The 227,898-nt window shown below is 69.5% G+C and carries 204 protein-coding genes, 6 tRNA genes, 3 pseudogenes and 1 riboswitch (2 of these 214 cut by a window edge); of the genes and pseudogenes, 97 read left to right on the top strand and 116 right to left on the bottom strand.

The annotated features are described in order from the left end of the window. A protein-coding gene (locus EDD92_RS24705; protein WP_123966314.1) for a hypothetical protein crosses the window boundary here: on the top strand, window positions 1-180 show its 3' portion. 45 nt of this gene lie to the left of the window's left edge; only the last 180 of its 225 coding nucleotides appear in the window; its start codon lies beyond the left edge, outside the window; the stop codon is at window positions 178-180. Between the two features lie 7 nt (window positions 181-187). On the opposite strand, the gene EDD92_RS24700 is transcribed toward EDD92_RS24705, so the two are convergent. The 4 genes from EDD92_RS24700 to EDD92_RS24685 all read right to left on the bottom strand — a co-directional run bounded on the left by EDD92_RS24700 (window position 188) and on the right by EDD92_RS24685 (window position 3,359). Beyond that, a complete protein-coding gene (locus tag EDD92_RS24700) occupies window positions 188-1,366 on the bottom strand; it encodes a hypothetical protein (RefSeq protein ID WP_123966313.1) in 1,179 nt (392 codons plus the stop codon). Between the two features lie 69 nt (window positions 1,367-1,435). Further along, window positions 1,436-2,095: a hypothetical protein gene (locus EDD92_RS24695; RefSeq protein ID WP_123966312.1), complete on the bottom strand. Its 660-nt coding sequence runs from the start codon at window positions 2,093-2,095 to the stop codon at window positions 1,436-1,438. Beyond that, on the bottom strand, window positions 2,092-3,048 hold the full coding sequence (locus EDD92_RS24690) for a WXG100 family type VII secretion target (protein ID WP_123966311.1): 957 nt from the start codon (window positions 3,046-3,048) through the stop codon (window positions 2,092-2,094). Before EDD92_RS24690 ends, EDD92_RS24695 begins: the two co-directional genes overlap by 4 nt. Then, window positions 3,045-3,359 (bottom strand): hypothetical protein, encoded by a 315-nt coding sequence (locus tag EDD92_RS24685; protein WP_123966310.1) that lies wholly within the window; start codon window positions 3,357-3,359, stop codon window positions 3,045-3,047. Before EDD92_RS24685 ends, EDD92_RS24690 begins: the two co-directional genes overlap by 4 nt. Before the next feature lie 237 nt (window positions 3,360-3,596). Between EDD92_RS24685 and EDD92_RS24680 the strand changes: the two genes are divergently transcribed. Together EDD92_RS24680 and EDD92_RS24675 are read left to right on the top strand one after the other, a co-directional pair. Continuing rightward, on the top strand, window positions 3,597-4,064 hold the full coding sequence (locus tag EDD92_RS24680; protein ID WP_260326724.1) for a hypothetical protein: 468 nt from the start codon (window positions 3,597-3,599) through the stop codon (window positions 4,062-4,064). An 87-nt stretch (window positions 4,065-4,151) separates the two neighbouring features. Next, window positions 4,152-5,126: a hypothetical protein gene (locus EDD92_RS24675; RefSeq protein ID WP_260326723.1), complete on the top strand. Its 975-nt coding sequence runs from the start codon at window positions 4,152-4,154 to the stop codon at window positions 5,124-5,126. Here EDD92_RS24675 and EDD92_RS24670 read toward each other — a convergent pair. Then, window positions 5,109-6,446, bottom strand: a complete 1,338-nt coding sequence (locus EDD92_RS24670) for a PLP-dependent aminotransferase family protein (RefSeq protein WP_123970521.1) — start codon at window positions 6,444-6,446, stop codon at window positions 5,109-5,111. The two genes, EDD92_RS24675 and EDD92_RS24670, sit on opposite strands and share 18 nt — an antisense overlap. 89 nt (window positions 6,447-6,535) lie before the next feature. Here EDD92_RS24670 and EDD92_RS24665 point away from each other — a divergent pair, with 89 nt between their 5' ends. Together EDD92_RS24665 and EDD92_RS24660 are read left to right on the top strand one after the other, a co-directional pair. Next, on the top strand, window positions 6,536-7,282 hold the full coding sequence (locus EDD92_RS24665; protein ID WP_123966308.1) for an alpha/beta fold hydrolase: 747 nt from the start codon (window positions 6,536-6,538) through the stop codon (window positions 7,280-7,282). A gap of 35 nt (window positions 7,283-7,317) precedes the next feature. Next, entirely contained in the window at window positions 7,318-8,316 is a 999-nt protein-coding gene (locus EDD92_RS24660) for an endonuclease/exonuclease/phosphatase family protein (RefSeq protein ID WP_123966307.1), read from the top strand. Between the two features lie 76 nt (window positions 8,317-8,392). Here the strand turns inward: EDD92_RS24660 and snpA are convergent, their stop codons facing one another. Continuing rightward, window positions 8,393-9,079, bottom strand: coding sequence for a snapalysin (gene snpA / locus EDD92_RS24655; protein ID WP_123966306.1), 687 nt, complete (start codon window positions 9,077-9,079; stop codon window positions 8,393-8,395). Between the two features lie 211 nt (window positions 9,080-9,290). On the opposite strand from snpA, the gene EDD92_RS24650 reads away from it, so the two are divergent. From EDD92_RS24650 to EDD92_RS24635, 4 genes are all read left to right on the top strand, one after another. Continuing rightward, a complete protein-coding gene (locus tag EDD92_RS24650) occupies window positions 9,291-10,223 on the top strand; it encodes a LysR family transcriptional regulator (RefSeq protein ID WP_123966305.1) in 933 nt (310 codons plus the stop codon). A gap of 117 nt (window positions 10,224-10,340) precedes the next feature. Further along, complete coding sequence (locus tag EDD92_RS24645) at window positions 10,341-11,771, top strand: VWA domain-containing protein (protein WP_123966304.1); 1,431 nt, start codon at window positions 10,341-10,343, stop codon at window positions 11,769-11,771. Between the two features lie 175 nt (window positions 11,772-11,946). Next, on the top strand, window positions 11,947-13,662 hold the full coding sequence (gene metG / locus EDD92_RS24640; protein WP_123966303.1) for a methionine--tRNA ligase: 1,716 nt from the start codon (window positions 11,947-11,949) through the stop codon (window positions 13,660-13,662). 61 nt (window positions 13,663-13,723) lie between these two features. Next, the gene (locus EDD92_RS24635; RefSeq protein WP_123966302.1) at window positions 13,724-14,200 is read left to right on the top strand and encodes a hypothetical protein; all 477 of its coding nucleotides are present in this window, start codon (window positions 13,724-13,726) and stop codon (window positions 14,198-14,200) included. Between the two features lie 23 nt (window positions 14,201-14,223). Here EDD92_RS24635 and EDD92_RS24630 read toward each other — a convergent pair whose 3' ends face one another. The 3 genes from EDD92_RS24630 to aspS all read right to left on the bottom strand — a co-directional run bounded on the left by EDD92_RS24630 (window position 14,224) and on the right by aspS (window position 18,541). After that, complete coding sequence (locus tag EDD92_RS24630; RefSeq protein ID WP_123966301.1) at window positions 14,224-15,573, bottom strand: polysaccharide lyase family 1 protein; 1,350 nt, start codon at window positions 15,571-15,573, stop codon at window positions 14,224-14,226. Between the two features lie 368 nt (window positions 15,574-15,941). Further along, window positions 15,942-16,340 (bottom strand): hypothetical protein, encoded by a 399-nt coding sequence (locus EDD92_RS24620; RefSeq protein ID WP_123966299.1) that lies wholly within the window; start codon window positions 16,338-16,340, stop codon window positions 15,942-15,944. 437 nt (window positions 16,341-16,777) lie between these two features. After that, complete coding sequence (gene aspS / locus EDD92_RS24610) at window positions 16,778-18,541, bottom strand: aspartate--tRNA ligase (protein ID WP_123966298.1); 1,764 nt, start codon at window positions 18,539-18,541, stop codon at window positions 16,778-16,780. Between the two features lie 157 nt (window positions 18,542-18,698). Between aspS and EDD92_RS24605 the strand changes: the two genes are divergently transcribed. Further along, complete coding sequence (locus EDD92_RS24605) at window positions 18,699-20,858, top strand: SpoIIE family protein phosphatase (protein ID WP_123966297.1); 2,160 nt, start codon at window positions 18,699-18,701, stop codon at window positions 20,856-20,858. Here EDD92_RS24605 and EDD92_RS24600 read toward each other — a convergent pair. The 3 genes from EDD92_RS24600 to EDD92_RS24590 all read right to left on the bottom strand — a co-directional run bounded on the left by EDD92_RS24600 (window position 20,831) and on the right by EDD92_RS24590 (window position 23,510). Then, window positions 20,831-21,877 (bottom strand): AI-2E family transporter, encoded by a 1,047-nt coding sequence (locus tag EDD92_RS24600; RefSeq protein ID WP_123966296.1) that lies wholly within the window; start codon window positions 21,875-21,877, stop codon window positions 20,831-20,833. The genes EDD92_RS24605 and EDD92_RS24600 overlap by 28 nt on opposite strands. Before the next feature lie 88 nt (window positions 21,878-21,965). After that, complete coding sequence (locus tag EDD92_RS24595; protein ID WP_030939171.1) at window positions 21,966-22,937, bottom strand: pirin family protein; 972 nt, start codon at window positions 22,935-22,937, stop codon at window positions 21,966-21,968. A 105-nt stretch (window positions 22,938-23,042) separates the two neighbouring features. Next, window positions 23,043-23,510 carry an SseB family protein gene (locus EDD92_RS24590; protein WP_030939169.1) on the bottom strand — a complete coding sequence of 156 codons (468 nt, stop codon included), beginning with the start codon at window positions 23,508-23,510 and terminating at the stop codon, window positions 23,043-23,045. Between the two features lie 149 nt (window positions 23,511-23,659). Here EDD92_RS24590 and EDD92_RS24585 point away from each other — a divergent pair, with 149 nt between their 5' ends. The 3 genes from EDD92_RS24585 to EDD92_RS24575 all read left to right on the top strand — a co-directional run bounded on the left by EDD92_RS24585 (window position 23,660) and on the right by EDD92_RS24575 (window position 27,277). Beyond that, entirely contained in the window at window positions 23,660-25,486 is a 1,827-nt protein-coding gene (locus tag EDD92_RS24585; protein WP_123966295.1) for an acyl-CoA dehydrogenase, read from the top strand. 99 nt (window positions 25,487-25,585) lie between these two features. Next, window positions 25,586-26,884 (top strand): M18 family aminopeptidase, encoded by a 1,299-nt coding sequence (locus EDD92_RS24580; RefSeq protein ID WP_123966294.1) that lies wholly within the window; start codon window positions 25,586-25,588, stop codon window positions 26,882-26,884. Between the two features lie 138 nt (window positions 26,885-27,022). Continuing rightward, entirely contained in the window at window positions 27,023-27,277 is a 255-nt protein-coding gene (locus tag EDD92_RS24575) for a DUF6458 family protein (protein WP_123966293.1), read from the top strand. 79 nt (window positions 27,278-27,356) lie between these two features. Here EDD92_RS24575 and EDD92_RS24570 read toward each other — a convergent pair whose 3' ends face one another. Both EDD92_RS24570 and EDD92_RS24565 read right to left on the bottom strand, forming a co-directional pair. Further along, entirely contained in the window at window positions 27,357-28,217 is an 861-nt protein-coding gene (locus EDD92_RS24570; protein WP_123966292.1) for a calcium-binding protein, read from the bottom strand. 146 nt (window positions 28,218-28,363) lie between these two features. Then, the gene (locus EDD92_RS24565) at window positions 28,364-28,756 is read right to left on the bottom strand and encodes a cupin domain-containing protein (RefSeq protein ID WP_123966291.1); all 393 of its coding nucleotides are present in this window, start codon (window positions 28,754-28,756) and stop codon (window positions 28,364-28,366) included. 53 nt (window positions 28,757-28,809) lie between these two features. Here EDD92_RS24565 and EDD92_RS24560 point away from each other — a divergent pair, with 53 nt between their 5' ends. Together EDD92_RS24560 and EDD92_RS24555 are read left to right on the top strand one after the other, a co-directional pair. After that, window positions 28,810-29,811 (top strand): GlxA family transcriptional regulator, encoded by a 1,002-nt coding sequence (locus EDD92_RS24560; RefSeq protein WP_123966290.1) that lies wholly within the window; start codon window positions 28,810-28,812, stop codon window positions 29,809-29,811. Further along, window positions 29,808-30,302 carry an LURP-one-related/scramblase family protein gene (locus tag EDD92_RS24555; protein ID WP_123966289.1) on the top strand — a complete coding sequence of 165 codons (495 nt, stop codon included), beginning with the start codon at window positions 29,808-29,810 and terminating at the stop codon, window positions 30,300-30,302. Before EDD92_RS24560 ends, EDD92_RS24555 begins: the two co-directional genes overlap by 4 nt. Before the next feature lie 20 nt (window positions 30,303-30,322). Here EDD92_RS24555 and EDD92_RS24550 read toward each other — a convergent pair whose 3' ends face one another. Next, complete coding sequence (locus tag EDD92_RS24550) at window positions 30,323-31,096, bottom strand: carbon-nitrogen family hydrolase (protein WP_123966288.1); 774 nt, start codon at window positions 31,094-31,096, stop codon at window positions 30,323-30,325. Window positions 31,097-31,314: 218 nt separating this feature from the next. Here EDD92_RS24550 and EDD92_RS24545 point away from each other — a divergent pair, with 218 nt between their 5' ends. Continuing rightward, window positions 31,315-32,139 carry a maleylpyruvate isomerase family mycothiol-dependent enzyme gene (locus EDD92_RS24545; protein ID WP_123966287.1) on the top strand — a complete coding sequence of 275 codons (825 nt, stop codon included), beginning with the start codon at window positions 31,315-31,317 and terminating at the stop codon, window positions 32,137-32,139. 19 nt (window positions 32,140-32,158) lie between these two features. Here the strand turns inward: EDD92_RS24545 and EDD92_RS24540 are convergent, their stop codons facing one another. The 3 genes from EDD92_RS24540 to EDD92_RS24530 all read right to left on the bottom strand — a co-directional run bounded on the left by EDD92_RS24540 (window position 32,159) and on the right by EDD92_RS24530 (window position 35,060). Continuing rightward, window positions 32,159-32,917: a hypothetical protein gene (locus EDD92_RS24540; RefSeq protein ID WP_123966286.1), complete on the bottom strand. Its 759-nt coding sequence runs from the start codon at window positions 32,915-32,917 to the stop codon at window positions 32,159-32,161. 176 nt (window positions 32,918-33,093) lie between these two features. After that, on the bottom strand, window positions 33,094-34,383 hold the full coding sequence (locus EDD92_RS24535) for a nitrate/nitrite transporter (protein WP_185124114.1): 1,290 nt from the start codon (window positions 34,381-34,383) through the stop codon (window positions 33,094-33,096). A gap of 14 nt (window positions 34,384-34,397) precedes the next feature. Further along, a complete protein-coding gene (locus tag EDD92_RS24530) occupies window positions 34,398-35,060 on the bottom strand; it encodes a GntR family transcriptional regulator (protein ID WP_123966284.1) in 663 nt (220 codons plus the stop codon). Between the two features lie 230 nt (window positions 35,061-35,290). Between EDD92_RS24530 and EDD92_RS24525 the strand changes: the two genes are divergently transcribed. Together EDD92_RS24525 and EDD92_RS24520 are read left to right on the top strand one after the other, a co-directional pair. After that, a complete protein-coding gene (locus EDD92_RS24525) occupies window positions 35,291-36,202 on the top strand; it encodes a D-alanyl-D-alanine carboxypeptidase family protein (RefSeq protein ID WP_123966283.1) in 912 nt (303 codons plus the stop codon). Between the two features lie 76 nt (window positions 36,203-36,278). After that, window positions 36,279-36,932, top strand: a complete 654-nt coding sequence (locus EDD92_RS24520; RefSeq protein WP_123966282.1) for a class I SAM-dependent methyltransferase — start codon at window positions 36,279-36,281, stop codon at window positions 36,930-36,932. 53 nt (window positions 36,933-36,985) lie between these two features. On the opposite strand, the gene EDD92_RS24515 is transcribed toward EDD92_RS24520, so the two are convergent. The 4 genes from EDD92_RS24515 to EDD92_RS24500 form a co-directional block, all read right to left on the bottom strand. Then, entirely contained in the window at window positions 36,986-38,395 is a 1,410-nt protein-coding gene (locus tag EDD92_RS24515) for a dihydrolipoamide acetyltransferase family protein (RefSeq protein ID WP_123966281.1), read from the bottom strand. A 10-nt stretch (window positions 38,396-38,405) separates the two neighbouring features. Then, on the bottom strand, window positions 38,406-39,398 hold the full coding sequence (locus tag EDD92_RS24510) for an alpha-ketoacid dehydrogenase subunit beta (protein ID WP_123966280.1): 993 nt from the start codon (window positions 39,396-39,398) through the stop codon (window positions 38,406-38,408). A 1-nt stretch (window position 39,399) separates the two neighbouring features. After that, window positions 39,400-40,578 carry a pyruvate dehydrogenase (acetyl-transferring) E1 component subunit alpha gene (gene pdhA / locus EDD92_RS24505; protein ID WP_123966279.1) on the bottom strand — a complete coding sequence of 393 codons (1,179 nt, stop codon included), beginning with the start codon at window positions 40,576-40,578 and terminating at the stop codon, window positions 39,400-39,402. Between the two features lie 371 nt (window positions 40,579-40,949). After that, window positions 40,950-42,548 carry a protein kinase domain-containing protein gene (locus tag EDD92_RS24500; protein WP_123966278.1) on the bottom strand — a complete coding sequence of 533 codons (1,599 nt, stop codon included), beginning with the start codon at window positions 42,546-42,548 and terminating at the stop codon, window positions 40,950-40,952. A gap of 334 nt (window positions 42,549-42,882) precedes the next feature. Between EDD92_RS24500 and EDD92_RS24495 the strand changes: the two genes are divergently transcribed. Further along, window positions 42,883-44,529: a protein kinase domain-containing protein gene (locus tag EDD92_RS24495; protein ID WP_123966277.1), complete on the top strand. Its 1,647-nt coding sequence runs from the start codon at window positions 42,883-42,885 to the stop codon at window positions 44,527-44,529. 91 nt (window positions 44,530-44,620) lie between these two features. Here the strand turns inward: EDD92_RS24495 and EDD92_RS24490 are convergent, their stop codons facing one another. Both EDD92_RS24490 and EDD92_RS24485 read right to left on the bottom strand, forming a co-directional pair. After that, on the bottom strand, window positions 44,621-45,157 hold the full coding sequence (locus EDD92_RS24490; protein WP_123966276.1) for a bacterial proteasome activator family protein: 537 nt from the start codon (window positions 45,155-45,157) through the stop codon (window positions 44,621-44,623). 86 nt (window positions 45,158-45,243) lie between these two features. Continuing rightward, window positions 45,244-45,663, bottom strand: coding sequence for a hypothetical protein (locus EDD92_RS24485; RefSeq protein ID WP_399183893.1), 420 nt, complete (start codon window positions 45,661-45,663; stop codon window positions 45,244-45,246). Window positions 45,664-46,386: 723 nt separating this feature from the next. On the opposite strand from EDD92_RS24485, the gene EDD92_RS49955 reads away from it, so the two are divergent. Further along, the gene (locus tag EDD92_RS49955) at window positions 46,387-46,539 is read left to right on the top strand and encodes a hypothetical protein (protein WP_185124513.1); all 153 of its coding nucleotides are present in this window, start codon (window positions 46,387-46,389) and stop codon (window positions 46,537-46,539) included. A gap of 14 nt (window positions 46,540-46,553) precedes the next feature. On the opposite strand, the gene EDD92_RS24475 is transcribed toward EDD92_RS49955, so the two are convergent. The 7 genes from EDD92_RS24475 to pdhA (EDD92_RS24445) form a co-directional block, all read right to left on the bottom strand. Further along, entirely contained in the window at window positions 46,554-47,534 is a 981-nt protein-coding gene (locus EDD92_RS24475; RefSeq protein ID WP_123966274.1) for an NAD(P)H-quinone oxidoreductase, read from the bottom strand. 61 nt (window positions 47,535-47,595) lie between these two features. Next, the gene (locus EDD92_RS24470) at window positions 47,596-48,702 is read right to left on the bottom strand and encodes a TrkA family potassium uptake protein (protein ID WP_123966273.1); all 1,107 of its coding nucleotides are present in this window, start codon (window positions 48,700-48,702) and stop codon (window positions 47,596-47,598) included. Further along, window positions 48,690-50,072, bottom strand: coding sequence for a molybdopterin molybdotransferase MoeA (locus EDD92_RS24465; RefSeq protein WP_123966272.1), 1,383 nt, complete (start codon window positions 50,070-50,072; stop codon window positions 48,690-48,692). The genes EDD92_RS24470 and EDD92_RS24465 overlap by 13 nt, the downstream gene beginning before the upstream one ends. Continuing rightward, window positions 50,069-51,007, bottom strand: coding sequence for an NTP transferase domain-containing protein (locus tag EDD92_RS24460; RefSeq protein WP_123966271.1), 939 nt, complete (start codon window positions 51,005-51,007; stop codon window positions 50,069-50,071). The genes EDD92_RS24465 and EDD92_RS24460 overlap by 4 nt, the downstream gene beginning before the upstream one ends. A 74-nt stretch (window positions 51,008-51,081) precedes the next feature. Then, complete coding sequence (locus tag EDD92_RS24455) at window positions 51,082-52,386, bottom strand: dihydrolipoamide acetyltransferase family protein (RefSeq protein WP_123966270.1); 1,305 nt, start codon at window positions 52,384-52,386, stop codon at window positions 51,082-51,084. Next, on the bottom strand, window positions 52,386-53,390 hold the full coding sequence (locus EDD92_RS24450) for an alpha-ketoacid dehydrogenase subunit beta (protein WP_030939119.1): 1,005 nt from the start codon (window positions 53,388-53,390) through the stop codon (window positions 52,386-52,388). Before EDD92_RS24450 ends, EDD92_RS24455 begins: the two co-directional genes overlap by 1 nt. Further along, the gene (gene pdhA / locus EDD92_RS24445) at window positions 53,390-54,523 is read right to left on the bottom strand and encodes a pyruvate dehydrogenase (acetyl-transferring) E1 component subunit alpha (RefSeq protein WP_123966269.1); all 1,134 of its coding nucleotides are present in this window, start codon (window positions 54,521-54,523) and stop codon (window positions 53,390-53,392) included. Before pdhA (EDD92_RS24445) ends, EDD92_RS24450 begins: the two co-directional genes overlap by 1 nt. A gap of 174 nt (window positions 54,524-54,697) precedes the next feature. Here pdhA (EDD92_RS24445) and EDD92_RS24440 point away from each other — a divergent pair, with 174 nt between their 5' ends. Next, on the top strand, window positions 54,698-55,198 hold the full coding sequence (locus EDD92_RS24440; protein ID WP_399183887.1) for an Lrp/AsnC family transcriptional regulator: 501 nt from the start codon (window positions 54,698-54,700) through the stop codon (window positions 55,196-55,198). Window positions 55,199-55,213: 15 nt separating this feature from the next. On the opposite strand, the gene EDD92_RS24435 is transcribed toward EDD92_RS24440, so the two are convergent. Both EDD92_RS24435 and EDD92_RS24430 read right to left on the bottom strand, forming a co-directional pair. After that, entirely contained in the window at window positions 55,214-55,804 is a 591-nt protein-coding gene (locus EDD92_RS24435) for a TetR/AcrR family transcriptional regulator (RefSeq protein WP_123966268.1), read from the bottom strand. Continuing rightward, window positions 55,801-57,318 carry a 3-hydroxyacyl-CoA dehydrogenase gene (locus EDD92_RS24430; RefSeq protein ID WP_123966267.1) on the bottom strand — a complete coding sequence of 506 codons (1,518 nt, stop codon included), beginning with the start codon at window positions 57,316-57,318 and terminating at the stop codon, window positions 55,801-55,803. Before EDD92_RS24430 ends, EDD92_RS24435 begins: the two co-directional genes overlap by 4 nt. A 159-nt stretch (window positions 57,319-57,477) precedes the next feature. Here EDD92_RS24430 and paaN point away from each other — a divergent pair, with 159 nt between their 5' ends. Then, entirely contained in the window at window positions 57,478-59,169 is a 1,692-nt protein-coding gene (paaN, locus tag EDD92_RS24425; RefSeq protein ID WP_123966266.1) for a phenylacetic acid degradation protein PaaN, read from the top strand. Here the strand turns inward: paaN and EDD92_RS24420 are convergent. Genes EDD92_RS24420 through EDD92_RS24410 form a run of 3 tightly spaced genes read right to left on the bottom strand, consistent with a single transcriptional unit; the run spans window position 59,166 to window position 62,131 of the window. Next, complete coding sequence (locus EDD92_RS24420) at window positions 59,166-59,930, bottom strand: RNA methyltransferase (protein WP_123966265.1); 765 nt, start codon at window positions 59,928-59,930, stop codon at window positions 59,166-59,168. The genes paaN and EDD92_RS24420 overlap by 4 nt on opposite strands. A gap of 60 nt (window positions 59,931-59,990) precedes the next feature. Further along, complete coding sequence (locus tag EDD92_RS24415; protein WP_123966264.1) at window positions 59,991-61,205, bottom strand: HTTM domain-containing protein; 1,215 nt, start codon at window positions 61,203-61,205, stop codon at window positions 59,991-59,993. Continuing rightward, on the bottom strand, window positions 61,202-62,131 hold the full coding sequence (locus EDD92_RS24410; RefSeq protein ID WP_123966263.1) for a DUF5819 family protein: 930 nt from the start codon (window positions 62,129-62,131) through the stop codon (window positions 61,202-61,204). Before EDD92_RS24410 ends, EDD92_RS24415 begins: the two co-directional genes overlap by 4 nt. A 305-nt stretch (window positions 62,132-62,436) precedes the next feature. On the opposite strand from EDD92_RS24410, the gene paaA reads away from it, so the two are divergent. From paaA to EDD92_RS24380, 6 genes are all read left to right on the top strand, one after another. Beyond that, the gene (paaA, locus tag EDD92_RS24405) at window positions 62,437-63,459 is read left to right on the top strand and encodes a 1,2-phenylacetyl-CoA epoxidase subunit PaaA (RefSeq protein ID WP_123966262.1); all 1,023 of its coding nucleotides are present in this window, start codon (window positions 62,437-62,439) and stop codon (window positions 63,457-63,459) included. Then, complete coding sequence (gene paaB / locus EDD92_RS24400) at window positions 63,456-63,743, top strand: 1,2-phenylacetyl-CoA epoxidase subunit PaaB (protein WP_057606276.1); 288 nt, start codon at window positions 63,456-63,458, stop codon at window positions 63,741-63,743. Before paaA ends, paaB begins: the two co-directional genes overlap by 4 nt. Further along, on the top strand, window positions 63,740-64,471 hold the full coding sequence (gene paaC, locus EDD92_RS24395; protein ID WP_123966261.1) for a 1,2-phenylacetyl-CoA epoxidase subunit PaaC: 732 nt from the start codon (window positions 63,740-63,742) through the stop codon (window positions 64,469-64,471). The genes paaB and paaC overlap by 4 nt, the downstream gene beginning before the upstream one ends. Continuing rightward, complete coding sequence (gene paaD / locus EDD92_RS24390; protein WP_123970520.1) at window positions 64,468-64,983, top strand: 1,2-phenylacetyl-CoA epoxidase subunit PaaD; 516 nt, start codon at window positions 64,468-64,470, stop codon at window positions 64,981-64,983. The genes paaC and paaD overlap by 4 nt, the downstream gene beginning before the upstream one ends. After that, window positions 64,983-66,044: a 2Fe-2S iron-sulfur cluster-binding protein gene (locus tag EDD92_RS24385; RefSeq protein WP_123966260.1), complete on the top strand. Its 1,062-nt coding sequence runs from the start codon at window positions 64,983-64,985 to the stop codon at window positions 66,042-66,044. Before paaD ends, EDD92_RS24385 begins: the two co-directional genes overlap by 1 nt. 103 nt (window positions 66,045-66,147) lie before the next feature. Further along, window positions 66,148-67,281: an acyl-CoA dehydrogenase family protein gene (locus tag EDD92_RS24380; RefSeq protein WP_123966259.1), complete on the top strand. Its 1,134-nt coding sequence runs from the start codon at window positions 66,148-66,150 to the stop codon at window positions 67,279-67,281. A gap of 19 nt (window positions 67,282-67,300) precedes the next feature. Here the strand turns inward: EDD92_RS24380 and EDD92_RS24375 are convergent, their stop codons facing one another. From EDD92_RS24375 to EDD92_RS24360, 4 genes are all read right to left on the bottom strand, one after another. Then, complete coding sequence (locus EDD92_RS24375) at window positions 67,301-67,630, bottom strand: rhodanese-like domain-containing protein (protein ID WP_030939073.1); 330 nt, start codon at window positions 67,628-67,630, stop codon at window positions 67,301-67,303. Window positions 67,631-67,704: 74 nt separating this feature from the next. Next, on the bottom strand, window positions 67,705-68,547 hold the full coding sequence (locus EDD92_RS24370) for a J domain-containing protein (protein ID WP_123966258.1): 843 nt from the start codon (window positions 68,545-68,547) through the stop codon (window positions 67,705-67,707). 160 nt (window positions 68,548-68,707) lie between these two features. Beyond that, a complete protein-coding gene (locus tag EDD92_RS24365) occupies window positions 68,708-70,129 on the bottom strand; it encodes a DUF2252 domain-containing protein (RefSeq protein WP_123966257.1) in 1,422 nt (473 codons plus the stop codon). 217 nt (window positions 70,130-70,346) lie between these two features. After that, window positions 70,347-70,433: transfer RNA gene (locus EDD92_RS24360), tRNA-Leu, on the bottom strand. A 553-nt stretch (window positions 70,434-70,986) separates the two neighbouring features. Between EDD92_RS24360 and EDD92_RS24355 the strand changes: the two genes are divergently transcribed. The 7 genes from EDD92_RS24355 (at window position 70,987) to EDD92_RS24320 (ending at window position 80,366) form a co-directional block, all read left to right on the top strand. Continuing rightward, complete coding sequence (locus EDD92_RS24355; RefSeq protein WP_123966256.1) at window positions 70,987-71,853, top strand: DUF3662 and FHA domain-containing protein; 867 nt, start codon at window positions 70,987-70,989, stop codon at window positions 71,851-71,853. Between the two features lie 10 nt (window positions 71,854-71,863). After that, entirely contained in the window at window positions 71,864-72,379 is a 516-nt protein-coding gene (locus EDD92_RS24350; RefSeq protein WP_099930121.1) for an FHA domain-containing protein, read from the top strand. Between the two features lie 90 nt (window positions 72,380-72,469). After that, entirely contained in the window at window positions 72,470-74,023 is a 1,554-nt protein-coding gene (locus EDD92_RS24345; protein ID WP_185124437.1) for a Stp1/IreP family PP2C-type Ser/Thr phosphatase, read from the top strand. Window positions 74,024-74,050: 27 nt separating this feature from the next. Further along, on the top strand, window positions 74,051-75,493 hold the full coding sequence (locus tag EDD92_RS24340; protein ID WP_123966254.1) for an FtsW/RodA/SpoVE family cell cycle protein: 1,443 nt from the start codon (window positions 74,051-74,053) through the stop codon (window positions 75,491-75,493). Beyond that, the gene (locus tag EDD92_RS24335) at window positions 75,490-76,980 is read left to right on the top strand and encodes a penicillin-binding transpeptidase domain-containing protein (protein ID WP_123966253.1); all 1,491 of its coding nucleotides are present in this window, start codon (window positions 75,490-75,492) and stop codon (window positions 76,978-76,980) included. The genes EDD92_RS24340 and EDD92_RS24335 overlap by 4 nt, the downstream gene beginning before the upstream one ends. 168 nt (window positions 76,981-77,148) lie before the next feature. Beyond that, window positions 77,149-79,125 carry a Stk1 family PASTA domain-containing Ser/Thr kinase gene (gene pknB / locus EDD92_RS24325; RefSeq protein ID WP_123966252.1) on the top strand — a complete coding sequence of 659 codons (1,977 nt, stop codon included), beginning with the start codon at window positions 77,149-77,151 and terminating at the stop codon, window positions 79,123-79,125. Between the two features lie 179 nt (window positions 79,126-79,304). Further along, the gene (locus EDD92_RS24320) at window positions 79,305-80,366 is read left to right on the top strand and encodes a restriction endonuclease (protein ID WP_260326715.1); all 1,062 of its coding nucleotides are present in this window, start codon (window positions 79,305-79,307) and stop codon (window positions 80,364-80,366) included. Window positions 80,367-80,467: 101 nt separating this feature from the next. On the opposite strand, the gene EDD92_RS24315 is transcribed toward EDD92_RS24320, so the two are convergent. From EDD92_RS24315 to EDD92_RS24290, 6 genes are read right to left on the bottom strand one after another with little or no spacing between them, the layout of a single operon-like run. Further along, window positions 80,468-81,226, bottom strand: coding sequence for a class E sortase (locus EDD92_RS24315; RefSeq protein ID WP_185124113.1), 759 nt, complete (start codon window positions 81,224-81,226; stop codon window positions 80,468-80,470). Between the two features lie 6 nt (window positions 81,227-81,232). Then, entirely contained in the window at window positions 81,233-82,489 is a 1,257-nt protein-coding gene (locus EDD92_RS24310) for a class E sortase (protein WP_123966251.1), read from the bottom strand. Further along, complete coding sequence (locus tag EDD92_RS24305) at window positions 82,486-83,124, bottom strand: aminodeoxychorismate/anthranilate synthase component II (RefSeq protein WP_030939022.1); 639 nt, start codon at window positions 83,122-83,124, stop codon at window positions 82,486-82,488. The genes EDD92_RS24310 and EDD92_RS24305 overlap by 4 nt, the downstream gene beginning before the upstream one ends. Beyond that, entirely contained in the window at window positions 83,121-83,318 is a 198-nt protein-coding gene (locus EDD92_RS24300; protein WP_185124512.1) for a hypothetical protein, read from the bottom strand. The genes EDD92_RS24305 and EDD92_RS24300 overlap by 4 nt, the downstream gene beginning before the upstream one ends. A 17-nt stretch (window positions 83,319-83,335) precedes the next feature. Beyond that, the gene (locus EDD92_RS24295) at window positions 83,336-84,028 is read right to left on the bottom strand and encodes a class E sortase (RefSeq protein WP_123966250.1); all 693 of its coding nucleotides are present in this window, start codon (window positions 84,026-84,028) and stop codon (window positions 83,336-83,338) included. A 24-nt stretch (window positions 84,029-84,052) separates the two neighbouring features. Continuing rightward, window positions 84,053-84,832 carry a DUF881 domain-containing protein gene (locus tag EDD92_RS24290; RefSeq protein WP_123966249.1) on the bottom strand — a complete coding sequence of 260 codons (780 nt, stop codon included), beginning with the start codon at window positions 84,830-84,832 and terminating at the stop codon, window positions 84,053-84,055. Between the two features lie 142 nt (window positions 84,833-84,974). Here EDD92_RS24290 and crgA point away from each other — a divergent pair, with 142 nt between their 5' ends. Beyond that, a complete protein-coding gene (crgA, locus tag EDD92_RS24285) occupies window positions 84,975-85,229 on the top strand; it encodes a cell division protein CrgA (RefSeq protein WP_030939008.1) in 255 nt (84 codons plus the stop codon). A gap of 270 nt (window positions 85,230-85,499) precedes the next feature. Here crgA and EDD92_RS24280 read toward each other — a convergent pair whose 3' ends face one another. Beyond that, window positions 85,500-86,408: a rhomboid family intramembrane serine protease gene (locus tag EDD92_RS24280; RefSeq protein WP_123966248.1), complete on the bottom strand. Its 909-nt coding sequence runs from the start codon at window positions 86,406-86,408 to the stop codon at window positions 85,500-85,502. Window positions 86,409-86,535: 127 nt separating this feature from the next. Further along, a complete protein-coding gene (locus EDD92_RS24275) occupies window positions 86,536-87,069 on the bottom strand; it encodes a peptidylprolyl isomerase (protein ID WP_030939002.1) in 534 nt (177 codons plus the stop codon). A 362-nt stretch (window positions 87,070-87,431) separates the two neighbouring features. Here EDD92_RS24275 and EDD92_RS24270 point away from each other — a divergent pair, with 362 nt between their 5' ends. Continuing rightward, on the top strand, window positions 87,432-88,133 hold the full coding sequence (locus EDD92_RS24270) for a DUF5324 family protein (protein ID WP_123966247.1): 702 nt from the start codon (window positions 87,432-87,434) through the stop codon (window positions 88,131-88,133). Between the two features lie 16 nt (window positions 88,134-88,149). On the opposite strand, the gene EDD92_RS24265 is transcribed toward EDD92_RS24270, so the two are convergent. Further along, window positions 88,150-88,707, bottom strand: coding sequence for a hypothetical protein (locus tag EDD92_RS24265; RefSeq protein WP_123966246.1), 558 nt, complete (start codon window positions 88,705-88,707; stop codon window positions 88,150-88,152). A gap of 448 nt (window positions 88,708-89,155) precedes the next feature. Here EDD92_RS24265 and EDD92_RS52455 point away from each other — a divergent pair, with 448 nt between their 5' ends. Further along, the gene (locus EDD92_RS52455; RefSeq protein WP_399183869.1) at window positions 89,156-89,278 is read left to right on the top strand and encodes a hypothetical protein; all 123 of its coding nucleotides are present in this window, start codon (window positions 89,156-89,158) and stop codon (window positions 89,276-89,278) included. A 121-nt stretch (window positions 89,279-89,399) separates the two neighbouring features. On the opposite strand, the gene EDD92_RS24255 is transcribed toward EDD92_RS52455, so the two are convergent. Further along, window positions 89,400-89,472, bottom strand: a tRNA-Ala gene (locus EDD92_RS24255). 181 nt (window positions 89,473-89,653) lie between these two features. Between EDD92_RS24255 and EDD92_RS24250 the strand changes: the two genes are divergently transcribed. Together EDD92_RS24250 and EDD92_RS24245 are read left to right on the top strand one after the other, a co-directional pair. Beyond that, a complete protein-coding gene (locus EDD92_RS24250) occupies window positions 89,654-90,202 on the top strand; it encodes a transcriptional regulator (RefSeq protein ID WP_030938997.1) in 549 nt (182 codons plus the stop codon). 172 nt (window positions 90,203-90,374) lie between these two features. Beyond that, window positions 90,375-91,916: a serine/threonine-protein kinase gene (locus tag EDD92_RS24245; RefSeq protein ID WP_123966245.1), complete on the top strand. Its 1,542-nt coding sequence runs from the start codon at window positions 90,375-90,377 to the stop codon at window positions 91,914-91,916. A 107-nt stretch (window positions 91,917-92,023) separates the two neighbouring features. Here EDD92_RS24245 and EDD92_RS24240 read toward each other — a convergent pair whose 3' ends face one another. Both EDD92_RS24240 and EDD92_RS50505 read right to left on the bottom strand, forming a co-directional pair. Further along, complete coding sequence (locus EDD92_RS24240; protein WP_311736777.1) at window positions 92,024-93,445, bottom strand: hypothetical protein; 1,422 nt, start codon at window positions 93,443-93,445, stop codon at window positions 92,024-92,026. Window positions 93,446-93,509: 64 nt separating this feature from the next. Further along, window positions 93,510-93,638 carry a DLW-39 family protein gene (locus EDD92_RS50505; protein WP_003999697.1) on the bottom strand — a complete coding sequence of 43 codons (129 nt, stop codon included), beginning with the start codon at window positions 93,636-93,638 and terminating at the stop codon, window positions 93,510-93,512. A 327-nt stretch (window positions 93,639-93,965) separates the two neighbouring features. Between EDD92_RS50505 and EDD92_RS24230 the strand changes: the two genes are divergently transcribed. Continuing rightward, entirely contained in the window at window positions 93,966-94,286 is a 321-nt protein-coding gene (locus EDD92_RS24230) for a DUF6344 domain-containing protein (RefSeq protein ID WP_123966244.1), read from the top strand. Between the two features lie 137 nt (window positions 94,287-94,423). Here EDD92_RS24230 and EDD92_RS24225 read toward each other — a convergent pair whose 3' ends face one another. The 10 genes from EDD92_RS24225 to dnaA form a co-directional block, all read right to left on the bottom strand. Next, window positions 94,424-95,071: a YdcF family protein gene (locus tag EDD92_RS24225; RefSeq protein WP_123966243.1), complete on the bottom strand. Its 648-nt coding sequence runs from the start codon at window positions 95,069-95,071 to the stop codon at window positions 94,424-94,426. Window positions 95,072-95,330: 259 nt separating this feature from the next. Then, window positions 95,331-95,407: transfer RNA gene (locus EDD92_RS24220), tRNA-Ile, on the bottom strand. A gap of 136 nt (window positions 95,408-95,543) precedes the next feature. Further along, window positions 95,544-96,347, bottom strand: coding sequence for a DUF3566 domain-containing protein (locus EDD92_RS24215; protein WP_030938982.1), 804 nt, complete (start codon window positions 96,345-96,347; stop codon window positions 95,544-95,546). A gap of 18 nt (window positions 96,348-96,365) precedes the next feature. Beyond that, on the bottom strand, window positions 96,366-98,960 hold the full coding sequence (gyrA, locus tag EDD92_RS24210) for a DNA gyrase subunit A (RefSeq protein WP_123966242.1): 2,595 nt from the start codon (window positions 98,958-98,960) through the stop codon (window positions 96,366-96,368). Between the two features lie 42 nt (window positions 98,961-99,002). Next, window positions 99,003-101,063: a DNA topoisomerase (ATP-hydrolyzing) subunit B gene (gene gyrB / locus EDD92_RS24205; RefSeq protein WP_185124112.1), complete on the bottom strand. Its 2,061-nt coding sequence runs from the start codon at window positions 101,061-101,063 to the stop codon at window positions 99,003-99,005. Window positions 101,064-101,475: 412 nt separating this feature from the next. After that, window positions 101,476-102,009, bottom strand: a complete 534-nt coding sequence (locus EDD92_RS24200; protein ID WP_030938973.1) for a DUF721 domain-containing protein — start codon at window positions 102,007-102,009, stop codon at window positions 101,476-101,478. Next, complete coding sequence (gene recF / locus EDD92_RS24195; RefSeq protein ID WP_123966241.1) at window positions 102,006-103,127, bottom strand: DNA replication/repair protein RecF; 1,122 nt, start codon at window positions 103,125-103,127, stop codon at window positions 102,006-102,008. Before recF ends, EDD92_RS24200 begins: the two co-directional genes overlap by 4 nt. Before the next feature lie 49 nt (window positions 103,128-103,176). Further along, window positions 103,177-104,052 carry a phosphogluconate dehydrogenase (NAD(+)-dependent, decarboxylating) gene (gene gnd, locus EDD92_RS24190; RefSeq protein WP_123966240.1) on the bottom strand — a complete coding sequence of 292 codons (876 nt, stop codon included), beginning with the start codon at window positions 104,050-104,052 and terminating at the stop codon, window positions 103,177-103,179. A 140-nt stretch (window positions 104,053-104,192) separates the two neighbouring features. Next, window positions 104,193-105,323, bottom strand: a complete 1,131-nt coding sequence (gene dnaN / locus EDD92_RS24185; protein ID WP_123966239.1) for a DNA polymerase III subunit beta — start codon at window positions 105,321-105,323, stop codon at window positions 104,193-104,195. A gap of 857 nt (window positions 105,324-106,180) precedes the next feature. Continuing rightward, the gene (dnaA, locus tag EDD92_RS24175) at window positions 106,181-108,115 is read right to left on the bottom strand and encodes a chromosomal replication initiator protein DnaA (protein WP_123966237.1); all 1,935 of its coding nucleotides are present in this window, start codon (window positions 108,113-108,115) and stop codon (window positions 106,181-106,183) included. Between the two features lie 375 nt (window positions 108,116-108,490). Here dnaA and rpmH point away from each other — a divergent pair, with 375 nt between their 5' ends. The 9 genes from rpmH (at window position 108,491) to EDD92_RS24125 (ending at window position 115,466) form a co-directional block, all read left to right on the top strand. Beyond that, window positions 108,491-108,628, top strand: coding sequence for a 50S ribosomal protein L34 (rpmH, locus tag EDD92_RS24165; protein WP_005482975.1), 138 nt, complete (start codon window positions 108,491-108,493; stop codon window positions 108,626-108,628). A 21-nt stretch (window positions 108,629-108,649) separates the two neighbouring features. Then, window positions 108,650-109,021 (top strand): ribonuclease P protein component, encoded by a 372-nt coding sequence (gene rnpA, locus EDD92_RS24160; RefSeq protein WP_079078065.1) that lies wholly within the window; start codon window positions 108,650-108,652, stop codon window positions 109,019-109,021. After that, entirely contained in the window at window positions 109,018-109,395 is a 378-nt protein-coding gene (gene yidD, locus EDD92_RS24155; RefSeq protein ID WP_030938953.1) for a membrane protein insertion efficiency factor YidD, read from the top strand. The genes rnpA and yidD overlap by 4 nt, the downstream gene beginning before the upstream one ends. 3 nt (window positions 109,396-109,398) lie before the next feature. Beyond that, the gene (gene yidC / locus EDD92_RS24150) at window positions 109,399-110,682 is read left to right on the top strand and encodes a membrane protein insertase YidC (protein ID WP_123966236.1); all 1,284 of its coding nucleotides are present in this window, start codon (window positions 109,399-109,401) and stop codon (window positions 110,680-110,682) included. A gap of 15 nt (window positions 110,683-110,697) precedes the next feature. Continuing rightward, window positions 110,698-111,210 (top strand): R3H domain-containing nucleic acid-binding protein, encoded by a 513-nt coding sequence (locus EDD92_RS24145; RefSeq protein ID WP_115907066.1) that lies wholly within the window; start codon window positions 110,698-110,700, stop codon window positions 111,208-111,210. Between the two features lie 120 nt (window positions 111,211-111,330). Then, complete coding sequence (gene rsmG / locus EDD92_RS24140) at window positions 111,331-112,047, top strand: 16S rRNA (guanine(527)-N(7))-methyltransferase RsmG (RefSeq protein WP_123966235.1); 717 nt, start codon at window positions 111,331-111,333, stop codon at window positions 112,045-112,047. 301 nt (window positions 112,048-112,348) lie between these two features. Beyond that, complete coding sequence (locus EDD92_RS24135) at window positions 112,349-113,422, top strand: ParA family protein (protein ID WP_078912588.1); 1,074 nt, start codon at window positions 112,349-112,351, stop codon at window positions 113,420-113,422. Continuing rightward, entirely contained in the window at window positions 113,419-114,519 is a 1,101-nt protein-coding gene (locus tag EDD92_RS24130; protein ID WP_030938937.1) for a ParB/RepB/Spo0J family partition protein, read from the top strand. The genes EDD92_RS24135 and EDD92_RS24130 overlap by 4 nt, the downstream gene beginning before the upstream one ends. Window positions 114,520-114,848: 329 nt before the next feature. Further along, window positions 114,849-115,466 (top strand): GNAT family N-acetyltransferase, encoded by a 618-nt coding sequence (locus EDD92_RS24125; protein WP_123966234.1) that lies wholly within the window; start codon window positions 114,849-114,851, stop codon window positions 115,464-115,466. A 94-nt stretch (window positions 115,467-115,560) separates the two neighbouring features. On the opposite strand, the gene trxA is transcribed toward EDD92_RS24125, so the two are convergent. From trxA to EDD92_RS24090, 7 genes are all read right to left on the bottom strand, one after another. Further along, window positions 115,561-115,893: a thioredoxin gene (trxA, locus tag EDD92_RS24120; RefSeq protein WP_003991504.1), complete on the bottom strand. Its 333-nt coding sequence runs from the start codon at window positions 115,891-115,893 to the stop codon at window positions 115,561-115,563. A gap of 41 nt (window positions 115,894-115,934) precedes the next feature. Next, on the bottom strand, window positions 115,935-116,903 hold the full coding sequence (trxB, locus tag EDD92_RS24115) for a thioredoxin-disulfide reductase (protein WP_123966233.1): 969 nt from the start codon (window positions 116,901-116,903) through the stop codon (window positions 115,935-115,937). Window positions 116,904-117,071: 168 nt separating this feature from the next. Further along, window positions 117,072-117,983 (bottom strand): anti-sigma factor, encoded by a 912-nt coding sequence (locus EDD92_RS24110; protein WP_123966232.1) that lies wholly within the window; start codon window positions 117,981-117,983, stop codon window positions 117,072-117,074. Beyond that, the gene (sigM, locus tag EDD92_RS24105) at window positions 117,980-118,717 is read right to left on the bottom strand and encodes an RNA polymerase sigma factor SigM (protein WP_123966231.1); all 738 of its coding nucleotides are present in this window, start codon (window positions 118,715-118,717) and stop codon (window positions 117,980-117,982) included. Before sigM ends, EDD92_RS24110 begins: the two co-directional genes overlap by 4 nt. Before the next feature lie 25 nt (window positions 118,718-118,742). After that, the gene (locus tag EDD92_RS24100; protein ID WP_123966230.1) at window positions 118,743-120,461 is read right to left on the bottom strand and encodes a protein kinase family protein; all 1,719 of its coding nucleotides are present in this window, start codon (window positions 120,459-120,461) and stop codon (window positions 118,743-118,745) included. 138 nt (window positions 120,462-120,599) lie between these two features. Then, on the bottom strand, window positions 120,600-122,876 hold the full coding sequence (murJ, locus tag EDD92_RS24095) for a murein biosynthesis integral membrane protein MurJ (RefSeq protein ID WP_123966229.1): 2,277 nt from the start codon (window positions 122,874-122,876) through the stop codon (window positions 120,600-120,602). A 44-nt stretch (window positions 122,877-122,920) separates the two neighbouring features. Beyond that, complete coding sequence (locus tag EDD92_RS24090; RefSeq protein WP_123966228.1) at window positions 122,921-125,311, bottom strand: DUF6049 family protein; 2,391 nt, start codon at window positions 125,309-125,311, stop codon at window positions 122,921-122,923. 260 nt (window positions 125,312-125,571) lie between these two features. Between EDD92_RS24090 and EDD92_RS24085 the strand changes: the two genes are divergently transcribed. Further along, window positions 125,572-127,014, top strand: a complete 1,443-nt coding sequence (locus EDD92_RS24085) for a CCA tRNA nucleotidyltransferase (RefSeq protein ID WP_123966227.1) — start codon at window positions 125,572-125,574, stop codon at window positions 127,012-127,014. Between the two features lie 98 nt (window positions 127,015-127,112). Here EDD92_RS24085 and EDD92_RS24080 read toward each other — a convergent pair whose 3' ends face one another. From EDD92_RS24080 to EDD92_RS24065, 4 genes are all read right to left on the bottom strand, one after another. Then, window positions 127,113-127,676, bottom strand: coding sequence for a hypothetical protein (locus EDD92_RS24080; protein ID WP_123966226.1), 564 nt, complete (start codon window positions 127,674-127,676; stop codon window positions 127,113-127,115). Window positions 127,677-127,799: 123 nt separating this feature from the next. Beyond that, window positions 127,800-129,062: an MFS transporter gene (locus EDD92_RS24075; RefSeq protein WP_123966225.1), complete on the bottom strand. Its 1,263-nt coding sequence runs from the start codon at window positions 129,060-129,062 to the stop codon at window positions 127,800-127,802. Window positions 129,063-129,148: 86 nt separating this feature from the next. Next, window positions 129,149-130,231: an inositol-3-phosphate synthase gene (locus EDD92_RS24070; protein ID WP_123966224.1), complete on the bottom strand. Its 1,083-nt coding sequence runs from the start codon at window positions 130,229-130,231 to the stop codon at window positions 129,149-129,151. A gap of 44 nt (window positions 130,232-130,275) precedes the next feature. Further along, complete coding sequence (locus EDD92_RS24065) at window positions 130,276-130,959, bottom strand: PadR family transcriptional regulator (RefSeq protein WP_123966223.1); 684 nt, start codon at window positions 130,957-130,959, stop codon at window positions 130,276-130,278. Between the two features lie 353 nt (window positions 130,960-131,312). Here EDD92_RS24065 and EDD92_RS24060 point away from each other — a divergent pair, with 353 nt between their 5' ends. From EDD92_RS24060 to EDD92_RS24050, 3 genes are all read left to right on the top strand, one after another. Then, window positions 131,313-133,988: a transglycosylase domain-containing protein gene (locus EDD92_RS24060; protein ID WP_123966222.1), complete on the top strand. Its 2,676-nt coding sequence runs from the start codon at window positions 131,313-131,315 to the stop codon at window positions 133,986-133,988. A gap of 200 nt (window positions 133,989-134,188) precedes the next feature. Continuing rightward, on the top strand, window positions 134,189-134,716 hold the full coding sequence (locus tag EDD92_RS24055) for a hypothetical protein (RefSeq protein ID WP_123966221.1): 528 nt from the start codon (window positions 134,189-134,191) through the stop codon (window positions 134,714-134,716). Between the two features lie 87 nt (window positions 134,717-134,803). Then, window positions 134,804-136,312 carry a glycosyltransferase family 87 protein gene (locus EDD92_RS24050; protein WP_123966220.1) on the top strand — a complete coding sequence of 503 codons (1,509 nt, stop codon included), beginning with the start codon at window positions 134,804-134,806 and terminating at the stop codon, window positions 136,310-136,312. 110 nt (window positions 136,313-136,422) lie between these two features. Here the strand turns inward: EDD92_RS24050 and EDD92_RS24045 are convergent, their stop codons facing one another. The 3 genes from EDD92_RS24045 to EDD92_RS24035 form a co-directional block, all read right to left on the bottom strand. Next, entirely contained in the window at window positions 136,423-137,454 is a 1,032-nt protein-coding gene (locus tag EDD92_RS24045; RefSeq protein WP_030938869.1) for an alanine racemase, read from the bottom strand. A 101-nt stretch (window positions 137,455-137,555) separates the two neighbouring features. Beyond that, window positions 137,556-138,677 (bottom strand): peptidoglycan bridge formation glycyltransferase FemX, encoded by a 1,122-nt coding sequence (gene femX, locus EDD92_RS24040; protein WP_099930055.1) that lies wholly within the window; start codon window positions 138,675-138,677, stop codon window positions 137,556-137,558. Between the two features lie 179 nt (window positions 138,678-138,856). Beyond that, window positions 138,857-139,171, bottom strand: coding sequence for a hypothetical protein (locus EDD92_RS24035; protein WP_123966219.1), 315 nt, complete (start codon window positions 139,169-139,171; stop codon window positions 138,857-138,859). A 286-nt stretch (window positions 139,172-139,457) separates the two neighbouring features. On the opposite strand from EDD92_RS24035, the gene rpsF reads away from it, so the two are divergent. From rpsF to rplI, 4 genes are all read left to right on the top strand, one after another. Next, window positions 139,458-139,748 carry a 30S ribosomal protein S6 gene (rpsF, locus tag EDD92_RS24030; RefSeq protein ID WP_005482942.1) on the top strand — a complete coding sequence of 97 codons (291 nt, stop codon included), beginning with the start codon at window positions 139,458-139,460 and terminating at the stop codon, window positions 139,746-139,748. Window positions 139,749-139,823: 75 nt separating this feature from the next. Next, window positions 139,824-140,417, top strand: coding sequence for a single-stranded DNA-binding protein (locus EDD92_RS24025; protein WP_123966218.1), 594 nt, complete (start codon window positions 139,824-139,826; stop codon window positions 140,415-140,417). Window positions 140,418-140,475: 58 nt separating this feature from the next. After that, window positions 140,476-140,712, top strand: a complete 237-nt coding sequence (gene rpsR / locus EDD92_RS24020; protein ID WP_003949403.1) for a 30S ribosomal protein S18 — start codon at window positions 140,476-140,478, stop codon at window positions 140,710-140,712. 18 nt (window positions 140,713-140,730) lie between these two features. Further along, the gene (gene rplI, locus EDD92_RS24015) at window positions 140,731-141,177 is read left to right on the top strand and encodes a 50S ribosomal protein L9 (protein ID WP_030938854.1); all 447 of its coding nucleotides are present in this window, start codon (window positions 140,731-140,733) and stop codon (window positions 141,175-141,177) included. 130 nt (window positions 141,178-141,307) lie between these two features. Here the strand turns inward: rplI and EDD92_RS24010 are convergent, their stop codons facing one another. Beyond that, complete coding sequence (locus EDD92_RS24010) at window positions 141,308-142,645, bottom strand: MATE family efflux transporter (protein WP_123966217.1); 1,338 nt, start codon at window positions 142,643-142,645, stop codon at window positions 141,308-141,310. Window positions 142,646-143,106: 461 nt separating this feature from the next. On the opposite strand from EDD92_RS24010, the gene dnaB reads away from it, so the two are divergent. Continuing rightward, on the top strand, window positions 143,107-144,585 hold the full coding sequence (gene dnaB, locus EDD92_RS24005) for a replicative DNA helicase (RefSeq protein ID WP_123966216.1): 1,479 nt from the start codon (window positions 143,107-143,109) through the stop codon (window positions 144,583-144,585). Window positions 144,586-144,652: 67 nt separating this feature from the next. Further along, entirely contained in the window at window positions 144,653-146,038 is a 1,386-nt protein-coding gene (locus tag EDD92_RS24000) for a serine hydrolase (RefSeq protein ID WP_123966215.1), read from the top strand. An 86-nt stretch (window positions 146,039-146,124) separates the two neighbouring features. On the opposite strand, the gene EDD92_RS23995 is transcribed toward EDD92_RS24000, so the two are convergent. Together EDD92_RS23995 and EDD92_RS23990 are read right to left on the bottom strand one after the other, a co-directional pair. After that, window positions 146,125-146,577, bottom strand: coding sequence for a GNAT family N-acetyltransferase (locus EDD92_RS23995; protein ID WP_123966214.1), 453 nt, complete (start codon window positions 146,575-146,577; stop codon window positions 146,125-146,127). 39 nt (window positions 146,578-146,616) lie between these two features. Continuing rightward, entirely contained in the window at window positions 146,617-147,483 is an 867-nt protein-coding gene (locus tag EDD92_RS23990) for a GNAT family N-acetyltransferase (protein WP_123966213.1), read from the bottom strand. Between the two features lie 196 nt (window positions 147,484-147,679). Between EDD92_RS23990 and EDD92_RS23985 the strand changes: the two genes are divergently transcribed. Together EDD92_RS23985 and EDD92_RS23980 are read left to right on the top strand one after the other, a co-directional pair. Next, a complete protein-coding gene (locus EDD92_RS23985) occupies window positions 147,680-148,312 on the top strand; it encodes an HAD family phosphatase (protein WP_123966212.1) in 633 nt (210 codons plus the stop codon). A 412-nt stretch (window positions 148,313-148,724) separates the two neighbouring features. Further along, window positions 148,725-150,224, top strand: coding sequence for a globin domain-containing protein (locus tag EDD92_RS23980; protein WP_260326713.1), 1,500 nt, complete (start codon window positions 148,725-148,727; stop codon window positions 150,222-150,224). Between the two features lie 14 nt (window positions 150,225-150,238). On the opposite strand, the gene EDD92_RS23975 is transcribed toward EDD92_RS23980, so the two are convergent. The 5 genes from EDD92_RS23975 to EDD92_RS23955 all read right to left on the bottom strand — a co-directional run bounded on the left by EDD92_RS23975 (window position 150,239) and on the right by EDD92_RS23955 (window position 153,982). Then, window positions 150,239-150,721 (bottom strand): NUDIX domain-containing protein, encoded by a 483-nt coding sequence (locus EDD92_RS23975; RefSeq protein WP_123966210.1) that lies wholly within the window; start codon window positions 150,719-150,721, stop codon window positions 150,239-150,241. Window positions 150,722-150,809: 88 nt separating this feature from the next. After that, complete coding sequence (locus tag EDD92_RS23970) at window positions 150,810-151,715, bottom strand: LysR family transcriptional regulator (protein WP_123966209.1); 906 nt, start codon at window positions 151,713-151,715, stop codon at window positions 150,810-150,812. Window positions 151,716-151,957: 242 nt separating this feature from the next. Further along, a complete protein-coding gene (locus EDD92_RS23965) occupies window positions 151,958-153,109 on the bottom strand; it encodes a cystathionine gamma-lyase (protein WP_123966208.1) in 1,152 nt (383 codons plus the stop codon). Next, window positions 153,106-153,597, bottom strand: coding sequence for a low molecular weight protein-tyrosine-phosphatase (locus tag EDD92_RS23960; RefSeq protein ID WP_123966207.1), 492 nt, complete (start codon window positions 153,595-153,597; stop codon window positions 153,106-153,108). Before EDD92_RS23960 ends, EDD92_RS23965 begins: the two co-directional genes overlap by 4 nt. Before the next feature lie 7 nt (window positions 153,598-153,604). Next, window positions 153,605-153,982 (bottom strand): phage holin family protein, encoded by a 378-nt coding sequence (locus tag EDD92_RS23955; protein ID WP_123966206.1) that lies wholly within the window; start codon window positions 153,980-153,982, stop codon window positions 153,605-153,607. Between the two features lie 59 nt (window positions 153,983-154,041). On the opposite strand from EDD92_RS23955, the gene EDD92_RS23950 reads away from it, so the two are divergent. The 4 genes from EDD92_RS23950 (at window position 154,042) to EDD92_RS23935 (ending at window position 156,392) form a co-directional block, all read left to right on the top strand. Further along, window positions 154,042-154,359 carry a cupin domain-containing protein gene (locus tag EDD92_RS23950; protein WP_123966205.1) on the top strand — a complete coding sequence of 106 codons (318 nt, stop codon included), beginning with the start codon at window positions 154,042-154,044 and terminating at the stop codon, window positions 154,357-154,359. 149 nt (window positions 154,360-154,508) lie between these two features. After that, window positions 154,509-154,721 (top strand): DUF5326 family protein, encoded by a 213-nt coding sequence (locus tag EDD92_RS23945; protein ID WP_123966204.1) that lies wholly within the window; start codon window positions 154,509-154,511, stop codon window positions 154,719-154,721. Between the two features lie 349 nt (window positions 154,722-155,070). Further along, complete coding sequence (locus tag EDD92_RS23940; RefSeq protein ID WP_123966203.1) at window positions 155,071-155,856, top strand: IclR family transcriptional regulator; 786 nt, start codon at window positions 155,071-155,073, stop codon at window positions 155,854-155,856. Between the two features lie 98 nt (window positions 155,857-155,954). Then, complete coding sequence (locus tag EDD92_RS23935) at window positions 155,955-156,392, top strand: SsgA family sporulation/cell division regulator (RefSeq protein WP_030938811.1); 438 nt, start codon at window positions 155,955-155,957, stop codon at window positions 156,390-156,392. Between the two features lie 135 nt (window positions 156,393-156,527). Here the strand turns inward: EDD92_RS23935 and EDD92_RS23930 are convergent, their stop codons facing one another. Then, window positions 156,528-158,012, bottom strand: coding sequence for a YibE/F family protein (locus tag EDD92_RS23930; protein ID WP_123966202.1), 1,485 nt, complete (start codon window positions 158,010-158,012; stop codon window positions 156,528-156,530). A 71-nt stretch (window positions 158,013-158,083) separates the two neighbouring features. Beyond that, a riboswitch (TPP riboswitch) is annotated at window positions 158,084-158,273 on the top strand. Between EDD92_RS23930 and thiC the strand changes: the two genes are divergently transcribed. Together thiC and EDD92_RS23915 are read left to right on the top strand one after the other, a co-directional pair. Next, on the top strand, window positions 158,266-160,086 hold the full coding sequence (thiC, locus tag EDD92_RS23925) for a phosphomethylpyrimidine synthase ThiC (RefSeq protein WP_123966201.1): 1,821 nt from the start codon (window positions 158,266-158,268) through the stop codon (window positions 160,084-160,086). (Overlaps the previous riboswitch by 8 nt.) Before the next feature lie 478 nt (window positions 160,087-160,564). Beyond that, a pseudogene (locus EDD92_RS23915) lies at window positions 160,565-160,693 on the top strand (thiamine biosynthesis protein ThiC); the annotation flags it as partial. 154 nt (window positions 160,694-160,847) lie between these two features. Here the strand turns inward: EDD92_RS23915 and EDD92_RS23910 are convergent. The 3 genes from EDD92_RS23910 to EDD92_RS23900 form a co-directional block, all read right to left on the bottom strand. Further along, window positions 160,848-161,717 carry a hypothetical protein gene (locus EDD92_RS23910; protein WP_123966200.1) on the bottom strand — a complete coding sequence of 290 codons (870 nt, stop codon included), beginning with the start codon at window positions 161,715-161,717 and terminating at the stop codon, window positions 160,848-160,850. 192 nt (window positions 161,718-161,909) lie between these two features. Then, on the bottom strand, window positions 161,910-162,992 hold the full coding sequence (locus EDD92_RS23905; RefSeq protein ID WP_123966199.1) for a metallophosphoesterase: 1,083 nt from the start codon (window positions 162,990-162,992) through the stop codon (window positions 161,910-161,912). A gap of 201 nt (window positions 162,993-163,193) precedes the next feature. Then, complete coding sequence (locus EDD92_RS23900) at window positions 163,194-164,306, bottom strand: LacI family DNA-binding transcriptional regulator (RefSeq protein WP_030938801.1); 1,113 nt, start codon at window positions 164,304-164,306, stop codon at window positions 163,194-163,196. A gap of 400 nt (window positions 164,307-164,706) precedes the next feature. Between EDD92_RS23900 and hisC the strand changes: the two genes are divergently transcribed. Then, window positions 164,707-165,786 (top strand): histidinol-phosphate transaminase, encoded by a 1,080-nt coding sequence (gene hisC, locus EDD92_RS23895; RefSeq protein WP_123966198.1) that lies wholly within the window; start codon window positions 164,707-164,709, stop codon window positions 165,784-165,786. A 7-nt stretch (window positions 165,787-165,793) separates the two neighbouring features. Here hisC and EDD92_RS23890 read toward each other — a convergent pair whose 3' ends face one another. Beyond that, window positions 165,794-166,168: a cyclophilin-like fold protein gene (locus EDD92_RS23890; RefSeq protein ID WP_123966197.1), complete on the bottom strand. Its 375-nt coding sequence runs from the start codon at window positions 166,166-166,168 to the stop codon at window positions 165,794-165,796. 209 nt (window positions 166,169-166,377) lie between these two features. Between EDD92_RS23890 and EDD92_RS23885 the strand changes: the two genes are divergently transcribed. The 4 genes from EDD92_RS23885 (at window position 166,378) to EDD92_RS23870 (ending at window position 173,691) form a co-directional block, all read left to right on the top strand. Then, the gene (locus EDD92_RS23885; protein ID WP_123966196.1) at window positions 166,378-167,886 is read left to right on the top strand and encodes a cytochrome ubiquinol oxidase subunit I; all 1,509 of its coding nucleotides are present in this window, start codon (window positions 166,378-166,380) and stop codon (window positions 167,884-167,886) included. Between the two features lie 18 nt (window positions 167,887-167,904). Beyond that, complete coding sequence (gene cydB, locus EDD92_RS23880) at window positions 167,905-168,909, top strand: cytochrome d ubiquinol oxidase subunit II (RefSeq protein WP_123966195.1); 1,005 nt, start codon at window positions 167,905-167,907, stop codon at window positions 168,907-168,909. A gap of 59 nt (window positions 168,910-168,968) precedes the next feature. Next, complete coding sequence (gene cydD / locus EDD92_RS23875; RefSeq protein ID WP_123966194.1) at window positions 168,969-172,490, top strand: thiol reductant ABC exporter subunit CydD; 3,522 nt, start codon at window positions 168,969-168,971, stop codon at window positions 172,488-172,490. A gap of 142 nt (window positions 172,491-172,632) precedes the next feature. Then, the gene (locus tag EDD92_RS23870; RefSeq protein WP_123966193.1) at window positions 172,633-173,691 is read left to right on the top strand and encodes a M23 family metallopeptidase; all 1,059 of its coding nucleotides are present in this window, start codon (window positions 172,633-172,635) and stop codon (window positions 173,689-173,691) included. Window positions 173,692-173,728: 37 nt separating this feature from the next. Here EDD92_RS23870 and EDD92_RS23865 read toward each other — a convergent pair whose 3' ends face one another. The 6 genes from EDD92_RS23865 to EDD92_RS23840 all read right to left on the bottom strand — a co-directional run bounded on the left by EDD92_RS23865 (window position 173,729) and on the right by EDD92_RS23840 (window position 180,049). Beyond that, window positions 173,729-174,616: an HAD hydrolase family protein gene (locus EDD92_RS23865; RefSeq protein ID WP_185124111.1), complete on the bottom strand. Its 888-nt coding sequence runs from the start codon at window positions 174,614-174,616 to the stop codon at window positions 173,729-173,731. Between the two features lie 76 nt (window positions 174,617-174,692). Continuing rightward, on the bottom strand, window positions 174,693-175,604 hold the full coding sequence (locus EDD92_RS23860; protein ID WP_123966191.1) for an LLM class flavin-dependent oxidoreductase: 912 nt from the start codon (window positions 175,602-175,604) through the stop codon (window positions 174,693-174,695). A gap of 95 nt (window positions 175,605-175,699) precedes the next feature. Then, window positions 175,700-176,263 (bottom strand): RNA 2'-phosphotransferase, encoded by a 564-nt coding sequence (locus EDD92_RS23855; protein WP_123966190.1) that lies wholly within the window; start codon window positions 176,261-176,263, stop codon window positions 175,700-175,702. A 123-nt stretch (window positions 176,264-176,386) separates the two neighbouring features. Further along, on the bottom strand, window positions 176,387-177,319 hold the full coding sequence (locus EDD92_RS23850) for a MerR family transcriptional regulator (RefSeq protein WP_123966189.1): 933 nt from the start codon (window positions 177,317-177,319) through the stop codon (window positions 176,387-176,389). A 118-nt stretch (window positions 177,320-177,437) separates the two neighbouring features. Next, the gene (locus EDD92_RS23845) at window positions 177,438-179,210 is read right to left on the bottom strand and encodes an SDR family oxidoreductase (protein WP_123966188.1); all 1,773 of its coding nucleotides are present in this window, start codon (window positions 179,208-179,210) and stop codon (window positions 177,438-177,440) included. Continuing rightward, on the bottom strand, window positions 179,207-180,049 hold the full coding sequence (locus EDD92_RS23840; RefSeq protein WP_185124110.1) for a M24 family metallopeptidase: 843 nt from the start codon (window positions 180,047-180,049) through the stop codon (window positions 179,207-179,209). Before EDD92_RS23840 ends, EDD92_RS23845 begins: the two co-directional genes overlap by 4 nt. Window positions 180,050-180,283: 234 nt before the next feature. On the opposite strand from EDD92_RS23840, the gene EDD92_RS23835 reads away from it, so the two are divergent. The 5 genes from EDD92_RS23835 to EDD92_RS23815 all read left to right on the top strand — a co-directional run bounded on the left by EDD92_RS23835 (window position 180,284) and on the right by EDD92_RS23815 (window position 184,090). Further along, window positions 180,284-181,249 carry an ABC transporter ATP-binding protein gene (locus EDD92_RS23835; protein WP_123970515.1) on the top strand — a complete coding sequence of 322 codons (966 nt, stop codon included), beginning with the start codon at window positions 180,284-180,286 and terminating at the stop codon, window positions 181,247-181,249. Then, window positions 181,239-182,147, top strand: a complete 909-nt coding sequence (locus EDD92_RS23830; RefSeq protein ID WP_123966186.1) for an ABC transporter permease subunit — start codon at window positions 181,239-181,241, stop codon at window positions 182,145-182,147. Before EDD92_RS23835 ends, EDD92_RS23830 begins: the two co-directional genes overlap by 11 nt. Further along, window positions 182,144-183,055, top strand: a complete 912-nt coding sequence (locus tag EDD92_RS23825; RefSeq protein WP_123966185.1) for an ABC transporter ATP-binding protein — start codon at window positions 182,144-182,146, stop codon at window positions 183,053-183,055. Before EDD92_RS23830 ends, EDD92_RS23825 begins: the two co-directional genes overlap by 4 nt. Before the next feature lie 11 nt (window positions 183,056-183,066). After that, window positions 183,067-183,786, top strand: coding sequence for an ABC transporter permease subunit (locus EDD92_RS23820; protein ID WP_123966184.1), 720 nt, complete (start codon window positions 183,067-183,069; stop codon window positions 183,784-183,786). Window positions 183,787-183,889: 103 nt separating this feature from the next. After that, window positions 183,890-184,090, top strand: coding sequence for a hypothetical protein (locus EDD92_RS23815; RefSeq protein WP_123966183.1), 201 nt, complete (start codon window positions 183,890-183,892; stop codon window positions 184,088-184,090). A 439-nt stretch (window positions 184,091-184,529) separates the two neighbouring features. Here EDD92_RS23815 and EDD92_RS23810 read toward each other — a convergent pair whose 3' ends face one another. The 9 genes from EDD92_RS23810 to EDD92_RS23770 form a co-directional block, all read right to left on the bottom strand. Continuing rightward, on the bottom strand, window positions 184,530-185,348 hold the full coding sequence (locus EDD92_RS23810) for an HAD family hydrolase (RefSeq protein WP_399183821.1): 819 nt from the start codon (window positions 185,346-185,348) through the stop codon (window positions 184,530-184,532). Further along, entirely contained in the window at window positions 185,345-186,622 is a 1,278-nt protein-coding gene (serS, locus tag EDD92_RS23805) for a serine--tRNA ligase (RefSeq protein ID WP_123966182.1), read from the bottom strand. The genes EDD92_RS23810 and serS overlap by 4 nt, the downstream gene beginning before the upstream one ends. Before the next feature lie 543 nt (window positions 186,623-187,165). Further along, window positions 187,166-188,098 carry a prephenate dehydratase gene (pheA, locus tag EDD92_RS23800; RefSeq protein WP_123966181.1) on the bottom strand — a complete coding sequence of 311 codons (933 nt, stop codon included), beginning with the start codon at window positions 188,096-188,098 and terminating at the stop codon, window positions 187,166-187,168. A gap of 94 nt (window positions 188,099-188,192) precedes the next feature. Beyond that, window positions 188,193-189,515 (bottom strand): iron uptake transporter deferrochelatase/peroxidase subunit, encoded by a 1,323-nt coding sequence (gene efeB, locus EDD92_RS23795; RefSeq protein WP_123966180.1) that lies wholly within the window; start codon window positions 189,513-189,515, stop codon window positions 188,193-188,195. Window positions 189,516-189,523: 8 nt separating this feature from the next. Further along, the gene (locus EDD92_RS23790; RefSeq protein ID WP_123966179.1) at window positions 189,524-191,620 is read right to left on the bottom strand and encodes a copper resistance CopC/CopD family protein; all 2,097 of its coding nucleotides are present in this window, start codon (window positions 191,618-191,620) and stop codon (window positions 189,524-189,526) included. A gap of 12 nt (window positions 191,621-191,632) precedes the next feature. Further along, window positions 191,633-192,082 (bottom strand): copper chaperone PCu(A)C, encoded by a 450-nt coding sequence (locus tag EDD92_RS23785; protein WP_123966178.1) that lies wholly within the window; start codon window positions 192,080-192,082, stop codon window positions 191,633-191,635. Beyond that, window positions 192,079-192,732 carry an SCO family protein gene (locus EDD92_RS23780; protein WP_123966177.1) on the bottom strand — a complete coding sequence of 218 codons (654 nt, stop codon included), beginning with the start codon at window positions 192,730-192,732 and terminating at the stop codon, window positions 192,079-192,081. Before EDD92_RS23780 ends, EDD92_RS23785 begins: the two co-directional genes overlap by 4 nt. Before the next feature lie 98 nt (window positions 192,733-192,830). After that, complete coding sequence (locus EDD92_RS23775; RefSeq protein WP_123966176.1) at window positions 192,831-193,568, bottom strand: YcnI family protein; 738 nt, start codon at window positions 193,566-193,568, stop codon at window positions 192,831-192,833. 145 nt (window positions 193,569-193,713) lie between these two features. Then, window positions 193,714-194,547, bottom strand: a complete 834-nt coding sequence (locus EDD92_RS23770; RefSeq protein ID WP_123966175.1) for a hypothetical protein — start codon at window positions 194,545-194,547, stop codon at window positions 193,714-193,716. A gap of 223 nt (window positions 194,548-194,770) precedes the next feature. On the opposite strand from EDD92_RS23770, the gene EDD92_RS23765 reads away from it, so the two are divergent. The 3 genes and pseudogenes from EDD92_RS23765 to EDD92_RS23755 all read left to right on the top strand — a co-directional run bounded on the left by EDD92_RS23765 (window position 194,771) and on the right by EDD92_RS23755 (window position 197,058). Further along, window positions 194,771-195,217, top strand: coding sequence for an ATP-binding protein (locus EDD92_RS23765; RefSeq protein WP_123966174.1), 447 nt, complete (start codon window positions 194,771-194,773; stop codon window positions 195,215-195,217). 84 nt (window positions 195,218-195,301) lie between these two features. After that, entirely contained in the window at window positions 195,302-196,216 is a 915-nt protein-coding gene (locus EDD92_RS23760) for an intradiol ring-cleavage dioxygenase (RefSeq protein ID WP_123966173.1), read from the top strand. 9 nt (window positions 196,217-196,225) lie between these two features. Beyond that, a pseudogene (locus EDD92_RS23755) lies at window positions 196,226-197,058 on the top strand (triphosphoribosyl-dephospho-CoA synthase). Between the two features lie 13 nt (window positions 197,059-197,071). Here EDD92_RS23755 and EDD92_RS23750 read toward each other — a convergent pair. The 3 genes from EDD92_RS23750 to EDD92_RS23740 all read right to left on the bottom strand — a co-directional run bounded on the left by EDD92_RS23750 (window position 197,072) and on the right by EDD92_RS23740 (window position 201,648). Beyond that, the gene (locus EDD92_RS23750) at window positions 197,072-198,439 is read right to left on the bottom strand and encodes a PLP-dependent aminotransferase family protein (protein ID WP_123966172.1); all 1,368 of its coding nucleotides are present in this window, start codon (window positions 198,437-198,439) and stop codon (window positions 197,072-197,074) included. A gap of 80 nt (window positions 198,440-198,519) precedes the next feature. Further along, entirely contained in the window at window positions 198,520-200,007 is a 1,488-nt protein-coding gene (locus tag EDD92_RS23745; RefSeq protein ID WP_185124109.1) for an aminopeptidase P family protein, read from the bottom strand. A 129-nt stretch (window positions 200,008-200,136) separates the two neighbouring features. Then, complete coding sequence (locus EDD92_RS23740; protein ID WP_123966170.1) at window positions 200,137-201,648, bottom strand: PP2C family protein-serine/threonine phosphatase; 1,512 nt, start codon at window positions 201,646-201,648, stop codon at window positions 200,137-200,139. Window positions 201,649-202,144: 496 nt separating this feature from the next. Between EDD92_RS23740 and EDD92_RS23735 the strand changes: the two genes are divergently transcribed. Next, window positions 202,145-202,810: a bifunctional DNA primase/polymerase gene (locus EDD92_RS23735; protein ID WP_123966169.1), complete on the top strand. Its 666-nt coding sequence runs from the start codon at window positions 202,145-202,147 to the stop codon at window positions 202,808-202,810. 55 nt (window positions 202,811-202,865) lie between these two features. Next, the gene (locus EDD92_RS23730; RefSeq protein WP_123966168.1) at window positions 202,866-203,459 is read left to right on the top strand and encodes a hypothetical protein; all 594 of its coding nucleotides are present in this window, start codon (window positions 202,866-202,868) and stop codon (window positions 203,457-203,459) included. Window positions 203,460-203,703: 244 nt separating this feature from the next. On the opposite strand, the gene EDD92_RS23725 is transcribed toward EDD92_RS23730, so the two are convergent. From EDD92_RS23725 to EDD92_RS23715, 3 genes are all read right to left on the bottom strand, one after another. Beyond that, window positions 203,704-204,693, bottom strand: a complete 990-nt coding sequence (locus EDD92_RS23725) for a DUF5926 family protein (protein WP_123966167.1) — start codon at window positions 204,691-204,693, stop codon at window positions 203,704-203,706. Between the two features lie 91 nt (window positions 204,694-204,784). Then, window positions 204,785-205,345 (bottom strand): ATP-binding protein, encoded by a 561-nt coding sequence (locus EDD92_RS23720; RefSeq protein ID WP_185124108.1) that lies wholly within the window; start codon window positions 205,343-205,345, stop codon window positions 204,785-204,787. Window positions 205,346-205,614: 269 nt separating this feature from the next. Continuing rightward, window positions 205,615-206,442, bottom strand: a complete 828-nt coding sequence (locus EDD92_RS23715) for a glycerophosphodiester phosphodiesterase (RefSeq protein ID WP_123966165.1) — start codon at window positions 206,440-206,442, stop codon at window positions 205,615-205,617. 257 nt (window positions 206,443-206,699) lie between these two features. Here EDD92_RS23715 and EDD92_RS23710 point away from each other — a divergent pair, with 257 nt between their 5' ends. Together EDD92_RS23710 and EDD92_RS23705 are read left to right on the top strand one after the other, a co-directional pair. Beyond that, window positions 206,700-208,130: a S1C family serine protease gene (locus tag EDD92_RS23710; protein WP_123966164.1), complete on the top strand. Its 1,431-nt coding sequence runs from the start codon at window positions 206,700-206,702 to the stop codon at window positions 208,128-208,130. A 93-nt stretch (window positions 208,131-208,223) separates the two neighbouring features. Then, a tRNA-Ser gene (locus EDD92_RS23705) sits at window positions 208,224-208,310 on the top strand. Window positions 208,311-208,449: 139 nt separating this feature from the next. Here the strand turns inward: EDD92_RS23705 and EDD92_RS23700 are convergent. Both EDD92_RS23700 and EDD92_RS23695 read right to left on the bottom strand, forming a co-directional pair. Then, window positions 208,450-208,917 carry a hypothetical protein gene (locus EDD92_RS23700; RefSeq protein WP_123966163.1) on the bottom strand — a complete coding sequence of 156 codons (468 nt, stop codon included), beginning with the start codon at window positions 208,915-208,917 and terminating at the stop codon, window positions 208,450-208,452. Between the two features lie 39 nt (window positions 208,918-208,956). Beyond that, entirely contained in the window at window positions 208,957-209,826 is an 870-nt protein-coding gene (locus EDD92_RS23695; protein WP_123966162.1) for a bifunctional DNA primase/polymerase, read from the bottom strand. Between the two features lie 332 nt (window positions 209,827-210,158). Between EDD92_RS23695 and EDD92_RS23690 the strand changes: the two genes are divergently transcribed. The 6 genes from EDD92_RS23690 to EDD92_RS23665 all read left to right on the top strand — a co-directional run bounded on the left by EDD92_RS23690 (window position 210,159) and on the right by EDD92_RS23665 (window position 215,746). Next, the gene (locus tag EDD92_RS23690) at window positions 210,159-210,470 is read left to right on the top strand and encodes a hypothetical protein (protein WP_123966161.1); all 312 of its coding nucleotides are present in this window, start codon (window positions 210,159-210,161) and stop codon (window positions 210,468-210,470) included. Between the two features lie 203 nt (window positions 210,471-210,673). After that, window positions 210,674-211,618 carry a bifunctional MaoC family dehydratase N-terminal/OB-fold nucleic acid binding domain-containing protein gene (locus EDD92_RS23685; RefSeq protein WP_260326710.1) on the top strand — a complete coding sequence of 315 codons (945 nt, stop codon included), beginning with the start codon at window positions 210,674-210,676 and terminating at the stop codon, window positions 211,616-211,618. Further along, window positions 211,615-212,031, top strand: coding sequence for a MaoC family dehydratase (locus EDD92_RS23680; protein WP_123966160.1), 417 nt, complete (start codon window positions 211,615-211,617; stop codon window positions 212,029-212,031). Before EDD92_RS23685 ends, EDD92_RS23680 begins: the two co-directional genes overlap by 4 nt. Next, window positions 212,028-213,194 carry a lipid-transfer protein gene (locus EDD92_RS23675; RefSeq protein ID WP_123966159.1) on the top strand — a complete coding sequence of 389 codons (1,167 nt, stop codon included), beginning with the start codon at window positions 212,028-212,030 and terminating at the stop codon, window positions 213,192-213,194. The genes EDD92_RS23680 and EDD92_RS23675 overlap by 4 nt, the downstream gene beginning before the upstream one ends. Window positions 213,195-213,374: 180 nt before the next feature. Continuing rightward, window positions 213,375-213,932 carry a SigE family RNA polymerase sigma factor gene (locus EDD92_RS23670; RefSeq protein ID WP_099929996.1) on the top strand — a complete coding sequence of 186 codons (558 nt, stop codon included), beginning with the start codon at window positions 213,375-213,377 and terminating at the stop codon, window positions 213,930-213,932. Between the two features lie 158 nt (window positions 213,933-214,090). Further along, on the top strand, window positions 214,091-215,746 hold the full coding sequence (locus EDD92_RS23665; protein ID WP_399183804.1) for a long-chain fatty acid--CoA ligase: 1,656 nt from the start codon (window positions 214,091-214,093) through the stop codon (window positions 215,744-215,746). A gap of 344 nt (window positions 215,747-216,090) precedes the next feature. On the opposite strand, the gene EDD92_RS23660 is transcribed toward EDD92_RS23665, so the two are convergent. Beyond that, window positions 216,091-217,287, bottom strand: coding sequence for an MFS transporter (locus EDD92_RS23660; protein WP_123966157.1), 1,197 nt, complete (start codon window positions 217,285-217,287; stop codon window positions 216,091-216,093). 151 nt (window positions 217,288-217,438) lie between these two features. On the opposite strand from EDD92_RS23660, the gene EDD92_RS23655 reads away from it, so the two are divergent. Continuing rightward, window positions 217,439-218,017: a TetR/AcrR family transcriptional regulator gene (locus EDD92_RS23655; RefSeq protein ID WP_030938682.1), complete on the top strand. Its 579-nt coding sequence runs from the start codon at window positions 217,439-217,441 to the stop codon at window positions 218,015-218,017. 13 nt (window positions 218,018-218,030) lie between these two features. Here the strand turns inward: EDD92_RS23655 and EDD92_RS23650 are convergent, their stop codons facing one another. Both EDD92_RS23650 and EDD92_RS23645 read right to left on the bottom strand, forming a co-directional pair. Next, window positions 218,031-222,182 carry a PAS domain-containing protein gene (locus EDD92_RS23650; RefSeq protein ID WP_123966156.1) on the bottom strand — a complete coding sequence of 1,384 codons (4,152 nt, stop codon included), beginning with the start codon at window positions 222,180-222,182 and terminating at the stop codon, window positions 218,031-218,033. Between the two features lie 254 nt (window positions 222,183-222,436). After that, window positions 222,437-222,898: an SSI family serine proteinase inhibitor gene (locus EDD92_RS23645; protein WP_123966155.1), complete on the bottom strand. Its 462-nt coding sequence runs from the start codon at window positions 222,896-222,898 to the stop codon at window positions 222,437-222,439. A 170-nt stretch (window positions 222,899-223,068) separates the two neighbouring features. On the opposite strand from EDD92_RS23645, the gene EDD92_RS23640 reads away from it, so the two are divergent. Together EDD92_RS23640 and EDD92_RS23635 are read left to right on the top strand one after the other, a co-directional pair. Continuing rightward, window positions 223,069-223,159, top strand: a tRNA-Ser gene (locus EDD92_RS23640). A 189-nt stretch (window positions 223,160-223,348) separates the two neighbouring features. Then, window positions 223,349-223,421, top strand: a tRNA-Arg gene (locus EDD92_RS23635). A gap of 82 nt (window positions 223,422-223,503) precedes the next feature. Here EDD92_RS23635 and EDD92_RS23630 read toward each other — a convergent pair. Then, a pseudogene (locus tag EDD92_RS23630) lies at window positions 223,504-224,307 on the bottom strand (site-specific integrase); the annotation flags it as partial. Between the two features lie 370 nt (window positions 224,308-224,677). Between EDD92_RS23630 and EDD92_RS23625 the strand changes: the two are divergent. The 3 genes from EDD92_RS23625 to EDD92_RS23615 all read left to right on the top strand — a co-directional run. After that, a complete protein-coding gene (locus EDD92_RS23625) occupies window positions 224,678-225,880 on the top strand; it encodes an IS110 family transposase (protein ID WP_123966154.1) in 1,203 nt (400 codons plus the stop codon). A 64-nt stretch (window positions 225,881-225,944) separates the two neighbouring features. Next, entirely contained in the window at window positions 225,945-226,223 is a 279-nt protein-coding gene (locus EDD92_RS23620; protein ID WP_123966153.1) for a hypothetical protein, read from the top strand. A 1,042-nt stretch (window positions 226,224-227,265) separates the two neighbouring features. Continuing rightward, window positions 227,266-227,898, top strand: partial view of a hypothetical protein gene (locus tag EDD92_RS23615; protein WP_260326708.1) — the 5' portion only. It continues 18 nt past the right edge of the window; 633 of the gene's 651 nt are visible here — the first part of the coding sequence; its start codon is at window positions 227,266-227,268; its stop codon lies beyond the right edge, outside the window.

Genomic DNA, 227,898 nt, shown 5'->3' with positions numbered 1-227,898 from the left:
GACGGTTTCATCGAGGACGAGGGCCAGGGCACGCACGGTTACGCGCGCTGGATCGAGGGCGCGTTGGAGCGGGGGCCCTTCGGGGGCGCCAAGCGGATGGGCCGGCCCCGGCGGCAGATCGAGGCGTACCGCTGCCCCCAGTGCGGACACCTGGAGCTGTTCGCCACCGCCGCGGTGTAGGGGCTGGTCAGCCCTGGGTCTGCAACTGCCGCAACTGCCGCTGCACATGGTCCAGCGCACCCTGCCTGCGCCCCGGCACCCGCGAGCGCAACTCGGCCAGCGACGCGCCGAGTTCACGCGCCGCGGCCGCATCCCGCACCTGCCCCCACTGGTGATGCGCCCGGTCCACCGCCGCCTCCACGGCGGGCGCGTCCGGCGCCTGCCCCGCCGCCAGCCGCGCGGCGGCCACCCCCAGCCAGGTCCGGCAGCTGCGCGCCGGATCCCCGGCGAACATCGCCAGATCCGCCCGCACTTCGGCCCAGTGCAACGCCTCCTCGGACCCGGGCCCGTGCGCGTGTACGGCCGCCTGCTCGTGGTGGGCGGCGAGGGCGTCGGCGTCAAAGTGGCGGCCGGACCGAACAGCGGCGGAGATGGCGGAGTGGGGATCGGTCACCTCACTGACCTGCTGCCCGTCGGCACCACTCGGACGCCGGTCGGCATCATTCAGCCCGTCCGGCGAGTGAGGACGAGATGGTTCAGGCCGATAGGGGGGTCTGGGGGCGAAGCCCCCAGGAGCAGCGCCCACCCCGAGTACAAGGTCCGCATGTCCCTCCGCGCCCACCCGCGCCAACGCCTGCTGGTGCAACTGCTCCACCGGCGGCCGCAGGCCACTCCGCAGAATCGTCGCCACGGCCTTCATATACGTCGGCACAGCCACCGAACGCCGCGACGAGGGCGGCGGCGCGACCCGGCCGTAGACGGCGTTGTTGCGCCCCGAGTCGAGCGGGTTCGCCCGAAGCCACTCCCAGGCCTCGGCATCCGCATGCAGGTCGAGGAAGAGCGTGGTGGAACCGGCCGCCCGCAGCCGCAGTTCCTCCCGTATCCAGTGCCACGGCAGCCCGGTGTAGCGCACCGTCGCGGGCGTCGTACGGGCGAGCGCCAGGTGTGGCAGCCGCTGGCGGCGGTCGAGCTGCAGCTGCCCGGTGACGAAGACGGTGAGCGGCCCCGGGGCCCCCGCGGCGGCCCGCAAACGGGTGAGCACGGCCTGCGGCTCCAGCGGGTCGGCGAGCTCGACGACGTTCGCCGTGTCCGTGCCGGACAGGACGGCGGGCGGGACGGCCGCGAGGACGGGGAGCACGGACGCCGCGTCCACCAAGCAGCCCTTGCCCGCCGGGGATGCGGCGAGCAACAGCACGGTTCCGGGCATCGTTCCCTCCCCATCCCCCGTCGATCACTTACGGCAGCACCGTAACCGCTGCGGGTGCAAAGGTGGGTGTCAGGACCGAAAACCCGGCGTCGGGCCGGCGGCAGCCAGGTACTGCCGTACGCCGCCCACCTGGTCCCGGCTGCCGATCGCGAGCGCGACCCAGGAGCCGTCCGGGAAGGCGAGGTCCACGCGGTTGCGGTGGCGGGCCGGGTGCGGCTCGCGGCGCAGGGAGAGCACTTGCCGGGGGTACTCCCCGTAGATCCTGGGGGTTTCGCGTTCCGGCGAGAGCGGCTTGCTGAGCAGCAGCACTCGGCGGTCGGTGAACGTCAGCAGGAAATTGCCGTTCCGGAAGGTCCCGCGCCCGTCACCCGCACGCACCGCGATCACAAAGCGGCCCGCGTCGCTCTCCCAGCCGCCCTGCCACACCCGGCCGCGCACCAGCCGCCGGATGCCGAAGCCTCCCCAGAACCAGTCCTCCAGCTTCTCCAGCGGGTACATCAGCACAGAACCCGCCACGGCCATCCAGTGGAAGGGAAGCAGCAGCACCCGCAGGCCGCGGAAGCTCCGGTCCTCCGTCCCGCTCCCCGGCGCACGCGGCGGACGATGGCGGCGCGGGATGCCCTCCGGCGCCAGCGGATCCAGCCCGGCGGAGAAGGCACGGTACAGCTGCTCACCGCTCAGGAGGCCCCGGGCGGCGTACTCCTGACGGCGTACGTCCGGTTCCGTCATCCGAAGTCCTCCTCGATGCTGCGCTTGTTCACCCGGTAGGGCTGCTCGTGGGCGAGCTGCTGGTCCCGCGCCTCGGCCTCCTTCACGGTGTCGCTCTGGAGCGCCTCCTTGACGGGCCCGGCCGGGTCGCCGGTGAGCCCGGGGACCTCCCCGAAGAGGGGCTTGAAGACGTGCTCCTTGAGCTGCTTCATGCCTTCGTGGTGAGCGGCCCACACCAGGCCCTTGTGCGTCCCCTCACCGCCCATGCCGCGCCAGCCGGACATCTTGCGGACGCCCTTGGCTGCCTTGAGCACGTCCTTGAACTTCGCCTCCCCCGCCCGCATGTCCTTCACGGCCTTCATCAGGTCGCGCAGTGCCGTTCCGAGCTTGGAGGAGACCTGTTCCACCCGCTCCACGTAGACGGCGACCTCGGCGTCCACCGCCAGTGCGTCCACCGCTGTGGCCAGGCCGGCCGTCAGCAGGTCGGTGATGAGTCCCGCGGCCACCGTCATGGCGATCATCTCGATCGCCTCGCGGATGATGGCGACGACGGTGTCCTCGGCGAGCTTGCACTCCTTCGCGGCGCTGTTGAGGATCTCCGCGGTCCGGCCCATGTCCTCGGCGGTCCGGTCGATGGCGTCGACGTACGCCCCCATGCCGTGACCGAAGGCCTCCGAAGCCTCCCCCTCCCAGTGCTCGGGGAGCTTCGCGGCGCCCATGCGCAGGGTGTCGGCCAGCGACTGGAGTGCCTTCGCCTGGCCGTGCCAGCTCTGCGCGGCGGCATGCAGCTGCGCCGGCATGCCGGTGACCTTCTCCAGCTGGTCGAGCATGCCGGTCGCCTCCAGGACGCCCCGGACGAGGTCGTCGATGCCGGCGTCCAGGCCGTGTTCCTGGCTGGGCTCCACGTCCTCCAGCGGCGGGAGCGGCGCGGGTTCCTTCTTCGTCCAGGCGTATGCCGCTGCCGTGTCGCTCATGCGCCGATGCCGTCCATCCCCTGGCCGAGGTCGTACTCGTTGCTCAGATACTGGCCACCGACGTCCTGAAGCCCCTTGGCCACATCGGCGAGGACGGAGACGAGGTCGCGGACGTTGTGTTCGGCGGCAGTGGCGTGCTCCAGGTAGGCGGAATGCAGCTCGTCGGAGTCCGGCAGCTTGCCGAACGCACCGCCCGGCACGGTGATGTGGGCGAGCGCGGAGGCCACCCGTGGAAGGTCGTCGAGGTGTTGCTCGGCCTGTGCCGCGTACTTGAGCAGCACGTCCGGGTCGACGTGGAAGCCGTCCCCCATGAGTCCCCCATTGTTTGCAAGTGCGTGCGTTGCTTCCCGGAGTCTAGGAACGCCCGGTAGCGGCCCCGCCAAGCCGTGGAAAAGGGAGATCCAATCCCGGTCAAGATCACGCAAAGATGTCCCTCGCTCGCCCCGGACGCGAACCGCACCCGGAACTGCCCCCGCCCACCGACTTGCCAGGCCCTGCCTCCAGGTGTGCTCTGGTAGGCAGGGGCGAGGAGAGAGAGGAGTGCTCTCATGGCTCAAGCGGCACCCACGTCCGGCGGAATGATGGGCAAGGTCAGGCTGAACCGCGCGGCCCGGCCCACTCGCACACCCGACCTGTTCGACGAGCGGGTCCATACCTTGGGCCGGTACGGGATCCCCGTGGTCCTCGGGCTCGTCTACGGCTTCTGGGCCGCGGCCAACCGGCGCGGCGGCGGCGACATCACCGGCTGGAACATCCTGTTCGGCTTCGTCACGGCGGCCGTGTTCATCGTGCTGTGCATCGCCGTCGCGACGTTCGCACCGCTGCTCAAGCGTGAACTGCACTCACTGGTGAAGTCCGGCTTCGCGGGCGCCGCGGTCGCCTTCCTCTACAGCCAGACCGGCGAGTCGGTCTACCGCTCGGTGGCCCTGGGCGTGGTCGTCACGGCGGGTATCTTCCTGGTGTTCTTCTACCGCTACTACACGCGGGAGGACGCCGTCGGCAACCGCATCCGCTGACCGGCCCCAGGGAGCGGCGCACCCGAACGGAACCCATATGGAGGCACCCCGCTCGCGGACCCCGCCCCCGGGCCGTTGCCTGGAGAGGTGGCCCCCAAGCGATCCGAGCGCCTGCGGCACGCCCTTTCGGCGGCACTGATCGCCCTAGCGTGTCTGCTGGCGCCGTGCGGCACGCTCGCGGCCTGGGCGGCGTACGACCTGGCCGACACGAGCCGCTACGTCACGACGATGGCGCCGCTCGCCGGGGATCCCGCGGTGCGGGACGCGGTCGCGGACACCGTCGGCGACGGGATCATGGAGCAGGTCGACGACCGGGGGGACGTACGGCCGCTGCGGGGCACCGTGCGCCCCTTCGTGCACGACGCGGTGCACTCCTTCACCGGAACCGAGGCCTTCCGCCTGGCCTGGGACTCCGGGAACCGGGCGGTCCACGACGCGGTGCTGCGCGCCCTGCACGACGAGAGCGACGGCGACGTCACCGTCGACCTCGCCCCCGTCACCGCCCAGGTCAAGCGTCAACTCGCCGTGGACCACGTCCCGTTCGCGAACCGCATCCCGGTCGAGCACACCGAGGTCTCGGTACTCCCGGCCCGGGAAGTGGACCGTCTCCGGAAGGGATTCCACGTGCTGGAAGTCGCCGGTTTCTGGCTGCCCGTGGCGGCCGTCGTCTTCGCCGTGACCGGGATCGCCGTCGCCGCCTGCCGCCGCCGCGCGGTCACCGCGACCGCCCTCGGCACGGCTCTCGGCGGCGCACTCCTCGCCCTGGCCGTCACGATCGGCCGCCACCTCACCCTCGCCGACCTCCCCGACGAGACCCAGCAGCCGGCCGCGGGCGCCGTCTACGACGCCCTCACGGCGACCCTCCGCCAGGCGTGCTGGCTGCTGATCGCCCTGGGCCTGACAGTCGCCCTGACCGCATGGCTGGCGGGGCGCTTCGCGCCCCGAAGGGGGGCGAAGCCCCGAAGGGGCGCGGGGCGGCGTCGATCTGCGGCTCCGCCGCGGGGCGCGACCAGCCAGGACGAAGCCGCAGACGCATCACCAGACCTACAACGGAGCCCTTAGCGCCACGCTGGCAAGCAGGCGCAGTGCCCGCTCCAGATCAGGCAAGGCAGCCGACGCGAGACCAAGCCTGACCGCATCCGGGGTCCGCTTCGAGTCGACCACAAAGGCAGTCCCCGGCGTGACGGCGACCCCATGCACGGCCGCAGCCGCCGTAAACGTGTCCGCCCGCCACGGCGCAGGCAGCTCCCACCAGGCGAAATAGGCCCGCGGATCGCACCGCACCCGAAAGCCGTCGAGGTGCTCGGCGACCAGCCGATGCCTGCGCGCCGCATCCTCCCGCTTCGCCGCCACCAGCCGCTCCACCGTGCCGTCCCCGATCCACCGCACGCCCGCCTCCAGCGCGAACCGCCCGGCGCTCCACCCCCCGGACCGCACGGCCGCCGCCACCGCCTCCACGCGATGCGCCGGTACGACGAGAAAGCCGGCCGTGAGCCCGGGTGCGACCCGCTTGGAGAGGCCGTCGACGACATGCGTGAGGTGAGGGGCGTAGGCGGCGAGAGGGTCGGCGGCCTCGGCCGGGTCCGCGAGGAAGGACCAGATGCGGTCCTCCACGACAGGGATGTCCAAGTCCGCAACGGTCTCGGCGAGTTGGCGCCGTCGCGCCTCGCCCGTCGTCACGGACGTGGGGTTGTGCAGGGTCGGCTGGACGTACAGCGCCGACAGGGGAGCGGCCCGGTGGGCGGCCGCGACCGACTCCGGACGCAGCCCGCCCTCGTCCGCGTCCAGCGGGACCAGCCGGACGCCCAGCCGGCCCGCGATCTCCTTGACCAGCGGATACGTCAGCTCCTCGACCCCCACACGGCCGCCCGGCCGGACGAGGGAGGCGAGGGTGGCGGCGATGGCCTGGCGGGCGTTGCCGGTGAAGAGCAGCCGGTCGGGGGCCGGGCGCCAGCCGGGGGTGGCGAGCAGGGCCGCCACGGCCTCGCGGGCCTGCACGGTCCCGGCGGCGGGCGCCGGGCGCAGGGCCTCGGTGAGGACGTCGGGGCGCAGCATCGGCGCGAGGGCGGGGGCGAGCAGCTCCGACTGGCCGGGCGCGGAAGGGTAGTTGAGCTCCATGTTCACCGGGGCCGCGGTCGCCGGTTCGACGAGTGCGCGCCCGGCGGGTCCGCTCCGGGCGGCCCGTACGAAGGTGCCCCGGCCGACTTCGCCGACGACCAGCCCCCGCCGCACCAGCTCGCCGTACGCCCGCTCCGCCGTGGAGGCCGCGATCCCGTGCCGCCTGGCGAACTTCCGCTGCGGAGGCAGCCGTTCGCCCGGCCGGAGGCGTCCGGCGGTGATGTCTTCGGCTATGCGGTCGGCTATCCGCCGGTACGCGTCCACGAGGCCCCCTGTTGTTGCTGTTGTCGGCATTGCACCGAGGGCAAAGATCTTATTGCACTGAGGAGTTGGGCCGCTCTAGGGTCGAGTTCATGCCATTTCCGCTGGTCCTCGTCCACGGCCACCCCTTCGACCACACGATGTGGAACCCGCAGCGGGAGGCGTTCTCCGGCTCCCGCCGGGTGATCTCCCCCGACCTGCGCGGCTACGGCGCCTCCCCCTCGTCGCCGGAGGTCACGCACTTCGGCCAGTTCGCGCAGGACCTCGCGGCTCTGCTGGACGAGCTGGGGGTTCAGTCGTGCGTGCTCGCCGGTCTCTCCATGGGCGGCCAGATCGTCATGGACTTCTACCGGCAGTTCCCCGCCCGCGTCCGCGGTCTGGTCCTCGCCGACACCTTCCCGGCGGCGGAGACGTCCGAGGGCGTCGAGGTCCGTCACGCCATGGCGGAGCGCCTGCTGCGGGAGGGCATGCGCGGCTACGCCGACGAGGTGCTGGAGAAGATGGTCGCGCCGTACGCCTCCGCCGAGGTCAAGGCGCATGTCCACCGCATGATGACGGCCACCCGCCCGGAGTCCGCCGCGGCGGCCCTGCGCGCCCGCGCCGCCCGCCCCGACTACCGCGAGCTGCTCACCACCGTCACGGTCCCGGCCCTGGTGGTCGTGGGCGCCGACGACACCTACACCCCGGTCGCCGACGCCGAGGCGATGCACACGGCGCTCCCCGACTCGACCCTCCACGTCATCGAGGGCACGGCCCACATGCCGAACCTGGAGCGGCCGAAGGAGTTCAACGAGGCACTGGAGAGTTTCCTGGCGCGCATCGACTCCGCCGGGGGATGATTCGGGCATCCCACTCGTGAGCGGAGGGCCCGGCCTTGGACACTGCGGCTGCCGAGTGGACCGCTGCGCGTGAGGACGAGCCGGTACGGCGGGGCGGGCGGCGCTTCGCGGCCTGGTGCGCGGGGCTGCTGCTGGCCGCGGTGAGCGTGGTCGTCGGCTGCCGGGCCGCCGACAGCGACGGCTTCACCCCGGTCCCCCAGGTCCTCGCCTTCCTGCCCTGGCTGCTCGCCCCCACCGGGCTGGCCCTTGCCCTCGCACTGCTCGCGCGCCGGCGCCTCTTCATGGTCTGGGCACTCGTCGTCCTCGGGCTGCTGGCGTGGTTCATCGAGCCGTACGGGAAGACGGACGAGCCCGGCGGCACCCCCGTCGCCGAGTTCAGGGTGCTGACCTCGAACGTCGAGTTCGGCCGCGGGACGGGCTCCCTCGTCCCCGAGATCCGGCGCCACAAGCCGGACATCGTGTTCGTGGAGGAGTGCGAGTACACCTGCCAGGCCCGGCTGAAGCAGGACTTCGGCGCCGACTACCCGTACCGGCAGGCCGTGGCGGCCGGCGGCAGCCGCGGCTCGATCATCCTCAGCCGCTTTCCGCTCAAGGTCACGGCGGGCGTGACCGGGACCATGGGCATGCCCGGTGCCGTCGCCGAGGTGCGCGGGCATGCCGTACGGCTTCAGCTGGCGCACCCCATGCCGCCGCTGCCCGGCCAGGTCGGCCTCTGGCGCCGGGAGCTCGGGCGGCTGCGGGACGCTGCCGCCGCCGCCCGTATGCCCATGGTCCTGGCCGGCGACTTCAACGCCTCCCAGGACCACGCGGCCTTCCGCCGCATCCTCGACGCCGGTATGAGCGACGCCGCCCGGCTCGCGGGCCACGCCCGCACACCCAGCTGGCCCGCCCGCACGGCCCCGACGTTCGGCGCCCAGATCGACCATGTGCTCGTCTCCCGGGACTTCTCGGCGAGCAGCGCCCGCTTCCTGGACCTGGCCGACACCGACCACCGCGCGCTGCTCGTGGACGTCACACTTCACCGGCGCGGATGATCCGGCCGTGCCCGGAACACAGGTGGGTGCGGCCGCCCTGTGCAGGAGGGCGGCCGCACCGTGTGGGGAGTGGCGGCTAACGCGTGCTCTTGTTCAGGGACTTGTCGCTCAGGGACTTGCCGCTGATGGCCTTGTCCAGCGCGGCCCGGAACCCGTTGGCCCACAGCTGGTCGACCTTGGCGCGCTCATTGGCGTCCGGGTTGGTGTTCGTGCAGGACGGGCCCGGGCCGCCGCCCGACATCAGCTCGCTGCACGGCCCCTCGTAGTGGTCCGGCAGACCGAGGACATGGCCGGTCTCGTGGGCGGTGACGCGGGTGGAGTCGTACTCCTTGTTCTGCGCGTAGTCGAGGAAGACATAGCCGCCGCCGTGGCCGTCGGTCGAGGCGTACGAGCCGCGGGAGTCGTTGCCCTCGCGGTAGCTGAAGTCGGCGCCCGCGGAGCCCGCCTGGAGCTTCACGTTCGACACCGCGCCGTTCCAGATCTGGGCGCTGCGGGCTATCTCGGCGCTGAACGTGGGCGCCGCGGAGGCGTCGTAGGTGACCGTGACGGCGGCCGCGCTGTTCGGGTGGGCGGCTCGCTTCTCGGCGACCGACTTGAGGACGGCCTGGAAGAACGCCTGGTTGGCCCTGGCCTCCGCGGACGAGCCGGTGTAGCCGGAGTAGGGGGCGGGAGCCGGGGCCGCGGCGGCCGGAACCGCCGTACCCAGGCCGAAGACCGCGAGGCTGAGGCCGACGGCGGCCACCGCCCGGGTGGATATGGGCATGACAGACACAGAGGTGCGCTTGCGCATCGATGACTCCTAGGTGGGGGGTGAGTCGTCGAAGCTGAGTTTCGGCCCCTGTGGAACCGCTGTGATGATGGCAACCGGCGATAGCACGCCCGTATCACCACGCACCGAAACCCCCAATTCCCGTCCCTCGGGAGTGATTTGTGAGGCTGGTGAAACCTTGGGTTCCGCTTTACGCTCCGAGGGCATGAACCTAGAGGTGAGGCACCTCCGCGCGCTGTGCGCCATAGCCGACACCGGCAGTCTGCACCGCGCCGCCCGCCAACTGGGCGTCGCCCAGCCGTCGTTGAGCACCCAGCTGCGCCGTATCGAGCAGGAGCTGGGCGGCACCCTGTTCGTCCGCGCCCGCACCGGCTGCCGGCCCACCCCCCTGGGCAGCCTGGTACTGAGCCGCGCCCGCCCTCTGGTGGCCGAAATGCGCTCCCTGGTCAGCGAGGCGAGGGCCGCGGCGACCGGGGGCCCCGAACTGCGCGTCGGCTCCACCGCCAGCAAGGCCCTGGCGGGCTGGCTCCGCCGTCTGCGCGCCCGCGGCCAGGACCCGACCCTCCACATGAACGTCTCCCCCAACGCTCTTCTGCGAATGGTCGCCGACGGCCAACTGGACGTGGCCTTCGTGCACGAGGTCGAGGGCAGCCCCTTGCGCATCCCCGAGGGCCTGCACCTGCGCACCCTGGTCGAACGCGAACCCCAGTTCGTCTACCTGGCGGCCGACCACCCCGCAACGGCGCACCCCGTGGTCCACCTCTCCGACCTGGCCACCGACCGCTGGATGATCGATCCGACAGTGGACGGCGAATGGGACGCGGTCCAGCGCATGTTCCGCACGGCGGGCATCAACCCGCACGTCCTGCACGGCGACTACCACACGGCCGCCGCCCTGGTGGCGACCGGCGAGGTGGTCACCGTCTGCCAGCCGACCGCCGTCTCGCATCCCGACATGGCGGTACGGCGCCTGCAGGGCGATCCGCTCGGTGTACGCCTCCTGCTGGCGGCCCGTACGGAGACGGACCTGGACGGCGCCCTGCCCGCACTGGAGGAGGCGTACTGGGAGTCGGCCCGACAGGCACCCGCGTACCGGGAGTGGCTGGAACACGAGGCGTCCCCGTTGACGCGTGGTTGACACGAGTGGCCGCACTGTCCCCTGACCCTGCCCAAGATCACCATCTGGGGCCGCTAACCTTACGTGTCCGTCCTGGCCAGGGATTGACGGGATCAACTCACGCGAAGGGTTGCGAACATGGGCATTCTCACTCTCCTGCGGAACGCGTTCGGCAGGTCACGCAAGGGGCGTGCCGCCGAAGCAGAGGGTGCGGACCTCACCCCTTCGCACACTCCGGAACCGACGGTCCCGGCACCCTCCCCCGAGCCGCAGCCGACATCATCTGCGCAGGTCCCGGAACCGCGCTCGTCGTCCCCTGAGGACCAGGACGAACACGACCTGGTCTCGGCGGCCTTCGACAACGTGACGGTACCGAGGCCGTCGGAGCCCCTGGACACGGCACCGAAGACCGAGCCGGAGGCAACACCCCACCCCGAGAACCAGCCGGAACCGGCCACAACTGAGCCTGCCACCGAGCCGCAGCAGACGGCAGAGGCACCCTCGGAGCCGCAGCCGGAGCCGGACCCGGAGCCGATGGCGGAAACCGCCCCCGAGCCGGAGCAGACCCCGGAACCGGTGGTCGCCGAGGAGCCGGAGCAGACCCCGGAACCGGTGGCCACCGCGGCCGTGGCGGACGAACCGGCGGCCGCCGACGGCGAGGAAGCCCCACAGGGGCCACCCGCAGCCGACGACGAAAGCAGCACGGGCGGTGCGGGTGGGAACGACTCCGCCGAAGGCGAAGCCGAGGCGGAGCCCGAACCGACGGCGGAAGCCGAGGAGCCGGTGGCCACCGCGGCCGAGGCGGACGAGCCCGCGGCCGCCGACGGCGAGGAAGCCCCACAGGGGCCACCCGCAGCCGACGACGAAAGCAGCACGGGCGGTGCGGGTGGGAACACCGAGGCCGAAGGCGAAGCCGAGCCCGTGGCCCCCGCGGATGCGCCGGAGGCCGACGCCCCGGCCACCGCCCTGGCGAAGGCCGGCCTCACCACCGCCCGCGCCAAGGTCTACCTCGTACTCGACCGCTCCGCGAGCATGCGCCCGTACTACAAGGACGGCTCCGCCCAGGCCCTCGCCGACCAGACCCTCGCCCTCGCCGAGCACCTGGACCCCGCCGGAAGCGAGAACGCCTCCGTCCACGTCGTCTTCTTCTCCACGGAGGTCGACGGCACCACCGACCTCACCCCGGCCTCGCCCGAGACGGCCATCGACGACGCCCACGCCGGCCTCGGCCGCATGGGCCGTACCAGCTACCACGCGGCCGTGGAAGCCGTACTGGCCCACTACGACGCCAACACCCCCGACGCGAAGACCCCCGCCCTGGTGATCTTCCAGACGGACGGCGCACCGGATGCGAAGACCCCCGCCACCCAGGCCCTCACCGACGCCGCGAAGACCCACCCCTCGGTGTTCTTCTCCTTCGTCGCGTTCGGCGACCACGACAACAAGGCCTTCGACTACCTCCGCAAACTGAAGACCGACAACACGGCCTTCTTCCACGCGGGCCCCACCCCCCTGGAGCTCACGGACGCGGAGCTCTACGACGGCGTACTGATCGACTGGCGCCCGTAATCCCGTAGAACATCACTGAATCGAACACCACCGAATAGATCACCACCGAATAGATCACCCGGGCCGCCCCTTCCCACCCCGTAAAACGGGAAGCGGGCGGCCCACCCATGTCGGCTACGATTTCAAGGTTCGCAAAGAACCAAGAACCCGAATTCCGACCTGGGAGCAGCCCCCGATGGCTCGACACCTCATCACCAGCGCCCTTCCGTACATCAACGGAATCAAGCACCTGGGCAACATGGTGGGGTCCATGCTCCCGGCGGACGTGTACTCCCGGTACCTCCGCCAGCGCGGCCACGACGTCCTGTACATCTGCGCGACGGACGAGCACGGCACGCCTGCCGAACTGGCGGCCAAGGAGCAGGGCCTGCCCGTGGACGAGTTCTGCGCCCAGGCGCACGACGCCCAGAAGGCGGTCTACGACGGCTTCGCACTCGCCTTCGACTACTTCGGCCGCAGCTCCTCCCCGCAGAACGTCGAGATCACCCAGCACTTCGCCCGCCGCCTCAACGAGAACGGCTTCATCGAAGAGCGCGCGATCCGCCAGGTGTACTCGCCCGCCGACGGCCGCTTCCTCCCGGACCGCTACGTCGAGGGCACCTGCCCCCACTGCGGCTACGACAAGGCCCGCGGCGACCAGTGCGAGAACTGCACCCGCGTCCTTGACCCGACCGACCTGATCAACCCGCGCTCGGCGATCTCCGGCTCCACGGACCTGGAGGTCCGTGAGACGAAGCACCTCTTCCTCCTCCAGTCCAAGCTGGAGAACGAGGTGCGCGAGTGGGTGGCCCGCCACGACAAGGACTGGCCGCAGCTGGCCTCCTCCATCGCCCACAAGTGGCTGACCGAGGGCCTGCACGACCGCGCGATCACCCGCGACCTGGACTGGGGCGTCCCGGTCCCGGCCGACACCTGGCCGGAGCTGGCCGCGGAGGGCAAGGTCTTCTACGTCTGGTTCGACGCCCCGATCGAGTACATCGGCGCGACGAAGGAGTGGTCGGACCTCGACCCGGAGAACCGCGACTGGAAGTCGTGGTGGTACGACGTCGACACCGACGTCCGGTACACGGAGTTCATGGCGAAGGACAACGTCCCCTTCCACACCGTCATGTTCCCGGCCACCGAGCTGGGCGTACGCGAGCCGTGGAAGAAGGTCGACTACGTCAAGGCCTTCAACTGGCTGACGTACTACGGCGGGAAGTTCTCCACGTCCCAGAAGCGAGGTGTCTTCACCGACCAGGCCCTGGACATCCTCCCGGCGGACTACTGGCGCTACTTCCTCATCGCCAACGCCCCCGAGTCGGACGACTCGTCCTTCACCTGGGAGCACTTCACGGCCACGGTGAACAAGGACCTGGCGGACACCCTCGGCAACTTCGTCAACCGCGTGCTGTCGTTCTCCAAGAAGCGCTTCGGCGAGGAGGTCCCGGCGGGCGGCGAGCCGGGGGAGGCGGAGCGGAAGCTGGGCGAGCAGATCGCGGATCTCCTCGCCGAGTACGAGTCGCAGCTCGAGTCCCTCCAGTTCCGCAAGGCGGCCGCGGCCCTGCGCGCCCTGTGGTCCGCGGGCAACTCCTACCTGGAGGAGAAGGCCCCCTGGCTGGAGATCAAGACCAACAAGGACGGCGCGGCCCTCACCCTGCGCACGGCGATGAACCTGATCCACCTCTACGCGGTGGTCTCGGAACCGTTCATCCCGACGACGTCGGCCGCGATGCGCCAGGCCTTCGACCTCCCGGAGGACACCGCGACCTGGGTCTCCCCGACCGACGCGAAGTCCCTCACCGCCGTTCCCGCGGGCACGCCCTTCACGGTCCCCCCGGTCCTGTTCGCCAAGCTGACGGACGAGGATCTGGAGACGTACAAGGAGCGCTTCGGCGGCGAGCCCGAGTAGGAACCGTGAGAGACGGGGCTCGGAAAGCCGTTCGGCTTTCCGGGCCCCGTATTGTTCCGCCATGGCAGTGCCTGAAATCGTTCCGATCGCCTACGTGCCCAAGCACCGGACCGAGTCCATCGGCCGGTACGCGCAGGGGCAGTTCCTGGCATCGATCACCTATGCCTTCCCCCAGGGGTTCCGCCCCGACGACGGCTGGGAAGAGCACAAACGTCTCTACACGGTGCTCCACACCTTCGACGCCGAGGGCGAGTACCGCGACTCGGAGATCTGGTGTGCCGGCACCTGGGCCGAGCAGCAGCGCAATCCGCACGGCGACGACTCGGTCCTCACCCGCGCCCGGGTGCACCTGGCGAAGCTGCTGCGCAGCCTGCCCCGGCGCTCCTACACGGACATCGCGATACGTCCGTTCCAACTCACCGTGGACGGCGTGCTGTTCGGCCTGGTGACCGGCCAGGACGAGGAGGGCAGCTGGGCCGAGCTCTACCCGGACCGTCTGTTCTTCGCCTCGCCCTGGGACGGCTCGTACGACACCTAGGCGCTGGTACGACGCTCCAGGCGCTAGGAGAGCACTCCGGCGCCCGTGGTCGTCGCCAGCTCCGTCAGCAGGTTCTTCGCCGAGGACTCCAGGCCGGCGGTCAGCGTCGGCTTCCAGTTCACCGTCGTCCTGATCTTCTTCGAAGAGGCGGCGTTGTACGCGGCCACGAGGTCGGTCGTGGTGCCGTTGACGAGGTTGCCGCTGCCCGCGATGGAGCCGGTGCCGTCGCCGCTGACCAGCTTGGAGACCTTCTGGGAGGTCGGGATCCTCCAGTAGTTGGCCTGCGCGACGACCTGGGCCCTGGCGCGGGAGTTGATGCTGTACTGCAGGGTGTAGCCGTTCAGGGGCGCCGTGTCGTACACGTTGTTGTAGATGTGGATCTGGCCCAGGCGGGACAGCGGGGCGCGCTGCACGATGCCCTTCCACACGTTGTGGTGGATGGAGACGCGCAGCTTGCCGGTGCTGTCGGTGTCGCTGGAGCCGATCAGCATCGTCTTGTCGTGGTTGGTGAACTGGTTGCGCTCGACGGTCACCAGGTCGGAGCCCTTGGTGATGTCGAGGGCGCCGTCGTGCACCTGGTACTCGCGGCCGTAGTACTTCCGGTTGGTGCGGTCGAAGTGCCCGGCGTCGGTGAAGGTGTTGTGGTCCGCCCAGACGTGCGTGGCGCCGCGCAGGGTGACCGAGTCGTACTGCGAGTTCCAGTTGCCGCTGTCACCGTCCGTCGGGTCCCACTGCGGGAAGCAGTCCTCGGTGTCGGAGAAGGTGAGGTTGCGGACGATGACGTTGTCGACCTTCTGGATCTGAAGCATGCCGCCGGTGATGCCGGCCTTGGTGCCGGGCACGCCGACGATCGTGGTGTTGGCGGGCACCTTGAAGACGGCGTTCGCGGCCTGCTTCTTCTGCGCGGCGGCCCGCGCCGTCTCCTGCGTGCCCGAGGGCAGCTTGGAGCGGCCGTAGGTGGACGGGTCGAAAGCCTTCAGGTACGCGGAGAGCGAGTAGCCCGTCCCCGACGCGTAGTCGGCGCAGGTCAGCTTCTTGCCCGCGTCATTGGTGTTCGCGTCGATCGTGCCCTTGATCCTGATGATCCGCGGGGTGGTGTCCGAGACGGAACCGAGCGCCTTCACCAGCTGCGCGCGCGTGGAGACGGTGAAGGTGTGCGCGGAGTCGGCCTTCGCACCGCCAGTCGTACCCGAACCGGAGGACGCCCAGCCGTCCTTGGCGGCAAGCGTCCGGTGGTACAGGTCGACGGTGGTCGTCCCGGCGTTCGCGTTCATCACGACGACACCGGCACCGACACCGGCGGCCACGACGGCGGCGGAGACGACGAGGGTGCGCCGCCTGCGGAGGGACCGGCGGTGGGAAGCAGAGGCCACGGGGATTCCTTACGAGCGGTTGTGGGACACGTACGGTCGTGAAGCACCGGTGAAGGCGCTCATGTCCTCAAGTGGCCGCTGGGATAAGGGAGGTTGCCGGGGCGTCAGGGATTTTTCCCGCCCGTCCCCGCCCGTGCCGACCTGCTACGACGCCCATGGTCAGGTGGGCGCGCACCCCCTCGGCGGTGTTCTTCGACGCGCTCGCCGACGCCTCCGTGGCCAGCTCGTCCGCGGAGGTGGCCAGGGCAGGCCGCCGCCGATGCCCACAGCCGCCACCGCGCCCGAGCCCCCGCCCGCGACGAGGACCTTGCGGCGCGTCAGGCCCTTCTTTCGTTTCCGCTCTTGGGCCGTCTGTTGTCCCGTCACGGTCAGCGAAGCAGCGGTACCGGATCAAGGACGCCGGAAGTCTGGCCCGTCGCGAGCCCCAGTGCCTCGCGGGCCGCCTCGACGTGTCGCAGCCCCTGCTGTGCCGTCCGCGTCACCCGCTCGTACTCCGCCGCCGTGCGGGCCTCGGCCAGCAGGGAGCGGGCGGCGCGATGGCACTCCGCGGCGTCGGTCAGCGCCCGCCCCGCCGTCTTCCCGTTGCTCGCCCAGTTGCTTGCGCCGGGCGGCATCAGGCTGCCGCCGAGCCGGATCAGCCAGCGGTTGGCCTCGGCCTCCGCGTCCAGCTCCGTCGGGCCCGGTGACGCCTGCGTCCGACGCAGTGCGACGACCGCGCCCACCGTCCCGGCGATCAACAGCGCGGAGAGCGCGATCGCGTACCCCATGGCTTCCTCCTCGGCCCGCCGGGCCGAAGCAGCCCGCACCTGCGATGTCACTCCCTATGACACGACAGGCTTCTGTGCTCCTCCCTCGGGATTCCTGTGGGCCTCCGGTGAGGTTCCCAAGCCCGTGCCCAAGGCCTGCGCACCGCGGATGAACCGCGCCCCCACCACCGCGAGCAGCGAGGCCGCGGACAGGGTGTAGAGGCTGCCGGTGGTGCTGCCCGGCGTGTCCTTCAGGTGGCCGACGGCGGCCACATCTGCCACACGCGCAGATACCGCTTGTCATCGGTCGGCGCCTGGTGGCCGCCGCCCCGGCCGCCGCTGCACATCGCCTCGTACACGGTCACACCACCGGCCGGGAGGACCGTGCGGCGGGCAGTGCGCAGACGAAAGGGCTCGAAACCAACGCCGGTTTCGAGCCCTTCGTATGCGCCTGTGGCCTACTTCGGCTGCGGCTTGCGCACCGTCAGGTGCAGCTCCTTCAGCCGCGCCTCCTCCAGCTCCGTCGGCGCGCCCATCATCAGGTCCTGGGCGTTGCCGTTGAGCGGGAAGGCGATGGTCTCGCGGATGTTGGGCTCGTCCGCGAGGAGCATGACGATGCGGTCGACGCCGGGGGCGATGCCGCCGTGCGGCGGGGCGCCGAAGCGGAAGGCGCGCAGCATGCCGGCGAACTTCTCCTCGACGGTGTCACGGTCGTAGCCCGCGATCTCGAAGGCCTTCAGCATGATCTCGGGCTCGTGGTTCCGGATCGCGCCGGAGGACAGCTCCACGCCGTTGCAGACGATGTCGTACTGCCAGCCGAGGATGTCCAGCGGGTCCTGGGTCTCCAGGGCCTCCAGGCCGCCCTGCGGCATCGAGAAGGGGTTGTGCGAGAAGTCGATCGTGCCGGTCTCCTCGTCCTTCTCGTACATCGGGAAGTCGACGATCCAGCAGAACCGGAAGACGCCCTCCTCGAAGTGCCCGGCACGCTTGGCGGCCTCGACGCGGACCGCGCCCATGATCTTCGAGACCTCGTCGAACTCGCCCGCGCCGAAGAACACGGCGTGACCGGCGGCCAGCGACAGCCGCTTGGTCAGCTCGGCGACGTTCTCCTCGGTGAGGAACTTCGCGATCGGGCCGGACAGCGAACCGTCCTCGGCCACCCGCACCCAGGCCAGGCCCTTCGCGCCCTGCGAGACCGCGAAGTCACCGAGCTGGTCGAAGAACTTCCGCGGCTGCGCGGAGACGTCCGGCACCGGCAGCGCACGCACGTGCTTGCCCGCGAAGGCCTTGAACTCCGAGCCCTCGAAGATGTCGGTGATGTCGACGAGCTCCAGCTGGGCCCGCAGGTCCGGCTTGTCGGAGCCGTACTTCAGCATCGCCTCGCGGAAGGGGATCCGCGGGAACGGCGAGGTGACATGGCGGCCGCCGCCGAACTCCTCGAACAGCTCGGTCATGAGCTGCTCGATCGGGCGGAAGACGTCCTCCTGCTCGACGAAGCTCATCTCGACGTCGAGCTGGTAGAACTCGCCCGGCGAACGGTCGGCGCGCGCGTCCTCGTCACGGAAGCAGGGCGCGATCTGGAAGTAGCGGTCGAAGCCGGAGATCATCAGCAGCTGCTTGAACTGCTGCGGGGCCTGCGGCAGGGCGTAGAACTTGCCCGGGTTGAGGCGGGAGGGGACCACGAAGTCGCGGGCGCCCTCGGGGGAGGTCGCCGACAGGATCGGGGTCGCCATCTCGTTGAAGCCCAGCGCCGTCATCTTGTGCCGGATGGCAGAGATGACCGCCGTACGCAGCATGATGTTCTTGTGCATGCGCTCGCGGCGCAGGTCGAGGAACCGGTACTCCAGGCGCCGCTCCTCGTTGACCCCGTCCTCGGTGTTGATCGTGAACGGGAGCGGGGCCGCCGCGCCGAGCAGCTCGACCTCGCCGACCTCGACCTCGATCTCACCGGTCGGCAGGTCCGCGTTGACGTTCTCGGTGCCCCGGGAGACGACCTTGCCGTCGACGCGGACCGTCGACTCCTTGGTCAGCTTGTCGAGGGCCTCGTAGGCCGGGGTGCCCGGACGGGCGACGAGCTGCGTGATGCCGTAGTGATCGCGCAGATCGATGAAGAGGATGCCGCCCAGGTCGCGCCGATTGTGCAGCCAGCCACTCAGCCGGACGTCGGTGCCGACGTCAGAGGAGCGGAGCTCGCCGCAGGTGTGGGACCTGTACCGATGCATCGTCGTTCATCCAGTCTTCGCGGATCGGGGTCTGTGTCACTCAGGGTGTTTCACGTGAAACAACCCCCAGCGTACCGGGCACCCCAAGATCGGCTCCCCACCATTAAGAGTGGGCAATCGGTGGCACTCCTCGATCACCTCTCCATAAAGTGGGGCAATGCGCACTGGTGAGCCTCTGCCCGCCGTGGGGGAGGTTCTCGCCGCCCTCGCGACCGGCCTGTGGCACTGGGACACCGCCACCGAACTCGTCACGGTCGACGCCGAGGCGGCTCGGCTGCTGGGGCTGCCCGCCGAGCAGACCACCCTCACGGAGGCCAAGGCCCGGGCCCGGCTCCATCCGGTCGACTGGAACGAGATCATCGCCGTCGTCGGGCTCGCCGTCACCGAGGGCACACTGGCCGAGGTGCGGATCCGGATCATGGACGAGCACGGCCGGGTGATCCGTGTCGTCCGTTCCCGCTCCAAGCCGTCCTTCGACCCCGAGAAGAAGTCCTTCCAGCTGATCGGCACCCTTCAGGAGGTCACCGAGCCGACCCCGGGCACGCCGGCCGGACGCAGCGCCGTCACCGGCGACTGGCGGCGCTCCAGGGAGGCGTTCCTGCTGGACGCGGGCCGGGCGCTGGCCGAGGCGCGGTCCACGGAGGAGGTGCTGCGGGTCGCGGCGGGCCTGTCGATGCCGGGGTTCACCCCGGACGGGCTCGCGGTGTTCGGCGTGCAGGGCGACCGGCTGACGATCATCGGCCATCACGGGCACCAGCCCGGCGACGACGGCCCCTTCTCGCACATGGCCCTGGACACGGACTACCCCGCCGCCGAGGTGGTCCGCACCGGCCGCGCCGTCTATATCTCCACCCCCGAGCAGTACAAGGCGCGCTACCCGGCCGCCTGGCCGCTCGCCGCGTCCTTCAACCGCCAATCCTGGGCGTTTCTGCCGCTGACCGTGGCCGGCCGCACGATGGGCGCCTGGATGGCGGCCTTCGCCTACCCGGTCACGTTCAACCCCGACGAGCGGTCGGTGCTGACGACGGTGGCCCGCATGCTCGCCCAGGCCCTGTCCCGGGCCGGGACCGCCGAGACCGAGCGGGCGCTGACCGACGGCCTGCAGCGCTCGATGCTGCCGACCCTCGGCCCGCAGATACCGGGCATGAGCGTCGCCGCCCGCTACGTCCCCACCGGCGGCGGCCTCCAGGTCGGCGGCGACTGGTACGACATGATCCCGCTGCCTGGGGGTCCCCCCTCGGGGGGAGGCCGGATCGCCCTGGTCATCGGCGACGTCCAGGGCCATGACGTGCGGGCGGCCGGCCTGATGGGCCAGCTCCGTATCGCCCTGCGCGCGTACGCCTCCGAGGGCCACCGCCCCGACGCGGTGCTCTCCCGTGCCTCCCGCTTCCTGCACGGCCTGTCCGACGGCGCCACCCGGCCCGGCACCCCCGAGGAGGACGCCCTCGCGGACCTGCGCTTCGCGACCTGTCTGTACGTCGAGGCCGACCCGGCGACCGGCACCCTCGACATCGCGCGCGCCGGGCACCCGGACCCGGCGATCCGGATGGCCGACGGCACGGTGCTGGCCCGTCCGACGGCGGGCGGTCTGCCGCTCGGCATCGACCCGGACGCCGACTACCCGACCACCCGGATCACCCTCGAACCCGGCGAGACCATGCTGATCTGCACCGACGGTCTGATCGAGACCGGCGGGCACGACCTGGAGAGCGGCTGGCAGCGGATCCGCGCGATCCTCGAGGACCACAAGGGCGACCTGGAGGAACTGGCCGACGCACTGGTCCAGGGGGTCCACGGCCCCTCCTCCCACCACACCACCGGCCCCCTTGCAGACCGGCGCGAGGACGACATAGCCGTACTGCTGCTGTCCCGGCCGGAGGAGGGCTGCGGAGAGACGATGGTGGTGCGGCCGACCGTGCGCCGCACCATGCTGTCCGTCGCGCAGGCCGAACCGGAGCGGGTGGCGGTGGCCCGTCAGCACCTGCGCGAGCTGCTGCACGACTGGCCCTCGCCGGACCAGGTCGACTCGGCGGTGCTGCTGGTCTCCGAGATGCTCACCAACGTCCTCGTGCACACCGACGCCGACGCGCTGCTGCTGGCGGAGGTGCGGGGCGAGTCCGGCAGCCGCCGGATGCGCATCGGGGTCACGGACACCAGCGACGCCCTCCCGCACAAGCGGCGCCCCGGCGAACTGGCTTCCTCCGGGCGCGGGTTGATGCTCATCGAGCTGCTCGCGGACGCGTGGGGGGTGGACCCGCAGGGCGAGGGCAAGAGCATCTGGTTCGAGCTCTACGAGTCCGACGGCTCGGGTACCTGATACCGCGCCCGCAGTTCGTGTACGACGCCGAAGACGGCGGCGGTGAGCGGCACGGCGAGCAGCATGCCGAGAACGCCGGCGACGGAGGCCCCCGCGGTGATGGCCACCATCACCACCGCCGGGTGCATCTGCACGGTCCGGCTCTGGATCATCGGCGTGAGCACATGGCCCTCCAGCACTTGCACGGCGAGGACGATCCCGAGGACCCACAGCGCGATCACGAACCCCCGGTCGGCGAGCGCGACCAGCACGGCGACGGCACCGGAGATGAAGGCGCCGAGGTAGGGGATGAAGGCCCCGACGAAGACGAGCGCGCCGAGCCCGACGGCACCGGGCACGTCCAGCACCAGCAGCCCCAGGGTGATGCAGACGGCGTCGATGAGCGCGATGAAGCTGGTGCCGCGCATGAATCCCTCGACGGCCTCGTAGGCCCGGCGGGCCATGGCCTCGAGCGTGTCGCCGTTCTTCCCCGGGGCCATGCCCCTGATCAGGTCGGCGGCCTTGTGGGAATCCCGCAGGAAGAAGAAGACGAGGAACAGCGCCAGGACGGCCATGGCGATGGCCTCGCCGACCACGCTGACCCCGCTGATGACATTGGAGGCGGCCGTGCCCCCGAACTTGGTGAGGAGATCCTTGGCATTCGTGGCGAGGTCGTCCAGGGAGGTCCCCGCGGCCCCGAAATGATCGGCGACGCCCTGAGCCGCGTCCTTCAGCGAGGCGACGATCTGGTCACCGGTGTCGATGAGCGCGGCGACGACGATGTACACGGCCCCGCCGACCACGGCCACGACCGCGACACAGGTGAGCCCGGCGGCGACGGACCGGTTGACCTTCGCCTTGACGAGCCGCCGGTGCAGGGGCCCCAGCAGGGCGGTCCCGAGCAGGGCGAGCAGTACGGGGACCACGGCGGTCCGCAAGGCCGAGCACAGCAGGATCCCGACGTAGAGCACCCCGGCTGCCAGCAGGATGACGGCGCACCAGGCAGCGAGCCGCCGGACGGGATCGGGAAGAAGCTGCACCCGCCCAGCGGATCACGGGCGTCGACGCCCTGTCCTGCGCGGACGACCCACCCGGGTGAGATCCCGGGCGGGTCGTCCGCACGCAGTCCTACAGGCCGCCCTCGGTCATCCCGTGCACGGCCGGCACGGTCCCCAGCCGGCCCTTCTGGAAGTCCTCGAAGGCCTGCTGGAGTTCCTCACGGGTGTTCATGACGAAGGGGCCGTAGTGGGCCATGGGCTCACGTATCGGCTGCCCGCCCAGCAGCACGACCTCCAGGTCGGGGGTGTGCGAGTCCTGCTTCTCGTCCGCGCGGACCGTCAGCGCGGAGCCCGCACCGAACACGGCGGTCTGGCCCATCTCGACCGGCCGGCGCTCGGCTCCGACCGCGCCGCGGCCGGCGAGGACGTAGGCGAGGCCGTTGAAGTCCTCGCGCCACGGCAGGGTGAGCTCCGCACCCGGCGCCAGCGTCGCGTGGATCATCGTGATCGGCGTGTGCGTGATGCCGGGGCCCTGGTGGCCGTCGAGCTCACCGGCGATGACCCGCAGCAGCGCGCCGCCGTCCGGGGTCGTCAGCAGCTGAACGTTTCCGCCGCGGATGTCCTGGTAGCGCGGGGCCATCATCTTGTCCCTGGCCGGGAGGTTCACCCACAGCTGCAGCCCGTGGAAGAGGCCGCCGGACATGACGAGGGACTCCGGCGGGGCCTCGATGTGCAGCAGGCCCGAGCCCGCGGTCATCCACTGGGTGTCACCGTTGGTGATGGTGCCGCCACCGCCGTTGGAGTCCTGGTGGTCGAAGATCCCGTCGATGATGTACGTGACGGTCTCGAAGCCGCGGTGCGGGTGCCAGGGGGTGCCCTTGGGCTCGCCCGGCGCGTACTCCACCTCGCCCATCTGGTCCATCATGATGAACGGGTCGAGGTACTTGTAGTTGATCCCGGCGAACGCCCGGCGCACCGGGAAGCCCTCGCCCTCGAAACCGCTCGGCGCGGTCGTGACAGCGAGCACGGGACGTGCCACGGCGTCGGCCGGAGCGGCCACACGGGGCAGGCTGAGCGGGTTCTCGACGGTCACTGCAGGCATGTCGGTACCTCCTTGTGCGGCCAGTTTAGTTGAGCATTGAACTTTCTGCCACCCGTAACAGAGAAAGCCCGGAGGGCATTCCCTCCGGGCTCCGGCTGGCAGGTGTCAGCCGTACATTCTGCGCATCGCGAACTCGACCATCTGCTCCACGGCCTTCGCGTCGAAGACCATGCGGTGCTCGCCCTCCATGTCGAGGACGAAGCCGTAGCCGGTGGGGAGCAGATCGATGACCTCCGCCCCCGTGATCACGAAGTACTTGGACTCCTTGCCCGCATACCGGCGCAGCTCCTTGAGCGAGGTGAACATGGGGATCACCGGCTGCTGGGTGTTGTGCAGGGCGAGGAAACCGGGGTTGTCGCCGCGCGGGCAGTAGACCTTCGAGGTCGCGAAGACCTGCTGGAAGTCCTCCGCGGACAGCTGGCCGGTCGTGAAGGCCCGTACCGCGTCCGCGAGGGACGGCGGGGACGGCTCGGGATACAGCGGCTGCTGCTGCCCGTAACCGCCGGGGCCCTGCTGCGGCTGGGCGTACTGCTGCTGAGCACCCGCACCCACGTTCTGGTCGTAGCCGTACATGAGCGCAAGAGTACTGAGTCACAGATGACCCATTCGGGGTTGCTTCTTATTACCGACGGGTAGCATCATCGTAGCTACTTGTTGGTACGTGAACTAGCGCGAGGAGCTACACCCGGTGCCTCGCCGATTTCTCTAACGGAGCCGTCGCCATGGGGCACTACAAGTCGAATCTGCGCGACATCGAGTTCAACCTCTTCGAAGTCCTCGGTCGGGACAAGCTGTACGGCACCGGCCCGTTCGAGGAGATGGACGTCGACACCGCCAAGAGCATCCTCGAGGAGCTGACCCGCCTCGCGGAGAACGAGCTGGCGGAGTCCTTCGCGGACGCAGACCGCAACCCGCCGGTCTTCGACCCGGAGACGAACACCGCCCCGGTCCCGGCGTCCTTCAAGAAGAGCTACAAGGCCTTCATGGACTCGGAGTACTGGCGCCTGGGCCTGCCCGAGGAGATCGGCGGCACCACCGCCCCGCGCTCCCTGATCTGGTCGTACGCGGAGCTGCTGCTCGGCTCGAACCCGGCCGTGTGGATGTACGCCTCCGGCCCGGCGTTCGCCGGCATCCTCTTCGACGAGGGCAACGAGGTCCAGAAGCACATAGCGAAGATCGCCGTGGAGAAGACCTGGGGCTCCACCATGGTGCTCACCGAGCCCGACGCGGGTTCGGACGTCGGCGCCGGCCGCACCAAGGCGATCCAGCAGGAGGACGGCTCCTGGCACATCGAGGGCGTGAAGCGCTTCATCACCTCCGGTGAGCACGACATGGAGGAGAACATCCTCCACTACGTCCTCGCCCGCCCCGAGGGCGCCGGACCCGGCACCAAGGGCCTGTCCCTCTTCCTCGTCCCGAAGTACCTCTTCGACTTCGAGACCGGCGAGCTGGGCGAGCGCAACGGCGTGTACGCGACGAACGTCGAGCACAAGATGGGCCTGAAGGCCTCCAACACCTGCGAGATGACCTTCGGCGACCAGCACCCCGCCAAGGGCTGGCTGATCGGCGACAAGCACGACGGCATCCGCCAGATGTTCCGCATCATCGAGTTCGCCCGCATGATGGTCGGCACGAAGGCGATCTCCACGCTGTCCACCGGCTACCTCAACGCCCTTGAGTACGCCAAGGAGCGCGTCCAGGGTCCCGACCTGGCGAACTTCATGGACAAGACCGCGCCCAAGGTCACCATCACGCACCACCCGGACGTCCGCCGCTCGCTGATGACGCAGAAGGCGTACGCGGAGGGCATGCGCGCCCTGGTGCTCTACACGGCCTCCCTCCAGGACGAGATCCAGGTCAAGGAGGCGGCGGGCGAGGACACCAAGGCCCTGGAGGCCCTGAACGACCTGCTCCTGCCGATCGTCAAGGGCTACGGCTCCGAGAAGGGCTACGAGCAGCTCGCCCAGTCGCTGCAGACCTTCGGCGGCTCCGGCTTCCTGCAGGAGTACCCGATCGAGCAGTACATCCGCGACGCCAAGATCGACACCCTGTACGAGGGCACCACCGCGATCCAGGGCCAGGACTACTTCTTCCGGAAGATCGTCCGCAACCAGGGCGCGGCGCTGAACTCCCTCGCCGAGGACATCAAGAAGTTCCTGGCGCTCGGCGAGGGCGGCGAGGAGCTGGCCGGCGCCCGCGAGCACCTCGCGAAGGCCGCCGTCGAGCTGGAGGCCATCGTCGGCCTGATGCTGACCGACCTCGCGGCCACCGAGCAGGACGTCAAGAACATCTACAAGGTGGGCCTGAACACCACCCGCCTGCTGCTGGCCTCCGGTGACGTGGTCGTCGGATACCTGCTGCTCAAGGGTGCCGCGATCGCCGCCGAGAAGCTTCCGACGGCCTCCGCCAAGGACAAGGCGTTCTACACGGGCAAGATCGCGGCGGCGAAGTTCTTCGCGGCCAACGTCCTGCCGGGGGTCACCGGCGCCCGCAAGCTCGCCGAGAACGTCGAGCTGGACCTGATGGAGCTGGACGAGGCGGCGTTCTAACCTCTCCGGTTCTGGGTAGCCAGAATTCCACATCGCCCTCACGAGGGCCCGCTCCCCATCACGAGGAGCGGGCCCTCGTACGTCGTTAAGGTGAACCCCATGAGCGAACCCCCCCGCTTCGACCGCGGCCACACCGACGACCTCATGTCCTTCCTGACGGCCAGCCCGTCGCCGTACCACGCGGTGGCGAGCGCCGCCGAGCGGCTGGAGAAGGCAGGGTTCAGGCAGGTCGCGGAGACGGACGCCTGGGACGGGACAACCGGCGGCAGGTATGTGCTGCGCGGCGGCGCGATCGTGGCCTGGTACGTCCCCGAGGGCGCGGCGCCCCACACGCCGTTCCGTATCGTCGGCGCACACACCGACTCCCCGAACCTGCGGGTCAAGCCGCTGCCCGACACCGGGGCGCACGGCTGGCGCCAGGTGGCGGTGGAGATCTACGGCGGGCCCCTGCTCAACTCCTGGCTCGACCGCGACCTGGGCCTGGCCGGCCGGCTGACCCTGCGGGACGGCTCGACGCGGCTGGTGAACGTCGACCGGCCGCTCCTGAGGGTCCCCCAACTCGCCATCCACCTGGACCGTTCGGTGTCCGCGGAGGGCCTCAAGCTCGACAAGCAGCGCCATCTGACGCCCATCTGGGGTCTGGGCAGCGATGTGCGCGACGGGGACCTGATCGCCTTCCTGGAGGAGAGTGCGGGGCTGCCGGCGGGCGAGGTCACCGGCTGGGACCTGATGACGCACTCCGTGGAGCCGTCGGCCTACCTGGGCCGCGACAAGGAGCTGCTCGCGGGACCGCGCATGGACAACCTGCTGTCCGTGCACGCGGCGGTGGCCGCGCTGACGGCGGTGTCCTCCGGCGGTGCGGACCTGCCGTACATCCCCGTGCTGGCCGCCTTCGACCACGAGGAGAACGGCTCGCAGTCGGACACGGGCGCGGACGGGCCGCTGCTCGGCAGCGTGCTGGAGCGTTCGGTGTTCGCGCGCGGGGGCTCGTTCGAGGACCGGGCGAGAGCCTTCGCGGGCACGGTGTGCCTGTCGTCGGACACCGGTCACGCGGTCCACCCCAACTACGCGGAGCGGCACGACCCGACGCACCACCCCCGGGTCAACGGCGGCCCCATCCTCAAGGTCAACGTCAACAACCGCTACGCCACGGACGGTTCGGGCCGCGCGGTCTTCGCCGCCGCCTGCGAGAAGGCGAACGTCCCCTTCCAGTCCTTCGTCTCCAACAACTCCATGCCCTGCGGCACGACGATCGGCCCGATCACCGCGGCCCGGCACGGCATCAAGACCGTCGACATCGGCGTCGCGATCCTGTCGATGCACAGCGCCCGCGAGCTGTGCGGCGCGGACGACCCGTATCTGCTGGCCAACGCCCTGGTGGCGTTCTTGGAGGGGTGACCGGAGGGCCGCGTCGACGTGACGTGAAGCGGGTCGCCGCGACGTGAGGGACGGCCTCCGCATGGGCAACGGGCCTGCGGGTACCCGGAGTCGGCCGGAACACCGGCAGCTCCGGACCGCACAGGGAGGCGACAACTCATGGGCCTCGGCGGATGCATCATCCTCATCGCCGTGGGAGCCATCCTCACGTTCGCGACCGACTGGCACATGCAGGGGGTCAACCTCGACCTGGTCGGCATCATCCTCATGATCGTCGGACTGATCGGCGTCAGCACCTTCAGCAGCATCGCCCGCCGCCGCCGTGTGGTGGTGCCACCCACCACGCCCGTCATCGACGAGGAGGGGACCCACCACCACCGGCGCGACGGCTACAGCGACGGTTACGGCGTCTGACCGTCCATGCCCGCAAGGACCGACGGAAGGCGGTCCGTCCCCTCCACCGCGAGGCGGACGGACACGTCCCCGTCGGCCGTCAGCCCTGGCGGATCACATCCGTACCGGGGCCGCCGGAGAGCGTGTCGCTGCCCGGCCCGCCGTACAGCCTGTCGTTCCCGCTGTTGCCGTACATCTTGTCGTTGCCGCTGTTGCCGTACAGGACGTCGTTGCCCTTGCCGCCGTACAGGGTGTCGGCGCCGGCTCCGCCGGTGATCGTGTCATTGCCGTCGTCGCCGGACAGGTACTGGGCCCCGTTGCCGCCGTGCAGCGTGTCGTCGCCCTTGCCGCCCTGCACGATGTTGTCGCCGCCGCTCGCGGTGATGGTGTCGTTGCCGTCGCCGCCCCAGGCGAGGCCCTCCGCGCCCACGGTGACGGTGTCGTTGCCCGCGTCGCCCGAGACGTAGGCGCCGTCGAGGCGGCCGGAGTCGGTCGCCCTGTCGTTGCCGGCGCCCAGCGAGATCTCCGCGTACGTGTAGATCTGGTCGGTGGCGTTGGCGTACGCGAGCGTGTCGCCCCGGTCGCCGAGATCGATGACCAGCCCCGGGTACGGGTCCTGGCTGTCCACGAACGTGACCGTGCAGGAGACCTTCGTGTGGTCCGCGGCCGAGGGGTACGCGCAGTCGTGGCCCGCGCTGACCGGGACCACGTCGTCGATGACGTAGGTGATGCCCGTGCGGTCCGCGGTGAGCGAGGCGGTGACGGCGGCCTTGTTGGTCTGGCCGGGGGAGGCCTTGTAGGTGAGCTGCCAGTCGGACTGGTTGACCGCGGCGGTGGCCTGCGTCGTCGCGGCGGAGGCGGTGCCGGCCGGCGTGAGCGGTACGGCCAGGGCCGCGCCGAAGGCCAGCGTCACCGCCGGGACGGCACGTGTCAGGCGGCGGCGGACGGTACGAGCGTGCATGGGAAACCTCCGGGAGGAACGTGCGCAGCGGTGCGACTTACGCAACGTCCGACTCGGGGCCCCTCACGTTGGTTGGTCAACTTCCGTACGGGCACGGGAAGTTCAACTCCGGGACACCCGTTGGCCCGGTCGATTACGGGCTCCGGTCAGCTCAGGGCGTGGCCGGTCGTCGCGTCCACATGCGCGGGGACCTCGTCGTGCCGGTCGCCCACCGAGAGAGTGCCGGTGGGTTCGAGGACCAGGATCTCGGCGGGCACGCGCGCGTGCGGCTTGTGTTCGGTGCCGCGCGGGACGGTGAAGACCGAGCCCTTGGGGAGCGTCACCGTGCGCTCGCCGGCCGGCTCGCGCAGGGAGATGCGGAGTTCGCCCTCCAGGACCAGGAAGAACTCGTCGGTGTGGTCGTGGACGTGCCACACGTGTTCGCCCTCGACCTTCGCCACGCGCACGTCGTAGTCGTTGACGGTCGTGACGATGCGCGGGCTCCACTGCTCGGTGAAGGAGGCGAGGGCCTGGTCCAGGGAGATGGGTTCGCTGCTCATGCACGTCATCGTCGGCGGTGGCCCGACGGTTGCACGAGTGCTAGAAATCGCATATGCCGCAAGGATCCTCGCACCGCCGTCCCCACCGGGTCGCCGTGATCGTCGACGCGGGTACCAACCCCTTCGAAGTCGGCGTCGCCACCGAGCTCTTCGGGCTTCCGCGGCCCGAACTCGGGCTCCCCGGCCCGCTCTACGAGGTGACGCTGTGCACGCCCACCCCCGAGGTGCGCATGAACCACGGCTTCTTCACGCTGACCGGGGTGCCCGGCCTGGACGCCGTGGACGACGCGGACACTCTCGTCGTGCCCGGCCGCCCCGACAACGTCGTACCGCGGGGTGCCGCCGTACTCGACGCGATCCGCCGCACGCACGCGCGTGGCGCCCGCATCATGAGCCTGTGCACCGGCAGCTTCGCGCTCGCCGAGGCCGGGCTCCTGGACGGCCGCAGGGCCACCACGCACTGGATGTGGGCCGACGTCTTCCGGAAGCTGCACCCGCAGGTCCGCCTGGAGCCGGACGTCCTCTTCGTCGACGAGGGCGGAATCCTGACCGCGGCCGGCAGCGCGGCCGCGCTCGACCTCGGCCTGCACGTCGTCCGCAGGGACCACGGCGCCGAGATCGCCAACGCCGTGTCACGGCGGCTGGTGTTCGCCGCCCACCGGGACGGCGGACAGCGGCAGTTCGTGGAGCGGCCGGTGCCCAAGGTGCCCGACGAGTCGCTCGGCCCGCTGCTGGCGTGGGCACAGGAGCGGCTGGGGGAGCCGCTGACGGTGGCGGACCTGGCGGCCCGCGCGGCCGTCTCCCCCGCCACGCTCCACCGCCGCTTCCGGGCCGAACTCGGTACGACGCCGCTGGCGTGGCTCACGGGGGAGCGGGTGGCGCTCGCCTGCCGCCTGATCGAGCGGGGGGAGGAGCGGCTGGACGTGGTGGCCGCCAGGAGCGGCCTCGGGACCGCGGCCAACCTGCGCGCGCTCGTGCGGCGCGAGACGGGACTCAGCCCGTCGGCCTACCGGCGGCGTTTCGGACCGGCCGCCGGGGAAGCGGTGACGGTATGAGATTCCTCGTACGCGACCGGCTCCTCGGCATCGGTGACGACTACTGGATCGAGGACGAGCACGGCAACAAGGTGTTCCTCGTCGACGGCAAGGCCATGCGCCTCAGGGACACCTTCGAGCTGAAGGACACCCAGGGGCGCGTCCTGATCGACATCCACCAGAAGATGTTCGCCCTGCGCGACACCATGGTGATCGAACGGGACGGCGAAGCCCTGGCCCGCATCAAACGCAAACGCCTGTCCCTGCTGCGCCACCACTACCGCGTCTCCATGGTCGACGGCACGGAACTGGACGTCAGCGGCAAGATCCTCGACCGCGAGTTCGCCGTCGAGTACGACGGTGAACTCCTCGCCGTGATCTCCCGCCGCTGGCTGCACATCCGGGAGACCTACGGCGTCGACGTCGTACGGGAGGACGCGGATCCCGCACTGCTCGTCGCGGTGACGGTGTGCGTGATCCACCTGGCGGAGAAGGAACGGGAGGACGACTGAACCCCCGCAGCCGCCTGGGGCTAGAGGACCCGGTCCTTCAGCGCCGGGAACTGCTCACGGGTCGTCGCGACCTTCGCCGGATCGAACTCCACGGTGAGGATCTCCTCGTCCGCCCCGGCCTCCGCGAGGACCTCGCCCCACGGATCCACCACGATCGAGTGACCCGCCTGCGGAACTCCCGCATGGGTCCCGGCCGTTCCACAGGCAAGCACGAACGCCTGGTTCTCGACCGCCCGCGCCTGGGCCAGCAGCGTCCAGTGCGCCCGGCGGCGCTCCGGCCAGCCCGCCGGGACGACCAGGGTCTCGGCGCCGGCGTCGACGAGACCGCGGAAGAGCTCGGGGAAACGGAGGTCGTAGCAGGTGGCGACGCCCACGGTCGTCTCGGGCAGCCGGACCGTCACCAGTTCCCGGCCCGCGCCCATCAGCACGGCCTCGCCCTTGTCGAAGCCGAAGCGGTGGATCTTGCGGTACGCGGCGGCCAGATCACCGGAGGGGGAGAAGACGAGAGAGGTGTTGTAGAGCGGTCCCTCAGGGTCTCGCTCCGGAATCGAGCCCGCGTGCAGCCACACACCCGCGTCGCTCGCGGCCTTCGCCATCGCCTCGTACGTCGGTCCTTCGAGCGGCTCGGCCTCGGTGCCGAACTCCTCGTAGGCGAAGGCTCCGGTCGTCCACAGCTCGGGCAGCACGACCAGATCGGCCCCGGCCTGCTCCTGGACCAGAGCGGCCACCCGCTGCCGACGCGATTCGACCGATTCGCCCTCGTCTACGGCGATCTGGATGAGAGAAGCGCGCACACTACCACCGTCCTGACATTCGAGCCGTCCACACGGGCCTACGATCGTCACACGAAAGCACTGCCGGGGTGCCTCACAGCAGCGTAACTTGGGGGTCCCCCCGGTTCGAGCGCAGTCGAGAACTGGGGGAGTTTCAAGACCGCGCCGAGTGCAGCCACCTCCCGCTGGCAACGCTGCCACCAACCGCCCGTGTACCGACCGCCGAGGGGTCCCGTTCCGTGAGTCTGCATCCCACCCTCCAGCCCTACGCCGACGCCTGGACCCATTCGATCGAAGCGATATCCGAGCTGGTGGGGCCGCTTGTGGAGGGAGAGTGGAACCGGCGGACGCCGTGCCCGGGGTGGTCGGTCCGTGACGTCGTCTCCCATGTCATCGGCCTGGACTGCGAGATGCTCGGCGACCCGCGCCCCATCCACACGCTGCCGCGCGACCTCTTCCACGTCACCAACGACCACCAGCGCTACATGGAGATGCAGGTCGACGTCCGCCGTCACCACACGGCGCCGGAGATGACGTCCGAGCTGGAGTACGTGATCATCCGCCGCAACCGGCAGCTGCGGAACGAGTCGCGCGACCCGGGCACCAAGGTGCGCGGCCCCCTCGGCACCGAGCTCCCCCTCGAAGAATCCATGCGCGCCCACGCCTTCAACGTGTGGGTGCACGAACAGGACCTCCGCGCGGCCCTGGGCCGCCCCGGCAATCTCGACTCCCCCGGCGCGCACATCGCCCGTGACGTGCTTCTCGCCGAGCTGCCCGGGGTCGTGGCCGAGAAGGCGGACGCGCCGCGCAGTTCCGCGATCGTCTTCGACGTGCACGGCCCGGTCGAGTTCCTGCGCACCATCCGCGTCGACATCCAGGGCCGCGGCACCCTCGAGACCGCCCCCGCCCTCGGCCCCGCCGCCACCCTCACCCTGGACTGGGAGACGTACGTACGCCTGGCCTGCGGCCGGGTGACCCCGGAGGGGGTCGCGGACCGGGTGAAGGCGGAGGGGGACCCGGCGCTGACGGGGGCGATCCTGCGGAACTTCACGGTGACGCAGTAGGACTCGGGGTCAACCGTCGTCAGTGGTCCTCGGTGACCGAGGTCGCGATGCCGTTCGCGATGACGACCTTGGCGTCGAGACCCTTCTTCGCCGCGGCCTCGAGCTGGTCGAGCGTGCAGGTGGACGGGGACGCGGAGCTGCCGCAGATCGTGCCGTAGCCCTTCACGACGGTGTCGTCGGCGACGAAGAAGGCCTGCTCGGTGCCCTTCGGGCCGGAGACCGTGAACTTGCCCGGCGCGAGGTAGGAGACCTGGCCGAGCCAGGTGCCGTTGACGCCCTTCGTGCCGGTGCCGGAGCCGGTGTTGGCGGCGGCACGCTCGCGCACGACGGTGGCGACGCCCTTCCGGATCGTCACGTCGGCGGGGACGGCTGCCTTCCTGGTGGCCGTCTCCAGCTGGTCCAGGGTGCAGCGCGAGCCGCCGCAGATCGTGCCGGCGCCGTGGACCTGGGTGTCGTCGGCGACGAAGAAGGCCTGGTCGGTCTTTCCGGGCGCGGACACGAGGTACTTGCCCGGGGCGAGGTAGCTGACCGTGCCCCCGGTGATCGTCGCGTTCACGCCCTGCTGGGACTTCGACGCGTTCCGGGCGGAGGTGCCCGAGGAGCCGGAGTGCTGGGACGTACCGGAGGTCTTCGACGTCCCCTGCGACTTGGCCGTCGTGGACGCGGAGGTGTGCGGGGAGCTGCCGTTGCTCGTGGAACCGTTCTGACAAGCCGTCATCAGCAAGCCGGCCGTGATCGCGGCGGTGACGAGGGCGGTCTTGCGCAGGTGGCGGTTCATCAGGAGGTTCCCTTCGGGAGCGAGGACTGCGTTCGAGGCGTTCGATGCACTCGCCGACTATGAGGGGCCGCCGGTCCCTCGGGTCACGTCCGTCCTCGCTTCACGACACCGCTGTCACACGCCCATGACAGAGCAACACCTCGGCTGTGAACGTCCGTCGCGGTGAACCGCCCGCTTCACGCGGGTACGTGCACCGTCTCCACGCGGCTCGCCACCAGCCGCTCCCGCTCCCGCCGGGCGACCCGCTTGCGCAGCCGCAGGATCTGGCCGACCCCGACGGCCTGGAGCACGAACACCGCGGAGAACGCGACGGTGTAGTTGTCGCCGGTGGCGTCCAGCAGCACCCCGATCGCGAACAGCGTCGTCATCGAGGCGACGAAGCCGCCCATGTTGGTGATCCCGGAAGCCGTCCCCTGCCGCTCCGCCGGGTTGGCCGGCCGCGCGAAGTCGAAGCCGATCATCGACGCCGGACCGCACGAGCCGAGCACCGTGCACAGCACGATCAGCATCCACATCGGCGCCCGGTCGGCCGGGTAGGCCAGCGTCGCCGCCCACACCACCGCCGTCGCCGCCACGGTGCCGAGTGCCAGCGGCAGCCGCGCCGCGTGGTGCCGGGCGATGATCTGGCCGTAGACGAGCCCCACGACCATGTTCGACAGGACGACCAGGGTGAGGAGTTCACCGGCCGTGGCCCGGGACAGGCCCTGCGCCTGCACCAGGAACGGCAGCCCCCACAGCAACAGGAACACCATCGCCGGGAACTGGGTCGTGAAGTGCACCCACAGCCCGAGCCGCGTCCCCGGCTCCCGCCAGGAGGCCGCGATCTGCCGCCGCACGTACGCCGCGCCCTGGTGCGGGAACGGCTCCGGCTCGTACCCCTCGGGGTGGTCCTTCAGGAACAGCAGAAGCAGGACGAGGACGACGACTCCGGCGAGCGCGCTGCCCGCGAAGGCTGCCGTCCAGCCGACACCGTGCAGCAGCCGGGCCAGCACCAGCGTGGAGACCAGGTTGCCCGCCATGCCGGCCAGCCCCGCGAACTGCGCAACGAGCGGCCCGCGCCGCGCCGGGAACCAGCGGGTGCCCAGCCGCAGCACGCTGATGAACGTCATCGCGTCCCCGCAGCCGAGCAGCGCACGGGAGGCGAGGGCCATGCCGTACGAGGGTGAGAACGCGAACCCGAGCTGGCCGGCCGTGAAGAGCACGACCCCGATGGTCAGCACCTTCCTGGTGCCGAGCCGGTCCACCAGCAGGCCGACGGGTATCTGCATGCCGGCGTAGACGAGCAGCTGCAGGATCGAGAAGGTCGACAGCGCCGAGGCGTTCACGTGGAAGCGGTCGGCGGCGTCGAGGCCGGCCACCCCGAGGGAGGTACGGAAGATGACGGCGACGAAGTAGACGGAGACGCCGATGCCCCAGACGGCCATCGCGCGCCGGCCGCCCGGAGGGTCACCCGGCAGTGTGGTCATGGCGGACGACGACCTCATCGGACCTCACCGCGCGCCAGGTGCGAGAACCAGCTGACGTGCCGGTGCACGACCCCGACCGCCTCCTCCGCGTCCCCCGAGCGCAGCGCCTGAAGGATCTCCTCGTGCTCGGCGAGGGTCTTGGCGATCCGGTCCGGGTGGGAGTGCAGTACGGCGACGCCCATCCGCAGCTGGCGGTCGCGGAGCTGGTCGTAGAGCCGGGAGAGGATCTCGTTGCCCCCGCTGCGGACGATCTCGGCGTGGAAGCAGCGGTCGGTGACGGCGGCCCCGGCGAGGTCACCCGCGGCGGCCTGCGCCTTCTGCTTCGCCAGCAGTTCCTCCAGCCGCTCCACGAGCCCGGCGGGCGGGGGCACGGCCTTGCGCGCCGCATGCTCCTCGACCAGCAGCCGGGTCTCCACCACGTCCGCGATCTCCTGAGCGGACACGGGCAGGACCAGGGCTCCCTTCTTCGGGTAGAGCTTGATCAGCCCTTCGACCTCCAGCCGCAGCAGCGCCTCGCGCACCGGCGTGCGGGACACCCCTACGGCCTCGGCGAGTTCGCCCTCGGTGAGGAGGGTCCCGCCCTCGTAGCGGCGCTCCAGGACGCCCTGCTTGACGTGGGTGTAGACGCGGTCGGCGGCGGGCGGTTGCTTGGCGGTCAGGGTCCCCGGGCTGCTCATGCGAACAGCATAGATACAACACGTACGCATGAGGGACCCGGTCCAGCATCCGGACGGGTGTACAGGGATACGAGCGCTCGACATGCGGACGAATCACCCGTCACGGCAACCCCACACAGCAACAGTGCAACCAACTGTGCTATTTACGTGTCTCACACGTGCGGCCCCATTCGCTTCGCATCCAACTCGGCCGCATATCAGGGGCTTTCAACGTAATCGGGGTATTTCAGTTGATTACCGCCATCACCGGCACCAAGGGCAGCCGCCTCCGCCGCGCCGCCGCGGTCAGTGTCACCGCCGGCGCCGTTCTCGCGGCCGGGGCCTTCGTCGCGGCACCCGCGCAGGCCGTCACCACGCCCTCGATCGTGGCCAAGGGCGGCTACGTCATGAACAACGCGAACGGGTCGACGCTGTACACCAAGGCGGCGGACACCAAGCGTTCGACGGGCTCCACCACGAAGATCATGACCGCGAAGGTCGTGCTCGCACAGTCGAACCTGAACCTGGACAAGAAGGTCACGATCCAGAAGGCGTACAGCGATTACGTCGTCGCCAACAACGCCTCCCAGGCCCACCTGATCGTCGGCGACAAGGTCACCGTCCGTCAGCTGCTGTACGGGCTGATGCTGCCGTCCGGCTGCGACGCCGCGTACGCGCTCGCCGACACCTACGGCTCGGGCACGACGCGTGCCGCGCGTGTGAAGTCGTTCATCGGCAAGATGAACAAGGCCGCGTCGGACCTGCACCTGACGAACACGCACTTCGACTCGTTCGACGGCATCGGCAACGGCAACAACTACTCGACGCCGCGCGACCTGACGAAGATCGCCAGCAGTGCGATGAAGAACTCCACGTTCCGCACGGTCGTGAAGACGAAGTCGTACACCGCGAAGACCGTCACCAAGACGGGCAGCATCCGCACGATGAACCCGTGGACCAACACCAACGGGCTCCTCAGCAGCTACAGCGGCACCATCGGCGTGAAGACCGGCTCCGGCCCCGAGGCGGGTTACTGCCTCGTCTTCGCCGCCACCCGGGGCGGCAAGACGGTCATCGGCACCGTCCTCTCCTCCACGTCCATCCCGCAGCGCGAGGCGGACGCGAAGAAGCTCATGACCTACGGGTTCGCGCGGCTCGGCTGACCCCGGATCAGGGCAGGAACAGGAAGGGCCCCTCGCCGTCGGCGAGGGGCCCTTCGCCTCGTCTAAGGTCACCGGGGTGACCGAGCCCTCCTACCTCACCGCAGTCCGGGAGTCGTACGACACCGTCGCCGCCGACTACCTGAAGCAGGTCAAGCGACCCGGCCAACTGGACCCGCTGTCACGCGCGTTGCTGACCGCGTTCGCGGAATCCGTGCGGGAGAGCGGGGGCGGCCCCGTCGCGGACCTGGGTTGCGGCCCGGGTCTCGTGACGGCGCACCTCGCCGAACTGGGGCTGTCCGCCTTCGGCGTCGACCTGTCCCCGCGGATGATCGAACTCGCCCGCCAGACCCATCCCGGCCTGACCTTCACGGTGGGCTCGATGACGGCACTGGACATCGAGGACGCCTCTCTCGCCGGCATCCTCGCCTACTACTCCACCCACCACACCCCGCCGGAACTGCTCCCGCTCGTCTACGGCGAGTTCCAACGGACCCTCAGGCCCGGCGGCCTGCTCATGCTGGCCGGTTATGTGGGCGCCGGCGAGCGTGTCCGGCCGGCGCCGGCCTACGGCGGCCATCCGGTCTCGTACGAGTCCCATCGGCTCCCGCCGGAACTGCTCGTGGAACTCCTGGAGCGGGCCGGGCTGGTCGTCACGGCACGGGTGTTCCAGGAGCCCGAGGAGGGCAGGAAAGCACGGATCGCCACGCTGCTGTGCCGTCGACCGCTGTGACCGAAGGAGCCGCGCACCCGGGACGGGTGCGCGGCTCCTGACGGCTGTGCCTGCTAGGCCCAGGTGATCAGCTTCTTCGGCTGCTCCAGAATCGCCGCCACGTCGGCCAGCACCCTCGAGCCCAACTCCCCGTCCACCAGGCGGTGATCGAAGCTCAGGGCCAGCGTCGTGACCTGGCGCGGCTTCACCTTGCCCTTGTGGACCCATGGCTGGAGCTTGATCGCGCCGATCGCGAGGATCGCGGATTCGCCGGGGTTGAGGATGGGCGTTCCCGTGTCGACGCCGAAGACGCCGACGTTGGTGATGGTCACCGTGCCGCCCTGCATGGCCGCCGGGGAGGTCTTGCCCTCCCTCGCCGTCGACACCAGCTCGCCGAGGGCCTCGGCCAGCTGCGGGAGCGTCTTGTCGTGGGCGTCCTTGATGTTCGGGACGATCAGGCCGCGCGGGGTGGCCGCGGCGATGCCCAGGTTGACGTAGTGCTTGAGCACGATCTCCTGGTTCGCCTCGTCCCAGGACGCGTTGATCTCCGGGTTGCGCTTGATGGCGACCAGGAGGGCCTTGGCGATCAGGAGCAGCGGGTTGACGCGCAGCCCCTGCAGGTCCTTGTCCTGCTTGAGCTCCTCGACCAGCTTCATCGTGCGGGTCACGTCGATCGTCACGAACTCCGTGACATGCGGCGCCGTGAACGCCGAGCCCACCATCGCCGCCGCCGTCGCCTTGCGCACGCCCTTGACCGGCACACGGGTCTCACGGGCCGTGTCGTACGCCGGAACCGGCGCCGCGGGCGCGGAGACGGCCGGGGCGGCCGCGGTGGCGGGGGCTGCCGCCGGGGGTGCCACCGCCGCGTGGACGTCCTCGCGGGTGATGATGCCGTCCGGTCCGGACGGGACCACGGTCGCGAGATCGACACCCAGGTCCTTGGCCAGCTTGCGCACCGGCGGCTTGGCGAGGGGACGCGGCTTCCCGGCCGTGCCCGCCGCACCGGCCACGGCTACCGGCCCGTGCCCGTTGAGCTCCTTCTGGACCGCCGTCGAGGCCTCGGAGATCACGACCTCGGGGCCCTTGCGCGGGCGGCGCTTGGTGGAGGACACGGCGACGCCGTAGCCCACCAGCACCGGCTGGCGGCCGGACCCCTCCGGCTTCTTCTCCTCGACGGGTGCAGCAGGAGCAGCGGTCTGCGCCGGGGCGGGAGCCGCGGCCCCGCCCGACACGTCCACCGCGATGATCGGCGTGCCCACGTCCACCGTGGAGCCCTCGGGGAAGTGCAGGTCGCGGACCACCCCGTCGTACGGGATGGGCAGCTCCACCGCCGCCTTGGCGGTCTCGACCTCGCACACCACCTGGCCGTCGGTGACCTGGTCGCCGGGCTGGACGTACCACTTGAGGATCTCGGCCTCGGTCAGGCCCTCGCCGACGTCCGGCATCTTGAACTCGCGTACGGACGCTTCCGTCATCGTCGTCACGACCCTCTCCTCAGTACGCCAGGGCGCGGTCGACGGCGTCGAGCACCCGGTCCAGGCCCGGCAGGTACTCCTCCTCCAGGCGGGCCGGCGGGTACGGGGCGTGGTAGCCGCCGACCCTGAGGACCGGTGCCTCCAGGTGGTAGAAGCAGCGCTCCGTGATGCGGGCGGCGATCTCCGCGCCCGAGCCGAGGAACACCGGCGCCTCGTGGACGACGACCAGGCGGCGCGTCTTCTCCACCGACGCCTGGATCGAGTCGAAGTCCAACGGGGACACCGAGCGCAGGTCCAGGACCTCGAGGGACTTGCCCTCCTCGGCGGCCGCGGCGGCGACCTCCTGGCAGAGCTTCACCATCGGACCGTAGGCAACGAGGGTCAGGTCCGTGCCCTCACGGACCACCTGGGCCTTGTGCAGCGGCCCGGGGATGGCTTCGGTGTTGACCTCGGCCTTGTCCCAGTAGCGCCGCTTGGGCTCGAAGAAGATCACCGGGTCGTCGCTCTGGATGGCCTGCTGCATCATCCAGTAGGCGTCCGACGCATTGGAGGGGCTGACCACCTTCAGGCCCGCCACATGCGCGAAGAGCGCCTCGGGGGACTCGGAGTGGTGCTCCACCGCGCCGATGCCGCCGCCGTAGGGGATGCGGACGACGACCGGGAGCTTGACCTTGCCCAGCGAGCGCGCGTGCATCTTCGCTAGCTGCGTGACGATCTGGTCGTACGCGGGGAAGACGAAGCCGTCGAACTGGATCTCCACGACCGGGCGGTAGCCGCGGAGCGCGAGTCCGATGGCGGTGCCCACGATGCCGGACTCGGCGAGCGGGGTGTCGATGACCCGGCTCTCGCCGAAGTCCTTCTGCAGGCCGTCGGTCACACGGAAGACACCGCCGAGCTTGCCGACGTCCTCGCCCATGATCAGGACCTTGGGGTCGGATTCCAGGGCGCGGCGCAGCGACTCGTTGATCGCCTTGGCGAGAGCCATGTTCTTGAACGTCACAGCCTCTGCCATGTCACTGGCCCCCTTCATCCGCGAACGACGCCTGGTAGGCGGCGAACTGGGCTCGCTCCTCGTCGACGAGCGCATGCCCGTCCGCGTACACGTTCTCGAAGATGGCGAAGTGGTCCGGGTCCGGCATGGCGCGGACCGCCTCACGCACTCGTTTGCCCAACGCCTCGCTCTCGGCCTCGAGTTCCGCGAAGAATCCGTCGTCCGTGTGGTTTGAAGCCTCCAGGTACCGGCGAAGCCGCAGGATCGGGTCCTTCGCCTCCCAGGCCTCGCGCTCCTCGTCGGCCCGGTACTTCGTCGGGTCGTCGGAGGTGGTGTGGGCGCCCATGCGGTACGTGTACGCCTCGACGAGGGTGGGGCCCTCACCGCGGCGGGCGCGCTCCAGGGCCCACTTCGTCACCGCGAGGCAGGCCAGTACGTCGTTGCCGTCGACCCGGACGCCGGGGAAGCCGTAGCCCTGCGCACGCTGGTAGAGCGGGACGCGGGTCTGCTTCTCGGTCGGCTCGGAGATCGCCCACTGGTTGTTCTGGCAGAAGAACACCACGGGGGCGTTGTAGACCGCGGAGAAGGTGAAGGACTCGGCCACGTCGCCCTGGCTGGAGGCGCCGTCACCGAAGTAGGCGATGACCGCGCTGTCCGCGCCGTCCTTGGCGATGCCCATCGCATAGCCCGTGGCGTGCAGCGTCTGGGAGCCGATGACGATCGTGTACAGGTGGAAGTTGTTGCTGTTGGGGTCCCAGCCGCCGTTGTTCACGCCGCGGAACATGCCCAGCAGGTTGGCCGGGTCGACCCCGCGGCACCAGGCGACGCCGTGCTCGCGGTAGGTCGGGAAGACGTAGTCGTCCTCACGGGTGGCCCGGCCCGAGCCGATCTGGGCGGCCTCCTGGCCGAGCAGCGAGGCCCACAGGCCCAGCTCGCCCTGGCGCTGCAGGGAGGTGGCCTCGGCGTCGAAGCGGCGGGTGAGCACCATGTCGCGATACAGACCGCGGAGCTCATCGGGGGTGATGCCGGCGACGTACTCGTCGTACTCGGCGTTCTTCACGCGCTCGCCCTCGGGCGTCAGCAGCTGTACCAGCTCGGGGTCCGTGCTCGGCGATTTCCTTGCGGTGGTCGTCTTGCCGGCCGTGCTCTTGGTTCCGGCGCTGCGTCGCGGCTTGCGCGGGGCAGTGCTCTCCACGGTCACGTGTGCTCCTCCGTCGGTCCGGCTACCCGGGTTCGCCGGGCGCCAGTACGGCTCACCTGCACCCCCACGGACGCACAGGGTGGGTGCGGCCCGGTCGGGGACAGGCGTGACAGGTGCCCCGGCGAGCACCCTGCAAAAAGCACGTTACCCAGTGCTCCACATTTCTGTGAAACCCCTCCTGACCTGCGTTTTTGCTTGGATTTCCAAGTAAATCGCGAAAGTCGGGAACATCTCCTGGTCACAGCCTTGCAGGGGGCCGGAACAACGGCACGTTATCCCGGTGACCCACGTCACGGGAAGGGGCGAAAAAACAGCGCGCGCGTGCGGCCCTGCTGGGCCCCACGCGCGCGTGAAGGTGATTTCCGCCCGGGTCAGCCGCCGACGCCCGAGGTGACCCCCGTCGTGCCGCCGTTGTCGGCGCCGCCGTCCGTCGGGTCCGACGTGTCGCCCGTCGGCGGGGCCGACGGGGTCGGGTCGTCCGTCGGCTCCTCGGTCGTCGCCGGGTCCGACGGCTCGCTGGTCGGCTCGCTGCTGGGGGTCTTGGACGGCGTGTACGACGGCGTGTACGACGGCGTGTAGCTCCCGGACCCGGAGCTCGTGCCGGAGCCGTTGTCCGTGGACGTGTCCGTCGGCTGGTCGGTCGGCTCGTCGGTCGGGGACTCGGTGGCCGTGTCGTCCTTGGTCTGCGAGGTGGTCGGGGAGTGCGTGGTGTGGCTGCCGCCGCTGCCGTTGCCGGTGTTGTGCAGCGCCAGCGCGACACCCGCCGCGATGGCGATCACCGCGAGGACGGCGAGGATCCACAGCTTGCCGCGGCCGCTGCCCTTGTTGCCGTGCCCCTCGAAGCCGCCGTCGTCCCCGCCGCCGTAGCCGGTGGGCAGGATCGGCTGCGGGATCTGCGTCGTACCGGAGGAGTCGCCGGGGTGCGGCAGCACCGTCGTGCTCGCGAAGCCCGCGGCCGGGGTGGCCCGGCCCTCGTGCACGGCGACCGGGCCGGTGTTCCAGGTGCCGGTGTGGCCGCCCTGGTCGTAGAGCATCTGCAGCCCGTACTGGACGAGGCCGCGCATTTCCTCGGCGGTCTGGAAGCGGTCGTCCGGCTCCTTCGCGAGCGATCGCATGACGAGGCCGTCGAGCTCCGGCGGCACGGACTGTGAGACCTCGGACGGCGGCGTCGGGATGTCCTGGACGTGCTGGTAGACCACCGACAGCGGGGTCTCACCCGTGAACGGGGGCCGCAGCGCGAGGAGTTCGTAGAGGAGGCAGCCCGTCGCGTACAGGTCGGAGCGGTGGTCGACGGCCTTGCCGAGCGCCTGCTCCGGGGAGAGGTACTGCGGCGTGCCCATGACCATGCCGGTCTGCGTCATCGTCGACTGCGCGCCGTGCAGGGCACGGGCGATGCCGAAGTCCATCACCTTCACCGCGCCGGTGTGCGTGATGATCACGTTCGCCGGCTTGATGTCACGGTGCACGATGCCGTGCTGGTGCGAGTAGGCGAGCGCCTCCAGCACACCGGAGACGATGATCAGGGCCTGCTCGGGACCGGGCGCCTCGGCGTTGATCAGCAGGTCGCGGATGGTGCGGCCCTCGACGATCTCCATCACGATGTACGGGACGCTCTGGGCGCCCCCGGTGCCGTAGCCGCCCGGCACCGTGTCCTCGCCGGAGTCGTACACGGCGACGATCGCATGGTGGTTGAGACCGGCCACCGACTGGGCCTCGCGCGTGAAGCGGGCCTTGGAGACCGGGTCCTCGGCGAGGTCGGCTCGGAGCAGCTTGACCGCGACGGTGCGCCCGAGGCGCACGTCCTCCGCGGCGAAAACCTCCGCCATGCCGCCCCGGCCGAGTCTGCGGGTCAGCCGGTACCGGCCGTCCCCGACCAATCCGCCGTTCCCCCACATTTCCGGCGCATCTGACATACCGCCGCCAGTCGCCTCGGGGTCGGACGGGCCCTGGGCGCGCTGCTGCTGTGCCATCAGTCCTCGCCGTCATTTCTGCCCGCGGTGCGCGCGGTGTTGTTACGGTCTCCGTCGGCCACGCTACAGCCTCAACGCAAGCCGCCGGTCCGAGAAGGGGGCCGGAACCGGCACAGGACGGACCGGCCATCAAACCGTCACCCCGTCAGTGCGTGCAAGTTCTGTGTACCGCCCGTACAGCCTCTGTAACGCTCCCGCGACGCTTCTATCGCGTACGGTCACGGATCGGGCACCGAGCTTGACGTGTCAGTGCCCTGGGGCAGACTTGGCCGGGAATAGCACTTTGGATCATCGGCAGTCAACGGCGCCTCAAGGCCCACGGGGGAAGCGGAACATGAGCCAGGACGGCGCACAGGGCCGGTATGCGGGGCGGGCGCTCGCCGGCGGCCGCTATCAACTGCGCGACCTGCTCGGCGAGGGCGGCATGGCCTCCGTGCACCTGGCCTACGACTCCGTGCTCGACCGCCAGGTCGCGATCAAGACGCTGCACACCGAACTCGGCCGCGAGCAGGCCTTCCGCGAGCGCTTCCGCCGCGAGGCCCAGGCCGTGGCGAAGCTCACGCACACCAATATCGTCTCGGTCTTCGACACCGGCGAGGACAGCCTTGACGGAATGACCACGCCGTACATCGTCATGGAGTACGTCGAGGGCCGCCCGCTGGGCTCGGTGCTCGACGAAGACGTACGGCAGTTCGGCGCGATGCCCGCCGACAAGGCGCTGAAGATCACCGCGGACGTTCTCGCGGCGCTGGAGATCAGCCACGAGATGGGCCTGGTCCACCGGGACATCAAGCCGGGCAACGTCATGGTCACCAAGCGCGGCGTCGTCAAGGTGATGGACTTCGGCATTGCGCGTGCCATGCAGTCCGGTGTGACGTCGATGACACAGACCGGCATGGTCGTCGGCACCCCGCAGTACCTGTCGCCGGAGCAGGCGCTGGGGCGGGGCGTGGACGCCCGGTCCGATCTCTACTCGGTCGGCATCATGCTGTTCCAACTGGTCACCGGGCGGCTGCCGTTCGAGGCGGACTCGCCGCTGGCGATCGCGTACGCGCATGTGCAGGAGGAGCCGGTGGCTCCTTCGTCGATCAACCGGGCGCTGCCTCCCGCGGTGGACGCGCTGGTTGCCCGCGCACTGAGGAAGAACCCGAACGAGCGTTTCCCGAGCTCCGAGTCGATGCGCGACGAGTGCCTGCGCGTGGCCGCGTCCGTGCAGGCCGCCCCGCCGAGCATCGTGCCCGGCACCCGCCCCCAGAGCGGTTCCGGTGTCGGCTCCGCGGTGTTCCCGCCGGTCAGCCAGGCGCCCCAGGCACCCCCGGGCCCCGTACAGACGCCGTACCAGCCGCCCCAGCCGCCGACCCCGAACCCGAATCCGTACAGCGCGCCGACGCCGCCTCCTTCCCCTGCGTACGGCTACCCGCAGCAGGGCGGCTACCGGACGCCGTCGCCGTATGCGCAGCCGCAGACCCCGCCGCCGTACAACCTCACGCCCCAGCAGCGGCCCTCCGCGCCCTCGGGCGGCGGCAAGAACAACAAGTCGGTGGTCATCGGGACGATCGTCGTCTCGATCATCGCCGTCGGCGGCCTGATCGCGGCCCTGGCGCTCAACGGGGGCGGCGGTGGCGGAGGAGGCGGAGGCGACGAGGGCAGCGGCGGCAGCAGCCCGATCGCGACGACGACCCACGCGGCGGACTGGCGCGGGCCGGACACCACCAAGGTGATCGACTCGACGGAGTGCACGGAACCGCAGGAGTCGTACACCGACGAGAACAAGATCCGGGTGCCCGACTTCCGCTTCAAGTACATCGAGTCGGTCAAGGAGTGCGCCAAGGCCGCGAACTGGTCGCTGGTGGTCAACGACTACAACGAGAACACGTACGGCGAGGGCGCGGTGATCGACCAGACCCCCGAGGCCGGCTCGGACGTCGACCCGGACAAGGTCAAGATCACGCTCGACGTCTCGACGGGCAACCCCTCCTGACGCCGGGCGCTCGGACGCAGACATGACGAAGGGCCCGGCGGCCGAAGCCGCCGGGCCCTTTCGCATACGTCGCCAGAGGTCGTCCAGATGGCTACAGGTACGGCCCGCCCGAGCGGCCGGCCGTGTGGCCTTCCTCGCCCATCTCGTGACCCACGCCCGGCGGCAGCGCGCGCCGCATCTGCTCCAACTGCGCCCGCGCGGCCATCTGCTGGGCGAACAGCGTGGTCTGGATGCCGTGGAAGAGGCCCTCCAGCCAGCCCACCAACTGGGCCTGCGCGATGCGCAGTTCGGCGTCGCTGGGCGTGCCGTCGTCCGTGAAGGGCAGCGAGAGCCGCTCCAGCTCCTCGACCAGCTCCGGCGCCAGCCCGTCCTCCAGCTCCTTCACCGAGCTGCGGTGGATCTCCTTGAGCCGGGCCCGGCTCGCCTCGTCCAGGGGAGCGGCGCGCACCTCCTCCAGGAGCTGCTTGATCATGCTGCCGATCCGCATCACCTTGGCCGGCTGCTCGACCTGCTCCGTCACCGGAATCTCGCGGGAGTCCTCGTCCCCACCGCCAATCGCCATGCCGTCCTGGCCCACGACCAGGATCTGGGGGTTGTCCGGCGACCTGTCGTTCCTCGGCATCTCCATGCCGCCATTCTCTCGCACGTGTGCATCTCATCACCGTGGTGCCCCCCGTGGAGGGTGATCCACCGTTTACGGTGCGGGAGTTTCCGTCACGGCGCGTGAGTTTCCGTCCTGAGCCGCAGCAGCCGGGCCTCGGTGGGGCCCCCGGTTCGAGCGACGTCGGGAATCGGGAACTGGGGGAGGTCCAGCCAGCCAATCTCGGCCTCCGTGTGGCAGATGAGCTGCTCCGGCACCAGCACCAGCACCAGCAGCCGCGCCGGCTCGTCCAGGTGGCCGGGCGTGCGGCCCAGCGCCTGCGCCCGCCGCCGTACGTACTCGTGCAGCGGATCCGCCACATGCCGGCGCTGCGCCTCGACGACCTTCCGCACGTCGACGCCGGGCGCCCCGACCGCCAGGACCAGCTTGATCGCCAGCTCGTCGCGCGGTGGAGCGGCCCGCTGCACGGGAGGCGCATACCAGGCCCGCAACCCGGCCCGGCCCGGCCCCGCCTCGGTCAGCGCGTACAGCACCCGCCCGGCCTCGTCCTCGCGGGTCCTGGAGGACCATCCCGTCCCGTTCCAGCCGGCCGAGGGTCGTGTGGCCCTGCCCGATGTTCAGCGGCCGGGTGCCGGCCGTGCGCGCCTCGTACTCGGTGCGCAGCCGGGAGCCGTAGCGGGGTCGTCTTCGAGGAGCGCCGGCAGCCCGTGACGAATCGACATACCCGGATTGTGCAGCGGGTTCGGACTTTTGGCGGAACCCGGAATGCCGGAAGTACGGGCCAATGTGACGCTTGGGGCGTGAATCCATGGCTGCGTGCTTTGAAGGGGGCCGGACTGGTCGTGGGGGTGGGGGCGGGCGTACTGGTGATCCCGTACGGGGGTGGTGCGTCGTACGGGGCCATTGCGTCGCACGGAGGTGTGTCGACGCACGGAAGCGTTTCGACGCACGAGGCCGTACCGGGGCGCGGGAGCGTTTCGACGCACGACGCTGGTCGTACGGCTGCTGAGGGAGCCCCTGCGGCTGCTTCCCGGGCTGCCTCTCCGTCTGCCTCTGCCTCCTCCACCGCCTCCCCCGGGCCGTCCCGCGCCGGGAGCCGGGCAGGTGAGGGCCGGGAGCGACCGGGACGACGGGAGACGGCGGGCGCGGACGCATCCGCCCCGTCGGACGAGGGGGACGAGGAATCGGCTTCCAGGGAGGGGGAGACGGACGCGGGCCAGGCCGCCTCGGCGTCGCCGCCCGCGGAGGCGGGCCTGGTGCCCTCCAGGCCCGCGCAGCGTCCCGCGGCTCACGCGGCCGAGCAGCCCGCCGAACCCGTCCTGCGGATCCTTCCACTGGGCAGCGGGCTGGTCCTGATCGGGCTCGGTCTGGGGCTCGCCTTCATCGGCCTGCGGATGCGGCGGACGTAGCGGACTCGGGGCGTTCAGGGCACGACCAGCAGCACCTTGCCCACGTGTCCGCTCTCCTCGACGACCCGGTGGGCCGCCGCCGCGTCGTCCATCGGGAGTTCGCGGTCGACGACGGGGCGGACATGGCCGGCGTCGAGCAGGGGCCACACATGCTCGCGTACGGCCGCGACGATCGCCGCCTTCTCGGGGAGCGGGCGGGCCCGCAGCGAGGTCGCGCTGATCGCGGCCCGCTTGCTCAGGAGCGCGGCGATGTTCAGCTCGCCCTTGATGCCGCCCTGCATGCCGATGATCGCGAGCCGGCCGTTGACGGCGAGGGTCTGGACGTTGCGGTCCAGGTACTTGGCGCCCATGTTGTCGAGGATGACGTCGGCGCCCGCGCCGTCCGTGGCCTTCTTGACCTCGGCGACGAAGTCCTGTTCCCGGTAGTTGATCAGGATGTCGGCGCCCAGTTCGGCGCACTGCTGCAGCTTCTCCTTGGTGCCGGCCGTGACGGCGACCTTTGCGCCGACGGCCTTGGCGAGCTGGATGGCCATGGTGCCGATGCCACTGGAGCCGCCGTGCACGAGCAGCGTCTCGCCGGGGCGCAGGTGGGCGATCATGAAGACGTTGGACCAGACCGTGCAGACCACCTCGGGCAGCGCGGCCGCCTGCCTGAGGTCGAGGCCCTTGGGAACCGGCAGCAGCTGGCCGGCCGGGATCGCTACCTTCTCGGCGTAGCCGCCGCCCGCGAGCAGCGCGCACACCTCGTCGCCGACCGCCCAGCCGGAGACTCCGGGACCGAGCGCGGCGACCCGGCCGGAGCACTCCAGACCGGGATGGCGGGACGCGCCGGGCGGCGGGTCGTAGAAGCCCTGCCGCTGCAGGATGTCGGCGCGGTTGACGGCGCTGGCCACCACCTCGACCAGGACCTCGCCCTCGCCGGCCACCGGATCCGGGACCTCGTCCCACACCAGCGCCTCGGGCCCACCAGGTTGGGGAATCGTGATCGCATGCATGGGCAGGACGCTACTCCTCGGCTCCCCCGCGAAGGCGTCGCGGCCTCGGCCCTGAGGGATCTCAGTCCTGCGGGACGCGCCGGACGTCGGGTGCGACCTGTGTGCCCGGCGACGCCCGGACGATGGTGATCAGCCGGTCCGTCAACTGCAGTGTCCCGATGCCCGGATCGTCGTATCCGAGCACCCGGTGCCCGCGTACGACGCTCACGACCAGGTCCTCGGTCTCCCGCGGCGTCTTGCCCACCTCGGCCTTCACGACCGGCCGCTCGACCATGTCGAGGCCGCTGCCCTGCTGGATGAGGTCCTCCATGACCATGGCGGCGGCCGGGCTGAGCACGGACAGGCCGAGCAGGCGGCCGGCGGCGCTGGCGCTGGTGATGACCGCGTCGGCGCCGGACTGCTGGAGCAACGGCGCGTTCTCCTCCTCGCGGACCGCGGCCACGATCTTCGCCCCGCGGTTGAGCTGCCGTGCCGTCAGCGTGACGAGTACGGCCGTGTCGTCGCGCTGGGTGGCGATGATGATCTGCCGCGCCCGGTGCACCTCGGCCCGCTTCAGCACGTCGCTGCGCGTCGCGTCCCCGACCACACCGACGTAGCCCTCGGCCGTCGCCGCCTCGATCACCTTGGAGCTGGGGTCGACCACCACGACCTGCTCCTTCTTCAGTCCCGTCGCACACACGGTCTGGATCGCCGAGCGCCCCTTCGTGCCGAAGCCGACGACGACGGTGTGGTCGCGCAAGGTGGACCTCCAGCGGTTCAGTCGCCATTCCTCCCGGGTGCGCTCGGTGAGGACCTCGAGCGTGGTGCCGACCAGGATGATCAGGAAGAGCACGCGCAGCGGCGTGACGACGAAGATGTTGGTGAACCGGGCGGTGTCGCTGACCGGCGTGATGTCGCCGTATCCGGTGGTGGAGAGGGTGACGGTCGCGTAGTAGAAGGCGTCCAGCAGGTCGACCGCCCGGTCGGAGTTGTCGTTGTAGCCGTCGTGGTCTGCGTAGACGATCAGGGCGGTCGCGACCAGGACCCCCAGGGCCAGTAACAGCCGTTTGGCGACCTGGCGTATCGGCCGCTCGACCACCTTCCTCGGCAGTCTCACGCGATGGGTCACGAGATGTTCGTCCGCCTGGCGGGCGATCGCGTCATGGCCCGGAAGTTTCACGTGAAACACACCCCGATTCCGGCGGACGCCCAGGGCAGGTCGAGGAGCTCCAGTTCCTGACCCGGGCGGGCGCCGCCCGGTGGCACGACCGCGAGGGCATCGGCCGCCGCGATGCCGCGCAGCATGGCCGGACCGTTGTAGTGCAGCGGCACGGCGCTGTCGCCGCGCAGCACGACGGGGATGAGCCGGGTGTCGTACGGATGCCCGTGCACCCCGTCCTGGAGCGGCAGGGCGTACGGCTCCGGAGCGGGGCGTGCGGCGAGCGTGCGCAGCAGGGGTTCGGCGAGGGTGAGCAGGCCGGAGACGGCGGCGAGGGGGTTGCCGGGCAGTCCGACGAGGTGCTGGTTCTCCTTGGTGCGGGCCAGCAGCATGGGGTGGCCGGGGCGCACCTTCACGCCGTCCACGAGGAGTTCGGCGCCGATGCGCTGAAGGGTCGGGTGGACGTGGTCGACCGGTCCGGAGGCGGTGCCGCCGGTGGTGACGATCAGGTCGGCCTCGGAGCCCGTGATGGCCTTGCGCAGGGCCTTGGCGTCGTCCCCGTGCCTTCGTACGGAGGTCACCTCGGCGCCCAGCGCGCGCAGCCAGGGCGGCAGCATCGGGCCGAGGGCATCCCTGATCAGGCCGTCGTGCGGCCGTCCCTCGGTGAGCAGCTCGTCGCCCAGGACGAGGACTTCGACGCGGGGGCGGGGGACTGCGGTGACGGTGTCGTAGCCGGCGGCCGCGGCGAGGCCGAGCACGGCCGGGGTGACGAGGGCGCCGACGGGCAGGAGCTGGTCGCCGGTGCGGCACTCCTGGCCGCGGGGGCGGATGTCCTGGCCGTGCTGCACCTCGCGGGTGGCGTGCAGGCGGCCCTTGTCGTCGGTGCGGCCGTGTTCGCTGCGGATCACGGCGGTGGTGTCCGGGGGGATGCGGGCGCCGGTGGCGATACGGACGGCCTCGCCGTCGGTGAGGGCTCCGGGCTCGGCGTGTCCGGCCAGGATGCCCTTGTCCCGTACGTCCCAGGGGCCGGGTCCCGCGACCGCCCAGCCGTCCATCGCCGAGGTGTCGAAGGAGGGCAGGTCGGTGAGGGCGGTGAGGGGGGCGGCCAGGGTGAGGCCGAGGGAGGCTTCGAGGGGGACCGAGACGAGGGGGCGGCGGGCGCCGGACCGGGCGGCGCGGGCGGCGATCGACCGGGCCTCGGGCCAGGGGGTGGCCCTGTGGTGGGCGTCGGGCTTGTGCGGCGCGGCGGGGTGGGCAGCCTGCGGGGCGGGCACAGGCGCGGAGTCGCCGGGGGTGCGGTGGTCGGGGGCGCGGTGGTCGGGTTCCTTCACCAGGGCGAGCACCTCCTCGACGTCGAGGTCCTCGACGTCCTCGCCGGGCCGGGTGGAGCGGGCGGTCATCCGGCGTCCGGGCGGGTGTCGGAGCCGGCGTCGGACTTGGCGCCGGCGGCCTTGTCCGTCTCGTCGTCCTCGTCGGCCCAGCGCAGGGCGAGGGCCACGGCCTTGCGGGCGGCTTCGGCGACGGCTTCGGGGCCCCCGCCGGCCTGGGCGGCCGCGTAGCCGACGAGGAAGGTGGTCAGGGGTGCCGCGGGCCTGGCCACCCCGTGTGCGGCGTCGCGGGCGAGGTCGAGCAGGACACCGGTGTCGACGTCGAGGTCGATGCCCAGCTCGTCCTTGGCTGCGGAAATCCATTCATCCAACACGTGCCCATGCTCCCTGATGCGTGCCCTGGCGGAGGCGATGTCGTCCCAGGTGTCGCAGTCGAAGGAGGCGACGGGGTCCGGGACGCGGGTGAGGTGGAGGGCGGCGGTCAGCCGGCGCAGCGGCAGCCCGGTGAGGCTGCCGTGCTCGGTGGCGAGCGCGGCCAGTTCGCGGCGCAGCGCGTGCGTGCGGTAGGCGGCCACGAGGGGCTGGTCGCGGCCGTCGCCGTCGGTGAGCAGGACGCCTTCGGCGTCGCTCACCTGCAGTGCGCTCAGCAGCCGCCGCACGGTCGCCGTCCCGAGGAACGGCAGGTCGGCGGAGAGAACCACGGTCTGCCCGGCGGTGGTGTGGTGCAGTCCGGCGCCGAGCGCGGCGAGGGGTCCCCCGCCGGGCGGGTCCTCGCGGGCCCACCGCACGGGCCGGGCGGTGGGCCGGGAGTCGGCGACGACGACGGTCGTGCGGGCGCCGGCGCAGGCGGTCAGCACCCGGTCGAGCAGCGCCCGGCCGCCGACGCGCAGGCCGGGCTTGTCGGCGCCGCCGAGCCGCCGGGCGGCGCCCCCGGCGAGCACGACGGCGTCGTACGCGTCGTGCGCCGGGGCGGCGCCGCGGTCGCCGGAGGGCTCGTGCGAGGTCATCCCCCGAGTATGCGTGCCGTCACGATCACAGGGAACGCATGGGCGTCACACGGAACGTGCGGGCGTCCTCGCCGTCACAGCGTGCGCAGCAGGACCGCAGGCTGTTCCACGCAGTCCGCCACGTACCGCAGGAAGCCGCCTGCCGTGCCGCCGTCGCACACCCGGTGGTCGAAGGTGAGCGAGAGCTGGACGACCTGCCGCACGGCGAGCTCGCCCTCGTGCACCCACGGCTTGGGGACGATGCGGCCGACGCCGAGCATGGCGGCCTCGGGGTGGTTGATGATCGGCGTGGACCCGTCGACACCGAACACGCCGTAGTTGTTCAACGTGAAGGTGCCACCGGTGAGTTCCCCGGGTGTGAGGTTGCCGGTGCGGGCCGCCTCGGTCAGCCGGGCGAACTCCGCGGTGAACGCTTCGGCATCGCGCGCATGGGCGTCCCGTACGACCGGCACGACGAGGCCGCGCTCGGTCTGCGCGGCGAAGCCGAGGTGCACCTGGTCGAGCTGCACGACCTCCCTGGCCTCCATGTCGACGGTGGAGTTGAGCTCGGGGAACCGGGCGAGGGCGGCCGTGCAGATGCGGGCCAGCAGGGCGAGGAGGGAGATCTTCGGCCCGCCCGAGGCGTTCATCGCGGCACGCGCGCGCATGAGCTCGGTCGCGTCGGCGTCCACCCAGCAGGTCGCCTCCGGTATCTCGCGGCGGCTGCGGGAGAGCTTGTCGGCGACGGCGCCCCGGATGCCCTTGAGGGGGATGCGGAGGCCGGTGGCGGGTGCCGCGGTGGCGGTCGGCGCGGGTGCCTGGGGTCGGGTGGCCGGCTCGGCCGTCCGGCCCTGTGCCTCGGCGGCACGCAGCGCGTACTCGACGTCCGCGCGCAGGATCAGCCCGTCGGGGCCGGAGCCCGTCATCTCCTTCAGGTCCAGGCCGTTCTGCCGGGCGAGCCGGCGCACCAGCGGCGAGATCACGGGGACGGGTCCGTCCGCCGCCTCGCGTGCGCCGGAGCTTCCGTTCGCCTCCCGGGGCGCGGCGGGCGCCGTCTGTCCCGGCCGTACCCTCCGGCGTCGCGCGGGCGCCTCCGAAGTGCCGTATCCCACCAGCACGTTGCCCGAGCCCTCGGTCTCACCCCCTGAAGCCGCCGGTCCGACCGCGACCGTCAACAGTGGTGCGCCGACGGGCAGTTCGGTGCCCTCCTCGCCGAAGCGGGCGGTGACCACGCCGCCGTAGGGGCAGGGCACGTCGACCAGCGCCTTGGCCGTCTCGACCTCGACGACCGGCTGGTCGACCGCGACGACGTCGCCGACCTCCACCAGCCAGCGGACGATCTCCGCCTCGGTGAGCCCCTCCCCGAGGTCGGGGAGCCTGAACTCCAACACCTGTGCCATCAGCTCTCGGCCTCCCACTGCAGACGCCCCACGGCATCCAGGATGCGGTCCACGCCGGGCAGGTGGTGGCGCTCCAGCATCGGCGGCGGGTAGGGGATGTCGAACCCGGCCACGCGCAGCACCGGCGCCTCCAGGTGGTGGAAGCAGCGCTCCGTGACACGGGCCGCGATCTCCCCGCCCGGGCCGCCGAACCCGCCCGACTCGTGCACGACGACCGCGCGCCCGGTGCGCCGTACCGAGGCGCAGACCGTCTCGTCGTCGAACGGCACCAGGGAGCGCAGGTCGACGACTTCGAGGTCCCAGCCCTCGGCCCGCGCGGCCTCGGCGGCTTCGAGGCAGACGGGCACGGACGGTCCGTAGGTGACGAGTGTGGCGCTGCGGCCCGGGCGCCGCACCACCGCGCGGCCTATCGGTTCAACGTCCGTCGGGTGCTCGGGGTTCCAGGAGTCCTTGGACCAGTACAGGCGCTTGGGTTCGAGGAAGACGACCGGGTCGTCGGAGGCGATGGCGGCACGCAGCAGGCCGTAGGCATCGGCGACGGTGGCGGGCGTGACGACATGGAGCCCCGGAGTCGCCATGTAGTACGCCTCGGAGGAGTCGCTGTGGTGCTCGACACCGCCGATGCCGCCGCCGTAGGGGACGCGAATGGTGAGCGGGAGGGGCATTGCGCCGCGGGTGCGGTTGCGCATCCGGGACACGTGCGAGATCAGCTGCTCGAACGCCGGGTAGGCGAACGCGTCGAACTGCATCTCCACGACCGGGCGCAGGCCGTACATCGCCATGCCGACCGCGGTGCCGAGGATGCCCGCCTCGGCCAGCGGGGTGTCCGTGCAGCGGTCCTCGCCGAACTCCTTGGCGAGTCCGTCGGTGACACGGAAGACACCGCCGAGGGTGCCGACGTCCTCGCCCATGACGTGCACGGTGGGGTCGGCGGCCATGGCGTCGCGCAGCGCGCGCGTGAGCGCCTGCGCCATGGTGGCCGGCTTGAGGGCGACGGTGGTCATCAGTGGCCGCCTTCCTGTTCCGCGTGCAGCTCGGCCCGCAACTGGGCCTGCTGTTCGCGCAGTTGCCCGGTGGGCTCGGCATACACGTGGGCGAACAGGTCCATGGGGTCGAGGACCGGATCCTGGTTCATGCGTTCGCGCAGGTCGGCTGCCATGGTCTCGGCAGTGTCGCGGGCGGCCCGGATGGCGTCGTCGTCGAGCAGGCCGCGCTCGGTCAGTTCGTGCTCCAGGAGCACGATGGGGTCGTGGGCGCGCCAGGCCTCGACCTCGGTGTCGCCGCGGTAGCGGGTCGCGTCGTCGGCGTTGGTGTGGGCGTCGATGCGGTAGGTGATCGCCTCGATCAGGGTGGGGCCGCCGCCCTCGCGCGCCTGCCGCACGGCGTCGGTGAGGACCTCGTGCACGGCGGCCGCGTCGTTGCCGTCGACCAGGCGGCCGGGCATGCCGTAGCCGACGGCCTTGTGGGCCAGCGACGGGGCCGCGGTCTGCTTGGCCAGCGGGACGGAGATCGCGAAGCCGTTGTTCTGGACCAGGAAGACCACCGGCGCCTGCCAGACAGCGGCGAAGTTCAGCGCCTCGTGGAAGTCGCCCTCGCTGGAGCCGCCGTCGCCGACCATGGCGAGCGCGACCACGTCGTCGCCCTTGAGGCGGGCGGCGTGCGCGAGGCCGACGGCGTGCGGGAGCTGGGTGGCGAGGGGGGTGCACAGGGGGGCCACACGGTGCTCGTGCGGGTCGTAGCCGGTGTGCCAGTCGCCGCGCAGCAGAGTGAGCGCCTGGACGGGGTCCAGGCCGCGGGCGACCGCGGCGAGCGTGTCGCGGTAGCTGGGGAAGAGCCAGTCGCGGTCCTCGAGGGCGAGCGCGGCGGCGACCTGGCAGGCCTCCTGGCCGGTGCTGGACGGGTAGACGGCGAGGCGGCCCTGCTTGGTGAGGGCGGTCGCCTGCACGTTGTACCTGCGGCCGCGCACCAGCTCGGCGTACAGGCGGCGCAGCAGGGCCGGGTCGGCCTTCGCGGCCGCCTCGGTGCCGAGGACGCGGTAGGGCTCCGCGTCGGGCAGCAGCGGCGCGGGGTCCGTGCGGGGCTGCCAGGCGGGGGGCGGCGATGGCCGATACCCGCCCCGCTGCTCCATGACCGTCATGACGGCACCTCCTCGTGGGAGCGGCTTCAGGCGCGCCACGGCTGTGATGCGCCTCACCTACCGATTGTTCGGTCGTCGGCACATTTTGGCTACAGGCACCTTCAGGCTGTGGACAAACGGTTCTCCACAACCTGAAATGAACGCAGTACGTCCATGGTAGGGAGGCGGGGGGACATGGCACCTGAACAAATGGCCGAAGGGGCGGAAGGCGGAAGTCCCCTGCCGTCGCCGCGGCCCCTCGACGCCATCGATCTGGACATCCTGCAGATGCTCCAGGCGGACGGCCGTGCGTCGATACGGTCGGTCGCGGAACGGGTGCACGTCTCACGCGCCAACGCCTACGCGCGTATCAACCGCCTCATCGAGGACGGCGTCATCCGCGGCTTCGGCGCCCGCGTCAACCACGAGCGCGCAGGTCAGGGCACCTCGGCGTACATCACCCTGAAGATCGTCCAGAACTCCTGGCGCACGGTGCGCGAGCAGCTCAGACAGCTGCCCGGGGCGTCCCACATCGCCCTGGTGGGCGGCGACTTCGACGTCCTGCTGCTGGTGCACACCTCGGACAACAGGGCGCTGCGCGAGCTGGTGCTCACCCGGCTGCAGGCGATGCCCGAAGTGCTCAGCACGCGCACGCTGCTGGTGTTCGAGGAGGAGGACCTGGAGCCCCAGGGCTGAGCCCTGCGAGGCCGCTCAGGCCTCCTTGCGCAGCCCTCCGAAGACCAACTGCACCACTGCGTCGGCCACTTCGCGCTCGCTCATGCCCCGCCCGTCGGGCCGGTACCACTCGACGATCGAGTTGATCATCCCGAAGACGAGCCTGGTCGCGAGCCGCACCTCCACGTCACCACGTACGTCCCCGTCGGCGGCCGCCGCCTTCAGCAGCTCGGCCACCTGGTGGTCGAAGTCGCGGCGCCGCTCCAGGGCCCACCGCTCGGTGGCCGTGTTGCCGCGCACACGCAGCAGCAGGGTCACATACGGCAGCTCGCCGATCAGCACCTCCACCATGCGCCGGACGACGTACTCGAGGCGCTCGGCGGCGTGCCCCACGCGCGCGTGCTCCTCGTCGAGGATCCCGAAGAGCCCGTCGAGCGCCCGGCTGACGGCCCGGCGCAGCAGTTCCTCCTTGCCGGCCACATGGTGGTAGATCGACGACTTGGAGATGCCGGCCGCCTTGGAGAGGTGCTCCATGGAGGTGCCGTCGTAGCCGCGTTCGTTGAAGACCTGGACGGCGACGGACAGCAGCGTCTCCGGGGTGTACGTGTCGCGCTTGGCGGTGGTCATGACTGGCTGCCCTCCCGCTTGTCGGAGGCGTACGCGTGCCGGTACAGCGCCAGCGACGGCGCATAGCGCCCGGAGGGGTCGCGCAGGTGCAGGTCGTCGAGGAGGGCGTACGCCCAGTTGCGGCCCAGCCTGCGGCTCCACTCGAAGGGCCCGAGCGGGTAGTTGACTCCCAGGCGCATCGCGGTGTCGATGTCCTCCTCGGTGGCCACGCCCTTGGCGACGGCGTCGTGCGCGAGGTCGACGATCCGGGCGACCGTGCGGGCCACGATCATGCCGGGGACGTCACCGATGATGCTGACGTCCTTGCCGAGCGCCTGGAAGAGGCCGGTGGCCTCGGCGAGGGTCCCCGGCGAGGTGTCCTGGGACGCGGACAGGGCGATACGGGTGGCCCGCCGGTAGTCGAGGGCGAGGTCGAAGTAGACGACGTCGCGGAACTCGACGGAGGTCTGGCCGTCGGCGAGCGCCAGCTGGCCGCCGCTCGGCAGCACCAGGCGGGTGCCGTGGTCCTCTTCCTCCTCACGCACGGCGATGCCCGCCTCGCGGATCAGCGCGAGCAGCTCGGAGGCGGGGCCCAGGTCGCCCTCGACGACGACGTACGCGGGCTGCTGCGCGGGCTCCGCGGTGTGCGGCTCGGGGCGCTCGGCGCCGTCCCCGTACTCGTACCAGCCCTGACCGCTCTTGCGGCCGAGCCGGCCCGACTCGACGAGGCGCTGCTGGGCGAGCGAGGGCGTGAAGCGCACGTCCTGGAAGAAGGACCGCCACACGGAGTGGGTGACGGACTCGTTGACGTCCTGCCCGATGAGGTCGGTCAGTTCGAAGGCACCCATCCTGAAGCCGCCGGACTCGCGCAGGATCGCGTCGATGGTGGCGGGGTCGGCGCCCTGGGCCTCGTACACGGCGAAGGCCTCGGCGTAGAAGGGCCGGGCGATGCGGTTGACGATGAAGCCGGGGGTGTCGGCACAGGCGACCGGTGTCTTGCCCCAGGCGCGCGCCATCTCGTACGCGCGCGTGGCCGACGAGACGTCGGTGGCGAACCCGGAGACGACCTCGACGAGGGGGAGCAGCGGCGCGGGGTTGAAGAAGTGCAGGCCGACGAAGCGCCCCGGGTGGCGCAGGGCGCCGCCGATGGCGGTGACGGAGAGGGAGGAGGTGTTGGTCGCCAGCAGACAGTCCTCGGCGACGATGTCCTCCAGCTCACGGAACAGGGACTGTTTGGCGTCCAGCTGCTCCAGGACGGCCTCGACGACCAGGGAGCAGTCCGCGAGGTCGGTCAGGCTCCGGGCGGGCAGCAGCCGGTCGCGCGCGGCGTCCCGGTCGGCGGCCGTGAGCCGGTCCTTCTCGACGAGCCGGTCCAGGCGGGCGCCGATCGCCGCGGCCGCTTCCGAGGCGCGCCCGGCAGCGGCGTCGTAGAGCCGTACGCGATGGCCTGCGACCAGCGCGACCTGGGCGATGCCCTGGCCCATGGTGCCGGTGCCGACGACGGCCACGGGGCTGCTGAGGTCGAGTGCTGTCATGTGCGCGATCCTCCCGCACGGGGTTTTCCACAGATGCGGCAGGCCCCCTTGTCCCGACCGATCGTTCGGTTACTCTAACTCTGACCGGCTGTTCCTGCCCATGTTTCTGCCAGGTCATGAGCTCGACGAAGAGTTCTCAAGACGAGGAGTTGGTCCCGCATGGCCGCCGAACTGACCACCCGCGAGCTGATCGCCAAGCACCGGCCCACCCTCGACCAGGCGCTCGAAGCGATCCGCACGCGCGCGTACTGGTCCCCGCACCCCGAACACCCCAAGGCGTACGGCGAGAACGGCAGCCTGGACGCGGCCGCGGGCAAGGCCGCCTTCGACGCTCTTCTCGGCACCCGCCTCGACCTGGGCCAGCCCGGCACGGACGACTGGGTGGGCGCCGAGGTCTCGCCGTACGGCATCGAGCTGGGCGTGACCTACCCGCACGCGGACGTCGACGAGCTGCTGCCCGCCATGAAGGCCGGACAGCGCGCGTGGCGCGACGCCGGCGCGGAGGCGCGCGCGGTGGTGTGTCTGGAAATCCTGGGGCGGATCAGCGACCGGACGCACGAGTTCGCGCACGCCGTCATGCACACCTCCGGCCAGGCCTTCATGATGGCGTTCCAGGCGGGCGGCCCGCACGCCCAGGACCGCGGCCTGGAGGCGGTGGCGTACGCGTACGTGGAGCAGGTCCGCACCCCCGACACCGCGGAGTGGACCAAGCCCCAGGGCAAGCGCGACCCGCTGGCGCTCAACAAGCAGTTCACCGCGGTCCCGCGCGGGACCGCGCTGGTGATCGGCTGCAACACCTTCCCGACGTGGAACGGCTATCCGGGCCTGTTCGCGTCCCTCGCCACCGGCAACGCGGTCCTGGTGAAGCCGCACCCGCGCGCGGTGCTGCCGCTCGCGCTCACCGTGCAGGTCGCGCGCCAGGTGCTCGCCGAGGCGGGCTTCGACCCGAACCTGGTGGCGCTGGCCGCCGAGCGCCCCGGCGAGGGCATCGCGAAGACGCTGGCCACGCGCCCGGAGATCCGGATCATCGACTACACGGGTTCGACGGCGTTCGGTGACTGGCTGGAGGCCAACGCCCGCCAGGCGCAGGTCTACACGGAGAAGGCCGGCGTCAACACGGTCCTCGTGGACTCGACCGCGAACTACAAGGGCATGCTCTCCAACCTGGCCTTCTCGCTGTCCCTGTACAGCGGCCAGATGTGCACGACCCCGCAGAACCTGCTGATCCCCCGCGACGGCATCCGCACCGACGAGGGCCCCCGGACCTTCGACGAGGTGGTCGCCGACCTCGCCCGCTCGGTCGACGGTCTCCTCGGCGACGACGCGCGCGCCAACGCCCTGCTCGGCGCGATCGTCAACCCGGACGTGAAGGCCCGCCTGGAGGCGGCTGCCGGTCTCGGTGAGGTCGCCCTGGCCTCCAGGGAGATCAGCAACCCGGAGTTCCCGAACGCGGTCGTACGCACGCCCGTGATCGTGAAGCTGGACGGCGCCAAGCCGGACGACGAGGCCGCCTACATGAGCGAGTGCTTCGGCCCGGTCTCCTTCGCCGTCGCGGTCGACTCCGCGGCGGACGCGGCGGAGCTGTTGCGCCGCACCATCCGCGAGAAGGGCGCGATGACGGTCGGCGCGTACACGACCGACGAGGAGGTCGAGCAGATGGTCCAGGAGGTCTGCCTGGAGGAGGCCGCCCAGCTGTCGCTGAACCTCACGGGCGGGGTGTACGTCAACCAGACGGCCGCGTTCTCGGACTTCCACGGCTCGGGCGGCAACCCGGCGGCCAACGCCGCGCTCACCGACGGCGCGTTCGTCGCCAACCGCTTCCGTGTGGTCGAGGTGCGCCGCGAGGCCTAGGAACTGATCACGCCCCCGGTGGCACTCCAGTGGTACAGCGTCATGGCCACACTGGTCGCGAGGTTGTAGCTGGAGACCTGGGGGCGCATCGGCAGCGACAGCAAGTGGTCGGTACGCGCGCGGAGTTCGGCCGACAGGCCGCTGCGCTCGGAGCCGAACGCGAGGACGGCGTCGTCCGGGAGCTTGACGCCCCGGATGTCGTCGCCCTCCGGGTCGAGAGCGAACAGCGGGCCCGCCGGCAGCTCGTCGGCGGCCAGCCGTTCCACGGCGGTCGCGAAGTGCAGTCCCGCGCCGCCGCGCACCACCGTGGGGTGCCACGGGTCGAGCGTGCCGGTGGTGACCACGCCGGTCGCGCCGAAACCGGCGGCCAGACGGATCACGGCGCCCGCGTTGCCGAGGTTGCGCGGGTTGTCGAGGACCACCACGGGGGCGGTGCGCGGAGTGTGCGCGAGCTTCTCGAGATTGGCCGCGCGGGACGGTCGTACGGCCAAGGCGGCGACGGCGGTGGGATGCGGACGCGGCACCAGGCTCAGGTACACCGGCTCCGGCACCTCGGTGAGGAGGCCGCCCAGCGCTGCCCGCACATCGGGGGCGAGCTCGTCGGCGAGGGCGAGCGCCGCCCCCCGGTCGGCGGTGACCGCCACCGGGACCTCGGCTCCGAAACGCACGGCGTGCTTGAGGGCGTGGAAACCGTCGAGCAGCACGCAGGTCCCGGCGATCCGGCGCCAGGCAGTCACGGGGTCGAGGGTGGGATCGGTCATGGCGTGCAGCCTACGTGCGCGTCGGACCCGGGCTCACGCCGTGGAGCACGGGTGCATGGCTCACACCGTCGAGCTCAGCTGCGTGGGCTCGGGGCTCTTTGGGGCTCGCGGCCCGGACGGCGTCGTACGGCCGCCGCGGGCGAGGAAGCGGCCACGCGCGCGTGCCGCCCAGCCGCCGAGGCGGTGAAGCAGCGACGTCGGCAGGAAGACCGCGTCCGTCGCGATCATCGCCAGCGAGAAGAACGGCAGGCCGAGGACGACGGCGATCACGGCGTGCTCGGTCATCATGGCCGCCAGCAGGACGTTCTTGACCCGCCGGTTGAACAGCGTGAACGGGAAGGCGACCTGCACGATGACCGTCCCGTACGTCACGAGCATCACCATGGTGCCGCTGGACGACAGCAGGTCGGCGAGCCCGGGCCAGGGCGAGAAGTAGTCGAGGTGAAGGGGGTAGTAGACCGCGGTGCCGTCCTGCCAGCGCGTGCCCTGGATCTTGTACCAGCCGGCCGTCGCGTAGATCAGACAGGCCTCGGTCATGATCACGAACAGGGCGCCGTTGTGCACGATGTTGGCGACGACGTCCAGCAGGATCCTGGGCTCCCGGCTCTTCGCCCGGCGCCCGACCAGCCACCACACGGCCTGCGCGAGCCAGACGCTCCACAGGATCACGGGCACGGTCGGATCGGCGCCGTCGAACCGCCCGCCGACCGTCACCGCGACCAGCGCGAACCCGAGCACAGCCCACAGCACCGGGCCGACCCGGTCGGAAACATGCTCTCCACGCGCGCGTGCCTGACGTGCCCGCTCCGCCCGCCGTGCGTCCAGCGACCAGACCCGGCCGCAGCGCGTGAACACCAGGTACACGGACATCAGGTGCAGGACGTTGTCGCCGCCGTCCCCCATGAAGACACTGCGGTTCTGCAGCGAAAGCACACCGATCATGAACAGCACGGACATGGTGCGGGTGCGCCAGCCGAGCAGCAGCAGGACGCTCGAGAGGGCGGCGAGCGCGTAGACGAACTCGAACCAGCCCCGGCCGTCCGACCACATCAGGGCCGTGAAGGCGCTGTTGGACGCGATCAGCTGCTGGGCGAGGTCCCAGCTCCACGGGCTGCCGGGACCGTACAGCTCCTCGCGATGGGGAAACTCGCGGAGCAGGAACAGCAGCCAGGTCGCGCTGAAGCCGATGCGGATCACGGCGCACTGGTAGGGCCCGAGCGCCGATTCCGTGATGCGGGCGATGGCGGAGGAGACCGAGAGGGCGAAGCGGTTCACCGAGTGCCTCCGTCGGTGTCTGCGGCGGCGACCGGCCACCACGGCAGCACCCGGTCCATGGGTTTGTCGGAGATCTTCTCGGTGCTCCACTTCGGCGGGGGCACATTGGTGGTACGGGAACGGACCTGGACCTGGTCGATGACCCCGCCCTTCCCGGCCGCGTCGTCGCGGCCCAGGCGGAGCACCACTATGCGCCGCAGATACGACTCGGACAGGGTGCCGCGCAGCCCCGCCGGACGGTTGTTGCTGTCGTGCGTGGCGACGAAGAAGTCCCAGGCCCGGCGCAGCTCGTTCTGCTCCGTGTGGCTGGGCAGCAGATTGCCGTCGATGGCCTGCCCGTCCTGGGCGGACAGGTCGTACCAGCCGGTGGTCCGCACCGCGCCGTCCTTCTCCTGCACCTCGGCGCGGACCTGGACGGCGATGTTCTGCTGCAGCGGGTTCGGCGCGAAGAGTTTCCAGTTCTGCTCGAACTCCGGGTAGATCCAGTCGTCGATCGCCTTGCCGTGCGCCTTCGTCAGGGTGTTTGACGGCGCGACGTGCAGAAAGACCATGCCGACGTGCACGCACACGACGACGGCGACGACGGCCAGCGCCAGCGCGGCGCCGATCTGGTAGCGCAGGGAGAGAGCGGCCACCCCGGTGCGGGGTTCGGCGTGCGGGCCGGGAGCGGGAGCGACCGAGAAGGCCAAGGCGCCGGAATCGAGTTCGGCGGCGTCCGTCGAGGCGTCCTGCGGATCGTCCGCCGGGCCCGGTCCGGCCGGCTCGGGCGGGCTGTCCGGCACGGCCGGGCTGTCCGGCACGGCCGGGCGGTCCGGCACCGCCGACCCGTGCGGCTCGGGCGGAGCATCCGGCTCGGGCGCACTGCCTGGCCTGCCCGGTCCGTCCGGCCCGTGCCGGGCGTCCGAGTCTGTGCCGTACGCGTCCATTCCGCCCCGTCTCCCGATCCCGGTCCGTCTTCCGGCCGCCCGGCCGCGGGGCGCCGTACCGCGTGTGCGCACCACGCCACCGCACTCGCACGGGCACGGTACTCAGGCCCGCCCTCGCGGCACAGCCCCTGTCGGGCCGACCTCGCCGCGGCGTACGCGAGGTCGCCCGGTTTGTCCACAGGACACGCCCGCAAGTTATCCACAGCGGTTGACACCTTACGGCGCCCGTCCCACCATGGAATCGCACGAACCGAACGATCGGTCGGGAGCCAGCTCCGGACAGAGCCCAGGTCGAGGGGGACCTCATGGCGACAGCAGCCGCGCACCAGGCGTACGGCACCGCGGAAGACACCGCCGACACCGGGGCCTACGAGCGCGCCTTCGACGCCGCCGTGGCCGCCGACGAACGCATCGAGCCGCGCGACTGGATGCCCGACGCCTACCGCGCGACGCTGGTCCGGCAGATGGCGCAGCACGCCCACTCCGAGATCATCGGCATGCAGCCGGAGGCCAACTGGATCACCCGCGCGCCCTCCCTGCGCCGCAAGGCGATCCTGATGGCCAAGGTCCAGGACGAGGCCGGACACGGGCTCTACCTGTACAGCGCCGCAGAGACCCTCGGCACCAGCCGCGACGAGCTGCTCGACAAGCTCCACTCCGGCCGCCAGAAGTACTCCTCGATCTTCAACTACCCGACGCTGACCTGGGCGGACGTCGGCGCGATCGGCTGGCTCGTGGACGGCGCCGCGATCACCAACCAGGTCCCGCTGTGCCGCTGCTCCTACGGCCCGTACGCGCGCGCGATGGTCCGCATCTGCAAGGAGGAGTCCTTCCACCAGCGCCAGGGCTACGAGCTGCTGCTGGCCCTCGGCCGCGGCACCCCGGAGCAGCGGGCGATGGCGCAGGACGCGGTGAACCGCTGGTGGTGGCCGTCCCTGATGATGTTCGGTCCCCCCGACGACGAGTCGGCACACTCCGCGCAGTCGATGACGTGGAAGATCAAGCGGCATTCGAACGACGAGCTGCGCCAGCGCTTCGTCGACATCTGCGTCCCCCAGGCCGAGTCGCTGGGCCTCACCCTCCCCGACCCGGACCTGAGGTGGAACGAGGAGCGGGGGCACTACGACTTCGGCCGGATCGACTGGACGGAGTTCAAAGAAGTCCTCAAGGGCAACGGCCCGTGCAACGAGCAGCGGCTCACCCAGCGCAGGCGCGCGCACGAAGAAGGCGCGTGGGTACGGGAGTCGGCCGCAGCCTACGCGGCCAAGCACACGAGCAGGACCGGCGAAGCGAGCAGGTCCGGCGAGACAGGAGCGACGCGAGCATGACGAACACCGACTGGCCCCTGTGGGAGGTCTTCGTGCGCTCACGCCGCGGCCTCTCCCACACCCACGCCGGCAGCCTGCACGCGCCGGACGCGGAGTTCGCCCTGCGCAACGCCCGCGACCTGTACACCCGCCGCGGCGAGGGCGTCTCGATCTGGGTCGTCCCGTCGTCCGCGATCACCGCGTCCTCCCCGGACGAGAAGGACCCGTTCTTCGAGCCGGCCGCCGACAAGCCGTACCGACACCCGACGTTCTACGAGATCCCGGAGGGGGTGAAGCACCTGTGACGGCTCCTGAAACGGCCGCGGTTGCCACGACCGCTGCCCTGGCTCTCGGCGACGACGCCCTGGTGCTCTCGCACCGTCTCGGCGAGTGGGCGGGCCACGCCCCCGTCCTGGAGGAGGAGGTCGCCCTCGCCAACATCGCGCTGGACCTGCTGGGTCAGGCCCGCGTGCTGCTGTCGACGGTGGGCGACGAGGACGAGCTGGCGTATCTGCGCGAGGAGCGCGCCTTCCGCAACCTCCAGCTGGTGGAACAGCCGAACGGCGACTTCGCCCACACCATCGCCCGGCAGCTCTACTTCTCCACCTACCAGCACTTGCTGTACGCCGAACTGGCCGCCACGGACGGCCCCTTCGCCGGCCTCGCCGCAAAGGCCGTCAAGGAGGTCGCCTACCACCGCGATCACGCCGAGCAGTGGACCCTGCGGCTCGGTGACGGCACGGAGACCGGCCACGAGCGCATGCAGCGTGCGTGCACGGCTCTGTGGCGCTTCACAGGCGAGATGTTCCAGCGGGTGGACGGCCTGGACGTCGACCTGGCCGGGATGGAGACGGCCTGGCTGGAGTCCGTCCGGGCCGTGCTGCACCGCGCGACCCTGACGGTCCCCGAGGGACCTCGCGCCGGGGCGTGGACGGCCGGCGCGGGCCGTCAGGGCGTGCACACCGAGTCCTTCGGCCGGATGCTCGCCGAGATGCAGCACCTGCACCGCAGCCATCCGGGGGCGTCATGGTGACGACGACCACCGCCCTGGAGTCCGAACTCCTAGAGATCGCCGGTTCGGTGCCCGACCCCGAACTGCCGGTGCTCACCCTCCAGGAGCTCGGCGTCCTGCGCGCGGTGCATGTGCGCGGCGCGGACTCGGTCGAGGTCGAGCTGACCCCGACCTACACGGGCTGCCCGGCCATCGAGGCGATGTCCCTGGACATAGAGCGAGTGCTGCACGCGCACGGCATACGGGACGTCACCGTCCGCACCGTGCTGCGGCCCGCCTGGTCGACGGACGACATCACAGCCGAAGGGCGGCGCAAGCTGCGGGAGTTCGGGATAGCGCCCCCGCGCGTGCGAGAGGCGTCCGGACCCGTCTCCGTGTCGCTGGGCCCGACCCGCACGCTGGAGCCGGTGCACTGCCCGCACTGCGGCAGCACCGACACCGAGCTGCTCAGCCGCTTCTCCTCCACCGCCTGCAAGGCGCTGCGGCGCTGCCTGTCCTGCCGTGAACCCTTCGACCACTTCAAGGAGCTGTGATGGCCCGCTTCCACACGCTCCGGGTGGCAGCGGTCGACCGGCTCACCGACGACTCCGTGGCCCTCACCCTCACCGTGCCCCAGGAGCTGCGCGAGGAGTACCGGCACGCCGCCGGCCAGCACCTGGCCCTTCGGCGCCTGGTCGACGGGGAGGAGATACGGCGCACGTACTCGATCTGCTCCCCGGCACCGGCCCCCGACGGCGCGGGCCCTGCCACCCTGCGGGTCGGCGTGCGCCTGGTCGAGGGCGGGGCCTTCTCGACGTACGCACTCAAGGAGATCGACGTCGGCGACGAGCTGGAGGTGATGACCCCGGCCGGCCGCTTCACCCTCGACCCGGCGCCCGCCCTGTACGCGGCGATCGTCGGCGGCAGCGGCATCACCCCGGTGCTGTCGATCGCCTCGACGCTGCTGGCGCGCGAGCCGGAGGCCCGGTTCTGTCTGATACGCAGCGACCGTACGGCCGCCTCGACGATGTTCCTGGACGAGGTCGCCGATCTGAAGGACCGGTATCCGGGACGGCTGCAGCTGGTGACGGTGCTGTCCCGGGAGGAACAGCAGGCGGGGCTGGGGTCCGGGCGGCTCGACCAGGAGCGGCTGACCGGGCTGCTGCCGGCGCTGCTGCCGGTGGGACAGGTGGCGGGATGGTTCCTGTGCGGGCCGTTCGGGCTGGTCCAAGGGGCCGAGCGGGCCCTGCGCGGGCTCGGTGTGGGGCGCACGCGCATCCACGAGGAGATCTTCCACGTCGACGCCGCCGTCCCCGCTCCGACCGCGACGGCCCCCGCGCACAGCACGGTCACCGCCCGGCTCGACGGCCGCGGCGGGACCTGGCCCGTGCAGGACGGCGAGTCCCTGCTGGAGACGGTCCTGCGCAACCGGCCCGACGCGCCCTACGCCTGCAAGGGCGGGGTGTGCGGCACATGCCGGGCCTTCCTGGTCACCGGCGAGGTGCGCATGGACCGCAACTTCGCGCTGGAACCGGAGGAGACGGAGGCGGGATACGTGCTGGCATGCCAGTCGCATCCGGTGACGGAGAAGGTGGAGCTGGACTTCGACCGCTGAACGCACGGCCAGGGTCCGGAGTCGGCGGACCGTTCCCTTCTTCTAGAACCTGTTCTATCTTGACGGTCCGTCAGATCAGCGGACCCTCCGGAGGGACAGGACCGTGGACTTCACCTTCACCGAGGAGCAGCAGGCGGCGGCCGAGGCGGCGCGGGGGGTGTTCGCCGGGGTCGAGCCGGACGCGGTGCCCAGCCCCTCACTCGTACCCGGCGCCGTCGCCGAGGACTTCGACCGCGCACTGTGGACCCGGCTCGCCGAGGCGGACCTGCTGAGCCTGCTGCTCGGCGCGGAGTACGGCGGGGCGGGCCTGGACGCCATCGCGCTCTGCCTGGTGCTGCGGGAGTCGGCCAGGGTACTGGCACGCGTTCCGCTGCTGGAGACCAGCGCGGCCGCGGCGGCCGTACAGGCATACGGCGGCGAGGAGTTGAAGTCGGCGCTGCTCCCCCGCGCGGGGCGGGGCGAGGCGGTGCTGACCGTCGCCGCGAACGGCCGCACCGGCCACGACCCGGCCGAACTCGCCGTGACCGCACGGCAGGAGGGCGACCAGTGGCTCCTGGACGGGGTGCAGACCGCCGTGCCCTGGGCGCACACCGCCGACTTCGTCGTCGTACCCGCCCATACGACCGCCGACCGCACCCTCCTCGCCGTGATCCCCCGCATCCATCAGGGCGTCGGGCTCGGCGAGCAGGTCTCCACCACCGGCGAGCGGCTCGGCGAACTGCGTCTGGAGTCCGCACGGATCCCGGCCCGTGACGTCATCGACGCCGACGGCGCATGGGAGTGGCTGCGCGAACTGCTGACGACCGGAACGTGCGCGCTGGCCCTCGGGCTCGGCGAACGGGTCCTCGCGATGACCAGTGAATACACCGGCAAACGGGAGCAGTTCGGACACCCCGTCGCCACGTTCCAGGCCGTCGCCGTGCAGGCCGCCGACCGGTACATCGACCTGCGCGCGATGGAGGCCACGCTGTGGCAGGCCGCGTGGCGGATCGCCTCGGGAGCACCCGGCGTACTGCCCGCCTCCGGTGACGTCGCCGTCGCCAAGATCTGGGCGTCGGAGGGCGTACGGCGGGTCGTGCAGACGGCACAGCATCTGCACGGCGGGTTCGGGGCGGACGTCGAATACCCCCTGCACCGGTACCACGCCTGGGCCAAGCACCTGGAACTGCAGCTCGGCCCGCCGGCAGCGCACGAAGACGCCCTCGGCGACCTGCTGGCGGCGCACCCGCTGGGCTGACCGCAGCGGCCGCCGCGAGCTACAGGACGAACCCGGGCTGCCCCTCGTCGGTCACGACCGGGCGGCCCGCAGCCGCCCACACCTGCATGCCGCCGTCGACGTTCACCGCATCGATGCCCTGCTGCACGAGGTACATCGCGACCTGCGCCGAGCGGCCGCCGGAGCGGCAGATCACGTTGACGCGGCCGTCCTGCGGCGCGGCCTCGGTCAGCTCGCCGTAGCGGGCGACGAAATCACTGATGGGGATGTGCAGTGCCCCTTCGGCGTGACCCGCCTGCCACTCGTCGTCCTCGCGGACGTCCAGCAGGAAGTCGCCGTCCTTGAGGTCCCCGACCTCGACCGTGGGCACACCAGCTCCGAAATGCATGCCCAAGACGCTACCCGACGCGGCCGGAGACGGAACCGGCTGCCCGAGCGGCGGGGCTACCCCAGCAGCTCGGCGAGCTCCGCCTCGCGCTGGGACACATCGGCCAGGAGCTTCTCGGCGATCTCCTCCAGGAGCCGGTCCGGATCGTCCGGCGCCAGCCGGAGCATCGCGCCGATCGCGCTCTCCTCCAGGTCCTTGGCGACCAGCGAGAGCAGTTCCTTGCGCTGGGCGAGCCATTCGAGGCGGGCGTAGAGCTCCTCGCTGCGGCTCGGACCGCGCTCCTGGGGAGCCGGACCCCTGGCCCACTCCTCTGCCAGCTCCCGCAGCAGCGGCTCGTCGCCGCGGGCGTAGGCGGCGTTGACGCGGGTGATGAACTCCTCGCGCCGCGCCCGCTCGGTGTCGTCCTGGGCCAGGTCGGGGTGGGCCTTGCGGGCCAGCTCACGGTAGAGCTTGCGGGCCTCGTCGCTGGGGCGCACCCGCTGCGGGGGCCGCACCGGCTGGTCCGTGAGCATCGCCACGGCCTCCGGGAAGAGCCCCTCCCCGTCCATCCAGCCGTGGAACAGCTCCTCGACGCCGGGCATCGGCAGCACCCGGGCCCGGGCCTCGTCCGCCTTGCGACGGTCCTCGGGATCGCCGGTGCGGGCGGCGCGGGCCTCGGCGATCTGCGCGTCCAGCTCGTCGAGACGGGCGTACATCGGGCCGAGCTTCTGGTGGTGCAGCCGGGAGAAGTTCTCGACCTCCACGCGGAAGGTCTCGACAGCGATCTCGTACTCGATCAGCGCCTGCTCGGCGGCCCGCACGGCCCGCTCCAGCCGCTCCTCGGGACGCGGCGCACCGTCCTGGGGCGTCGCCTGCGGCTCGCCGGCGACACCACCCTGCTCAGCTTCCGGGCTCGTCACCCGCCCAGCGTAGGCCACGGCGGAGGCGGCCAGTGCGGCGCAAGGTCATCGCATCGGGGGCCCCTCCCTCCCCCCTCCCCCCTTCCCCCGCCCCCTGCAAGCACGTCCCTCCCCAGCCCCCGCCCGCAGACACGCCGATCACACCCCCATCACACCCCCATCACACCCCCATCTCCGCAGCGATCCGCCCCGCCCGCACCGCCGCCACCAGATCGGCGTGGTCGGCCTCCGTGCGGTCGGCATAGGCGACGCCGAAGTCGGCGATCGCCTCGTCCAGTTCCTCGCTCTTGCCGCAGTACCCGGCGACCAGCCGCGGGTCGGCGCTGTGGGAGTGCGCGCGGGCCAGGAGCGCGCCGGTCATACGGCCGTAGTCGTCTATCTGGTCGGCGGCCAGCGCCGCCGGGTCGACACTGCCCTTGCGGTTGCGGAACTGCCGTACCTGGAAGGGCCGTCCCTCCACCGACGTCCAGCCCAGCAGGATGTCGCTGACGACCTGCATGCGCTTCTGCCCGAGCACCACCCGGCGGCCCTCGTGCTCCACCTCCGGCACCTCGAAGCCCGCGGTCACCAGGTGCGGCACCAGCGTCGACGGGCGGGCCTCCTTCACCTGGAGGACGAGCGGCTGCCCCCGGTGGTCCAGGAGCAGCACGACGTAGGACCGTGTGCCGACGCTGCCCGTGCCGACGACCCGGAAGGCGACGTCGTGCACCGCATGGCGGGCCAGCAGCGGCAGCCGGTCCTCGGAGAGCGTCGTCACGTACTGCTCGAGGGCGGCCGCCACCGCCGCGGCCTCCGCGTCCGGCACCCGCCGCAGCACCGGCAGCGCCTCCACGAAGCGGCGCCCGCCGTCCTCGACCTGCTCCGTCGACTTCGCCGCGAAGCGCCCGCTCGTATTGGCCCGCGCCTTCTCGGAGACCCGCTCCAGCGTGCCGAGCAGGTCGTGCGCGTCGGTGTGGGAGACGAGTTCCTCGTCCGCGATGGCGTTCCACGCGTCCAGCACCGGCAGCTTGGCGAGCAGCCGCATGGTGCGGCGATAGGCGCCGGTCGCGTCGTAGGCCGCCTTGCGGCACTGGTCCTCGTCGGCGCCGGCCTCCCGGCCCGCGAGCACGAGAGAGGCGGCGAGCCGCTTGAGGTCCCACTCCCAGGGGCCGTGGACGGTCTCGTCGAAGTCGTTGAGGTCGATGACCAGGTCACCGCGCGCATCGCCGTACAGGCCGAAGTTGGCGGCATGCGCGTCGCCGCAGATCTGCGCGCGGATCCGGGTCATGGGTGTGCGCGCCAGGTCGTACGCCATGAGGCCCGCGGAACCACGCAGGAAGGCGAACGGCGTGGCCGCCATCCGGCCCGCGCGTATCGGAGTGAGCTCGGCGATCCGGCCGCGGTGGGACTCCTCGACCGCGTCCGCCGCGTGCGGGCGGGAGCCGTCGAGGTCGAGCGCGGAGTGCGCACTGCGCGGCACCCGCTTGCGCAGCGCCTTGCCCTCGTCCTTGGGCGACCCCTCGACGGGCCACTCGGCGAAGCCCCGCACCCGCGGAAGCCGCCGCACGCCCGCCCCCGCCGCTGCCTCTCCGATTCCGGTCACGCCAACCGCCTCCCCCGCACGCCCACGAACATCAACTCGTGCCGACCGTACAGCCGGTGGCCGAAACGCGTCAGACCCTGTGGACAACTCCGCACCTGTGGAAAACGCCGCCCGGGGCCGGCCCGGCGGGCCATGTGATTGTCCTCACCGGGTAACGCGCCTCACACCACCGGGAGAACGCGAAAGCCCCCAGGTCAAAGACCTGGGGGCTTTCGGCTGGTGCGCGAGGGGGGAGTTGAACCCCCACGCCCTTGCGGGCACTGGAACCTGAATCCAGCGCGTCTGCCTATTCCGCCACCCGCGCATTGGGTGTGTCCTCCGGCTCCGGCCCTTTGGGCTGGCGCCTTCCGACACCCAGAACATTAGCATGCTGGCAGGGGTGGGTTCACATCCCTTATGCCTGCGTAGCCGCCCACCAGCACGGACGTGCCGTCCGGCCGTCGACCCACCGCCCCGCGCCCCGGCCCGCCCCCGCGACCTTCGAATCACCGGCACGCGGACGGCCCTCCCGCGAAGCGCCCCGCTCCGTATCAACACGTACCGGTTCACGTATCAACCTCGTACCGGTCCTGCCCGTCTCCCCTGGAGCCGGACAGGGTCCACAGCCAGGTGCGGGACACTTGTCTGCGGCCGCCTCTACGATCCTGGGCAGAAGGAGTGCGCGGGAGGAGTTCGAAGGGCAGCTTCGGAGGGAACCTCCGGAGGGAACTTCGTCCGGGGTCGACACCCGTCGACCGGGCCGACAGGGGGAACCAGCTGATTCACCCGCGCGTGGATACGATCAGTAAGCAGTACCAGGAAAGGCAGCGCCCGCCAGCCGGGACACTGGACGGAAGCGACATCGGAGGAGGTGCCTCATGGGAGTCCTGAAGAAATTCGAGCAGCGTCTCGAAGGTCTGGTCAACGGCACCTTTGCCAAGGTGTTCAAGTCCGAGGTCCAGCCCGTGGAGATCGCCGGAGCGCTCCAGCGTGAGTGCGACAACAACGCGACCATCTGGAACCGCGACCGGACGGTCGTGCCCAACGACTTCATCGTGGAGCTGAGCACGCCGGACTTCGAACGGCTCAGCCCCTACTCCGGCCAGCTCGGCGACGAGCTCGCCGGCATGGTGCGCGACTACGCCAAGCAGCAGCGCTACACCTTCATGGGACCCATCAAGGTCCACCTGGAAAAGGCGGACGACCTCGACACCGGCCTGTACCGGGTGCGCAGCCGTACGCTCGCCTCCTCCAGCAGCCAGCAGGCTCCCGGGCCCGCCGCTCCGCCGGCGCCGGCCGCGGGCCGCCCCGGCGGAGGGTACGGCTACCCGCCGGCCGCCGCACCCGCGGGCGCCCCGCCGATGCCCGCCGCACCGCCGCCCGGCGCGCGGCCCGCTGCCGCGCCCTACGGCCAGCGCCCCGGCGCCGCCGGCGGCCCGGTCGGCGCACCCCAGCCCGGCTCACGCACCCGCCACTGGATCGAGATCAACGGCACCCGCCATCAGATCTCCCGCCCGACGCTGGTGCTGGGCCGCAGCACCGAAGCCGACGTGCGGATCGACGACCCCGGCGTCTCCCGCCGGCACTGCGAGATCCGGACCGGAACGCCCTCGACGATCCAGGATCTCGGGTCCACCAACGGCATCGTGGTGGACGGGCAGCACACCACCCGCGCTACGCTCCGCGACGGCTCGCGGATCGTCGTGGGCAGCACCACCATCATTTACCGGCAAGCCGAAGGGTGAAGCGGGGGCAATGTCAGAGCTGACCCTCACGGTCATGCGGCTGGGTTTCCTGGCCGTACTGTGGCTGTTCGTGATCGTGGCCGTGCAGGTCATCCGCAGCGACCTGTTCGGTACGCGTGTCACCCAGCGCGGGTCCAGGCGCGAGGCCGCACGGCCTCAGCAGGCCGCCCGGCAGCAGGCCGCGCCCCCGCAACAGCGTCAGCAGGCCGGCGGCGGCCGCCAGCGCCGCAACGCCCCCACCAAACTCGTCGTGTCCGAGGGCACCCTCACCGGCACGACCGTCGCGCTCCAGGGCCAGACCATCACCCTGGGCCGGGCGCACGACAGCACGATCGTGCTGGACGACGACTACGCCTCCAGCCGCCATGCCAGGATCTACCCGGACCGCGACGGCCAGTGGATCGTCGAGGACCTGGGCTCCACCAACGGCACGTACCTCGACCGGAGCCGGCTGACGACCCCCACGCCGATTCCGCTGGGCGCGCCGATCCGCATCGGCAAGACAGTCATCGAGCTGCGGAAGTAGTACGACAATGAGCGAGCGGAGCGAGCACGCAGCGGCGGCCCCCACCACGGGCACCGGCGCGCTCCCGACCGGAGGGTGGGCACCGTGCGGATGTACCCGGAGCCGACGGGCGAGGTGCGCATGAGTCTGTCACTGCGCTTTGCCGCCGGATCGCACAAAGGCATGATCCGCGAGGGCAACGAGGACTCCGGATACGCCGGTCCGCGCCTGCTCGCGATCGCCGACGGCATGGGCGGCGCCGCCGCCGGCGAGGTCGCCTCCTCCGAGGCCATCTCCACCATCGTCGCCCTCGACGACGACGTGCCGGGCTCCGACATCCTCACCTCCCTCGGCACCGCCGTACAGCGCGCCAACGACCAGCTGCGCTCCATGGTCGAGGAGGACCCCCAGCTCGAGGGCATGGGCACCACCCTCACCGCCCTGCTGTGGACCGGCCAGCGCCTCGGCCTCGTCCACGTCGGCGACTCCCGCGCCTACCTGCTGCGCGACGGCGTCCTCACCCAGATCACCCAGGACCACACCTGGGTGCAGCGCCTCGTCGACGAGGGCCGCATCACCGAGGAAGAGGCCACCACCCACCCCCAACGCTCCCTGCTGATGCGGGCATTGGGCAGCGGCGAACACGTCGAGCCGGACCTCTCCATCCGTGAAGTCCGCGCCGGCGACCGCTACCTGATCTGCTCCGACGGCCTGTCCGGCGTCGTCTCCCACCAGACGCTCGAGGACACCCTCGCCAGCTACCAGGGCCCCCAGGAGACCGTGCAGGAGCTGATCCAGCTCGCGCTGCGCGGCGGCGGCCCCGACAACATCACCGTCATCGTCGCCGACGTACTGGACCTGGACACCGGGGACACCCTCGCCGGGCAGCTCTCCGACACCCCGGTCGTGGTCGGAGCGGTCGCCGAGAACCAGAACCACCTGCACGACCCCGGTTTCATGGAGACCCCCGCGGGCCGCGCCTCCGGCCTCGGCCGCCAGGGCCACGGACAGGGCGGCGGCGAGTTCGGCCCGCCCGGCTCCGGCGACACCACCGGCTACATCCCCGCGGGCAGCTTCGGCGACTACAGCGACGACGACTTCGTCAAACCCCGCAGGGGCCGCAAATGGGCGAAGAGATCCTTCTACATCGTGCTCGCCCTCGCCGTCGTCGGCGGCGGCCTCTACGGCGGCTGGCGCTGGACCCAGACCCAGTACTACGTCGGCACCAGGGACGAGCACGTCGCGCTGTACCGGGGCATCAGCCAGGACCTGGCCTGGGTCTCCCTCTCCAAGGTGGAGAAGGACCACCCCGAGATCGAACTCAAGTACCTGCCTCCGTACCAGCAGAAGCAGGTCAAGGCCACGATCGCCGAAGGCAGCCTGCCCGGCGCCCAGTCGAAGATCAACGAGCTGTCCGTGCAGGCCTCCGCGTGCAAGAAGGAGTCCGAGCGTCAGGCGGCCGAGAGCAAGAACAACTCGAAGACCGGCACGGGCCAGGCGGGCGGCACCACGGGAACCACCAAGACCTCCCTCACGTCCAAGGCATCACCGAGCCCCTCGACCTCACCGACCCCGTCCACATCAGCGACCGCACCCACCCCCAGCCCCGGCCCCACCCTCTCGGAGGATGAGCAGAAGGTCGTCTCGCTGTGCGGTAAGCAGTAGGCAAGCCGTGAGAGGCCCTGTCACACGATGAGCAGTACTACCAACACACCGACGCACCATACGTCCACGATCGGCGCGATCGGCGCACCGAGCCGGCGCAACACAGAGCTCGCGCTCCTGCTGTTCGCCGTCGTCATCCCGGTCTTCGCCTACGCCAATGTGGGCCTGGCGATCGACGACAAGGTGCCGGCCGGGCTGCTGAGCTACGGCCTCGGACTCGGCCTGCTGGCAGGCGTCGGCCATCTCGCCGTACGGAAGTTCGCCCCGTACGCCGACCCGCTGCTGCTGCCCCTGGCCACGCTGCTCAACGGACTCGGGCTCGTCGTCATCTGGCGCCTGGACCAGTCCAAGCTGCTGCAGTCGCTGCCCAACTACGTGCAGGCCGCGCCCCGTCAGCTGCTGTACACCGCGCTCGGGATCGCCCTGTTCGTCGTCGTGCTGATCTTCCTCAAGGACCACCGCGTCCTGCAGCGCTACACCTACATCTCGATGTTCGGTGCACTGGTGCTGCTCATCCTGCCGCTGGTGCCCGGCCTCGGCGCCAACATCTTCGGCGCCAAGATCTGGATCAGGGTCCCCGGCCTCGGCACCCTGCAGCCCGGTGAGTTCGCGAAGATCGTCCTCGCCGTCTTCTTCGCCGGCTACCTGATGGTCAAGCGCGACGCCCTGGCCCTCGCGAGCCGCCGCTTCATGGGCCTGTACCTGCCGCGCGGCCGCGACCTCGGCCCCATCCTGGTCGTCTGGCTGATGTCGATCCTCATCCTGGTCTTCGAGACCGACCTCGGCACCTCGCTGCTGTTCTTCGGAATGTTCATCATCATGCTGTACGTCGCCACCGAGCGGACCAGCTGGATCGTCTTCGGTCTGCTGATGTCCGCGGCGGGCGCCGTCGGCGTGGCCAGCTTCGAACCGCACGTCCAACAGCGCGTCCAGGCCTGGCTCGACCCGATGAAGGAGTACAAGCTCAGCCAGGCGGGCGTCGCCGGCCACTCCGAGCAGTCCATGCAGGCCCTGTGGGCCTTCGGCTCCGGCGGCACCCTCGGCACCGGCCTCGGTCAGGGGCACTCCGACCTCATCCGGTTCGCCGCCAACTCCGACTTCATCCTCGCCACCTTCGGCGAGGAACTCGGCCTGGCCGGCGTCATGGCCGTCCTGCTGATCTACGGCCTGATCGTGGAACGCGGCGTCCGCACCGCCCTCGCCGCCCGTGACCCCTTCGGCAAGCTGCTCGCCATCGGCCTGTCCGGCGCCTTCGCTCTGCAGGTCTTCGTCGTCGCAGGCGGTGTCATGGGCCTCATCCCGCTGACCGGTATGACCATGCCGTTCGTGGCGTACGGCGGCTCCTCCGTGCTCGCCAACTGGGCCCTGATCGGCATCCTGATCAGAATCAGCGACACGGCGCGCCGCCCGGCGCCCGCCCCCGCAGGCAACCCCGACGCCGAGATGACCCAGGTGGTCCGCCCGTCATGAACAAACCCCTGCGCCGGATCGCGATCTTCTGCGGCCTGCTCGTCCTCACGCTGCTGCTGCGCGACAACTGGCTCCAGTACCTCAAGGCCGACAGCCTCAAGGACGACCCGAAGAACCGCCGTGTCACCATCGCCCGCTACTCCACCCCGCGCGGCGACATCATCGTCGACGGCGACCCCATCACCGGGTCCACCACGACCAGCACCAGCGGCCTGAACGACCTCAAGTACAAGCGCACCTACAAGAACGGCCCCATGTGGGCGCCGGTCACCGGATACGCCTCGCAGGCCTTCGGCGCCAACCAGCTGGAGTCCATCGAGGACGGCATCCTCACCGGCACCGACGACCGGCTCTTCTTCCGCAACACCCTCGACATGATCACGGGCAAGGAGAAGGCGGGCGGCAACGTCGTCACCACCCTCAGCGCCGCCGCACAAAAGGCCGCCTACAACGGACTGAAGGCCCAGGGCGGCAAGGGCGCCGTAGCCGCGCTCGACCCGTCCACCGGCAAGATCCTGGCGCTGGCCTCGTACCCGTCGTACGACCCCTCGTCGTTCGCCGGTAACTCCACGTCGACGGACTCCAAGAACTGGACCGCGCTCCAGAAGAAGAACAACAAGGCCGACCCGATGCTCAACCGGGCACTGCGCGAGACCTACCCGCCGGGCTCCACCTTCAAGGTGGTCACGGCCGCGGCCGCGTTGGAGAACGGGCTGTACAACTCCGCCGACGAGAACACGAACTCGCCGCTGCCCTACATCATGAAGGGCACGACGACCGAGCTGAAGAACGAGGGCAACATCCCCTGCAAGAACGCGACGATGCGGGTCGCCCTGAGGGTGTCCTGCAACACCGTGTTCGGCAAGATCGGCTCCGACCTCGGCAACGACAAGATGCTCGCCGAGGCGAAGAAGTTCGGCTTCGACTCCGAGCAGTTCACCCCGGTCCGCTCCAGCGCCTCGGTGTTCTCCGACAACATGAACTCCTCGCAGACCGCGCTGTCCTCGATCGGCCAGTACAACACCGCCGCGACCCCCCTGCAGATGGCCATGGTCGCCTCCGCCGTCGCCAACAACGGCAAGCTGATGAAGCCGTACATGGTCGACAAGCTGCAGTCGTCCAACGTCGACACCATCGCGCAGACCGACCCGCAGGAGCTCAGCCAGCCCCTGTCGCCCAAGAACGCGCAGATCCTGCAGTCGATGATGGAGACCGTCGTCAAGGACGGCACCGGCCAGAAGGCCCAGATCGGCGGCGGCGTCACCGTCGGCGGCAAGACCGGCACCGCCCAGCACGGCGTGGAGAACAGCGAGAACCCGTACGCCTGGTTCATCTCCTACGCCAGGCTCAGCGACGGCAGCTCGCCGGTCGCCGTGGCCGTGGTCATCGAGGACGACAACGCCAACCGTGACGACATCTCCGGCGGCGGCCTCGCGGCCCCGATCGCGAAGAGCGTGATGGAGGCGGTCATCAACTCCAAGAAGTGACCCCGCTCACGTCCCCTTCACAACGGTGCACGTTGCGATACCGGTCCTGTATCGGGTGACGCACTTAGCCAGGTCACACAAAGCTAGCCGGGTACGGTAGGCCCGGACGGCAGCCTCCGGCCGCACACACGTGTGAGTCGGGACCGACGGAGAGGGCTGGTAGGAGCTATGGAAGAGCCGCGTCGCCTCGGCGGCCGGTACGAACTGGGCCAGGTGCTCGGTCGTGGTGGCATGGCGGAGGTCTACCTCGCGCATGACACCCGCCTCGGGCGCCAGGTGGCGGTGAAGACACTGCGCGCGGACCTCGCACGCGACCCTTCCTTCCAGGCCCGGTTCCGCCGGGAGGCCCAGTCGGCCGCCTCGCTCAACCATCCCGCGATCGTCGCGGTCTACGACACGGGCGAGGACTACATCGACGGGGTCTCGATCCCGTACATCGTGATGGAGTACGTGGACGGCTCCACGCTCCGCGAGCTCCTCCACTCCGGCCGCAAGCTCCTGCCCGAGCGCGCCATGGAAATGACCATCGGCATCCTCCAGGGCCTGGAGTACGCCCACCGCAGCGGCATCGTCCACCGCGACATCAAGCCGGCCAACGTCATGCTGACGCGCAACGGCCAGGTCAAGGTCATGGACTTCGGCATCGCCCGCGCCATGGGCGACTCCGGCATGACGATGACGCAGACGGCCGCCGTCATCGGCACCGCGCAGTACCTGTCACCGGAGCAGGCAAAGGGCGAGCAGGTCGACGCCCGCTCCGACCTGTACTCGACCGGCTGCCTCCTCTACGAACTCCTGACGGTACGTCCGCCCTTCGTAGGCGACTCCCCGGTCGCCGTCGCGTACCAGCACGTACGCGAGGAGGCCCAGCCGCCCTCCGTCTTCGACCCCGAGATCACACCCGAAATGGACGCCATCGTCCTGAGGGCCCTGGTCAAGGACCCGAACTACCGCTACCAGTCGGCCGACGAGATGCGCGCCGACATCGAGGCCTGCCTCGACGGCCAGCCGGTCGCGGCCACGGCAGCCATGGGCTCGGTCGGCTACGGCGGCTACCCCGACGACCAGCCGACCACGGCCCTGCGCGCCACGGACGCCGGCGCCACGTCGATGCTGCCCCCGATGAACCCGGACGACGGCGGCTACGGCTACGACGACCGCTCCCGCCGCCGCCAGAAGAAGTCCAACACGTCGACGATCCTGCTGGTCGTGGCGGGCATTCTGGTGCTGGTGGGCGCGATCCTGATCGGGAAGTATGCGTTCAGCGGGAACGGGGGCGTCGGGAACGACAAGGTGGATGTACCCAACCTCGTCAGCCTGAGCGAGAGCGACGCCCGGAGTCAGCTGGACAACATCGGCCTCAAGGTCGGGACGGTCAAGAAGCAGCCCTGCGAGAACCAGAGCAAGGGCAATGTCTGCTCGCAGGACCCGGGCAAGGGCGCCAGCCTCAAGAAGGGGGAGGCGGTCAACCTCGTGGTGTCGACGGGCGCCCCGAAGGTGCCCGTACCGGACGTCACGCGCCTGCAGTTCGACCAGGCGAAGTCCAAGCTCGAGGACAAGGGCTTCCGAGTCGAGCAGAAGCCCCAGGAGTCCGACCAGCCCGAGGGCCTCGTCCTCCAGCAGAACCCGAAGGGCGGCACGGAGAAGGAGAAGGGCACCACGATCACCCTCACCGTGGCCAAGGCTGCGGAGACGGTCCCCGTGCCCAACGTCGCCGGCCAGAGCTGCGACGACGCCAAGTCCGCGCTGCAGGCCGTCGGCCTGGCCGGCAACTGCGTCAACACGCCCACCACCGACGACAACCAGGTCAACAAGGTCATCTCGACCAACCCGGGGATCGGCACCCCGGTCAAGAAGAACACCGCGGTGCAGATCAGCATCGGCCAGAAGCAGAACAACCAGGTCCAGGTGCCGAACATCCAGGGCCAGAAGCTGAAGGACGTCAAGAACGCCCTTCAGCAGGCGGGCCTCCAGGTCGGCAACATCAACGGCTCCCAGGACGACAACGCCATCGTCATCAGCTCGGACCCGCCCCAGGGCAGCACGGTCGACCAGGGCACGCCGGTCAACCTGAACACCTTCGGCGGGAACGGCAACGGCGGCAACGACGGAGGTACCAACATCTTCGGCGGTACGAGCGGCTGACGCACCCCACCTGTATCGATGGGCCCCTGCCGGACTTCCCGGCAGGGGCCCATCTGTCTGCCACCGACCAGGGACGGAAGACCTCGCGGACAAACGTTTGTTCTTGCGTCGATCGTGTCTTCATATGTGCCGACTCGTTGATCGGGTGGGGTGGGGTATCGGAGCTCTGCCCTGGCCACATGGCCACACCGCGAACGGAAGGGCAGAACGTGATCAACGAATCGGTGCTGCTGGAATCGAAGTCCCTGCGGGACAGCGTGCTGGACCGGACGGATGTGCTCGACAGAGTCAAGGCGCTGTCACTGCTGCCGGACGGGATGCATGTGACGACGGCGATGGTGGCGGCTTACTTCGAGGTGAGCCGCAAGGCCATCGAGTCGCTGGTGCTCGACCATCGAGAGGAACTGGTAGCCAACGGGTACCGCGTATTGGCAGGTACAGAACTGACCTCCTTTAAGGAGGTCAGTGGGATTCAGTCGCGCTCTCGATCGCTTGCGCTGTACCCACGCCGAGCCGTCCTCAACATCGCCATGCTGCTCCGGGACAGCGAAGTCGCACGTCAGGTACGTGTGTACCTCCTGGACATGGAGTACCTGGCGCGCACCCAGCCTGTGGATAACTCCGTCCACAGGGAAGCCATCTCCCTCGACGACCGCATCGACCAACGCATCACCCACATCCTCGGCAAGACAGTCGTGCCGATGTTCAATGCCCTGATCGAAACCTCGGGCGAGCACCGTAAGGAGCTGATCGCCCTGCGGGCCGGAGTTCAGCGCATCGAGCGACGGCTCCATCAGCACAACGCACGGCTGAAGAGGCTCGAAGGAGTACGAGACGACCGCCCCGCCATCGGAGTCATGGCCGCTATGGACGCCATGAACGGCAAGACGTTCGAGCGCCACATCGCCAAATTGCTGATCCGCGACGGCTGCACCAACGTCGTCGTACAGGGTGGTCACGGAGACCGGGGCGTCGACATCATCGGGCTCACGGCCGGCGGGCGACGTCTCGTCGTCCAGTGCAAGAGGTGGGCGCCCTACCAGACCATCAGCAGCCCGGACATCCAGAAGTTCATCGGGTCGGCCAAGGTGCTGTACAGCACAGAGGTGGCGCTGTACGTGGCGACGTGCCCGTTCACGCCAGAGGCCCTGAAACTCGCCGAAGAGACCGGGATCACCGTCGTACACCGTGGGGGGCTGGAGGAGTGGAGCGCTGGGGAGCCGCTGAAGGTTCTGGAGTAAGCACGACCTGAACCAAAGAGGCCCGAAGCCGCAAGAGCAAGTTGCGGCTTCGGGCCTTCGCCATGCTAGAAGACTGAGGTCCTTCCAGGACCCCCGTCACCTCACCGCAATTCCTTCGGCGGTGTCCGCTCACTGTCCACCTTCTCCACCCGCACCAACTCCCCCCACACCACATACCGATACCGGCTCGTGTACACGGGCGTGCACGTGGTCAGCGTGATGTAGTGGCCCGCCTTCTTCTTCCCCGACTCCTTCGGGATCTGCGAGATGACCTTCACGTTGAACTTCGAGGTCTCGTCGAGGACGTCGTACACCTTGTAGATGTACCACTTGTCCTTCGTCTCGAAGACGATCGCGTCGCCGACCTTGACCTTGTCGATGTTGTGGAACTTCGCGCCGTGGCCGTCCCGGTGGGCGGCCAGCGTGAAGTTGCCCTTCTTGCCCGTGGTCGGCAGCGTCGCCTTGACCGGGTCCGTGTAGTAGCCGGCCACGCCGTCGTTGAGGACCTTCGTCGACGTGCCCTTCTCCACCAGGACCTCGCCGTTCTTCATGGCGGGGACGTGCAGGAAGCCGATGCCGTTCTTGGTGTCCAGCGCGCCGGGCCCCGTGGCCCCGCCCTCGTGGGCCCACGTGTCGCGGACCTTGTCGCCCTGCTTGTCCGCCGCCCGGTCGGCTATGACGTTCGTCCACCAGAGCGAGTAGACGACGAACAGGCCCAGCACCAGACCCGCCGTGATGAGGAGTTCACCGAAGACGCTCACCGCCGCCGCGATACGGCCCGTGCCGCGGCGGCGGGCCGGTGGCGCCGCGGGCGCGTCCGTGTCCTCTTGAGTGTCGTCGGTGGTCGCTGCCACGTTCATCTGCCCCTACTCGACGAGCGCATCCGGCTTGCCCTTGCTGCGCGGCCGTTCCTCGACCATCTTGCCCCAGACGATCAACCGGTACTTGCTGGTGAACTCCGGAGTACAGGTCGTCAGCGTGATGTAGCGGCCCGGCTTGGTGAAACCCGACTGGGGCGGCACGGGACCGATCACGCTCGTATTGCTCGGCGACGTCACCGGCAGCGTCGACGTCACCTTGTAGACGAAGTACTTGTCCTGCGTCTCGACGACGACCTCGTCGCCGTTCTTCAGCTTGTTGATGTACCGGAAAGGCTCGCCATGCGTGTTGCGGTGGCCCGCGAGCGCGAAGTTGCCGGTCTTCGCGTCGGGCATCGCCGTCTTCAGCTTGCCCTCGCTGTAGTGACCGACCATGCCCTTGTCGAGCACCTGCTTGTTACTGACCCCCTGGGCGATCGGCACGACCACGTCCAGCTCGGGGATGTGGAGGATCGCGAAGCCCTGGCCCGGCTCGAACTCGCCCGGCGCGCGCTTCCCGCTCGCCCAGTCGTTCTGGAGAGTGCTGGTCTCCTTGTCGGCCGTCGCATGCGCCCGGACGTTCGTCCACCACAGCTGGTAGGTGACGAACAGCAGCATCAGTACGCCGGTGGTGATGAACACCTCACCGATCGCCCGGCTCGCGACGACGCCCGGACTGGGCTTGCGTGCGCGGGCCTGCCGACGTGCCTCCACGCGCGAGAGCGGAGCCTTGGAAGCGTCTGCTGACGTCTCCTCGGCGCCTTCCGCGCCCTCCGAAGTCGTACGAGCGCCCCCATGACGCCCATGACGGCGCTTGGCGGCCTTTCTACGGGCCGCTCGGCCGCCCGGAGTGGTTCCTGTGGCAGGTGTGGCTGTTGAGGCACCAGACGGCGATATGGAACCACCCGCCGGCGGCTCCGGTATCCGCAGAGCCACCGTCTCGTCGTCGACGGGTGGGAGATAGGGCTCGGGCTCCTCCACCAGCGGCGGTACGTACGGCTCCTCCACCGGCGCTGCGTACGGCTCCTCCACCGGCGCTGCGTACGGCTCCTCCGCGGCCGCCGCATACGCCCCGTGCTGTCCCCCCAGCTGGCCCTGCTGCCCCGCCGGATCGCCGTTCCACCCATCGAACGCACTGGAGGTCTCGAACCCACCGGACGCCTCAAACGAACCAGACGCCTCATACCCCTCGTACGACTCGTACCCCCCGTACGGCTCCTGCCCGTACGAGGCGGCGGACTCGCGCTCGGGGCGCAGCGCGGTCACGCCGTGGCCCTGCCCACCACCGGGGCGAGCCCCGCCGACCTCGCCACGGCACCCTGGTCGCCGCACTCCACCAGCCAGTTGGCCAGCATCCGGTGGCCGTGCTCGGTCAGCACCGACTCCGGGTGGAACTGCACGCCCTCGACCGGGAGTTCACGATGCCTGAGGCCCATGATGATCCCGTCGTGCGTACGCGCCGTCACCTCGAGCTCGGCCGGCACCGTCTCCGGCTCCGCAGCCAGCGAGTGGTAGCGCGTCGCCGTGAACGGCGAGGGCAGCCCGGCGAAGACGCCCCTGCCCTCGTGCTCGACCAGCGAGGTCTTGCCGTGCAGCAACTCGGGCGCACGGTCCACCACACCCCCGTACGCCACCTGCATCGACTGCATGCCCAGGCAGACACCGAACACCGGGACACCCGTCGCCGCGCAGTGCCGGACCATCTCGATGCAGACGCCCGCCTCCTCCGGCGTACCCGGACCCGGCGACAGCAGCACACCGTCGAAACCGTCCTGGGCATGGGCCGTCGACACCTCGTCGTTGCGCAGCACCTCGCACTCGGCGCCCAGCTGGTACAGGTACTGCACCAGGTTGAAGACGAAGCTGTCGTAGTTGTCGACGACGAGAATCCGCGCACTCACTGGTTGTCCACCGTCACATCGTTGAAGGGCAGCAGCGGTTCGGCCCACGGAAAGACGTACTGGAAGAGGACATAGACCACCAGCAGGACCAGCGCGAGCGAGATCAGCGCCCTCACCCACACATTCCCCGGCAGATGCCGCCAGATCCAGCCGTACATGCCGTCCCTTCCGTTCCACCACGGCACCAGACTCACGCCGTACCCGCACCAGACTAACGGCGCAGCGCCTCTGGTTTCCCGGCCTCCACAGGCTGTGTGGAATCCAGGTGCGCCCACACGATCAGCCGATGGCTGTGCCCCCACTCCGGATCGCACGTGGTGAGCGTCAGATAGCGGCCCTCACGCGTATACCCCGACTTACGTGGCACAGGATCGATCACCTCAACGTCCGTCGGCACAGTTTTGTAGGGCCCTTTGTCGATCCGATACGTGAACCAGGTGGTCCCGTCGGTCAGCACCACCGCGTCACCCGGCCTCAGCCTGGGGAAGTCCACGAACGGATCTCCGTACGTCCGCCGGTGCCCCGCCACCGCGAAGTTGCCCTCCTGCCCCAGCTGCGCGGTGTTCGCATAGTGACCGAGCCCCTTCTTCAGCGTGCTCACGGCGGTGTCCTCGAGCACCGGCTTGTTCCACGTGAAACCAAGCCGCGGGATGTACATGATCGCGAAGGGCCTGCCTCCGGCATACGGCGCCGGCCTCCTGGGACCGGCCGAAGCACCCGGCCCGGCAGTGGCTGCCGGATGCGCCGTCTGCTTCGCCCACTGCTCCTGCAGGACATCGATCTGGTGGTTCATCGCACCGTCCGCCCGCACGCCGGTCCAGAACAACACATAGAGGACGAAGAGGACGATCAGGCTGCCCACGGTGATACAGAGCTCACTGACGGTCCTGACGACGACGCGCACCGGCAGCTCCCGAAACGGCTCAGTTCACTCCACGGGCTGGGCGTAGTGCAGATCCACTGTGCCCGAGTAGCCAGGCAGAGTCACCGTCCCGTCATGGGTCACTTTCCAGCCGAGGCCGTACACATTCACGTAGACCATGTAGTTCTGGATCGCCGTGGAATCCGACAGCGCCTTGTTCAGCTTGTCGGGATCCCCGATCGCCGTGATCTTGTACGGCGGTGAGTAGACGCGCCCCTGAAGGATCAGGGTGTTGCCCACGCAGCGCACGGCACTGGTGGAGATCAGCCGCTGGTCCATCACCTTGATGCCCTTGGCACCGCCCTGCCACAGCGCGTTCACCACGGCCTGCAGATCCTGCTGATGGATGACCAGGTAGTCGGGCTGCGGCTCGGGATAGCCGGGGAGCTTGGCGGTGGCGTCCGGCGGGGCGTCGTTGAGCGTGACGGTGATCGCCTCACCCTTCAGCTTCTGCGTGCCCGCACCCTTCTCCAGGCCCGCGAGCTTCTTGTCCTGCGCCTTGCTGCTGCCGTCGTCCCGCTCGGCGAAGGACTCGACCTCACGGCGCAGGGAGCCGTTGGACTCGTCCAGTTCGCCGTTCTTGCGGCTGCGCTCCTGGATGAGGTCGGAAAGCTTCAGCAAGGACGTGTCCGTACGGATATTGGTGCCCTTGGCCGTATTGAAACTGGTGAAGAAAATGAGCCCTGCGAGGGCGAAGACGGCCACGGTGAGCACCCGCACCGGCCGGAAACGGCGTCCGCGGGCAGGACTGGATCCGTCCTGGGGGGAGTCGGCAGAATTGCTCAACGTACCCTTATCTCCTTCGGCGCCGCGGAAGCACTACGCTAACGGACGCCCGGGGGAGCGCTAAGAGTCCCCTTGTACGCTGCTCCGGAGCCAGCCACAGTTCCCTGCGCGGCCACGCAGCGCATCGACAGGAGAGACCCTCGTGCCGAAGTCACGTATCCGCAAGAAGGCCGACTACACGCCGCCGCCGGCGAAGCAGGCGACCAGCATCAAGCTGAACAGCCGCGCCTGGGTCGCCCCCGTCATGCTGGCCATGTTCCTCATCGGCCTCGCCTGGATCGTCGTCTTCTACGTGACTGACGGTTCGCTGCCCATCGATGCCCTGGACAACTGGAACATCGTGGTGGGCTTCGGCTTCATCGCCGCCGGATTCGGCGTCTCCACGCAGTGGAAGTAACGGCCACACCTCGGTGAACATAGCCCTGCCCAGGGCTATCCGCTGAGTTATCCACAGCCTGCAGAAAAATCCACAGAACCCCTGGGGATAAAGAACGACCATCTGTGGATAACCAGTCGGCCGTTGACGCCGATACGACCATCCCACCCGGCTTCGCAAACCTGTTCGCCCCCTGCCTGACCTGCTGAAACACTGGTCGGTGACAGGGGGCACAGCTGTTCCCGCACGCTATGCACAAGACTCGCAACCCGCTGTGGACAAGTGGGCACGTCAGGTGAGCTGAGCGGTCCTGAGCAGGGTCAGGACCACTGCGACGACCAGGACCAGGGCGCAGGTGCCGTACTGGACGAGGGTGCGGCGCTCGCGTGGGGCGTGGACCATGGCGTAGCCGGTGATGACGCCGGCGACGAGGCCGCCGATGTGGGCCTGCCAGGCGATGTTGCTCCAGCCGAAGGTGAAGATCAGGTTGATCACCAGCAGGGCGATGATCGGCCGCATGTCGTAGTTGAGGCGGCGCATGAGGACGGCGGTGGCGCCGAAGAGGCCGAAGATGGCGCCGGAGGCGCCGAGGGAGGCTTCGGTCGGTGAGGCCAGCAGATAGGTGAGGGCGCTGCCGGCGAGGCCCGAGACGAAGTAGAGGGAGAGGTAGCGGGCGCGTCCGAGGGCGGCTTCGAGGGGGCCGCCGAGCCACCAGAGGCTGAGCATGTTGAAGCCGATGTGCCAGGGCTCCTGGTGCGTGAACATCGCGGTCACCAGGCGGTACCACTCGCCGTCGGCGACGCCCTGGGTGGCTTTGAAGGGTGCCGGGGGCCATTCGCCGATGAGGACGAGGTGGTCCAGGAGCGAGGTCTGTACGTGGACGGCGATGAACACTGCCACGTTGATCCCGATGAGGATTTTGGTGAGGAGGCGGGGGTCTGCCGTCACGGCGCCGCCGGCCAACGTGCGGGGGCGGGCGGCAGCCGGCGCGTGGCCGGTGCCGGAGTCGCCGCGGGCGCATTCGGGGCATTGGAAGCCGACGGAGGCGTTGACCATGCATTCGGGGCAGATGGGGCGTTCGCAGCGGGTGCAGCGGATGCCGGTCTCGCGGTCGGGGTGGCGGTAGCAGCCGGGCAGGCTCTGGGCGTGCTGGGGTCCCTGGTCGTCCGGGCCTTGTGGGCTGCCTGGCGCCTGGTCCATGAGATCCCCTAGGTCGTCGTTCGGTGTCGTGCACAAATGCACCGCCCCGCCCATCTTTACGGATGGGCGGGGCGTTTGGTTCCTGCTGTGCGGGGACTCGACCTTGCGGGTGGGGTCCTCGTGGGTCTCAGCCCTCGCGGGTCTCGACGACGACGGACTCGATGACGACGTCGTTGACCGGGCGGTCGGTGCGGGGGTTGGTCTGGGTGGTGGCGATGGCGTCGATCACCTTCTGGCTGGCGGCGTCGGTGACCTCGCCGAAGATGGTGTGCTTGCGGTTCAGCCACGTCGTGGGAGAGACGGTGATGAAGAACTGCGAGCCGTTGGTGCCCGGACCGGCGTTGGCCATGGCCAGCAAGTAGGGCTTGTTGAAGGAGAGGTCGGGGTGGAATTCGTCCTCGAACTGGTAGCCGGGACCACCGGTGCCGTTGCCCAGCGGGTCTCCGCCCTGGATCATGAATCCGCTGATCACCCGGTGGAAGACCGTGCCGTCGTAGAGCTTGTCCGTGGTCTTCTGGCCCGTTTCGGGGTTGACCCACTCACGCTCGCCCGTGGCGAGCTCGACAAAGTTCCGGACCGTCTTGGGCGCGTGGTTCGGCAGGAGCCGGACTTCGATGTCGCCGTTGTTGGTCTTCAGGGTGGCGTAAAGCTGCTCAGCCACGATCTGCCTTCCGTTGTCTTCCTGTGACCCCCTGATCCTCGCACGGTCTGCGTCGTGCGTCGCCCGGCGCCCGTCTGTGAGCTCTTGTCGGGGGACGTTGCTTGCAGAAAACCGGTCGAGTGTGTCCGGGCCGGGGGCGCTCGGCGGCGATCCGTGGCATTGTCGACGACAAGCGCCTGTTGCCCCGTATTCATCCTCTATTGGACTTGATCGGCTCTTGATCGGCTCTTGATCTAGATGGTCCTGAGTCGATGTGCATGACCCGGATGCCCGCCCTCACATGCCCCGGTGTCCGTTGACAGGCATGATCCGTAAAAGGGTGGAAAGTCGAAATACCGTACGCCACCGAGGAGGAGGAACCCGTGACCCGCATCGACAGCGTGCGCGCCGCGACCGGTTCGGCGAAGGACAGCGTGCTGCACGCCGCGGAAGTGGTGGCGCCCTACGCCGACACGGCCAAGGACAGGGCCGCGCACTACGCACACGAGGCACGCGTACGGCTCGCGCCGAAGGTGTCCCAAGCGGCGGATCAGGCCCGCGTCCAGTACGACGCCCATGTCGCGCCGCGTCTGGAGCAGGCCCGTACGCATGTGCCGCCGAAGGTCGACCAGGCCGCCCATGAGGCCGCCGTCCGAACCCGGCAGGCGGCCCGGCAGGCCGCCGACTATTCCCGGCCGAGGCTGGAGCAGGCGGTGGCCGTGGCCGGGCCCGTCAGGGACGAGGCCGCCGCGCGCGGTGCTGCCGCATTGGCTGCGCTGCGCGGTCAGGTCTCGCCGAAGGAGATTCAGAAACTGGCTCGTCGGCATGAGCGTCGGGCGAGGGCCGGCCGCGCCGCGAAGGTGTTGCTGGTGCTCGGTGCTCTCGCGGGCGGTGCTTTTGCTGCCTGGAAGTGGTGGGACAAGCAGGCCAACCCTGACTGGCTGGTCGAGCCGCCTGCTGCGACGGAGGTTCCGGAGTCGAGTCGGCTGTCGTCGGTGGACGGCAGCGGTCAGTCGTTGCTCGACCCTGAGGTGCAGGCCAAGGAGGCCGAGGAGGAGGCCGCGCAGCGCGACGACGACCGGTGACGTGCTGTGGGCCGAACTACGGCGTGGGGCGGGAGACTTGAGGGTCTTCCGCCCCACGGCTGTGTTTCACGTGAAACACGTATGGCTGCGGTGTCACTGGCGGACGACGTCTGCGGTGCCAGCGTCTTCCGGTACCACGGGGCTGCCTCGCTGAGCCGGGTCCGGTGTCCGGGTCCGGTGTCCGGGTGTGCAGTCGGTGCGGGACCAGCGGGGAGCGGTGCCAGCGGTCCTCTGCGAGCAGCCCGGCCTGGTGTGCGCTGACTCGTCCGGGTGTCGTGTGCAGGCGGGTCAGGTGGTCGTGGAGGGCGAGGCCGTCCTGGGGGACCGGCAGGCCGTGCGTTTCGCCGAGCAGGGTGACGAACTCGCGCAGTGTCGGTGCGTGGGGATGGGCGGCGTGGTGCACGGTGCCGGGTGGGATGTGTTCGGGTGTCCGGGCGAGAGTGGCCGGCAGTCGGGCCAGGTCGTCGACCGCGACCAGCGACAGGCGGGCCCGGCCGTTTTCCGGCAACGCCGGTACGCGCTGCAGGAGTTCGCCGATGGCGGGGACGAACCACCTGTCCCCGGGGCCGTACACGAGCGGTGGTCTGAGGACTGTGCGCCGGCGGCGAGTAAGGCGTGCTCGGCCTGTAGCCGGGTGCGGCTGGTGGCGGGGGCGGGAGGGCGTTCGTTCTCGGTGAGGTCGCGGTGCGGTCCGGTGCTGTAGACGGCCGTGGTGCTCACTAGGAGAGTGCCTGGACGTCGACGCGTTCTGCCTCGGCGACCAGGGCGCGAGTGCCGTCGACGTTGACGCCACGTGTCTTCGTCGGCGCTGATGTGGGAGGCGCAGTGGGGCACGGCCTCCATGCCGTGGCAGATGCCACGCGGGAAGGCCGGGTCGGTGAGGTCTCCCGTGGCGTACTCGACGCCGGACACGGCTTCGGACGCCTCCGGTACGCGTCTGACCAGTGCCTTCAGCTCCCATCAACCGGCGAGCCGATCTGCGCGGACGGGTCGCCGTGATGTGGCGTCACATTCTGCCGTCCGTGGCCCATCCTGCCGCCATCTCGCGCCTGCGCCCGGAGGGCGCCACCGACCCGGCGGCCGCGACGGCGCGGGACGAGGACCGGGCCGAGGCCGACATCGAGGTCGGGGCCGTCACCGGCTGACCAGGGCGGCCGGCCGCCCACCGCGGGCGCCAGGCGGCAGAGAGCCGGCCAGGCGGTGTCGCTCGCGGTAGCGAAAAATCCCCTCCGATCTGCGTTTCTGCAGGTCGGAGGGGTTTCGGTGTGGAGCCTAGGGGAGTCGAACCCCTGACATCTGCCATGCAAAGACAGCGCTCTACCAACTGAGCTAAGGCCCCGGAAAGGGAGCATCCCCCGGAAGAACCGCGTACCGGTGGGTGCCGCAGACCAGAGTACCGGGTCACCCCCGGGATCTCGCAAAAAGATTGGGGGTCCCCGTGGACGACCACTCTCCGTAAGATGCTCGGCGTGGTTCGCTACAGCGAACCACAGTACTTGGGGAAGCGATGGGGAGACGCAATGGACGCCGCACAGCAGGAAGCGACCGCAAGAGCGCGGGAACTGCAGCGGAACTGGTACGGGGAGCCGTTGGGGGCGCTCTTCCGTAAGCTCATAGAAGATCTCGGACTCAACCAGGCCCGTCTCGCGGGGGTGCTGGGGCTGTCCGCTCCGATGCTGTCGCAGTTGATGAGCGGCCAGCGGGCGAAGATCGGCAACCCGGCTGTCGTGCAGCGGGTGCAGCTGCTGCAGGACCTGGCGGGGCAGGTCGCGGACGGCAGTGTGAGCGCGGCCGAGGCCACGGAGCGCATGGAAGAGATCAAGAAGTCGCAGGGGGGCTCGGTGCTCAGCAACACCACGACCACGACGAGCAGTTCGGGGGCGCCCACGGTCAAGCGGGTGGTCCGGGAGATCCAGTCGCTGCTGCGCTCGGTGGCCGCCGCGGGGGACATCATCGACGCCGCGGACACTCTCGCCCCCAGTCATCCGGAACTGGCAGAGTTCCTCCGGGTGTACGGCGCCGGCCGCACCTCCGACGCGGTCACGCACTACCAGTCGCACCAGAGCTGAGCCCGTGGCCCGGTCGCCGAAGGGGGTTCGGCAGCCGGGCCGACGGCCGAGGAGAGGCGCGGGGGCTCGTATCACTCATCACACTCGTCGAGGAACGGCGCTGGGGGGAGTCGTATCACCCGTCGAGGGGCAAGCAAGGGGGTAGCCGAAGGGGGAGGAGCGACGCACAGCCATGGGTGAGGTCTTCGCCGGCCGGTACGAACTGGTCGACCCGATCGGACGCGGAGGAGTCGGCGCTGTCTGGCGCGCCTGGGACCACCGCCGCCGCCGCTATGTGGCCGCCAAGGTGCTGCAGCAGCGCGACGCGCACTCGCTGCTGCGCTTCGTCCGCGAACAGGCTCTGCGTATCGATCATCCTCATGTGCTGGCGCCGGCCAGCTGGGCCGCCGACGACGACAAGGTCCTGTTCACGATGGACCTCGTCGGCGGCGGCTCGCTTGTTCATCTGGTCGGGGATTACGGCCCCCTGCCCCCGGCCTTCGTCTGCACCTTGCTGGACCAGCTCCTGTCGGGGCTGGCCGCGGTGCATGCGGAGGGTGTGGTGCACCGCGACATCAAGCCTGCCAATGTCCTGCTGGAAGCGACCGGCACGGGCCGGCCGCGGCTGCGGTTGTCCGACTTCGGCATCGCCATGCGGCTGGGTGAACCGCGTCTGACGGAGACCAATCTCGTGGTGGGGACGCCGGGTTATCTCGCGCCCGAGCAGATGATGGGCGCGGAACCGGACTTCCCCGCCGACCTGTTCGCGGTGGGCCTGGTCGCGTTGTATCTGCTGGAGGGTGCCAAGCCGGACGCCAAGGCGCTCATCCAGTACTTCGCGGCGCACGGGACGCCGAGCCCGCCCAAGGGCATTCCCGAGCCGCTGTGGCAGGTTGTGGCGACGCTGCTGCAGCCCGACCCGCAGGCCCGGTTCCGCACGGCCACAGGGGCACGCAAGGCGCTCGCCTCCGCCAGGGAGCTGCTGCCGGAACCCGGTCCCGACGACGAGTTGATTGAGATCTTCGACCAACTCGGCCCGCTCCCGCCGGGGTTCGAGCCCTCGGGACCTCTCAGAACTGCACCGGGAGTGGAGGCGAAGAGGGAGGCCGACACCCACGGGACCGGTGCAAGTGAGGCCCCGTCGCGGTCCGTTGAGCGGTCTGTTGAGGCAGAGGCGCCCTCCCTGCCGCCCGCCTCGGACGCAGACGCCGTGGTGTCCACGGACGTCACGCCACTGCCCGATCCGCGTCAGGGCCCCGGGCACCGGCCGGAGCCGTCCGTCCCCACACAGCCGCCCAGCATGTCGGACACCGGCAGCTTCCATCTGCCGCCCCCGCAGGCCACCGCCTCCTCCGCCCCAACTCCCGCTCCACAGCCGCCAACGCCCCACGCACAGGCGCACCCCCACCAGGGCAGCCAGCACCAGTCCGGCTACGTCTCCCCACACGACCCCACGCATGTACTGCCCTCCCCCCAGTCGCACACGCCGCTGCACCCGGCCCAGGCCCTGACACCGGCGCCGTACCGGCGCGCTGATGTCTCTACTGTTTCGTACACCGCCCAGTCCCCTCAGGTTCCGCCTCCCGTGCAGGCAATCTCGCAGGAGCCGACGCGTCGCAGCCATCGCGCCCGCCCCGCACGCCGTCCCGGCCCGCCCGCCAAGGTGGCGATCCCGCTCCTGCTTCTCGCGCTGACCTGCTACGCCGTGGGGTTCTGGGCCCTGACCCGCATCTGAACGACCGTCCGCCGCCTCCGATCCGAGAGCCGCAGACCTCACCGGGCCTCTGCCCCGCGCCGGGCCGCAGGCCCCACGAGGCCCGTGCTTGCGCCGGGCCGCAGGCCTCACCAGGCCCGTGCTCTCCGCCGGGCCGCGACCGTCCACACCCCGAGCACGGCGAGCACGACCGTGCCCGCTCCGATCCCTCCCACGGCGACCGCCTTCATCGTGGCGTGGGCGGCTGCGGTCCCGCCCTCCGCGGCTGCATGCCGGTCCTGCGCGGTGACCTCGAAGACGTTTCCCGGCACGGACTGTCCTTCGTATCGGGGGCCGTCCTGCGGCGCGCCCTCGACCCCGACGCGCAGCCTCAGCCTGAACGGTCCGTCGCCGAACTTGTCGGCCACTCCCGCGGCGAGGTGCACCACCAGGTAGTACGAGCCGGCGAACCGCATTCCGTTCACGTGGTCGGGGATGGCGTAGCGGTTGGTGTAGTCGACGGCAGGCACCGCGGCGAGGGAGGCCGACTTCTGCTTGCCGTCGTAGCCGACGTTCGCGTCCTCCACGTCGGCGCGGACGGGGTTGTAGAGCGTGAGGGCCAGGGCGTCGATGGCGTAGCCGTGGCCGTCGCCGTTCGCGCTGCCCAGTTCGGCCGTGGCGGACGGCTGTTGGCCCCAGCCGACCGGGACCTTGTAGAAGAGGGTCTGCCCGGGCGTGATGTCGGCGCTCCACACGCCCTGTCCCACGGTGGCCGCCCGGGAGAACCCCGCGCCGCCCTGGCTGTGCTTGGCCGCACCCGAGACGGGCGTGGGTAAGGCGGAGTTCCACGCCTTGGGCGGGCTCGTCGAACCGGCCTGCTTCAGGCGCGGTTCGGTTGTGGCGGTGATCTCCAGGTCCCAGGCGCCGGGCGAGGAGTCCGCCGTACCGGCGCGTTCGACGACGACGTAGTAGGTGCCGGTGCCCTGGCATACGGGGTTGGCCGGGGAGGTCGTTCGTACGCCCCAGGCCGTGATGGGGTGCGGGCTCTTGGCGGCGCCGAAGCGGGCGCGCTCGTTGGAGCAGGAGTGGTTGTCGACGTCCTGCACCGACACCTTGATGCCGTCGGTGATGGAGAGGGTGGCGTCCGCGCGGGGGATGGCGGTGACGGAGACGTACGCGTTGGACGCGGCGTCGAGACGAAGGCTGTAGTAGAGCTTCGTGTCCCTGGGGAGGGAGCTGCGATAGGCCCTGCCGGCTTCGAGGAGCTCGGCGCCACTGGTCCCTTTCGCTCCGTCCACAGGCTGTGCGTCCTCCGCAAAGGCGTAGGAGGAGGCAGCGGAGGAGACGCCGGCGCTCGGGGTTCCGGCTGCCGCCGCGGCGGCCGGCCAGGACGCCGCAGCTGCCGTGCACAGCACCGCTCCCACGGCCGCCACGCGCGCGCGTGCCGACGGACGCCCGCGCCACGCCCTCGCGCGCCACCACGCCGTACGCCGCCCCATCACGCGCCACCCCTCGTCGTCGTCCGGACCGCTGGACCGTGGCCCATCCTGCCCCGCGAGGCCACGTCTCATCCGGGCAACACAAAACCCCGACCGCAAGGACGGCCGGGGTCTGTTCAGATTCCGTTGTCGATACTCACGAACCCGTGGGCACGGAGTCAGTCGCCTCCGTCCACAGATCCTGCTCGGCGCGATCCGCCTGGATCTGGCGGTACACGAGGAGCCCGCCGATGGCGGCCAGTGCGACCAGGAGAAGCTTCTTCACCGCGCGACCTCGTCTTTCCTTGACGTAGGGGACTTCTGGCGCCCGACTATACACACCGACCGATACCGATCGGTGACCTACGTGGGCCCCCAACTCCCCTCAGACAAACCGCAGTAGAACCGGAGTCCACCGCTCCGATCTGAGGGTGATCACATCCCCACGGACGGTTACTTTGCTGTTCATTCTCCTATTTTCGAGCCGTTTGCGCCCATCCGGGTGTTGTTCATCTGAACATCGCCGCGCCACGGGCGTCGGTCCAACACTTCGCGGCCCCGATACACATCATGAGGAAAGTACGCAAATCGCCCGACCCGAAAGTGAGGGGCCATGGCCCAGAACCAGGTCATGAAGCTGTGGAACGTCATCGTCACCGCCTTCCTCGCGCTGTGCACGACGCTCGGACTCATCACGACGACCGCCGCCGCGGTGGTACCTCAGACCGAGGCGCCCGGCAACTGCAGCGCGCCGGTGACGGTGCCGACGGCATCCCACTGGTCCTGGTCCTACACCAGGGCCCTGCCCCCCACGATGAAGCAGCGCATCCGCGCCGAGGCCCACGGAAAGTCCCCCAGCTGCCGCCACAGCCCGCTCACGGAGACGGAGGCGGGCGCGGACATCTCCGAGCCGGCCACTCCCCTCCAGCTGTGAGGCACCGCCCCTGCATCCTCGGCGTAACGGCGAACTTGCGTACCCGAACCGCCCACGAAGAAGACCCCCAACCGGAACCGGTTGGGGGTCTTCTTCGTGCTGCTGCTGTTCGCGCTTGTTGGTTTCAGCCACTGGTGTCAGCCGAGAAGTCGGCTGGTGAAACCCTCGTGGCACAGCCGCTCGTACGCCTCAAGCACGTCATCCGGCACGGGCTGGCTGATCATGTATCCCTGTTCCGGGTAGATCAGGAGTCGCTGAAGTGCCCCCACCAGCATGTCAATGACCAACCGAGCGTCCTGGATGGAGTCCGCGTACTCCTCAAGCGTCATCGGAGTGGACGCGCTGACGATCTCGACTTCGGGCCACAGTTTGCGGGCCGTGGCGTACGCGCGCCTCTCCTCGTACGGCTTGCTGATGAGGAGCACGGAGGAGACATCCACTCCGGCTTTCTCGAGCACGGCCCTGGAGAAGCGGATGTTCTCGCCGGTGTTGCGGGCGTGGGGCTCTACGAGCACAGCTGAGGCAGGCACACCGAGTTCGAGGGCTCGTTCGCGGTAGTGGACGGCTTCCCCACGGGGCATGCGTTCCCGCGTCGTCGGGCTGGTGGCTCCCGTGAACACAAGCAGGGGAGCCATGCCGCGCTTGTACAGGTCCACTGCCGTATCGGCCACACCGAGGTCGTGACTGCCCAGACCGATCGCAACTGAGCACGGCCGTAGGGTGTGGCCCGTCCGGTGGTAGTCCCACAGGCGTCGGGCGTCGGTCCAGGCCTGCGCCGAGATCATTACTGTCCCTTCTCGCCCTTCGCGGAGTCCGGGATCTTCAAGTCGCATTCCCAGGCGAAGCGCGAAGCCGCCTGCACACCACTTTTTGTGCGACCGACTGGCCCCGGCGTCGGGTCCACCAGCCGGCTCCCCGTGGTCGGCGACAGTGAGCGGGAAGCCGTCGGGATGCTCGCCGAGCCTCTGGAAGGTCCGCTCATCGACTGATGTCAACCGGAGATGTCAAAGACCCCCGATCCGAGTGGACCGGGGGTCTTTTGGCTGGTGGGGCTAACAGGATTTGAACCTGTGGCCTCATCCTTATCAGGGATGCGCTCTAACCAACTGAGCTATAGCCCCGCCGCGCTCTGCGGTGTGTGTCCCGCGCGCTGACCCCTGAAGATTAGCGCACGACGTGGGCAGTCCCAAAATCGGTTGTCTCAGGACCGGCGGCAGGACCGGCTGCAGAGGTTTGAAACGGGAGTCACGGTCAATGTCACTCGTCCTCGGCGAGGGTCAGCTCGATGCCGCCGACGAAGCCCGCGGAGAGGTTGTAGATGAACGCGCCGAGGGTCGCGAGAGCCGTCGCGAGGACGACGTCGATGACCGCGATGATCGACGTGAACATCAGGACGTGCGGGAGCGACAGGAACGACTGCAGATCGAAGCCGTTCGACTCGTTGGATCCGGTGGCTTCCGAGATCGTGCCGCCGACCGTCGAGAAGACGCCCATCGCGTCCATGACCATCCACAGCACCGCGGACGCGACGATCGTGCAGATGCCCAGCGCGATGGAGAGCAGGAAGCTCACCTTCATGACCGACCACGGGTCGGCCTTCGCCACGCGCAGCCGTGCCTTGCGAATACGGGGCGTGGTGCGCGCGCCGGTGCGCGGCCGCCGTACGGCACCGGTCGGTGACTGGGCGGGCGCCTGGGCCTGGTTCTGGTAGGCCTGTGGCGGGTGGTAGGGCCCGGCGGCCTGCTGCGGCTGCCGCTCACCGGGGAGCGGAGAGGCCGCCTGGGGCGGTGCGGGCTGGGCCGGAGGCTGCTGAGGCTGCGGCTGGGCTGCCGGAGCCGCTCCGGCCTTCTGCTGCTGCGTCTGCGGGCCTCGGGCTTCCGTCACAGTTCCCCCCTGGGATCCATGAGTCTCGGACGAGGGCGAGTCGGTCTCAGCTGCGTCGATCTTGCGCAGTTGGGTCGTGTGCGAATCCGTCGCACGCGCGGCGGAGCCACGGCCGCCTCCGTCCGATTCCGTACCCGTGGGGGTAGCGGCCGATCCGGCGCCCGTGGCTCCGCTCACGATGACTCTCTCCTCGTGCTACTCGGCCGAGGGCGCCTCACCCTCGTCCGTGCCGGTGGTCGCGGCACCTTCGGCGGTCTCGTCGACGGCCACATCGCCGTCGACCTCCTCCGCCTCGCGTCCCGCCTCGGCGTTACGAGCGATACCGACGACGGCATCGCGCTTGCCCAGGTTGATCAGTTGGACGCCCATGGTGTCACGGCCCGTCTCCCTGACCTCGTTGACTCGCGTACGAATCACACCGCCCGACAGCGTGATGGCGAGGATCTCGTCGGTCTCCTCGACCACCAGCGCGCCGACCAGCGAACCGCGGTCCTCCACGATCTTGGCAGCCTTGATACCGAGGCCACCGCGACCCTGGACGCGGTACTCGTCGACGGCAGTCCGCTTCGCGTACCCACCGTCCGTAGCAGTGAACACGAACGTACCGGGTCGAACAACATTCATCGACAGAAGTTCATCGCCCTCACGGAAACTCATGCCCTTGACACCGGAGGTGGCACGGCCCATGGGCCGCAGGCTCTCGTCCGTGGCAGTGAACCTGATCGACTGCGCCTTCTTGCTGATCAGAAGCAGATCGTCATCGGGCGAAACGAGTTCGGCTCCGATCAGTTCGTCGTCCGAACCGTCCTCCGTCTCCCGGAGGTTGATCGCGATCACACCGCCGGAGCGGGGTGAATCGTAATCCTTCAGCGGCGTCTTCTTGACCAGGCCGCCCTTGGTTGCGAGGACCAGGTACGGCGCCGCCTCGTAGTCGCGGATCGCGAGGATCTCAGCGATCGCCTCGTCCGGCTGGAAGGCGAGCAGGTTCGCGACGTGCTGGCCGCGCGCCTCACGGCCGGCGTCCGGAAGCTCGTAGGCCTTCGCACGGTAGACGCGGCCCTTGTTGGTGAAGAACAGCAGCCAGTGGTGCGTGGTCGACACGAAGAAGTGGTCGACGATGTCGTCCTGCTTCAGCTTCGTGCCGCGTACGCCCTTGCCGCCCCGCTTCTGCGAGCGGTAGTCCTCCGTCTTGGTGCGCTTGATGTAGCCGCCGCGCGTGATGGTGACGACGATGTCCTCTTCGGCGATCAGGTCCTCGATGGACATGTCACCGTCGAAGGGCACCAGCATCGTCTTGCGGTCGTCGCCGTACTTCTCGACGATCGCGGCGAGTTCCTCGCTGACGATGCCACGCTGGCGGACCGGGGAGGCGAGGATCTCGTTGTACTCGGTGATCTTCGCCTGGAGTTCGTCGTGCTCCTGGATGATCTTCCGGCGCTCCAGGGCGGCCAGTCGGCGCAGCTGCATCTCGAGGATGGCGTTCGCCTGGATCTCGTCGATCTCCAGGAGGTCCATCAGGCCCGCGCGCGCGATGTCGACGGTGTCGCTGCGCCGGATCAGCGCGATGACCTCGTCGATGGCGTCCAGGGCCTTCAGCAGACCGCGCAGGATGTGCGCCCGCTCCTCGGCCTTGCGCAGGCGGAAGCGCGTACGGCGGACGATGACCTCGATCTGGTGCGTCACCCAGTGACGGATGAACGCGTCCAGGGACAGCGTGCGCGGGACACCGTCGACCAGCGCCAGCATGTTGGCGCCGAAGTTCGACTGCAGGTCCGTGTGCTTGTAGAGGTTGTTCAGGACGACCTTGGCGACCGCGTCCCGCTTCAGCACGATGACCAGGCGCTGACCGGTGCGCGAGGACGTCTCGTCGCGGACGTCCGCGATGCCGCCGATCTTGCCGTCCTTCACCAGGTCGGCGATCTTCTGCGCGAGGTTGTCGGGGTTGGTCTGGTACGGCAGCTCCGTGACCACCAGGCACTGGCGGTTCTGGATCTCCTCGACCTCGACGACCGCGCGCATGGTGATGGAGCCACGGCCGGTGCGGTAGGCCTCCTCGATGCCCTTGCGGCCGACGACGAGCGCGCCGGTCGGGAAGTCGGGGCCCTTGATGCGCTCCATGAGCGCGTCCAGCAGCTCCTCGTGGGAGACCTCGGGGTTCTCCAGGTACCACTGGGCGCCCGCCGCGACCTCGCGCAGGTTGTGCGGCGGGATGTTGGTCGCCATGCCGACCGCGATGCCGGCCGAGCCGTTGATCAGCAGGTTCGGGAAGCGGGCCGGCAGGACGGTCGGCTCCTGGGAGCGGCCGTCGTAGTTGTCCGTGAAGTCGACGGTCTCCTCGTCGATGTCACGGACCATCTCCATCGACAGCGGCGCCATCTTGCACTCGGTGTAGCGCATGGCCGCCGCCGGGTCGTTGCCCGGAGAGCCGAAGTTGCCGTTGGAGTCCACCAGCGGCATCCGCATCGACCACGGCTGCGCGAGGCGGACCAGCGCGTCGTAGATCGAGGAGTCGCCGTGCGGGTGGTAGTTGCCCATGACGTCGCCGACGACGCGGGCGCACTTGTAGAAGCCGCGCTCGGGGCGGTATCCGCCGTCGTACATGGCGTACAGGACGCGGCGGTGGACGGGCTTGAGGCCGTCCCGGACGTCCGGCAGCGCTCGCGAGACGATGACGGACATCGCGTAGTCGAGGTACGAGCGCTGCATCTCCGTCTCGAGCCCCACGGGCTCGACACGCATCGCGAGTTCGCCGCCCTCTTCAGGGGTGACGGGAGTGTTCTCGTCGGCCATTGCTGGTGAAGATCCTTCCTGGTGCGGTCAGCTGAGACCGACTCAGATGTCGAGGAAGCGGACGTCCTTGGCGTTGCGCTGGATGAACTGGCGGCGCGCCTCGACGTCCTCGCCCATCAGGACCGAGAACAGGTCGTCGGCCTGGGCGGCGTCGTCCAGGGTGACCTGGCCGAGGACCCGGTGCTCCTGGTCCATCGTGGTCACGCGCAGCTCCTCGGCGTTCATCTCGCCGAGGCCCTTGAAGCGCTGGATCGAGTCCTCGCGGACGCGCTTGCCGCGCTGGCGGCCCATCTCGATCAGTGCGTCGCGCTCGCGGTCCGAGTAGGCGTACTCCACGTCGTCCCGGCCCCACTTGATCTTGTACAGCGGCGGACGGGACAGGTACACGTGCCCGGCCTCGACCAGCGGCCGCATGAAGCGGAACAGGAAGGTCAGCAGCAGGGTGCTGATGTGCTGGCCGTCGACGTCGGCGTCCGCCATCAGGATGATCTTGTGATAGCGGAGCTTCTCGATGTCGAAGTCCTCGTGCACGCCCGTGCCGAAGGCCGAGATCAGCGCCTGGATCTCCTGGTTCTGCAGGATCTTGTCGATCCGCGCCTTCTCGACGTTGAGGATCTTTCCTCGGATCGGGAGGATCGCCTGGTACTGCGGGTTGCGGCCGGACTTGGCCGAGCCGCCGGCGGAGTCACCCTCGACGATGAAGATCTCGCACTTGGTCGGGTCGTTCGACTGGCAGTCGGAGAGCTTGCCCGGCAGGGACGCCGACTCCAGCAGACCCTTGCGGCGGGTGAGGTCACGGGCCTTGCGGGCCGCCACGCGCGCGGTGGCCGCCTGGATGCCCTTGCGGATGATGTCCGCCGCCTCGTTCGGATTGCGGTCCAGCCAGTCGTTGAGGTGCTCGTAGACCGCCTTCTGGACGAAGGTCTTCGCCTCCGTGTTGCCCAGCTTGGTCTTGGTCTGGCCCTCGAACTGCGGCTCGCTCAGCTTCACCGAGATGATCGCGGTCAGACCCTCGCGGATGTCGTCACCCGTGAGGTTGTCGTCCTTCTCGCGCAGCAGCTTCTTGTCGCGCGCGTACTTGTTGATCAGGTTGGTGAGCGCCGCACGGAAGCCCTCTTCGTGCGTGCCGCCCTCGTGCGTGTGGATGATGTTGGCGAAGGAGTACACGCCCTCGCTGTAACCGCTGTTCCACTGCATGGCGACTTCGAGGGAGAGGCTCTTCTCCTTGTCCTCCGCCTCGAGGTCGATCACCGTCGGGTGCACCACGTCTCCCTTGCGGGAGTTGAGGTACTTCACGAAGTCGACGATGCCGCCCTCGTAGTGGTACGTGACGTGCTTGACCTCGGCGGTCTCGTCGGCGCCCGCCTCGTCCGCCCCGGAGGTGGCCTTCGCCGACTCGCGCTCATCAGTGAGTTTGATCGTCAAACCCTTGTTGAGGAACGCCATCTCCTGGAAGCGCCGCGAGAGCGTCTCGAAGGAGTAGTCGGTGGTCTCGAAGATGTCGGCGTCGGCCCAGAAGGTGACCGACGTGCCGGTCTCCTCGATGGCCTCGTGCTTGGCGAGCGGCGCCGTCGGGACGCCCATCTTGTAGTCCTGCGTCCAGCGATGGCCGTCGGTCCTGACCTCGACTGCGACCTTCGCGGACAGCGCGTTCACGACCGAGACGCCCACGCCGTGCAGACCACCGGAGACCGCGTAGCCGCCACCGCCGAACTTGCCGCCCGCGTGCAGCACGGTCAGCACGACCTCGAGCGCCGGCTTGCCCTCGGAGGGGACGATGCCCACCGGGATGCCACGGCCGTTGTCGACGACGCGTACGCCGCCGTCGGCGAGGATCGTCACGTCGATGGTGTCCGCGTGGCCGGCCAGTGCCTCGTCGACGGAGTTGTCGACGACCTCGTACACGAGGTGGTGCAGCCCTCGCTCACCGGTCGAGCCGATGTACATACCAGGGCGCTTGCGGACCGCGTCCAGGCCCTCGAGGACGGTGATGGCGCTGGCGTCGTACGAGGCGGTGACCTCGCCGTTCGACGAGGTCACCGCGCCGTTCTCGCCGGCGTCGGTGGACGGGATGTTCTCGTTGGGGTTGCCGGAATCGGCCACGAAGCGCCCTTTCTGGCACAGCACGAGCCAGGCTCTGGGGGGACCCCTCCGGGGGAGGGTTGCCGGAGCGGCTGCGGCATGTTGCGTTGGTAAGCCTTGTTCAGCGTTGCTCAGCTTTTCCCGGACGTCCCCACGACTGGGGCGGGATTGGCTTCCAGTCTACCGGTAGCGCCGACAGTGATGGGGGTTTGCCGGTACCTGAGTCCTCATGTGGCGCCCTGAACCGGCGTCTTCCGGGTCCCCATATACGGAGCAGGGCTCCAAGAGGCTCACAGCGGCACTCAGCGCTTCCGGCTGTCAACCCTTGGCTACTTGGGAGTCAGGTAGTGATTCGCAACCGTGTGCGGTGGTACGGCACCGAGGCCGCCGGGGCCACGACCGGACCCCCGACGGCCTGCAGATGTGAGGTCTGTCACCCATACGTGTCGCCGGGCCCTGTGCTGCCAGGGGCACGCAGGGGACCGTAGCGACGGGCGGGGCCACCGGGACCGTTCACCTTGATCATCTTCACCGCGCCGTGCCCGAGGTCCTCATTGAGACGGGCCACGAGGGTCGGGGCGAGCAGACGCAGATTCGTCGCCCAGGCCGTCGAGTCGCAGCGCACCACCAGGACGCGCTCGTCCTCGTCGTACTTCTCCGGCACACAGTGCTTGGCCACGTCCTCGCCCACGATCTGCGGCCAGCGGCCCATCACCCCGCCCACCGCCGCCGGGGTCTCCCAACCGCGTTCGGTGATGAGCCGGTTGATCGCAGCACCGAGCGCCATGGGGTCGCGCCCATCAGCGCGCGCGCCGGAGCGCAGACCACCGCGCCGCGCCTGCTTCTTCTGCTGCGCCGCGTCCCCACGCGCGCGTGCCTGTTCCTTCGCCGCCCTCAGCGCCACGCGCGCGAGGTCGACGCCGGACGGCTCGGGGGCCTTCTTGGGCGCGGGCTCTTCGTCCGTCATGCGCGCTCCACCGTCCCGTCCGCCACGGAGTACCGCGTCCCCGTCAGTACGTGCGGTACGTCGTCGTCGACCGCGGCCGTCACCAGCACCTGCTCACCGGGCGCGACCAGCTCCGCCAGGCGCTCGCGGCGACGGGTGTCCAGCTCGGCGAAGACATCGTCGAGGACGAGCACCGGCTCGTTGCCCTCGGCCCGCAGCAGGTCGTACGAGGCAAGGCGCAACGCCAGCGCATACGACCACGACTCGCCGTGGGAGGCGTACCCCTTGGCAGGCAGCTGACCGAGTTTGAGCAGCAGATCGTCCCGATGGGGTCCTACAAGGGTGACGCCCCGCTCGATCTCCTGCTTGCGCGCCTCGGCGAGCGCCCCCATCAGCTGCTCGTAGAGATCCTCGCGGGTATGGGCCTCACCGGGGGCGGACGGCTTGTACTCCAGGCCGACCGGGCCACCCCCCGGCGCCAACTGCTCGTACGCCTTGTCGGCCAGCGGCTGGATCGCGGCGACCAGATCCAGGCGCTGGGCGAGCAACTCGGCACCCGCGCGCGCGAGATGCTGGTCCCAGACATCGAGCGTGGACAGGTCCATGGAGCGGCCGCCGTGCCGACGCGCCAGCGCGGCCGACTTCAGGAGCGTGTTGCGCTGCTTCAGGACCCGCTCGTAGTCGGAGCGCACGCCGGCCATGCGCGGCGAACGGGCGGTGATCAGCTCGTCGAGGAAACGACGCCGCTCACCGGGGTCGCCCTTGACCAGGGAAAGATCCTCGGGCGCGAACAGGACGGTCCGTACGATGCCCAGCACGTCACGCGGCCTGACCTGCGAGGACCTGTTGATGCGGGCCCGGTTGGCCCTGCCGGGGTTCAGCTCCAGCTCGATCAGCTGCTGCCGCTCGCCCTGTTTGACCTGCGCCCGGATGACCGCGCGATCCGCACCCATACGCACCAGCGGGGCGTCGGAGGCCACCCGATGGCTGCCGAGAGTGGCCAGATAGCCGACAGCCTCCACCAGGTTCGTCTTGCCCTGCCCGTTCGGGCCGACGAAAGCGGTGACGCCCGGGTCCAGCGGAACCTCGACCCGGGCGTACGAGCGGAAGTCGGCCAGCGACAGGTGCGTGACGTGCATGGTCGGTCGCCGACCTCCCCCAGGTTGTGGGCTTCAACAGCCCTGTGGATTACTTCTTCTCGACCGCGTGGCCGCCGAACTGGTTCCGCAGCGCCGCGATCATCTTCATCTGCGGAGAGTCCTCCTGCCGCGACGCGAACCGCGCGAAGAGGGAGGCCGTGATCGCGGGCAGCGGCACGGCGTTGTCGATGGCGGCTTCCACAGTCCAGCGTCCCTCGCCGGAGTCCTGTGCAAAACCTTTCAGCCTGTCCAGGTGCTCGTCCTCGTCGAGGGCGTTCACCGCAAGGTCCAGCAGCCAGGAGCGGATGACCGTGCCCTCCTGCCAGGACCGGAAGACCTCGCGCACATCCGTGACCGAGTCGACCTTCTCCAGCAGTTCCCAGCCCTCGGCGTAGGCCTGCATCATCGCGTACTCGATGCCGTTGTGGACCATCTTCGCGAAGTGACCCGCACCCACCTTGCCGGCGTGCACCGAGCCGAACTTCCCCTCGGGCTTGAGGGCGTCGAAGACCGGCTGCACCTTGGCGACGTTCTCCGCGTCACCGCCGTACATCAGCGCATAGCCGTTCTCCAGGCCCCAGACGCCGCCGGAGACACCGCAGTCGACGAAGCCGATGCCCTTGGCCGCCAGCTCCTCGGCGTGCTTCTCGTCGTCCGTCCAGCGGGAGTTGCCGCCGTCCACCACGACGTCTCCCGGCTCCAGGAGCTCGGCCAGCTCGTCGATCGTCGACTGGGTGGGTGCACCGGCCGGGACCATCACCCAGACCACGCGGGGCCCGCTGAGCTTGCCCACAAGCTCTTCCAGGCTGTGGACATCGGCGAGGTCCGGGTTGCGGTCGAATCCGATGACGGTGTGACCTGCGCGGCGTATCCGCTCGCGCATGTTGCCGCCCATCTTGCCGAGGCCGACGAGACCGAGCTCCATCAGTTGTTCCTTAGGTTGCTGTGTGGCATGTGAGGCACTTTCGTACCTGCGTCCGAGCCTAAACCCGGACGCTCGCGCACACCTGTGGGCATACCCGCTCATACGTATGCCCCGACCTGCGGATTCTCTGAGGAGAGTGATCAGCCGCTGAGCCGCACAGGCATGATCAGGTACTTGTAGGCGTCGTCCGCCTCCGCATCCAGCGCCGGCTTTCCGCTGAGCAGCGCGGGCTTGGTGGACGTCGTGAACGACAGCTGCGCCACCGGGGAGTCGATGGCGCTCAGGCCGTCCAGCAGGAAGGTCGGGTTGAAGGCGATCGAGATGTCGTCGCCTTCCAGCTGCGCATCCACCCTTTCCACAGCCTGTGCATCGTCGCTGGAGCCGGCCTCCAGGATCAGCACGCCCTGCTCGAAGCTCAGCCGCACCGGGGTGTTGCGCTCGGCGACCAGGGCCACACGCTTGACGGCCTCCACGAAGGGGGCGGTCTCGATGACGGCGACGGTGTTGAACTCTGTCGGGAACAGCGTGCGGTACTTCGGGAGGTCGCCCTCGAGGAGGCGGGTGGTCGTGCGCCGTCCGGCGCCCTCGAAACCGATCAGCCCCTCGCCCGCGCCCGAGCCGGACAGCGCCAGGATCACGCTGTCGCCGCTCGTGAGGGCCTTGGCGGTGTCCAGGAGCGTCTTGGCGGGCACCAGGGCGACCGCGGAGGCCTCAGGGTTCTCCGGCTTCCACAGGAACTCACGGACCGCGAAGCGGTAGCGGTCGGTGGAGGCCAGGGTGACGGTGTCGCCCTCGATCTCGATGCGCACACCGGTGAGGACGGGCAGCGTGTCGTCACGGCCGGCCGCGATGGCCACCTGGGCGGCCGCGGAGGCGAAGACCTCACCGGGGACCGTGCCCGTGGCGTTCGGCATCTGCGGCAGCGCCGGGTACTCCTCCACAGGCAGGGTGTGGAGTGTGAATCGGGAGGAGCCACAGACCACCGTCGCCCGTACACCGTCTGTGGAAATCTCTACGGGCCGGTTGGGGAGGGCGCGGGAGATGTCGGCGAGCAGCCGGCCGGAGACGAGGACGGTGCCCTCCTCCTCGACCTCCGCCTCCACGGACACACGCGCGGAGACCTCGTAGTCGAAGCTGGAGAGGCTGAGAGCGCCGTCCTCGGCCTTCAGCAGGAGGCCGGCGAGGACCGGCGCCGGCGGACGGGCCGGGAGGCTGCGCGCCGCCCAGGCAACTGCCTCCGCGAGTACGTCGCGTTCCACCCGGATCTTCACTGTTGCCGCCTCCTGCTGTTGCCGGCGCTTCTCGCCCTGCCTGGCTTCGTCGTCTGTCTCGGTGTCGTCGGTCCCTGTGGTGGGAAGGACACCGGGGAACAGTCTGACGCACGGCACTGACAGTAGGTGCCTCTCGGGGTCAAGTCGTGACGGGGGGCAGCCGGGAGCCGGACAGCAAGTTGTGCACAGGACCCCCTTCGAAACGAACTTCTCGCTCTCTCTAGTCGGGAGTAGTAGTAGGGGCTGTGGAAACCGTGGATAACCCTGTTTTCCCAGCTCAGAGGCGAGATTTTGTCCACGGGCCCTGTGGGCGGAGCCGGTGGACAACTCAACACGTCTGTGGAGAACGGAAAGTTCTGCACACCCCGTGCACAGCCTGAGGTGAGTTCTCCCCAGCGCCGTCCCCAGCTTTTCCCCCGTTGCCCACAGCCCAACCCGGCACCTTTGTGTGACGCCTTTCACTCGACGCGGTGATCAGGCGCGTCACGTTGCCGAACAGTGGACAGCGATGTGGAGAAGTCGGGATTCGCTGGGGACAATCGGGCTCAGCCTGTGGGTTGTCGGTGGACAACTTCGTGCACAGCTTGTGGATCAGTTGTCCGTCCACAGTCTGTGGAGATCCTTCATCCACCAATCCACAGCCACTTGACCTGCTGGGATGGTTGTTCAACGGGGTGCCTGTGGATCGAGCTCTGGACAACTCCGCAGTCCCCAGGATGTGGACGGCAGAAAGTCTTCGAATCTGTGGAGAGTGGCCGTAACTCGGCAGGTAATCGAACAGCGGGCATCCCCGGCATGAAGAAGGGCGCCCCGGGAACTTGTCCCGGGGCGCCCTCGACGGCGTGCGTCTGTGGCTGTCAGCCGTTCTTGATGCGGTTCGTCAGCTCGGTCACCTGGTTGTAGATGGAGCGGCGCTCGGCCATCAGATTGCGGATCTTGCGGTCGGCGTGCATCACGGTGGTGTGGTCGCGGCCGCCGAACAGTGCGCCGATCTTCGGCAGGGAGAGATCCGTCAGCTCCCGGCACAGGTACATGGCGATCTGGCGGGCCGTCACCAGCGCGCGGCCGCGGGAGGTGCCGCACAGGTCCTCGACGGTGAGACCGAAGTAGTCGGCGGTCGCGCTCATGATGGCCGTGGAGGTGATCTCGGGGGCCGAGTCCTCGCCGCCGGGGATCAGGTCCTTGAGGACGATCTCCGTGAGGCCCAGGTCCACCGGCTGCCGGTTGAGCGAGGCGAACGCCGTCACGCGGATCAGCGCGCCCTCCAGCTCGCGGATGTTGCGCGAGATGCGGGAGGCGATGAACTCCAGTACCTCCGGCGGGGCGTTGAGCTGCTCCTGCACCGCCTTCTTCCGGAGGATCGCGATGCGGGTCTCCAGCTCGGGTGGCTGGACGTCGGTGATCAGGCCCCACTCGAAACGGTTCCGCAGCCGGTCCTCCAGCGTCACCAGCTGCTTGGGCGGCCGGTCGCTGGAGAGCACGATCTGCTTGTTGGCGTTGTGGAGCGTGTTGAAGGTGTGGAAGAACTCCTCCTGCGTCGACTCCTTGTCCGCGAGGAACTGGATGTCGTCGACGAGCAGGATGTCCATCTCGCGGTAGCGCTTGCGGAAGCTGTCGCCCTTGCCGTCGCGGATGGAGTTGATGAACTCGTTGGTGAACTCCTCCGAGCTCACATACCGCACGCGTGTGCCGGGGTAGAGGCTGCGTGCGTAGTGCCCGATGGCGTGCAGCAGGTGGGTCTTGCCGAGCCCTGACTCCCCGTAGATGAACAGGGGGTTGTACGCCTTTGCCGGTGCCTCGGCGACGGCGACCGCGGCGGCGTGTGCGAAGCGGTTGGAGGCGCCGATGACGAACGTGTCGAAGAGGTACTTCGGGTTCAGGCGCGCTGTGGGCTCACCGGGGCCGGTGGCCGGCGCGGGCTTCGCTGCCAGCGGGCCGGGGGCGCCGCTGGAGGCGGGCAGCGAGGAGCCGACCGGGCCGCCGCGGTGGACGTGCCCGGAGCCGGACGGCTGCTCGGGCAGTTCCCGGCGGGCGTCGCGCTGGTCGTAGTCCGGGCGGGGCTGGTCGTAGTCCGGGCGCGGCTTGTCGTAGTCGGAGCGCGGCTGGTCGTAGTCGGGTCGCTGCGCTTCGTACGGCGGGCGCTCCATCGACTGCGGACGGTAGTCCTGGGGGGGCGGGGCGTACGCGTCCTGTGCCGGGGGGCCGTACGAGTCCTGCGGCGGCGATGCGTACGGGTCCCGCTCGGGGAAGCCGAGGCGCTGCTGCTGCCAGCCGTAGTCGTCCTGTGACGGGCGCGGCCAGGCGCCGGGCTCGGGGCGCTGGTACTCCGAGGGGTAGGCCGGGCGCGCGGTGGGCAGCTGGTCGCCCGGGTCGCCGGCGTGCTGCTCGGGGCGGTTCGCCCGTCGGTCGTCGGCGCGGTGGCGGCCGTAGCCGTCGTACTGCCCGGAGGGAAGCTCGGGCTCCTCGTAGCGCGGCTGGGGGCGAGCCGGTGGCGTCGGCGGGGCGGGAGGTTCGCCCGCGGAGTCGTCGACGGTGATCGCGATGCGGATCGGGCGGCCGCACTCGCGGCTCAGGCTTTCGCTGACGATCGGGGCGAGGCGGCCTTCGAGCACGCCCTTCGCGAACTCGTTCGGTACGGCGAGCAGGGCGGTGTCGGCGACCAGCGCGAGTGGCTGGCAGCGCCGGATCCAGTGCTCGTCCTTTGTCTCTACGCCCTGCCCCCGGCCCTCGCCGAGAAGTTGCTCCAATACTCGTGGCCACACTGCGGCAAGATCGGCAGGTACGTCAGCCACAGGGCACGCTCTCTCACGGGGTCCCACGAACGTGTGATTGTGGGACGGGTCGGGATTCAAATGGGGTGGGGCAGGTACAAGGGAACGAATCGGAGTTCAGCCACGGTAGTCAGGGCGACGGGTGCGGTTCAAGTTGTTGTCCCCAGGCTGTGGATAGTGTCTCCCAGTGACCGCTGGTTTGACCGGATGGCGTAGCCCCGCGTACCGTAACCAGGTCGAGTTGTCGATGGCTGCTGCCGCCTGCCTCCGATGGGCACAGATCGCGTCAGGTGATCGGGAAGCGGTGCACTCGGGCGTAACTGCGAGCTACTCGTGGGCGCACGGTGACAGCCAGGACGGCACCCGCCACCACCGATTGATTTCTGGAGCCCCCGAGTGAGCAAGCGCACTTTCCAGCCGAACAACCGTCGTCGCGCCAAGACCCACGGCTTCCGCCTGCGGATGCGTACCCGTGCCGGCCGCGCGATTCTGGCGAACCGCCGCAGCAAGGGTCGCGCCAGCCTGTCCGCCTGATCCCGGTCAGGTCATGCCGTCGTGCTGCCCACCGAGAACCGGCTGAGGCGGCGCGAGGACTTCGCGACCGCGGTACGACGAGGGCGCCGGGCCGGACGCCCGTCCCTCGTCGTCCATCTTCGTAGCGGTGCCACGGACCCGCACGCGCCTGGGGAGAGCGCTCCCCCGACGCGTGCGGGTTTCGTCGTGAGCAAAGCCGTGGGCGGTGCGGTGGTACGCAACAAGGTCAAGCGCAGACTGCGCCACCTGATGCGCGACCGAGTCGCCCTGTTGCCCCCCGGTAGCCTGGTAGTCGTACGAGCGCTGCCCGGTGCGGGCGACGCCGACCATGCACAACTGGCCCGAGACCTGGATGCCGCCCTCGAGCGGCTGCTGGGAGGGGGCGCGCGATGAAGTACCCGCTGCTGGCTCTGATCAAGCTGTACCAGTGGACGATCAGTCCGCTGCTCGGGCCGGTGTGCAAGTACTACCCGTCGTGTTCCCACTACGGCTACACGGCCATCGACCGGCATGGTGCGATCAAGGGCACCGCGCTCACCGCGTGGCGCATCCTGCGGTGCAATCCGTGGTCGCTAGGGGGTGTGGACCATGTCCCGCCGCGCAAGCGTCCGCGGTGGCACGAAATGCTGCGTGGCGCCTGGCGTGCACGCAGTGGCGGGTCCTCCGCCGCCGAACCGGCCACCGAAGAGAATCCTGTTTCGAGCACCGAAGAGAATCCTCCTTCGAGCCCGGCCGCAGAGACCTCGTCCCATGCCCAAGGAGCATGATTAGTGGACACGATTGCCAGCCTGTTCAGCTTCATCACGACACCCGTGTCATGGGTCATCGTCCAGTTCCACTCGATGTACGGGAAGATCTTCGGTCCCGACACGGGCTGGGCCTGGGGCCTGTCCATCGTGTCCCTGGTGATTCTCATCCGTATCTGCCTGATCCCGCTCTTTGTGAAGCAGATCAAGTCGACCCGGGCGATGCAGACGCTGCAGCCCGAGATGAAGAAGATCCAGGAGCGCTACAAGAGCGACAAGCAGCGTCAGTCCGAAGAGATGATGAAGCTGTACAAGGAGACGGGCACCAACCCGCTCTCCTCGTGCCTTCCCATCCTGGCGCAGTCCCCGTTCTTCTTCGCCCTGTACCACGTGCTCAACGGCATCGCGACCGGCTCGACGATCGGCGTGATCAACGATTCGCTGCTCGCCAGCGCCCGTAAGGCGCACATCTTCGGTGCCCCGCTCGCTGCGAAGTTCACCGACAGCTCGGCGAAGGTGGAGTCGCTCGGCGCCTCCCTCACCGACGTTCGTGTCGTCACCGCGATCATGATCGTTCTGATGTCGGCGTCGCAGTTCTACACGCAGCGCCAGCTGATGACGAAGAACGTCGACACCACCGTGAAGACGCCGTTCATGCAGCAGCAGAAGATGCTGATGTATGTCTTCCCGGTCATGTTCGCCGTCTTCGGCATCAACTTCCCGGTCGGTGTCCTCGTCTACTGGCTGACCACCAACGTGTGGACCATGGGTCAGCAGATGTACGTCATCCACAACAACCCGACCCCGGGTTCCAAGGCCCAGGCCGCCTACCTGGAGCGCCTGACCAAGCACGTCACGAGCCACGGCAAGACCCGCAAGCGGAGCGAGAAGACCATCGTCAAGGCGATCGTCGCCAAGGGCCGTGACCGCAACGAGTTCGAGCGCAAGTTCATCAACGCCCTGAACAAGGCGGGTCTCGCTGCTCAGACCGACGGCACCGTGACGAAGAGCGAGAGCGCTGCCGCCGTCCAGTCCGAGGACGGTACGGCGACGACCGACGCTGCCGCCGCTCCCAAGCGCCAGCAGCCCAAGCGGCAGAGCAAGGCCCAGCGTCAGTCCGGCGGTGCGAAGGCCGTCGGCGACTCCGAGCCGAAGACGTCGCTGAGCAAGTCCGACGAGCCGGAGGACGCCAAGCCCTCCGCCGCTGCGAAGAAGGCCGAGCCGAAGCCCGCCGGCGGCACCCGCAGCAAGGCCCAGTCCGGGCAGCGCAAGGGCCCGCAGCGCCCCAAGTCCCCGTCCAAGAAGTAAGAAGGAGCCCATCCCGTGACGGAAGGCACCACCTCCGCCGCTGCCGAGGGTGCAGACACCCTTACCCGCCTGGAGCAGGAGGGCGAGATCGCGGCGGACTACCTCGAGGGTCTGCTGGACATCGCCGATCTCGACGGCGACATCGACATGGACGTCGAGGCCGACCGCGCCGCTGTCTCGATCATCAGCGACGCGGGCAGCCGCGACCTGCAGAAGCTGGTCGGCCGTGACGGTGAGGTGCTTGAGGCGCTGCAGGAGCTCACGCGCCTGGCGGTGCACCGGGAGACCGGTGACCGCAGCCGGCTGATGCTGGACATCGGCGGCTATCGCGCAAAGAAGCGCGCCGAGCTTTCCGAGCTGGGTGCGAAGACGGCTGCCGAGGTCAGGAGCACCGGCGAGCCTGTGAAGATGAAGCCGATGACGCCGTTCGAGCGCAAGGTCGTGCACGACGCCGTCAAGGCTGCGGGCCTGCGCAGCGAGTCCGAGGGCGAGGAGCCGCAGCGCTTCGTCGTTGTGCTCCCGGCCTGATCGGTCCGTACGTTCCTCCGGCCCCGTCTGTAGCGCAGGCGGGGCCGAGCTTTGTCAGCCTGATAGTTCTGGTGGTCTCGGCGCTCGGTGCGCTGATGCGGTACGGAAGGACGGTCCCCCGTGACGGAGGCAGCGGAGCTTCCCCCTGCGCCCGAGCAGGCGCGCGCGGTGTTCGGCGATCGCTTCGCGGACGCGGTCCGCTATGCGGAGCTGCTCGCTGAGGCGGGTGTTCAGCGCGGTCTGATCGGCCCGCGTGAGGTGCCTCGTCTGTGGGAGCGGCATCTGCTGAACTGCGCGGTGCTTTCCGAGGTCGTGCCCGAGGGCGTGACGGTGTGCGATGTCGGCTCGGGTGCCGGCCTGCCGGGCATTCCCCTGGCGCTGGTCCGCGAGGACCTGAAGATCACGCTGCTGGAACCTCTGCTGCGGCGTACGAACTTTCTCACCGAGGTCGTGGAGCTGCTCGGGCTGGACCATGTGACGGTCGTGCGCGGCCGTGCCGAGGAGGTCATGGGCAAGGTGCCGTCGGTGCATGTGGTGACGGCACGGGCCGTGGCTCCGCTGGACCGGCTGGCCACGTGGGGCATTCCGCTGCTGCGGCCGTACGGGGAGATGCTTGCGCTCAAGGGCGACACCGCTGAGGAGGAGCTCAAGAGCGCGGCCACGGCGCTCAGCAAGCTTGGTGCCGTGGAGACGTCCATCCTGCATGTGGGTGAAGGGGTGGTGGACCCTCTGTCCACGGTCGTGCGGGTCGAGGTCGGGGAGAGTCCCGGCGGTGTGCGCTTCGCGGCGAAGAAGGCAAAGGCTGCACGAGCGGGGCGGGCACGTCGGCGCCGCTGATCCGGCCTGACGACGAGACGTACTCCACACAAGCTGCCAAACCTACGCACGCCGGAGTGTCGCGACAGTTCGGCCACCGCTGCTGTGCATCGTGTTTCACGTGAAACGTCGCTCACTGCTGCACGGCATCATCAGCCGCGGCCGCGCCGCTGCCGAACCCCGCGACCGTAAGCCTCTCGGTTCACTCGGAGAGGCATCCGTATCCGACGAAACTCGGTCCCCCGTGAGGGGGGCCACGTTGTCCACAGAGGTGGATTTCTCCACAGAACAACAGGCCTCACTGGTTCACGACCCCGAAGACATGGGAGGCTCTGTTCATTGCGAGCCTGAAGTCGAGGAGAGTGAATCCTTGCGGTCCGACGCCAACATCGCGGGACCGATGACCGATCCGGTCCCCGGTCCCCGTACCGAGTCGATGGGGGACGATGTTTCACGTGAAACACCGCCCCCGATGGACGACACTCCGATCGGTCGTGCTGCCCAACTGGCGGTGGAGGCTCTGGGCCGCGCAGGCGAGGGCCTGCCGCGGCCCGAGCAGACACGCGTCATGGTGGTCGCCAACCAGAAGGGCGGTGTCGGCAAGACGACGACCACCGTCAATCTTGCTGCCTCCCTGGCCCTGCATGGCGGCCGCGTCCTGGTGATCGACCTCGACCCTCAGGGCAATGCATCGACTGCGCTGGGGATCGACCATCACGCCGAAGTCCCGTCCATCTACGACGTCCTGGTCGAGAGCAAGCCCCTGGCGGAGGTCGTCCAGCCGGTCCCCGACGTCGAGGGTCTCTTCTGCGCCCCCGCCACGATCGATCTCGCCGGTGCGGAGATCGAGCTGGTGTCCCTGGTGGCACGGGAGAGCCGACTGCAGCGAGCCATCCAGGCCTATGAGCAGCCGCTGGACTACATCCTGATTGACTGTCCCCCTTCGCTCGGCCTGTTGACGGTCAACGCGCTGGTGGCCGGTGCGGAGGTCCTCATCCCCATCCAGTGCGAGTACTACGCGCTGGAGGGCTTGGGCCAGCTGCTGCGCAACGTCGACCTGGTGCGGGGGCACCTCAACCCCACGCTGCATGTATCGACGATCCTGCTCACCATGTACGACGGTCGGACGCGCCTTGCGTCCCAGGTCGCGGACGAGGTACGCAGCCACTTCGGCGACGAGGTGCTGCGGACGAGCATTCCCCGCTCTGTCCGCATCTCCGAGGCGCCGAGCTATGGACAGACAGTGCTGACGTACGATCCGGGATCGAGTGGTGCGCTGTCCTATCTTGAGGCGGCGCGAGAAATCGCGCTGAAGGGTGTGGGCGTGTCATACGACGCCCCGCATGCCCATATCGGCGCCCAGAGTGATCCAAGCATGGTGGAGGGGATTCAGTGAGCGAGCGACGGAGGGGTTTGGGCCGTGGTCTCGGCGCGCTGATCCCTGCTGCCCCGACGGAGAAGACGCCGGCCCCGGCCGCGATGGGGGGCGCTGGTTCTGCGTCGCCGTCGGCGGTCCCGGTGCTGACCACCGACCGGGGAGTGGCCGCGGCGAAGGTGACAACGCTGCCGCCTGTTTCACATGAAACCGAGGAGCCGTCGCTGAACGGCGTCGCGGAGGCGCCCGCGTCTCCTGTGGGCGCCCACTTCGCGGAGCTCCCTCTCGACTCCATCACGCCGAACCCGCGCCAGCCGCGTGAGGTCTTCGACGAGGACGCGCTGCAGGAACTCGTCACCTCCATCAAGGAGGTGGGCCTCCTCCAGCCGGTTGTCGTACGGCAGTTGGGCCCCGCCCGCTACGAGCTCATCATGGGCGAGCGGCGCTGGCGGGCCTGCCGTGAGGCCGGCCTGGAGGCGATCCCGGCGATCGTGCGGGCCACGGAGGACGAGAAGCTTCTCCTGGATGCCCTTCTGGAGAACCTGCATCGGGCGCAGCTGAACCCGCTGGAAGAGGCCGCTGCCTACGACCAGCTTCTGAAGGACTTCAACTGCACGCACGACCAGCTGGCCGACCGGATCGGCCGTTCCCGTCCCCAGGTCTCCAACACGCTGCGTCTGCTGAAGCTCTCGCCGGCGGTCCAGCGCCGGGTGGCTGCCGGGGTTCTGTCCGCCGGTCATGCGAGGGCGCTGCTGTCCGTCGAGGACTCGGAGGAGCAGGACCGGCTGGCCCACCGGATCGTGGCCGAGGGACTGTCCGTGCGAGCCGTCGAGGAGATCGTGACCCTGATGGGGTCGCGGCCGCAGACTGCCCAGCGGTCCAAGGGCCCTCGGGCCGGCGCCCGGGTCTCTCCGGCGCTGACCGACCTCGCGACCCGTCTCTCGGACCGTTTCGAGACACGGGTGAAGGTCGACCTGGGGCAGAAGAAGGGCAAGATCACCGTCGAGTTCGCCTCCATGGAGGACCTCGAGCGGATCCTCAGCAGCCTCGCTCCTGGCGAGGGACCGGTCCTGCAGAAGAGCCTCCTGGAGGACGATTCCGAGGACCTCGAGGCCTAGACAGCCGGTGGCCGACAGGGCGGTTTCGCTCGGTAGGCCGACAGAGTGGGTCGTGTCCGGTGTGTACCGGAACACGGCCCGCTCTTTGCTTTCAGGCGGTATCGATGGAATCGCTTCGTGGATACGATGCGTTCGGGTATGGCGCATCCACCTGGCAGTACCTCTGAGAGGGAGGCAGGGGCCATGCGAACGATGAGCCGCACCGGACTGGTGAGCGCAGGTCTCGGAGTGGGCGCGGTCGGCGGCTTCGTCGGCAGCCTGCTGAGGGAACGGAGCGCTCTGACAGCCGCTCGCGACGCTGCGGGCGAAGGAAGCGAGGAACAGGCTTCATGGGGCGTCGGCTCGTACCGCTCACGCTGGACAACCTTCAAGACCTTCCCCAACGCTGTCGCGCGTGTGTCTTCTGGGAGTTGGACCCAGTCAGCGGAGAGGCCGCGGTAAAAGCGGGCACGTCCGCCCTGGAGAAGGAAGCGTGGATTTCTGCGGTCCTGCTGGACTGGGGGTCCTGCGGCCGGGTCGTCTACGTCGACGATGTACCGGTGGGCTTCGTTCTGTATGCCCCTCCGGCCTACGTTCCGCGCTCCACGGCCTTCCCCACGAGTCCCGTTTCGTCTGACGCGGTACAGCTGATGACCTCGTTCATCCTGCCGGGCTATCAGGGGCAGGGGCTCGGGCGGGTGATGGTCCAGACGGTCGCCAAGGATCTGCTGAGACGGGGCTTCAAAGCAATCGAGGCTTTCGGGGACGCACAGTGGAAGGAACCCGCATGCGTCCTGCCGGCTGACCATCTTCTGGCCGTGGGCTTCAAGACGGTCCGGCCCCACCCGACTTACCCCCGTCTGAGGCTGGAGCTGCGGACGACGCTCTCCTGGAAGGAAGACGTGGAGATGGCGCTCGACCGGCTGCTGGGGGCTGTGCAGAAGGAGCCGGTGCTGAGGCCGCTGTGAGAAGTGTCCGGACAAGCGAATGGGCCGACCCTTCAGGGTTGGCCCATTCGTGTTTCACGTGAAACATCCACCGCCGACTCGACGGCTTTGCCGACTACTCGGCGATGAAGTCCTCGAGGTCGCGGACGATCGCGGCCTTCGGCTTCGCACCGACGATGGTCTTGGCGACCTCGCCACCCTGGTAGACGTTCAGCGTCGGGATGGACATGACGCCGTACTTGGCGGCCGTACCCGGGTTCTCATCGATGTTGAGCTTGACGACCTCGATCTTGTCGCCGTACTCGGCGGCAATCGCCTCGAGGGACGGCGCGATCTGGCGGCACGGGCCGCACCAGGCGGCCCAGAAGTCCACCAGTACGGGCTTGTCGCTCTTGAGGACGTCCTGCTCGAAGGAGTCGTCGGTCACATTCTTCAGGGTGCCGGCCACGGCGGGCTCCTTAACTGGTTGGTGCGTGGGGCGGATGGAGGTCAGACAGAGGTCTTCTCGGGCTCGGCCTGCTCCTCGTCCGCAAGCGCGGCGAGGAAGCGCTCGGCGTCGAGCGCGGCGGAGCAGCCGGTACCGGCGGCGGTGATCGCCTGGCGGTAGGTGTGGTCGACCACGTCACCGGCGGCGAAGACACCGGTCAGGTTGGTGCGGGTCGAAGGAGCGGCGACCTTGAGGTAGCCCTCCTCGTCGAGGTCGAGCTGGCCCTTGAAGAGTTCGGTGCGCGGGTCGTGGCCGATCGCGATGAACAGGCCGGTGACCGCCAAGTCCGAGATCTCGCCGGTCTTGAGGTTGCGCAGCTTCAGACCCGAGAGCTTGGGGTCGCCCTCGATCTCGGCGACCTCGCTGTCCCACACGAACTTGATCTTCGGGTCGGCGAAGGCACGCTCCTGCATCGCCTTGGAGGCGCGCAGGGTGTCCCGGCGGTGGACGATCGTCACGGACTTGGCGAAGCGGGAGAGGAAGGTTGCCTCCTCCATCGCGGTGTCGCCGCCGCCGATCACGGCGATGTCCTGGTCCTTGAAGAAGAAGCCGTCACAGGTGGCACACCAGGAGACACCGCGGCCGGAGAGGGCGTCCTCGTTCGGCAGGCCGAGCTTGCGGTGCTGGGAGCCGGTGGTGACGATGACGGCCTTTGCCTTGTGCACGGTGCCGGCGGTGTCGGTGACGGTCTTGATCTCACCGGTCAGGTCGACGGAGACGACGTCGTCCGGGACGAGCTCGGCGCCGAAGCGCTCGGCCTGGGCGCGCATGTTGTCCATGAGCTCGGGGCCCATGATGCCGTCCCGGAAGCCGGGGAAGTTCTCCACGTCGGTGGTGTTCATCAGCGCGCCACCGGCGGTGACGGCGCCCTCGAACACGAGCGGCTTCAGCGACGCGCGCGCGGTGTAGAGCGCCGCCGTGTAGCCGGCGGGCCCGGAGCCGATGATGATCACGTTACGGACGTCGCTCACGGCTTGTTTCCTCGTCTCTGGACTGCGTCGTCGGACCGGGGGAGCCTCTGTCAGAAGTCCCACCCCACCCAACGGATCCTAAGGGGCGCGCATTCCCACTGTGTCCGGGCACACGGAGACGCGACACGGCACGGGATACGACGCACGACGGAGACGAAGCGTGTGCGTTCAGGGACGGGTGTAGGAGTGCGTCAGGAGAACCTTCGCCTTGGCGGCGGACGCATGGCTCACACAGCTCGCATCGACGATGTATGCGGTCACCTTGGTGCTGGCGGAGGCGTCGGACATGACCACGAGCATGACATCCGTGCCCTTGTAGGTCCCTTCCTTCGCCGCGAGCGCCGGGTCGGTGCGCCCGATGCCGTTGCGGATGCAGTCCGGGACCGTGGTCTCCTTGAAGACCTTGGGCTGGTTGCTCCCGCCCTCCACACCGAGACTGTGCGGAGCATGGGAGCCGCTGCCCGAACTCTTGAGGAGACCGGTGACCCGGTCCTCCAGGTTGGCCTCCGAGAACGTGTCCGCGGTGGCGGACTTCCGGGCCTGAGCTTCGGAAGTGGGCGGTTTCCCGTCGTTCAGTGATGCCAGCAGGACCGAACCGAAGCCCAGTGCGGCGACTGTGAAGACGGTGCCCAGGATGGCGACCCTGCGGCGGCCGCCCCTCTTCCGCTGTTTGCGGCCCGGCCCGGTGGTGGCGGCACGGGAATGCCCCGCAGGACGGTCTGCCGTTGCCGATGTTTCACGTGAAACACGCGCGCCGTCGTCGGCGTCGTCCGTGGAACGGGAAGCGCCGACGAGCTCCGGGGCGTCGGTGAGATCGGGTGCCGTCGCGTTCAGCAGCGCCTCGGCCGCGAGAGCGGCATCGATCCGGCCTGCGACATCGGCGGGCATGCGGGTCGGGCCCGGCACCGAACCGAGCAGCCCTCGGATCTCCTCCAGCGACGTGTAGACGTCCGCGCAGAGCTCGCATTCGTCCAGGTGCCGTCGTACGTCGGCAGTCCGGGACGGCGGAAGCAGGCCCTCGGTGAGGTCGGAGATTTCGGCGACGTCCGGGTGTCCGGCCATGTCCGTCGTGGAAGTCACGCTCGCCCACCTCCGCCCTTCACAGCAGCTGAATCGCTTGGCCCGGTATCCGGCCCTGTATCGCGTGGACCGGCAGTCGGTGGTCCCGCTGCCGGTGGGACGGATGTCCCCTGGGTCCGGTTCCGCCCCTCGCCCGGTTCCTTGCGGCCACCGGTGTTTTCCGGCCGAAGATGGGTGAGGAGCGGCAGGAGTCTGGCTCTGCCACGGGCGCAGCGGCTCTTCACCGTGCCGGTCGGGACATCGAGCACGCGGGCGGCTTCGGCGACCGGGTATCCCTGCATGTCCACAAGGACGAGGGCGGCGCGTTGGTCGGGAGGCAAGGTACCGAGTGCCTCCAACAGCTGCCGGTGCAGATCGTTGCGCTCTGCCGGAGCCGATGCCTCCTCGTGCGGCTCCAGCAGTTGCTCCAGCCGCTCGGTGTCGTCGACCGGGGACGTCTTGCGCGACGCAGCCTTACGGGCGCGGTCGAGGCAGGCGTTCACCGTGATCCTGTGCAGCCACGTCGTGACGGCCGACTGCCCCCGGAAGGTGTGGGCGGCCCGGTAGGCGGACACAAGGGCGTCCTGAACGGCGTCAGCGGCCTCCTCCCGGTCCCCCAGCGTCCGCAGGGCCACCGCCCACAGCCGGTCACGATGACGCCGCACAAGCTCGCCGAAGGCGTCCGGGTCGCCCTCTACATGGCGGGCCAGGAGGTCCTGATCGCTTGCGTCGCCGTATGCGGTGTCATCTGCCATCGGACCCCCTCCCCGGGATGCGGTCTCAGCCGGTGAACTTCAGGTCCGTCACGGCCTGCTTGTAGCCCGGATCGCTGTACGAGTCCCCCGGCGCGTACGGCAGCGCCGTGAACCACACCAGTACGTACCGGCTCTTGACCGGCTTGGCGACTGTCACCTTTGCAGACGTGCCGGACGTCGTCGTGGATCCCAATTTCGTCATCGAAGTCAGCGGAACCGACGAGCTCATGGAGTCCGTCGCGTAGAGCGTGACCGTCGTGTGGTTGCCACTGAAGAGGAGCCCTATCGAAGCGGCGGAGACCTCCTGCTCCGAGCCGAAGTCGTAGACGATGCCGACACCGGGCTTGAAGGCCGGGTTCATGTCCGGGCCGTCCTTGTAGCTGGCGGTACGCCAGTACGTGGCGCTCTTGTTGTCGTACGTCTTGTCGACGTCGTTGGGGTGCTGGGCGTCACCCTTGGCGACGTACTCCTGGGCACTCTGGATCTGGAGGGTCTTGACCGGTTTGGTCTTGTCGCCGCCCTTGTCGCCCCCGTCGGTCGTCTGCGTCTTGTTCGTGTCGTCGGACTTGCTCCCGTCCATGAGCGCGTCCGCGAGCTGCCAGCTGCCCAGGCCCAGGGCGGCGATGAGGAGCGCCGAGACAGCCCACTTCAGCGCCTTCCCCGTGCGGCTCTGCAGCGGGGCCGGAGGAGCCGGCACCGGCTGGGTGGCGCCGGGGTGCGGTGCCGGGCGGCCGTACGTGCCCTGCTGATACGTGGTGCGCTGGTACTCCGGCGGCGCGGTGAACGCCGGCTCCGGCGGGCGGATGCGGGGCATCTCGCCGATCGCCTTCACCAACTCCTCCGGCGTGGTGCACGGGGATTCGTGACGGGAGGCGGTCGCCCCGTCGTTGGCGAGTGCGCGCATGGCCAGCTCGGAGAGACCGCGGTGGACACCGGCCCGCACCTGGTCGGGTGCGATCAGACCGACGTCCTTGGGCAGCCCCGACAGACCGTACGCGTCGTTCTCGTACGGCCAGCGCTGGGTGAGCCCCGCGTACAGGAGCGCGCCGACGGACTCCGTGTCGGTGCGCTGCGGGGTCTCGGAACTGATGCCGCGCAGCGCGGCGTTGACGGCAAGGCCGCGGATGCGCCACTGGCCGCTGGAGGTACGCAGCACGGCGTTGGGGTTCAGCCGCAGATGGGCCAGACCCTCGCGGTGCGCTGCAGCCATTGCGGAGGCGATCTGACTGACCATCTGGTAGGCGTCGTGCGGCTCCAGCGGCCCGGAGGCGAGCAGCGTGGTCAGCTCTACGGCGTCGGGCAGCCACTCGTGGACGACGTAGACGAGGTCGTTCTCCTCGACCGCGTCCAGCACCTGGACGAAGCGGGGATCACCGAGCAGCGCCGAGGAGCGGGCCGCAGCCAGCACCGAACGCGCCCGTGAATGGTCCGCGGGCAGGAGGTGGACGCCGACGGCGCGGCGAAGCTTCTCGTCCACGGCACGCCAACTGCTGAATCCGTCCAGACGGGTGACGCACTCCTCGAGCCGGTACCGTCTGGCGAGTTTGTGGCCGCTGTGCAGCTCCGGCGGTGAGGCCTTTCCGGGACCCTCGGTCCCGCCACTCCCCTGTGCCTCGTCGATCTCCGTGTCCCGCTCCCGGTTCTGGGCCACCCCGTCGGCCGTGGACTGGTCCGCCTCTGCGGTCAGCGGTTCGTCGCCGCTGTTGTCTGCCACGTCGACGGCAGCCGTGCTCCGTTCCGCCACCGTCGTTCCTGCCTCCCCATTCATTGCGCGCCGACCAACATCCGTGCGCGCTGTCCGACGCCGAAACCAATTGTGCCCACAGTCCGCCGCTATGCACGACACACGGTGGCGGACGATGGTTGTGCGCGTACCCCCGCGTCAGCGCCCCAGACGCCCGCGGACCATGCCGACCAGTGAGTTCAGCTCCTCGATGCGCATCTTGCGGGCGGCCAGGAAGAAGATCCCGAGCAGGACCGCACCGCCGGCCAGCAGGGCCGCGAGGGATCCGACGACGCCCTGGCCGAGCGTGTGGCCGATCTCGTAGCAGGCCGCGCCGCTGAGGGCTGCTGCGGGCACCGAGGCGATGCAGAGCCTGGCGTATGTCCGCAGGACGCGGGCGCCGTCCAGGTCGCCGCCCAGCCGCTTGCGCAGCCGGTTCCAGGCGACGCCGACGCCGATCGCATAGGCGAGGCCGTACGAGGCGGCCATGCCGGCCACGGCCCAGCGGGGCGGCAGGACGACGTAACACAGCGCCGAGGCGCCCGCGTTGACCGCGGCCACGATGACCGTGTTGTAGAAAGGGGTCCGGGTGTCCTCGTAGGCGTAGAACGCGCGCAGCACGACGTACTGCACGGAGTACGGGATCAGGCCGAGGGCGAACGCCATCAGCATGAAGCCCATGTTGGTGGCCTCGCTGATGCCGGAGGAGCCGAAGATCAGCGTGCACATCGGGATGCCGAGGGCGAGGAAACCGAAGGCGATCGGCACGATGGCGACGGCCGTGGTGCGCAGGCCCTGGGAGATGTCGTCGCGGACGGCGCCGCCGTCGTCCTCCGCCGCCGAGCGCGAGATGCGCGGCAGCAGGGCGGCCATCAGGGAGACGGTGATGATGGCCTGCGGCAGTCCCCAGATCAGCTGGGCGTTGGCGTAGGCGGCGAAGCCGGTGCCGTCGACGGGTGAGGCCTTGCCGGCCGAGGTGGACAGCTGCGAGACGACGATCGCGCCGGCCTGGTTGGCGAGGACGAAGAGCACGGTCCACTTGGCGAGCGTCACGGCTTTGCCGAGGCCGTGGCCCCTCCAGTCGAACCGCAGCCGCAGCCGGAACCCGGTCTCGCGCAGGTACGGGATCATCGCCAGCGCCTGGACGACGAGGCCGAGCAGAACACCGATGCCGAGGAGCCGCTGGCCCTCCGGGGGGATGCTCGTGACCTTCATGCCGGAGTCGGCCGCGGTGCCGTACACCCACATGAACATGCCGAGCGTCACGATGATGACGATGTTGTTCAGGACCGGCGTCCACATCATGGCGCCGAACTTTCCGCGGGCGTTGAGGATCTGCCCCATCACCACGTGGACGCCCATGAAGAAGATCGAGGGCAGGAAGTAGCGGACGAAGGTGATGCCGACCTCGTTGGCCGCCGGATCGCTGGCCACCGAGTCCGACAGCAGGCGGATCAGGAGCGGCGCGCCGAAGACCGCGAGGACCGTGAGGGCACCCAGCGCCACCATGACCAGGGTCAGCAGGCGGTTGGCGTAGGCCTCGCCGCCGTCCTCGTCCTCCTTCATGGCGCGCACGAGCTGCGGCACGAACACCGAGTTGAGGCCGCCGCCGACGGTCAGGATGTAGATCATCGTCGGCAGCTGGTAGGCGACCTGGAAGGTGTCACCGAGCAGCCCGACGCCCAGCGCCGAGACGATCAGTGCGGAGCGGATGAAGCCGGTGAGGCGGGAGACCATCGTGCCCGCGGCCATCACGGCGCTCGACTTGAGCAGGCCCCCGCCCTTCTTCGCCGGGGCCACAGGAGCTGCTGGTGGCGCCGCAGCCGCGGGCGCCGTGGTGCCGAGGTTCATGGTCTGGTCGGTCGCGGGCGCGGGCGCTGCCGGATCCTGGTACTGCGGGGTCGGCGACGACGCACCCGGCGCGGCCGCCGGGCCGGGCACGGACGGGGGATCCGACGGGGGGTATCCGCCGTTCTGTTGCTGGTCCCGGAAGAGGTGTGCGAAGGCGTCCGGCTCGTGGCGCTCCTCACCGGCCCGGGTGACCAGGTCGTCGACGCCCACGTACTGGGTCGTGCGGGGGTCGTCGCCGTAGGGCAGGTACTGGCTCGGGGCGTCCGGCTCCGGCGCCGGGGTCTGGGCCCAGACACGGGAGTCGGGGGCGTACGGGGACTGAGGCGGCTGGGCATACAGCGGCTGTTGCGGCTGGTAGGTCCCAGGGGGCGGCGGGGGGTGCGCGGCGCGGTCGTAGAGGGCCTCGGCGACCGGGTCCTGCGCGGAGAGATCCTGTGCCCGGTAGGGGTCCTGGTCGTAGGCGTCCTGGAGGTACATGTCCGCGGGGGGCTGCGGCGGTACCTGGCCGTGCTCGGGCTGCGGGCCCTCGGCGGGGCCCGAGCTGCCCGCAGCCTGGCCGCGGTCACCGTCGTACGGCGCGTTCATGGTTACCCCACCTCATCGTCCCGGGCCCACCGGCCACGACATCCTCAACGGTCCACTCTCTCACCCGTGCCGGACGGGTCGGTGCTTTCCGGTGCGGTGTCCGGTGTCGGGTCACTCGGCTGCTCAGGGTCGTCTGCCCGGGCGTCGGTGCCGGACTCCTCCTTGAGACGGTCTTCAGGGCCCTCGGGGTTCTTCGGCCCCTCGGCGGGCTCACCGGCCTCGTCGGGACCGCCCTCCTCGGCCTGACGGGCGGCCGCCCGCTTGCGCTGCGTGTACATGCGGAAACCGGCGAGGACGAGCAGGAGGAAGCCGCCGCCGATGACCAGCATCACGGTGGCCGTGAACTCGGTGACCTTGACGTCGAAGGTGACGGCGTTGCCGTATTCCTGGCCGTCCTCCGTGTACAGCTGGGCGACCACCGTGGCCTGGCCGTTGGCCTTGGCCGTCGTGGTGAACTTCACCGTCTGGCTGTGCCCGCCGGAGACCGTGACAGCTTGCTCCTGGTAGGCATGGCCGCCGATCTGGAGGCGGGTGGGGCTTGTCGAGGTGAGGCGCAGCGTCAGGTGCTGGACACCCTGCACCAGATTGTTCTGGACGGTCACGGGGATGGTGGCGCTGCGTCCGGAGAGCTTGGTGTCGGACTTGTCGATCAGCTTGACCTGGCTGGTCAGATCGGTGAGGTGGTTGTCCACGTCGCCGCGGAAGCTCGCCGCGGCGGCCGCGCTGCCCCGCCACGACGTGGACATCCCGCGGTTCATGGCGCGCCCGAAGGGGGTCACCACACGGGACTCGTCGCTGAGGATCACCTTGAAGTTGTCGAGTTCGTCCTGTGTGGTCGCGATCTCCTCGAAGGCAGAGCGCGGCAGCTCCTGCTTGCGCAGCGAGGAGGGATACGCGGATGTCGACGGCACCGTCGTCGTGGCATCCGGGTCCGGCTTGGCCTTGGCGGCCGACGTGAGCTTCTGGGCCTCGGACCAGTTGCCGCCCTGGAGGGCCGCCAGCGCGTCGGCCATGGCCTGGGCCTGGTGCGTCGTCGGCATGCGCTGCGGAGCGACGACGATGCTGCGCTGTTTGTTCGTCTGAAGGTTGAGTTCCAGGCTCTGGGCAAGGAACTGCTGCACGGCGAGGGTGCCGTCAGAGGCCGTCGTGAGGTCGCCCTGGAACGCCTCCGACAGACGGGCGTCCGCGACCACCGCCGTGGTGCCGCCGCCGATGGGACGTGCTGCGGAGGGGGTGTAAGGCAGACCTCCGGTCTCCTGGAGGCTGTCGCTGCGGGCGATGACCTGGTCGGCGCCGGCGGAGGTGGCGACCTTCACGATCGACGGGTCGACGGCGCCGTCCACGGGCCAGGCGAAGTCCGTGTTCGGTTTCACGTGGAGGATGGGCTCCACCGTGTTGGCGACGACGTCGGTGGCCTCCTTGAGGTGGCTCAGCGAGCCGGTCACGCTCGTGCCGTTGTGGGCGAGGGAGGCCAGGTCCGGGTCGGCGAAGGGCAGCGCGACGACCTCCTTGTCGGCCACCGCCTTCTGCAGCTCGGCGAGCCACTGCTTGGCGACCGCCTGGTGCGTGCCCGCCGTGGTGGTGTTGTTGGCGGCCCGGACCCGATAGCTGCGGGTCATCGCGTCGACCGAGGCCAGCAGGTCCGGGTCGATCACCCACGTGATGTCGAGGCTCTCGCCCAGGGACAGCATCTCGTCCAGGCGGCCGCCAGGGGAGATCTCCTTGGCGAGATCGTCATTGAGGAAGACCGGTGTCTGCTGCTCGTTCGACCCTGTCTCCGCCGTCATGTGGACGGTGGAGACCAGCGGCCACAGAAACGTCGTCTTCGTCTTGGTGCCGGCCTCGTCCGGCTGCCAGGGCAGGAAGGTCCGCTGGATGCCGAGGACGTGGTTCCACGGCTGCGCCCGCGTCTGGCCGGACAGCGATGCGGCGAACTGGTAGACCCCGTCGTCACCAAGGTCCAGTTTGTCGACCGGCACGGTGATGCTGAAGGGCTCGGCGACGCCTGGAGTGAGCTTGGGGAACTTCTCGACGTACTTGCCGCCGATCTCCGAGCCGGTCGCGCCCTGGACGTTGCCACTGTCGTTGGCGATGTCCTCGATGGCCGAGCGGGTGTTCAGCTGAGGGCCTACGTGCAGTCCCACATGGGCGCCGGTGACCGTCTGCTTGCCGTTGTTGGTCACGGTGCCCGACACGGTCACCGTGTCGCCGTCCGTGGGGACAGCGGGGCTGAGCGAGTCGAGGGCGACGGCCACCGAGCCCGAACCTGAGGCGGCCTGCAAGGAGGCCTGCCCAGCCGCGTTCGCGGAAGCCGCGGAGGGCAGCTGGAGGAGGCCGGCCAGCAGAGGCGCCCCTGCGAGCAGTGCTCCGGTGCGCCGCAGCCACCGGCGGGCAGGTGAGGGATTCGTCCCCTGGAAGTCTGCCGCCTCGGCCACGCGTTTCGCCCGTCCCTCGTCGTCGTCAGTGGTCGTCGGAATGTGCGTCCACGCATGGTAACGATGCGCGCTGAGGGGAAGTGCCGCGGACTGCCGCACAAGATCGGGGAGCAGGGTCGACCTGTCCTTTATCTGCACGTATAAAGAGAGGCGCGACCTGTACGCCTCAAGGACAGTGCATGTGCACGTATCTACTGAGGTGTCCGTGGACGTTTAATGAAGGCGCTTGCGGTCGCCCGGGCCACGTACCCTCTTCTGTTGTGCCGAACGCCAACGAAGCCAACCTCAGTGCCCTGAGCCAGGAGCCGCACCGCGTGCCGAGTGAACCTCTGCGGGTGGATCCTGTCGCCGACGACCTCGCCCGCCGTTTCCAGGACGCCGGGTTCTCGCTTGCCCTGGTCGGCGGCTCGGTCCGGGACGCGCTGCTCGGCCGGCTCGGCAACGACCTCGACTTCACGACCGACGCACGTCCCGAGGACGTCCTCAAGATCGTCCGTCCGTGGGCGGACGCCGTGTGGGAGGTGGGCATCGCCTTCGGGACGGTTGGGGCTCAGAAAGACGGCTTCCAGATTGAGGTGACGACCTACAGGTCGGAGGCCTACGACCGGACCTCGCGCAAGCCCGAGGTGGCTTACGGCGACTCCATCGAGGAAGACCTCGTCCGGCGTGACTTCACCGTCAACGCGATGGCCCTCGCGCTCCCTGAGAAGAAGTTCATCGACCCGTACGGCGGACGGGACGACCTCGCTGCGCGTGTGCTGCGTACCCCGGGCACTCCCGAGGCGTCCTTCTCCGACGATCCGCTGCGGATGATGCGGGCCGCACGCTTCGCTGCGCAGCTCGACTTCGAGGTGGCTCCCGAGGTCGTGACGGCCATGACGGAGATGGCCGGCCGTATCGAGATCGTCTCGGCCGAGCGGGTACGGGACGAGCTGAACAAGCTGATCCTGTCCGCGAACCCGCGTAAGGGCCTGACGCTGTTGGTCGACACCGGTCTCGCGGGCCATGTGCTGCCCGAGCTCCCGGCCCTGCGGCTGGAGCGTGACGAGCACCATCGTCACAAGGACGTGTACGAGCACACGCTGATCGTCCTGGAACAGGCGATTGCGCTGGAGGAGGACGGCCCCGACCTGACTCTCCGCCTGGCCGCGCTGCTGCACGACATCGGCAAGCCGCGCACCCGCCGCTTCGAGCAGGACGGTCGGGTCTCGTTCCACCACCACGAGGTGGTCGGCGCGAAGATGACCAAGAAGCGCATGACGGCTCTCAAGTACTCCAACGAGCTGGTGAAGGACGTCTCACGGCTGGTCGAACTCCACCTGCGTTTCCACGGCTACGGGACTGGCGAGTGGACGGACTCGGCGGTCCGCCGCTACGTCCGTGACGCCGGCCCCCTCCTCGACCGCCTCCACAAGCTGACCCGCTCGGACTGCACGACGCGGAACAAGCGCAAGGCGGCGGCGCTGTCGCGGGCGTACGACGGTCTGGAGGAGCGCATCGCGCAGCTCCAGGAGCAGGAGGAACTGGACGCGATCCGTCCCGACCTCGACGGCAACCAGATCATGGAGATCCTGGGCATCGGCCCGGGACCGGCCATCGGTCAGGCGTACAAGTTCCTGCTGGAGCTGCGGCTGGAGAACGGGCCGATGGAACACGGTGCGGCGGTGGCGGCCCTCAAGGAATGGTGGGCCGAGCAGAGCTGAGTCTGTGAAACGGGGTCATGTTTCACGTGAAACATGACCCGGGGTACGCGTCGGGGGCGGTGTTTCACGTGAAACACCGCCCCCGACGCGCGCCTGGCCTACTTCTTGTAGTCCTTCAGGCAGAGCAGGAAGTCGCTGCTGTCACCGCTCTCGGTGTACGAGTACTGGAAGTCCTTGGAGGCTGCCACGCACTTGGCGTTGGCCTCGGTCTCCGAGTACTTGCCGTTGATCTTGGCCAGCACGATGTACTGGGCCTGCGACGAGTCGCACTTCACCACCTCGAGGTCCGGGTGGCTGTCGTCGCTGCTGCCACGGTGCATGCAGTCGCCGACCTTGGCGGTGTCGGCGTCGTCCTGGCCGTTTATCACGCCGACGATGGCCGCGACGATGGCGATCACGATGACGGCGATGATCCTGATCGCCTTGAAGCTGAGCTTGCGGCTCGGCTGCGGAGGAATCGGCGCGTACGGAGCGGTGGCCTGCTGGGGGAACCCGGGCTGACCTGGCTGCTGCGGGTAGCCGCTCTGAGGCGGGTACGGCGCTTGCCCCTGAGGCGGGTACGGCGCAGAGCCCTGCGGCGGGTACGGGGTCTGGCCCTGGGGCTGGCCGTAGGGCTGCTGGCCCTGTGCGAACGGGTTCTGGCCCTGGGGTGGAGTGGTCACTTGAGGGTCCCCCTGAAGAGTTGGTGAGCGGCTTGCATAAGAGCCGCATAAGACGCCGGTAAATTATCGGCTGCCACTGACACTTCTGTAATCCAGAGGGACTCTGTGGCCTTGGTGTGACACTTACCGGCGCTCAAAGCGGGCCATAGCGCCAGCAACTACTGCGTAGACAACGGCAACTGTGATCACCAGCGGCACGGAACGGCCGTCCGGCGGCAGCATCAGTGCGGCCACCGCCGCGGCGCCGACGAAGGCGGTGTTGAACAGGACGTCGTAGACGGAGAAGATCCGGCCCCGGAAGCCGTCGTCCACGGAAGACTGCACGACTGTGTCTGTCGCGATCTTCGCGCCCTGGGTAGTGAGGCCGAGGACGAACGTCGCGACCAGCATCGGAGCGGTGGCGAACGGAAGTCCGAGGGCAGGTTCCAGGACGGCGGCCCCCGCTGCGCACACCACGATCCAGCGGCCCGGTCCGAGGCGTCCCGCGGCCCACGGCGTCACCACGGCTGCCGCGAAGAAGCCTGCGGCGGAAGTCCCCAACGCCAGCCCCAGCAGCCGCAGTCCGTCGTCCGCGGTCGAGGAGAAGGTGTACCGGCACAGCATCAACAGCATGACCAGCAGCGCGCCGTAGCAGAACCTCATCAGGGTCATCGTGACGAGAGCCCAGGCGGCCTCCCGGCGTGGCGGCGCCGCAAGGTGTCGTACACCCGCCGTCAGGTCGCGGGCCGTGCCGATGAGTGCCTTGGCCAGCCTCGGCTGCACCAACTCGGCGTCCGGCCCGAGCAGTTCCGGGGCCAGACGCAGCGACGCGAGCGCCGCGCACAGATACAGGGAGGCGCCCAGCAGGACCACGGCGGCGTCGGAGTCCGCCACCACCAGCCGTACGACGAAGGCGAGACCGCCGCCCGCGGTCGCGGCGAGCGTACCGGCGGTCGGGGAAAGGGAGTTGGCCATCACCAGGCGCTCACCGTCGACCACGCGCGGCAGCGCGGCGGACAGGCCGGCCAGAACGAAGCGGTTGACGGCGGTGACGCAGAGCGCGGAGACGTAGAAGAGCCAGTCCGGGACGTGACTGAGGATCAGGAGGGCCGTCGCCGACGCCAGCAGGGCACGCAGCAGGTTGCCGTAGAGGAAGACCTGGCGGCGGCGCCAGCGGTCCAGGAGAACGCCTGCGAAGGGGCCCACCAGGGAGTACGGAAGCAGCAGGACCGCCATGGCGGAGGCGATCGCGGTGGCCGAAGTCTGTTTCTCCGGCGAGAAGACCACGTAGGCGGCGAGTGCGACCTGGTAGACGCCGTCGGCGCCCTGGGAGAGCAGGCGTACGGCGAGCAGACGCCGGAAGTTCGCGAAGCGCAGAAGAGTGCGCAGATCACGGACGACGGCCATGGGGCACAGCCTCACATACGGGGAGGGTCCCCGGGTGTGCAACCCGGGGACCCTCGACGCCCTGGCAGGAGCAGTTGTGTCAGCGCTTAGCGCTCGACCTCACCCTTGATGAACTTCTCGACGTTCTCGCGGGCCTCGTCGTCGAAGTACTGGACCGGCGGGGACTTCATGAAGTAGCTCGAAGCCGACAGGATCGGGCCGCCGATGCCCCGGTCCTTGGCGATCTTCGCGGCGCGCAGGGCGTCGATGATGACACCCGCGGAGTTCGGGGAGTCCCAGACCTCGAGCTTGTACTCCAGGTTCAGCGGGACGTCACCGAAGGCGCGGCCCTCGAGGCGGACGTACGCCCACTTGCGGTCGTCGAGCCAGGCCACGTAGTCGGACGGGCCGATGTGGACGTTGTCGGCGCCGAGGTCGCGGTCGCGGATCTGGGAGGTGACGGCCTGCGTCTTGGAGATCTTCTTGGACTCCAGGCGCTCGCGCTCGAGCATGTTCTTGAAGTCCATGTTGCCGCCGACGTTCAGCTGCATCGTGCGGTCCAGGACGACGCCCCGGTCCTCGAACAGCTTCGCCATGACGCGGTGCGTGATGGTGGCGCCGACCTGCGACTTGATGTCGTCACCGACGATCGGGACGCCCGCCTCGGTGAACTTGTCCGCCCACTCCTTGGTGCCGGCGATGAAGACCGGCAGGGCGTTGACGAAGGCGACCTTGGCGTCGATGGCGCACTGGGCGTAGAACTTCGCCGCGTCCTCGGAGCCGACGGGCAGGTAGCAGACGAGCACGTCGACCTGCTTGTCCTTGAGGACCTGGACGACGTCGACGGGGTCGGCGTCGGACTCCTCGATGGTCTCGCGGTAGTACTTGCCGAGGCCGTCGAGGGTGTGGCCGCGCTGGACGGTCACGCCGGTGTTCGGCACGTCGCAGATCTTGATGGTGTTGTTCTCGGAGGCGCCGATGGCGTCCGCGAGGTCGAGGCCGACCTTCTTCGCGTCGACGTCGAAGGCGGCGACGAACTCGACGTCACGGACGTGGTAGTCGCCGAACTGGACGTGCATCAGGCCGGGGACCTTGGACGCCGGGTCGGCGTCCTTGTAGTACTCGACTCCCTGAACCAGCGACGCGGCGCAGTTGCCCACACCGACGATGGCTACGCGAACCGAACCCATTCCGGTTGCTCCCTGTGTGTACGAGTGAGGCCCTGACTGGACTCTCACGTGGCGGTGTCGTCGGGCGTATCCGTCCCGGGGGTGTCCCCGGGACGGGGCAGGACGCCCGGCGCTCCAGATGTGTTGTTCTGCTGAGCGGACCCCCCGGAGGTGGGACCCTTCAGGTCCCGTCCGGCCCGCTCGCTCTCGATGAGCTCGTTCAGCCAGCGCACTTCGCGCTCCACGGACTCCATCCCGTGGCGCTGGAGCTCAAGCGTGTAGTCGTCGAGGCGCTCCCGGGTGCGCGCCAGGGAGGCGCGCATCTTCTCCAGACGCTCCTCCAGCCGGCTGCGGCGGCCCTCCAGTACGCGCATGCGTACGTCGCGCGACGTCTGCCCGAAGAAGGCGAAGCGGGCGGCGAAGTGCTCGTCCTCGTACGCGTCGGGGCCCGTCTGCGAGAGCAGCTCCTCGAAGTGCTCCTTACCTTCCGCCGTCAACCGGTAGACGATCTTGGCGCGACGCCCTGCGAGTGGTGCAGCGAGGGCGTCCTCGGGGGTGTGTCCCGGCTCTTCGATCAACCAGCCGTTGGCGACCAGCGTCTTGAGGCAGGGATAGAGCGTTCCGTAGCTGAACGCACGGAACACCCCCAGAGACGTATTGAGTCGTTTCCGCAGCTCATAGCCGTGCATCGGGGACTCGCGGAGCAGGCCGAGTACGGCGAACTCAAGGATCCCGGAACGCCGGCTCATCCGCTCGCCTCCTCGTCCTTATCTCGCACCGATGTATCGACTCGATACATCATGACGATAGAACGGCCTTCCGGATGCGACAAGTGGGGAGACGGTGAACGGGATCACATCACTTATTCATCAGAGGCAAGTTGCCTGATTTGGGGTGAAGTCTGGGGCCCAGTGGGTTTTGGCGGTGCGTAGTCTGTGCGGCATGCAAACCACCGGGAGCCGAGTGACACCAGGGGGTGTCATGGCTCCCGGCGCAGTACGGGTGAATGCGGGATCGACCACATCCGTACTTCGGGGGGACCGGAAACCAGCCGCCGTTTCCAGGCGCGCAAGGGTGCGCCTGCCCGAGGAGTAGTCGTTCGATGAGCGAGCACCGTCGCAAACCGCCGCAGCCGCAGGGAGGCGGACGTGCCGCGGCCCGACGCGGCCAGTCCGGCTCGTCCTCCGGCCGCCGCGCGGCACCGCGAGGCGCAACCGGGTCCCCGGCCGATTACGGACTGGGCCAGGGGTCGACTGACGAGGAGCGGTCGTACGGCGGCCGCGCCGAAGCCCGCCGCGCGGCACAGAGAACTGGAGGCGGCCGCCGCAGAGCGGCCGAGCCCGGCCGCGGAGGTCGACGCGGCGCGCCCGGCGGTCCCGGCGGGCCCGCGCGGGGCAGAGGGCGAGCACCCGCTCCCGGCAGGAAACGCCTGATCGACTATCCGCGTGCGGGCAAGTACGGCGCGGCGCGCTGGGTGCCGTCGTGGAAGCTGGTGACAGGCCTGTTCATCGGCTTCATCGGAAGCCTGGTGGCCGTGGCGGGCATCGGGTACGCCATGGTGAGCGTTCCGAACGTCGCCGACACCGCGAAGGCGCAGAACAACGTCTTCTACTGGTCCGACAAGACCGAGATGGTCGCCACGGGAGGTGAGACGAACCGCCAGATCGTCAACCTCTCGCAGATCCCCAAGGCGATGCAGTACGCCGTCGTCTCGCAGGAGAACAAGACCTTCTACACCGACAGCGGCATCGACCCGAAGGGCATCGCCCGCGCCGTGTTCAACATGGCCCGGGGCGGCGAGACGCAGGGTGGCTCCACCATCACCCAGCAGTACGTGAAGAACGCGCGGCTGGGCGACCAGTCGCAGACGATCACGCGTAAGTTCAAGGAGATCTTCATCTCGATAAAGGTGGGCGCCACGGTCTCGAAGGACAAGATCATGGCCGGCTACCTGAACTCCGCGTACTACGGGCGCAACGCCTACGGCATCCAGGCAGCCGCCCGCGCGTACTTCAACAAGGACTCCGTCGAACTGAACCCGGGCGAGTGTGCGTTCCTGGCGGCGATGCTCAAGGGCGCCACGTACTACGACCCGGCGGGCTCCACCTCCATCGACCCGGCGGCCACCCCGGAGGCCAACAGCAAGCGTGCGCTGCGCCAGATGCAGAACACCCTCGACAAGATGGTCGAGTACCACCGCCTGGACGCGGCGACCCGAGCCAAGTACACCAGGCTCCCCAACGTGAAGAACCCGCGGTCGAACACTCAGCTTGCCGGCCAGGTCGGCTACCTCGTGGACCTGGCCAAGGCGTATCTGATCAACAACACGAACATCAGCGCTGACGACCTGCAGCAGGGCGGTTACTCGATCTACACGACCTTCGACAAGAAGAAGGTCAAGGAGCTCGAGGCCTCGGTCAAGAACGTCCAGAAGGCCAACATCAAGCCCAAGCAACGCCCCAACACGGACACACACGTCCAGTTCGGCGGCGCTTCCGTGGATCCGACGACCGGTGCCATCAAGGCCATCTACGGCGGTGAGGACGCGACCAAGCACTTCACCAACAACGCCGACGTCACCGGCGCCCAGGTCGGTTCGACGTTCAAGCCGTTCGTGCTGGCGGCGGCGATGAAGTGGGGTGTGAGGGACAAGAGTCTCGGCCCGGAGCAGGCGCAGGACGAGCGCACCCAGGTTTCCCCGAAGAGCCTGTACAGCGGTAAGAACAAGCTCAAGATCCTGGACTACGACAAGACGGTCTGGAAGAACGAGAAGCAACAGGAGTGGCTGCAGACCAACGACGGCAACGAGTCGTACGGCAGTCCGCCCAAGTACCAGATCGACCTGCGTGAGGCGATGCGGGAGTCGGTGAACTCCGCCTATGTGCAGCTCGGCATGGACGTCGGGCTGGACAAGGTGAAGGAGGCGGCCATGGATGCCGGCCTCAAGGCGAACAGTCTCACCGGTACCAGCTACCCGTCCTTCTCGATCGGTATTTCCGACCCGAGCGCGATCCGTATGGCCGGCGCTTACGCCACTTTCGCGGCCAGCGGTGAGAGGCGCGATCCTTATTCGGTGGAGAAAGTCACGAGCGAGAAGGGGGTGGATTATGAGCACAAGGACGCTGCGAAGGAAGTATTCACCCCAAAGGTCGCCGATAACGTCACAGACGTTCTCAAGACCGTTGTCGACAAGGGCACCGGCACCGCTGCCCAGCTGACGGGCCGTGATGTGGCTGGTAAGACGGGTACCACCGACGGCAACAAGTCCGCCTGGTTCGTGGGCTACACCCCGCAGCTGTCCACGTCGATCACGATGTTCCGGTACGACGACGACGAGGCCAAGAAGAATCGCACCTTCCTGGAGATGTACGGAACAGGCGGCCAGAAGAAGATTCACGGCGCCTCGTTCCCGGCTCAGATCTGGCACGACTACATGGAAGAGGCGCTGAAGGGTCAGCCGGTCAAGGACTTCCCGACCCCGGAACCCATCGGTGAGGTCGTCAACGACGTGCCGAGCGCGACTCCCACTCCGACGGTCAGCGACACTCAGCAAGCCAGCCCGAGCGCGAGCCCGACACCCAGCGAGACGTTGACGAGTCCGTCGCCTTCGGCGAGCGAGTCCTGCAAGTTCAGCTGGCAGTGCACGGACACCGGCGGTACCGACACCGGCGGCACGGACGGGGGTGTGACCTCGTCACCGACGGCCACGGACACGTCCGGGACCGGCAACACCAGAGGCAATGGCAACGGAGGCCTCTTCGGAGGGGCGACCGGGTAGTTATTGTTGGTTTTCTTCGAATGGAGCCGGTCGCCCCATCATCAGGGCTGCGACCGGTTCCATTCTTAATTGAGCATGATGGGCTGCTGTACGTCGAAAACGGACGAAATGATCCCGATTGCGGCACCGAAAACCATTTTCTGGTGATCGATTTCTGTGCTATGGTTCGGGCCGACCGAATCGGGGTGGAGTAAATCTCAATGTCTCACTCATTCAAGAAAATAGGCGTCACGGTCCTCGCGGGTGCCACGTTCATGACCGGTCTCGCATTCGCGGGTGCACCGCAGGCCGCAGCTGCAGATACGTGCAGCGCCTATCAATCCAACGAGTTCGACACTCCTGGGTACAACGTCGACGTGAAGATCAGGTTTTGCATAAGGAAGAGCGGAGGCGTGCACCTGGCGTATGCGGAGGGCACGTGGGGGGACGGTGGCGGCGCCGTAGCCAATTTCGAGCAGTTTGACATCCACGTTCGTGTCGAGCGCAACGATGTCGTGAAGCACGAGACCACGTGCAGTTTGTCGGGCGACCTCAACCTGTATGACTCGGGTTCCTTCGACGAAAACGGAACCTCGCACAGCGGAAGCCTCCACTGCGGGTTCATGTCATCCACGACGGCGAGCGGGACCGGTGGATGGAGCGCGGACGGCAGCGTCCGCTACAACATCAACAACAATGGTGACGGCGCACACACCTGGGATCTCGGCGGATCGCCGACCATCGGTTGACGGCTGCTTCCGTCACGAGGGCCGCCTCACCTGCCAGGTGCGGCGGCCCTCGGCGTATTCCCAGACACGTACGGCAGGATGTGCGGCATGGCCAGCGCAGAATCGACGCAAGCGAGCGAGCACGAGCAGGACCCGGTGCGGCCGACCAAGGAGGACGAGGTCGCCGCGTCCGGCAGCGAGCTGATCGGCGGCCCCCTCGGGCGGCGCGCCCTGCTCGGGACGTCCTGGTGGACTCCGGTGCGGGTCGTCGCGCTCGTGGCGATCGGCATGTTCGCCCTCGGACTGATCCAGAAGGCGCCGTGCTACAACGGCGCCTGGTTCTTCGGCGCCAGCTCGCAGTACACGAAGGCGTGCTACTCGGACATTCCGCATCTCTATCAGGGGCGCGGTTTCGCCGACGGGCTTGTGCCGTACTTCGACAAGCTGCCCGGCGACATGCCGTACCTCGAGTACCCCGTGCTGACCGGGGTCTTCATGGAGGTCGCCTCCTGGCTCACGCCGGGCAGCGGCAGTATCCAGGACCAGGAGCAGTGGTACTGGATGGTCAACGCCGGGATGCTGATGGTGTGCGCGGCCGTCATCGCGGTCTGCGTGGCCCGTACGCACGCCCGGCGCCCCTGGGACGGTCTGCTGGTCGCTCTGGCGCCCGCTTTCGCGCTGACCGCCACCATCAACTGGGACCTGCTCGCGGTCGCTCTGACGGCCGCGGCGATGCTGATGTGGTCCCGGAGCCGCTCACTCGCGTTCGGTGTCCTCCTGGGGCTTGCCACGGCGGCCAAGCTCTATCCCGTGTTCCTGCTGGGCCCCCTGCTCCTGCTGTGCTGGCGTGCGGGAAAGTGGCGGGACTTCGGAAAGGCCGTGGCGGGAACAGTCGTCGCCTGGTTCGCCGTGAACCTGCCGGTGATGCTCCTCGCCTGGGACGGCTGGTCGCAGTTCTACAAGTTCAGCCATGACCGGGGTGTGGACTTCGGGTCGTTCTGGCTGATCATGGCTCAGAACTCGACCGACCCGCTCAGCACCGACACCGTGAACAATCTGGCCCTGGCCCTGGTGGTGCTGTGTTTCGTGGGTCTTGCCGTGCTCACCATGACCGCTCCGCGTCGCCCGCGCTTCGCGCAGCTCGCTTTCCTGATCGTCGCGGCGTTCATCCTCACCAACAAGGTCTACTCCCCGCAGTACGTCCTGTGGCTGGTCCCTCTCGCTGTGCTGGCCCGGCCGAAGTGGCGGGACTTCCTGATCTGGCAGGCGTGCGAGGTCGCGTACTTCCTGGGCATCTGGCTGTATCTCGCGTACACGACCAGCGGGGACGCTCACAAGGGGCTGCCGCAGGACGGCTACCACTGGGCCATCGGCGTGCACCTGCTGGGGACGCTCTACCTGTGCGGCGTCATCGTGCGCGACATCCTCATGCCGGAGCGGGACCCGGTGCGCCGGGCCGGTGACGACGACCCGTCAGGGGGTGTGCTCGACGGTGCGGAGGACGCATTCGCCCTTGGCGCTGCGGCCCATCCGCCGCGGCACGCGGCCCACTTCGACGGGCCGCAGGTGGAGTGGGGCGGCCGCGGAGCAGCATCTTCCACGGACGGTTCGCTCTGAGCGAACAGGTATCGGTGACGTAGGCGACCCAGAGAGCCGGTCCCAGTCGATACGCGAAAGGCCGTACACGGAGCTCCGTGTACGGCCTTTGGGTTGGCTGACGGCCTTGCTCAGCGGTCGACGATGCGGTCGAACTGCGTGGTGGTGTGCCGCAGATGGGCCACCAGCTCCTCGCCGACCTTCGGTTCCGGTGCGTCGGCCGGCACGAACAGGATGGAGACCTGCATGTGCGGCGGCTCCGCGAACCAGCGCTGCTTGCCGCCCCAGACGAACGGAGAAAGGTTCCGGTTCACCGTGGCGAGGCCGGCCCGGGCGACGCCCTTGGCGCGCGGCATCACGCCGTGCAGCGCCTTCGGGGCCTCCAGGCCCACCCCGTGCGACGTGCCGCCCGCCACGACCACCAGGAAGCCGTCGGAGGCGGCCTTCTGCTGGCGGTAGCCGAAACGGTCCCCCTTGGCGACCCGCGTGACGTCCAGGACCGCGCCACGGTACTCGGTGGCCTCGTGGTCCCCCAGCCACAGCCGGGTGCCGATGCGGGCGCGGAAGCGAGTCTGCGGGAACTGCTGCTGCAGCCGGTGGAGTTCGTCGGCCTTGAGATGGCTGACAAACATCGTGTGCAGGGGCAGGCGGGCGGCACGCAGGTGGTCCATCCAGCCGATGACCTCCTCGACGGCGTCCGAGCCGTCCGTGCGGTCCAGCGGCAGGTGGATGGCGAAGCCCTCGAGGCGGACGTTCTCAATGGCGGCGTGCAGCTGCGGCAGGTCCTGCGCGCTGATGCCGTGCCGCTTCATCGAGGACATCACCTCGATGACCACGCGGGCCCCTACGAGGCCGTAAACGCCGTCCACCGACGACACCGAGCGGATGACCCGGTCGGGCAGCGGGACGGGCTCCTCGCCGCGCCGGTACGGCGTCAGCACCAGCAGGTCACCGCCGAAGAAGTCCTTGATGCGTGCGGCCTCGTAGGTCGTGCCGACGGCGAGGACGTCCGAGCCCAACCGCGTGGCCTCCTCCGCCAGCCGCTCGTGCCCGAAGCCGTAGCCGTTGCCCTTGCAGACCGGGACGAGCCCCGGGAACTGCTCCTGCACGTGCTTGTGGTGCGCCCGCCAGCGCGCGGTGTCGACGTAGAGCGTGAGCGCCATGGCCGGACCTGGAACCTTTCTCGTGGCTGCGGTGTATCAGAGGTATGGAAGCGAACGAAGCAGTCGGACTTGTCGAAGCGAACGGCCGGGGCCGCCGGGGCTCAGCGGCGCGACATGTAGATGTCGAGCGCCTTGTGGAGCAGCTTGTTGAGCGGGAAGTCCCACTCACCGAGGTACTCGGCAGCCTGGCCGCCCGTGCCCACCTTGAACTGGATCAGGCCGAAGAGGTGGTCGGTCTCGTCCAGGGAGTCGGAGATGCCGCGCAGGTCGTAGACGGTCGCGCCGAGTGCGTATGCGTCGCGCAGCATCCGCCACTGCATCGCGTTCGAGGGCCGGACCTCACGGCCGATGTTGTCGGAGGCGCCGTAGGAGTACCAGACGTGCCCGCCGACGATCAGCATCGTCGCCGCCGACAGATTCACGCCGTTGTGCCGGGCGAAGTACAGCCGCATGCGGTTGGGGTCCTCGGTGTTGAGAGCCGTCCACATGCGCTGGAAGTACGAGAGCGGGCGCGGCCGGAAATGGTCACGCACAGCCGTGATCTCGTACAGTCTCTGCCATTCCTCAAGGTCCTGGTAACCGCCTTGGACGACCTCGACGCCGGCCTTCTCGGCCTTCTTGATGTTGCGGCGCCACAGCTGGTTGAAGTTCTTGTGGACTTCCTCGAGGGAGCGGTTCGCCAGCGGCACCTGGAAGACATAACGGGGCTGTACGTCGCCGAAGCCGGCCCCGCCGTCCTCGCCCTGCTGCCAGCCCATACGGCGCAGCTTGTCGGCGACCTCGAAGGCCCGCGGCTCGATGAAGTCGGCCTCGATGTCACGCAGCCGCTTCACGTCCGGGTTCTGGATGCCCTGCTTGATGGAGCCCGCCTCCCAACGCCGGATGATCACCGGCGGGCCCATCTTCACGGAGAAGGCACCCTGCTGCTTGAGGTGCGCGAGCATCGGTTCCAGCCACTCGGTCAGATTCGGCGCGAACCAGTTGATGACCGGGCCTTCGGGCAGATAGGCCAAGTAGCGCTTGATCTTGGGCAGTTGGCGGTAGAGGACGAGGCCCGCACCGACCATCTCGCCGGTGCGCTCGTCGAACCAGCCGAGGCTCTCGGAGCGCCACTCCGCCTTGACATCGGCCCAGGCCGGAACCTGCATGTGGCTCGCCGAGGGCAGGCTCTGGATGTACGCCAGATGCTGCTCGCGGCTGATCGTCCTCAGGGTCAGGCTCATTCGGGGCGCTCCTCGGGCTGGTGTGTCCCCATGGGTACAGGGGCTCCGGCTCTCGCGCCGAAGCCTACTGCGCCTTGCGAGCGCCCCGACTGGGCGTACGGAACCCGCACCCCGGCTTGTTGGTCGCCGCGGCGTTCAGTGCTGCTTTGTCTGGGGTTGGAGAGCCGGTGTCCCTGGCTTCAGCCGATGACCCCACCGAAGAGACCGCCGTGCGCCATGCCGAGGAAGAAGCCGACCGCCGAGGCCCCAAGACCCAGGATGAGTCCGAAGCGCTCGCGGGTCGTCTCCGAGATCCACTGGCCGTACGCGCCGGTGACGATCCCCACCAGGCCGGCCCAGGAACTGAGCAGGTGCAGGTTGTGGAAGAAGCCCGTCACGAACGCCGTCACTCCGACAACCAGGGTCACCGCGAGCAGCGTGTCCTGGATGGGGTGGGGCTTTCCGTCCGTGGCGAAAAGGCCTCCGACGGTGTTGGGTCGCAATGCCTGTGCCATGGGGCACCTCCTGCGGAAGACGGCGCATCGTAGCGCCATGCACACCCGATGTGTACAGATTGACGGTCCTCGCGGCCGGATTTCAACCGGAAGCGGGTGTGCAGGTAGTCTGTAGCGTCTGCACCGGTGTCTGCCCAGGCAGAGCCAGGGAACCGTCCAGGCCAGACGGGGGATGTCGCTCGCCGACCCCCGATTGTCAGTGGCGGCCGATACCGTTGCGTACGCATCACGACCCTCCTGCCACGGAACGACCGTGGCCGCTGAGTCCAAAGGAGGTGGGTTCCACATGCGTCACTACGAGGTGATGGTCATCCTCGACCCCGATCTGGAGGAGCGCGCTGTCGCCCCCCTGATCGAGAACTTCCTCTCCGTCGTCCGTGAGGGCAACGGCAAGGTCGAGAAGGTCGACACCTGGGGCCGTCGTCGTCTCTCGTACGAGATCAAGAAGAAGCCCGAGGGCATCTACTCGGTCATCGACCTGCAGGCCGAGCCTGCGGTCGTCAAGGAGCTCGACCGCCAGATGAACCTGAACGAGTCGGTCCTCCGGACCAAGGTCCTCCGCCCCGAGACCCACTGAGCTCCGCTCAGTTGAACTCGGGATTTCGAGTAGCAGCACAAGCAGCCAGCAGCAAACCCGCCGAGAGGTTCCCCCATGGCAGGCGAGACCGTCATCACGGTCGTCGGCAATCTTGTCGATGACCCCGAGCTGCGCTTCACCCCGTCCGGTGCGGCGGTCGCGAAGTTCCGTGTCGCGTCCACCCCCCGCACCTTCGACCGTCAGACGAACGAGTGGAAGGACGGCGAAAGCCTCTTCCTGACCTGCTCGGTCTGGCGTCAGGCGGCGGAGAACGTCGCTGAGTCGCTCCAGCGAGGCATGCGCGTCATCGTGCAGGGCCGGCTGAAGCAGCGGTCCTACGAGGACCGCGAGGGCGTCAAGCGCACGGTCTACGAACTGGACGTCGAAGAAGTCGGCGCCAGCCTGCGCAACGCCACGGCCAAGGTCACCAAGACCGCCGGCCGCGGTGGGCAGGGTCAGGGCGGTTACAGCGGCGGTGGCGGCCAAGGTGGCGGCGGCTGGGGCGGAAGCTCCGGTGGCGGCCAGCAGGGCGGCGGTGCTCCTGCCGACGACCCGTGGGCGACCGGCGCTCCTGCTGCCGGTGGCAACCAGGGCGGCGGTGGCGGCGGCTGGGGTGGAAACTCCGGCGGCGGCGGTGGCGGCGGCTACTCGGACGAACCCCCCTTCTAGCCCTTTGGGCCGGAGGGCGGGTCGTACCCAAACTTCTTGATCACACAGGAGAAACACCATGGCGAAGCCGCCTGTGCGCAAGCCTAAGAAGAAGGTCTGCGCTTTCTGCAAGGACAAGGTCACGTACGTGGACTACAAGGACACGAACATGCTGCGGAAGTTCATTTCCGACCGCGGCAAGATCCGTGCCCGCCGCGTGACCGGCAACTGCACGCAGCACCAGCGTGACGTCGCCACGGCCGTCAAGAACAGCCGTGAGATGGCGCTGCTGCCCTACACCTCCACCGCGCGATAAGGGAAGGGTGACCGAAACATGAAGATCATCCTCACCCACGAGGTCTCCGGCCTCGGTGCCGCGGGCGACGTCGTCGACGTCAAGGACGGTTACGCTCGCAACTACCTGATCCCGCGGAAGTTCGCTATCCGTTGGACCAAGGGTGGCGAGAAGGACGTCGAGCAGATCCGTCGTGCTCGCAAGATCCACGAGATCCAGACCATCGAGCAGGCCAACCAGGTGAAGGCCCAGCTCGAGGGCGTCAAGGTCCGTCTGGCCGTCCGCTCCGGCGACGCCGGTCGTCTCTTCGGCTCCGTCACCCCGGCTGACATCGCCTCGGCGATCAAGGCCTCCGGTGGCCCCGAGGTCGACAAGCGCCGCATCGAGCTGGGCGCGCCGATCAAGACGCTGGGCGCTCACGAGACGTCGGTGCGTCTGCACCCCGAGGTTGCCGCCAAGGTCAACATCGAGGTTGTCGCGGCCTGATCGCCGCGCTCGGCTTGAACAGCTGAGGGAAGGGGCGGCACCCCTGTAGGGTGCCGCCCCTTCTTCGTGCTCCGGTTCCGTGTGGGACCGTGCATGTTTCACGTGAAACGCCGGTTTCACGTGAAACACCTCAGCGGGTGGCGCCCGTGACGATCCAGCGGCCCGAACGGGTCCGCAGCCACAGGGTCAGCATGCGCACCGCCATCATCAGCGTCATCGCCGCCCACAGTGCGGTGAGGCCGCCGCCGAGTGCTGGGACCAGCAACGCCAACGGGGCGAAGACAACAAGGGTGAGCACCATGGCCCAGGCCAGATAGGGGCCGTCACCGGCTCCCATCAGGACGCCGTCCAGGACAAAGACCACGCCGCAGATCGGCTGGGAGAGAGCCACCACCAGCAGGGCGGGGAGCGCGGCGTCCTTCACCACGGTGTCGCTGGTGAACAGCGGCAGAAACAGCGGCCGGGCGGCCACTACCAGGACACCGAGGACGACGCCTACCGCGATTCCCCACTGCACCATGCGGCGGCAGGCATCGCGAGCACCCTGGGTGTCCCCGGCGCCGAGACAGCGTCCGATGATGGCCTGACCGGCGATGGCGATGGCGTCGAGGGCGAAGGCGAGCAGGTTCCACAGCGACAGGATGATCTGGTGTGCAGCGATGTCGGCGTCGCCGAGTCGGGCGGCCACGGCTGTAGCGATCATCAGGATCGCCCGCAGTGAGAGCGTGCGGACCAGGAGGGGAACGCCGGCTTGTGCAGAGGTCCGTATCCCGGCTGCCTCGGGACGCAGTGAGGCGCCGTGTCTGCGGGCTCCGCGGACGACCACGGTGAGGTAGACGACTGCCATGCCGCACTGCGCGATGACGGTGCCCCAGGCGGAACCGGCGATGCCGAGGCCGGCGCCGTAGACGAGACCCGCGTTGAGGGCGCCGTTGGCGACAAAGCCGGCGATGGCGACACGGAGTGGTGTCTTGGTGTCCTGCAGGCCGCGCAGCACACCGGTCGCGGCGAGTACGACGAGCATGGCCGGGATGCCGAGAGCCGAGATGCGCAGGTAGGTGGTCGCGTAGGGGGCCGCCCTGTCCGAGGCGCCGAAGAGTTCCACCAGGGTCGGCGCCGTGGGCAGCACGGCGGCGATGACGGCGGCGCCGAGCAGAAGCGCCAGCCAGATGCCGTCCATGCCTTGGCGGATGGCGGCCTGGAGGTCGTCGGCGCCGACCCGTCTGGCGACGGCCGCGGTGGTGGCGTAGGCGAGGAAGACGAAGATGCTGACTGCTGTCGTGAGAAGGGCCGAGGCGACACCCAGGCCGGCGAGCTGTGCCGTACCGAGATGGCCGACGATCGCGCTGTCGACCATGACGAAGAGGGGCTCGGCGACGAGTGCGCCGAAGGCCGGGACGGCCAGTGCGACGATCTCGCGATCGTGCTGTCGCCGGGTGACCCTGGGGGTCGCGGGAGCCTGTGTCATGAGCACCAATCTAATCGTCCACAGGTAAGAGATGCAAAGCTATTGTGACCATTACTTCCCCTCTCGTCGCGCGGTCTTTCGTGCGCCGTTCGAAGCGATCTTGGCCCGACTGGGGAAGTTTTTCTTCTGCACAGCCGGTGGATGGGAAAAGTGCAGGTCAAGAGGGGCGAAGTGGAAGAGATTCAAGCTTGTTCACAGGGCTGTCCACCGTGTCGTGCACAGGTTTTGCGGAGTTCTCCACAGCATCCGGGCCGTCGTCCACATGGCCTGTGGATAACCAGATTGGCTGACGGTGCCCGCAGGCCTACCGTGGTCCGGCGCCCGCTCCGTTCGTCGGCAGGGAAACCAGCCCAAAACCGACGTGCACCAACCGGAGTTGGGCCTCTCATTTGTCAGTGCCGTGCCGTAGAACAGAGGGCATGGCTAGGTCCGCTCGGCGGCGGACGGGAGGAGGTGGCTCGGTGAGTATTTCCGAGCCCTTGGACGATCCGTGGGCCGACAGCGGTCCAAGCGATCGTCTGCCCGCCTCCCGTCGACGCGGCGACGGGGGCCGGGGCCGTGACGAGCAGCACGACCGTGGCCGGGAGAGCGGCGAATGGGATGGCGGAGGTACATCCTTCGAGCGAGTGCCGCCCCAGGATCTCGATGCCGAGCAGTCCGTCCTCGGCGGCATGCTCCTGTCGAAGGACGCCATCGCCGACGTTGTCGAGATTCTCAAGGGCCACGACTTCTACAAGCCCGCACACGAGACGATCTTCCAGGCGATCCTCGACGTCTACGCCAAGGGCGAGCCGGCCGACCCCATCACGATCGCCGCCGAACTCACCAAGCGCGGCGAGATCAACAAAGTCGGTGGCGCATCGTATCTGCACACCCTTGTGCAGACCGTGCCGACTGCGGCCAACGCCGAGTACTACGCGGAGATCGTCCACGAACGCGCGGTCCTGCGCCGTCTGGTCGAGGCAGGCACCCGCATCACCCAGATGGGATACGCGGCCGACGACGACGTCGACGAGATCGTCAACCGCGCCCAGGCCGAGATCTATGCGGTCACCGAGCAACGCACCAGCGAGGACTACCTGCCGCTCGGCGACATCATGGAGGGCGCGCTTGACGAGATCGAGGCGATCGGCTCCCGCAGTGGCGAGATGACCGGTGTACCCACGGGCTTCACCGACTTCGACTCGCTCACCAACGGTCTGCACCCCGGCCAGATGATCGTCATTGCCGCACGCCCCGCGATGGGCAAGTCCACGCTCGCGCTGGACTTCGCCCGGGCCGCGTCGATCAAGCACAACCTTCCGAGCGTCATCTTCTCCCTGGAAATGGGGCGCAACGAGATCGCGATGCGTCTGTTGTCCGCCGAGGCCCGTGTTGCCCTGCACCACATGCGCTCCGGCACGATGACCGACGAGGACTGGACGCGGCTGGCCCGCCGGATGCCGGACGTCTCGGCTGCGCCGCTGTTCATCGACGACTCCCCGAACCTGTCGATGATGGAGATCCGAGCCAAGTGCCGCCGTCTCAAGCAGCGCAATGACATCAGACTGGTCGTCATCGACTACCTCCAGCTGATGCAGTCCGGTGGCTCCAAGCGTGCCGAGAACCGCCAGCAGGAGGTCTCGGACATGTCCCGTAACCTCAAGCTCCTCGCCAAGGAGCTGGAGATTCCGGTCATCGCGCTGTCCCAGCTGAACCGTGGCCCCGAGCAGCGCACGGACAAGAAGCCGATGGTCTCCGACCTGCGAGAGTCCGGCTCCATCGAGCAGGACGCCGACATGGTCATCCTGCTGCACCGCGAGGACGCCTACGAGAAGGAGTCGCCGCGTGCGGGCGAGGCCGACCTGATCGTGGCCAAGCACCGTAACGGACCGACGGCGACGATCACGGTCGCCTTCCAGGGCCACTACTCGCGGTTCGTGGACATGGCGCAGACCTGATCCGACAGATCACCGTCCGGGAGAAATGAACTCGACGGCCGAGTGTCCCGCGGGATGGACTGGGGCTATGACTACACCTCAGGAAGAGCTGCTCCCCGGTACGCGTCGGGCACTGCTGCACCGGATCGCAGTGGCGCAGACCGAAGGACGTGCGCCATCGCTGGTCGCGGCGGTCGTGAGGGGCGGGCGGCCCGTGTGGCACGGCGCGCGGACCTCGGTGGACGGGCATGGTCCGGACGAGACCGTGCAGTACCGCATCGGTTCGATCACCAAGACCTTCACCGCAGTCCTGGTGCTTCGGTTGCGCGATGAAGGCCTGCTCGATCTAGGTGACCCGCTGGAGAAGCATCTGCCGGGAACCGGTGCGGGGGAGGCCACCATCGCCGATCTCCTCGCCCATACGAGCGGGTTGGCGGCGGAGTCGCCCGCCCCGTGGTGGGAACGCACCCCGGGATCCCTGCGCCCCGAACTCTCCGACGTCCTGGGAGAGCAGCCCCTCCTGCATCCGGTCGGCCGCCGCTTCCACTACTCCAACCCCGGCTACACCCTGCTGGGGGCGCTGGTCGAGAAGCTGCGTGGAGCACCGTGGGAAGAGGTACTTCGGCGTGAAGTGCTCGAACCCCTGGGCCTCGACCGTACGAGTGGTCACCCTCAGGCGCCCCATGCGGGTGGATGGGCCGTGCACCCCTGGGCCGATGTCATGCTGCCCGAACCCACCGAGGACCTGGGACGGATGGCGCCCGCGGGTCAACTCTGGTCCACCACGGGTGACTTGGCGCGCTTCGCTGCGTTCCTGGGCAAGGGCGACGACCGGGTACTGAGCGCCGAGACCGTCAGAGAGATGCGGACGCCTGCTGCGCCGGCCGAAGCGGCGGATGTCATGGACGGAGTCACCTACGGGCTCGGGCTGCAGATCCAGCACCGGGACGGGAGGCTGCTCGTGGGGCACTCCGGGTCCCTGCCGGGGTTTCTGGCCAACCTCACCCTCAGCGTCGAGGACGAGGTCGCTGCTGTGGTGCTGGCCAACTGTACGTCCGGTCCTTTGTTGTCCACCGTCGGAGCCGATCTCGTGCGGATCGTCGCCGAAGCCGAGCCCCGCATTCCGGAACCGTGGCGGCCGGCGCCAGAAGTCGACGCATCGGTGCGGGAGTTGGCAGGACCCTGGTACTGGGGAACGCATGCCTTCGCCCTGCGGCTGGCGGCATCCGGGGATGTCTCGCTGGGGCCGCTGTCGGGAAGTGGCCGCCGCTCGCGCTTCAGGGCGAACGGCGACGGTACCTGGACCGGGCTGGAGGGCTACTACGCCGGAGAGCTCCTGAGGGCCGTACGGCGCCCGGACGGGACCCTGAGCCATCTGGACCTCGGGTCGTTCGTGTTCACGCGTCAGCCGTACGACGAGGACGCTTCCGTGCCCGGTGGGGTCGACCCGGACGGGTGGCGGGGGATCGGCTAGACGCAGGCGCTCAGCAGAGGTGCAGTCTCACGTGAAATCAGCAGAGGCGCTGTTTCACGTGAAACATGACCTTTCATGGCACGGCCTCACAATTGGAGCTTGAAGCCCACGTGTGAGGCCGTGAAGCCGAGCCGCTCGTAGAAGCGGTGGGCTTCGGTGCGGGTGTTGTCGGAGGTCAGCTGGACCAACTGGCAGCCCTGTCGCCGGGATTCGTCGATCGCCCAGTCGATGAGCTGTGTGCCCAGGCCGCTGCCGCGCTCGTCGGCGTGGATGCGGACACCTTCGATGATCGACCTGACGGTGCCGCGTCGCGACAGACCGGGGATGACCGTCAGTTGAAGTGTGCCGACGACGCGGCCCTCACGAACGGCGACGACAAGGTGCTGGTTCGGGTCGGACGCAAGACGTTCCAGCGCGGTCAGGTACGGGGTCAGGTCGTCCGGTGACTCACGCTGGGCGCCCAAGGGGTCGTCGGCGAGCATCGCGACGATCGCGGCCACGTCGTCCGCCGTGGCGGGCCGTATTGCAAGATCTCCCATGCCCCGCACCTTACGCACCGCTGCTCTCAGGGGCAGGGATCAGCCCGCAGCCACTGTCAGCGGAGCGAAGCGTCTGGTCCAGTCGCCGGGCAGTTCCGGGATCCCGTACGTCATGACCGCGTTGAAAGCGACGGACGCCAGCCCGCGCTCCTTCGTCCACGCCAGCAGGTCCTCGTGCCGTACGTCGATGTCGGTGCGTAGAGGGCGGTCGGTGTGGGCGGCGAGAGAGGCGATGAGCGCCTTTGCCGTCTCCGTGTCCCTGGCGACCAGCGGGCCCACGACATGGGTCTCCATGTTGGGCCAGGCGGCCGCGTATCCGATGAGCCGGCCGTCCTCCTCGGCGACGCGCAGTCGGTCGGCGAAGGCGGGAAGCCGCGTGATGACGGGTGTGCGGTCGGCGCCGAACACCTCCTCGTCGAGCCGGAGGATGGCAGGGAGATCCTCGGCGGTGGCCGCACGTGTGACCACCTCGGGCTCCGGCCCGCCGGGCGTGAAATGCCCGCGCATCATCTCGGCACGGCCGGTGACCTTGAAGCCGAGTTCCTCGTAGAGCGGACGACCGTTCGGGGTCGCGTGCAGCGTCAGCGGGGTGGTGCCCATGGCAGAGACGATGTGTCGCATCAGGTGGCGGCCGATGCCTCGGCGGGCATGCCGTTCGGCGACCAGCACCATGCCGATGGCCGCGAGGGCGGGGTGGTCCTGCGGCCCGTACTCGGTGACGACGCAGGCGCTGACGAGTCCGCCGTCGGGGTCGTCGATGCCGTATCCCTTCCCGGCCGTGAGGAGCAGGCCCCACTTGTGTTCCTCGCGCGGCCACCCCCGGTCTTCGGACAGGTCGGCGCAGGCGGTGAGATCGCGAAGCGTCAGACGACGGACGGCAAGAGGGGGCAGAGAAGGAGTCGGCACGCAGGTCAGGCTGTCCGACGGCTGCCCTCGACGTCCACCGGTTTCCGGTGAGAAGCAGGAGCTTTTGGCCATGTCGTGGGCAAGTGCACAGCGCGCCGAGGTCAGTTGGGTGTTTCACGTGAAACACGGGCGAACACCGGGCATCAAGTGGTTTCACTCGAGGCGTCCGCCACGGGTCCCGTTAGCCTCGGGTCCCATGGCAAGACTTCATCTCTTCGACCTCGACGGCACGCTGCTGCAGGGCACGTCGGCGCCCGTGGAGATCTCGCGGCAGCTGGGGCTGGAAGCCGAGACGGTAGCGCTCGATCAGGCGATCTCGGCGGGGCTCATAGGGCCGCCGGAGTATGCGGCACAGGTCTACGAGCTTTGGACGGAACTCACCGAGATGCACGTGTCGGCCGCCTTCGAAGGTGCTCCGTGGCTGGAGCGCATCCGTGAGGTCTGGGAGGAGATCCGGCAGGCGGGTAATTACTGTGCCGTCGTATCGCTGTCGCCCTCCTTCTTCGTGGAGCGGCTCATCGGGTGGGGCGCGCACGCGGCGTTCGGGTCCCGTTTTCCCGCCGTGCCGTTCACCGAGCCCGTCGATCCGTCCGGAGTTCTCACTGCTGCGGCCAAGGTCGAGATCGCCGACCGGCTGTGCGGGGAGTTCGGTGTGACCCGGGAGGACTGCATTGCCTATGGCGACTCGCTGTCGGACACGGATCTGTTTGCTGCGGTGCCGATCTCGGTGGCGGTCAATGCGGACCGTCATCTGTCCGGTCTTGCGACACACTCGTACATGGGCGGGGATCTGTGGGAAGCCTATGAATTGGTGCGTCACGCCCGGTAATTGAAGGAATTGATGGTTCGCCCGCTCTCCCATTCGTGGTGGAGGAAGGGGGGACTTGTGATCGGAGCGTTGGCCGGTATGGTCGACTCCGGTTCGCTGCGGGGCGAGGTGTACACATCCTGTGCGGACCGAGTGCAGGGCGATGCAGCGTATCGGGACGGAGAGATCGAAGACCCGCATTTGCGGTAATGCGGTCGGAGTGTCCATGCGGGGTGGGATGCTGCGGTGAGTGCACTGCGGTCAATGTCACACTCTCGCCTTACTTGTCCGTACAGAACGTGAATCCGGGTTGAATGTGGCCGCATCGGCCGCGGCATGAAACGGGGAAAGCAAGCCGTCTGCGGGGGAAAAGGCACCTTCCGACCGAGGAAGTGCGCAGACCGACCGAAAGATGTTCGAGGCGAGGCACACCATGGACGCTCCGACCACCGCGTCGGCCGACAACGGCACTTCCGGCGGCGGGAGCGGCGGCTGGTTCACGCCGCGCACGCAGCCTGCGTCGACTCCGGACAGCGAGCGTGAGGCGGCCGAAGGCAGCCGCCTCGCCGCGATGCGCCCGATGGGCAGGACCGCGGCGGACACGGACAAGGACCAGCCGGCGAAGGACGTTCCGCAGCCGGCGCCACCCGCCGAACCCGCTCCGGCTGCTGCCCCACAACTCTCAGCGGCACAGCCCCCTCCGGCAGAGCGCTCTTCCTCCGAGGCACTCCCCGCCGACCTGCGCGTGCCCACCCAGCGCGCCACCGCGCCCGCAGCGCAGCCGCAGGAGCCCCTCGCTCAGGCCCGGGCCGAGAGCGCGTCACCGGATGCCCTCCTCATCCGTCGGACCATGGCCGAGGTGGCGCCGATCGCCGACAAGGTCACCTCGTACTTCTACGCGCTGCTCTTCGTCCGACACCCCGATCTGCGGTCGCTGTTCCCGGCCGCGATGGACACTCAGCGCGACCGGCTGCTCAAGGCGCTGCTCACCGCGGCCGAGCACATCGACAACACCGAGGTCCTCGTCGCGTATCTGCAGAACCTCGGCCGTGGTCACCGCAAGTACGGCACCAGGGCCGAGCACTACCCGGCCGTCGGCGAGTGCCTCATCGGCGCGTTGAGCAGGTACGCCTCCGGTGTCTGGGACACGGAGATGGAGGCGGCCTGGGTGCGGGCGTACACGACCATCTCGCAGGTCATGATCGACGCAGCGGCCGTGGACGAACTGCGGGCCCCGGCCTGGTGGTACGCCGAGATCGTCGCGCACGACCTCAGGACCCCGGACGTGGCGGTCGTCACGGTCCGCCCCGACCAGCCCTATCCGTTCCTCGCCGGGCAGTACACGAGCCTGGAGACGCCGTGGTGGCCACGGATCTGGCGGCACTACTCCTTCGCCTCGGCACCCCGCTCCGACGGTCTGCTGACGTTCCATGTGAAGGCCGTCCCCGCGGGCTGGGTCTCCAACGCGCTGGTGCACCGCGCCCGCCCCGGCGACATCATCCGCCTCGGCCCGCCGGCCGGTTCGATGACCGTCGACCACACCACCGACAGCGGACTGCTGTGCCTGGGCGGCGGCACCGGCATAGCACCCATCAAGGCACTGGTGGAGGACGTCGCCGAACACGGCGAACGACGGACTGTCGAGGTGTTCTACGGCGCCCGCACGGACCACGACCTCTACGACATCGACACGATGCTCAGACTCCAGCAGTCCCACCCCTGGCTCTCGGTCCGCGCGGTCATCGACCAGCAGGCCCATCTCCAGCTCCCGGACGCCATACGCGAGTACGGGCCGTGGAACGAGTTCGACGCCTATCTCTCGGGCCCGCCCGGAATGATCCGCAGCGGTGTGGATGCGCTGAGGCACATCGGCATCCCGTCGGAGCGAATACGGCACGACTCGGTGGAGGAGCTCGTCGCCACCGGAGACTGATCCGGTGCCGGGTATCAGCCCAGGTCCGGGGCGTGCATGGCGCGTACGCCCTCGATGTTCCCGTCCAGGTAGTGCCGCAGGGACAGCGGTACGAGATGCACCGAGGCGATCCCGACGCGGGTGAACGGCACCCGCACGATCTCGTATTCGCCGGCGGGCTCGTCCACCTCGGGGCCGTGCCGCAGGGACGTGTCCATCGACTCCAGCCGGCAGACGAAGAAGTGCTGCACCTTTACGCCGGTCGCGCCGCCGTCCTCGCCGATGTGCTCCACGGTGTCCACGAAGCAGGGCACCACGTCGGTGATCTTGGCGCCGAGTTCCTCGTACACCTCTCGGTGCAGGGCGTCGACGACGGTCGTGTCCCCGGGCTCGACGCCGCCACCGGGAGTGACCCAGTAGGGATCGACACCCGGCTTGGTGCGCTTGATCAGGATCAGGTTGTCGCCGTCCAGCAGAACGGCACGTGCGGTGCGCTTGACCACGGGTCGGACGGTCATGGGAGAAATGTGGCCCGGTTGGTTCCACGTGAAACATCGCGGGATGTCACCGGTCGAGCTCTCCCCGTGACTGCCGGGAAAGTGCTGGTCAGCACCAGTCGGCGGCAGCTCTCAGCAGCCATTCGTGAGCCCGGGCGATGTGCGGCATCGCGAGGGTGCCGGTGCGGACCACCAGGAAGTACGTGCGCAGCGGAGGTACCGCGGGTTCGTGGAGGGCGACGATCTCACCGCGCTCCAGGGCGTCCCCGCACAGATAGCGGGGCAGCACCGCGAGCCCCGCGCCCGCGACGGCACAGGCCAGGACCGCACGCAGGTCGGGAACGATGACGGTGCCCGGTGCCGCAGGGCGGGAGTCGAAGACGGAGGCCCAGTAGCGGGAGACGAAGGGCAGTGACTCGTGCACCTCGATCACGGGGACGTCATCCAGGGCGGGAGCTCCCTTGCGGCGCGGCTTCCCGGGGCCTATCTGCTCGGCCCGTTCGGGGCTCGCGACAAGGACGTGTTCTTCGTCGCAGAGTGGAGTCGCCGTGAGCAGGGCACCGCGTGGGCGGGCCGTACAGATGGCCAGATCGTGATGTCCGGCGGAGAGTCCTTCCAGGGTTTCCTCGGCGTTCCCGAAGGAAGCGCGCAGTGCGAAGCCCTGGCCGTCCTCACCGGTCAGCTCCGTGAGGGCGGGCAGTGCCCGTTCCGCGGTGAATTCAGGAGGACCGGCGAGATGCAGGGTCCGTAAGGAGGACTCGTCGTCGAGGCCGGTCTCGGCGATCTCCACCAGGGCGTCGAGATGCGGAGCGGCCTTGTGCGCGAGTTCGTCCCCGATGGTCGTCGGGGTCACTCCGCGGGCCTGCCGCAGGAACAGAGGGCGGCCCAGCTGCCGCTCCAGCGTGCGGATCTGCGAGGTCACGGCCGGCTGCGACAGGCCGAGCAGGGCGGCGGCGCGGGTGAAGGAACCGGCCCGGTGCACGGTCACGAAGGTGCGCAGCAAGGCCAGATCCATGGTTTGTCCTCCCCAGTTCCCTGCCCCTCTCCCGGCCCCCAGGCAGGGCCCAACTATAAATAAGTCGATAGGTCTCTGTCGCTACTGTGATTGGACACTGACACAGAGTCAACTAGCCTTGTTCGCGCGGTTCTTCGCGCGAGGAACCGAGGACGGTCCGAGCCACGAGGGGGGAGGCTCGGACCGTCCGTTGTGCGTAGCCGGGCATCGACCTGCCGACCGTAAGGCAGTCGCTGAAGCCGTCATTCCGCCGACGCGTCCAGCGCGCGGAGCACATCCGCCACCAGGTCCTCGGGGTCCTCGGCACCGACCGAGAAGCGAATGAAGCCCTCCGGCACGGCGTCCCCGCCCCAGCGCCCACGCCGCTCGGCCGTCGACCGCACCCCACCGAAGCTCGTCGCGTCGTCCACGAGCCGCAGGGCATCGAGAAATCGGTCGGCACGCGCGCGCGTGGGCAGCGTGAAGGACACCACGCATCCGTAGCGGCGCATCTGCTGCGAGGCGATCTTGTGCGAGGGGTCGTCGGGCAGGCCCGGGTAGCGCAGGCCGGTCACCTCGGGCCGCTTCCGCAGCGCCTCGGCGACGGTGAGAGCCGTCGCGCACTGCCGGTCGACGCGCAACTGGAGCGTGGCGATCGAACGGTGCGCGAGCCAGGCCTCCATGGGCCCCGGAATCGCGCCGACGATCTTGCGCCAGCGGCGTACGGCGGCCATGGCCTCCGCGTCGCGGCCGACGACGTAGCCGAGCAGGACGTCCCCGTGCCCGGTGAGCTGTTTGGTGCCACTGGCCACGGCGAAGTCCGCGCCGAGCTCCAGCGGACGCTGCCCCAGCGGCGTGGCGAGGGTGTTGTCGACGGCGACTAGGGCGCCACGCGCGTGCGCCGCCTCGACGAGCCGCCGGATGTCGCACACGTCGAGCCCGGGATTGGAGGGCGACTCGATCCACAGCAGCTTCGCGCCGTCGAGGACGTCGAGCTGGGCGTCGCCGCCGGTCGGCGCGGTGCGCACCTCGATGCCGTACGCCTCCAACTGCTCGCGCACCATGGGCAGCACCTGGTAGCCGTCGCTGGGGAGGACGACCGTGTCCCCTGCGCGCAGTTGCGAGAAGACCACCGACGAGATGGCGGCCATCCCGGAGGCGAAGGTGAGGGTCTCGACACCCTCCTGCCCGGGCGCCTCCAGCTCGCCGATGGCCCGCTCCAGCAGGCTCCAGGTCGGGTTCTGGTCCCGGCCGTAGGTGTACGGGCCGTCGACGTCACCCGGCAGATGGTAGTGGGCTGCGAACGCCGGTCCGGGCAGGTGCGGCTGGTTCTTGGCCGGCTCGGGCAGCCCGGCCCGCACCGCGCGGGTGCCGTCACCACTGCCCGTCGACGGGCCCGTACCGGAATCGCTCATACCGCTTCTACCTCCACTTGCTTGCGTACCTCGGCAAGCAGCCCCTCGCTCGCCGTCTCCACCATCTCAAGGCACTCCTCGAAGCCGTCCATGCCCCCGTAGTACGGGTCCGGTACGTCGAGGTCGCCGCCCGCTGCGGGGTCGTAGGAGCGAAGCAGCCGCACCTTCGCCGCCTCCTCCGGGGTGCGGGCAAGGCGGCGCAGGGCCTTGAGATGGCCGGTGTCGAGGGCGATGACGAGGTCCAGGCGGGAGAACCACGACGGCTGGAACTGCCGTGCCGTGTGGCTGCTGTCGTAGCCGCTCCCCTCCAGGACGGAGACGGTGCGCGGGTCGGCGCCGTCGCCCTCGTGCCAGCCGCCGGTACCGGCGCTGTCGACCTCGACCAGGCCGTCGAGTCCCTCCTCCGCTATGCGGGCCCGGAAGACGGACTCCGCCATCGGGGAGCGGCAGATGTTGCCGGTGCAGACGAAGCAGACGCGATAGCTCATCGTGTGCTCAGTCGTTGTCGGGCAGGACGACGTGGAGCGCCCAGGACACGATGGAGATGATCAGGCCGCCCAGGACCGCCGTCCAGAAGCCCTCGACGTGGAAACTCAGGTCGAGCTTGTCGGCCAGCCACGAGGTGAGCAGCAGCATCAGGGCGTTGACCACGAGGGTGATCAGACCCAGCGTCAGGATGAACAGGGGGAAGGTGAGCAGCTTCACGATCGGCTTGACCAGGAAGTTCACCAAGCCGAAGATCAGTGCGACGATGATCAGGGTGCCGGCCTTCTTGCCCGTGCTGTCACCGGTCAGGGTGATCTTGTCGAGCAGCCATACGGCGACCGCCAGGGCACCCGCGTTGGCGATCGTCTTGACTACAAAATTCTTCATGTGTCTGATCGTGGCAGACGAGATCGGTCACGAGCAGTGGGACGAGGGCGGCAACTGCGATGAAGGCATTCCGGCTGGACGAACTGGAGGCGGAACGTGCCGCCAACGAGGGTGCCTACCTGCAGTTTCTGCGTGAGCGGCACATGTCCGTCGGTCTGTATGCGCTCAATGCCGGCGAACATGATCCACAGAAGCCACACAACCAGGACGAGGTCTACTTCGTCGTGAGCGGCCGCGCCTCTGTCACCGTCGGTCTGGAGACCACCGAGGTCGCCCGCGGCAGCGTGGTGTACGTGCCGGCCGGTGTCGCCCACAAGTTCCACCACATCAGCGAGGACCTGCGGGTGCTCGTGGTGTTCTCTCCCCCGGAAAGCTGACCCGCCGTCTCGGGGTTCCCTAGGGGATCAGTCAGGGGAGGACAAGGGGTGCGAGGCCCCCGCCGGCGCCCCTGCCGGCCCTAGCATCGAGTGCAGGACATCAATGGGCCCCTGCACAGCAGCCGGGCGGAGAGGTAAGGGCGAGCGCAATGGGAGAGATCTTCGGCGGACTGCCGTGGTGGGTGAAGTGGATCGCGGTGCCGGTCATCGCGCTCGTCGTGTTCGGCGGGCTGATAGCCAGCGTCGTCGGCTTCGTCATCGGGCTGCTGTTCAAGGTGCTGGTCTTCGTGGCACTGGTCGGCGGACTGATCTACGTCGTACGGAAGTTCACGTCGAGCTCCTCGTCGCGCAGCGACTGGTGAGAGCCCTGGGACACCGGTGATCGGTAACAGGAATCACCGGTTCCCTCGCGCGAGGGAAGTTTTCCGGACAGGACGCCTCAAGGCGGCATCTGGCCATTAGAGTCCGGAATTCGACGCGGGGGCGACCCCGCGAGCGGCGTACACCCCCTCCCGTGTTCCCCACAGCACGGGCAGCCCCCTCGCGCTTCGGGAGTGACCCTTGGCCACGGTAGACACCGCGCCCACAGACCCCCACGTACCCCCCACCCTGGCCCCGGGACGCCGCATCAGGCCCCCCGAACAGCCAGGTCCCTCGACGCAGGAACGTGTGACGGCACCACCAGGACGGTCGCGCCCGACGGAACCACCGGTGCAGCCGTCCCCGGAAACCGCTCCGGCGCAGCCTCAGTCCGCGACCCTCATCGGATCCGTCCAGCGCGCGATGCGCCTGCTGGAATGCGTCGCCGGGCACGAGCACGGAGCTCCCGCCAAACAGCTGGCCCGCGAGACCGGTCTGGCGCTTCCGACGGCGTACCACCTGCTGCGCACCCTCGTCCACGAGGGCTATCTGCGCCGGGACAAGGGCCTGTTCTTCCTCGGCGACGCGGCGGTGCGACTGAGCAGCAGCGGAGCCCAGCAGAAACGTCGCAGCACGATCGTCGACGCACTCGCCGGCTGGCGGGACGCGATCGGCGTGCCTGTGTACTACGCCGTGTACCGGGATGGCGAGATCGAGGTCATGTGCGTCTCCGACACCCCGGGCAACCCGGCCGTCGAGGAGTGGGCCGACTTCCGCGAGACCGCACACGCGCATGCGATCGGCCAGTGCCTGCTCTCCCAGCTGGACGACGCGGCCCGTCGCGACCACCTCGACCGTTACCCCGTGCAGTCCATCACCCCGTACACCGTGCGTGACAACCACACCCTGCTGCGGCGGCTCGAGCGAACGCGGCGGATGGACCCGGTGACGGAGCGGCAGGAGTACGCGCTGGGGACGGTCTGCGCCGCGATTCCGATCACCGTGGGCACGACGGCCGCGACGATGGCCATTTCTCTGCCCTCTCATCAGGCCGACCGGCTGATGTCCGCGACCCGGCAACTGCAGAGCGAAATCGGACGGCTGATGGGGTCACTCGCGATCTCTATCAGTATCTGAAAACTCACTCCTTGTGATCTGTCGTGTACGTTCAGCAAGATTCCACCAGTGTCAGGGGATCACTCCCAGCCGGTCGGCTTCACATGACGGGGTAGGCGATGCGCGAGTCCGTACAGGCAGAGGTCATGATGAGCTTTCTCGTGTCCGAGGAGCTCTCCTTCCGCATCCCGGTGGAGCTGCGCTACGAGAGCTGTGATCCCTATGCCGTGAGGCTGACCTTCCACCTGCCCGGCGATGCGCCGGTGACCTGGGCGTTCGGTCGTGAGCTGCTGATCGACGGGGTGTGTCGGCCGTGCGGGGAAGGAGATGTGCGCGTCTCGCCCGCCGAAGCGGACTCCCTGGCGGAGGTCCTGATCCGGCTTCAGGTCGGCCGCGACCAGGCGCTGTTCCGTGCGTCCACGGCGTCGCTCATCGCGTTCCTCGACCGCACCGACAAGCTGGTGCCACTAGGTCAGGAGGGCTCTCTCGCCGACTTCGACGCCCACCTCGACGAGGCTCTGGACCGCATCTTGGCGGAGGAGCAGAGCGCGGGCTGAGACGGTAGAGCGGGGGCCGGCCGGAACGCTTCTGCGTGGGATGCGGAGGGCGCAGTAACGCTTCTCCATGCGCAGGGTGGCTGGACCCCGAACTGCCCGAAGTGTCTGTTCACTCGTGCCGGAGTGGCCCTCGCCTCACCGCTTGCGCCGTCGGCCCCGCCCCGTACGCGCCGCAGCAGGCGCTGCGCCCACCGTTCCCGCCGCCGGCTCCGGGCCGGGACGGTCGGCCGCGACCACCAGGGCCGCGAGCAGCGTCGTGACCGGCACCGAGGCGACCAGGCCGATCGAGCCCACCAGCGTCCGTACGATCTCCTCCGCCACCAGCTCGCTGTTGGCGACCGCCCCCACACTGCTCTGCGCGATGGAGAAGAGCAGCAGCAAGGGCAGCGCGGCGCCCGCGTAGGCGAGGACGAGGGTGTTGACGACGGATGCGATGTGGTCGCGGCCGATACGGATGCCCGCCCGGTACAGCCCCCGCCAGCCCATCGACGGATTCGCCTCGTGCAACTCCCAGACCGCAGACGTCTGGGTGACCGTCACGTCGTCGAGGACACCGAGCGAACCGATGATGACGCCGGCGAGCAGCAGACCGCTCATGTCGATCGACGGATACAGGCCATGGATCAGACCGGTGTTGTCGTCCGTGTTGCCGGTCAGTGCGGCCCAGCCGATGAACTCGGAGCCGAGCAGACCGATCAGCACGAGCGAGAGCAGCGTGCCCAGCACCGCCACGGACGTACGGGCCGACAGCCCATGACACATGTAGAGCGCGATCAGCATGATGGCGCTCGACCCGATCACCGCCACGAGCAGCGGATTCGAGCCCTGCAGGATCGCGGGCAGGATGAAGAAGGTCAGCACCATGAAGCTGACGGCCAGCGCGACCAGGGCCATCAGCCCGCGCATCCGGCCCACCACCACGACGGCGAGCGCGAAGATGCCGGCCAGCAGCGCCATGGGGAAGCGGCGGTTCACATCGGCGACCGAGTACTGCAGGTCCTTCGGCGCGGAGGGCTCGTAGGCCGCCACGACCTTCTCACCCTCGTGCAGTTGCCGCGACTGGTCCGGCTGCACGATCTCGGTGAACGTACGGCCCTTGTCCTTGCCGGTGTCGACGCGGATCGTCGCCTTCTTGCAGGTGCCGCTCGCCTGCTGCTGGGCGGAGGACCCCTCGGCGGTGGAGGTGTCCCCTGTCGGGGTCTCGCCCGAGGCGTTCACCGACTTGCAGCTCACGCTCACGACCTTGGTGACGGTCGCCTGCTGGGTCTGCCGGTCGAAGCCCACCCCGGAGCGCTTGTGCGCCGGGGCGCCGCCGGGCCACAGCACCACGAGGCCGACCAGCACGGCCGCGGTGAAGGGGATGAGGATGGCGGCGATGACCTTGCGCAGGTGCTTGGAGACGGGGGCCGCCGGACCGTGGCTGTGCGAGTGACCGTGCCCGCCGCCGGAACCATGGCCGTGCCCCGGCCCCTGCCCGCCACCGGACTCGTGACCGTGCCCGGCGCCGGCTCCCGGCTCGTGGTGGTGCCCGGCCCCGGAACCACGGCCGCTGCCGTCCCTGGAGCCGTGCCCGCGGGACGGCTCCGGAGGGGGGTACGGGGGCTGATGTGTCGTGGTCACCGCCCGATCATCGCAAGAACGACAGGGGCCCTCTGTTCAGCGCGCCCGAATTGACGCTAGCGTGGAGGCACCTTTGCACACGCGGGAGCTCGGAGCACCGGGCTGAGAGGGCGCTGACCTCCGTCCCAGCGATGTTTCACGTGGAACAGCACCGAAGTCGAGTGATGTTCCCCACGAAACGTCGACAGACGGAAACCGCTGCGTCGACCGCCGAACCTGTTACCGGGTAATGCCGGCGTAGGGAGTAGGTCTCATGACCAACAAGGACGCACGCACGCCTGCCTCCAGTCAGGACGAACAGCCCATTCAGGGCGAACAGTCCCAGGAGGCCGGGAAGTCCATCGGCTGGCACAAGGCATATGTCGAGGGCTCACGCCCCGATCTGCGGGTGCCGGTCCGTCAGGTGCATCTCACCAACGGGCAGTCGGTCACGCTGTACGACACATCGGGCCCGTACACCGATCCGCTCGTCGACACCGATGTGCGCAGGGGGCTCGCCCCGCTGCGCGAGAACTGGATCATCGCCCGCGGTGACACCGAGGAGTACGCGGGCCGCCCCGCCCGTCCCGAGGACGACGGGATCAAGCACACCTCTCCACGAGGCGGTCTGCGCAACCTCGACGCGGTCTTCCCGGGCCGGCCGCGTCAGCCGCGCCGTAGTCGCGACGGCAAGGCGGTCACCCAGCTCGCGTACGCCCGCCGCGGAGAGATCACGCCGGAGATGGAGTACGTGGCCATCCGGGAGAACGTCTCGCCCGAGGTGGTCCGCGAGGAGATCGAGGCGGGCCGCGCGGTGCTGCCGGCCAACGTCAACCACCCGGAGATCGAGCCGATGATCATCGGCAAGCGGTTCCTGGTGAAGGTCAACGCCAACATCGGCAACTCCGCGGTGACGTCCTCCATCGAGGAGGAGGTCGAGAAGATGACCTGGGCGACCCGCTGGGGCGCCGACACGGTCATGGACCTGTCCACCGGTCGCAACATCCACACCACGCGCGAGTGGGTGCTGCGCAACTCCCCCGTCCCCATCGGCACGGTGCCGCTCTACCAGGCGCTGGAGAAGGTCGACGGCCGCGCCGAGGAGCTCACCTGGGAGATCTACAAGGACACCGTCATCGAGCAGGCCGAGCAGGGCGTGGACTACATGACGGTCCACGCGGGCGTCCGTCTGCCGTACGTCCCGCTCACCGCGAACCGCAAGACCGGCATCGTCTCGCGCGGCGGCTCCATCATGGCAGCGTGGTGCCTCGCGCATCACAAGGAGTCGTTCCTGTACGAGAACTTCGAGGAACTCTGCGAGATCCTGGCCGCCTACGACGTCACGTACTCGCTGGGCGACGGCCTGCGGCCGGGGTCGATCGCGGACGCCAACGACGAGGCGCAGTTCGCGGAGTTGCGCACGCTCGGGGAACTCAACCGGATCGCCAAGCGTTTCAACGTACAGACCATGATCGAGGGCCCGGGACACGTCCCGATGCACAAGATCAAGGAGAACATCGACCTTCAGCAGGAGATCTGTGATGAAGCTCCGTTCTATACGCTCGGCCCGCTGACGACGGACGTCGCGCCGGCGTACGACCACATCACTTCTGGCATCGGTGCCGCGATGATCGCCTGGTGGGGCACGGCCATGCTCTGCTACGTCACGCCCAAGGAACACCTGGGCCTGCCCAACCGTGACGACGTCAAGACCGGCGTCATCACCTACAAGATCGCCGCCCATGCAGCCGATCTCGCCAAGGGGCATCCCGGTGCGCAGGAATGGGACGACGCGCTGTCCGACGCCCGCTTCGAGTTCCGGTGGGAGGACCAGTTCAACCTCGCCCTGGACCCGGACACGGCACGGGAGTTCCACGACGAGACCCTCCCGGCGGAGCCGGCCAAGACCGCCCACTTCTGCTCGATGTGCGGGCCGAAGTTCTGCTCGATGAAGATCAGCCAAAGCATCACAGAGCGGTTCGGTGGTGCGGCGGCTGAGGGGGCGACGCCCGAGGAGGTCGCTGAGGGGATGCTGCAGAAGTCGAAGGAGTTCGCGCAGGCAGGGAACCGGGTATACCTGCCCATTGCAGACTGAGAGCGCGACTGGGTAGCTCAGCTGCTGAGCGGAGCTACCCAGTCCCCGACCGTTTGGACCTCTGCGACTCATGCACAGGAGAGCAACTCGCCGCATCCTGAAAAACCGGCTTGGTGCGTGGTGCTGGGTCCTCGTACGGTCGTGGGCGTGGTGAGCATTGTCGTTGGGGAGCCGCGCAGGCTCGGAGTGCCCGGATCTGAGGCGAGGCTGCGGTTCGAGACAGAGCTCCAGGAACTGGGGTCGGCGCCGCGGCGCAGGCTGCTGGTGCTTGATGGGAAGCCCGCGTTCGAGCTCTCCATGTGGTGTGGGACGTGTCCGTTCCTGTTTCAGCGGCTCGAAGGGGCCAACGAGATGGCGCCCCTGCGCTCGCAGCCCAGCCTGAGCCGTGGAGCCCGGCCGGCCCGGTGACGTGGCTCACGTCCGAGTTCCGCTGCGCGCGCCGACCGTCGTAGGGAACGTATGGGCACCGATCCACAGATCGATGAAGATCTCCCAGGACATCCGCCGTGAACACGGCGGAAGCCGGGCGGAGATCGAGCAGGGCACGGCGGAGAAGTCGAAGGAGTTCGCGGCCGTGGGCAACAGGGTGTACCTGCCGATCGCGGACCATGCCGGTGTGAGTGGCTCCTTCGACGGGGAAGACGGTCCCGCTCTTCGGCGTGAGTTGCCGTAGGGCGGAGCCGTCGCGGGGTCCGTGTTCGGCTTGCGCTCCCCTGCGGGCCCTGGCGGGCCTTTCTGATGCGGGGGGCGCAAGCCGACGGTTACTCCGGCTGGTGTTCCGGGCCTCCGAAGTCCGGACTGGTGTAGTCCGGGCTGGTGAAGCTCGGGCGTGAGCCGGGGACCGAGCCGTCGTCCGGGCTGCTGAAGCCCGGCCGGTCGTAGCCGAGGTGAGGCATACGGCTGGTCGGCGTCGGCGGTGTGGCGCTGTGCAGCGCCGCGGCGGTGCCGGGGTCGGCCAGTGCCTCCCGGAGGAACGGCATGATGCCGCGCTCCAGGAGCGCTTCTCGCCAGGCTTCCCTGGCCAGGGCCACCTCCCCGCTCAGTTCGCCGTACGGTCCGGACTCGAGCGAGGGCTGGTTGCGCAGGGCGGTGAGCAGCAGCCCAACAGCGGCGACGAGGATCGCGGCCGCGGTCATGGCACCGAACACCCAACCGGCGGTGATCATGGTCTTGCCGAATACCTGTTTGGGTTCAAGCGACCTGATGATGTATCCGACGAGCAGGAAGATCACCGCGGCTGTTCCGGCGAGGACGGGGGTGAGGACGGCGGCGACGGCGACGGCGCCCGCGCCGGCCGGCTCGGCGGCCTCGCCGAGGGTGGTGGCGAGCCCCACCGCCGCCGCGCCCGGCTCCGCAGAGCCGGATTCACGGGTGGACGGCGGGGTGGACGGCGCCGGCTGGCGCAGTTCCTCGCGGACCTTCACGTAGTGCTGGTACTCGGCCGCCGCGGCCACCGTGATGAGGGCGGTGGCGTTGAGCGCCATCGTGCGCAGCTGTTCGGGGTTGAGCCGCTTGCCGACAGCGGCCAGTTCCGGGCGGTTTGGGGCGGAGCGCAGCGCCTCATCGAGGACCCGCTCGTACTCCTGGCGGTCCTCGCTCAGCAGGTGCTGCGGAACGCTGTTCATGTGCATCCCCCGATGCTCCGTAGGGCTTGGGGCTCGCATGCCAACGAGCCGTCGGGCAGAAACGGAGGGGAGCCTGCTACGGATAAGCCGATGGTAGAGCGGCGAAGGCACACGGTGACAGGGGGTTTGAAGAAATTGGGCCCTGGCCTGCGCCGTTTATCGCGATTCCTCCATGGGGGACGCCTGCCCTGTGAACGTTCAGATATCCAGCGGCAGTTGTTGGACCAGCAGCTTTCCGGCCATGGTCACTCCGCCGTCCATCGCGATGGCGAGGCCCTCGGCGTAGACGTGCGGTCCTTCGACCACGGGCCCGGCGCTGTCCTCGCCGTCCTCGGAGCCGACCTCGCCCAGCAGATACGGAATGGGGCTGTGACCGTGAACAATCCGCGTGCCGCCGTACGTACTCAGCAGGGAGCGTACGGCGTCTGCACCGCCCTCGTCGCGGAAGGAGAACCGCTTGGTGAACTTGCGGAACAGATCCCAGCACTCGTCCGCGTCGTTGCGCGTGAGCGTTTCGCGGACGGTGTCGTTGACGGCCTCGATCGAGTCACCGTAGTCGAGGTAGGCGGTGGTGTCCGAATGGACCAGCAGATAGCCGTCGACCTCCTCGATCGCGTCGAGGCGGGCCATCCACTGGAGGTGATGGTCCTGGAGGCGGTCCATGTCGGTCTTCTGGCCGCCGTTGAGCAGCCAGGCCGCCTGGAAGGTGGCCGTGCCCGCACCGGAGTTCACGGGGGTGTCACCGAACCGCTTGGCGCCCAGCAGCAGCAGTTCGTGGTTGCCCATGAGCGCCTTGCAGTAGCCGCCGGCCGCGGCCGCCTCCGCGGACAGGCGCATCACGAGGTCGATGACGCCGATGCCGTCCGGGCCACGGTCGGTGAAGTCGCCGAGGAACCAGAGCCGGGAGGTGCCCGCGCACCAGTTCCCCGCGGCGTCGATGAGGCCCTGCTCCTGGAGGGCGGCCACCAACTCGTCGAGATAGCCGTGCACATCACCGACGACGTACAGCGGGCCTGCGCCGTCGGTCTGCTGCGGGACGGGGAGGGATGAGGGGTCGACGGTCACCTGAAGCGTGTCACCGCGGTTGATGACCGGCAGGTCGCGCTCTGTCGGTGTGTACCCCTCCGGGTGGTCGGCCGGCTCCTCGACGGGTCTGGCGACGTCGCCGGGGTGTGTGCTGTGGCCGTACGGACCGGTCTCGTGGACATACGCCGGTACCCGGAAGTCGCGCAACGTCGCCGTCCGCTCCGTCTCGGGTCCCTGACCGGCCCCCTGAGTCATCAGACCCCTCCACCATCGCGCCGCATCTGCACCGCTTCGGACTGCCTGGTCGCAGCGGCCCGCGGTGTCGTGGGCCCATCATAGGAATGCCGATCGCGCCATGTGATGACCCAGGGGTGGTGAATCGGAGGAAGAGTCCAGTTCACCGCGGCTTTCGCCCCGATTGGGCAGGGCTTCGACCGCCTGCTGACGGCCTCTGTTCTACTCCTCTTCGGGCGAGCGCGGCGCGCTGACCGTCGTACGCGGCGGACGTCGCTGGGACGAGGTACGCACGATCAGCTCCGTCGGTATCACCTGCTCGACCGGTTGGTCCGATTCGACCCCCTCGATCGCGTCGATGAGGAGCTGCACCACAGCCGTGCCGATGCGGCGCGGCTTCAGTGAGAGTGTGGTGATGGGCGGTTCAGTGTTGGCGTACACGGTGGATTCGCTGCAGCAGACCAGAAGCAGGTCGTCCGGTACCCGCAGGCCGTAGCGGCGGGCCGCGGCGAGCAGGTCGGTGCCGTTCGGGTCGAACAGGCCGTAGACGGCGTCGGGCCGGTCGGGTCGGGCGAGCAGCCGGTCGGCGGCGACGGCGCCCGCGCACGGGTCGTGCGCCGGGTAGGCCTCGTACACGGGGTCCTGTCCGACGCGTTCGCACCAGCGCAGATACGCCGTGGTCGACAGGTGGGTGTACGTGTCGGTCGATGTCCCCGTCAGCAGTCCGATGCGGCGTGCGCCGGCGTCGGCCAGGTGGTCGAGGATGCCGAGCACGGCGGCTTCGTGGTCGTTGTCGACCCATGCGGTGACCGGGAGCGAGCCTGCCGGGCGGCCGTCGGAGACGACGGGCAGGCCCTGCCGTACCAGTTCGCTGACCACCGGGTCCTGGTCGGAGGGGTCGATGACGACCGTGCCGTCCAGTGCGACGTTCGACCACACGTCGTGGCGGGAGGTCGCGGGCAGGATGACCAGGGCGTAACCGCGGGCGAGCGCGGCCGAGGTGGCGGCGCGCGCCATCTCGGCGAAGTACGCGAACTCGGTGAAGGTGAAAGGTTCATCCCCGTAGGTCGTCACGGTCAGGCCGATGAGGCCCGACTTGCCGGTACGGAGGGTTCGGGCTGCCGCCGACGGGCGATAACCCAGCCGGTCGGCGACCTCGCGGACATGGCGCCGGGTGGCGTCCGGGAGCCGGCCCTTCCCGTTGAGGGCATCGGAGACGGTCGTGATGGAGACTCCGGCGGCGGCGGCAACGTCTCTGATGCCCGCCCGGCCCGGCCGGCTGCCTCGGCGTGAGGTTTCCGCGCGGCTCACCTGGTGCTTCCCTGCTGCTGTCATGGCGAGCCGATAGTAGGGCTCATGGAGTGGGGTAGGGCGGACGCATATGCACGCGTTGACAGGCACGTTTCTGCAAGGTCATATGCCATCAACTGCCTTTGAAACAAAGTCAGTTGAACGATCCAATGGAACTACGTGACTTGTCGGCGCGCATGGGCCTGCCAAGTCCCCGATGTTTCGAAGAGGTCTCAACTCACCTTGATGGGCGATGCGCGCCAGGGCGCGAGCCACCGGCGCGTAGATATATGTGACCGCGCCCCCCGGTTCGTCTTGCTACGGGTGGTGATGCCCCTGATGTGCGTGTGACGGATGAGGTCTGTCCTCAGCTGTACGCAGCGGCGCCGAATCCTCATAAGGTGAGCAGTATTGGAAGCCGGTGGTGGTCATGAGGAGGACTGCGGTGAGCGAGACGAGCCCCAAGCTGCGCGCCGAGCTGGAGGGTATCCCCACCTACAAGCCGGGCAAGCCTGCCGCGACCGGCGGCCCGGTGGCCTACAAGCTGTCCTCCAACGAGAACCCGTATCCGCCGCTGCCCGGTGTGATGGAGACGGTGACGGCCGCGGTCTCGTCCTTCAACCGCTACCCGGACATGGCCTGTACAGGCCTGATGAACGAGCTGTCGGACCGCTTCGGCGTCCCGCTCTCCCATCTGGCCACCGGCACGGGTTCGGTCGGCGTCGCCCAGCAGCTGATCCAGGCCACCAGTGGCCCTGGTGACGAGGTCATCTACGCCTGGCGGTCTTTCGAGGCGTACCCGATCATCACGCAGATCAGCGGCGCGACCTCGGTGCAGGTGCCGCTGACCCCGGGCGATGTGCACGACTTGGACGCGATGGCGGATGCGATCACCGACCGGACGCGCCTCGTCTTCGTCTGCAACCCCAACAATCCGACCGGCACGGTGGTACGGCGCGCCGAGCTGGAGCGGTTCCTCGACCGGGTGCCCCGCGACGTGCTGGTCGTGCTGGACGAGGCGTACCGCGAGTTCATCCGCGACAGCGAGGTGCCGGACGGTGTGGAGCTGTACCGCGAGCGGCCGAACGTCTGCGTGCTGCGGACGTTCTCCAAGGCGTACGGCCTCGCGGGCCTGCGGGTCGGCTTCGCGATCGCCCATGAGCCGGTGGCGGCGGCGCTGCGCAAGACGGCGGTGCCGTTCGGTGTGAGCCAGCTTGCGCAGGAGGCGGCCATCGCCTCGCTCCGGGCCGAGGACGAACTGCTGGGCCGGGTCGGCTCGCTGGTCTGTGAGCGCAACCGCGTGGTCGACGGGCTGCGCGCGCAGGGCTGGACGGTGCCCGAGACCCAGGCCAACTTCGTGTGGCTGCGGCTGGGGGAGAGCACGGTCGCGTTCGCGGCGGCGTGCGAGCAGCACGGCGTGGTGGTCCGGCCGTTCCCGGGCGAGGGTGTGCGGGTGACGGTCGGGGAGACCGAGGCGAACGACATCTTCCTGAAGGTGGCGGAAGGGTTCCGCAAGGAGCTGTGAACCGGCGTTAGCCGTCTACGACTTCCACGCGCACCGGGTCGCCGTCGCGGACCGTGGCGAGGAGCCCGGGGGTGCCGTCGAGGCGGCCCAGAACGTTGCACGGGCTCGCGAGGCGGCACTCGTCGCCTCGCGAGATCGGGGTGGGGCCGTAGGGGAGTGCCAGGGCGTCACCGTCGGTCCAGAAGGCGACGGTGCCGGGGTCCACGACCTGTCGGGCCGTTGTTTCACGTGGAACAGAGACGCCTGTGTCGAAATAGACCTCCTCGCCCCAGGTGCGGGCGGTGGAGGCGAAGGGCAGTGCCTGGGTGAGGGCCTGGGTGGTCGGGGTGTCGTCGAGGGTCGCGGTGAGGTGGCCGGCGGGCCACGAGATCCGTATCTGCACGGCAGACAATTCAACAAGATGTTGAAGTCGCTGCCAAGAGGGGTACCGAACGGCCCAAGCGGGACCCCCCTTCGAGCTTCGAGAATCAGTGCGTCATAATTGCTTGTGAATGTGAACGCGTTCACAAGCGTGCCCGGTTGCTCCAATGATGTGTGTGACATAAGGGGCAAACTGCCGCTGTACCACGGCGACCTAAGGAGACTGACGACGTGAACCTGGCTCTGGCGCCGGAGACGTTGGCGCGCTGGCAGTTCGGCATCACCACCGTCTACCACTTCCTCTTCGTCCCCCTGACGATCTCGCTCGCCGCCCTCACGGCAGGCCTGCAGACGGCCTGGGTGCGCACGGAGAAGGAGAAGTACCTCAGAGCCACCAAGTTCTGGGGCAAGCTCTTCCTGATCAACATCGCGATGGGTGTGGTCACCGGCATCGTGCAGGAGTTCCAGTTCGGCATGAACTGGTCCGACTACTCGCGCTTCGTCGGCGATGTCTTCGGCGCCCCGCTTGCCTTCGAGGCCCTGATCGCGTTCTTCTTCGAGTCGACCTTCATCGGCCTGTGGATCTTCGGCTGGGACAAGCTGCCCAAGAGGATCCATCTCGCCTGCATCTGGATGGTCTCGATCGGCACGATCCTGTCGGCGTACTTCATCCTCGCGGCCAACTCCTGGATGCAGCACCCCGTCGGCTACCGGATCAACAAGGCGAGGGGGCGTGCCGAGCTCACCGACTTCTGGCACGTGCTCACCCAGAACACCGCGCTCGCCCAGGCGTTCCACACGCTCTCCGCCTCCTTCCTGACCGGCGGCGCGTTCATGGTCGGCATCGCCGCCTTCCACCTGTTCCGCAAGAAGCACGTCTCCGTGATGAAGAGCTCGCTGCGGCTGGGGCTGGTCACCGTCGTCATCGCCGGTCTGCTCACCGCGATCAGCGGCGACACGCTCGGCAAGGTCATGTTCAAGCAGCAGCCGATGAAGATGGCTGCCGCCGAGGCGCTGTGGGACGGCCAGAACTCCGCGCCGTTCTCGATCTTCGCGTACGGCGACGTCAGCAAGGGCCACAACACCGTCGAACTGTCGGTCCCCGGACTGCTGTCGTTCCTCGCCGACGACAACTTCAACTCGTACGTCCCCGGCATCAACGACACCAACAAGGCCGAGCAGGAGAAGTACGGTCCCGGCGACTACCGGCCCATCATCCCCGTCACCTTCTGGGCGTTCCGCTGGATGATCGGCTTCGGCATGGCGTCCTTCGCCATCGGCCTGGTCGGACTCTGGCTGACCCGTAAGAAGTTCATGCTGCCGCAGCATCTGAGGGTCGGCGACGACGAGGTGCCGCATCTGGTCCTCTTCAGGAACAAGGCACTCAGCCCCAAGCTCAGCAGGCTGTACTGGCTGGTGGCGATCTGGACCCTCGGCTTCCCGCTGATCGCCAACTCCTGGGGCTGGATCTTCACCGAGATGGGCCGCCAGCCGTGGGTCGTCTACGGCGTCCTGCAGACCCGGCATGCGGTCTCCCCCGGCGTCTCCCAGGCCGAGGTTCTCACCTCGATGATCGTCTTCACCACGCTCTACGCCATCCTCGCCGTCGTCGAGGTCAAGCTGCTCGTGAAGTACGTCAAGGCCGGCCCGCCCGAACTCACCGAGGCCGACCTCAACCCGCCCACGAAGATCGGCGGCGACACCCGTGACGCCGACAAGCCGATGGCCTTCTCGTACTAGGCCGAGGGAGATCGAGTCATGGAACTTCACGACGTCTGGTTCGTCCTGATCGCCGTCCTGTGGACCGGCTACTTCTTCCTGGAGGGCTTCGACTTCGGGGTCGGCATCCTCACCAAGCTGCTGGCCCGGAACCGCCCCGAGAAGCGGGTGCTGATCAACACCATCGGGCCCGTGTGGGACGGCAACGAGGTGTGGCTGCTCTCGGCGGGCGGCGCGACCTTCGCCGCCTTCCCCGAGTGGTACGCCACGCTCTTCTCCGGCTTCTACCTGCCGCTGCTGATCATCCTGGTCAGCCTGATCGTGCGCGGTGTCGCCTTCGAGTACCGCGCGAAGCGGCCCGAGGAGAACTGGCAGCGCAACTGGGAGACCGCGATCTTCTGGACCTCGCTCATCCCGGCGTTCCTGTGGGGCGTGGCCTTCGGCAACATCGTGAGGGGCGTGAAGATCGACAAGAACTTCGAGTACGTCGGCACCTTCTGGGATCTGCTCAACCCGTACGCGCTGCTCGGCGGGCTCGTGACCCTCACGCTGTTCACCTTCCACGGGGCCGTGTTCACGGCGCTCAAGACGGTTGGGGACATCCGCGAGCGGGCGCGGAAGCTGGCGACGGTGGTAGGTCTCGTCACCGCCGTGGTGGCGCTGATCTTCCTGCTGTGGACGCAGGTCGACAGTGGCGACGGCAAGAGCCTGGTCGCGCTCGTCGTGGCCGTGGCCGCGCTGGTCGCCGCCCTGGTGGCGAATCAGGCCGGGCGCGAAGGATGGTCGTTCGCACTGTCCGGGATCACGATCGTGGCCGCCGTGGCGATGCTCTTCCTGTCGCTCTTCCCGAACGTCATGCCGTCCTCGCTCAATGGGGAGTGGAGCCTCACGGTCACCAATGCCTCGTCGAGCCCCTACACCCTGAAGATCATGACCTGGTGCGCGGCGATTGCCACGCCGATCGTCCTGCTCTACCAGGGATGGACCTACTGGGTGTTCCGCAAGCGGATCGGTACGCAGCACATCGCAGACGCTGTGCACTGAGTCCGAGTTGGGGCATGTTTCACGTGAAACATGCCCCTTGAGAAGAGGGTGTGTTTCACGTGAAACCGATCGACCCGCGACTGCTCCGATACGCCCGTGCCACCCGCCTCTTCATGGTGGCGGTCGTCGGCCTGGGCGTGGTCGGTGCGGCGCTGGTCATCGCTCAGGCGATGCTCATCGCCGAGGTGGTGGTGGGTGCCTTCCAGCACGGGATGTCGGTAGGCGAACTCCGCACTCCCCTGCTGCTGTTGGCGGCTGTCGCCGGTGGCCGTGCGCTGGTCTCGTGGCTCACCGAGCTCGCGGCGCACCGGGCGAGCGCGGCGGTGAAGTCGGAGCTGCGGGGGCGGCTGCTGCAGCGCTCCGTCGAGCTGGGACCGGGATGGCTGAGCGGGCAGCGGACCGGATCGCTCGTTGCCCTCGCCACCCGTGGAGTCGACGCCCTCGACGACTACTTCTCGCGCTATCTGCCGCAGCTGGGGCTCGCGGTGGTCGTGCCGGTGGCGGTGCTGGCCCGGATCGTCACCGAGGACTGGGTCTCGGCAGCGATCATCGTGGGAACCCTGCCGCTCATCCCGGTCTTCATGGTCCTGATCGGCTGGGCCACGCAGTCCCGGATGGACCGTCAGTGGCGGCTGCTGTCCCGGCTGTCGGGGCACTTCCTGGATGTCGTCGCGGGGCTGCCGACGCTGAAGGTGTTCGGGCGGGCCAAGGCCCAGGCCGAGTCGATCAAACGCATCACGGGCGAGTACCGGCTGGCGACCATGCGGACGCTGCGGATCGCCTTCATCTCGTCCTTTGCGCTGGAGCTGCTCTCCACGCTGTCGGTCGCGCTGGTCGCCGTGACGATCGGCATGCGGCTCGTGCACGGCGAGATGGACCTGTACACAGGCCTCGTCATCCTCGTCCTCGCTCCCGAGGCCTATCTGCCCTTGCGGCAGGTCGGCGCGCAGTACCACGCGGCGGCGGAGGGGCTTGCGGCGGCCGAGGAGATCTTCGCGGTCCTGGAGACGCCTGTGCCGGCATCGGGCACGGCGCCCGTGTCGGCGGGCGGTATTGCCTTCGAAGGGGTGACGGTTCGGTATCCCGGGAGGTCCGAGGATGCGGTGTCGGACGTGTCCTTCGCCGTCGAGCCCGGCGAGACCGTCGCGCTCGTCGGACCGAGCGGCGCGGGCAAGTCGACGCTGCTGAATGCCCTGCTGGGGTTCGTGCCGCCGGCCGAGGGGCGGGTGCGGATCGGGGGAGCCGATCTCGCCGAGGTCGATCTCGAGCAGTGGCGGTCGAGGATCGCCTGGGTTCCGCAGCGGCCGCATCTGTTCGCCGGGACGATCACCGAGAACGTACGGCTGGCCCGGCCCGACGCCGACGACACTGCCGTACGCCAAGCGTTGAGCGACGCCGGGGCGATGGGGTTCGTGGACGCGCTGCCCCGGGGCACCGAGACCCTGCTCGGGGAGGACGGGGCCGGGTTGTCCGCCGGGCAGCGGCAGCGGCTCGCGCTGGCCCGGGCCTTCCTCGCGGACCGGCCCGTACTGCTGCTCGACGAGCCGACGGCGGCTCTGGACGGCGCCACCGAGGCCGAGGTCGTGGAGGCGGTACGGCGGCTGGCGGTGGGGCGGACGGTGCTGCTGGTGGTGCACCGGCCGGCGCTGCTGGGGGTTGCGGACCGGGTGGTGCGGCTGGAGACGGCGGACATGGCAACGGCGCCTGAGGAACCCACATCGCCCGCCTCTTCCGTGGAGTCCGGAGCTGTGAGGTCCGATGCAACCCCCGTCGAGGCCGCCGACCCCGCCCCGGAGCAGACCGGGACGACCGGTCTCACGACAGGCACGCGCGCTGTCCTCGCCCGCGTCCGGGCCATGTCCGGCCCCCGGCGCAGCCGTCTCGCCCTCGCCCTGCTGCTCGGGAGCCTTGCGCTCGGCAGTGCCGTCGGGCTCATGGCCACCTCCGGGTGGCTGATCTCACGGGCCTCGCAGCAGCCGCCCGTGCTGTATCTGATGGTGGCCGTGACGGCGACGCGGGCCTTCGGTATCGGGCGGGCCGTCTTCCGGTACGCCGAGCGGCTCGTGTCGCACGACGCGGTGCTGCGGATGCTCGCCGACACAAGGGTCGCCGTCTACCGGCGGCTGGAGCGCCTGGCGCCCGCCGGGCTGCGCAGCACCCGCCGTGGCGACCTGCTCTCGCGCCTCGTCGCCGACGTGGACGCCCTGCAGGACTACTGGCTGCGCTGGTTGCTGCCCGCCGGATCCGCGGCGATCGTGTCCGCCGCGTCCGTCGGCTTCACCACCTGGCTGCTGCCCGAGGCCGGCCTCGCACTCGCCGTCGGGCTGGTGGCGGCCGGAGCCGGTGTCCCACTGGTCACCGGTGCCGTGGCCCGCCGCGCCGAACGCAGGCTGGCCCCCGCCCGAGGGGTGCTCGCCACGCGCGTGACCGACCTGCTCACCGGCACCGCGGAGTTGACCGTCGCCGGCGCCCTGCCGGCCCGTACCGCCGAGGCACGGCGCGCCGACGGCACGCTCACCCGGATCGCCTCGCGCGCCGCCACCGCCACCGCGCTCGGCGACGGACTCACCGCGCTGCTCTCCGGTCTGACGGTCGCCGCAACGGCCCTCGTGGGCGCTCAGGCGGTCACCGACGGGCGGCTGGGCGGCGTGACGATGGCCGTCGTCGTCCTCACCCCGCTGGCCGCCTTCGAGGCGGTCCTCGGGCTGCCGCTCGCCGTGCAGTACCGGCAACGGGTGCGCAGAAGCGCCGAGCGCGTGTACGAGGTTCTGGACGCGCCCGAGCCGGTACGCGAGCCGGAGCAGCCCCGGCAGGCCCCCGCCTCCCCCTTCCCGGTCGCCCTGAAGGGTCTGACCGCCCGGTACGAAGGGCAGGACCGGGATGCACTCGACGGCCTCGACCTCACCCTCCACCAGGGACGCCGGATCGCCGTGGTCGGGCCGTCCGGCTCCGGCAAGACGACGCTGGCCCAGGTGCTGCTGCGCTTCCTGGACCCGGACGCGGGCTCGTACACGCTGGCCGGCGTGGACGCCCACGCGCTCGACGGCGACGACGTACGACGGCTCGTCGGACTGTGTGCCCAGGACGCGCACCTCTTCGACAGCTCGGTACGCGAGAACCTGCTGCTGGCGCAGAAGGACGCCACCGAGGGCGACCTGCGCGACGCGCTCGCCCGGGCCCGGCTGCTGGACTGGGCCGACAGCCTGCCCGACGGGCTCGACACACTGGTCGGCGAACACGGGGCCCGGCTGTCGGGCGGACAGCGACAGCGCCTCGCGCTGGCCCGCGCACTCCTCGCCGACTTCCCGGTGCTCGTGCTCGACGAACCCGCCGAACACCTCGACCTGCCGACGGCCGACGCCCTCACCGCCGACCTGTTGGCCGCCACCGAGGGCCGCACGACGCTGCTCATCACGCACCGGCTCGCCGGCCTGGAGACGGTCGACGAGGTCGTCGTACTGGACGAGGGGCGGGTGGTGCAGCGCGGGACGTACGCCGAACTGGCCGCCGTACCAGGGCCGTTGCGGGCGATGGTGGAGCGGGAGGCCGAGACGGAGTTGCCGGCCGGAACGCCGTCCTAGCACGAGCGCAGCGCTTACGGTGCGGCAGGCGCCGTACCGACTCGTCACGATCCGTCCGTACTGAGCCATCCGGGGTGCTGCTTCCCCCAGGCGCAGGACTTGAACATGACCCGTCCCGGCCGGTCGGGCCACGATCGCTGACATGCGCTCATTCCGCCGTCATCCGCTGCTCCTACCGGCCCTGTTGTGTGCGCTCGTCGTCCTTGTGGCCCGGCCCACGGAGGCGATGGGTGTGGGCGACGGAGACGGGATCGGCAGCGGCATCAGTGCCCGGGTCGCGCAGCTCTACGAGGATGCGGCACTGGCGACGGAGCAGTACGAAGCGGGTCGCCAGGAGGCCGGGGCGCGGCGGGCGCAGGCCGAGCAGGCCCAGGCGCTGCTGGACGGCGAACGGCGGGAGATCGCCGGCCTGCACGAGGACCTGGGCAGGATGGCGCGCGCCCAGTACCGCACCGGCGGCGGTCTACCGGTGGCTGCGCAGCTGATCCTCGCGGACAGCCCCGACGCGTTGATGCGCAGCCAGCACGTCCTGACGCAGGCGAATCTGGCCCTGGCCGGTTCCGTCTCCCGCAGCCGCCGGGCCGAGGCACGCTTCGCCGCCGACGAGGCGAAGGCCAAGGCGGCTTGGCAGGCGCTGGAGAAACGGAACATGGAGCTCGCCGCCGTGAAGGACACGATCGAGCGCAAACTCGAGGAAGCGCGTGGGCAGTTGCAGGGGCAGGCGGAGGCCTCCGTCGCGGCCGGCAGCTGCCGCGGCTCCGTCCGGCTCCAACAGCCCACGAGGAACCTCACGCAACCGTGGGTCGCGCCCGTGGAGACGTACGAACTGTCCGCCGGCTTCGGCAGCGGCGGCGACCGGTGGGCGAACCGGCACACCGGACAGGACTTCGCGGTACCGATCGGCACACCGGTGCGGGCGGTCGGCGCGGGACGCGTGGTGAGCGTGTCCTGCGGGGGCGCCTTCGGCATCGAGATCGTGATCCAGCACCCGGGCGGCTACTACACCCAGTACGCCCATCTCGCCGCCGTCGCCGTCGACGAGGGCGAGCGGGTGGACACCGGGCAGTGGATCGGTCAGTCGGGCACCACCGGCAACTCCACCGGCCCGCATCTGCACTTCGAGGTGCGCGTCACGCCGCAGATGGGCTCTGCGGTGGACCCGGTGCCCTGGCTGGCGGCACGCGGCGTTCCCCTCGCATGACCGGCGCGACCAGCGCTTCCCGGATCACCACGGGCGGCTAACGCCGCTCCGCCAGCATCCGCTCGATGACGAGCGCCACCCCGTCGTCGTTGTTGGCGACCGTGCGGCCCGAGGCTGCGGCGATGACGTCCGGATGCGCGTTGCCCATCGCGTAGGACCGGCCCGCCCAGGTGAGCATCTCGACATCGTTCGGCATGTCCCCGAAGGCGACGACCTCCTCGTGCGAGATACCGCGCTCCGCGCAGCACAGGGCGAGCGTGCTCGCCTTGGAGACGCCCGGGCCGCTGATCTCCAGCAGGGCGCTGGGACTTGACCGGGTGACGTTGGCCCGGTCGCCGATGGCGAGACGGGCGGTGGTGAGGAAACCGTCCGGGTCGAGGGTCGGGTGGTACGCAAGGATCTTCAGGACCGGCTCGGCGGATCCGGGACCGTCGGGCGCCAGCAGGTCCTCGGCCGGCATGAGGTTGTCCGGGATCTCCATGTGCAGCTTCGGATAGTCCGGCTCCTGGTGGAAGCCGTACGTCTGCTCCACCGCGTACACCGTGCCAGGCGCCGCGTCGCGCAGCAGCCGTACGGCGTCCAGCGCGTTGTCCCGGGCCAGCTCCCGTACCTTCACGAACCGGTGGGCACCCGGGCCGCCGTGCAGGTCGACCACGGCCGCGCCGTTGCCGCAGATCGCCAGGCCGTGGCCGTGGACGTGGTCGCTGACGACGTCCATCCAGCGGGCCGGCCGGCCGGTGACGAAGAAGACCTCGATGCCCGCGTCCTCGGCGGCGGCGAGGGCGGCCACCGTGCGCGGGGAGACCGACTTGTCGTCCCGCAGGAGGGTGCCGTCGAGATCGGTGGCTATGAGCCGCGGCGCAGCGGCGGCGGCCGGGGTCTCGGGCTGTCGAGTCGCTGAGGTCACCCGCCCATTCTCCCGCATATGCCTGCACGGCCGTGCGGGAGTCCGCACATGTGAGTGGCTACCGTCCTCATCAGCACCGTCACAGCCCGTCCGCTCAGCCGAGCTGGGCCGCGGCCTCCATGGCGATCTGCTCGAAGACCTTCTCGTCGGCGGCGAAGTCGGAGTCCGGGACGGGCCAGTGGAGCACGATCTCCGTGAAGCCCAGCTCACGGTGGCGGCCCGCGAAGTCGACGAACGCGTCCAGCGACTCCAGCGGCCGGCCGCGGTCCGGGGTGAAGCCGGTGAGCAGGATCTTGTCGAGGCCGTTCACGTCCCGGCCGATCTCGGCGCAGGCGTCGGCCAGCTTCTCGGCCTGGCCGCGAATGGCTTGAACCGACTGTTCAGAAGTGCCGTTCTCGTACAGCCTGGGGTCGCCCGTGGTCACCCACGCCTGCCCGTACCGCGCGGCCAGCCGCAGCCCGCGCGGGCCTGTCGCCGCCACCGCGAAAGGCAGTCGGGGACGCTGCACACAGCCCGGTATGTTGCGCGCCTCGTGCGCCGAGTAGAAGTCGCCCTCGTACGACAGCCCCTCCTTGCCGTCCTCGGTCAGCAGCCGGTCCAGGAGCTGGACGAACTCGGCGAACCGGTCCGCGCGCTCCCGCGGGGTCCAGGGCTCCTGCCCCAGCACGGTGGCGTCGAAGCCGTTGCCACCCGCGCCGACGCCGAGGGTGAACCGGCCCGAGGAGATGTCGTCGAGGGAGATCAACTCCTTCGCGTACGGCACCGGGTGGCGGAAGTTCGGCGAGGTCACCAGCGTGCCCAGCCGCATCCGATCGGTGACGGCCGCCGCCGCGGTCAGGGTCGGTACGGCACCGAACCACGGGCCGTCCCGGAAGCTGCGCCAGGACAGGTGGTCGTAGGTGTACGCGGTGTGGAAGCCGAGCTGCTCCGCGCGCTGCCATGCCGAACGGCCGCCCTCGTGCCAGCGGCGGTACGGAAGGATCACAGTGCTCAGACGCAGACTCATGTCCCCGAGACTAAGCCGCCCCGGTGACAACGGACGAAACGGTCACCGTGCGCGGTCGCACGGCCACGCGCCGAGGGGGGGGCGGGGGCCGTGCGTCAGTGCGGCTGAGGGAAGCGCAGGTACTGAGGCGGCACCGCCTTGGTGAGCCACACCCCGTTCTCGCTGACGTGGAAGACGTGCCCGTCGCGGTGCATGGCGGCCGCGTCCACGGACAGCACGACGGGCCGGCCGCGGCGGGCGCCGACACGGGTCGCGGTCTCACGGTCCGGCGAGAGGTGTACGTCGTGCCGGTTCATGGGCCGCAGCCCCTCGGCGCGGATCGCGTCCAGGTTGCGGGCCACGGTCCCGTGATAGAGGTACGGCGGCGGGGTGGCCGGTGCCAGTCCGAGCTCGATCTCGACGCTGTGGCCCTGGCTGGCGCGGATTCGGGTGCCCTCGACGGCGAAGCGTTTCTTGTCGTTCACGGCGACGACGTGGTCCAGCTCCTCGCGGGTGATGCGGAAGCCGTGCGCGGCGGCAGCGGCGATCAGCACGTCGATCTCGACCCAGCCCGCCTCGTCGAGGGTGAGCCCGATCCGTTCGGGCTGGTGGCGCAGGTGTTTCGAGAGGTACTTCGACACCTTTACGGTGCGTCTTTCGTCCATGCGTCTTTCGTCCATACGGTCAGCATGACGGGAGAGACGTGGATCACGCAGATTATTTTGGGGGGTAGGTTTGATCCACAACCAACTGTAGTTATCCACAGGCTACTTGGCGGTTCTGTGGACAACTCTGCTTACACGTCAGTGGTGTTCGTCAAGATCGGTTGGGGGTACCTCTCTTGACGTGAGCGCGTCCAACGCCCTTGCCCTTACCTCTCGTTCAGCCGCCAGACGGATGAACTCCGCCGCCCGCTCCGGGCCAACCAGCCCTTCCACCGCCCGCATTGTCTCCTGGGGCAAGGACACGGAGCGTGACGTCGGGCGCTCCGGTGCGGGTTCCCCGGAGCCGAGCTGCTGTCGCAGGTGGCGTACTGCCAACAAGCGCATCGCGCGCGCGAGTTCCGCATCCACCGTCTGCTGCGCGAGCGGCCGCAGTCGCCGTACGAGCGAGGCGGCTTCGGCCGCGTCCGCGTCGGTCGGGCGGTGCGGTCCGTCGAGGTAGCGGGCGAAGACGTGCTCGGTGGTGAACTCCAGGAAACGGGCGGCGATGTGCTCGACCTGGCCCCTCAACTCCCGGAGATGGCCTGAGATCGCGGCCAGCGGGACACCGGCTGCGTACAACTCGCCGGCCACGGCGAGCTCTTGGGGGCTCGGCACGAGGAAGGAGTCCTCGTCGCCGGGAACCGGCTCCAGCACGCCCAGCTCCACGGCGTCGGCGACCGCCGCGTCGTCGGGGTCGCCGCCGAAGCGCTCGTCCAGTTCGGCGCGCGAGATCCGTACCGCCTCCTCGTCGCTCCACGGGCCGTCGACCTCGGCCACCAGCCCGAGCACCCCGCCCAGGCCGCGGCCCGCGTCCCACGCCTCCAGGAGCTCCTTGATGGAGGCCAGGGTGTAGCCGCGGTCCAGGAGGTCGGCGATCTGGCGCAGGCGGGCGAGATGCGCGTCCGAGTAGAGGTTGGCGCGGCCGCGGCGCTCGGGACGGGGGAGGAGGCCGCGGTCCTGGTAGGCGCGGATGGTGCGGACGGTGGCGCCGCTGTGGTGTGCCAAGTCCTCTATCCGGTACGGCGTTTGCATGGTGAGTGCCTTCGTCCGCCGGCGTGCCGTCGGCCGACGGCACCCGGTGCTGCGGGCCGTGCCGGTCGTTCTGCCCTGCGGAACGACCGGCCACGGCGGTTTCTGAGCAACTGCCCACTCACAGCGGTGGCTCCATGCGTGCGATCGCCCGCAACGCGCGTGGGGAGAACCGGGACATGAAGTGGGCGCCTCTGGCTTCCGGTGTGACCGGAACGACCGCCTCGTTGCGCACGACCGCGCGCAAGATCGCTTCGGCGACCTTCTCCGGTGGGTAGTTGCGCATGCCGTACAGCCGTGCCGACTTCTTCTGGCGCCGCTTCTCCTCCTCGGCGTCCACGCCCGCGAAGCGTGCCGTCGAGGTGATGTTGGTGTTGACGAAGCCCGGGCAGATCGCGCTCACGCCGATTCCCCGACCTGCAAGTTCCGCGCGCAGGCACTCGCTGAGCATCAGCACGGCCGCCTTGGAGGTGCTGTAGGCGGGCAGCGCCTTGGACGGCTGGTACGCGGCCGCCGACGCGGTGTTGACGATGTGGCCGCCCTGTCCGCGCTCCGCCATCTGCTTGCCGAAGAGCCGGCAGCCGTGGATCACGCCCCACAGGTTGACGTCGAGGACCTTCTTCCAGTCCTCCGGGCTGGTGTCGAAGAAGGAGCCGGACAGGCCGATCCCGGCGTTGTTCACCAGGACGTCCACCACTCCGTACTCGGTGGCGACCTTCTCGGCGAGCTTCTCCATGGCGTGTTCGTCGGAGACGTCGGCCGTCTCCGCCCAGGCCTCGGGGGCGCCGACCAGGCGGGACAGCTCGGCGGTGCGGGCGGCGGCTTCGGCGTCCCGGTCGACGGCGACCACGCGTGCTCCGGCCTCCGCGAAGGCGAACGCCGTGGCCCGCCCGATGCCGCTGCCCGCGCCGGTGACGAGGACGAGTTGCCCGCCGAAGCGCTCGGCGTATCTGCCGGTCGCCTGCACCCTGTTCTTCCCTCCCTCGGTGGCCGTCACGAACTCGGTGATCCAGGAGGCCAGTTGGTCGGGACGGGTGCGCGGTATCCAGTGTTTGGCCGGGAGTGTGCGGCGGGTCAACTGCGGGACCCACCGCTCCAGTTCGTCGTAGAGCTTCTCCGACAGGAACGCGTCCCCCAGGGGCGTGATGAGCTGCACGGGCGCGTGCGCGTAGGCGTCCGGGCGGGGCCTGCGCAGCCTGGCCCGGACGTTGTCCCGGTACAGCCAGGCGCCGTGTGCCGCGTCCGTGGGGAGTGAGGACGTCGGGTAGTCGCCGCCGGGCACCTTCTCCAGGCGCTCCAGGATGCGGGGCCAGCGTTTGCCGAGAGGGCCGCGCCAGGCGAGCTCGGGCAGTACGGGCGTGTGCAGCAGGTACACGTACCAGGACTTGGCGCCCTGGCCGAGGAGCTGGCCGACACGGCGCGGGGTGGGCCGCTTGACGCGCTTGCTGATCCAGTGCCCGAAGTGATCGAGGGACGGGCCGGACATCGAGGTGAAGGACGCGATGCGGCCCTCGGTGCGCTTGACGGTGACGAACTCCCAGGACTGCACCGAGCCCCAGTCGTGTCCCACGACGTGCACCGGCCGGTCCGGGCTGACGGTGTCGATCACCGCCAGGAAGTCGTCCGTGAGCTTCTCCAGGGTGAAGCCGCCGCGCAGCGGCTGCGGTGCCGTCGACCGGCCGTGTCCGCGGACGTCGTAGAGGACGACATGGAAGCGCTCGGCGAGCCGCGGGGCGACCTCGGACCACACTTCCTTGCTGTCGGGGTATCCGTGCACGAGGACCACCGTCGGCTGCCCGGAGTCCCCCAGCTCGGCCACGCACAGCTCCACGCCGCCGGTCCGTATCCGGCGCTCCCGCGCTCCCTTGAGCACCGACTGGGCAAAGCCCGTCACTTGTCCTCCGCCCAGCGCCGCACGTGCGGCAGATCGTCGTCCAGCCAGAAGGCGCTCTCCTCGGGGTCCCTGGAGTCGGTGACGACCAGGATCTCCTCGAACTTCGCGCCCGTACCCCGGAAACCGAGATGAGGTTCCACCGCCCACAGACCCGGCTGCGGTGGGTGGTCGGAGAAGCGGTACGGCGACCACAGCGGGGACCAGCCGTCGCGGTGGCCGTGCAGCGCGTCGGAGGCGAGCCCCTTCAGGGACTGTGTGCCGAACCCGAACAGATGCGGTGACCAGCGGCGCTGCTTCACACGGTCGACCTTGTGCGCGATCACGCCGAAGGGATAGGCGCGGTGCCGGTTGGCGTAGCCCTGGCGGACCATGAGGCGGTCCACGTCCTCGTAGATCGCGCGCAGCGGGCGCCGCTCGCGCACCTCGCGCAGGATCAGCTCGCGGTGCGCCTCCAGGTCGGCCATGAGTTTGTCCTGCACGGGGTTGATCCCGAGGGAGCCCGAGTAGCCGATGTCGGCCGTGTATCCGTCGTACACGGGGGCCATGTCCAGGATGAACGGCATCCCTGGCTCGAGCCGCCGGTCCGTCGGGAAGAACTGGAGCGGGATGCGGAAGTTCACGAACGCCGTGCGGTCCCCGAACCAGGCGAACGGCAGATGGAACCAGTCCCGCATGCCTCGCTCGCGCAGCCAGGCGCGCTGCATGCGGGCCGCCTCGCGCTCGGTCACCCCCGGCTGGAGCTGTGCGGCGACCGCCTCCGCGCACTCGTAGGCGAGGCGTTGCACCTGCCTGAACCCCCGCAGCTGCGTGGAGAGACCATCTGTCACTGCCGTCGTCATGCCACCGCCCACCTCGTCCATGCCGACTGCGGTACGTGCCCGTAACTTGACACTGGTGAATGTGACAGTTGTTAGAGGCTGCGTCAATAGGAGGGGTTCGGGCTGTGGATAACTCTGCGTAGCTCTCAGGTAGGGGAATCCCCTACGGACCCGTACGCCTGGAGTCTGATGGCAGGACAGCTCTGCGGTCTGACGACCGTCGTGGTCCGCGTCACTATCGTCGAAGACGTGACTGTGATCGCGACCGAAAGCCTGAGCAAGCGGTTCCCCCGGGTGACCGCGCTTGACCGGCTCTCCGTCGACGTCGGGCCCGGGGTAACCGGACTCGTCGGAGCAAACGGAGCCGGCAAGTCAACACTGATCAAGATCCTTCTGGGTCTGTCCCCCGCCTCGGAGGGCCGCGCCGAAGTGCTCGGGCTCGACGTCGCGACCAAGGGTGGCGACATCCGTGAGCGGGTCGGCTACATGCCGGAGCACGACTGCCTCCCGCCGGACGTCTCGGCCACCGAGTTCGTCGTCCACATGGCGCGCATGTCGGGCCTGCCGCCCACGGCCGCACGCGAGCGAACCGCGGACACGCTGCGCCATGTCGGTCTGTACGAGGAGCGCTACCGCCCCATCGGCGGCTACTCGACCGGCATGAAGCAGCGTGTCAAGCTCGCGCAGGCGCTCGTCCACGACCCGCAGTTGGTCTTCCTGGACGAGCCGACCAACGGCCTCGACCCGGTGGGCCGCGACGAGATGCTCGGCCTGATCCGCCGTATCCACACCGACTTCGGCATCTCGGTCCTGGTCACCTCGCACCTGCTGGGCGAGCTCGAGCGCACCTGCGACCACGTCGTCGTCATCGACGGCGGCAAGCTCCTGCGCTCCAGCTCCACCACGGACTTCACCCAGACCACCACCACCCTCGCGATCGAGGTTACCGACACCGACGACCACCCGGACGGCACGCGCGCGGTGCGCGAAGCGCTGCACGCGCGCGGGGTGGACGTTGTCGACGGCAGCGACGGCCTGCCGGGTGCCGGGCACATCCTGCTGCTCACGGCGCAGGGCGAGGAGACATACGACCTCGTCCGCGACGTCGTCGCGGATCTCGGCCTCGGCCTGGTGCGCATGGAGCAGCGCAGGCACCACATCTCGGAGGTCTTCAAGAGCGAGGAAGAGCAGCGGAAGGAGGCGGTCGGCCATGGCAGTTGAGCATCCCGCGGCGGCTGCGCCGGGTGACCAGACCCGCATCCACAACATCGGCTACCGCACCTACGACGGCCCCCGTCTCGGCCGCTCCTACGCGACCCGCTCCCTGTACTCGCAGTCCCTGCGCGGCTCCTACGGCCTCGGCCGTTCGATCAAGTCCAAGGTGCTGCCGATGCTGCTGTTCGCGGTGATGTGCGTGCCGGCGGCCATCATGGTGGCCGTCGCCGTAGCCACCAAGGCGCACGAACTGCCGGTCCAGTACACGCGCTACGCGATCATCATGCAGTCCGTCATCTGCCTGTACGTCGCCTCGCAGGCACCCCAGTCCGTCTCGCGCGACCTGCGCTTCAAGACCGTGCCGCTGTACTTCTCGCGGCCGATCGAGACCGCCGACTACGTGCGCGCGAAGTACGCGGCGCTGGCCTCGGCGATGTTCATCCTGACCGCCGCCCCGCTGATCGTGCTCTACGTGGGCGCGCTGCTGGCGAAGCTCGATTTCGCCGACCAGACCAAGGGATTCGCACAGGCACTCGTATCCGTGGCACTGCTCTCGCTGCTCTTCGCCGGCATCGGCCTGGTCATCGCATCGGTCACCCCGCGCCGCGGCTTCGGCATCGCGGCCGTGATCGCCGTCCTGATCGTCTCCTACGGCGCCGTCACGACGCTCCAGGCCATCGCCGACGCACAGGGCAGCACGAGCGCCATCCCGTGGATCGGTCTCTTCTCGCCGGTCACGCTCATCGACGGCGTGCAGTCCGCCTTCCTCGGCGCGACCCCGGCACTCCCGGGAGAACACGGCCCCTCGACCGGCCAGGGCGTGGTGTACGTCCTGCTCACCCTGGGCCTGATCGCCGCCAGCTACGGCCTCCTGATGCGCCGCTACAAGAAGGTGGGACTGTGACCACGCTCCAGATCGACCACGTCTCCCGCTGGTTCGGCAACGTGGTCGCCGTCAACGACATCACCATGACGATCGGCCCCGGCGTCACCGGCCTGCTCGGCCCGAACGGCGCCGGAAAGTCCACCCTCATCAACATGATGGCCGGCTTCCTGGCCCCCTCCACCGGCACCGTCACCCTCGACGGGCAGCAGGTCTGGCGCAACGAGTCGATCTACAAGCACATCGGCATCGTCCCCGAACGCGAGGCGATGTACGACTTCCTCACCGGACGCGAATTCGTCGTCGCCAACGCCGAGTTGCACGGCCTGGGCGACAAGGCGGCCCAGAAGGCGCTGGCCACGGTGGAGATGGAGTACGCACAGGACCGGAAGATCTCCACGTACTCCAAGGGCATGCGCCAGCGCGTGAAGATGGCGAGCGCCCTGGTCCACGACCCTTCGCTCCTCCTCCTGGACGAGCCCTTCAACGGCATGGACCCCCGTCAGCGCATGCAGCTCATGGACCTGCTGCGGCGCATGGGCGACGAGGGCCGCACCGTGCTGTTCTCGTCCCACATCCTCGAAGAGGTCGAGCAACTCGCCTGGCACATCGAGGTCGTCGTCGCCGGACGGCACGCGGCCAGCGGTGACTTCCGCAAGATCCGCCGCCTGATGACCGACCGCCCGCACCGCTACCTGGTGCGTTCCAGCGACGACCGCGCGCTTGCGGCCGCACTGATCGCCGACCCGTCGACGTCCGGCATCGAGGTCGACCTGGCGGAGGGCGCGTTGCGCATCCAGGCCGTCGACTTCGGCCGTTTCACGGCGCTGCTGCCCAGGGTCGCCCGCGACCACGGCATCCGGCTGCTGACGGTCTCGCCGTCCGACGAGTCCCTCGAGTCCGTCTTCTCGTATCTGGTCGCGGCGTAGGAGGCCGAAAGATGTACGACCCCACAGTCGCCCGACTCACCTACCGAGCCCTGCTCGGCCGTCGCCGGGCCCTCATCCTGGGCGCACTGCCCCTGCTGCTGATCGCGATCTCGGTCGTCGTCCGCGCCCTCGCCGGCGCAGACGACCAGACGGCCTCCGACCTGCTGGGCGGGCTCGCGCTCGCCACGATGGTGCCGCTCATCGGCGTCATCGCCGGCACGGGCGCGATCGGACCGGAGATCGACGACGGCTCGGTGGTGTATCTGCTGTCCAAGCCGCTGAAGCGGTCGACGATCATCTTCACCAAGCTGATCGTGGCGATCGCGGTGACGATGGTGTTCTCCGCGCTGCCCACCCTCATCGCCGGCTTCATCCTGAACGGCAACGGGCAGCAGATCGCCGTCGCCTATACGGTCGCCGCGCTGGTCTCCTCCATCGCCTACGCGGCGCTGTTCCTGCTGCTGGGCACGGTGTCCCGGCACGCGGTGGTCTTCGGGCTCGTGTACGCGCTCGTGTGGGAGGCCCTGTTCGGCTCCCTGGTGCCCGGTGCACGCACGCTGAGCGTCCAGCAGTGGTCGCTTGCCGTCGCCCACAAGGTTGCCGGCGGCGACCTGGTCACCTCGGAAGTCGGCCTGACGACGGCCACGGTCTTCCTGGTCGCGGTGACCGTCCTGGCCACCTGGTACGCCGGACAGAAGCTGCGCACGCTGAAGCTCGCCGGTGAGGAGTGACAAGTCCTGACCTTGACGGGGACTTCACCTCTGTCCGGTCAGACTGGGCAGATGAGGATGGACGACTGAGGCACCTGGGGATGTACGACTGAGAGGAACGGGAATGGCAGACGACTGGGACGAACTGGTCCTGGACGAGCACTTCATACGGGGCGCCGAGACCTCCGAGCCGTCTGCCCGTGCCCGCATGCTCGCCGCACGCTGGCGCAACGAGGAGCCCGAGCCGCAGCCCTGGCGCTCCGAAGAGCCGCCTGCGGGGTGGTTCTTCAGCAAGGCGCGCCGGCGCAAGTGGCGGCGGCGCTGATCCCCGTAGGGCCGTAGCTCCGGTCGTTTTATTCAGTGGCGCCCAACTCGTCCGACAGGCACAGTGGTTGTGTCCCCGCCGCCGGACGCCCGATCTGCCGGGTGCTGTTCCGGCGCCACGTTCTGGGAGAGGAGCCGGGCGATGTCCATGCACGACAGTACGTCCAGCTCCCGACAGGGCAGCCCGCGGCGGGTTCCGGTGTAGTTACCCCACCGTCGAACCCGCTCCGCACGGGGAGCTGCCCGGGGCGGCCGCTTCGAGCACGCGATGTCGCTCTCGCGTGGGCCGCCTTCCCACGTCACCCCCGCTGCATGGGGGCACCCGCCGCTGGGGTGGCCGGGTCGGTCGCGCAACTCGGCGCCGCGAGGTGCCGCTCTCTGTGGGCCGGGGCCGCCCCAGCGGCACGACTGCCCGCAGCTACGGACGTCAGACGTCGCTGCTACGGCAGCAATTGCTCCAGCACCACCGCGATCCCGTCCTCCTCGTTGGAGGAGGTCACCTCGTCCGCCACGGCCTTCAGCTCCTCATGGGCGTTGGCCATCGCCACGCCCCGCGCCGCCCAGGCGAACATCGGGATGTCGTTGGGCATGTCGCCGAAGGCGATCGTTTCCGCCGCCTTGATGCCCAGACGGCGGGCCGCCAATGACAGCCCCGTCGCCTTCGACAGGCCCAGGGGCAGCAGCTCCACGATGCCCTCGCCCGCCATCGCAACCGTGACGAAGCCGCCCGCGGCCTCGCGCGCAGCCTCGGCGAGGTCGTCGTCGGACAGCTCCGGGTGCTGTATGTAGATCTTGTTCAGCGGGGCCGACCAGAGGTCGGACGCATCCGTGAACGGCGTCACGGGAAGCTCGCCGGCGAGCGCGTACCCCGGCCCCACCAGCACGTCGCCGTCCAGGCCGTCACGGCTCGCCGCCAGGTGCAGCGGGCCGACCTCCGCCTCGATCTTGGCCAGGGCCACGCCCGCCAGCTGCCGGTCCAGGGTCACCGACGTCAGCAGACGGTGCTCCCCGGCGTCGTACACCTGCGCGCCCTGGCCGCAGACCGCGAGGCCCTCGTAGCCGAGGTCGTCGAGGATGTGCCGGGTCCAGGGGACCGCGCGGCCGGTGACGACGATGTGTGCGGCGCCCGCCCCGGTGGCCGAGGCGAGCGCGTCACGCGTGCGCTGCGAGACCGACTCGTCGGAGCGCAGGAGCGTTCCGTCGAGGTCGGTCGCGATGAGTCTGTACGGGAATTCCCGGATCGCGGACGCGTCGCTCACTTGGCGACCGGCTCCAGGACCTCCCGGCCGCCCAGGAACGGACGCAGCACCGGCGGCACATACACGGAGCCGTCGGCCTGCTGGTGGTTCTCCAGGATCGCCACGATCGTGCGCGGTACGGCGCACAGCGTGCCGTTGAGCGTCGCGAGCGGCTTGACCTGCTTGCCGTCACGGACGCGGATCGACAGGCGGCGGGACTGGAACTCGGTGCAGTCCGAGGTCGAGGTCAGCTCGCGGTACTTGCCCTGCGTCGGGATCCACGCCTCGCAGTCGAACTTGCGGGCCGCCGAAGAGCCCAGGTCGGCCGAGGCGACGTCGATGACGCGGAACGGCAGCTCCAGCGAGGTCAGCCACTGCTTCTCCCACTGCAGCAGACGCTGGTGCTCGGCCTCCGAGTCCTCCGGGGCGACGTACGAGAACATCTCGACCTTGTCGAACTGGTGGACGCGGAAGATGCCCCGGGTGTCCTTGCCGTGCGAGCCGGCCTCACGGCGGAAGCAGGGCGAGAAGCCCGCGTAACGCAGGGGCAGACGGTCGGCGTCGAGGATCTCGTCCATGTGGTACGCGGCGAGGGGGACCTCGGAGGTGCCGACCAGGTAGAGGTCGTCCTTGTCGAGGTGGTAGACGTCCTGGGCCGCCTGGCCGAGGAAGCCCGTGCCCGCCATCGACTGGGGGCGGACCAGGGCGGGCGTCAGCATCGGCGTGAAGCCGGCTGCGGTGGCCTGGGCGATCGCCGCGTTGACGAGCGCGAGTTCGAGCAGGGCGCCGACACCCGTCAGGAAGTAGAAGCGCGAGCCGGAGACCTTCGCGCCGCGCTCCACGTCGATCGCGCCGAGGAGCGTGCCGAGCTCCAGGTGGTCCTTGGGTTCGAAGCCCTCGGCGCCGAAGTCGCGGATCGTGCCGTGCGTCTCAAGGGTGACGAAGTCCTCCTCGCCGCCGACGGGCACGTCGGGGTGGACGAGGTTGCCGAGCCGGAGGAGCAGTTCCTGCGTCTCGGTGTCGGCGGCGTCACGCTCGGCGTCGGCGGCCTTGACGTCGGCGGCGAGCTGGCTCGCCTTCTTCAGCAGCTCCGCCTTCTCGTCCGCGGAGGCCTTGGGGATGAGCTTGCCGAGCTGCTTCTGTTCGGCACGCAGCTCGTCGAAGCGGACGCCGGACGACCTGCGCCGCTCGTCGGCAGACAGGAGAGCGTCGACGAGCGCGACGTCCTCTCCACGGGCGCGCTGGGACGCGCGCACACGGTCGGGGTCCTCACGGAGCAGGCGAAGGTCAATCACGCGGTCAAGGCTACCGGTGCCGGGATACGGCCCACGACTCACCATTCCCAACAGCCAGCCATTGCGGCTTACGTTCCGTTATGAGCGAATTGCCCTCAGTGTCAACAAAAGGCGTCTCACTCCCTGGAACGGGGCAGGGGGTTGGCGCCCGGTTGACCCGATTCCCTTGCGGGGAGCGGGACTTGGGGTTTGGTTGTCCACAGCGATCCACGCCCTCCGAAGAGTTATCCACAGGCTGTGCGAAGGGTCTGTGGATTTCGGAATTGATCACTCCGAAACCGGTGGGTCACGCCGAGGAATCCTGCCTCAGACGCTGATTTACCACCACTTTCGAGTGGAAAGGGGTCGCTCCAAAGGATTACCTAAAGGAAACAGGTGGACGAACGGTGACATGCGCGCTGGTGGACGCGAGAGGGGCTCGCAGGCGGATTTGTCGACAGAGTCATGGTTCCGTGTCGACTTGTCCCCAGGTCGAGAAGCCAGCCTGTGGATAACTTCTGTGGACAACGAAAATCTGCAGGTAGCACCGGACGGACAGACCGGCTAGAAGCGGCCGTCCTGGCAGCGCGCGACCCAGTCCGAGGCTGCGAGGAACTCCTCGTCCGACGTCCCCTGCCGCGGTGTGCGCACGTCCTCGACGCCGATGTCCGCACGCGGGTACGAGCCGAGGAAGCGCACTTCCAGGCAGATCCGCTTGAGTCCCATCAGGGTCTCGGCCACCCGGCGGTCGGAGATGTGGCCCTCGGCGTCGATGCAGAAGCAGTAGTTGCCGATGCCGGCACCGGTGGGCCGGGACTGCAGCAGCATCAGGTTGATACCGCGGGTGGCGAACTCGCCCAGCAGGTCACGCAGGCCGCCGGGGTGGTCGTCGCGCTGCCACAGCACGACGGACGTCTTGTCCGCGCCCGTGGGGGCGGCAGGCCGGGCGGGCCGACCGACCAGCACGAACCGGGTCTGCGCGTTCTCGGCGTCGTGGATCCCGGTCTCCAGCGCCTCCAGGCCGTACCGGGCGGCCGCGAACTCGCCCGCGAAGGCGGCGTCGTACTGGCCCTCCTGGACCAGGCGGGCGGCGTCCGCGTTCGAGGCGGCGGACTCCCAGTGGGCGTCCGGGAGGTTGTTCTTGAGCCAGTTGCGCACCTGCGGCTGGGCGGCCGGGTGGGCGGAGACCGTCTTGATGTCGGAGAGCTTCGTACCCGGCCTGACCAGTAGCGCGAAGGTGATCGACAGCAGCACCTCGCGGTAGATCATCAGCGGGGCGCCCGCGACCAGCTCGTCGAGGGTGGTGGTGATGCCGCCCTCGACGGAGTTTTCGATCGGCACGAAGGCGGCCTCGGCCTCGCCTGCGCGGACCGCGTCCAGCGCGGACTGCACGGACACGTACGGGATGAGTTCCCGGGTGGCGGCTTCGGGAAGGGTGCGCAGGGCGACTTCGGTGAAGGTGCCCTCGGGGCCGAGATACGCGTAGCTCGCTGGCATGACCTCACCCTAATGGGCCTTACGCAAACGCGGCTCACGCGTCTCACAGGGGCCTCGCCGGAGCCGCTCACGCAGGCTCCTGAGGCGCGGGACCTCACCCCTCCAGCAGCCGCTGCCCCACGTACTCGCCCTGTGCCGCCCCGCCCGGTACCGCGAACAGGCCGCTCGCCTCGTGGCGGATGTACTTCGACAGGGCGTCGCCTCGGTCCAGCTTGCGCTGGATGGTGACGAAGCCGCGCAGCGGATCGGCCTGCCAGCAGACGAAGAGGAGACCGGCGTCGGGGACACCGTCCGCGTCGAACCCGTCGTGGTACGAGAACGGGCGGCGCAGGATGGCCGCACCGCCGTTCTGGTCGGGGCGGGAGATGCGGGCGTGGGCGTTGCCGGGGACGACGTAGTTGCCCTGCGCGTCCGTCTTCTCCAGGTCCATCGCGGTCGTCTCGGTGCCTCCGGTCAGGGGGGCTCCGTCGGACTTGCGGCGCCCGATGACGTTCTCCTGGGCCTTGAGGGAGAGCTTCTCCCAGTCGTCGAGGAGCATGCGGATGCGGCGTACGACGGCGTAGGAGCCGTTCGCCATCCAGGCGGGATCGTTGGAGCCGGAGGACGGCACGAAGATCCGTTTGTCGAAGTCGGACTCGGTCGGCTTGGGATTGCGGGTGCCGTCCAGCTGGCCCATGAGGTTGCGTGCCGTCATGGGGTGGGCGGTGGCGCCCGGAGTGCGGTTGAAGCCGTTCATCTGCCAGCGGATACGGGCCGCGCTGCCCGCGTCCTTCTGGATCGCGCGCAGGGCGTGGAACGCGACCAGGGCGTCGTCGGCCCCGATCTGCACCCACAGGTCGCCGTTGCTGCGGGCCTTGTCGAGGTGGTCGGAGGAGAAGTCGGGCAGGGGGTCGAGAGAGACGGGCCGCTGCTTCTCCAGGCCGGTGCGGGAGAAGAAGCTGTGGCCGAAGCCGAAGGTGAGGGTGAGCGAGGACGGTCCGGCGTCGCGGGCCACGTCCGTGTCGTCGTGTGCTGCCGCCTCGCCCGCCATCAGCCGCTCGGCCGTCGCCGACCAGCGGCGCAGCAGTGCGGCAGCCTCCCTGCGGCCCGCGCCTGCCGTCAGATCGAAGGCGACGAGGTGGCCGCGGGCCTGGAGGCCTTCGATGATGCCGGGCTGGTGTTTCACGTGAAACATCACCCGATTGGAGCCGATTGAGCTGAGCGGGGTGGCCTCGGAGGGTGCGGCGGCGTAGCCCACGGCTCCGCCGGCCGCGCCGAGCACGAACCCCGTGGCGCCGGCGGTGCCGAGCAGCTTCCGTCGCGAAATGCCGTCTCTGGAGGGCGCTTTTTCGGAGACGCCCGCCTCTGAAGCCGCCTCGGGAGCCGCGTCTGGAGCTGCGTCGGGAGTGCGGGCCTCCCGGATGGACTTGTCAGCCATGGTGCGATTCAGCCGATCTGCGCGTTCTTGGAGACGGTCACCTGGTCGATGTCGGAGGTGCGCACGGTCACGGCGACCTTCCAGTCGCCGGCCATGGGGATCTGCACCCCGTTCGTCGCCCAGTGTCCGGTGGTGATGTGGTCGGGGTTGACGGGCAGCGGCCCGATCTTCTTGGCCTCCAGGGTGAAGGCGACCTTCACCTCGGGGACGTCGAAGGCGCGCCCGTTGGGCCGCTGAACGTAGACGTGCATGTCGTTGCCGCCCACGCGCGCGGGGTCGAGGTCCACGGACACGACGCCCTTGCCGTCCGTGCCGCCCGTATCGAACGGCATGGTCAGGGTCAGCGCGCCGGACGACGAGTCCGCCGTCGAGGAGGAGGACGAGGACGACGAGGTGGCCGCTTTGGCCTCCTGTTCCGTGCGTCCGGGCTCGGTCTGCGTGAGCACGGTGGTGACGGCGAGCAGGACGACGGCGACGCCCGCCTCGGCGAGGACGGAGCGTCGTAGGCCGAACCGGTCGGGGTCGGCGTCGCGCTGCCGCTTCTGCCGTGCGGTGGCCATGGCGGCTTGCTGGCGGGCGAGTTGGGCGGCGCGTTCGGAGTCGGCGGGGGCTTCGGATTCACCGGAGACCCGAGCCTCGTCGGCGGTCTCGGACTCGTCCCGCTCCTCGGATGCCTCGGAGTCGGTGGGGGACGCGGTGCGACTGTCGGCTGTGGAGCCGCGACCGGCCCTCGCTCGTCCGCCGGCAGCGGAGTCGGCGGACGCCGTCGCCGTCTTCGCCGAGCCTGCTCCCGCCCGGGCGGCCGCCGGCTCCCTCGTATCGTGGGCGCCCTCCGACGTGTCCTGCTCCGCTGCTTCCTTGCGCGGCTGCACGACGGCGGTGTCCGCCAGCCGTGCCGTCCACCGCCGGGAGATCCACGCGATGCCGACGAGCAGCGCCACGAGCCCGATCTTGACGAGCAGCAGCTGTCCGTACGCAGTGTCGGTGAAGGCAGACCAGGAGCCGAGCTGGCGCCAGGACTGGTAGATGCCGGTCGCGACGAGCGCGAGGACGCTGCCGAAGGCGACTCGGGAGAAACGGCGTACTGCCGCGGCCTCGATCGGGGTGTCCGAGCGGTACAGCGCCACGAGGAGCGCGCACAGACCGCCGAGCCAGCCGGCCACGGCCAGCAGATGCACGACATCGACGGGCATCGCGATGCCGGGCTGGAGCCCGGTGGAGGCGTGCTCGGCCATGGCCCAGCTAGCCGCGAGCCCGGCGGCCACCACGGATCCGCCGATCGCGAGTCCGAACGTCAGGTCGCGCTTCTCCTCGTCCTCACGCTTGTCATAGGCGCCGAAGAGCACCGCGATGAACAGCGCCGCCGCGGCGAGCAGCAGCAGCCGGGAGATCAGTGCCGCGCCCGACTTGGTCTGCAGCACCTGCCCGAGCAGGCTCAGGTCGAAGATGTCGCCGACCTTGCCGGAGCTGGTGTAGGAGCCGCGCAGGAGCAGCAGCAGGAGGGTGGCCGAGGTGAGCGCGAGCCACCCGGAGACCACGAGCCGCTGCAGTGCCCGTACGCCGGAGCCGCGCCGCCAGCAGGCGAGCACGAAGGCGGCGCCGCCGACCACGACGATGAAGCCGGCGTACGACACGTACCGGCCGAAGCCGTACAGCCAGCCGACGATCCCGCCGCCCACCGTCCGGTCGGAGACCGAGACGGTGGTGGTGGAAGGCGCGCCGATGGAGAAGGTGAAGGCGCCGGCGACGGGATGGCTGTCCGCGGAGACGACCTGCCAGGACACCGTGTAGGTGCCGTCCGACAGCCCGCTGTGCAGCGGCACGGCGTACGACGTGGCGCTCACGTTGGACGGTTTGCCGGTGTCGACACGTTTGCCCTTGGGGTCGAGGACGCGCAGCGAGTCGTCGGATGTGGCGACCTTCTCGGAGAAGGTGAGCGTGACCTGGCTGGGTGCCTTGTCGACCACCACCCCCTGCGAGGGGTCGCTGCCGGTCAGCGCGGCGTGCGCGGAGGCGGGCCCGGCACCGGCGAGGAGCACGCCGAACACGGCCAGGAACAGCAGCGCCAGGGTCCGCATACGGCGGGGGGCGATGGTCCGGGTCACGGTGGTCCTCCCTCAGTGGCCGGTCGCGGGGTTGTACGTGGCCGACTTGACCGGCATCTCAACCTTGATCGGGCCGGACTTCGCGAAGTGCAGTTCGAGGGTCACTTTCTCGCCCTGCTTCGGCTTGCGCTTCAGGTTCTCGAACATCAGGTGATTGCCGCCGCTCTTGAACACGAGTTGACCGTGTGCAGGGACATCCAGGGACTTGACCTCCTCCATGGACTGCCCGACGGTCTTGTGGACGGTGACGCTGCCCGCCGCGTCGCTGGTGACGGAGGTCAGTTCGTCCTTGGTGCCGCCCTTGTTGGCGATGGTGAGGAAGCCCGCGGCCATGTCGGATACGGGCTGGGGCATGTAGGAGGAGCTGACGGACAGGTCGGCCTTCGCGTCGCCGGAGCCGCCGCAGCCCGCCAGAGCCAGTGCTCCCGCCAGCACCGCGGCGGGGGCGACGAGGTGCCTCACGGGTTCTCCCCCTTGATGATCTTGGGGAGGTCCTTGGTGTAGTCGTCGACCTGGGCGTCCTCGTCGTAGAGGACGTAGCCGCCGTCTGTCTTCGGTGAGAACGCGATGACCTGGGTGCCGTGCACCGAGACGGTCTTTCCGGTCTTCTTGTCCTTGTGGGTCGGCTCGATGGAGATGCCGAGGGTGCGGGCGCCGGCCTGGATGGTGGAGAAGTCTCCGGTCAGACCCACGAACTGGGGGTCGATGCCCCTGAGCCACTTGCCGAGTTCGGCCGGGGTGTCGCGCTGGGGGTCGGTCGTGACGAACACCACCCGCAGCTTGTCCTGCTCGGCCTTGGGCAGCTGCTTCTTGGCGACCGCGATGTTGTTCATGGTCAGCGGGCAGATGTCGGGGCAGTGGGTGTAGCCGAAGTAGATCAGCGTCGGCCGGCCCGCGGTCTCCTTGCGGAAGTCGTACTTCTCGCCCTTGGTGTCGGTGAGGACGAGATCCGGCTTCTCGAACGGCTTGTCGAGAACGGTCGCGGGCTTCTGCGCGGTGTCCTCGGAGACCACGGCGACGGGCGAGTTGCTGTCGTCACCGCTGCCGCAGGCGGAGAGGGTCAGGGTGGCGGCGGCGAGCAGCGCGGCCGCGGCGAACGTCTTCTTGCGCATAGCTGCATTCTCCCGGGGGACACCCCCCGGGCCCCCGGCCGGATACCGGCGGGCCGGGGACACAGGGGGCGTCCCGAGGTGTGAGTGGACGGGATTGGTCAGGAGGCGTCGCTGCGACGACGTCCGGCGAGCACGCCGTACGCCACGCCCAGCGCGCCGACGACGATGCCCACGACAGCCAGCACGCGCGCCGTGGTGTCGCTGCTGTCGGCGGCGGAGGTGTCGGCGGCGGTGTTCTCGGCGGTCCTGGAGTCGTCGGAGGCGTCCTCGGCCTTCGAGCCGTGCGCGTGGCCGTCCTCGGAGGCGGCGGACAGGGCGAGCACGGGGGCCGGGTTCTCGGGCTCCTCCGCGCCGTCCTTCTGCACCTCGATCCAGCGCACGACTTCCTTGTCGGAGTACGTCTGGAGGGCCTTGAAGGTCAGTTCGTCGGCGTCCTCGGGCAGGGCGCCGACGGAGACCGGGAACTTCTCGAAGTAGCCGGGTTCGATGCCCTTGCCGTCGGCGGTCCAGGTGATCTTGGAGACGGCCTCGCTGATCTTCTTGCCGTGCACCTCGAGCGGCTTGGCGAGCTTGGACTTGGTGACCTTGATGTTCCAGCCGTCCATCGGCTCCGGCAGGGCGGAGGCCAGCGGGTGGTCGGTCGGGAAGGTCACCTCGAGCTTGGTGGTCGAGGCGTCGTCGCGCTCGTTGGGGACCTTGAAGTCGACGACCGCGTAACCGCCCTTGGCGGCCGTGCCCTCGGGCTGCACGCTGACGTGCGCGAACGCGGGCGCGGACAGGACGACTACGGCAGAGGCGGCGAGGGCGCCGGTGGCGGCGAGACGGGATGCCTTCATGAACGGGTGCACTCCACTTCGGGTTTCGAGTGAGTTCCGGTGGTCGGAGGAACGCGTGCGCCTGGATGTCGGAAAGGCGGGCACGCGCGTGTGCCGCACGACGGCGGCCCCGACCCCACGGCTGTGGAGTGGCGGTCGCGCTGCGTCAGGCGGCGAGGACGAGGGCCGCGGCCGGCGGGCCGCGCCTGATCACCGTGTGCTGGAGTGCGGTGGTACGGGGCTTCGGCGGCGCGAGCAGCGAAGTGCGCGGCGGTCGCGGGCCCGCCTCGGGCGCGGCCGGGAGCCCGGCCCGCAGGGCGCGCACCAGCGTGAGCGCCGCGCGCAGGGAACGTACGAATGCGCCCTCGGCCATGGAGTGGGCCGAGAGTTCCATGAGCCGCAGCAGGGCCAGGTCACCGCGGCGCAGCAGCCAGCCGGCGGCGATCGCCGCGAGGACGTGCCCGAGCAGCATCGGCAGGGACGGCAGCAGTGAAGCCGGGGAAGCGGCGCCCGACAGGGCGTCCGCCGGATGGTGCATGGAGCTCATGTCCATGCGCATGGCGGTGTCCGGGGAGATACGGGCGTCGGCGAGGAGCCTGCGGGCCTGGGCGGGGCTGATCGCCGCAGCCGTCGTCCCGCACACGAGCCGCGCCGCCCGCTCCACCAGCGAGGCGTCGGAGGCCGACGTCATGGAGGGCATCGACATCGCGCCCGAGGAAGCCGTCTGCTGCCCCAGCCCGAACAGCGTGTGCAGCACGGTCTGTCCGGCCGCGAGCAGTGCCGCGATCCCGGTCAGCGAGCGCACGCGCCCGGCGAGCGGTGCCGCGACCAGGACGACCCCCAGGAACCCCGCGCCCAGCGTCCACACCGGAACCGTGGCGCAGGAGGCGAGGGTGTGACCGCCCGCGGCCAGCGCGACGCAGACCGCGGCGAACACCGCGGCCCGCAGTATCCGGAGATCGTTTCCGGAGCGCGCCGTGCGCGGGTGGGGGGCAGTCATGGCGGGCTCATCATCGCACTGGCCCCGTAGCCGCCATGCGGCAGGTCCGCAAGGTTCCGTACCGGCCGGAAGATCACTCTCTGGTACGACCGGCCCGCACATACACCGATTCCGTTTGGGACGCATCGCCCATATGGGCGGCATCACGTCAACTCCGTGCTTACGCACGGGTGCGCGCGGCAATAACAAACGGTATGTCGAGCCGCGGCCTGGAGGCTGGAGCATGAGCATCTGGTGGTCACTCCACTTGCGGCGTGAAGCTGCGAGCGTTCCGCTCGCCCGACGCCTGCTGCTCGGCACGATGGAGACGGCGGGCGTCGACCCCGACGTCTCCTACGACCTCTCCGTCGCCCTCACCGAGGCCTGCGCGAACGCCGTCGAGCACGGCGGGGACACGGTGCACGGCGCCTCCTCGGAGGCGTACCGGGTCACCGCCTACCTCGACGGCGAGAAGTGCCGTATCGAAGTCACCGACTCCGGCCCCGGGTTCGCCTTCTCCGCGACTCCCCGCCCCGCCCGCCCCGACGCCGAGCACGGCCGGGGTCTCGGGCTGATCCGGGAGCTCGCCGACCACGTCCACATCGGCCACAAGCCGGGGCGCGGAGGCACGGTGGTGAGCTTCGACAAGATCCTCAAGTGGCGGGACGACGCACCTTTGATGGCGGTGTGAGGGTTCTTAAGCTTCCTCAGCTTCACAGCTGCTTCTTATCGGCGCCCTACGTCCCTGAAGGGCGCCGTCCCTGCGTTCGCCGCCATGACGGGAAACCACAGAGACACTTCGGTCACCCGGCGCCGTGCCATCGCGGTCACCGGCGGCACGGTCGCGGCCGGCGGCCTCGCCGTCGCCGGTTACCAGTCGGCGTTCGCCGACACGGCCACCGACGCCGAGGCGAGCGCCACCGCGTCCGCCACTTCGACCAGCAGCGGGTGCATGACGCTGATGACCAGCGTCACCGAGGGCCCCTACCACCTCGACGGCGCGCTGGTCCGCAAGGACATCACCGAGGGCAAGGCGGGCGTCCCGCTGACCCTGCGGCTGACCGTCGTCGACGCCACCGACGGCTGCACGCCGGTCTCCGGCGCGGCCGTGGAGATCTGGCACTGCGACGCCTGGGGCTACTACTCCGGCTACACCACCGCCAATCCCGGCGGTTCGGCCCCCGCGGAGAGCGAGGAGGGCGACTGCGCGAACGACAGCACCTACCTGCGCGGCTACCAGATCGCGAACGCCAACGGGGTCGTCAAGTTCGAGACGATCTTCCCCGGTTGGTACACCCCGCGCACCTGCCACATCCATGTGAAGGTGCACACGGGCGGCGAGAAGGAGGGCGGCACCTACGAGGGCGGCAAGGTCAACTACACCGGCCAGCTCTTCTTCGACGACACCGTCGCCGAGGAGATCTTCACCCTCGACCCGTACTCCAGGCACACCGGCAGCTACACCGTTCTCGCCGACGACATGGTGTACGGCGGCGGCGGCGCCTCCAGCGGTCTGCTGACCCTCGAGGCCGTGCACAAGAAGGACCCGTCCAAGGGCTACAAGGGCTTCCTCACCCTCGGCATCGACCCGGACGCCGAGAACACCGGCGCGGGCAGCGGCGGCGGTGGCACCCCGCCGAGCGGCGCCCCGACCGACACGGCCAGTCTCTCGGCGTCGGCCTCTTCCTGAGGTACGGCGATGAGCAGCCGCGAGGACGAGGCGCTGGCGCAGGCCGCCGTGACCGCGCCGACCGGGCAGCCGGCCCTGGCTCCCAAGCCGGGCCTTCCCGACCCGCGCGACCTGGGCGCCCGTGCCCTGTGCCGGGACCACGGTTCCCTGCGCTGGTCGGCCAAGGCGCTCGCGCCCGGCCTCGCGGCGATGGCCGCCGCCGCCCGCCGCATCGGCGAGCCCACCCCGCAGCTGCGCGCGGAGCTGGGCGCGATCGGCCGCTCCACCGAGCACTCGGTGCGCCTCGCAGGCGGCGGTCACCGAGGCGCCCTGTGGGCTCTGGGCTTCCTCGCCGCGGCGGCCGCGACCGACCGCCGGGCCGGTGCACGGGACGTGGCCGCGGCGGCGAAACGGATCGCCGCCTTCAACGACAAGGGCGCCCCGCGGCGTCCCTCCCGCGGGTCGTCGATCTCCGTGAAGTGCGGGGCGGCGGGCGCCCGCGGCGAGGCACGCGCCGGATTCCCGCACGTCCGGCGGGCGTTGGACGCGCTCGCCGCGGCCCGCTCGGCGGGCGCCACGGAGGCACAGGCTCGGCTGGACGCCCTGCTCACCGTGATGTCCACTCTCCAGGACACGGAACTGCTCTACAAGGCGGGCCCGTTGGGCCTGCGGCATGTGCAGGCCGGCGCCCGGGGGTCCTGGAAGCGGGCGGCACGGCGACGGCGGCGGGCCACGAAGCCCTGTCCGCCCTCGACGCCGACCTGCACGCGCGCGCGTGGAGCCCACGGGGGAGTGCGGGTCTCCTCGCAGGTGCGCTGTTCCTGGACTCGCTGCCGGTCGGCACGCGCGCACGGCCCCTATGACCCGGAGGCTCCCTCAGGCCCCCTCCAGCACCTTCACCAACACCTCCAGCGCCTCCGGATACGCCCGCTCCCGAGGCGTCCCGTAGCCGACAACGAGCCCCTGCGGCCGCCCCTCGCCGGGTGCGTGCCAGTGGTCGCCCAGGTGTCCGACGGCGAGGCCCTCCGCCTCGGCCCGCTTCAGGGCCGCTTTCTCGTCGGCGACCTCCACGAGGGCGTGCAGCCCGGCGGCGATCCCACGCACGTCGTGCTTTCCGCCGAGCCGGTCCAGGAGCTGGTCCCTGCGTCTGCGGTATCTGAGCCGGCACGCGCGCACGTGCCGGTCGTAGGCATGGCTGTCGATGAGTTCGGCGAGCGCCAACTGGCCGATGGACTCGGTGTGGTGATCGCTGTGCAGCTTGGCGTCGGCGACCGCGTCGACCAGGTGCGGCGGCAGCACCATCCAGCCGAGCCGCAGCGCGGGCCCGAGCGTCTTCGAGGCGGTGCCCAGGTAGACGACCCGGCCCGGCGCCATCCCCTGGAGCGCGCCCACGGGCTGCCGGTCGTAGCGGAACTCCCCGTCGTAGTCGTCCTCGACGATCAGCCCGCCACGCGCGCGTGCCCAGTCCGTGAGCGCCCGCCGCCGCTCGGGGTGCAGCGTCACACCGGTCGGGTACTGGTGGGCGGGCGTGACGACCACAGCCTTGAGGTCCCCCAACTCCTGTGCGCACACGCCCCGTTCGTCGACCCGCACCGGCACCACACGTCCCCCGTTGCGTCGTACGACCTCCCGGTGGAACGGCAGCCCCGGGTCCTCCATGGCGATCCCGGCACCGTCCAGCACGCGCGTGAGCAGCGCCAGCCCCTGCACATACCCGGAGGTGATCACGATCCGCTCGGGCGGCGCGATGACACCCCGGGCCCGTCCCAGGTAGCCCGACAGCGCGGTCCGCAGCTCGATACGGCCGCGCGGGTCCCCGTAGTCGTACGCCAGCAGGGGTGCCGTCGCGATGGCCCGCCGCAGCGCCCGCAGCCAGGCCGCCGCCGGAAACGCCCCGACGTCCGGACTGCCGGGCCGCAGATCAAAACGCGGGGTACGCGCGCGTGCGGCCGCCTCCGGCGCGTCGGCGGCCAGGGAGGGCAACGAGGCGACCTGGGTACCGGACCCCTGCCGGGCCGTCAGATACCCCTCGGCGACCAACTGGTCGTAGGCCGCCTTGGCGGTCCCCCGCGAGACCCCGAGTTCGGTGGCGAGCCGCCGGGTGGCGGGCAGCCGCGTCCCGGGCGCGAGCCGACCGTCCCGCACGGCGTCCCGAAGCGCCCGCTCGAGCCCGACCCGACGCCCGTCGCCGGAATCGGGCTCGAGATGCAGGTCGACTCCGACACCGGACCAGAAGTCGTCCACGACGACGTTCCCCCTAGGTTGGTGAATCCAGGCACGTCAATGGCCGGGCACCTCCCTGGTACCCGGCCATCCGTCTCGTATCAGCTCTTGAGCGAGGCCATCCAGATCTCGACCTCGTCGGAACGGCGCGGCAGTCCGTCCGACAGATTCCGGTTGCCGTCCGCCGTCACCAGGATGTCGTCCTCGATCCGGACCCCGATCCCCCGGTACTCCTCCGGCACCGTCAGGTCGTCGGCCTGGAAGTACAGACCGGGCTCGACCGTGAGCACCATCCCGGGCTCCAGCGTCCCGTCGACGTACGACTCCACGCGCGCGGCGGCGCAGTCGTGCACGTCCATGCCGAGCATGTGCCCGGTGCCGTGCAGCGTCCACCGCCGCTGCAGCCCGAGCTCCAGCACCCGCTCCACGGGCCCCTCGACGAGGCCCCACTCGACGAGCCGCTCGGTGAGCACCCGCTGCGCGGCGTCGTGGAAGTCGCGGTACTTGCCGCCCGGCTTCACCGCCGCGATACCGGCCTCCTGGGCGTCGTACACGGCGTCGTAGATCTTCTTCTGGATCTCGGTGAAGCGCCCGTTGATCGGGAGGGTGCGCGTGACGTCGGCCGTGTAGTACGTGTGCGTCTCGACGCCGGCGTCCAGGAGCAGCAGGTCGCCCGAGCGCACCGGCCCGTCGTTGCGCACCCAGTGCAGCGTGCAGGCGTGCGGGCCGGCGGCGGCGATCGTGCCGTAGCCGACGTCGTTGCCCTCCACGCGCGCGCGGAGGAAGAACGTGCCCTCGATGTACCGCTCGGAGGTCGCCTCCGCCTTGTCCAGAACGCGTACGACGTCCTCGAAGCCGCGGACCGTCGAGTCGACGGCCTTCTGCAGCTCGCCGATCTCGAACTCGTCCTTGACCAGCCGCGCCTCGGAGAGGAAGACCCTCAGCTCCTCGTCGCGCTCGGCGGTGACCTTGTCGGTGAGTGCGGCCTCGATCCCGGCGTCGTACCCGCGCACGACCCGTACCGGACCGGTGGCCTCACGCAGCGCGTCCGGCAGTTCACGCACGTCGGAGGCGGGGATGCCGTAGAGCGTCTGCGCCTCGGTGAGGGAGTGCCGACGGCCGACCCACAGCTCGCCCTGGCCGGAGAGCCAGAACTCGCCGTTCTCGCGGTCGGAGCGCGGCAGGAGGTAGATCGTCTCCTGGTGACCGTCCGCGGTCGGCTCCAGGACCAGCACGCCGTCCTCGGTCTGGTTGCCGGTGAGGTAGGCGTACTCGACGGACGCGCGGAAGGCGTACTCCGTGTCGTTCGAGCGGGTCTTCAGGTTGCCCGCCGGGATCACCAGACGCTCCCCCGGGAAACGCGCCGACAGCGCGGAGCGCCGCGCGGCGGTCTCGGCGGCCTGTGCGATCGGCTCCAGGTCACGCAGCTCCGTGTCGGCCCAGCCGGACTTCATGTTCTCGGCCAGCTCGTCGGACACGCCCGGGTACAGGCCGTTCTTGCGCTGCTTGATCGGCTCCTCAGACTCTTCCGGGCCCGCTGCGGCAGCAGCAAATGTCTCAGCCGGTGTGAGCTCGTCGGCCACGGTCATCCTCCTCGATACGGCACTGGACCCCCTCCATCGTACGGTCGTACGGAAGGGGGCCCAGGGTAGGAGGACCTGTTACCGGGGCCTGGGCGGGAACTGCTATGCCCGCGACCGCGCACCTGTTATGACCGGCTACTCGAAACGCGCCGCCAGCAGGACGACGTCCTCCTCGCTGTCCGCCGCGTCCAGCCCGTCCGGCAGGACCGTCCGCAGCACATGGTCGGCGATCGCCTCCGGGTCGTGCCGCAGCGCCCTGGGCACACCGGCCGCCGCCGCGTGCAGCCGGGCGAAGGCGCGGTCGGTGGGGTCGCCGGTGCGGTGCAGCAGACCGTCGGTGTAGAGCAGCACCGTCTCGCCGCGCTCGGCCTGGAACTCCATGCTCGGCGCCTCCCAGCAGGCGAGCATGCCGAGCGGCGCGGACACGGACGTCTCCACGAACTCGGTGCGCCGCTCGCCGATCAGCAGCGGCGGACTGTGCCCGGCACCGGCGAGGGTGATCTTGCGCAGGGAGGGCTCGCAGTAGGCGAACAGGGCGGTCGCGGAGCGGGCCGGCTCGGTGAGACGGAGCAGCAGCTCCAGGTCGGACAGGACCGCCACCGGGTCCTCGCCCTCCATCACGGCGTACGCGCGCAAGGAGGCCCGCAGCCGCCCCATCGCGGCGACCGCGCTCGGCCCGGAACCGGTGACCGAGCCGACCGCGAGACCCAGCGCGGCGTCCGGCAGCGGCAGCGCGTCGAACCAGTCGCCGCCGCCACGCGGGCCGGTGCGGTGGCGGGCGGCGAGCTGGACGCCGGCCACGCGGGGGAGCCGGGACGGCAGCAGCTCCTCGGCCATCGTCGTCATGCACGCGCGCGTGCGATCCACCTCCACCAGCCGGGCCAGGTGCTCGCCGGCGTAACGGGCGTAGAGCCCGGCGAGATGGCGCTGCCGCTCGACCGGTTCGGCGGGCTCGTCGTAGAGCCACACGGCGGCACCGAGCCGGCCCGAGCGCTCGCCGGCCAGGGGGAGGGCGTAGCAGGCGGCATAGCCGAGGCGGGCGGCCACCTCGCGATGCCGGGGGTCGAGCCCGTCCTCGGCGAAGAGGTCCGGCTGGGCGATCTCACCGTCCCCGCCCGGCAGCCCCTCGAGGATGCGGCCGTACGACATGGCACTGCGCGGCACCGTCTCGATGTGCCCGAGGTCGGCGCGGGCGAGGCCGAGGCCGATGGTGGTGTCCGGTCCGAGGCCGTCGACCGGTTCCAGGACGACAAGACCGCGCCGGGCGCCGACGAGGGCGGCTCCGGCGTGCAGCAGTTCCGTCAGGGCGTCCGCCAGCGAGTCCGTGCGGTTCAGGCGTTCCGTGAGTTCATGAAGTGTCGTGAGATCCGAGACCCAGCCGGCCAGCCGGTCGGTGAGCAGCGCCCCAGGGGGGTTCGGCGGAGGGACCGGTGAGGTACCCGAGGCTGCGGGCGCGGGCGCGACAGTGTGTGCGGGCGACGGAACCGTTGAATCGATTCCGGCCACTTTCGAAGGGTGAGGGGCGTTCATGGCGTCCGGCTTCCCGACCGGTGCGTATTGCTCAAAAGCATCGCAAACCCCCATGTCATTCTGCGCCGCTAGCAGTGTCTCCACATGTACACGCACTCGTAAGGGGATGTCCAGCATTGTCCTGCTGGGATTCCTGGTGTCCGTGGGTACTCAGTGATCCCCTTGCGTAAAAGCAAATTTGGCTTAAAACTGACTCGGGTAACGGGGTATTGCGGTCGACTGGGCTTGCTCGACGGAGCGTCACAGCGGTCGTGATGGGTACGTACTCGGAGAAGGCCAGGGGTGGTGGACCGCCACCCGGAACCTGGTGACCGACTCCGGGCGTCTTAGCCACCGACGACCGAGCCCCATCCTCCCGTGGCGGAGGCGAAGAGAAATACGCGGGACAGCAAAACGCCAGACTTCGCCACCCCCACGCCACGCCCATGCTTTTGATGGATGCAGCATGGACGAGGCCGCCGCGGATGCAGTCAACGTTCGGCCCATAGGGGTTCCCCTTGCCCAGGGCAGGGGTGTGATGCGCCAACAGGTACGCACAGTGAAGTGATCGACACATGGTGTGATGTGGCCCCCACGGTGTTGCCAGCGGTGCAACGGAAAGGAACGAGCGCTCATGCGCGAGATCCTCGGAAGGCGACGCAGGCTCCTGTCCAAGCGCAGCGACGGAAGGCCTGAGTTGATCAGCGCGGCCCTGACCTTCGCGACGGAATGGCAGTGGCCCGTACTCCCGGGTGTGGCGGCAGACCCGCAGGCGCGTTCCCGCTGCGGCTGCCCCGACGCGGAGTGCACGGTGCCCGGCGCCCATCCCTTCGACCCCGGCCTCCTCGCGGCCACCACCGACGCCCGGATGGTGCGCTGGTGGTGGAGCAACCGGCCGGCCGCACCCGTCATCCTGGCCACCGGCGGCAAGGCCCCCTGTGCGGTGAGCATGCCGGCCCTCGCGGCCTCGCACGCCCTCACCGCACTCGACCGCATGGGCATGCGCCTCGGCCCGGTCGTCGCCTCGCCGAGCCGCTGGGCGATCCTCGTGAAGCCGTACACCATGGAGCAGTTGGGCGAGCTGCTCTACGCCAAGGACTTCGTCCCCGGCTCCCTGCGCTTCCACGGCGAGGGCGGCTATGTGGCCCTGCCCCCGTCCGAGACCGGCGAGGGCGAGATCCGCTGGGAGCGCGCACCCCTGCCCGGCTCCGCCTCCCCCTGGGTCCCCGACGTCGAGGCCGTGGTGGACGCCGCGGTCGAGGCCCTCACTCGTACGGGTGTGAGCGCCCCCGAGTTGTAGGGGTGTCCGGCGCGCGCGGGACAGCACGCGCGCGTGGGCTCGTTATCTTCCGAACATGCTGCATCATTCTGGGGGAAATCCCCCAGACCCCCGAATCCGTCTGCTCGCCATGGCGGGCGTAGTGGCGTGCGCGGTCGCGCTGCCGCTGGCCGTGGCATCCGCTGGACCGGCGGGCGACGGCGGGCGCACCGTCGTGCGCGCCCCCGCACGCGAATCCGTACGCGCCTCCCCGCGCCCCCAGGACGCCAAGGCGCCCTCCGTCACCCCCGACCGCTCTCCCCTGCTGCTCGATCTCGGCCTGGCCACCGCCATGCGCTGCGGGCCCGAACTCACCTCCCCCGACGGCGTCGAGGCACAGACCTGTGTGCTCACGCAGGGCGAGGACACCTGGGCGCGCACCTACTACCGCAATGTGACCGGCAAGGCCCTGGACTCCGCCCTGAGTCTCATGGGGCCCGGTGGCCGCACGGTGCAGCTGAGCTGCACCGTGGGCGCCGAGGACGAGCCGGGGATGTGCGAGACACCCCGGCAGCACACCCGGGGCGCGCTGGACGGCTACACGGCGGTCGCGGAGTTCGCGGGGCAGGCCGGGCGCGGTCCGCTGCTGCTGCGCTCCGGGAGCAACTCCGGGACATCCCACGGCAGTTGACGGGCGGCCGTATTCCGTAAAGGAATCGCGCGCATGAAAAGACCCGGTTGCTGGCGACGGGGGATGCACCAGCAACCGGGCTACTCGAACGGTAACAAGAGATCCGCGGTTCGCAAATTCGATCCGGGCTTTCCAGTCACGTATTTGCTTGTTCCCAGCGGGACTTGTGAGCGGAGTCACCGATTCCGAAAGACCGGCTTCCGCTGACCGGTCGGTCAGCCGAACCCGATCTCGTCACTCTTCGTCAGCTGAGCGTGACCTGCCGGTTGGTGAGGCCGCCGCGCGCCCGGCGCTCGTCGGCCGTCAGCGGCGCATCCGAAGCGAGGGCCGCCGCGAGGCGCTCGGCGAACTCGGCCGCCGGCTTCTCGATGTCGTCCGCGCCGACCCCGCTCGGCAGGTCCCAGACCGGGACGGTGAGCCCGTGAGCGCGGAAGGAACCCACGAGGCGGGTGCCTTCACCGAGGTTCGACCGGCCCGCCGCGTGCAGCCGCGCGAGGGCGTCCAGAAGCTGCTCCTCCGGGTGCGGCATGACCCAGCGCAGGTGGTTCTTGTCCGGCGTCTCGCACCAGTACGCGGCGTCCACCCCGGTGAGCTTGGCGGTCGGGATGGCCGCGGCGTTGGCCCGCTCCAGGGAGGCGGCCACCTCCGGCGTGGCGTTCTCGGAGTCCGGGACCCAGAACTCGAAGCCGCTGTGCACAACTGGCTCGAACACGCCTTCGGGATCGAGCAGATCCTGCAGCCGCGGACCGTCGGCCGGGGCGCGCCGGCCCTCGACCGGCGTGCCGGGCTCCGCGGTCAGCGCGCGCTGGAGGGTGTCGGCGAGGTCGCGGCTGATGTCGCCGGACGCCGTGTCGTTCTGCAGACCCAGCAGCACCGAGCCGTCGTCGCGGCGCAGGGCAGGCCAGGCCATCGGCAGCACCGTCGCCAGCGTGAGGGACGGGACGCCCTCGGGCAGGCCGCCCTTCAGGGGCAGCTCCACCGTGGCCGCCGGCACCAGCTCACGCAGCGCCACCCAGTCGCACTCGCCCGGAAGTCCCTCGAAGGGACGGTGCACCAGCTCGGTCACGGCGTGTGCGGCGGCCCGTCCGTGACAGGCCTTGTAGCGGCGGCCACTGCCACACGGACAGGGCTCGCGGGCGCCGACGACCGGAACTTCTCCATCAGCGCCTACGGCGCGGGCCCCGTCCGTGATTTGCGGGCGCTTGGCCTTCGTCTGGGGTCGCTTCTTGGCCATCGTGGGTGTCTCCCGGTTACGGCTCGTCTGGTACGGCGGGAGCCTAGCCGTTCACGCCGTGAGCCACGGGGACCTGTGGACAGCCAGGTGTTCAGTCCAGGTCGTCGAACGCATCCGCGAAGTCCAGGCCCGGCATCGCCGGAATCCTCGACACCGTCGGTGCGGTGACGCGCGTAGCGAAGTCGTCGCGACGCAGCCCGGCGTCCGGGTCGTGGACGTCCTCGTGGACGACGACCCACACGGTGACCTCGCCCCGGGCGTCGTCCCGTACGCCCCAGTCGTCGGCCAGCGCGGTGATGATGTTCAGCCCGCGGCCGCCGTGCGCGGTGACCGAGGGCGTGGCCGGAGCCGGGCGGGTGGGCCCGCCGCCGTCCGTCACCTCCACGGTGAGCCGGCCGCTCAGGTCCACGCGCCATGCGGCCCGCACGTCGCCGTCCCCGGCCAGGGCGTCGCCCAGCGGTCGGCCGTGCTTGCACGCGTTGCTCAAGAGTTCGGAAAGAATGAGTACGGCATCGTCGATCACGGCGTCCGACACGCCGCCCGAGCGCAACTGCTCGCGCATACGGTGTCGCGCCTCCCCCACGCCCGCAGGGCCATGGGGTACGGCCATGCTCGACGACGTGGGCACCTCCTGTGCCACCACCAACGCCACCCCCGAGACCTCCTTTGCCCCACGCCACGGTGTGGATGCCCCATTGGCCTGTACCGGAAACCGGCCAATCCACGTTCAGTGACGCATTCGCAACGATCAAATACGGAGCGAATGCGCCGGGGCACTCCCCGTAGTCGTGTGGCTGGATTTCGACTGTGGCCGAGTCTGGAGAATGGTGCCCGAGTGGCGGGTGGGTCAAGGGTTCTTCACAGGTCTTTACCAGTGGCGAACAATGACGACACGGAGTGACGAACGGTGCGGAACGTCGCTCAGCGGCCGAGCTGGCGCAGAACCGCGCGCGGGCGGTTGGTGATGATGGCGTCGATGCCCAGGTCGACGCAGAGATCCACGTCCTCGGGCTCGTTCACCGTCCACACGTGCACCTGGTGGCCGGCCGCCTTCAGACGCTCGATGTATGCGGGGTGGTTGCGCACGATCCGGATCGAGGGGCCCGCGATCCGGACGCCCGCCGGCAGCCGTCCGTCGCGCAGCCGGGGCGAGACGAACTGCAGCAGATAGACCGTCGGCAGCGTCGGCGAGGCGGCACGCACGCGATGCAGCGAGCGCGCCGAGAAGCTCATCACGCGCACGGGCGACTCGGCGGCCGACGCCGGGGCGTCCAGCCCGAACCGTTTCAGCAGCATCAGCAGCCGCTCCTCCACCTGCCCTGCCCACCGCGTCGGGTGCTTGGTCTCGATCGCCAGCTCCACCCGCCGCCCCGCGTCGGCGACGAGCTCCAGCAGCCGCTCCAGGGTCAGTACGGAGGTGTCCTCCCGGTCCTCGGGCCGGAACTCCCAGTCGGGCTCCTCGTCGCGCGTGCGCCACAGCTCCCGAGTCTTGCGCGAACCGAAGTCCAGGGCGGCCAGGTCGGCGAGCTCCAGCGCCGAGACCGCGCCCCGGCCGTTGGACGTACGGTTGACGCGACGGTCGTGGACGCAGACGAGATGGCCGTCCGCCGTCAGGCGTACATCGCACTCGAGGGCGTCCGCACCGTCCTCGATCGCTTTCTTGTATGCGGCCAGGGTGTGCTCCGGGGCCTCTTCGGAGGCTCCGCGGTGGGCGACGACTTGAATCCGGTGCCGGCGTGAGTGGGTCACCGCGTCATGGTGCCACCGCAGGGGGGTAGTCGTGCGATCGGAGGAGCATAGATTGCGCCCCTTTTGCCTGTCATGGCCTATATAAAGAATGGCCCCGGACCCACAGGCACCGCTTATGGTGCCCTGACGGCTCATGGGAAAAGCTGACGGCATACAAAAGAACATGCGCAGCTGCATCGCGCCGGACCGTCGACCAACGTGAACGAGCGTGACCGAGTGCGACCGAGAACAACAGCCGTGGACCGAGGAGAGAAGCTGTGAGCACCGAGAACGAGGGCACCGCGGTACCCCCGGCCCCGTCCGCACCCCCCGTGCCGGTGGACGCTCCCACTCCCTCGGCACCCGCCGCCCCCGAGGGGAGCGACCGGACGGCCCCGCTTCCGCCGGTACCTCCGAGCGCCCCCGGCGCGCAGGAGCACACTCAGGAGCAGCAGCAGCAGCAGCCGCACGCAGGCTCGGCCCCGGACGCCTCCTGGCCGCCCCCGGCCATGCCCTCCTACTCCGACTCGGGCGCCGGCGGCGCGGGCTCCGGCTGGGGCTCCTCGTACCAGCAGCAGCCCGCCCCGAAGTCCGGCCGCGGCGGTCTCGTGGCCGCGATCCTGGTGGCCGCGCTGGTGGCCGGCGGCCTGGGCGGCGGACTCGGCTACACCCTGGCCAAGAACAACGACGACAACACCGGCTCCACCACGGTCTCCGCCTCCACCAGCGGCGGAGACGTCAAGCGCGACGCGGGCACGGTCGCCGGCGTGGCCGCCAAGGCGCTGCCCAGCACGGTCACCATCGAGGCCGAGTCCACCAGCGGCGAGGGCGGCACCGGTACCGGTTTCGTCTTCGACACCCAGGGCCACATCGTCACGAACAACCACGTCGTCGCGGAGGCGGTCGACGGTGGCAAGCTCACGGCGACCTTCGCGAACGGCAAGAAGTACGACGCCGAGGTCGTCGGCCACGCGCAGGGCTACGACGTGGCGGTCATCAAGCTCAAGAACGCCCCGTCGGACCTCAAGCCCCTGACCCTGGGCGACTCCGACAAGGTGGCCGTGGGCGACTCGACGATCGCCATCGGCGCCCCCTTCGGCCTGTCCAACACGGTCACGACGGGCATCATCAGCGCGAAGAACCGCCCGGTGGCCTCCAGCGACGGCACCAGCAGCAACGCGTCGTACATGAGCGCCCTGCAGACGGACGCCTCGATAAACCCGGGCAACTCCGGCGGCCCGCTGCTCGATGCGTCGGGCAACGTCATAGGCATCAACTCCGCGATCCAGTCCACCGGCAGCGGCGGCCTCGGCGGCACCAGCCAGTCCGGCTCGATCGGCCTGGGCTTCGCCATCCCGATCAACCAGGCCAAGTACGTCGCCCAGCAGCTGATCAAGACCGGCAAGCCGGTCTACGCGAAGATCGGCGCGTCCGTCTCCCTGGAGGACTCCTCGAGCGGCGCGAAGATCACCGAGCAGGGCGCCAGCGGCGCCGCAGCGGTCGAGTCCGGCGGCCCGGCCGACAAGGCGGGCCTCAAGCCCGGCGACGTGATCACCAAGCTCGACGACCACGTCATCGACTCCGGCCCCACCCTGATCGGCGAGATCTGGACGCACAAGCCCGGCGACCAGGTCACGATCACCTACGAACGCGGCGGCAAGTCCCACACGGTCCAGCTCACCCTCGGCGCGCGGCAGGGCGACAGCTGACCTCGCGGTTCGGCCCCGCTGCGGACCACGGCCCGCACCAAACACGCGGGGCCGGTACGCTGTACCCGCTCCGCCCCAGGTGGGCGGCAGCGGGGTGGGTTGCCCGAGCGGCCTAAGGGAACGGTCTTGAAAACCGTCGTGGCAGCGATGTCACCGTGGGTTCAAATCCCACACCCACCGCTGGTTGTTGAGCCGTGGTGCCGGAACGATTCCGGCACCACGGCTCTCTGCGTGGGCCCCTTAGACATCAACGGCGAACAGGGCGTCACGGGGGTGATCGCCTCGCGGATCGACAGGATCCGAACCGGATACCGGGCTGCTAGAGCTCCTGGTCCCGCGCCAAGCCCTCCCAGTCCAACCCCCGCAACGTCCCCTCCGCATCGCACTCGCACGGCACCCGGGCGGTCGGCTGGAACCAGATGACCGTCAAGGCCGAGTGGTAGACGACCGGGTCGTGGGACGGGTCCAGTGCCGTGGAGCGGAAGGAGCCGACGCAGGCGACGGACGGCAGGACCTCGACGGGGCCGAAGGCGCCCGCGTACTGGTCCGGGTATTCGCGCGGGGGCGGGACGAGGTGGACCGGGGTGGCGGGGGACGTGCGCGCGGCGGTGCCGAGCAGGCCCTTGATCACCATGTCGTTGACCGGCTTGCAGGGATAGCCCGGGCAGTCCTCCGGCATTCCCCCGTACGTCGACGACAGCCGCAGCTCGGCGAGGTCGACGCAGCGGCCGGAGGAGAGGACCACGCGGGCCAGCGACATGGTCCGCGCTCTGGGGCGGTCGTGCATGGACGTCCTCTGCTCATGTGCGCTGTGTCTCGTCCGGCCTCACGGCCGGTGCCCCGTCATCCGCGCGGCCGACGCGATCGTCGCCCGTGCCTCGCGTTCCGACAGTCCGGTGTTGAGGGCCGCGTCCAGTAAGGGCGCGACCAGGGCCGGTCCGATGCCGTTCTCGTATGCGCGGCAGGCGGCCCAGAACAGGCGGGTGTTGCGCTGTCCCTCGTGTGCGGCGAGGACGAACTGGACGAGGCCCTGGCCGTGGTCCCCGGCTGACGGGTGCGTCGAGGGGTGGACCGGGCGGGGCGGCGGGAGCAGAAGACGCAGGAGGGCCGGCGGGCAGGCGGCGGGCGCGAGGTGGGCCGTGCCGGGCGCCGCCGTATAGACGCCGTGGTCGGTGCGGGAGCCGGGGCCGACGAGGTAGCCGCCGGCGCCGCGGATGTCGATGCCGGGGGCGAGGCGGCCGGCGGAGTTGGGGACGGCGGCGTCGGGCGGGCCGCTCAGCCAGAGGTGGCGGCCGCCGCTGGGCGTGAGGACGACGACCGTCTCGGGGATCGTGAACAGGTGGCGCAGGGCGAGTTCGCGCAGGGCTGCCGAGGAGTCCGTACCGGATTTCGTGTCGAGGTCGACGCCGATGAGGTGGTGGGGCGGAAGGCCGCAGGCGATGCCGTAGCCGGTCGCCCAGGGGGCCGCGGCGAACAGTTCGCGGATGCGTGCAGGGTCGGTCGAGGCGTCGTACACCCCGTGCCCGAGGCGGCCGCACTCGCCGTGGCAGGGCTGGGGCTCGGGGTCGTCGCGGTGGGGGGAGCGCAGGGCCGGGAGTTTCGTCCGGGACAGGGGGATGACGGCCAGTCCGCGCTCGGCGGCTGACAGGGCGTGTGCGAGGGCCAGCGTCGTGGCCTGCCGGTCGGTGGTGGCCATGCCTCCATGTTCGTACACACGTTCGAAAAAGGGAAGAGGGGTCGGCCTCGACGCGCCGGGGTGCGGAGGTTGGCCGGAAAAGTGCCGACCGGCTGCACCCCTTGTGGCGCTTGGGGCGGAGGTGCCCGGACTGCCCTGACTGAGGGTTGGAAGTCGCGATAGGGGTTTATCGACTTGTCGTAGCACTTGAGGAGGAATAGTGCCTTCCGGGGTGGTTCGCCGGGGATTCGGTGGGCAACTCTGATCTTGCGACGTCGTGCACAGCACCGGGGTGGTCGGCCAACTGCCTTGGTATCAGCCGTACTTCACGTTGGTGTTCTGGAGGAACAAACATGGCAAGCATCCGTACCGCCCGCGTCATCGCCGCCGTCTCCGCCCTTCCGCTGGCGGCCGCACTGTTCGCCGGCGTCGCGACGGCGGACAACGGCGCCATCGCGGACAACGGATCGAACGCGGGTGTCGTAAGCGCCGTCGGCAGTGGTGTCGGGCTCGACAACAACGGCAACTCCTCGACCACACAGCAGAACGCGGTCGGCTCCGGCGCCTCGAACCAGAGCAACACCGCCCAGGTCAAGGGCTCCGCGTTCACGGCCGTCAACCAGGGGAACAGGAACGTGGCCATCAACTTCACCGAACTGTGGTGAGCCGACTGCCCTGATCCGAGAGGTCAGGGTGTTCTGGGGTGCAAGGGCGTCTGCGCGGCGGTACTTCGGTGCCGCCGCGCAGGCGTTTCCGCGTCTGGGTTGCCGACCTTGACAGTGAACTTTATCTGACGGACAGTCAGAAACTCTGGCGGTGAACGCGGGAACCCGCTCGGCGGCTGCGGTGTACCAGAAGTGTCAGTGCGATGGGCGATGCAGGGGACGACGAGGGGGCGACGATGGGCGAGGACGAGCTGGGGGCACGGCTGAAGACCTACGAGGGGCGGCGCGCCGCCGTTTCCGGCAGAGGCAGGGATCCCGTCAACACGCCCATGATCCGGCACTGGTGCGAGGCCATGGGAGACACCAATCCGGCCTATGCGGGCCCCGACGCCATAGCTCCTCCCACCATGCTCCAGGCATGGACCATGGGCGGCCTCTCCGGCCACGAGGGACGCACGGGGGACTACGACGAACTGCTCACCCTGCTCGACGAGGCGGGCTGCACCTCCGTCGTCGCCACCGACTGCGAGCAGGAGTACGTGCGACCACTGCGTCCCGGGGACGAGATCACCTTCGACACAGTGATCGAGACCGTGTCGGAGCAGAAGACGACGAAGCTGGGCACGGGGTACTTCGTCACGACGCGGACGGACGTCCGGGCGGGCCGCGCTCTCGTGGGCACACACCGCTTCCGCATCCTCAAGTACGCCCCCGCACGCCGCATTAAGCCCGAGCAGCCCGCCCGGCGCCCGCGGCCGGTCGTCAACCGCGACAACGCCGGCTTCTGGGAAGGAGTCGAGCGCCACCGACTGCTCATCCAGCGCTGCACCGACTGCGAGACCCTCCGCTTCCCCTGGCTGCCGGGCTGCAACAAGTGCGGCGGCCCGGACTGGGACACGGTCGAGGCGAGCGGTGAGGGCACGGTGTACTCGTATGTCGTCATGCACCACCCGCCCTTCCCGGCCTTCTCCCCTCCCTACGCGGTCGCCCTCATAGAACTCGCCGAGGGCGTGCGGATGATCAGCGACGTGGTCGGAGTGCCGTACGACAAGGTGCGCATCGGGATGCCCGTGCGGCTCGAATTCCAGGTGTACGACGAGGAGTTGGTGCTGCCGGTGTTCCGCGCCCGGGAGGAGGAGGACGTATGAGGGCCGGTGAGAAGCTGCCGCCGCTGGAGATCCCGATCACCCGCACCCTGATCGTGGCGGGCGCCATCGCCTCCCGCGACTACCAGGACGTGCACCACGACGCCGAGTTGGCCCGGCAGAAGGGCTCCCCGGACATCTTCATGAACATCCTCACGACCAACGGCCTGGTCGGCCGCTACATCACCGACCACTTCGGCCCGACGGCAGAGCTGCGCAAAGTCGCCATACGGCTGGGCGCGCCCAACTACCCGGGAGACACGATGGTGTTGACGGGCACGGTGGAGAAAGTCGTCGAGCAGGCAGACGGCGATACGGCGACGGTCCGGGTCGTGGGGGCGAACGGCATCGGCAGCCATGTCACGGCCACGGTGACGGTCACCGTCCCCGCGGAAGGCCCCGGAGGTGCCGGATGAGCGTCCGCACCCGGGACGGCCTCGGCGGGCGGGCCGCGATCGCCGGCATCGGGGCCACGGAGTTCTCCAAGGACTCGGGACGCAGCGAACTGCGGCTGGCCGTGGAGGCGGTGCGGGCCGCGCTGGACGACGCCGGTCTGACGCCGGGGGACGTGGACGGGCTGGTCACGTTCACGATGGACACCAGTCCGGAGATCACCGTGGCCCAGGCCTGCGGGATCGGCGAACTGTCCTTCTTCTCCCGCATCCACTACGGCGGCGGCGCGGCCTGCGCGACCGTCCAGCAGGCGGCGCTCGCGGTGGCGACGGGCATCGCCGAGGTCGTGGTCTGCTACCGCGCGTTCAACGAGAGGTCGGGCCGCCGCTTCGGCTCCGGGGTGCAGCACCGGGAGCCGTCGGCGGAGGGCGCGGCACTCGGCTGGTCACTGCCGTTCGGGCTGCTGACCCCGGCGTCCTGGGTGGCGATGGCCGCGCAGCGCTACCTGCACACATACGGGCTGACCCCGGAGGCGTTCGGGCAGGTGGCGGTGGTCGACCGCAAGTACGCGGCGACGAACCCGGCGGCGTACTTCCACGGCCGACCGATCACCCTCGCCGATCACGCGGCCTCACGCTGGATCGTCGAACCGCTCAGACTCCTGGACTGCTGCCAGGAGACCGACGGTGGCCAGGCGATCGTCGTCACCTCGGCGGAGCGGGCCCGCGATCTGCCCCACTCGCCCGCCGTGATAGCGGCGGCGGCCCAGGGTGCGGGCCGCGCACAGGAGCAGATGACGAGCTTCTACCGCGACGACCTGACCGGCCTGCCGGAGATGGGCGTGGTCGCCCGGCAGCTGTGGCGCACCTCCGGGCTGACGCCGGCCGACATGGACGTGGCGATCCTGTACGACCACTTCACGCCGTTCGTGCTGATGCAGCTGGAGGAGTTCGGGTTCTGCGGGAAGGGGGAGGCGGCGGGCTTCGTGGCCGGGGAGTCGTTGCCGATCAACACGCACGGAGGACAGCTGGGGGAGGCCTACCTCCATGGGATGAACGGGATAGCTGAGGGAGTGCGGCAGCTGCGCGGGACGGCCGTGAACCGAATACCGGGGGCGGGACGCGTCCTGGTCACCGCAGGAACCGGCGTGCCCACATCCGGCCTGGTCCTGACCGCGGACGGCTGAGCGGCCGTGTCCCGGGGCCCGGGTGGCCGGGCGGCCCCCAGGGGTCATCCCGCAGTACTCCGGGGTCGCTCGTCCACCTACAGGAGGTGCAGCTACCTCCACCCCTACAACCTGAGGCGGACTCGGCTTCGGGACCTGCGGCCGATGAGCCGGAGGTGCCCCCGCTCATAGCGTGGATCCATGACCACACCCGTCTGCACCAGCGCTTCGACCGCTGCCGAGCCAGCGGCGCTGACCCTCCCGTATCCGTCGTTCGCGTCGTACGTGAGGGCCCGGCAGCCGGTGCTGCTGCGTACCGCCCGGTCGCTGACCGCGAATCCGAGCGACGCGGAGGATCTGCTGCAGACCGCGCTCACCAAGACGTATGTCGCCTGGGAGCGGATCGAGGACCATCGTGCGCTGGACGGCTATGTGCGCCGGGCCCTGCTGAACACGCGCACCTCGCAGTGGCGCAAGCGCAGGGTCGACGAGTTCGTGTGCGAGGAGCTGCCCGAGCCGGAGCCCGTGCCCGGCGGGAACGACCCGGCCGAGCAGCAGGCACTGCACGACGCGATGTGGCGGGCGATCAAGAAGCTGCCCGCCCGGCAGCGGGCGATGGTCGTCCTCAGGTACTACGAGGACCTCAGCGAGGTCCAGACGGCCGAGGTGCTCGGCGTGTCTGTGGGGACGGTGAAGTCGGCCGTGTCGCGCGCGCTGGGCAAGTTGCGCGAGGATCCTGAGCTGGGGCTTGTGCGGTAATGCGGCTACCTGGTGCCCGTCGAGGGCCGACCTGGTGGCTATTGGGGGCCGACGTGACGGGATCGTTCATCGGCACCTAGTGACATACCGCGCGGTATGTGAGCAGAATCAGCGCAGATCTCACCGCCGCGTAGGCAATGTCGCCCCGGGAGGACACCGTGCTGAGCACGATGCAGGACGTACCGCTGACCGTTACCCGCATCCTGGCCCACGGGACGCTGGTGCACGGGCGGTCGCAGATCATCACATGGACCGGCGAGGGCGAGCCGCAGCGGCGCAGCTTCGCCGAGGCCGGCGTCCGGGCCGTACAGCTGGCGAACGCTCTGCGGGACGAACTGGGCGTCCGGGGGGACGACCGGGTCGCGACCCTGATGTGGAACAACGCCGAACACGTCGAGGCCTACTTCGCGATCCCCTCCATGGGCGCGGTGCTGCACACGCTCAACCTCCGCCTCCCGGCCGAACAGCTGGTGTGGATCGTCAACCACGCGGCCGACAAGGTCGTCATCGTCAACGGCTCGCTGCTCCCGCTGCTCGCCCCGCTTCTGCCGAAGCTGCCCACGATCGAGCACATCGTCGTCTCCGGCCCCGGCGACCGCTCCCTCCTCGAGGGCGCCCGCCCCCAGGTGCACGAGTACGAGGACCTGATCGCGGACAGGCCGACCACCTACGACTGGCCGGAGCTGGACGAACGCCAGGCCGCCGCCATGTGCTACACCTCCGGCACCACGGGCGACCCCAAGGGCGTGGTGTACAGCCACCGTTCGATCTATCTGCACTCCATGCAGGTCAATATGACCCAGTCGATGGGCCTGACCGACCAGGACACCTCGCTCGTCGTGGTCCCCCAGTTCCACGTCAACGCCTGGGGCCTGCCGCACGCCACCTTCATGACCGGCGTCAACCTGCTGATGCCGGACCGCTTCCTGCAGCCGGCGCCGCTCGCCGAGATGATCGAGTCCGAGCGCCCGACCCATGCGGCGGCCGTCCCCACCATCTGGCAGGGCCTGCTCGCCGAGCTGACCGCCAAGCCGCGAGACGTCTCCTCCCTCACCCAGGTCACCATCGGCGGATCGGCCTGTCCGCCCTCCCTCATGGAGGCCTTCGACAAGCTGGGCATGCGGGTCTGTCACGCCTGGGGCATGACGGAGACCTCCCCGCTCGGCACGGTCGCCCGCCCGCCGGCCCATGCGGTCGGCACCGAGGAGGAGTTCGCGTACCGCCTGACGCAGGGCCGTTTCCCGGCCGGCGTCGAGGCCCGCCTCAGCGGCCCCGGCGGTGAGCGACTCCCCTGGGACGGCGAGTCCGCCGGCGAGCTGGAGGTCCGCGGCAACTGGATCGCGGGCGCCTACTACAACGGCCCCGACGCCGAACCCCTGCGTCCGGCCGACAAGTTCAGCGAGGACGGCTGGCTGAAGACGGGGGACGTCGGGACGATCTCCACCGAAGGCTTCCTCACCCTCACCGACCGCGCCAAGGACGTCATCAAGTCCGGCGGCGAATGGATCTCCTCCGTCGACCTCGAGAACGCCCTGATGTCCCACCCGGACGTCGCCGAGGCAGCCGTGGTCGCCGTCCCCGACGAGAAGTGGGGCGAACGGCCGCTGGCCACGGTCGTGTTGAAGGAGGGCGCCACAGCCGACTTCGAGACCCTGCGCGCGTTCCTCGCCGACGAGGGCCACATCGCCAGATGGCAGCTCCCGGAGCGCTGGACGATCATCGAGGCGGTGCCGAAGACGAGCGTGGGCAAGTTCGACAAGAAGGTGCTGCGCAGGCAGTACGCGGAGGGAGAGCTGGACGTCACCAAGCTCTGAGAGACGGCCCCGAGGCCGCAGACGGCGCGGACACCGCCGTACAGCGGCCTCGGCCCCCCGCCGTACGCGGCGGCGTGCGCCGTTCATCGTCGTAGCGGGGGCCGGGGCTGCCCGTACGGGCCCGAAACCGCCGTACCGCCTCGGGCCCGGAGTACCGCCTTGGCCCGCCGTATGATCTCGGCCCCGCAGTACGCGGCGGTGTCCGCCGTCGTGCGGCGGCTCTCATCGTCGTACGGGGGCCGAGGCTGTCGCACCGCCGCACCGCCGCACCGCCGCACGGTCCGGCGTCACCGGACGATCTCGACCCGCAGCACGACCCCGACGGGTCCGCCGCACGGCGGCCTTCACCGCCGTACCGCGGTAGTCCCCCACCCCAGCACCAGCCACAGCCCCGCCACCGCGCACACCCCGCCCCAGCCCCAGTGGCCGAAGGCCAGGCCGGCCAGGGCCGAGGCGGCGGCGCCGCCGGCGAAGCCTGCGACGACGTAGGCGCTGTTGGCGGTGGCCGGGGTCGAGGTCGTGGTGAGGGCGAGGGTCTGGTTGGCGACGTGGGAGGCGACGAGGGCCGCGTGGACGGCGATCGCGGCCACGAAGAGGGCGGCCATCATGTGGCCGCCGAGCCAGAAGAGCGGTACGGACACGGCGGCGAGCAGATACGCGGACCGTACGACCTTGGCGGCGCCGAAGCGGTCGACCATTCCGCCGGCCAGGGGCGCCACCGCGCTCGCCGTCAGCCCGAAGAGGCCGAACAGACCGGCGGTCGCGGTGGACAGGCCGTAGGACCCGCCGGTCAGCAGCAGGGCGAGCGAGGTCCACAGGGCGCTCCAGGCGCCGTACATCCCGGCCTGGCGTACGCACGCGCGCCACAGGTCCGGCGAGTGGCGCACGACGGACGGCATAGCGGCGAGGCCCGAGAAGAGCGAGCCCTGGCGGCGGGGCGTCTCCGTGGGCAGGACGAGCGCGGTCGTGAGACCCAGTACGGCGGTCAGTGCCGCCGCGCCGACGAAGGCCGTCCGCCAGCCGAAGGCCTGGCCGACCAGGCCGCCGAGCACGCGAGCGGCCACGATGCCGGCGAACAGGCCGGAGATGACGGCGGCGACATGGCGGGCGCGGCGGTCGGCCGGGGCACGCGCGGCGACCAGGGGGACGAGGAGCTGGGGGACCACCGTGGCCGCGGACGCGACCAGCACGGCGGCCGCGAGCGCGGTCGTCCCGGCGGCCGTGGCGCCGACGACCAGGGCGGCGGCGGTGACCAGGGACAGGACGGCGACCAGACGGCGTCGGTTCACGCTGTCGCCGAGCGGGGCGAAGAAGAGCAGCCCGGCCGCGTAGCCGAACTGCGCGACCGAGGCGATCCAGGCGACCGCCGAGGGGGTCGAGCCGAAATCGTGGGCGATCAGGGGGAGCAGCGGCGCCGCGAGGTAGATGTTGGCGGCCGTGACTGCGGTGCACAGGGCGATGAGGGGCAGGAACAGGCGGGACGCACTTGCCGGCTCCGGGGCGGCGGTCCGGACCGGCTGGGCTTCGGTGGTGGACGGCATGAGCGGACGGACTCCTTCGACTTCCTTCGGGTTCCTTCGAGCCAGCTCTAACAACTAACTGGTTGGTTGGAATGAGAACACCGTGCACCACCCGCAGATTCCCTGTCAACCAAATAGTTGGTTACCGGAGTCGGAGCGGTACCCTGCCCCCATGGCAGTCAGAGACCCCGAGGCCACCAGGGCCCGGATCTTCGAGGCGGCGGTCGCCGAGTTCGCCGCCCACGGCATCGCGGGTGCCCGCATCGACCGCATCGCCGCCGCGGCCAAGGCCAACAAGCAGCTGATCTACGCCTACTTCGGCAACAAGGCGGAGCTGTTCACCAAGGTCCTGGAGAAGGTCATGCTCGACCTGGCCGCGGCCGTCCCCGTCGACCCGGACGACATCGAGGGCTGGATCGACCGCCTGATGGACTACCACGAGACCCATCCCGAGGTGCTGCGCCTGCTGTTCTGGGAGGGCCTGGAGTACGGCACCACCGACCTGCCGGACGAGGCCGAGCGCCAGGAGCACTACCGCCGCAAGGTGGCGACTCTGCAGGACGGCCAGGCCCGCGGCGTCATCACCGACGCCATCCCGCCCCGCGACCTGCTCCTCCTGCTGACCGCGCTGGCCAACTGGGCCGTCGTCGTCCCGCAGATGCGCCGCATCCTCGCGGGCACCGACGACACCGACCGCGACCGCCTGCGCACCTCGATCAAGGAGGCGGCACGCAGGCTCGTCGCGAAGTAGCCCGTACCGAGGGCTAGTTGGTCCCGATCCGCGACAGCAGATCGACGATCCGGCTCTGCACCTCGCCGCTGGTGGACCGCTCGGCGAGGAACAGGACGGTCTCGCCGGAGGCCAGCCGCGGCAGGTCGGCCTGGTCGACGGCGGCGGTGTAGACGACGAGCGGGGTGCGGTTGAGCTGCCCGTTCGCCCGCAGCCAGTCGATGATCCCGGCCTGGCGCCGGTGCACCTGCATCAGGTCCATCACCACCAGGTTGGGCCTGAGCTGCCCCGCCAGCGTCACCGCGTCCGCATCGCTCGCGGCCCGCGCCACCTGCATCCCGCGCCGCTCCAGCGTCGCGGTCAGCGCCAGCGCGATCTCCGCATGCTCCTCGATCAGCAGCACCCGCGGCGGATGCTGCTCACTGTCCCGCGGCGCGAGCGCCTTCAGGAGTACGGCGGGGTCGGCGCCGTACGCCGCCTCGCGCGTCGCCTGGCCGAGCCCCGCGGTCACCATGATCGGCACCTCGGACGCCACCGCCGCCTGCCGCAGCGACTGCAGTGCGGTCCGCGTGATCGGCCCGGTCAGCGGGTCCACGAACAGCGCGGCGGGGAAGGCGGCGATCTGTGCGTCTACCTCCTCGCGCGACTGCACGATCACCGGCCGGTAGCCGCGGTCGCTCAGCGCCTGCTGGGTGGTCACGTCCGGCGCGGGCCACACCAGCAGCCGCCGCGGGTTGTCCAGCGGCTCCGGCGGCAGCTCGTCGTCCATCGGCACCGGGCGGGGGGTGTCCGCGATCTCCACGGCCCCGCCGGGACCGTCCAGCGGCTCCGGCCCCTCGGCCGCGTTCTCGTCCGGCGCCCCTATGGCGTACGACCGCCCGGTGCCCTCGGTCATCTGCGCCAGCCGCGACTGCCCGGCCATCGACGGCTGGGGCTGCGCCGGTACGGGCGTCTGTTCGGCCGCCGGGTGCGGTCGGGCCGCCTGCTCCGGGGCCGCGGCGGCGGGCTCGGTCCGCGTACCCAGCTTGCGGCGCCGGCCGGAACCATTCGGGTTGTGCGGCGCAGGCGTGGATGACGGCTGCTGCACCTGCGCGGCCTGCCGCGTGAACGGCACCCCCTGGCCCAGGGTCCGCACGCTGATCGCCTGGCTCTGCGCGGAGTTCGGGTCGACGGGGGCGGCCGGTGCGGCGGGCGCGGCGGCCGCTTCGGCGGGGAGGGGCTGGGCGGGACGTGCCGGCGCCGGTGCCGTTGCCGCGGGAGCTTCGGGGGGGAGCGGGGTGCCGGGGGCCGGGGTGGACTGACCGGGAGCCGCCTCCACGGGTGCCGCGGGAAGCGGCTGAGCGGCGGCGGCCGGTGCGGCAGGCGCGACCTGGCCCGTGCCGTTCTGTGCGGCGGCCGCCTGCGCGGGAACGGGCGCGGCCTGCTGCACCGGCACTCCCTGCCCTGCGGTCTGCCCGCCGGCCTCCTGCGCCCCCGGCTGCGCCACGGCACGACGACGACGGCCCGTCGGCGCGCTCGTGGGATGCGGCTGCGGCGGAGTGTGGTCGCCGGACTGGTCGTGCGGAACGGCGTCGTGCCGGCCGTCGGCGACCAGAGCGTCACCGGAAGCATCCTGGCCACCCTGCCCGGGGACCTGCGGCTGCGCCGAAACCTGCGGCCCGGGAACCTGCGGTTGAACAGGGACTTGCGGCTGCACCGGAACCTGCGGCTGAACAGGATCCTGAACCGGCGCCTGTCCCGGAACCTGAACGGGCGCCTGCCCCGGAACCTGAGGCTGCCCCTGCACCGGTACGGATGCCTGCACAGGCACCGGCGCCTGCCCCTGCGCACCCGCACTCGCACCCGCGGCCGGGGACCGGTCCGCGTCCGCCGGCGGCAGGGCAAACACCGAACGCGGGGCCGCCTCCTGCGCGGCGGCGCGCTCGTTCGCGGCGGCCAGGGCACGGCGACGGCGCCCGGTCGGCTCGGCGCTCTCGGCGTTCTGCGCGGCTACGGCCTGCTCGGCCCTGACCGCCTGTTCGGCCGAGGTGGGGCCCGCGGGCAGCGCCGCAGGCAGGGCATGCTGCTCGCCGCCGTCACGTCGCGCACGCCGGCCGCCGGGCGCGGGTACGCCCTGCGGCGGAACGGTCCCGCCCAGTCCCGTACCGACGGCCGCGGTCCCGGCGCCGTGCTCGCCGGCCATGACGACGGCACCCTCGGCGACACCGTCACCGGCACCCTCGGCCGACCGCCCGCGCCGCCGCCCGGTACCACCGGAAAGCTCCAGGGCACTTCCGGCCGAGGCCGCGGCGGCCGCCGACTCCTCGACCGCACGCCTGCGCCGCCGCCCGGTGGGCACACCGCCCTCCGCGTCACCGGCCTCCGTGGGGTCACCGGGCTCCCCCGGCGCCTCGCTCTCCAGGAACGCGTCGACGGAGGACCGCCGCGCGCGGCGCCGCCCGCCACCGGAGGTCTGGTCGGAGCCGACGCCCTCGTCGGACCCGTCACCCGAGGCCTCGACCGGGACGTCGGCCGCAACGGCCCCGGCCCCGCCCCCGATGGGCACCTCCAGCACATACGCGCTGCCGCTCATCCCCGGCACTTCGTGCGTCTGCAGCACACCGCCATGAGCCCGCACGATCCCGCGCACGATCGGCTCGTGCACCGGGTCTCCCCCGCCGTACGGCCCGCGCACCTCGATCCGGACGACCTCACCGCGCTGCGCGGCGGCCACGACGACCGTGTTGTCCATGTAACCGCCCGCCGACACGGGCGCGTTGCCGGTCGCGTCGACACCGGCGACGTCCGCGACCAGATGGGCGAGCGCGCCGGCGAGGCGCTGCGGGTCGACCTCGGCCTCGATGGGCGGCGCGTGCACGGCGAACTGCACCCGCCCGGGCCCGATCAGCTCGACGGCCCCGTCGACACCGGCGGCGACGACGGCGTCGAGCATGACCTTCGTACGAGTGATCTGCTCGCTCCCGGCGTCGAGCAGCTGATAGCCGAGGACGTTGTCGATGAGGGTGGTGATCCGCGAGTAACCGGCGGACAGGTGGTGCAGGACCTGGTTGGCCTCGGGCCACAGCTGCCCGGCGTCGTCGGCGGCGAGGGCGGCGAGCTCGCGCCGCAGCTCGTCCAGCGGTCCGCGCAGCGACCGCCCCAGCAGCGTCAGCAGCTGCTCGTGCCGCCCGGCAAGGGCCTCGTACCGGTCCTTCTCCCGCTCACCGAGCGCGGCGTACCGTTCCTCGCCCGCAGCGAGCTCCTCGTCGTGCTGCTCCTGCAGCTCCTCGACCTCGGTGACGTGCTTCTGACGCAGAGCGGTGAGCTCGGAGGCGTGCTCCTCCTCGATCCGCTCCAGTTCCTCCGCATACCGCTTCTCGGCCGCGGCCTTCTCCTCGGCGAGCGCGTCGTACTGCCGCCGGTCCGCGAAGGTCATCACGGCACCGACGAGCTGGTCCCCGTCGCGCACCGGAGCAGTGGTCAGATCGACGGAGACCTTGTCCCCGCCCTTGGAGAACAGCACCTGCCCGCGCACCCGGTGCTTGCGCCCGGAGCGCAGGGTGTCGGCGAGCGCCGACTCCTCGTACGGGAACGGGGACCCGTCGGCACGCGAATGCAGCACGAGCCCGTGCAGCTCCTTGCCCCCCAGATCACTGGCCCGATAACCCAGTATCTGAGCGGCGGCCGGATTGACGAGCACGATCCGCCCGTCCGTGTCCGTCCCCACCACACCCTCGGACGCGGCCCGCAGGATCATCTCGGTCTGCCGCTGTGAACGCGCCAGCTCGGCCTCGGTGTCCACGGTCCCGGTCAGGTCGCGTACGACGAGCATCAGCAGCTCGTCGCCGCTGTAGCCGTAACCGTCGTAGGCCTGCTGTCCGTTCTCGAGGTTGGCGCTGGTGACCTCGACGGGGAACTCGGCCCCGTCGGTCCGCCGCGCGATCATCCGGGTCGGCTTGGTCCGCCCGGCGGGGTCCATGTGATCGGGCCGCCGCATGGAGCCGGGAATCAGCTTGGAGTCGAACTGCGGCAGCAGATCGAGGAGCCCCCGACCCACCAGGGCGGTCCCGGGCGCTTCAAAGGCCTCGAGCGCGATCGTGTTCGCGTTGACGACGGTCCCATTGGCGTTGACCAGCACCAACGCATCGGGAAGCGCGTCGAGTATGGCTGCGAGGCGAGCAGCGCCTCGGGATGGCCTGCTGCTCACGAGACGCTTCCTCCCTGTTACCGCACCTTGCCGACCGCTCGGGCCATCTTGCCAACCGGCCCGCGACGTGTCACGCGAGGGAGTCTAAGGGCAGTGGTTGCGCTCGCGACGCCGGATGAGAGGGAGGTCGCACGACGAGTTGACGTAGAACGTGTGCCCGCATCCTCTGGCCTGCGAAGGGCTTCGCGAGACCTTCGCCGGACTCTCACGGAGTCCTGGGTTTCGCCCGGAGAACCCGGTGCGAGTCCCAGTCCCTACGGTTGTCCTTGGGGCCGCAGATCGGGCAGCAACGGCACGAGCCGGTCCCAGCGGCCGATCTGACACCCGTCGCTGCGGTCGTACGACGCGTCGACGGGCCGCCCCGCCCACCTCCCGGTGACATGCGCGGTGGCGGGCCCGCCGTACTGCATGGTGCAGACGCTGTCCTCGGGCACGGATGCGAAGGTGTCCCTGCCCCACCGGGCGACACGATCGAGCGCCCCGCACGCGCCGCTGACATCGGGATGGTCGCCGCCGCCGGGATGGCAGTAGAGGTCGAACGTCCCGTCCGTACCGTCGCCCGCATGCCGGACGGTGACGGTGAGGTGGTCGCCGGCCCGGTCGTCGTCCTGCACGGGCGGCGGTGCGAGGGCGGGGCGGCCGACATCGGCGTGGGCGACGGCGGGCACGACGGAGGCAGCGGCGGTGGCGGCGACGACGAGAATCCGAGCGAACATGACCTGACTAACGCCCCACCGTCCCGCTCGGCACGCACAGGTCGGCACGGACCGAAAGGACTTTGCTCTGCGGCCTGCCTGCCTAGTACCGTGGGAGTCGATTGGTGACAGCACGCTCGACTGTGTCATCATCTGCACGCACCACTCGCGCTCGCGCGGGCGGCTGTGCTGGAGGCGTCGCCTAGTCCGGTCTATGGCGCCGCACTGCTAATGCGGTTTGGGCCTTCAAGCCCATCGAGGGTTCAAATCCCTCCGCCTCCGCGCATGATCACCGAAGCCCCGGTCCACGCGACCGGGGCTTCGTCGTTCCAAGAGGCGCCCGTAGAGGTGTTTCCGCAGCTCACAAGGGGTGCGGCAAACGGATTTCACATGGCGGCGGCAGTCATGTAATGTTCTTCCTGTCGCCGCGAGCGGGCCGAAAGGACCAGGACCGGCAGGAAAACAAAACAAGCACTCGTAGCTTAACGGATAGAGCATCTGACTACGGATCAGAAGGTTGCAGGTTCGAATCCTGCCGAGTGCACACAGGTCAGAAGCCCCGGATCACTCCGGGGCTTCTGGCATTTCAGGGGCGTACAGCAGCGAAGTACAGCAACGGGCCTCGACTAGGCGGTGCCGCTGCCGCCCATCGCTTCGGACAGCTTGCCGAGTGCTGCGCGTACCTCTTCCTCGCTCGCTTCCGCGTAGACCTCCATCGTCATGGCGATCTGAGAGTGCCTCAGGATGCGTTGGGCCACCTTGGGGTGCACCTTGAGCGCCACCAGGAGCGAGCTGCACGTGTGACGGGTGTTCCGAAGCGGGATGACTCGGACCCCGGCGCGGCGAGCCCGCAGGGCGAACATGCGGGTGAGGTTGCCCGGTTCGATCGGAGTGCCGTATTTCGTGGTGAAGACCAGCCCACGGGTGTCCTGCCAGAGCTCCCCGGCGGCTTTCCGGTCGCCGATCTGCTGTGCGCGACGCATCCGAAGCGCCTTGAGGCAAAGCGCCGGCACGGGAAGGAAGTCGTCGGATTCCTCGGTCTTGGTCTCGCGGTGGAGGATCTGACGCCCGGCCCGTTGGATCTGCTGATCCACATAGATCTCGCCGGTCTCGAAGTCGATGGACTTCCAGGTCAGGCCCAGGACCTCACCCCGGCGGAGGCCGAGGCAGAGCACGAGCATCCAGGCCGCAAACAGGTGGTCCCCGCGAGCGGCACAGTCGGCGAGGAACCGTCCGGCTTCGGCGACCGACCACGGTTTGATCCTCCTCCGCCGGGGCTTGGGGACCTTGAGCAGGGAGGCCACGTTCTTGCTGAGCTCTTCCTCAGTCACGGCATGAGTGAGGGCCGCACGAAGGGCGTCACGGGCCGCTTGGACGACGCGTCGCGACGGGTGAGCCTCACAGCACTCGCCGATGGCGCAGCACCGCTGAGCCTCGCGCCGACGCTTGGCATGACTTTAGCCAGCCACTTTGGCGCGAGCCTCGAAGATCATGGCCCCAACGTCGTGCTTTAACGGGCAGGTCAACAGACTGCCCGACGCGCCGGAAGCTTACGGGGCCATGATCACTCGCGCCAAAGCAGCTCCCGGCCAAAGTCGCTCCGTAAGTTGTTTGGCGGTCCGGAAGAGTGGGGTGTGGCTCTAAAGTCGCTTGCCCCCGGTGGCTCCGGTGGAGTGGCCGCCCCGCTCTTCGGGACGCCTGGCCGCTGATTGAGATCTGCGCATTGATCGCTGTTTACGGAGCTGACGGCGGGTGTGCCTCGGGCCGAACGGCATGCTGCCCTGAACCGAGGAGACGCACATGGCCGAGCAGCTGACCCGCCTCTGGGTCGGGATCGACGCCGGTAAAGCCCATCACTGGCTTGCCGCGGTCGACGAAACCGGGGCAACGATCTGGAGCAAGAAGGTCTCCAACGACGAGAGCGCGATTCTGACCGTCCTCGACGAGATCCTCGCCCTCGCCGACCAGGTCCACTGGGCCGTTGACATCGCCGGTACCGCGTCTGCGCTGTTGTTGGCCTTACTCGCCGCCCACGGCCAACAGGCCCTCTACGTTCCCGGCCGGACGGTCAACCGAATGTCCGGGTCCTACCGCGGTGAAGCCAAGACCGACGCCCGCGACGCCTACGTGATCGCAGACACCGCCCGGCTGCGGCGGGACTTCACCTCGATCAGAGTCCCCGCACAGCTGGCAGCCGATCTGGCTCTGTTGACCGCCCACCGCACCGATCTGATCGCCGACCGGGTCCGCATGCTCAACCGGCTCCGCGACGTGCTCACCGGGATCTTCCCCGCTCTGGAACGGGCCTTCGACTACGCCGATCACAAAGGCGCGCTCATCCTGCTCACCCGGCATCAGACCCCGGCAGCCATACGGCGCCACGGCCAAGCTCGCCTCACCGCTTGGCTCAGGGGACGCAACGTCCGCAACCCCGACGCAGTCGCCGCCACCGCCTTGCAGGCCGCCAGGACTCAGCACGTCACGCTGCCCGGCCAGGATGTCGCGGCCAACATCGCCGCGGACATCGCCACACAGGTCCTCGCCCTGGACGACCGGCTCAAGCACATCGACCAGCAGATACGGCAGACCTTCCGCACCCATCCCCAAGCCCACATCATCGAGTCCCTGCCGGGCATGGGCCCCATCCTGGGAGCCGAGTTCATCGTCGCAGCCGGTGACCTGAGCACCTACGCAGACGCAGGCCACCTCGCCTCCGCCGCCGGCCTAGTGCCCGTTCCACGCGACTCGGGACGCCGCACCGGCAACCTTCACCGCCCCAAGCGATACAGCCGACGCCTCCGCCGCGTCTTCTATCTCTCCGCCCAGACCAGCATCATCCGCGAAGGCCCCAACCGCGATTACTACGTGAAAAAACGAGCCGAGGGCTGCAAGCACGTCCAAGCCGTCATCGCCCTCGCCCGCCGACGTGCCAATGTCCTGTGGGCGCTCTTGCGTGACGACCGGCCTTTCACCCTCCATCCACCCCTCGCCCAAGCCGCCTAAACGGGCCAGCGCACCCCGCCTACCTGGCGATAGCCTGCGGGCCAAACCAGAGAGGCGGACCCCAGTGGGCTTCGACGCAGAACGATCAGCACGCATCGCTGCCATGCAGGAAACCGCCCGGCCCGTCTGGGAGGCAACCGGCGACACAGACGCACTCCAGCAGTTCCTCAAGGACAACGGGTGTCACGGAGTGGAAGCCGTGTTCGTCACCATGGGCCTACTGCACTGCGATCTTGCCGAAGCACAACGAGCCTTCTTCAATGCCCCGTGCCGCGACGCCGAACGCCGCTTCCACAACCGCGCCATGGACCTGCTCGAAGAGGCCGCCGACGGCGACGCCTGACAGCCCGAGCGACCCTTGACTCGCCCATTAAGACTCCGCCGACCGCTCGGCAATGTGCGCCACACATTTGGTTCGCAGGACCCGTGTTCGCGAAAGCTGTCCGGGAATGTCGTCCGCGAATGTTATTCGCGAAAGCTGTCCGCGACTTTCGCTTGCGCAAGTGGTCTGCGCAAGTCGTCTACGAAAGTAATTTGTGGAGAACCCGCTCTGACCTGCACGTTTGCACGTCCTGGGTGGAGTGCTAAAGAATCCGAGTATGCGGCGCCAGTCGCAGCCCGAGAAGGGGGGAGGGATGGCCGCATGCCCGAAAGTGAAGGGTGTTCTTCCAGTTCGCGGTCAACAGATCGGCGGGTTAGTGAGCGCGGCCGACCCCTATAAAACAAGCTGCCTCCCGCCTCGGGCACACGAAGCACCCACCCAGTCGCAGGCTTGCAGGCGAGGCGACCGGGTGGGCCCGAACCGTAGGAGGTTCAAGCATGAGTTTGGCCCTTCCCCCGTGGAGGCTGTCAAACCCCGGCCTGAGGCCGTGGGTGATCACAGTGGTGGTAGTCGTCGTGATCACATGGAGCAGAGCGGCTGATGTGGTGAGCGCTTACGTCGATGCCCTCGCTCTGACGACTGTCCTATTCGCAGGGGCGGTACAGCAGCGGAGTACAGCAACCACGCTGGCCGCTAGCGAACCCTCTGATCCATCAAAGGCTGACTGACCAGGTCCGCAGACCTCAGCAACCTTCACGCCCGTAGTTCGCATCGAGGGGCAAAGGTCACGTCTGCTTGGGGTCACGCAGGACAGAGGCCCGTTCCCGACCGTGGGGCGGGCCTCTCTTCGCGCATGCCGGCGTGGCCGTAGCTTGCCTCAGCCATTAAGACTCCGCCGACCTGGTTTCTGAACTGCCCGCTCGGCACCGAGAAAACCAAAGGGACACGTTAGATCCTCAAGTTCCCCTCAGAACTTCGATCAACTGATTGTCGCGGACATGCCCTGCGCATAGTGTCCAAGTGCTCGATCGCCACGGGGGCGGTCAACCAGCAAAGGTGTCACATGGGCATCAGCTCACGGCGCGCTGTGACCGGCGCTGCCACTGCATTGCTTCTCTGTCTCGTGACTGCGGGCACTGCCACCGCTGAGGAGACGCCGTCCGATAGCACGGCGTCCGACAGCACAGCGATATCCGCCGATCAAACGACGGAAATCAACGACAGACAGGGTTGGGAAGACACCGACGACCAGCCGCTCAGCGACAAGCATCCGACCATGTGTGACAGGCCGGAGACCTGGTACACCTACACGTCGAAGACGCAGTACTTCATCCCGTCCTGGTGGAACGGCACCAGCGACAAGGACGGTCCGGGCGGCACCGTCGCGGTGTCCGTGACCAAGGGCGGCACCATTTCCGCCGAATTCTCGGGCAGCGGTGAATGGTCGGCAGGGGCGCTCCTCGCGAAAGCCAAGACCACCATCAGCATCAAGGTCGGCGGCAGCGTATCTATCTCCGTCGGCCACAACTACTCCCACCCCATCAGCCCGAACAAGTACGGGCATGTGCAGTACGGTTCGTGGGGCTACAAGACACACTGGAAGAAGTGGCGTTCCAACAGTGGCAGCAGTTGCAACACCGTCGAAATCGGCCATGGATCAGCGACCTTGCCCACGTCCGAAACCGGTTGGAAGTAC

This window comes from Streptomyces sp. TLI_185, assembly GCF_003814765.1.
Lineage (GTDB): Bacteria > Actinomycetota > Actinomycetes > Streptomycetales > Streptomycetaceae > Streptomyces.
The sequence above is the reverse complement of the archived record's forward strand: the minus strand, read 5'-3'. Positions and strand labels throughout refer to the sequence as shown.

What these genes read in the sequence shown, in the direction of transcription:
- EDD92_RS24700 (WP_123966313.1), bottom strand. Translation starts at nt 1,366, where the DNA reads ATGCCCGGAACCGTGCTGTTGCTCGCCGCATCCCCGGCGGGCAAGGGC.
- EDD92_RS24695 (WP_123966312.1), bottom strand. Translation starts at nt 2,095, where the DNA reads ATGACGGAACCGGACGTACGCCGTCAGGAGTACGCCGCCCGGGGCCTC.
- EDD92_RS24690 (WP_123966311.1), bottom strand. Translation starts at nt 3,048, where the DNA reads ATGAGCGACACGGCAGCGGCATACGCCTGGACGAAGAAGGAACCCGCG.
- EDD92_RS24685 (WP_123966310.1), bottom strand. Translation starts at nt 3,359, where the DNA reads ATGGGGGACGGCTTCCACGTCGACCCGGACGTGCTGCTCAAGTACGCG.
- EDD92_RS24680 (WP_260326724.1), top strand. Translation starts at nt 3,597, where the DNA reads ATGGCTCAAGCGGCACCCACGTCCGGCGGAATGATGGGCAAGGTCAGG.
- EDD92_RS24665 (WP_123966308.1), top strand. Translation starts at nt 6,536, where the DNA reads ATGCCATTTCCGCTGGTCCTCGTCCACGGCCACCCCTTCGACCACACG.
- snpA (WP_123966306.1), bottom strand. Translation starts at nt 9,079, where the DNA reads ATGCCCATATCCACCCGGGCGGTGGCCGCCGTCGGCCTCAGCCTCGCG.
- EDD92_RS24650 (WP_123966305.1), top strand. Translation starts at nt 9,291, where the DNA reads ATGAACCTAGAGGTGAGGCACCTCCGCGCGCTGTGCGCCATAGCCGAC.
- EDD92_RS24645 (WP_123966304.1), top strand. Translation starts at nt 10,341, where the DNA reads ATGGGCATTCTCACTCTCCTGCGGAACGCGTTCGGCAGGTCACGCAAG.
- metG (WP_123966303.1), top strand. Translation starts at nt 11,947, where the DNA reads ATGGCTCGACACCTCATCACCAGCGCCCTTCCGTACATCAACGGAATC.
- EDD92_RS24635 (WP_123966302.1), top strand. Translation starts at nt 13,724, where the DNA reads ATGGCAGTGCCTGAAATCGTTCCGATCGCCTACGTGCCCAAGCACCGG.
- EDD92_RS24620 (WP_123966299.1), bottom strand. Translation starts at nt 16,340, where the DNA reads ATGGGGTACGCGATCGCGCTCTCCGCGCTGTTGATCGCCGGGACGGTG.
- aspS (WP_123966298.1), bottom strand. Translation starts at nt 18,541, where the DNA reads ATGCATCGGTACAGGTCCCACACCTGCGGCGAGCTCCGCTCCTCTGAC.
- EDD92_RS24605 (WP_123966297.1), top strand. Translation starts at nt 18,699, where the DNA reads ATGCGCACTGGTGAGCCTCTGCCCGCCGTGGGGGAGGTTCTCGCCGCC.
- EDD92_RS24595 (WP_030939171.1), bottom strand. Translation starts at nt 22,937, where the DNA reads ATGCCTGCAGTGACCGTCGAGAACCCGCTCAGCCTGCCCCGTGTGGCC.
- EDD92_RS24590 (WP_030939169.1), bottom strand. Translation starts at nt 23,510, where the DNA reads ATGTACGGCTACGACCAGAACGTGGGTGCGGGTGCTCAGCAGCAGTAC.
- EDD92_RS24585 (WP_123966295.1), top strand. Translation starts at nt 23,660, where the DNA reads ATGGGGCACTACAAGTCGAATCTGCGCGACATCGAGTTCAACCTCTTC.
- EDD92_RS24580 (WP_123966294.1), top strand. Translation starts at nt 25,586, where the DNA reads ATGAGCGAACCCCCCCGCTTCGACCGCGGCCACACCGACGACCTCATG.
- EDD92_RS24575 (WP_123966293.1), top strand. Translation starts at nt 27,023, where the DNA reads ATGGGCCTCGGCGGATGCATCATCCTCATCGCCGTGGGAGCCATCCTC.
- EDD92_RS24570 (WP_123966292.1), bottom strand. Translation starts at nt 28,217, where the DNA reads ATGCACGCTCGTACCGTCCGCCGCCGCCTGACACGTGCCGTCCCGGCG.
- EDD92_RS24565 (WP_123966291.1), bottom strand. Translation starts at nt 28,756, where the DNA reads ATGAGCAGCGAACCCATCTCCCTGGACCAGGCCCTCGCCTCCTTCACC.
- EDD92_RS24560 (WP_123966290.1), top strand. Translation starts at nt 28,810, where the DNA reads ATGCCGCAAGGATCCTCGCACCGCCGTCCCCACCGGGTCGCCGTGATC.
- EDD92_RS24555 (WP_123966289.1), top strand. Translation starts at nt 29,808, where the DNA reads ATGAGATTCCTCGTACGCGACCGGCTCCTCGGCATCGGTGACGACTAC.
- EDD92_RS24540 (WP_123966286.1), bottom strand. Translation starts at nt 32,917, where the DNA reads ATGAACCGCCACCTGCGCAAGACCGCCCTCGTCACCGCCGCGATCACG.
- EDD92_RS24535 (WP_185124114.1), bottom strand. Translation starts at nt 34,383, where the DNA reads ATGACCACACTGCCGGGTGACCCTCCGGGCGGCCGGCGCGCGATGGCC.
- EDD92_RS24530 (WP_123966284.1), bottom strand. Translation starts at nt 35,060, where the DNA reads ATGAGCAGCCCGGGGACCCTGACCGCCAAGCAACCGCCCGCCGCCGAC.
- EDD92_RS24510 (WP_123966280.1), bottom strand. Translation starts at nt 39,398, where the DNA reads ATGGCAGAGGCTGTGACGTTCAAGAACATGGCTCTCGCCAAGGCGATC.
- EDD92_RS24500 (WP_123966278.1), bottom strand. Translation starts at nt 42,548, where the DNA reads ATGGCACAGCAGCAGCGCGCCCAGGGCCCGTCCGACCCCGAGGCGACT.
- EDD92_RS24495 (WP_123966277.1), top strand. Translation starts at nt 42,883, where the DNA reads ATGAGCCAGGACGGCGCACAGGGCCGGTATGCGGGGCGGGCGCTCGCC.
- EDD92_RS24490 (WP_123966276.1), bottom strand. Translation starts at nt 45,157, where the DNA reads ATGGAGATGCCGAGGAACGACAGGTCGCCGGACAACCCCCAGATCCTG.
- EDD92_RS24475 (WP_123966274.1), bottom strand. Translation starts at nt 47,534, where the DNA reads ATGCATGCGATCACGATTCCCCAACCTGGTGGGCCCGAGGCGCTGGTG.
- EDD92_RS24465 (WP_123966272.1), bottom strand. Translation starts at nt 50,072, where the DNA reads ATGACCGCCCGCTCCACCCGGCCCGGCGAGGACGTCGAGGACCTCGAC.
- EDD92_RS24460 (WP_123966271.1), bottom strand. Translation starts at nt 51,007, where the DNA reads ATGACCTCGCACGAGCCCTCCGGCGACCGCGGCGCCGCCCCGGCGCAC.
- EDD92_RS24455 (WP_123966270.1), bottom strand. Translation starts at nt 52,386, where the DNA reads ATGGCACAGGTGTTGGAGTTCAGGCTCCCCGACCTCGGGGAGGGGCTC.
- EDD92_RS24450 (WP_030939119.1), bottom strand. Translation starts at nt 53,390, where the DNA reads ATGACCACCGTCGCCCTCAAGCCGGCCACCATGGCGCAGGCGCTCACG.
- pdhA (WP_123966269.1), bottom strand. Translation starts at nt 54,523, where the DNA reads ATGACGGTCATGGAGCAGCGGGGCGGGTATCGGCCATCGCCGCCCCCC.
- EDD92_RS24440 (WP_399183887.1), top strand. Translation starts at nt 54,698, where the DNA reads ATGGCACCTGAACAAATGGCCGAAGGGGCGGAAGGCGGAAGTCCCCTG.
- EDD92_RS24435 (WP_123966268.1), bottom strand. Translation starts at nt 55,804, where the DNA reads ATGACCACCGCCAAGCGCGACACGTACACCCCGGAGACGCTGCTGTCC.
- EDD92_RS24430 (WP_123966267.1), bottom strand. Translation starts at nt 57,318, where the DNA reads ATGACAGCACTCGACCTCAGCAGCCCCGTGGCCGTCGTCGGCACCGGC.
- paaN (WP_123966266.1), top strand. Translation starts at nt 57,478, where the DNA reads ATGGCCGCCGAACTGACCACCCGCGAGCTGATCGCCAAGCACCGGCCC.
- EDD92_RS24420 (WP_123966265.1), bottom strand. Translation starts at nt 59,930, where the DNA reads ATGACCGATCCCACCCTCGACCCCGTGACTGCCTGGCGCCGGATCGCC.
- EDD92_RS24410 (WP_123966263.1), bottom strand. Translation starts at nt 62,131, where the DNA reads ATGGACGCGTACGGCACAGACTCGGACGCCCGGCACGGGCCGGACGGA.
- paaA (WP_123966262.1), top strand. Translation starts at nt 62,437, where the DNA reads ATGGCGACAGCAGCCGCGCACCAGGCGTACGGCACCGCGGAAGACACC.
- paaB (WP_057606276.1), top strand. Translation starts at nt 63,456, where the DNA reads ATGACGAACACCGACTGGCCCCTGTGGGAGGTCTTCGTGCGCTCACGC.
- EDD92_RS24385 (WP_123966260.1), top strand. Translation starts at nt 64,983, where the DNA reads ATGGCCCGCTTCCACACGCTCCGGGTGGCAGCGGTCGACCGGCTCACC.
- EDD92_RS24355 (WP_123966256.1), top strand. Translation starts at nt 70,987, where the DNA reads ATGGGAGTCCTGAAGAAATTCGAGCAGCGTCTCGAAGGTCTGGTCAAC.
- EDD92_RS24350 (WP_099930121.1), top strand. Translation starts at nt 71,864, where the DNA reads ATGTCAGAGCTGACCCTCACGGTCATGCGGCTGGGTTTCCTGGCCGTA.
- EDD92_RS24345 (WP_185124437.1), top strand. Translation starts at nt 72,470, where the DNA reads ATGTACCCGGAGCCGACGGGCGAGGTGCGCATGAGTCTGTCACTGCGC.
- EDD92_RS24340 (WP_123966254.1), top strand. Translation starts at nt 74,051, where the DNA reads ATGAGCAGTACTACCAACACACCGACGCACCATACGTCCACGATCGGC.
- EDD92_RS24335 (WP_123966253.1), top strand. Translation starts at nt 75,490, where the DNA reads ATGAACAAACCCCTGCGCCGGATCGCGATCTTCTGCGGCCTGCTCGTC.
- pknB (WP_123966252.1), top strand. Translation starts at nt 77,149, where the DNA reads ATGGAAGAGCCGCGTCGCCTCGGCGGCCGGTACGAACTGGGCCAGGTG.
- EDD92_RS24320 (WP_260326715.1), top strand. Translation starts at nt 79,305, where the DNA reads ATGGCCACACCGCGAACGGAAGGGCAGAACGTGATCAACGAATCGGTG.
- EDD92_RS24315 (WP_185124113.1), bottom strand. Translation starts at nt 81,226, where the DNA reads ATGAACGTGGCAGCGACCACCGACGACACTCAAGAGGACACGGACGCG.
- EDD92_RS24280 (WP_123966248.1), bottom strand. Translation starts at nt 86,408, where the DNA reads ATGGACCAGGCGCCAGGCAGCCCACAAGGCCCGGACGACCAGGGACCC.
- EDD92_RS24250 (WP_030938997.1), top strand. Translation starts at nt 89,654, where the DNA reads ATGGACGCCGCACAGCAGGAAGCGACCGCAAGAGCGCGGGAACTGCAG.
- EDD92_RS24245 (WP_123966245.1), top strand. Translation starts at nt 90,375, where the DNA reads ATGGGTGAGGTCTTCGCCGGCCGGTACGAACTGGTCGACCCGATCGGA.
- EDD92_RS24240 (WP_311736777.1), bottom strand. Translation starts at nt 93,445, where the DNA reads ATGAGACGTGGCCTCGCGGGGCAGGATGGGCCACGGTCCAGCGGTCCG.
- EDD92_RS24230 (WP_123966244.1), top strand. Translation starts at nt 93,966, where the DNA reads ATGGCCCAGAACCAGGTCATGAAGCTGTGGAACGTCATCGTCACCGCC.
- EDD92_RS24225 (WP_123966243.1), bottom strand. Translation starts at nt 95,071, where the DNA reads ATGATCTCGGCGCAGGCCTGGACCGACGCCCGACGCCTGTGGGACTAC.
- gyrA (WP_123966242.1), bottom strand. Translation starts at nt 98,960, where the DNA reads ATGGCCGACGAGAACACTCCCGTCACCCCTGAAGAGGGCGGCGAACTC.
- EDD92_RS24200 (WP_030938973.1), bottom strand. Translation starts at nt 102,009, where the DNA reads ATGACGGACGAAGAGCCCGCGCCCAAGAAGGCCCCCGAGCCGTCCGGC.
- recF (WP_123966241.1), bottom strand. Translation starts at nt 103,127, where the DNA reads ATGCACGTCACGCACCTGTCGCTGGCCGACTTCCGCTCGTACGCCCGG.
- gnd (WP_123966240.1), bottom strand. Translation starts at nt 104,052, where the DNA reads ATGGAGCTCGGTCTCGTCGGCCTCGGCAAGATGGGCGGCAACATGCGC.
- yidD (WP_030938953.1), top strand. Translation starts at nt 109,018, where the DNA reads ATGAAGTACCCGCTGCTGGCTCTGATCAAGCTGTACCAGTGGACGATC.
- EDD92_RS24135 (WP_078912588.1), top strand. Translation starts at nt 112,349, where the DNA reads ATGGGAGGCTCTGTTCATTGCGAGCCTGAAGTCGAGGAGAGTGAATCC.
- EDD92_RS24125 (WP_123966234.1), top strand. Translation starts at nt 114,849, where the DNA reads ATGGGGCGTCGGCTCGTACCGCTCACGCTGGACAACCTTCAAGACCTT.
- sigM (WP_123966231.1), bottom strand. Translation starts at nt 118,717, where the DNA reads ATGGCAGATGACACCGCATACGGCGACGCAAGCGATCAGGACCTCCTG.
- murJ (WP_123966229.1), bottom strand. Translation starts at nt 122,876, where the DNA reads ATGAACGCGCCGTACGACGGTGACCGCGGCCAGGCTGCGGGCAGCTCG.
- EDD92_RS24075 (WP_123966225.1), bottom strand. Translation starts at nt 129,062, where the DNA reads ATGGCCGTCGTCCGTGATCTGCGCACTCTTCTGCGCTTCGCGAACTTC.
- EDD92_RS24070 (WP_123966224.1), bottom strand. Translation starts at nt 130,231, where the DNA reads ATGGGTTCGGTTCGCGTAGCCATCGTCGGTGTGGGCAACTGCGCCGCG.
- EDD92_RS24065 (WP_123966223.1), bottom strand. Translation starts at nt 130,959, where the DNA reads ATGAGCCGGCGTTCCGGGATCCTTGAGTTCGCCGTACTCGGCCTGCTC.
- EDD92_RS24060 (WP_123966222.1), top strand. Translation starts at nt 131,313, where the DNA reads ATGAGCGAGCACCGTCGCAAACCGCCGCAGCCGCAGGGAGGCGGACGT.
- EDD92_RS24055 (WP_123966221.1), top strand. Translation starts at nt 134,189, where the DNA reads ATGTCTCACTCATTCAAGAAAATAGGCGTCACGGTCCTCGCGGGTGCC.
- EDD92_RS24050 (WP_123966220.1), top strand. Translation starts at nt 134,804, where the DNA reads ATGGCCAGCGCAGAATCGACGCAAGCGAGCGAGCACGAGCAGGACCCG.
- EDD92_RS24045 (WP_030938869.1), bottom strand. Translation starts at nt 137,454, where the DNA reads ATGGCGCTCACGCTCTACGTCGACACCGCGCGCTGGCGGGCGCACCAC.
- femX (WP_099930055.1), bottom strand. Translation starts at nt 138,677, where the DNA reads ATGAGCCTGACCCTGAGGACGATCAGCCGCGAGCAGCATCTGGCGTAC.
- EDD92_RS24035 (WP_123966219.1), bottom strand. Translation starts at nt 139,171, where the DNA reads ATGGCACAGGCATTGCGACCCAACACCGTCGGAGGCCTTTTCGCCACG.
- rpsF (WP_005482942.1), top strand. Translation starts at nt 139,458, where the DNA reads ATGCGTCACTACGAGGTGATGGTCATCCTCGACCCCGATCTGGAGGAG.
- EDD92_RS24025 (WP_123966218.1), top strand. Translation starts at nt 139,824, where the DNA reads ATGGCAGGCGAGACCGTCATCACGGTCGTCGGCAATCTTGTCGATGAC.
- rpsR (WP_003949403.1), top strand. Translation starts at nt 140,476, where the DNA reads ATGGCGAAGCCGCCTGTGCGCAAGCCTAAGAAGAAGGTCTGCGCTTTC.
- rplI (WP_030938854.1), top strand. Translation starts at nt 140,731, where the DNA reads ATGAAGATCATCCTCACCCACGAGGTCTCCGGCCTCGGTGCCGCGGGC.
- EDD92_RS24010 (WP_123966217.1), bottom strand. Translation starts at nt 142,645, where the DNA reads ATGACACAGGCTCCCGCGACCCCCAGGGTCACCCGGCGACAGCACGAT.
- EDD92_RS24000 (WP_123966215.1), top strand. Translation starts at nt 144,653, where the DNA reads ATGACTACACCTCAGGAAGAGCTGCTCCCCGGTACGCGTCGGGCACTG.
- EDD92_RS23995 (WP_123966214.1), bottom strand. Translation starts at nt 146,577, where the DNA reads ATGGGAGATCTTGCAATACGGCCCGCCACGGCGGACGACGTGGCCGCG.
- EDD92_RS23985 (WP_123966212.1), top strand. Translation starts at nt 147,680, where the DNA reads ATGGCAAGACTTCATCTCTTCGACCTCGACGGCACGCTGCTGCAGGGC.
- EDD92_RS23980 (WP_260326713.1), top strand. Translation starts at nt 148,725, where the DNA reads ATGGACGCTCCGACCACCGCGTCGGCCGACAACGGCACTTCCGGCGGC.
- EDD92_RS23975 (WP_123966210.1), bottom strand. Translation starts at nt 150,721, where the DNA reads ATGACCGTCCGACCCGTGGTCAAGCGCACCGCACGTGCCGTTCTGCTG.
- EDD92_RS23970 (WP_123966209.1), bottom strand. Translation starts at nt 151,715, where the DNA reads ATGGATCTGGCCTTGCTGCGCACCTTCGTGACCGTGCACCGGGCCGGT.
- EDD92_RS23965 (WP_123966208.1), bottom strand. Translation starts at nt 153,109, where the DNA reads ATGAGCGATTCCGGTACGGGCCCGTCGACGGGCAGTGGTGACGGCACC.
- EDD92_RS23960 (WP_123966207.1), bottom strand. Translation starts at nt 153,597, where the DNA reads ATGAGCTATCGCGTCTGCTTCGTCTGCACCGGCAACATCTGCCGCTCC.
- EDD92_RS23955 (WP_123966206.1), bottom strand. Translation starts at nt 153,982, where the DNA reads ATGAAGAATTTTGTAGTCAAGACGATCGCCAACGCGGGTGCCCTGGCG.
- EDD92_RS23950 (WP_123966205.1), top strand. Translation starts at nt 154,042, where the DNA reads ATGAAGGCATTCCGGCTGGACGAACTGGAGGCGGAACGTGCCGCCAAC.
- EDD92_RS23945 (WP_123966204.1), top strand. Translation starts at nt 154,509, where the DNA reads ATGGGAGAGATCTTCGGCGGACTGCCGTGGTGGGTGAAGTGGATCGCG.
- EDD92_RS23935 (WP_030938811.1), top strand. Translation starts at nt 155,955, where the DNA reads ATGCGCGAGTCCGTACAGGCAGAGGTCATGATGAGCTTTCTCGTGTCC.
- thiC (WP_123966201.1), top strand. Translation starts at nt 158,266, where the DNA reads ATGACCAACAAGGACGCACGCACGCCTGCCTCCAGTCAGGACGAACAG.
- EDD92_RS23910 (WP_123966200.1), bottom strand. Translation starts at nt 161,717, where the DNA reads ATGCACATGAACAGCGTTCCGCAGCACCTGCTGAGCGAGGACCGCCAG.
- EDD92_RS23905 (WP_123966199.1), bottom strand. Translation starts at nt 162,992, where the DNA reads ATGACTCAGGGGGCCGGTCAGGGACCCGAGACGGAGCGGACGGCGACG.
- EDD92_RS23900 (WP_030938801.1), bottom strand. Translation starts at nt 164,306, where the DNA reads ATGACAGCAGCAGGGAAGCACCAGGTGAGCCGCGCGGAAACCTCACGC.
- cydB (WP_123966195.1), top strand. Translation starts at nt 167,905, where the DNA reads ATGGAACTTCACGACGTCTGGTTCGTCCTGATCGCCGTCCTGTGGACC.
- EDD92_RS23870 (WP_123966193.1), top strand. Translation starts at nt 172,633, where the DNA reads ATGCGCTCATTCCGCCGTCATCCGCTGCTCCTACCGGCCCTGTTGTGT.
- EDD92_RS23865 (WP_185124111.1), bottom strand. Translation starts at nt 174,616, where the DNA reads ATGCGGGAGAATGGGCGGGTGACCTCAGCGACTCGACAGCCCGAGACC.
- EDD92_RS23860 (WP_123966191.1), bottom strand. Translation starts at nt 175,604, where the DNA reads ATGAGTCTGCGTCTGAGCACTGTGATCCTTCCGTACCGCCGCTGGCAC.
- EDD92_RS23855 (WP_123966190.1), bottom strand. Translation starts at nt 176,263, where the DNA reads ATGGACGAAAGACGCATGGACGAAAGACGCACCGTAAAGGTGTCGAAG.
- EDD92_RS23850 (WP_123966189.1), bottom strand. Translation starts at nt 177,319, where the DNA reads ATGCAAACGCCGTACCGGATAGAGGACTTGGCACACCACAGCGGCGCC.
- EDD92_RS23840 (WP_185124110.1), bottom strand. Translation starts at nt 180,049, where the DNA reads ATGACGACGGCAGTGACAGATGGTCTCTCCACGCAGCTGCGGGGGTTC.
- EDD92_RS23830 (WP_123966186.1), top strand. Translation starts at nt 181,239, where the DNA reads ATGGCAGTTGAGCATCCCGCGGCGGCTGCGCCGGGTGACCAGACCCGC.
- EDD92_RS23820 (WP_123966184.1), top strand. Translation starts at nt 183,067, where the DNA reads ATGTACGACCCCACAGTCGCCCGACTCACCTACCGAGCCCTGCTCGGC.
- EDD92_RS23815 (WP_123966183.1), top strand. Translation starts at nt 183,890, where the DNA reads ATGGCAGACGACTGGGACGAACTGGTCCTGGACGAGCACTTCATACGG.
- pheA (WP_123966181.1), bottom strand. Translation starts at nt 188,098, where the DNA reads ATGCCAGCGAGCTACGCGTATCTCGGCCCCGAGGGCACCTTCACCGAA.
- efeB (WP_123966180.1), bottom strand. Translation starts at nt 189,515, where the DNA reads ATGGCTGACAAGTCCATCCGGGAGGCCCGCACTCCCGACGCAGCTCCA.
- EDD92_RS23780 (WP_123966177.1), bottom strand. Translation starts at nt 192,732, where the DNA reads ATGCGCAAGAAGACGTTCGCCGCGGCCGCGCTGCTCGCCGCCGCCACC.
- EDD92_RS23775 (WP_123966176.1), bottom strand. Translation starts at nt 193,568, where the DNA reads ATGAAGGCATCCCGTCTCGCCGCCACCGGCGCCCTCGCCGCCTCTGCC.
- EDD92_RS23770 (WP_123966175.1), bottom strand. Translation starts at nt 194,547, where the DNA reads ATGACTGCCCCCCACCCGCGCACGGCGCGCTCCGGAAACGATCTCCGG.
- EDD92_RS23765 (WP_123966174.1), top strand. Translation starts at nt 194,771, where the DNA reads ATGAGCATCTGGTGGTCACTCCACTTGCGGCGTGAAGCTGCGAGCGTT.
- EDD92_RS23760 (WP_123966173.1), top strand. Translation starts at nt 195,302, where the DNA reads ATGACGGGAAACCACAGAGACACTTCGGTCACCCGGCGCCGTGCCATC.
- EDD92_RS23745 (WP_185124109.1), bottom strand. Translation starts at nt 200,007, where the DNA reads ATGACCGTGGCCGACGAGCTCACACCGGCTGAGACATTTGCTGCTGCC.
- EDD92_RS23740 (WP_123966170.1), bottom strand. Translation starts at nt 201,648, where the DNA reads ATGCTGGACATCCCCTTACGAGTGCGTGTACATGTGGAGACACTGCTA.
- EDD92_RS23735 (WP_123966169.1), top strand. Translation starts at nt 202,145, where the DNA reads ATGCGCGAGATCCTCGGAAGGCGACGCAGGCTCCTGTCCAAGCGCAGC.
- EDD92_RS23730 (WP_123966168.1), top strand. Translation starts at nt 202,866, where the DNA reads ATGCTGCATCATTCTGGGGGAAATCCCCCAGACCCCCGAATCCGTCTG.
- EDD92_RS23725 (WP_123966167.1), bottom strand. Translation starts at nt 204,693, where the DNA reads ATGGCCAAGAAGCGACCCCAGACGAAGGCCAAGCGCCCGCAAATCACG.
- EDD92_RS23700 (WP_123966163.1), bottom strand. Translation starts at nt 208,917, where the DNA reads ATGCACGACCGCCCCAGAGCGCGGACCATGTCGCTGGCCCGCGTGGTC.
- EDD92_RS23695 (WP_123966162.1), bottom strand. Translation starts at nt 209,826, where the DNA reads ATGGCCACCACCGACCGGCAGGCCACGACGCTGGCCCTCGCACACGCC.
- EDD92_RS23690 (WP_123966161.1), top strand. Translation starts at nt 210,159, where the DNA reads ATGGCAAGCATCCGTACCGCCCGCGTCATCGCCGCCGTCTCCGCCCTT.
- EDD92_RS23685 (WP_260326710.1), top strand. Translation starts at nt 210,674, where the DNA reads ATGGGCGATGCAGGGGACGACGAGGGGGCGACGATGGGCGAGGACGAG.
- EDD92_RS23680 (WP_123966160.1), top strand. Translation starts at nt 211,615, where the DNA reads ATGAGGGCCGGTGAGAAGCTGCCGCCGCTGGAGATCCCGATCACCCGC.
- EDD92_RS23675 (WP_123966159.1), top strand. Translation starts at nt 212,028, where the DNA reads ATGAGCGTCCGCACCCGGGACGGCCTCGGCGGGCGGGCCGCGATCGCC.
- EDD92_RS23670 (WP_099929996.1), top strand. Translation starts at nt 213,375, where the DNA reads ATGACCACACCCGTCTGCACCAGCGCTTCGACCGCTGCCGAGCCAGCG.
- EDD92_RS23660 (WP_123966157.1), bottom strand. Translation starts at nt 217,287, where the DNA reads ATGCCGTCCACCACCGAAGCCCAGCCGGTCCGGACCGCCGCCCCGGAG.
- EDD92_RS23655 (WP_030938682.1), top strand. Translation starts at nt 217,439, where the DNA reads ATGGCAGTCAGAGACCCCGAGGCCACCAGGGCCCGGATCTTCGAGGCG.
- EDD92_RS23645 (WP_123966155.1), bottom strand. Translation starts at nt 222,898, where the DNA reads ATGTTCGCTCGGATTCTCGTCGTCGCCGCCACCGCCGCTGCCTCCGTC.
- EDD92_RS23625 (WP_123966154.1), top strand. Translation starts at nt 224,678, where the DNA reads ATGGCCGAGCAGCTGACCCGCCTCTGGGTCGGGATCGACGCCGGTAAA.